Origin of the sequence: Sedimenticola selenatireducens (assembly GCF_963675335.2) — a bacterium.
In the GTDB taxonomy this organism is placed as follows: domain Bacteria; phylum Pseudomonadota; class Gammaproteobacteria; order Chromatiales; family Chromatiaceae; genus Sedimenticola; species Sedimenticola selenatireducens.
This window is the reverse complement of the sequence record NZ_CAXXYC010000003.1, coordinates 229,460-457,215: the sequence shown is the minus strand read 5'-3', so window position 1 is coordinate 457,215 and position 227,756 is coordinate 229,460. Positions and strand designations below refer to the sequence as shown.

The 227,756-nt window shown below is 54.9% G+C and carries 229 protein-coding genes, 1 tRNA gene, 1 other RNA gene and 2 pseudogenes (2 of these 233 running past the window's edge); 87 read left to right on the top strand and 146 right to left on the bottom strand.

The window, feature by feature from the left end:
* On the top strand, positions 1-191 hold the final stretch of the coding sequence (locus ACHZBF_RS05895; protein WP_029132943.1) for a hypothetical protein. It extends 286 nt beyond the left edge of the window; the window shows 191 of its 477 coding nt (coding positions 287-477); its start codon lies beyond the left edge, outside the window; it ends in the stop codon at positions 189-191.
* On the opposite strand, the gene ACHZBF_RS05890 is transcribed toward ACHZBF_RS05895, so the two are convergent.
* The 5 genes from ACHZBF_RS05890 to ffs form a co-directional block, all read right to left on the bottom strand.
* Positions 188-499, bottom strand: coding sequence for an endoglucanase (locus ACHZBF_RS05890; protein ID WP_273439120.1), 312 nt, complete (start codon positions 497-499; stop codon positions 188-190). The two genes, ACHZBF_RS05895 and ACHZBF_RS05890, sit on opposite strands and share 4 nt — an antisense overlap.
* 128 nt (positions 500-627) lie before the next feature.
* Positions 628-1,224 carry a recombination mediator RecR gene (gene recR, locus ACHZBF_RS05885; protein WP_029132941.1) on the bottom strand — a complete coding sequence of 199 codons (597 nt, stop codon included), beginning with the start codon at positions 1,222-1,224 and terminating at the stop codon, positions 628-630.
* Between the two features lie 14 nt (positions 1,225-1,238).
* A complete protein-coding gene (locus ACHZBF_RS05880) occupies positions 1,239-1,562 on the bottom strand; it encodes a YbaB/EbfC family nucleoid-associated protein (RefSeq protein WP_029132940.1) in 324 nt (107 codons plus the stop codon).
* A 266-nt stretch (positions 1,563-1,828) separates the two neighbouring features.
* Positions 1,829-3,520: a DNA polymerase III subunit gamma/tau gene (gene dnaX, locus ACHZBF_RS05875; protein ID WP_321527899.1), complete on the bottom strand. Its 1,692-nt coding sequence runs from the start codon at positions 3,518-3,520 to the stop codon at positions 1,829-1,831.
* A gap of 158 nt (positions 3,521-3,678) precedes the next feature.
* Positions 3,679-3,775: signal recognition particle sRNA small type (gene ffs, locus ACHZBF_RS05870), an RNA gene on the bottom strand.
* 142 nt (positions 3,776-3,917) lie between these two features.
* On the opposite strand from ffs, the gene ACHZBF_RS05865 reads away from it, so the two are divergent.
* Positions 3,918-4,127: a GDCCVxC domain-containing (seleno)protein gene (locus tag ACHZBF_RS05865; RefSeq protein ID WP_157606767.1), complete on the top strand. Its 210-nt coding sequence runs from the start codon at positions 3,918-3,920 to the stop codon at positions 4,125-4,127.
* On the opposite strand, the gene ACHZBF_RS05860 is transcribed toward ACHZBF_RS05865, so the two are convergent.
* The 5 genes from ACHZBF_RS05860 to ACHZBF_RS05840 all read right to left on the bottom strand — a co-directional run bounded on the left by ACHZBF_RS05860 (position 4,109) and on the right by ACHZBF_RS05840 (position 8,566).
* Positions 4,109-4,408 carry a hypothetical protein gene (locus ACHZBF_RS05860; protein WP_051301964.1) on the bottom strand — a complete coding sequence of 100 codons (300 nt, stop codon included), beginning with the start codon at positions 4,406-4,408 and terminating at the stop codon, positions 4,109-4,111. The two genes, ACHZBF_RS05865 and ACHZBF_RS05860, sit on opposite strands and share 19 nt — an antisense overlap.
* A gap of 31 nt (positions 4,409-4,439) precedes the next feature.
* Complete coding sequence (thiS, locus tag ACHZBF_RS05855; protein WP_029132937.1) at positions 4,440-4,688, bottom strand: sulfur carrier protein ThiS; 249 nt, start codon at positions 4,686-4,688, stop codon at positions 4,440-4,442.
* Positions 4,689-4,886: 198 nt separating this feature from the next.
* Positions 4,887-6,146, bottom strand: coding sequence for an NAD(P)/FAD-dependent oxidoreductase (locus ACHZBF_RS05850; RefSeq protein ID WP_029132936.1), 1,260 nt, complete (start codon positions 6,144-6,146; stop codon positions 4,887-4,889).
* A 74-nt stretch (positions 6,147-6,220) separates the two neighbouring features.
* Positions 6,221-8,071, bottom strand: a complete 1,851-nt coding sequence (locus ACHZBF_RS05845) for an aldehyde ferredoxin oxidoreductase family protein (RefSeq protein ID WP_321527898.1) — start codon at positions 8,069-8,071, stop codon at positions 6,221-6,223.
* A 15-nt stretch (positions 8,072-8,086) separates the two neighbouring features.
* Positions 8,087-8,566, bottom strand: coding sequence for a 4Fe-4S dicluster domain-containing protein (locus ACHZBF_RS05840; RefSeq protein ID WP_273439127.1), 480 nt, complete (start codon positions 8,564-8,566; stop codon positions 8,087-8,089).
* 674 nt (positions 8,567-9,240) lie between these two features.
* Between ACHZBF_RS05840 and ACHZBF_RS05835 the strand changes: the two genes are divergently transcribed.
* The 5 genes from ACHZBF_RS05835 (at position 9,241) to moeA (ending at position 14,129) form a co-directional block, all read left to right on the top strand.
* Positions 9,241-10,047, top strand: a complete 807-nt coding sequence (locus tag ACHZBF_RS05835) for an ABC transporter substrate-binding protein (RefSeq protein ID WP_321527897.1) — start codon at positions 9,241-9,243, stop codon at positions 10,045-10,047.
* Positions 10,048-10,053: 6 nt separating this feature from the next.
* Positions 10,054-10,755, top strand: coding sequence for an ABC transporter permease (locus ACHZBF_RS05830; protein WP_029132932.1), 702 nt, complete (start codon positions 10,054-10,056; stop codon positions 10,753-10,755).
* Positions 10,752-11,480, top strand: coding sequence for an energy-coupling factor ABC transporter ATP-binding protein (locus ACHZBF_RS05825; protein WP_321527896.1), 729 nt, complete (start codon positions 10,752-10,754; stop codon positions 11,478-11,480). Before ACHZBF_RS05830 ends, ACHZBF_RS05825 begins: the two co-directional genes overlap by 4 nt.
* A gap of 60 nt (positions 11,481-11,540) precedes the next feature.
* Positions 11,541-12,728, top strand: coding sequence for a putative sulfate/molybdate transporter (locus ACHZBF_RS05820; protein ID WP_321527895.1), 1,188 nt, complete (start codon positions 11,541-11,543; stop codon positions 12,726-12,728).
* A gap of 135 nt (positions 12,729-12,863) precedes the next feature.
* Positions 12,864-14,129, top strand: a complete 1,266-nt coding sequence (moeA, locus tag ACHZBF_RS05815; protein WP_321527894.1) for a molybdopterin molybdotransferase MoeA — start codon at positions 12,864-12,866, stop codon at positions 14,127-14,129.
* A gap of 244 nt (positions 14,130-14,373) precedes the next feature.
* Here moeA and ACHZBF_RS05810 read toward each other — a convergent pair whose 3' ends face one another.
* On the bottom strand, positions 14,374-14,856 hold the full coding sequence (locus ACHZBF_RS05810; RefSeq protein WP_321527893.1) for a GNAT family N-acetyltransferase: 483 nt from the start codon (positions 14,854-14,856) through the stop codon (positions 14,374-14,376).
* 137 nt (positions 14,857-14,993) lie between these two features.
* Complete coding sequence (locus tag ACHZBF_RS05805; protein ID WP_321527892.1) at positions 14,994-19,295, bottom strand: PAS domain S-box protein; 4,302 nt, start codon at positions 19,293-19,295, stop codon at positions 14,994-14,996.
* 488 nt (positions 19,296-19,783) lie between these two features.
* On the opposite strand from ACHZBF_RS05805, the gene ACHZBF_RS05800 reads away from it, so the two are divergent.
* On the top strand, positions 19,784-20,158 hold the full coding sequence (locus ACHZBF_RS05800) for a glutaredoxin family protein (protein ID WP_273439139.1): 375 nt from the start codon (positions 19,784-19,786) through the stop codon (positions 20,156-20,158).
* Positions 20,159-20,233: 75 nt separating this feature from the next.
* Here ACHZBF_RS05800 and ACHZBF_RS05795 read toward each other — a convergent pair whose 3' ends face one another.
* The gene (locus ACHZBF_RS05795; RefSeq protein ID WP_321527891.1) at positions 20,234-20,689 is read right to left on the bottom strand and encodes a TlpA family protein disulfide reductase; all 456 of its coding nucleotides are present in this window, start codon (positions 20,687-20,689) and stop codon (positions 20,234-20,236) included.
* 143 nt (positions 20,690-20,832) lie between these two features.
* The gene (locus tag ACHZBF_RS05790) at positions 20,833-21,252 is read right to left on the bottom strand and encodes a hypothetical protein (RefSeq protein WP_029132925.1); all 420 of its coding nucleotides are present in this window, start codon (positions 21,250-21,252) and stop codon (positions 20,833-20,835) included.
* A gap of 205 nt (positions 21,253-21,457) precedes the next feature.
* Between ACHZBF_RS05790 and ACHZBF_RS05785 the strand changes: the two genes are divergently transcribed.
* Positions 21,458-21,811, top strand: coding sequence for a hypothetical protein (locus ACHZBF_RS05785; protein ID WP_321527890.1), 354 nt, complete (start codon positions 21,458-21,460; stop codon positions 21,809-21,811).
* Positions 21,812-21,826: 15 nt separating this feature from the next.
* On the opposite strand, the gene ACHZBF_RS05780 is transcribed toward ACHZBF_RS05785, so the two are convergent.
* The 5 genes from ACHZBF_RS05780 to ACHZBF_RS05760 form a co-directional block, all read right to left on the bottom strand.
* Positions 21,827-22,459: a trimeric intracellular cation channel family protein gene (locus tag ACHZBF_RS05780; RefSeq protein WP_321527889.1), complete on the bottom strand. Its 633-nt coding sequence runs from the start codon at positions 22,457-22,459 to the stop codon at positions 21,827-21,829.
* A 136-nt stretch (positions 22,460-22,595) separates the two neighbouring features.
* Positions 22,596-23,783 (bottom strand): acetyl-CoA C-acyltransferase family protein, encoded by a 1,188-nt coding sequence (locus ACHZBF_RS05775; RefSeq protein ID WP_321527888.1) that lies wholly within the window; start codon positions 23,781-23,783, stop codon positions 22,596-22,598.
* Between the two features lie 373 nt (positions 23,784-24,156).
* A complete protein-coding gene (locus tag ACHZBF_RS05770) occupies positions 24,157-24,537 on the bottom strand; it encodes a heavy-metal-associated domain-containing protein (RefSeq protein WP_273439144.1) in 381 nt (126 codons plus the stop codon).
* 5 nt (positions 24,538-24,542) lie between these two features.
* The gene (locus tag ACHZBF_RS05765) at positions 24,543-25,028 is read right to left on the bottom strand and encodes a cytochrome c (RefSeq protein ID WP_321527887.1); all 486 of its coding nucleotides are present in this window, start codon (positions 25,026-25,028) and stop codon (positions 24,543-24,545) included.
* 83 nt (positions 25,029-25,111) lie between these two features.
* Complete coding sequence (locus ACHZBF_RS05760) at positions 25,112-25,483, bottom strand: hypothetical protein (protein WP_273439147.1); 372 nt, start codon at positions 25,481-25,483, stop codon at positions 25,112-25,114.
* A 210-nt stretch (positions 25,484-25,693) separates the two neighbouring features.
* Between ACHZBF_RS05760 and ACHZBF_RS05755 the strand changes: the two genes are divergently transcribed.
* The 9 genes from ACHZBF_RS05755 (at position 25,694) to ACHZBF_RS05715 (ending at position 34,417) form a co-directional block, all read left to right on the top strand.
* Positions 25,694-26,017 carry an ATPase gene (locus tag ACHZBF_RS05755; protein WP_321527886.1) on the top strand — a complete coding sequence of 108 codons (324 nt, stop codon included), beginning with the start codon at positions 25,694-25,696 and terminating at the stop codon, positions 26,015-26,017.
* 28 nt (positions 26,018-26,045) lie between these two features.
* Positions 26,046-27,080, top strand: coding sequence for a V-type ATPase subunit (locus tag ACHZBF_RS05750; protein WP_321527885.1), 1,035 nt, complete (start codon positions 26,046-26,048; stop codon positions 27,078-27,080).
* The gene (locus ACHZBF_RS05745) at positions 27,073-28,968 is read left to right on the top strand and encodes a V-type ATP synthase subunit I (RefSeq protein ID WP_321527884.1); all 1,896 of its coding nucleotides are present in this window, start codon (positions 27,073-27,075) and stop codon (positions 28,966-28,968) included. The genes ACHZBF_RS05750 and ACHZBF_RS05745 overlap by 8 nt, the downstream gene beginning before the upstream one ends.
* 135 nt (positions 28,969-29,103) lie before the next feature.
* Positions 29,104-29,544, top strand: coding sequence for an ATP synthase subunit C (locus ACHZBF_RS05740; RefSeq protein WP_029132916.1), 441 nt, complete (start codon positions 29,104-29,106; stop codon positions 29,542-29,544).
* Between the two features lie 12 nt (positions 29,545-29,556).
* Entirely contained in the window at positions 29,557-29,907 is a 351-nt protein-coding gene (locus ACHZBF_RS05735; RefSeq protein ID WP_273439152.1) for a V-type ATP synthase subunit F, read from the top strand.
* Between the two features lie 2 nt (positions 29,908-29,909).
* The gene (locus tag ACHZBF_RS05730; protein ID WP_321527883.1) at positions 29,910-30,554 is read left to right on the top strand and encodes a V-type ATP synthase subunit E; all 645 of its coding nucleotides are present in this window, start codon (positions 29,910-29,912) and stop codon (positions 30,552-30,554) included.
* Complete coding sequence (locus tag ACHZBF_RS05725; protein ID WP_321527882.1) at positions 30,551-32,350, top strand: V-type ATP synthase subunit A; 1,800 nt, start codon at positions 30,551-30,553, stop codon at positions 32,348-32,350. Before ACHZBF_RS05730 ends, ACHZBF_RS05725 begins: the two co-directional genes overlap by 4 nt.
* Positions 32,347-33,726, top strand: a complete 1,380-nt coding sequence (locus ACHZBF_RS05720; RefSeq protein WP_321527881.1) for a V-type ATP synthase subunit B — start codon at positions 32,347-32,349, stop codon at positions 33,724-33,726. The genes ACHZBF_RS05725 and ACHZBF_RS05720 overlap by 4 nt, the downstream gene beginning before the upstream one ends.
* 22 nt (positions 33,727-33,748) lie before the next feature.
* Entirely contained in the window at positions 33,749-34,417 is a 669-nt protein-coding gene (locus ACHZBF_RS05715; protein ID WP_321527880.1) for a V-type ATP synthase subunit D, read from the top strand.
* 276 nt (positions 34,418-34,693) lie between these two features.
* Here ACHZBF_RS05715 and ACHZBF_RS05710 read toward each other — a convergent pair whose 3' ends face one another.
* Positions 34,694-35,443, bottom strand: coding sequence for a ferredoxin--NADP reductase (locus tag ACHZBF_RS05710; RefSeq protein ID WP_321527879.1), 750 nt, complete (start codon positions 35,441-35,443; stop codon positions 34,694-34,696).
* 148 nt (positions 35,444-35,591) lie between these two features.
* Between ACHZBF_RS05710 and ACHZBF_RS05705 the strand changes: the two genes are divergently transcribed.
* Entirely contained in the window at positions 35,592-36,023 is a 432-nt protein-coding gene (locus ACHZBF_RS05705; RefSeq protein ID WP_273439158.1) for an Rrf2 family transcriptional regulator, read from the top strand.
* Positions 36,024-36,215: 192 nt separating this feature from the next.
* The gene (locus tag ACHZBF_RS05700) at positions 36,216-36,722 is read left to right on the top strand and encodes a hemerythrin domain-containing protein (RefSeq protein WP_321527878.1); all 507 of its coding nucleotides are present in this window, start codon (positions 36,216-36,218) and stop codon (positions 36,720-36,722) included.
* A gap of 55 nt (positions 36,723-36,777) precedes the next feature.
* On the opposite strand, the gene ACHZBF_RS05695 is transcribed toward ACHZBF_RS05700, so the two are convergent.
* Positions 36,778-37,245 (bottom strand): 4-hydroxylaminobenzoate lyase, encoded by a 468-nt coding sequence (locus tag ACHZBF_RS05695; RefSeq protein ID WP_321527877.1) that lies wholly within the window; start codon positions 37,243-37,245, stop codon positions 36,778-36,780.
* 266 nt (positions 37,246-37,511) lie between these two features.
* Between ACHZBF_RS05695 and ACHZBF_RS05690 the strand changes: the two genes are divergently transcribed.
* Both ACHZBF_RS05690 and hspQ read left to right on the top strand, forming a co-directional pair.
* Positions 37,512-38,918: a class II fumarate hydratase gene (locus ACHZBF_RS05690; protein ID WP_321527876.1), complete on the top strand. Its 1,407-nt coding sequence runs from the start codon at positions 37,512-37,514 to the stop codon at positions 38,916-38,918.
* An 87-nt stretch (positions 38,919-39,005) separates the two neighbouring features.
* The gene (gene hspQ / locus ACHZBF_RS05685) at positions 39,006-39,314 is read left to right on the top strand and encodes a heat shock protein HspQ (protein ID WP_273439161.1); all 309 of its coding nucleotides are present in this window, start codon (positions 39,006-39,008) and stop codon (positions 39,312-39,314) included.
* Positions 39,315-39,417: 103 nt separating this feature from the next.
* On the opposite strand, the gene ACHZBF_RS05680 is transcribed toward hspQ, so the two are convergent.
* From ACHZBF_RS05680 to ACHZBF_RS05670, 3 genes are all read right to left on the bottom strand, one after another.
* A complete protein-coding gene (locus ACHZBF_RS05680; protein ID WP_321527875.1) occupies positions 39,418-41,442 on the bottom strand; it encodes a methyl-accepting chemotaxis protein in 2,025 nt (674 codons plus the stop codon).
* A 466-nt stretch (positions 41,443-41,908) separates the two neighbouring features.
* Entirely contained in the window at positions 41,909-44,176 is a 2,268-nt protein-coding gene (locus ACHZBF_RS05675; protein ID WP_321527874.1) for a sensor domain-containing protein, read from the bottom strand.
* A gap of 13 nt (positions 44,177-44,189) precedes the next feature.
* Positions 44,190-44,564 (bottom strand): DUF3135 domain-containing protein, encoded by a 375-nt coding sequence (locus tag ACHZBF_RS05670; RefSeq protein WP_273439166.1) that lies wholly within the window; start codon positions 44,562-44,564, stop codon positions 44,190-44,192.
* Between the two features lie 615 nt (positions 44,565-45,179).
* Between ACHZBF_RS05670 and ACHZBF_RS05665 the strand changes: the two genes are divergently transcribed.
* Positions 45,180-45,773, top strand: a complete 594-nt coding sequence (locus ACHZBF_RS05665; protein WP_273439168.1) for an ANTAR domain-containing response regulator — start codon at positions 45,180-45,182, stop codon at positions 45,771-45,773.
* Here ACHZBF_RS05665 and ACHZBF_RS05660 read toward each other — a convergent pair.
* Entirely contained in the window at positions 45,740-48,484 is a 2,745-nt protein-coding gene (locus tag ACHZBF_RS05660; protein WP_321527873.1) for a PAS domain S-box protein, read from the bottom strand. The genes ACHZBF_RS05665 and ACHZBF_RS05660 overlap by 34 nt on opposite strands.
* A gap of 1,311 nt (positions 48,485-49,795) precedes the next feature.
* On the opposite strand from ACHZBF_RS05660, the gene ACHZBF_RS05655 reads away from it, so the two are divergent.
* The 5 genes from ACHZBF_RS05655 (at position 49,796) to ACHZBF_RS05635 (ending at position 54,186) form a co-directional block, all read left to right on the top strand.
* Complete coding sequence (locus tag ACHZBF_RS05655) at positions 49,796-50,602, top strand: CbbQ/NirQ/NorQ/GpvN family protein (RefSeq protein ID WP_321527872.1); 807 nt, start codon at positions 49,796-49,798, stop codon at positions 50,600-50,602.
* A 1-nt stretch (position 50,603) separates the two neighbouring features.
* Positions 50,604-52,715: a nitric oxide reductase activation protein NorD gene (locus ACHZBF_RS05650; RefSeq protein ID WP_321527871.1), complete on the top strand. Its 2,112-nt coding sequence runs from the start codon at positions 50,604-50,606 to the stop codon at positions 52,713-52,715.
* An 81-nt stretch (positions 52,716-52,796) separates the two neighbouring features.
* Positions 52,797-53,387: a TetR/AcrR family transcriptional regulator gene (locus ACHZBF_RS05645; protein WP_321527870.1), complete on the top strand. Its 591-nt coding sequence runs from the start codon at positions 52,797-52,799 to the stop codon at positions 53,385-53,387.
* A 46-nt stretch (positions 53,388-53,433) separates the two neighbouring features.
* Positions 53,434-53,901 (top strand): cytochrome c, encoded by a 468-nt coding sequence (locus tag ACHZBF_RS05640; protein ID WP_029134981.1) that lies wholly within the window; start codon positions 53,434-53,436, stop codon positions 53,899-53,901.
* 30 nt (positions 53,902-53,931) lie between these two features.
* On the top strand, positions 53,932-54,186 hold the full coding sequence (locus tag ACHZBF_RS05635) for a hypothetical protein (protein WP_321527869.1): 255 nt from the start codon (positions 53,932-53,934) through the stop codon (positions 54,184-54,186).
* Here ACHZBF_RS05635 and ACHZBF_RS05630 read toward each other — a convergent pair.
* Both ACHZBF_RS05630 and ACHZBF_RS05625 read right to left on the bottom strand, forming a co-directional pair.
* A complete protein-coding gene (locus tag ACHZBF_RS05630) occupies positions 54,171-55,880 on the bottom strand; it encodes a cation:proton antiporter domain-containing protein (RefSeq protein ID WP_335342953.1) in 1,710 nt (569 codons plus the stop codon). The genes ACHZBF_RS05635 and ACHZBF_RS05630 overlap by 16 nt on opposite strands.
* A gap of 165 nt (positions 55,881-56,045) precedes the next feature.
* The gene (locus tag ACHZBF_RS05625; protein ID WP_029134978.1) at positions 56,046-57,026 is read right to left on the bottom strand and encodes a universal stress protein; all 981 of its coding nucleotides are present in this window, start codon (positions 57,024-57,026) and stop codon (positions 56,046-56,048) included.
* Between the two features lie 333 nt (positions 57,027-57,359).
* Between ACHZBF_RS05625 and ACHZBF_RS05620 the strand changes: the two genes are divergently transcribed.
* The 4 genes from ACHZBF_RS05620 (at position 57,360) to ACHZBF_RS05605 (ending at position 62,932) form a co-directional block, all read left to right on the top strand.
* On the top strand, positions 57,360-58,580 hold the full coding sequence (locus tag ACHZBF_RS05620; protein ID WP_029134977.1) for a cation:proton antiporter: 1,221 nt from the start codon (positions 57,360-57,362) through the stop codon (positions 58,578-58,580).
* A gap of 512 nt (positions 58,581-59,092) precedes the next feature.
* Positions 59,093-59,503 carry a nucleoside diphosphate kinase regulator gene (gene rnk, locus ACHZBF_RS05615; protein WP_029134976.1) on the top strand — a complete coding sequence of 137 codons (411 nt, stop codon included), beginning with the start codon at positions 59,093-59,095 and terminating at the stop codon, positions 59,501-59,503.
* Positions 59,504-59,727: 224 nt separating this feature from the next.
* Positions 59,728-60,660 carry a universal stress protein gene (locus ACHZBF_RS05610; protein ID WP_321527868.1) on the top strand — a complete coding sequence of 311 codons (933 nt, stop codon included), beginning with the start codon at positions 59,728-59,730 and terminating at the stop codon, positions 60,658-60,660.
* 538 nt (positions 60,661-61,198) lie between these two features.
* On the top strand, positions 61,199-62,932 hold the full coding sequence (locus ACHZBF_RS05605) for a cation:proton antiporter domain-containing protein (protein WP_321527867.1): 1,734 nt from the start codon (positions 61,199-61,201) through the stop codon (positions 62,930-62,932).
* Between the two features lie 35 nt (positions 62,933-62,967).
* Here the strand turns inward: ACHZBF_RS05605 and ACHZBF_RS05600 are convergent, their stop codons facing one another.
* The 3 genes from ACHZBF_RS05600 to ACHZBF_RS05590 all read right to left on the bottom strand — a co-directional run bounded on the left by ACHZBF_RS05600 (position 62,968) and on the right by ACHZBF_RS05590 (position 68,443).
* The gene (locus ACHZBF_RS05600) at positions 62,968-66,357 is read right to left on the bottom strand and encodes a bifunctional diguanylate cyclase/phosphodiesterase (protein ID WP_321527866.1); all 3,390 of its coding nucleotides are present in this window, start codon (positions 66,355-66,357) and stop codon (positions 62,968-62,970) included.
* 153 nt (positions 66,358-66,510) lie between these two features.
* Positions 66,511-67,707, bottom strand: coding sequence for a GGDEF domain-containing protein (locus ACHZBF_RS05595; RefSeq protein WP_051302728.1), 1,197 nt, complete (start codon positions 67,705-67,707; stop codon positions 66,511-66,513).
* Between the two features lie 157 nt (positions 67,708-67,864).
* Positions 67,865-68,443: a hydrolase gene (locus ACHZBF_RS05590; protein ID WP_029134973.1), complete on the bottom strand. Its 579-nt coding sequence runs from the start codon at positions 68,441-68,443 to the stop codon at positions 67,865-67,867.
* Positions 68,444-68,519: 76 nt separating this feature from the next.
* Between ACHZBF_RS05590 and ACHZBF_RS05585 the strand changes: the two genes are divergently transcribed.
* On the top strand, positions 68,520-68,879 hold the full coding sequence (locus ACHZBF_RS05585) for a gamma-butyrobetaine hydroxylase family protein (RefSeq protein WP_321527865.1): 360 nt from the start codon (positions 68,520-68,522) through the stop codon (positions 68,877-68,879).
* Between the two features lie 9 nt (positions 68,880-68,888).
* Here the strand turns inward: ACHZBF_RS05585 and ACHZBF_RS05580 are convergent, their stop codons facing one another.
* The 5 genes from ACHZBF_RS05580 to ACHZBF_RS05560 form a co-directional block, all read right to left on the bottom strand.
* Entirely contained in the window at positions 68,889-69,617 is a 729-nt protein-coding gene (locus ACHZBF_RS05580; RefSeq protein ID WP_321527864.1) for an MBL fold metallo-hydrolase, read from the bottom strand.
* 151 nt (positions 69,618-69,768) lie between these two features.
* Positions 69,769-70,347, bottom strand: coding sequence for a YceI family protein (locus ACHZBF_RS05575; RefSeq protein WP_029134970.1), 579 nt, complete (start codon positions 70,345-70,347; stop codon positions 69,769-69,771).
* Positions 70,348-70,400: 53 nt separating this feature from the next.
* A complete protein-coding gene (locus tag ACHZBF_RS05570) occupies positions 70,401-70,958 on the bottom strand; it encodes a cytochrome b (RefSeq protein ID WP_029134969.1) in 558 nt (185 codons plus the stop codon).
* A gap of 37 nt (positions 70,959-70,995) precedes the next feature.
* On the bottom strand, positions 70,996-71,604 hold the full coding sequence (locus tag ACHZBF_RS05565) for an FMN-dependent NADH-azoreductase (protein ID WP_029134968.1): 609 nt from the start codon (positions 71,602-71,604) through the stop codon (positions 70,996-70,998).
* A gap of 150 nt (positions 71,605-71,754) precedes the next feature.
* Positions 71,755-72,648, bottom strand: coding sequence for a LysR family transcriptional regulator (locus tag ACHZBF_RS05560; protein WP_321527863.1), 894 nt, complete (start codon positions 72,646-72,648; stop codon positions 71,755-71,757).
* Between the two features lie 173 nt (positions 72,649-72,821).
* On the opposite strand from ACHZBF_RS05560, the gene ACHZBF_RS05555 reads away from it, so the two are divergent.
* Both ACHZBF_RS05555 and ACHZBF_RS05550 read left to right on the top strand, forming a co-directional pair.
* On the top strand, positions 72,822-74,087 hold the full coding sequence (locus ACHZBF_RS05555) for an MFS transporter (protein ID WP_321527862.1): 1,266 nt from the start codon (positions 72,822-72,824) through the stop codon (positions 74,085-74,087).
* Positions 74,088-74,172: 85 nt separating this feature from the next.
* Positions 74,173-74,520, top strand: a complete 348-nt coding sequence (locus ACHZBF_RS05550) for a winged helix-turn-helix domain-containing protein (protein ID WP_321527861.1) — start codon at positions 74,173-74,175, stop codon at positions 74,518-74,520.
* Here ACHZBF_RS05550 and ACHZBF_RS05545 read toward each other — a convergent pair whose 3' ends face one another.
* From ACHZBF_RS05545 to ACHZBF_RS05515, 7 genes are all read right to left on the bottom strand, one after another.
* Entirely contained in the window at positions 74,521-74,904 is a 384-nt protein-coding gene (locus tag ACHZBF_RS05545) for a VOC family protein (RefSeq protein ID WP_321527860.1), read from the bottom strand.
* Positions 74,905-74,930: 26 nt separating this feature from the next.
* Positions 74,931-76,220 (bottom strand): MFS transporter, encoded by a 1,290-nt coding sequence (locus ACHZBF_RS05540; RefSeq protein ID WP_029134964.1) that lies wholly within the window; start codon positions 76,218-76,220, stop codon positions 74,931-74,933.
* A gap of 552 nt (positions 76,221-76,772) precedes the next feature.
* Positions 76,773-77,198: a glyoxalase gene (locus tag ACHZBF_RS05535; RefSeq protein ID WP_273440989.1), complete on the bottom strand. Its 426-nt coding sequence runs from the start codon at positions 77,196-77,198 to the stop codon at positions 76,773-76,775.
* Between the two features lie 13 nt (positions 77,199-77,211).
* Entirely contained in the window at positions 77,212-77,949 is a 738-nt protein-coding gene (locus ACHZBF_RS05530) for a helical backbone metal receptor (protein ID WP_321527859.1), read from the bottom strand.
* The gene (locus ACHZBF_RS05525; protein WP_037376201.1) at positions 77,946-78,137 is read right to left on the bottom strand and encodes a DUF5522 domain-containing protein; all 192 of its coding nucleotides are present in this window, start codon (positions 78,135-78,137) and stop codon (positions 77,946-77,948) included. Before ACHZBF_RS05525 ends, ACHZBF_RS05530 begins: the two co-directional genes overlap by 4 nt.
* Before the next feature lie 55 nt (positions 78,138-78,192).
* Positions 78,193-78,552 (bottom strand): DUF4124 domain-containing protein, encoded by a 360-nt coding sequence (locus ACHZBF_RS05520; RefSeq protein ID WP_029134961.1) that lies wholly within the window; start codon positions 78,550-78,552, stop codon positions 78,193-78,195.
* 198 nt (positions 78,553-78,750) lie between these two features.
* Complete coding sequence (locus ACHZBF_RS05515; protein WP_029134960.1) at positions 78,751-79,509, bottom strand: 3-hydroxybutyrate dehydrogenase; 759 nt, start codon at positions 79,507-79,509, stop codon at positions 78,751-78,753.
* A gap of 450 nt (positions 79,510-79,959) precedes the next feature.
* Between ACHZBF_RS05515 and ACHZBF_RS05510 the strand changes: the two genes are divergently transcribed.
* The 4 genes from ACHZBF_RS05510 (at position 79,960) to ACHZBF_RS05495 (ending at position 82,406) form a co-directional block, all read left to right on the top strand.
* Positions 79,960-80,433, top strand: coding sequence for an Lrp/AsnC family transcriptional regulator (locus ACHZBF_RS05510; protein WP_029134959.1), 474 nt, complete (start codon positions 79,960-79,962; stop codon positions 80,431-80,433).
* A 291-nt stretch (positions 80,434-80,724) separates the two neighbouring features.
* Positions 80,725-81,132, top strand: a complete 408-nt coding sequence (locus ACHZBF_RS05505) for a DUF4332 domain-containing protein (protein WP_029134958.1) — start codon at positions 80,725-80,727, stop codon at positions 81,130-81,132.
* Positions 81,133-81,274: 142 nt separating this feature from the next.
* Positions 81,275-81,676, top strand: a complete 402-nt coding sequence (locus ACHZBF_RS05500; protein WP_321527858.1) for a hypothetical protein — start codon at positions 81,275-81,277, stop codon at positions 81,674-81,676.
* A 148-nt stretch (positions 81,677-81,824) separates the two neighbouring features.
* The gene (locus ACHZBF_RS05495) at positions 81,825-82,406 is read left to right on the top strand and encodes an alkylphosphonate utilization protein (protein ID WP_321527857.1); all 582 of its coding nucleotides are present in this window, start codon (positions 81,825-81,827) and stop codon (positions 82,404-82,406) included.
* Positions 82,407-82,438: 32 nt separating this feature from the next.
* On the opposite strand, the gene ppc is transcribed toward ACHZBF_RS05495, so the two are convergent.
* From ppc to nosD, 4 genes are all read right to left on the bottom strand, one after another.
* Positions 82,439-85,042 (bottom strand): phosphoenolpyruvate carboxylase, encoded by a 2,604-nt coding sequence (gene ppc, locus ACHZBF_RS05490; RefSeq protein ID WP_321527856.1) that lies wholly within the window; start codon positions 85,040-85,042, stop codon positions 82,439-82,441.
* A 28-nt stretch (positions 85,043-85,070) separates the two neighbouring features.
* Positions 85,071-85,802, bottom strand: a complete 732-nt coding sequence (locus ACHZBF_RS05485; protein ID WP_321527855.1) for a tRNA1(Val) (adenine(37)-N6)-methyltransferase — start codon at positions 85,800-85,802, stop codon at positions 85,071-85,073.
* 7 nt (positions 85,803-85,809) lie between these two features.
* The gene (locus ACHZBF_RS05480) at positions 85,810-86,316 is read right to left on the bottom strand and encodes a HugZ family pyridoxamine 5'-phosphate oxidase (RefSeq protein WP_321527854.1); all 507 of its coding nucleotides are present in this window, start codon (positions 86,314-86,316) and stop codon (positions 85,810-85,812) included.
* 76 nt (positions 86,317-86,392) lie between these two features.
* Positions 86,393-87,604, bottom strand: coding sequence for a nitrous oxide reductase family maturation protein NosD (gene nosD, locus ACHZBF_RS05475; protein WP_321527853.1), 1,212 nt, complete (start codon positions 87,602-87,604; stop codon positions 86,393-86,395).
* 491 nt (positions 87,605-88,095) lie between these two features.
* On the opposite strand from nosD, the gene ACHZBF_RS05470 reads away from it, so the two are divergent.
* Positions 88,096-88,368: a hypothetical protein gene (locus ACHZBF_RS05470; RefSeq protein WP_321527852.1), complete on the top strand. Its 273-nt coding sequence runs from the start codon at positions 88,096-88,098 to the stop codon at positions 88,366-88,368.
* A 530-nt stretch (positions 88,369-88,898) separates the two neighbouring features.
* Here the strand turns inward: ACHZBF_RS05470 and ACHZBF_RS05465 are convergent.
* From ACHZBF_RS05465 to ACHZBF_RS05455, 3 genes are all read right to left on the bottom strand, one after another.
* A complete protein-coding gene (locus ACHZBF_RS05465) occupies positions 88,899-89,201 on the bottom strand; it encodes a hypothetical protein (protein WP_321527851.1) in 303 nt (100 codons plus the stop codon).
* Positions 89,198-89,566: a hypothetical protein gene (locus tag ACHZBF_RS05460; protein WP_321527850.1), complete on the bottom strand. Its 369-nt coding sequence runs from the start codon at positions 89,564-89,566 to the stop codon at positions 89,198-89,200. Before ACHZBF_RS05460 ends, ACHZBF_RS05465 begins: the two co-directional genes overlap by 4 nt.
* 233 nt (positions 89,567-89,799) lie before the next feature.
* Entirely contained in the window at positions 89,800-90,003 is a 204-nt protein-coding gene (locus ACHZBF_RS05455; RefSeq protein WP_335342952.1) for a F0F1 ATP synthase subunit gamma, read from the bottom strand.
* A gap of 319 nt (positions 90,004-90,322) precedes the next feature.
* Here ACHZBF_RS05455 and ACHZBF_RS05450 point away from each other — a divergent pair, with 319 nt between their 5' ends.
* From ACHZBF_RS05450 to trhA, 4 genes are all read left to right on the top strand, one after another.
* Positions 90,323-90,637 (top strand): BON domain-containing protein, encoded by a 315-nt coding sequence (locus ACHZBF_RS05450; protein ID WP_029134942.1) that lies wholly within the window; start codon positions 90,323-90,325, stop codon positions 90,635-90,637.
* A 538-nt stretch (positions 90,638-91,175) separates the two neighbouring features.
* Entirely contained in the window at positions 91,176-91,847 is a 672-nt protein-coding gene (locus tag ACHZBF_RS05445; protein ID WP_029134941.1) for an OmpA family protein, read from the top strand.
* A gap of 239 nt (positions 91,848-92,086) precedes the next feature.
* On the top strand, positions 92,087-92,404 hold the full coding sequence (locus ACHZBF_RS05440) for a DUF1840 domain-containing protein (protein ID WP_029134940.1): 318 nt from the start codon (positions 92,087-92,089) through the stop codon (positions 92,402-92,404).
* Positions 92,405-92,660: 256 nt separating this feature from the next.
* Positions 92,661-93,278 (top strand): PAQR family membrane homeostasis protein TrhA, encoded by a 618-nt coding sequence (trhA, locus tag ACHZBF_RS05435; protein WP_029134939.1) that lies wholly within the window; start codon positions 92,661-92,663, stop codon positions 93,276-93,278.
* 233 nt (positions 93,279-93,511) lie between these two features.
* On the opposite strand, the gene ACHZBF_RS05430 is transcribed toward trhA, so the two are convergent.
* Positions 93,512-94,231, bottom strand: a complete 720-nt coding sequence (locus tag ACHZBF_RS05430; protein WP_029134938.1) for a Crp/Fnr family transcriptional regulator — start codon at positions 94,229-94,231, stop codon at positions 93,512-93,514.
* 458 nt (positions 94,232-94,689) lie between these two features.
* Here ACHZBF_RS05430 and ACHZBF_RS05425 point away from each other — a divergent pair, with 458 nt between their 5' ends.
* A complete protein-coding gene (locus ACHZBF_RS05425; RefSeq protein ID WP_029134937.1) occupies positions 94,690-94,911 on the top strand; it encodes a glycine zipper 2TM domain-containing protein in 222 nt (73 codons plus the stop codon).
* A 112-nt stretch (positions 94,912-95,023) separates the two neighbouring features.
* Positions 95,024-95,218 carry a hypothetical protein gene (locus tag ACHZBF_RS05420; RefSeq protein ID WP_037376192.1) on the top strand — a complete coding sequence of 65 codons (195 nt, stop codon included), beginning with the start codon at positions 95,024-95,026 and terminating at the stop codon, positions 95,216-95,218.
* Here ACHZBF_RS05420 and ACHZBF_RS05415 read toward each other — a convergent pair.
* The 3 genes from ACHZBF_RS05415 to ACHZBF_RS05405 all read right to left on the bottom strand — a co-directional run bounded on the left by ACHZBF_RS05415 (position 95,215) and on the right by ACHZBF_RS05405 (position 96,351).
* Positions 95,215-95,361 carry a hypothetical protein gene (locus ACHZBF_RS05415; protein WP_321527849.1) on the bottom strand — a complete coding sequence of 49 codons (147 nt, stop codon included), beginning with the start codon at positions 95,359-95,361 and terminating at the stop codon, positions 95,215-95,217. The genes ACHZBF_RS05420 and ACHZBF_RS05415 overlap by 4 nt on opposite strands.
* A 264-nt stretch (positions 95,362-95,625) precedes the next feature.
* The gene (locus ACHZBF_RS05410) at positions 95,626-96,012 is read right to left on the bottom strand and encodes a DUF302 domain-containing protein (protein ID WP_029134935.1); all 387 of its coding nucleotides are present in this window, start codon (positions 96,010-96,012) and stop codon (positions 95,626-95,628) included.
* A 192-nt stretch (positions 96,013-96,204) separates the two neighbouring features.
* Positions 96,205-96,351 (bottom strand): lmo0937 family membrane protein, encoded by a 147-nt coding sequence (locus tag ACHZBF_RS05405; protein WP_157606890.1) that lies wholly within the window; start codon positions 96,349-96,351, stop codon positions 96,205-96,207.
* Positions 96,352-96,978: 627 nt separating this feature from the next.
* On the opposite strand from ACHZBF_RS05405, the gene ACHZBF_RS05400 reads away from it, so the two are divergent.
* A complete protein-coding gene (locus tag ACHZBF_RS05400) occupies positions 96,979-97,815 on the top strand; it encodes a Crp/Fnr family transcriptional regulator (protein ID WP_335342951.1) in 837 nt (278 codons plus the stop codon).
* Between the two features lie 431 nt (positions 97,816-98,246).
* Positions 98,247-98,477, top strand: coding sequence for a hypothetical protein (locus ACHZBF_RS05395; protein ID WP_321527848.1), 231 nt, complete (start codon positions 98,247-98,249; stop codon positions 98,475-98,477).
* Between the two features lie 31 nt (positions 98,478-98,508).
* Here ACHZBF_RS05395 and ACHZBF_RS05390 read toward each other — a convergent pair whose 3' ends face one another.
* On the bottom strand, positions 98,509-98,712 hold the full coding sequence (locus ACHZBF_RS05390; protein ID WP_029134932.1) for a CsbD family protein: 204 nt from the start codon (positions 98,710-98,712) through the stop codon (positions 98,509-98,511).
* Between the two features lie 304 nt (positions 98,713-99,016).
* On the opposite strand from ACHZBF_RS05390, the gene ACHZBF_RS05385 reads away from it, so the two are divergent.
* Entirely contained in the window at positions 99,017-99,460 is a 444-nt protein-coding gene (locus ACHZBF_RS05385; protein WP_321527847.1) for a CBS domain-containing protein, read from the top strand.
* On the opposite strand, the gene ACHZBF_RS05380 is transcribed toward ACHZBF_RS05385, so the two are convergent.
* Positions 99,445-101,550, bottom strand: coding sequence for a sensor histidine kinase (locus ACHZBF_RS05380; RefSeq protein ID WP_321527846.1), 2,106 nt, complete (start codon positions 101,548-101,550; stop codon positions 99,445-99,447). The genes ACHZBF_RS05385 and ACHZBF_RS05380 overlap by 16 nt on opposite strands.
* A gap of 2 nt (positions 101,551-101,552) precedes the next feature.
* Complete coding sequence (locus ACHZBF_RS05375) at positions 101,553-102,254, bottom strand: response regulator transcription factor (RefSeq protein WP_273440980.1); 702 nt, start codon at positions 102,252-102,254, stop codon at positions 101,553-101,555.
* Between the two features lie 188 nt (positions 102,255-102,442).
* On the opposite strand from ACHZBF_RS05375, the gene ACHZBF_RS05370 reads away from it, so the two are divergent.
* The 3 genes from ACHZBF_RS05370 to ACHZBF_RS05360 are packed head-to-tail and all read left to right on the top strand — an operon-like array spanning position 102,443 to position 104,778.
* Positions 102,443-102,979: a PspA/IM30 family protein gene (locus ACHZBF_RS05370; protein WP_029134928.1), complete on the top strand. Its 537-nt coding sequence runs from the start codon at positions 102,443-102,445 to the stop codon at positions 102,977-102,979.
* Entirely contained in the window at positions 102,976-103,545 is a 570-nt protein-coding gene (locus tag ACHZBF_RS05365; protein ID WP_029134927.1) for a hypothetical protein, read from the top strand. The genes ACHZBF_RS05370 and ACHZBF_RS05365 overlap by 4 nt, the downstream gene beginning before the upstream one ends.
* 18 nt (positions 103,546-103,563) lie before the next feature.
* Positions 103,564-104,778 carry a vWA domain-containing protein gene (locus ACHZBF_RS05360; RefSeq protein WP_029134926.1) on the top strand — a complete coding sequence of 405 codons (1,215 nt, stop codon included), beginning with the start codon at positions 103,564-103,566 and terminating at the stop codon, positions 104,776-104,778.
* Between the two features lie 60 nt (positions 104,779-104,838).
* Here ACHZBF_RS05360 and ACHZBF_RS05355 read toward each other — a convergent pair whose 3' ends face one another.
* Entirely contained in the window at positions 104,839-106,116 is a 1,278-nt protein-coding gene (locus ACHZBF_RS05355) for an MFS transporter (protein ID WP_037376187.1), read from the bottom strand.
* Between the two features lie 377 nt (positions 106,117-106,493).
* Between ACHZBF_RS05355 and ACHZBF_RS05350 the strand changes: the two genes are divergently transcribed.
* From ACHZBF_RS05350 to ACHZBF_RS05330, 5 genes are all read left to right on the top strand, one after another.
* Positions 106,494-107,465 (top strand): sigma-54 interaction domain-containing protein, encoded by a 972-nt coding sequence (locus tag ACHZBF_RS05350; RefSeq protein ID WP_321527845.1) that lies wholly within the window; start codon positions 106,494-106,496, stop codon positions 107,463-107,465.
* 331 nt (positions 107,466-107,796) lie between these two features.
* Entirely contained in the window at positions 107,797-109,374 is a 1,578-nt protein-coding gene (locus ACHZBF_RS05345) for a benzoate-CoA ligase family protein (protein ID WP_321527844.1), read from the top strand.
* A 58-nt stretch (positions 109,375-109,432) separates the two neighbouring features.
* Positions 109,433-110,461 (top strand): TRAP transporter substrate-binding protein, encoded by a 1,029-nt coding sequence (locus tag ACHZBF_RS05340; RefSeq protein WP_321527843.1) that lies wholly within the window; start codon positions 109,433-109,435, stop codon positions 110,459-110,461.
* Between the two features lie 27 nt (positions 110,462-110,488).
* Positions 110,489-111,001, top strand: a complete 513-nt coding sequence (locus tag ACHZBF_RS05335) for a TRAP transporter small permease (RefSeq protein WP_321527842.1) — start codon at positions 110,489-110,491, stop codon at positions 110,999-111,001.
* Positions 110,998-112,317 (top strand): TRAP transporter large permease, encoded by a 1,320-nt coding sequence (locus ACHZBF_RS05330; protein WP_029134923.1) that lies wholly within the window; start codon positions 110,998-111,000, stop codon positions 112,315-112,317. The genes ACHZBF_RS05335 and ACHZBF_RS05330 overlap by 4 nt, the downstream gene beginning before the upstream one ends.
* Positions 112,318-112,465: 148 nt before the next feature.
* Here the strand turns inward: ACHZBF_RS05330 and ACHZBF_RS05325 are convergent, their stop codons facing one another.
* The 4 genes from ACHZBF_RS05325 to ACHZBF_RS05310 form a co-directional block, all read right to left on the bottom strand.
* A complete protein-coding gene (locus ACHZBF_RS05325) occupies positions 112,466-112,783 on the bottom strand; it encodes a chaperone modulator CbpM (protein WP_029134922.1) in 318 nt (105 codons plus the stop codon).
* Positions 112,784-113,737, bottom strand: coding sequence for a DnaJ C-terminal domain-containing protein (locus ACHZBF_RS05320; RefSeq protein ID WP_321527841.1), 954 nt, complete (start codon positions 113,735-113,737; stop codon positions 112,784-112,786).
* A gap of 150 nt (positions 113,738-113,887) precedes the next feature.
* On the bottom strand, positions 113,888-114,325 hold the full coding sequence (locus ACHZBF_RS05315) for a GFA family protein (protein WP_321527840.1): 438 nt from the start codon (positions 114,323-114,325) through the stop codon (positions 113,888-113,890).
* Between the two features lie 36 nt (positions 114,326-114,361).
* Positions 114,362-114,580, bottom strand: a complete 219-nt coding sequence (locus tag ACHZBF_RS05310; RefSeq protein WP_029134919.1) for an SHOCT domain-containing protein — start codon at positions 114,578-114,580, stop codon at positions 114,362-114,364.
* Between the two features lie 522 nt (positions 114,581-115,102).
* On the opposite strand from ACHZBF_RS05310, the gene ACHZBF_RS05305 reads away from it, so the two are divergent.
* Positions 115,103-115,675, top strand: a complete 573-nt coding sequence (locus ACHZBF_RS05305; RefSeq protein ID WP_321527839.1) for a transglutaminase-like cysteine peptidase — start codon at positions 115,103-115,105, stop codon at positions 115,673-115,675.
* A 168-nt stretch (positions 115,676-115,843) separates the two neighbouring features.
* On the opposite strand, the gene ACHZBF_RS05300 is transcribed toward ACHZBF_RS05305, so the two are convergent.
* The gene (locus ACHZBF_RS05300) at positions 115,844-116,182 is read right to left on the bottom strand and encodes a hypothetical protein (protein WP_394707547.1); all 339 of its coding nucleotides are present in this window, start codon (positions 116,180-116,182) and stop codon (positions 115,844-115,846) included.
* Positions 116,183-116,415: 233 nt separating this feature from the next.
* On the opposite strand from ACHZBF_RS05300, the gene ACHZBF_RS05295 reads away from it, so the two are divergent.
* The 3 genes from ACHZBF_RS05295 to ACHZBF_RS05285 are packed head-to-tail and all read left to right on the top strand — an operon-like array spanning position 116,416 to position 118,665.
* Positions 116,416-117,030, top strand: a complete 615-nt coding sequence (locus tag ACHZBF_RS05295; RefSeq protein WP_321527837.1) for an NADPH-dependent FMN reductase — start codon at positions 116,416-116,418, stop codon at positions 117,028-117,030.
* A gap of 29 nt (positions 117,031-117,059) precedes the next feature.
* Positions 117,060-117,986 (top strand): oxygen-dependent coproporphyrinogen oxidase, encoded by a 927-nt coding sequence (gene hemF / locus ACHZBF_RS05290; RefSeq protein WP_321527836.1) that lies wholly within the window; start codon positions 117,060-117,062, stop codon positions 117,984-117,986.
* A gap of 16 nt (positions 117,987-118,002) precedes the next feature.
* Positions 118,003-118,665 carry a thiopurine S-methyltransferase gene (locus tag ACHZBF_RS05285; RefSeq protein WP_029134914.1) on the top strand — a complete coding sequence of 221 codons (663 nt, stop codon included), beginning with the start codon at positions 118,003-118,005 and terminating at the stop codon, positions 118,663-118,665.
* A 113-nt stretch (positions 118,666-118,778) separates the two neighbouring features.
* Here the strand turns inward: ACHZBF_RS05285 and ACHZBF_RS05280 are convergent, their stop codons facing one another.
* The 17 genes from ACHZBF_RS05280 to ACHZBF_RS05200 form a co-directional block, all read right to left on the bottom strand.
* On the bottom strand, positions 118,779-118,970 hold the full coding sequence (locus ACHZBF_RS05280) for a CPXCG motif-containing cysteine-rich protein (RefSeq protein WP_037376186.1): 192 nt from the start codon (positions 118,968-118,970) through the stop codon (positions 118,779-118,781).
* A 32-nt stretch (positions 118,971-119,002) separates the two neighbouring features.
* On the bottom strand, positions 119,003-119,464 hold the full coding sequence (locus ACHZBF_RS05275; protein ID WP_321527835.1) for an OsmC family protein: 462 nt from the start codon (positions 119,462-119,464) through the stop codon (positions 119,003-119,005).
* 101 nt (positions 119,465-119,565) lie between these two features.
* Positions 119,566-120,870, bottom strand: coding sequence for a cation:proton antiporter (locus ACHZBF_RS05270; protein WP_335342950.1), 1,305 nt, complete (start codon positions 120,868-120,870; stop codon positions 119,566-119,568).
* Between the two features lie 320 nt (positions 120,871-121,190).
* A complete protein-coding gene (locus ACHZBF_RS05265; RefSeq protein WP_029134600.1) occupies positions 121,191-121,355 on the bottom strand; it encodes a DUF1328 domain-containing protein in 165 nt (54 codons plus the stop codon).
* 96 nt (positions 121,356-121,451) lie between these two features.
* Positions 121,452-121,649: a CsbD family protein gene (locus ACHZBF_RS05260; protein WP_321527834.1), complete on the bottom strand. Its 198-nt coding sequence runs from the start codon at positions 121,647-121,649 to the stop codon at positions 121,452-121,454.
* 417 nt (positions 121,650-122,066) lie between these two features.
* Positions 122,067-122,861, bottom strand: coding sequence for a DUF2189 domain-containing protein (locus ACHZBF_RS05255; RefSeq protein WP_321527833.1), 795 nt, complete (start codon positions 122,859-122,861; stop codon positions 122,067-122,069).
* 308 nt (positions 122,862-123,169) lie between these two features.
* Positions 123,170-123,337 carry an entericidin A/B family lipoprotein gene (locus tag ACHZBF_RS05250; RefSeq protein ID WP_321527832.1) on the bottom strand — a complete coding sequence of 56 codons (168 nt, stop codon included), beginning with the start codon at positions 123,335-123,337 and terminating at the stop codon, positions 123,170-123,172.
* Between the two features lie 206 nt (positions 123,338-123,543).
* Entirely contained in the window at positions 123,544-124,071 is a 528-nt protein-coding gene (locus tag ACHZBF_RS05245) for a cytochrome d ubiquinol oxidase subunit II (protein ID WP_321527831.1), read from the bottom strand.
* Positions 124,065-124,553, bottom strand: a complete 489-nt coding sequence (cydB, locus tag ACHZBF_RS05240; RefSeq protein WP_321527830.1) for a cytochrome d ubiquinol oxidase subunit II — start codon at positions 124,551-124,553, stop codon at positions 124,065-124,067. Before cydB ends, ACHZBF_RS05245 begins: the two co-directional genes overlap by 7 nt.
* Positions 124,553-125,941, bottom strand: coding sequence for a cytochrome ubiquinol oxidase subunit I (locus tag ACHZBF_RS05235; protein WP_037375920.1), 1,389 nt, complete (start codon positions 125,939-125,941; stop codon positions 124,553-124,555). Before ACHZBF_RS05235 ends, cydB begins: the two co-directional genes overlap by 1 nt.
* Before the next feature lie 195 nt (positions 125,942-126,136).
* A complete protein-coding gene (locus tag ACHZBF_RS05230) occupies positions 126,137-127,213 on the bottom strand; it encodes an AI-2E family transporter (protein WP_029134595.1) in 1,077 nt (358 codons plus the stop codon).
* Positions 127,214-127,576: 363 nt separating this feature from the next.
* On the bottom strand, positions 127,577-127,996 hold the full coding sequence (locus ACHZBF_RS05225) for a hypothetical protein (protein WP_321527829.1): 420 nt from the start codon (positions 127,994-127,996) through the stop codon (positions 127,577-127,579).
* 7 nt (positions 127,997-128,003) lie between these two features.
* On the bottom strand, positions 128,004-128,282 hold the full coding sequence (locus ACHZBF_RS05220) for a glycine zipper domain-containing protein (protein ID WP_037375918.1): 279 nt from the start codon (positions 128,280-128,282) through the stop codon (positions 128,004-128,006).
* Between the two features lie 90 nt (positions 128,283-128,372).
* Positions 128,373-129,224: a BON domain-containing protein gene (locus tag ACHZBF_RS05215; RefSeq protein WP_273440957.1), complete on the bottom strand. Its 852-nt coding sequence runs from the start codon at positions 129,222-129,224 to the stop codon at positions 128,373-128,375.
* A gap of 372 nt (positions 129,225-129,596) precedes the next feature.
* Positions 129,597-131,033, bottom strand: coding sequence for a sigma-54-dependent transcriptional regulator (locus tag ACHZBF_RS05210; RefSeq protein WP_029134592.1), 1,437 nt, complete (start codon positions 131,031-131,033; stop codon positions 129,597-129,599).
* The gene (locus ACHZBF_RS05205; protein ID WP_321527828.1) at positions 131,026-132,471 is read right to left on the bottom strand and encodes a sensor histidine kinase; all 1,446 of its coding nucleotides are present in this window, start codon (positions 132,469-132,471) and stop codon (positions 131,026-131,028) included. The genes ACHZBF_RS05210 and ACHZBF_RS05205 overlap by 8 nt, the downstream gene beginning before the upstream one ends.
* A 414-nt stretch (positions 132,472-132,885) precedes the next feature.
* Complete coding sequence (locus ACHZBF_RS05200; protein ID WP_321527827.1) at positions 132,886-133,305, bottom strand: YbaN family protein; 420 nt, start codon at positions 133,303-133,305, stop codon at positions 132,886-132,888.
* Positions 133,306-133,592: 287 nt separating this feature from the next.
* Between ACHZBF_RS05200 and ACHZBF_RS05195 the strand changes: the two genes are divergently transcribed.
* The 4 genes from ACHZBF_RS05195 to ACHZBF_RS05180 all read left to right on the top strand — a co-directional run bounded on the left by ACHZBF_RS05195 (position 133,593) and on the right by ACHZBF_RS05180 (position 137,296).
* Positions 133,593-134,069, top strand: a complete 477-nt coding sequence (locus ACHZBF_RS05195; RefSeq protein ID WP_321528465.1) for a YbhB/YbcL family Raf kinase inhibitor-like protein — start codon at positions 133,593-133,595, stop codon at positions 134,067-134,069.
* A gap of 3 nt (positions 134,070-134,072) precedes the next feature.
* Positions 134,073-134,759 (top strand): protein-L-isoaspartate(D-aspartate) O-methyltransferase, encoded by a 687-nt coding sequence (locus ACHZBF_RS05190; protein ID WP_273440954.1) that lies wholly within the window; start codon positions 134,073-134,075, stop codon positions 134,757-134,759.
* A gap of 7 nt (positions 134,760-134,766) precedes the next feature.
* Complete coding sequence (locus ACHZBF_RS05185; RefSeq protein WP_321527826.1) at positions 134,767-135,519, top strand: Mut7-C RNAse domain-containing protein; 753 nt, start codon at positions 134,767-134,769, stop codon at positions 135,517-135,519.
* A 241-nt stretch (positions 135,520-135,760) separates the two neighbouring features.
* Entirely contained in the window at positions 135,761-137,296 is a 1,536-nt protein-coding gene (locus ACHZBF_RS05180) for a hypothetical protein (RefSeq protein ID WP_321527825.1), read from the top strand.
* 29 nt (positions 137,297-137,325) lie between these two features.
* Here ACHZBF_RS05180 and ACHZBF_RS05175 read toward each other — a convergent pair whose 3' ends face one another.
* The 9 genes from ACHZBF_RS05175 to ACHZBF_RS05135 all read right to left on the bottom strand — a co-directional run bounded on the left by ACHZBF_RS05175 (position 137,326) and on the right by ACHZBF_RS05135 (position 147,162).
* Entirely contained in the window at positions 137,326-140,454 is a 3,129-nt protein-coding gene (locus ACHZBF_RS05175) for an efflux RND transporter permease subunit (RefSeq protein WP_321527824.1), read from the bottom strand.
* Positions 140,451-141,815 carry an efflux RND transporter periplasmic adaptor subunit gene (locus ACHZBF_RS05170; RefSeq protein WP_321527823.1) on the bottom strand — a complete coding sequence of 455 codons (1,365 nt, stop codon included), beginning with the start codon at positions 141,813-141,815 and terminating at the stop codon, positions 140,451-140,453. The genes ACHZBF_RS05175 and ACHZBF_RS05170 overlap by 4 nt, the downstream gene beginning before the upstream one ends.
* Positions 141,816-142,044: 229 nt before the next feature.
* The gene (locus ACHZBF_RS05165) at positions 142,045-142,920 is read right to left on the bottom strand and encodes an LOG family protein (protein ID WP_335342949.1); all 876 of its coding nucleotides are present in this window, start codon (positions 142,918-142,920) and stop codon (positions 142,045-142,047) included.
* A complete protein-coding gene (locus ACHZBF_RS05160) occupies positions 142,917-143,333 on the bottom strand; it encodes a hypothetical protein (RefSeq protein ID WP_273440949.1) in 417 nt (138 codons plus the stop codon). The genes ACHZBF_RS05165 and ACHZBF_RS05160 overlap by 4 nt, the downstream gene beginning before the upstream one ends.
* A gap of 245 nt (positions 143,334-143,578) precedes the next feature.
* Entirely contained in the window at positions 143,579-144,040 is a 462-nt protein-coding gene (locus ACHZBF_RS05155) for a hypothetical protein (protein WP_245621779.1), read from the bottom strand.
* 5 nt (positions 144,041-144,045) lie between these two features.
* A complete protein-coding gene (locus ACHZBF_RS05150) occupies positions 144,046-144,465 on the bottom strand; it encodes a hypothetical protein (protein ID WP_321527822.1) in 420 nt (139 codons plus the stop codon).
* 242 nt (positions 144,466-144,707) lie between these two features.
* Positions 144,708-145,031, bottom strand: a complete 324-nt coding sequence (locus ACHZBF_RS05145; RefSeq protein ID WP_157606867.1) for a hypothetical protein — start codon at positions 145,029-145,031, stop codon at positions 144,708-144,710.
* Between the two features lie 302 nt (positions 145,032-145,333).
* The gene (locus tag ACHZBF_RS05140; protein ID WP_394707546.1) at positions 145,334-146,416 is read right to left on the bottom strand and encodes a tetratricopeptide repeat protein; all 1,083 of its coding nucleotides are present in this window, start codon (positions 146,414-146,416) and stop codon (positions 145,334-145,336) included.
* 50 nt (positions 146,417-146,466) lie between these two features.
* On the bottom strand, positions 146,467-147,162 hold the full coding sequence (locus ACHZBF_RS05135) for a hypothetical protein (RefSeq protein ID WP_321527820.1): 696 nt from the start codon (positions 147,160-147,162) through the stop codon (positions 146,467-146,469).
* A gap of 184 nt (positions 147,163-147,346) precedes the next feature.
* Between ACHZBF_RS05135 and ACHZBF_RS05130 the strand changes: the two genes are divergently transcribed.
* From ACHZBF_RS05130 to ACHZBF_RS05115, 4 genes and pseudogenes are all read left to right on the top strand, one after another.
* Positions 147,347-148,060, top strand: coding sequence for a response regulator (locus ACHZBF_RS05130; protein WP_029134579.1), 714 nt, complete (start codon positions 147,347-147,349; stop codon positions 148,058-148,060).
* Positions 148,057-149,400, top strand: coding sequence for an ATP-binding protein (locus ACHZBF_RS05125; RefSeq protein ID WP_321527819.1), 1,344 nt, complete (start codon positions 148,057-148,059; stop codon positions 149,398-149,400). The genes ACHZBF_RS05130 and ACHZBF_RS05125 overlap by 4 nt, the downstream gene beginning before the upstream one ends.
* A 441-nt stretch (positions 149,401-149,841) precedes the next feature.
* A pseudogene (locus ACHZBF_RS05120) lies at positions 149,842-150,225 on the top strand (protease SohB); the annotation flags it as partial.
* Positions 150,214-150,579, top strand: coding sequence for a S49 family peptidase (locus tag ACHZBF_RS05115; RefSeq protein ID WP_321528463.1), 366 nt, complete (start codon positions 150,214-150,216; stop codon positions 150,577-150,579). The pseudogene ACHZBF_RS05120 and the gene ACHZBF_RS05115, both read left to right, overlap by 12 nt.
* Before the next feature lie 427 nt (positions 150,580-151,006).
* On the opposite strand, the gene ACHZBF_RS05110 is transcribed toward ACHZBF_RS05115, so the two are convergent.
* Genes ACHZBF_RS05110 through ACHZBF_RS05100 form a run of 3 tightly spaced genes read right to left on the bottom strand, consistent with a single transcriptional unit; the run spans position 151,007 to position 153,156 of the window.
* Positions 151,007-151,312, bottom strand: coding sequence for a hypothetical protein (locus tag ACHZBF_RS05110; protein WP_321527818.1), 306 nt, complete (start codon positions 151,310-151,312; stop codon positions 151,007-151,009).
* Positions 151,313-151,327: 15 nt separating this feature from the next.
* Positions 151,328-152,581 (bottom strand): ImmA/IrrE family metallo-endopeptidase, encoded by a 1,254-nt coding sequence (locus ACHZBF_RS05105; RefSeq protein ID WP_321527817.1) that lies wholly within the window; start codon positions 152,579-152,581, stop codon positions 151,328-151,330.
* Positions 152,578-153,156: a hypothetical protein gene (locus ACHZBF_RS05100; RefSeq protein ID WP_321527816.1), complete on the bottom strand. Its 579-nt coding sequence runs from the start codon at positions 153,154-153,156 to the stop codon at positions 152,578-152,580. The genes ACHZBF_RS05105 and ACHZBF_RS05100 overlap by 4 nt, the downstream gene beginning before the upstream one ends.
* Positions 153,157-153,794: 638 nt before the next feature.
* Here ACHZBF_RS05100 and ACHZBF_RS05095 point away from each other — a divergent pair.
* The 4 genes from ACHZBF_RS05095 (at position 153,795) to sohB (ending at position 158,925) form a co-directional block, all read left to right on the top strand.
* Positions 153,795-156,287: a molybdopterin oxidoreductase family protein gene (locus ACHZBF_RS05095; protein ID WP_321527815.1), complete on the top strand. Its 2,493-nt coding sequence runs from the start codon at positions 153,795-153,797 to the stop codon at positions 156,285-156,287.
* A 10-nt stretch (positions 156,288-156,297) separates the two neighbouring features.
* The gene (locus ACHZBF_RS05090; protein WP_321527814.1) at positions 156,298-156,789 is read left to right on the top strand and encodes a hypothetical protein; all 492 of its coding nucleotides are present in this window, start codon (positions 156,298-156,300) and stop codon (positions 156,787-156,789) included.
* 234 nt (positions 156,790-157,023) lie between these two features.
* Complete coding sequence (locus ACHZBF_RS05085) at positions 157,024-157,734, top strand: MBL fold metallo-hydrolase (protein WP_321527813.1); 711 nt, start codon at positions 157,024-157,026, stop codon at positions 157,732-157,734.
* Between the two features lie 156 nt (positions 157,735-157,890).
* Positions 157,891-158,925 (top strand): protease SohB, encoded by a 1,035-nt coding sequence (gene sohB / locus ACHZBF_RS05080; RefSeq protein WP_273440944.1) that lies wholly within the window; start codon positions 157,891-157,893, stop codon positions 158,923-158,925.
* Between the two features lie 67 nt (positions 158,926-158,992).
* Here sohB and ACHZBF_RS05075 read toward each other — a convergent pair whose 3' ends face one another.
* The 10 genes from ACHZBF_RS05075 to ACHZBF_RS05030 form a co-directional block, all read right to left on the bottom strand.
* Positions 158,993-160,453, bottom strand: a complete 1,461-nt coding sequence (locus ACHZBF_RS05075) for an acyl-CoA dehydrogenase family protein (protein WP_321527812.1) — start codon at positions 160,451-160,453, stop codon at positions 158,993-158,995.
* Between the two features lie 512 nt (positions 160,454-160,965).
* A complete protein-coding gene (locus ACHZBF_RS05070; RefSeq protein WP_321527811.1) occupies positions 160,966-161,310 on the bottom strand; it encodes a NifB/NifX family molybdenum-iron cluster-binding protein in 345 nt (114 codons plus the stop codon).
* Between the two features lie 480 nt (positions 161,311-161,790).
* Positions 161,791-162,777, bottom strand: coding sequence for a GTP 3',8-cyclase MoaA (gene moaA, locus ACHZBF_RS05065; protein WP_321527810.1), 987 nt, complete (start codon positions 162,775-162,777; stop codon positions 161,791-161,793).
* Positions 162,778-162,987: 210 nt separating this feature from the next.
* The gene (locus ACHZBF_RS05060) at positions 162,988-163,824 is read right to left on the bottom strand and encodes a chlorite dismutase family protein (RefSeq protein WP_321527809.1); all 837 of its coding nucleotides are present in this window, start codon (positions 163,822-163,824) and stop codon (positions 162,988-162,990) included.
* A 114-nt stretch (positions 163,825-163,938) separates the two neighbouring features.
* Entirely contained in the window at positions 163,939-164,520 is a 582-nt protein-coding gene (locus tag ACHZBF_RS05055) for a NapC/NirT family cytochrome c (RefSeq protein ID WP_335342948.1), read from the bottom strand.
* Positions 164,521-164,574: 54 nt separating this feature from the next.
* A complete protein-coding gene (locus tag ACHZBF_RS05050; protein ID WP_321527808.1) occupies positions 164,575-165,243 on the bottom strand; it encodes a molecular chaperone TorD family protein in 669 nt (222 codons plus the stop codon).
* A 52-nt stretch (positions 165,244-165,295) separates the two neighbouring features.
* Complete coding sequence (locus tag ACHZBF_RS05045) at positions 165,296-166,039, bottom strand: cytochrome c family protein (protein WP_321527807.1); 744 nt, start codon at positions 166,037-166,039, stop codon at positions 165,296-165,298.
* Between the two features lie 71 nt (positions 166,040-166,110).
* A complete protein-coding gene (locus ACHZBF_RS05040; protein WP_321527806.1) occupies positions 166,111-167,118 on the bottom strand; it encodes a 4Fe-4S dicluster domain-containing protein in 1,008 nt (335 codons plus the stop codon).
* A 68-nt stretch (positions 167,119-167,186) separates the two neighbouring features.
* Entirely contained in the window at positions 167,187-169,988 is a 2,802-nt protein-coding gene (locus ACHZBF_RS05035) for a molybdopterin-dependent oxidoreductase (protein ID WP_321527805.1), read from the bottom strand.
* A gap of 924 nt (positions 169,989-170,912) precedes the next feature.
* Entirely contained in the window at positions 170,913-171,059 is a 147-nt protein-coding gene (locus ACHZBF_RS05030) for a DUF4372 domain-containing protein (RefSeq protein WP_394707545.1), read from the bottom strand.
* 170 nt (positions 171,060-171,229) lie between these two features.
* Here ACHZBF_RS05030 and ACHZBF_RS05025 point away from each other — a divergent pair, with 170 nt between their 5' ends.
* On the top strand, positions 171,230-171,727 hold the full coding sequence (locus ACHZBF_RS05025) for a DUF4118 domain-containing protein (protein WP_321527804.1): 498 nt from the start codon (positions 171,230-171,232) through the stop codon (positions 171,725-171,727).
* Here the strand turns inward: ACHZBF_RS05025 and ACHZBF_RS05020 are convergent.
* The 4 genes from ACHZBF_RS05020 to ACHZBF_RS05005 form a co-directional block, all read right to left on the bottom strand.
* Positions 171,693-173,093, bottom strand: coding sequence for a sensor histidine kinase (locus ACHZBF_RS05020; RefSeq protein ID WP_321527803.1), 1,401 nt, complete (start codon positions 173,091-173,093; stop codon positions 171,693-171,695). The genes ACHZBF_RS05025 and ACHZBF_RS05020 overlap by 35 nt on opposite strands.
* Before the next feature lie 190 nt (positions 173,094-173,283).
* A complete protein-coding gene (locus tag ACHZBF_RS05015; protein ID WP_321527802.1) occupies positions 173,284-173,988 on the bottom strand; it encodes a response regulator transcription factor in 705 nt (234 codons plus the stop codon).
* Between the two features lie 1,038 nt (positions 173,989-175,026).
* A tRNA-Ser gene (locus tag ACHZBF_RS05010) sits at positions 175,027-175,117 on the bottom strand.
* 521 nt (positions 175,118-175,638) lie between these two features.
* Positions 175,639-176,139 (bottom strand): aminoacyl-tRNA deacylase, encoded by a 501-nt coding sequence (locus ACHZBF_RS05005; protein ID WP_321527801.1) that lies wholly within the window; start codon positions 176,137-176,139, stop codon positions 175,639-175,641.
* Between the two features lie 205 nt (positions 176,140-176,344).
* On the opposite strand from ACHZBF_RS05005, the gene ACHZBF_RS05000 reads away from it, so the two are divergent.
* The 5 genes from ACHZBF_RS05000 (at position 176,345) to ACHZBF_RS04980 (ending at position 181,339) form a co-directional block, all read left to right on the top strand.
* Positions 176,345-177,181 carry a methyltransferase domain-containing protein gene (locus ACHZBF_RS05000; RefSeq protein ID WP_273440936.1) on the top strand — a complete coding sequence of 279 codons (837 nt, stop codon included), beginning with the start codon at positions 176,345-176,347 and terminating at the stop codon, positions 177,179-177,181.
* Positions 177,182-177,341: 160 nt separating this feature from the next.
* Positions 177,342-178,085: a phosphoadenylyl-sulfate reductase gene (locus ACHZBF_RS04995; RefSeq protein WP_321527800.1), complete on the top strand. Its 744-nt coding sequence runs from the start codon at positions 177,342-177,344 to the stop codon at positions 178,083-178,085.
* Between the two features lie 28 nt (positions 178,086-178,113).
* Positions 178,114-178,452, top strand: coding sequence for a hypothetical protein (locus ACHZBF_RS04990; protein WP_321527799.1), 339 nt, complete (start codon positions 178,114-178,116; stop codon positions 178,450-178,452).
* Positions 178,453-178,475: 23 nt separating this feature from the next.
* Positions 178,476-179,252, top strand: a complete 777-nt coding sequence (locus ACHZBF_RS04985) for a sulfite exporter TauE/SafE family protein (RefSeq protein WP_029135188.1) — start codon at positions 178,476-178,478, stop codon at positions 179,250-179,252.
* Positions 179,253-179,278: 26 nt separating this feature from the next.
* Positions 179,279-181,339, top strand: coding sequence for a nitrite/sulfite reductase (locus ACHZBF_RS04980; RefSeq protein WP_321527797.1), 2,061 nt, complete (start codon positions 179,279-179,281; stop codon positions 181,337-181,339).
* Between the two features lie 276 nt (positions 181,340-181,615).
* On the opposite strand, the gene phbB is transcribed toward ACHZBF_RS04980, so the two are convergent.
* Positions 181,616-182,365 (bottom strand): acetoacetyl-CoA reductase, encoded by a 750-nt coding sequence (phbB, locus tag ACHZBF_RS04975; RefSeq protein WP_029135187.1) that lies wholly within the window; start codon positions 182,363-182,365, stop codon positions 181,616-181,618.
* A gap of 33 nt (positions 182,366-182,398) precedes the next feature.
* The gene (locus tag ACHZBF_RS04970; RefSeq protein ID WP_273440931.1) at positions 182,399-182,767 is read right to left on the bottom strand and encodes a phasin family protein; all 369 of its coding nucleotides are present in this window, start codon (positions 182,765-182,767) and stop codon (positions 182,399-182,401) included.
* 506 nt (positions 182,768-183,273) lie between these two features.
* Between ACHZBF_RS04970 and ACHZBF_RS04965 the strand changes: the two genes are divergently transcribed.
* A complete protein-coding gene (locus tag ACHZBF_RS04965) occupies positions 183,274-183,738 on the top strand; it encodes a phasin family protein (RefSeq protein ID WP_051302791.1) in 465 nt (154 codons plus the stop codon).
* A 65-nt stretch (positions 183,739-183,803) separates the two neighbouring features.
* Positions 183,804-185,879, top strand: a complete 2,076-nt coding sequence (gene phaC, locus ACHZBF_RS04960; protein WP_321527796.1) for a class I poly(R)-hydroxyalkanoic acid synthase — start codon at positions 183,804-183,806, stop codon at positions 185,877-185,879.
* A 96-nt stretch (positions 185,880-185,975) separates the two neighbouring features.
* Here the strand turns inward: phaC and ACHZBF_RS04955 are convergent, their stop codons facing one another.
* The 9 genes from ACHZBF_RS04955 to ACHZBF_RS04915 all read right to left on the bottom strand — a co-directional run bounded on the left by ACHZBF_RS04955 (position 185,976) and on the right by ACHZBF_RS04915 (position 195,636).
* The gene (locus ACHZBF_RS04955) at positions 185,976-186,644 is read right to left on the bottom strand and encodes an OmpA family protein (protein ID WP_321527795.1); all 669 of its coding nucleotides are present in this window, start codon (positions 186,642-186,644) and stop codon (positions 185,976-185,978) included.
* A 533-nt stretch (positions 186,645-187,177) separates the two neighbouring features.
* Entirely contained in the window at positions 187,178-189,352 is a 2,175-nt protein-coding gene (gene katG, locus ACHZBF_RS04950) for a catalase/peroxidase HPI (RefSeq protein WP_321527794.1), read from the bottom strand.
* Positions 189,353-189,838: 486 nt separating this feature from the next.
* On the bottom strand, positions 189,839-190,348 hold the full coding sequence (locus tag ACHZBF_RS04945; protein ID WP_321527793.1) for a DUF3299 domain-containing protein: 510 nt from the start codon (positions 190,346-190,348) through the stop codon (positions 189,839-189,841).
* 75 nt (positions 190,349-190,423) lie between these two features.
* Positions 190,424-191,683: an ABC transporter permease gene (locus ACHZBF_RS04940; RefSeq protein WP_321527792.1), complete on the bottom strand. Its 1,260-nt coding sequence runs from the start codon at positions 191,681-191,683 to the stop codon at positions 190,424-190,426.
* A gap of 13 nt (positions 191,684-191,696) precedes the next feature.
* Complete coding sequence (locus ACHZBF_RS04935) at positions 191,697-192,401, bottom strand: ABC transporter ATP-binding protein (protein WP_335342947.1); 705 nt, start codon at positions 192,399-192,401, stop codon at positions 191,697-191,699.
* A gap of 51 nt (positions 192,402-192,452) precedes the next feature.
* The gene (locus ACHZBF_RS04930; RefSeq protein ID WP_321527791.1) at positions 192,453-193,043 is read right to left on the bottom strand and encodes a DUF2796 domain-containing protein; all 591 of its coding nucleotides are present in this window, start codon (positions 193,041-193,043) and stop codon (positions 192,453-192,455) included.
* 672 nt (positions 193,044-193,715) lie between these two features.
* Positions 193,716-194,255: a DUF2058 domain-containing protein gene (locus tag ACHZBF_RS04925; protein ID WP_273440928.1), complete on the bottom strand. Its 540-nt coding sequence runs from the start codon at positions 194,253-194,255 to the stop codon at positions 193,716-193,718.
* Between the two features lie 22 nt (positions 194,256-194,277).
* Positions 194,278-195,054 (bottom strand): class II glutamine amidotransferase, encoded by a 777-nt coding sequence (locus ACHZBF_RS04920; RefSeq protein WP_321527790.1) that lies wholly within the window; start codon positions 195,052-195,054, stop codon positions 194,278-194,280.
* A 21-nt stretch (positions 195,055-195,075) separates the two neighbouring features.
* Entirely contained in the window at positions 195,076-195,636 is a 561-nt protein-coding gene (locus ACHZBF_RS04915; RefSeq protein ID WP_321527789.1) for a class II aldolase/adducin family protein, read from the bottom strand.
* Positions 195,637-195,829: 193 nt separating this feature from the next.
* Here ACHZBF_RS04915 and modB point away from each other — a divergent pair, with 193 nt between their 5' ends.
* Entirely contained in the window at positions 195,830-196,513 is a 684-nt protein-coding gene (modB, locus tag ACHZBF_RS04910; RefSeq protein WP_037376269.1) for a molybdate ABC transporter permease subunit, read from the top strand.
* A complete protein-coding gene (gene modC / locus ACHZBF_RS04905; RefSeq protein WP_029135180.1) occupies positions 196,510-197,589 on the top strand; it encodes a molybdenum ABC transporter ATP-binding protein in 1,080 nt (359 codons plus the stop codon). The genes modB and modC overlap by 4 nt, the downstream gene beginning before the upstream one ends.
* Here the strand turns inward: modC and mobB are convergent.
* The 29 genes from mobB to ACHZBF_RS04760 all read right to left on the bottom strand — a co-directional run bounded on the left by mobB (position 197,584) and on the right by ACHZBF_RS04760 (position 224,092).
* On the bottom strand, positions 197,584-198,132 hold the full coding sequence (mobB, locus tag ACHZBF_RS04900) for a molybdopterin-guanine dinucleotide biosynthesis protein MobB (RefSeq protein WP_321527788.1): 549 nt from the start codon (positions 198,130-198,132) through the stop codon (positions 197,584-197,586). The genes modC and mobB overlap by 6 nt on opposite strands.
* 4 nt (positions 198,133-198,136) lie before the next feature.
* On the bottom strand, positions 198,137-198,892 hold the full coding sequence (locus ACHZBF_RS04895) for a DUF4197 domain-containing protein (protein WP_321527787.1): 756 nt from the start codon (positions 198,890-198,892) through the stop codon (positions 198,137-198,139).
* Between the two features lie 292 nt (positions 198,893-199,184).
* The gene (locus ACHZBF_RS04890; protein ID WP_029135178.1) at positions 199,185-199,496 is read right to left on the bottom strand and encodes a hypothetical protein; all 312 of its coding nucleotides are present in this window, start codon (positions 199,494-199,496) and stop codon (positions 199,185-199,187) included.
* 351 nt (positions 199,497-199,847) lie between these two features.
* Entirely contained in the window at positions 199,848-200,126 is a 279-nt protein-coding gene (locus tag ACHZBF_RS04885) for a DUF2802 domain-containing protein (RefSeq protein WP_029135177.1), read from the bottom strand.
* Positions 200,127-200,232: 106 nt separating this feature from the next.
* Positions 200,233-200,409 (bottom strand): hypothetical protein, encoded by a 177-nt coding sequence (locus ACHZBF_RS04880; RefSeq protein ID WP_321527786.1) that lies wholly within the window; start codon positions 200,407-200,409, stop codon positions 200,233-200,235.
* Positions 200,410-200,434: 25 nt separating this feature from the next.
* A complete protein-coding gene (locus ACHZBF_RS04875) occupies positions 200,435-200,917 on the bottom strand; it encodes a chemotaxis protein CheW (RefSeq protein WP_029135176.1) in 483 nt (160 codons plus the stop codon).
* Positions 200,918-200,991: 74 nt separating this feature from the next.
* Positions 200,992-201,726 (bottom strand): chemotaxis protein CheW, encoded by a 735-nt coding sequence (locus ACHZBF_RS04870; RefSeq protein ID WP_288108271.1) that lies wholly within the window; start codon positions 201,724-201,726, stop codon positions 200,992-200,994.
* Positions 201,723-202,523 carry a ParA family protein gene (locus ACHZBF_RS04865; protein ID WP_029135175.1) on the bottom strand — a complete coding sequence of 267 codons (801 nt, stop codon included), beginning with the start codon at positions 202,521-202,523 and terminating at the stop codon, positions 201,723-201,725. Before ACHZBF_RS04865 ends, ACHZBF_RS04870 begins: the two co-directional genes overlap by 4 nt.
* The gene (gene motD, locus ACHZBF_RS04860; RefSeq protein ID WP_051302787.1) at positions 202,520-203,350 is read right to left on the bottom strand and encodes a flagellar motor protein MotD; all 831 of its coding nucleotides are present in this window, start codon (positions 203,348-203,350) and stop codon (positions 202,520-202,522) included. The genes ACHZBF_RS04865 and motD overlap by 4 nt, the downstream gene beginning before the upstream one ends.
* Positions 203,350-204,090, bottom strand: coding sequence for a flagellar motor protein (locus ACHZBF_RS04855; protein WP_029135174.1), 741 nt, complete (start codon positions 204,088-204,090; stop codon positions 203,350-203,352). Before ACHZBF_RS04855 ends, motD begins: the two co-directional genes overlap by 1 nt.
* 1 nt (position 204,091) lies before the next feature.
* Complete coding sequence (locus ACHZBF_RS04850) at positions 204,092-205,147, bottom strand: protein-glutamate methylesterase/protein-glutamine glutaminase (protein WP_321527785.1); 1,056 nt, start codon at positions 205,145-205,147, stop codon at positions 204,092-204,094.
* A 57-nt stretch (positions 205,148-205,204) separates the two neighbouring features.
* The gene (locus ACHZBF_RS04845; protein ID WP_321527784.1) at positions 205,205-207,430 is read right to left on the bottom strand and encodes a chemotaxis protein CheA; all 2,226 of its coding nucleotides are present in this window, start codon (positions 207,428-207,430) and stop codon (positions 205,205-205,207) included.
* Positions 207,431-207,442: 12 nt separating this feature from the next.
* On the bottom strand, positions 207,443-208,156 hold the full coding sequence (locus ACHZBF_RS04840) for a protein phosphatase CheZ (protein WP_029135171.1): 714 nt from the start codon (positions 208,154-208,156) through the stop codon (positions 207,443-207,445).
* 33 nt (positions 208,157-208,189) lie between these two features.
* Positions 208,190-208,564, bottom strand: coding sequence for a chemotaxis response regulator CheY (cheY, locus tag ACHZBF_RS04835; protein WP_029135170.1), 375 nt, complete (start codon positions 208,562-208,564; stop codon positions 208,190-208,192).
* 56 nt (positions 208,565-208,620) lie between these two features.
* The gene (locus tag ACHZBF_RS04830) at positions 208,621-209,361 is read right to left on the bottom strand and encodes an RNA polymerase sigma factor FliA (protein ID WP_029135169.1); all 741 of its coding nucleotides are present in this window, start codon (positions 209,359-209,361) and stop codon (positions 208,621-208,623) included.
* The gene (locus tag ACHZBF_RS04825) at positions 209,358-210,197 is read right to left on the bottom strand and encodes a MinD/ParA family protein (RefSeq protein WP_029135168.1); all 840 of its coding nucleotides are present in this window, start codon (positions 210,195-210,197) and stop codon (positions 209,358-209,360) included. Before ACHZBF_RS04825 ends, ACHZBF_RS04830 begins: the two co-directional genes overlap by 4 nt.
* Before the next feature lie 34 nt (positions 210,198-210,231).
* Entirely contained in the window at positions 210,232-211,479 is a 1,248-nt protein-coding gene (flhF, locus tag ACHZBF_RS04820) for a flagellar biosynthesis protein FlhF (protein ID WP_029135167.1), read from the bottom strand.
* A gap of 88 nt (positions 211,480-211,567) precedes the next feature.
* Complete coding sequence (flhA, locus tag ACHZBF_RS04815; protein ID WP_029135166.1) at positions 211,568-213,670, bottom strand: flagellar biosynthesis protein FlhA; 2,103 nt, start codon at positions 213,668-213,670, stop codon at positions 211,568-211,570.
* A gap of 19 nt (positions 213,671-213,689) precedes the next feature.
* Positions 213,690-214,826: a flagellar biosynthesis protein FlhB gene (flhB, locus tag ACHZBF_RS04810; protein ID WP_321527783.1), complete on the bottom strand. Its 1,137-nt coding sequence runs from the start codon at positions 214,824-214,826 to the stop codon at positions 213,690-213,692.
* A 3-nt stretch (positions 214,827-214,829) separates the two neighbouring features.
* A complete protein-coding gene (gene fliR / locus ACHZBF_RS04805) occupies positions 214,830-215,609 on the bottom strand; it encodes a flagellar biosynthetic protein FliR (RefSeq protein ID WP_029135164.1) in 780 nt (259 codons plus the stop codon).
* Positions 215,610-215,624: 15 nt separating this feature from the next.
* Entirely contained in the window at positions 215,625-215,894 is a 270-nt protein-coding gene (fliQ, locus tag ACHZBF_RS04800) for a flagellar biosynthesis protein FliQ (protein ID WP_029135163.1), read from the bottom strand.
* Between the two features lie 12 nt (positions 215,895-215,906).
* Positions 215,907-216,653 (bottom strand): flagellar type III secretion system pore protein FliP, encoded by a 747-nt coding sequence (gene fliP, locus ACHZBF_RS04795; protein ID WP_273440910.1) that lies wholly within the window; start codon positions 216,651-216,653, stop codon positions 215,907-215,909.
* Positions 216,650-217,075, bottom strand: coding sequence for a flagellar biosynthetic protein FliO (gene fliO, locus ACHZBF_RS04790; protein WP_321527782.1), 426 nt, complete (start codon positions 217,073-217,075; stop codon positions 216,650-216,652). The genes fliP and fliO overlap by 4 nt, the downstream gene beginning before the upstream one ends.
* On the bottom strand, positions 217,072-217,494 hold the full coding sequence (gene fliN, locus ACHZBF_RS04785) for a flagellar motor switch protein FliN (protein WP_029135161.1): 423 nt from the start codon (positions 217,492-217,494) through the stop codon (positions 217,072-217,074). Before fliN ends, fliO begins: the two co-directional genes overlap by 4 nt.
* 27 nt (positions 217,495-217,521) lie before the next feature.
* Positions 217,522-218,532: a flagellar motor switch protein FliM gene (gene fliM / locus ACHZBF_RS04780; RefSeq protein ID WP_037376262.1), complete on the bottom strand. Its 1,011-nt coding sequence runs from the start codon at positions 218,530-218,532 to the stop codon at positions 217,522-217,524.
* Positions 218,533-218,536: 4 nt separating this feature from the next.
* The gene (locus ACHZBF_RS04775; RefSeq protein ID WP_321527781.1) at positions 218,537-219,049 is read right to left on the bottom strand and encodes a flagellar basal body-associated FliL family protein; all 513 of its coding nucleotides are present in this window, start codon (positions 219,047-219,049) and stop codon (positions 218,537-218,539) included.
* Between the two features lie 236 nt (positions 219,050-219,285).
* Positions 219,286-219,972: a zinc metallopeptidase gene (locus ACHZBF_RS04770; RefSeq protein ID WP_321527780.1), complete on the bottom strand. Its 687-nt coding sequence runs from the start codon at positions 219,970-219,972 to the stop codon at positions 219,286-219,288.
* A gap of 3 nt (positions 219,973-219,975) precedes the next feature.
* Positions 219,976-221,268 carry an MFS transporter gene (locus ACHZBF_RS04765; protein WP_321527779.1) on the bottom strand — a complete coding sequence of 431 codons (1,293 nt, stop codon included), beginning with the start codon at positions 221,266-221,268 and terminating at the stop codon, positions 219,976-219,978.
* Positions 221,269-221,278: 10 nt separating this feature from the next.
* Positions 221,279-224,092, bottom strand: a complete 2,814-nt coding sequence (locus ACHZBF_RS04760) for a response regulator (protein WP_321527778.1) — start codon at positions 224,090-224,092, stop codon at positions 221,279-221,281.
* A gap of 272 nt (positions 224,093-224,364) precedes the next feature.
* Here ACHZBF_RS04760 and ACHZBF_RS04755 point away from each other — a divergent pair, with 272 nt between their 5' ends.
* From ACHZBF_RS04755 to ACHZBF_RS04740, 4 genes and pseudogenes are all read left to right on the top strand, one after another.
* Positions 224,365-226,689 carry a response regulator gene (locus ACHZBF_RS04755; protein WP_321527777.1) on the top strand — a complete coding sequence of 775 codons (2,325 nt, stop codon included), beginning with the start codon at positions 224,365-224,367 and terminating at the stop codon, positions 226,687-226,689.
* A gap of 33 nt (positions 226,690-226,722) precedes the next feature.
* Positions 226,723-227,016, top strand: a pseudogene (locus ACHZBF_RS04750) (Crp/Fnr family transcriptional regulator); the annotation flags it as partial.
* Positions 227,017-227,166: 150 nt separating this feature from the next.
* Positions 227,167-227,388: a Crp/Fnr family transcriptional regulator gene (locus tag ACHZBF_RS04745; protein WP_029135155.1), complete on the top strand. Its 222-nt coding sequence runs from the start codon at positions 227,167-227,169 to the stop codon at positions 227,386-227,388.
* 129 nt (positions 227,389-227,517) lie between these two features.
* Positions 227,518-227,706 carry a YgaP family membrane protein gene (locus ACHZBF_RS04740; protein WP_029135154.1) on the top strand — a complete coding sequence of 63 codons (189 nt, stop codon included), beginning with the start codon at positions 227,518-227,520 and terminating at the stop codon, positions 227,704-227,706.
* A gap of 28 nt (positions 227,707-227,734) precedes the next feature.
* On the opposite strand, the gene ACHZBF_RS04735 is transcribed toward ACHZBF_RS04740, so the two are convergent.
* Positions 227,735-227,756 carry the final stretch of an AI-2E family transporter gene (locus ACHZBF_RS04735; RefSeq protein WP_029135153.1) on the bottom strand. It continues 1,037 nt past the right edge of the window, so 22 of the gene's 1,059 nt are visible here — the last part of the coding sequence; its start codon lies beyond the right edge, outside the window; the stop codon is at positions 227,735-227,737.

Here is a 227,756-nt window from a genome sequence, read left to right as displayed (position 1 = left end):
TGCGCTATCTCCCGCTGTTCCCTCACCTCAACACCCTTGAAAGACAGGCCACACCAAACCTGGAACATCTGATCGTGGCGGGCGTCGGTTATTTGCTGGCGTTTGGTCTCTGGCGGAAAAAGAGCAGCGGGAAAGGCCGAAAACGAAAAGCGCGCGTCACGAAGAAAGCTGTGGAGAAAAAAGAGTCCTAGGCGTACTCATCCACACCCAGCATGCGACTCACCTTTTCCCGCTCTTCGGCATCTTCCAGGATGCGGTAGGCACGCAGCGCCTGGCGGGTTTTGGCATTGATGCCATCATCGGCAAGGTTCTGCTGGTAAATCAGGCCGGCGCGAACCTCCAGACCGGCACGCTGTTCTCCGGCAGGGATGGCCGCCTTTGCGGGGGTGGATTGATCGAAACGGCGCGAGGGATCATCACCCTGACTGGCCGGTTGCACCGGTACCAGGGAACGGGCGACGGATGGGTCGAAAAAAGCGCTGCCGAGGGAATTAATCACGCGGATATCAATCTTCGGGACGGATTATCGGCCTGACAGCCAGCCCATCCCGCGATTACCCATCAGATACATGTGGGACACTATCTGTCCTCCTTCCGAATTGATACTCATCCACGGACCACTATAGCTCAAAACTCCCGCCGGCCGCTAAAGGCGTGAGAAAGTGTGCCGCCGTCCACATATTCCAGATCGCCACCCAGCGGGACGCCGTGCGCGATCCGGGTGACCCGGATTCCTCTCGCCCGTGCCATCTCACCAATATAGTGGGCGGTGGCCTCGCCTTCGACTGTCGGATTGGTCGCCAGGATCAACTCCTGGATATTACCCTCGGCCAGACGCCGGTCAAACAGATCCAGGCCAATCTCCCGGGGACCGATGCCATCCAGTGGCGACAGATGCCCCCCGAGCACGAAATAGCGCCCGCGAAAATCAGTGGCCTGTTCAATCGCAACCACCTCGGCCGGGGTCTCCACCACGCAGATCTGGGCATCATCCCGGCGGGGATTGGTGCAGAGGTTGCAGATATCGGTTTCGCTGAGGGTACGACAACGGCTGCAGTGGCCGATGCGCTCCATCGACTCACCCAACACCCGGGAGAGTAACCGCCCGCCCTCCCGGTCGCGCTCCAGCAGGTAAAACGCCATACGCTGGGCCGATTTTGGCCCCACCCCGGGCAAACAGCGCAGGGCTTCCATCAACTGCTCCAGCAGTGGACGATCAGACATGGTGACAGCAGACCCTAAAACGGCAGTTTGAAGCCGGGCGGCAGGCCCATGCCGGAGGTGACATCACTCATGCTGTTCTGGGTCTTTTCCGCTACTTTGTGTACCGCGTCGTTCATCGCCGCCGCCACCAGATCTTCCAGCATCTCCTTGTCGTCACCGACCAGAGAGTCGTCAATCTCGACCCGGCGTACCTCATGCTTGCCGTTGAGCGTGACTTTGACCAGGCCGCCGCCGGACTCACCGGTCACCTCTTCTTTGGCCAGTTGCTCCTGGGCCTTCTGCAGATCGGCCTGCATCTTCTGGGCCTGTTTCATGATGTTGCCTAAACCGCCTTTCATTCAGGTATTCCTCGATAGTATTTAAAAGTCTTACTGCTGTCCCGTTGAACTCCCTCTCCCTCAGGGAGAGGATTGGGGTGAGGGGATTATGATGAGGTAACTGTTTGTTAATTCATGCCCTCATCCTGTCCTTCTCCCGGGGGAGAAGGAACCCACATATTGGCGTTTTCATCTCTTTGTGCTTCGCTGTTGTTTGCAATACCACTAATAATCAATGAGTTACAAATATGCGGCGCGAGACTTCATGAAGCAGCTGTTTAAAAGTCTCATTCATCCACCGGGCGCACCGAGCCCGGGATCACGGCCGCCCCGAACCGGGCTTCCAGGGCCAGCACCATGGGATCTTCCAGTATCGCCACCTCGGCCGCCTGTTGCCGGTCGGCAACGACCTGGGCCTGGATCTTGGCCGGTGTCGCCGCCTGCACCGTTTCAGGTGCTATCTTCAGCTTAAGCTCGCGACCGAGGTAGGCTTGCAGCGACGCGTGCAGGCGCTGTTCCGTACTGCCCACCAACATGTGCTGGTGGGCCTGATCCAGTTTCAGACTCAGGGTCACGCCGTCCCAGTAATCATAGACACAATTATTGGCCAACTGTTTGGCAATACCACCCAGGGAGAGCTGATCGACCACCTGATGCCAGTGGCGGAACTCGACCGGCTTTCCGCTATTATCCGGCGCGGCTGACACCGGGACCTGGAGGGGCGTTTTCTCCGGGGCAGATTGCGGCGCAACCGGAGCCGCAAAAGCTTTGCGGTCGGTGTTCATCGCGGGTTTTGCAGCCGGGGTTACAGCGACTGGCGCAGCCGTTTCAGAGCGTTTTTTTTTATCCGGCCCCTGGCTACCGTCACTCCCGGCCGCCGGTCTCTCCCCGCTGCCCTGCGGCCGAAATGCCAGCATGCGCAGCAACACCATCTCAAACCCGGCACGGGGGTCCGGTGCCAGCGGCAGATCCCGCTGGCCGATCAGTCCAATCTGGTAGAAAAGCTGCACATCACCAGGTGATAACTTGTCAGCCAGTGCAGCTACCTGCTCCTGGTCACCGGTGCTGTTGTCCACAGCCTCCGGCACCGCCTGCACCAGGGCAATCCGGTGCAGCAGCGAGAGCAGATCCTGCAACACCCCGGCAAAGTCCGGCGCCATCTCGGCCAGTTCACTCACCAGCCCGATCACCCGGTTGGCATCCAGGTCGGCCAGCGCATCCAGCAGATCATGCACCCGGTCCTGGGCGATGCTGCCCAGCATCGCCTGCACATCGGCTTCCAGCACCTTTCCGGCACCAAAGGCGATGGCCTGATCCAGCAGGCTCAGGGCATCCCGCATACTGCCATCCGCCCCCTTGGCCAGCAACAACAGGGCTCGCTCCTCATACTGCAGCCCCTCGCGCTTGAGCAGCTCCAGCAGGTACGCCTGAATCTGATCCAGCGGCAACCGCTTCAGATTGAACTGCAGACAGCGCGACAGCACCGTAACCGGCACCTTCTGGGGATCGGTGGTGGCAAGCAGGAATTTCACATGGGGAGGCGGCTCCTCCAGGGTCTTCAACAGGGCGTTGAAGCTGCTGTCGGAGAACATGTGCACCTCGTCAATCAGATAGACCTTGTAGCGGCCTCTGACCGGGGCATAGGGAACGTTCTCCAGTAGCTCGCGCGTTTGATCCACCTTGGTGCGGGAGGCGGCATCCACTTCCAGCAGATCGACAAAACGTCCCTCGTCGATCTCCCGACAGATACTGCACTGCCCGCAGGGGGTGGAACCGACGCCATGTTCACAATTGAGGGACTTGGCAAAGATTCGCGCCAGCGTGGTCTTGCCGACCCCCCGGGTGCCGGTAAACAGGTAGGCGTGGTGCAACCGGTTGTTGTCCAGGGCATTGCCGAGCGCACGTACGACATGCGCCTGCCCCACCAGTTCACTGAATATCCGCGGACGCCACTTGCGGGCTAGCACCTGATATGACATGGATTCCTTGCGATCTCTACACTGTCGGGTTAACTAAGTGCAGGAAGTGTACCTCAATGACCGGCGGTATTCACACCCGGATTGGAGCTATGGCGGTTGAGGGGACGGATACGAAGGGAAAGCCGTAGGGACTATACTGTCCGGTAAATGGAGGCGGCCCGCACCAGCCACACCCCGGCACACGAGTCCACTGCTGCGGCTGCTCCCTTCCAGGCCTGACCGGGTTAACAGTTTTTCGTTGCGAGGGGACCGATACGAGCCGCCATTACCTGAGTGATGCCGCCACCGACAGGGTGGGGAATCGAGCTGGGGATTATCCGGGTCTGCAGAACGGGGGTCAACCTCGACGTGGTTTTTCTTTTCATACAGACGGGCATGCGCATTGAACAGCCACCCCATTAAAACTGAATCGGTCATCACCTGCCCCGCGTGCGGCCATCGGAAAACGGAGCGGATGCCGACCGACGCCTGTCAGTGGTTCTATACATGCGAGGGATGTCTACGGTTGTTACGGCCACTGCCGGGGGATTGCTGCATCTTCTGTTCTTACGGTTCGGTGGTCTGTCCGTTTAAACAGGACGAACACCATCAGCCCCCGCCGCGCTGAAAATACTGGTCGAAGCGCCGCATGAACTGGCTTCGGGCTGCCTCATCCAGTCCGACAAACTCAAACTCGACCGGCGTCACCGGCAGACTGAGGGAAGCGATACGCCGCTCCCCGGTCTCCCCGAGGGCGATGGTGATGGAACCATTCGGATGAGTGATGCTGAACACGCGCCCCTCAACCCGATAGGTCAGGGGGGCAACAGCGGAGGGCAGTGAACGGATGAAATCGTTCAGGGTCAGCCCCATGTCACGGCACAAGCGGGCGGGAATGGCTTTATTCATTCACCTCCCTCACCCGGAAAAAAAGTAACATCTAACCACCGGCCACCGCCGGCCAGACCGCCAGTTGATCGCCCTCCATGAGAGGATTATCCCGCTGACTGGGCGGGATAAAGACCCCATTGACCAGTACCAGATGCACTTCCGCGCGGGGTACGCCCTGCAGCTCAAGCAGTTGAGCCGGGCTCATCCCCTCAGCAACATCCAGGGCAATCTGATGATCTTCCGCACCGGCCGGCAGGTACTGCCCCAGGGAGGCGTACAGTTTGAAATTAACCTTCATAAGCTGGTTTATGCGGCTGAAGCCGCTCCTACAAATTCTATGCTGTTCAACACCGATCACATAAATCCTGAAACTGACGGGCACGCAAGCTTTGCCCATCCTGCATCCATATTTAGCTGAACAGTGGCAATCGGACCACCCCGTCGATTGCAGCCATACGCAGCCGAAGCCAAACTCGACTGAAACCGCGCCCGCCGGTTAGCCCTGGGTCAACTGGGTGGCACCCAGGTAGGCCTCCATGATACGCGTGGGATCCTCCATCAGGTGTTGCTTCCATTTGCCCAGCCTGGTCCGGCTCTGGATCAGACCACGCAGCACCCCGACGTGTTCCGTCCTGCCCAGGGTGATCGCGCCGATCAGCCGGTCCCCGTTGAACTGCAGCTTGATATAGCGATACTCATCGCTGTCCAGCCGATGCACCTCATCACCGCCGGGGACCCCCATCCACTGCCCGTAAGAGACCGAGACCAACCCCAGGGTATCCAGCACGTTCATCGCCATGCTGCCAGGATAAGGAGTCACCTCTCCACACATATTGAGCGCGGCAATCCGACCGGTCTCTGCCGCCACCGGCTGAATCGCATGGACCGCATGCTGGCCATCGCTGCCCCAGTCGATCCCCTCGCAGGTGTCACCGGCGGCATAGATACCAGGCACCGAGGACTCCATGTACTCGTTCACCACTACGCCCTGTGCCAGCTCAATACCACTGTCCCGCAGATAATCGACCGCCGGCTTGACCCCGGCTGCCACCACCACCAGGTCGGCCTCCAGGGTCCCCACCGGGTCACAGCTCAGGGTGATACGGGCAGCTCCCGACGCGTTCGCCTTTACTCCCGTCACCCGGGTCGAGGTGTGCACCGTGACACCTTTATCGATACACCACTGCTTGATCAGATTACCCGACTCCTGGTCCATCATTCGGGGCACCATGCGGTCGCCCATCTCCACCACGGTGAGATCAACACCCCGTTCGGCCAACGCCTCCATGATGATACAGCCGATAAAGCCGGCCCCCATCAGCACCACATGGGAGCCTGGCTGGGCATATTTCACGATGTTGCGGGCATCTTCCAGAGTCCAGCAGTGGTGAACCCCCGGCTGATCCAATCCATCTATGGGTGGTTTTACCGGATCGGAGCCGGTGGCCAGCAACAACCGGTCAAAGCCGAGAGCTCCGCCTCCAGCCAGTTGCAGCTGCCTGGCGGCACTGTCCACCCGGGTCACCCGCTGCTTTAGCTGACGGACACCCAGGCTATCCAGATGTTTGGGATCGTGGCGCAGGTAGGTGCCCTGCTCCGGAATCTTGTCAGCCAGATAGTAGGGGATGGCCATCCGGGAGTAGGCGGGTTCCGGCTCGTCACCAATCAGTATCACCTCGCCCGACGGGTCCTGTTTTCGTATCGTCTCGGCGGCAGTCACGCCTGCCGGACCTGCTCCGATCACTACGTATTGCATGGAACATTTCTCCTTGCATTGATGAAAAGAGGAGAGCAGCAACCGCTGCTCTCCCCTTACTCCACCCCCGCCAATTATGAGAGACCGAGACTCCGCAGGGTATCCGGTGTCGGCACCCCTTCCTTGCTCCAGCCGCGCAGTTCGTAGTATTCAGGCAGCATCTTGTCCAGGCCATTCACCTTGCCGGCGGCCGGACCGGATGATGCCGGTTCAGTCAGCAATCGTTTCGGCAGCGTGTCATCCTTGGCGGTGAAGCCGGCAGCCATATTGAACTGCCTCTCCATGTTCCAGATGCGCTCCCCGGTCTGGGCCAGGCGCTCCAGGGTCCATTCGCCCTCACAGGCGGCATCGATCTGGGGATAGAAATCCTCCAGGGTCCAGGCAAAGGTGGTAAAGACGCAGAGCCCGCTGGAATCGACCGCCGCGGTGGCATCCTGGAACGCTTTGACCAGCCCGGCCTTGCCCTCGGTAACCAGCGGATCGGTCTTCTCCGGAATACCCAGGATCTCGGAGGCCACGGTGTAGCTGCGCAGGTGGCAGGCCCCCCGGTTACTGGTGGCGTAGGTGAGGCCCATGCCCTGGATACCGCGCGGGTCATAGGCCGGAAACTCCTGGCCCTTGACGCTCATGGAGAGCTCCGGATGGCCGTACTTTTCGCACAGACGCTTGGATCCGAGGCCAAGAATCATGCCGAACCCCTCACCCTTACCCACCTGCTCAGCCATGGTGGTCAGCGCCTCGGCTGAACCAAAGTTGAGTTTGACACCTCCCGTATCCTCATCGGTAATGACCCCCATCTCGTACAACTCCATGGCGGCGGCCAGGGTGGCGCCGAAGGTGATCGGGTCATATCCCTGTTCGTTGCAGATGAAGTTGGCAAAGGTCAGTGCCTCCAGGTCATCCACCCCACAATCGGCACCCAGCGACCAGGCGTTCTCATACTCCAGGCCGCCGGAGGCGCCCCAGTATTCGGGACGGTTCTTTACCGTGTAGTGCTCCTTGTCGATGCGCGCCACCCGGCCGCAGGCGATAGTGCAGCCGAAGCAGGCCTGGTTGGTCACCAGGTTGGCCTTGCCGTCACTGACGCGCGGCTCGTGCATCGCCTCGCCGGAGATTTTTGAAGCACCGTCGAACTGAACTACCGAGGCGTTCTTGGTGGGCAGCGCGCCCACCTCGTTGATCACATTCATCAACACCTGGGTGCCGTAAGTCGGCAGTCCCTGTCCGGTGACCGGATTTTCCGCCAGGATCTTTTTCTTTTCCATCACGGTCTGCATGAAACGCATGGGGTCCTTGACCGATACCCCCTTTGTACCGCGCACCGCCACCGCTTTCAGGTTTTTTGAACCCATGACGGTGCCGACGCCGGAGCGCCCGGCTGCCCGATGCAGATCGTTGACGATACAGGCGTACATCACTCCCTCTTCACCGGCCTTGCCGATGGCGGAGATCTTCAGCTGCGGGTCCTGATGTTTGGCGTGCAGGATCTTGTCCGTATCCCACACGCTCTTGCCCCAGATCTCATCGGCCGGGATCAGCTCGGCGTGATCGTCATTAATGTAGAGATAAACCGGTTTCGGCGCCTTGCCCTCGAAGATAATCATGTCCCAACCGGCAAACTTGAGCTCTGCTCCGAAATAGCCGCCCGAGTTGGAACAGGCAATGGCGCCGGTCAGCGCCCCCTTGGTGATTACCGAGTAACGCGCACTGGTCGACGATGCCGTGCCGGTGAGCGGACCGGTGGCGAAGATCAGTTTGTTGTCCGGCGACAGGGGGTCAACCTTCGGGTCGACCTCTTCCACCAGATATTTTGAACCCAGCCCCCGCTGCCCGAGATAATCCGCTGCCCATTGCATATTGAGGGGTTCAGCGGTACAGCTGCCTTCAGTCAAATTTACACGCAGGATTTTTTTCTGCCAGCTCATGATCTGCTCCCTTCTCTATGCTTGTGCCGCGGTTTGGGTATCGGTCCGGGAAGCCCAGGTACGCATTTTGTCGTAGCCGGTGCCTTCCGCATCAATATAGGTGATGGCCTGGGTCGGACAGGCCTTGGCACAGGCGGGATCACCGCCGCACAGATCACATTTCATAACCTTGCCAGTGGTGGTGTTGTAGTTAATGGTGCCGAAAGGACAGGCAATGGTGCAGACCTTGCAGCCGACACAAAGTCCGTCATTGACCATCTTGGCGCCAGTGGCCACATCAAGGGTGATCGCTTCCGTGGGGCAGGCGCTCTTGCACCAGGCCTCATCACACTGGGTGCAGGTGTAGGGTACGAAGCGCCCTTCGGTATGGAAGGTAAACACCTTGATACGGGATTTGGCGGGATTGAAATTGCCTTCATGCTCGAAGGAGCAGGCCATTTCACATTGTAGACAGCCCGTGCATTTGTCCGGCGAGATATAGAGTGACCTCTGCATCATTGTCTCCTCTGAATGGTTATGTATTTTTTGCGATCTGGTGAGCCTGTCTGGCGCTGGTCACGGGGCGCTGAACCACGGATATCCGTGAGTTGGCAAGAGGCACAGTCGATATCCTGTGTTACCTCTGCTGATTTCATCCTGTGCGCCCTCCACACGTGACAAACAGCCAGTTTTAAATCTGTTGTTCTGTTTATTGTGATTTAAGTGACGCGCCTCCTTGTTCACCCGTTCCATTTCAATCCTGCTTTTTATTATTAAAAGAATATAGAAGAAGAAAACCTGAATGGCGAGCCGTATTTGTGTACTAAGCTATTTATTTCGTTATGTTTTTTTGCGCATAACGCATGCATCCGACATTCACAAGCAATCACCCGGCGGTCGCTTTTTTCCTCCAATACAAAACCCTGGTATCGACACTGTATTTGACACACATTGTTGGCCATATGCGCTATGTGCTATAAAGCATAACGTTGAGCCGTTCATTTATTTCAACTGCAACTGAATGACCCGAGATCGGCGCTTGCCCATGCCCCGAAAAGCACTGAAAAGATTGCCCGGGAACAATCTTCAACCGGGAGCGATGAGGGCCGGTAACGACCGGATAAACCGCCCACAATAAAACCTGCGACCCGAGCGCCGTATTTTTACCCCAATCAAAAGGACCAGTACCCATGTATAAGAAAATCCGCCTGCTATTCTCCCTCTGCCTGCTCTGGTCACTGGCAATCGCCGTCCAGGCTGCGCCGCTCCGCATGGCCACCACCACCAGCACGCAGAATTCCGGCCTGCTGGACATTCTGCTACCCGCTTTTCAGAAACAGACCGGTATCGAGGTCCATGTAATCGCCGTGGGGACCGGTAAGGCGCTGAAAATGGGCCGCGACGGTGATGTGGATGTGGTGATGGTTCACGCGGTAGCCGCGGAAGAGAAGTTTGTTGCCGAGGGTTTCGGCACCGATCGTGTCCAGTTCATGTACAATGATTTCGTCATCGTCGGCCCAAACAATGACCCCGCCGCTATCAAAGGCGTCAAATCCGTCACCGAAGCCATGACCAAAATCCAGGACAGCCAGTCCAAATTCATATCCCGCGGAGATGACTCAGGCACCCACAAGAAAGAACAGGCACTCTGGAAAGCGGCTAATATCCAGCCGAATGGCAGCTGGTATATCGAAGCCGGTCAGGGCATGGGCAAGGTATTGCAGATGGCCAGCGAACTGGATGGTTATACCCTCACCGACCGGGGCACCTGGCTCGCCTACAAGGGCAAGGTGGACATGTCGTTGCTGAATGAGGGCGACAACCAACTGAGCAATCCCTATGGTGTGATCGCGGTCAATCCGGCAAAACATCCCGACACCAACTATGCGGATGCAAAAAAACTGATCGACTGGGTCAGTTCGCAGGAAGGGCAGGAGCTGATCCGGGACTACCGCCTGCATGGAGAGCCACTTTTTATCCCACTGTTGTTGAAATAGGCAATAATGGAATCACTGAGCGCTGCAAGTTACCAGGCCCTCTATCTGCTGTTCACCGGGGATAGTTCGCTCTGGACCATCATAGGCATCTCTTTCAGCGTCTCGGTGCGTGCCCTGCTGTATGCCGCTCCATTCGGCATACTGACCGCTTTTGTCCTGGCCTACTTCCGGTTTCCCGGCCGGCGACTGCTGGTGTCCATATTCAATACCGCCCTCTCCATCCCCGCCGTAGTGGTCGGACTGACACTCTACATCCTGCTCTCCAAAGCGGGGCCGCTGGGTGCATGGCGGCTGCTGTTCACCCAGGACGCCATGATCCTGGGCCAGATGTGCCTCTGCTTTCCCCTGCTGGTGGCCATGGCCCACTCCGCCCTGCAGGCGTCGGACCGGCGGGCCTGGGAGACGGCCCTGACTCTGGGCGCCAGTCCCTTGCGGGCACTCCTGACCATCCTGCATGAGACGCGCTTCGGTCTGATCGGCGCTCTGGTGGCCAGCTTTGGACGCATCATTGCGGAAGTCGGCAGTTCCATGATGCTGGGTGGCAACATCCTTAATTACACGCGCAATATCCCCACCGCCATCGCGCTGGAGACCAGCAAGGGGAGCTTTGCCGAAGGCATTGCGCTCGGCATGGTGCTACTGTTCATGGCGCTGTTTCTGAATATCCTGCTTGGCCAGGTACAGGGAAAAGGTGAAGTGATCCAATGACCCTTGATAACAACCGTCCCTGGCTGAAGCTGCAGAAACTCACTTTTAATCGGGGTGAACGCACCATTCTGAACAATCTTTCACTCGATTTCCGGGCCGGCGAACTGACTCTGCTCACCGGCCAGAACGGTTCGGGAAAGACCACCCTGCTGCGTATTCTGGCCGGGCTGCTAAAACCCCGACAGGTGGGATTTGAGATCGCCGGCAATCAGCGGAACTGGCGCCAGAGCTACCGTTATCTGCGTGAGCAGATCTGTTATCTGCACCAGCACCCCTATCTGTTTGACTGCTCGGTCTATGACAATATCGCCTATGGCCTGAAACGGAAAAAACTGGGCCGGCAGGCGATCGGGGCCAAGGTTGCCGAGGCGCTGGAGCTTATCTCCCTGGAACACCTGGCAAAACGCAACTGCCACGAACTCTCCGGGGGGGAGAAACAGCGGGTGGCCATCGCACGCGCCTGGGCGCTCTCCCCGCGGTTGATGCTACTGGACGAGCCGGTCTCCAACCTGGACAAGCGCTCGCGGGGAATCTGCTACGATCTGATCAATCAGCTACAGCAACAACAGATTGGCGTAGTCTATACCAGCCACGAACCACAGACAGGAAAACTCAATTTGAGTCGGCATATCCATCTGTATGACGGCGAGTTGAGTACCAAGCCACTGCAGACCACCTACCCGCCGACCGTCATTGACCTGGTGAAAGAGCGCGCCGGCAAGTAGTTTTCCCGGGAGTGATTCGCGGATGATCCGCGCACAAGAGTGAGTTCAGGACGGAGACGAATGCAGATAGGTTCTTACCGGTTCGACCGGAGCGAATTTGCCGGGTCACTGGGAGATCTGGGAACGCTCATACCCCTGTCCATTGGACTGGTAACGATCAATGGCCTGAGTTTCAGCTCTGTGTTCCTGTGGGTCGGTCTGTTTTATCTGCTCTCCGGTGTCTATTATAAATTGCCCATACCAGTCCAACCCCTCAAGCTGGTCTCGGCTATCGCCATCGCTTTCCCAGAGAAAATTTCATTGCCGGTAATTTCGGCTACCGGCCTGCTTTTTGGCGGTGCGCTGATCCTTCTGGCCTTTACCGGCCTGATTGACTGGCTGGCAAGACTTTTCACCAAGCCAATTGTTCGCGGTATCCAGCTTGGCCTGGGTTTCATCCTCATGATCAAGGGAATCGACTTCATCAGCAGTCCGGAGCTTCTAATGCAGGGTGCTGGCGACACCGCATCCCTGGGAGGCATTCCGGTCAATCCGCTACTCGGCCTGGCGGCGTTGATCCTGGTCCTGTGCCTGATTGCCAGCCGGCGTTTTCCGGCGGCCCTGGTTGTGGTGGCTGCAGGAATAGTCATCGGCATTCCATTTGGCTCCCTCAGGGGGTTGGAGTGGAGCTTCGGCCCCTCGACCATGGGCCTTGTTACCCCGGATGTGGACGACCTTTTCACCGCCCTCTTCCTGCTGGTTCTTCCACAACTGCCGCTCACCATCGGCAACGCCATCATCGGCACCACGGATACCGCAAGGAACCTGTTTGGAACCGGCAAGCAGACTGAGAGGGTGTCGAACCGCAGCTTTTCGTTCGGTATGGGATTGACCAACATATGCGCGGGACTCATGGCCGCCATGCCCCTCTGTCACGGTGCCGGCGGCCTGGCTGCCCATTACCGATTTGGCGCCAGAACCGGTGGCTCAAACATCATGATCGGCCTGCTCTTTGTTCTGATCGCCCTCGGTTTTGGTGGTATCGGCATCGCTCTGCTGTCTGCCATCCCATACGCGGTTCTGGGTGTGCTGCTGCTCTTTGCCGGCCTGGAACTGGCACTGCTGATCAGGGATATCACGGAGCGGCAAGAACTCTTTATTGCCTTTCTGATCGCCGGCATCAGCCTGGCCACAACAAATATGAGCATCGCCTTTGTCTGCGGGATCATTGTCTCCCGGCTCCTGCAGTGGAGGGGAATTAAAATTTAGCGCCCAATGAGGGATGACACCGTTTTTTCAGGGATTCCTGATTTAATCGGAATGGATTGGTTTTCACCCTTATAATCCGGTAATTTACCGTTCCGACCACGCCTTTTTTCACTCACAAGACCATGGACAGAGACCATGACCGATAGCAACAAACCCAGCGACTGCTGCATGGACGCGACTGACAGTTCAATCAGTGCCGGCGATGCCTTGAAAATGATAATGGCCAGGGTCCGGCCGGTTGACGGCATCGAGGCGGCGCCATTGCGCAATGCCCTGGGACGCGTACTGGGCCGCCCCATCGCCTCACCGATCAATGTGCCGGCCTATCGAAACTCCGCCATGGATGGCTACGCTCTGTTCGGCAAGGATATACCCACCGAAGGCACACATCGGCTGAAGGTGGTCGGTAGCGCCTTTGCCGGTCAACCCTATCAGGGAGAACTCAACCGGGGCGAGTGCATCCGCATCATGACCGGCGCCAAGGTGCCGGAAGCGGCCGATACCGTGATCATGCAGGAGTGGGTGGAACGGGACGGTGACACGGCGATTATCGATCCCCGCACCAAGCCTGGCGCCAATGTGCGGCAGGCCGGCGAGGATATCCAGGCCGATGCCGTAATCCTGCGGGAGGGTGACGAGATCGGCCCGGCTCAGCTGGGACTGCTGGCCTCGCTGGGCATCCCCGAAGTTGCAGTACGCCGCCGCGTACGCGTGGCCTTCTTCTCCAGCGGGGATGAGATCCGCAGTATCGGCCAGCCACTGGAAGAGGGACAGATCTACGACAGCAACCGCTACACCCTGTTCGGCATGCTCACCGAACTGGGCGCCGACGCTATAGACATGGGTGTGATACCCGACCGGGCGGACGCCATACAGGAAGCCATGACCCAGGCCGCCGGAGAGGCCGACCTGGTACTCACATCCGGCGGCATCTCGGTGGGCGAGGCGGATTTTATCGCCGAAGCGATCCAGCAACTGGGCGAAGTGCACTTCTCCAAGGTGGCGATCAAGCCGGGGCGGCCGCTCACCTTCGCCCATATCGGCAACGCCTGCTTCTTCGGCCTGCCGGGCAATCCGGTGGCGGTGATGATCACCTTCCTGCAGTTCGCCCGGCCGGCGATCCAGCGTTTGCAGGGCAAGTGCGAACGGCTCTCCCCCACACTCCGGGTGAAGGCGGGATCACCGCTGCGCAAACTGCCGGGGCGCACCGAATTCCAGCGCGGCATCCTGTCCCTGGATGACGCGGGCGAACTGGTGGTGAAGAGTTCCGGGCGCCAGGGCTCGGGCGTGCTCAGTTCCATGAGCAGTGGAAATTGCCTCATCCGGCTATCCGATGAGACCGGCAATGTGCAGGCGGGAGACCTGGTGGAGGTCCAGCCGTTCGATCTGCTGCGGCATTGATCGGGTCTGCGGGAAGCGGGCTGTAAAGCCGCGAAGGGACCGGTTTGGCTATGAGCCGGTTTCCATCGGCCCGGGGCGGGCCTCCTACAGGTGATTTTTGGGTAAGCGGCGCCCTCGCCGCAAAGAGGAATGTGGGGGCACCCCCCGTGGTTGCCCAACCATGCACCCATATCACAATCGGGCAGGCACAGGGGCCTGCCCCTACGAAATGGGATCAAATCCAAGCCGGTACCGCCACACACCCTCAATCCAGTTTCTTCTCCCAGAACAGCGCCCGCCCCGTCACCGGGTCCAGTTCATAGCCGGCAAAGCCGGCGCTTAGATATGCCGCCTGGGCCGGCCGGTTGCCCTCCAGTACTTCCAGGGTCAGTTTGCAGCACCCGCGCGCCTGGGCATGGGCTTCCACCTGTTGCAACAGTTGCCGGGCAATACCCTGTCCCCGGTAGCCATCCATTACCACCACATCATGGATATTGAGCAAGGGCCGGCAGTTGAAGGTCGAGAATCCTTCAAAGCAGTTCACCAACCCCACCGGACGCTCACCGGCAAAGGCAAGAAAGCTCACCGCATCCTGGCGCTTGTGCAGTTCGGCCGCCAGGTTCCGGCGGGTGGACTCCGCCAGCGGCTGCCCGCCACCCATCGGATCACGGGCATAGGCATCCAGCAGTTCAACCAGCGCGCTGGCGTGCCGGATTTGTGACAGATCGGCCTGAATAATTTCAATCATACTACCACTTTATCTCCTGACAGTCGGACGCGGGCAGAAGGCTTTAGACTGCTATCCATTCCGAGACCCTGGCTTCTCCAGGATACCCTCACCCATGCACCCACTCCGACCCTACAAGAACAAGCCGGAGCCTATTGTCAACTCATAAAAAACCGCTCCAGGGCCTTCGCGGTTATCGGCTTGCTGAAATAGTAGCCCTGGGCAAAGTCGCACTTCTCGGCCTGCAGTATGGTAAGCTGCTCCGCATTCTCAACCCCTTCCGCGATCACCTTAAGACCCAGGCTGCGGGCCATGGAGATGGTCGCCACCACCAGTTCCCGGTCGTCCGGGTCGGAGGTGATGTCACGGACAAAGCTACGATCAATCTTCAACGTGTCAAAGTGGTAGTGACGCAGGTAGCTGAGCGATGAATAGCCGGTGCCGAAATCATCCATGGACAGGGAGATACCGAGATCCCGCAGACCATTGAGTATCTCGACTGAGTTGATCTTCTCGCTCAGCAGCACATTCTCGGTCACTTCAATCTCAAGAAACTTACCCGGCAGCTGGTACTCCTTGAGGATCGTTTTGACCATGGTCAGGAAATTTCCATCCTTAAACTGTACCGGCGACACGTTCACCGCCACCCGGAAGGTCTGATGGTGCTGATCATGCCAATGGCGCGCCTGCTGCACGGCCTGCCGCAACACGTACTCACCGATCTGTACGATACGCCCGGTACGTTCGGCAATCTCGATAAACTCGGTTGGTGCAACCTGACCGAGCCTGGGATTGTTCCAGCGCAGCAGCGCCTCGGCACCGACAATACCCTGGCTATAGATATTCACAATTGGTTGGAAGTGGAGATAGAACTCGTCATTATCCAATGCCGTATACAACTGCTCTTCAAGCTCCACCCGACGCGACACGTCCTGGTTCATCGCATCGGTATAGAAATTGAACACATTACGTCCGATCGATTTTGAGTAATACATCGCCGTATCCGCATTGCGCAGCAGTATCTTGGCCGTATCACCATCATCGGGATAGATCGATATCCCGATACTGGAGGTCAACAGAATCTCCCGGTCACCGAGACGGAATACCGTCCGGAATGCCGCCAGGATCTTTTCCGCAACCCGCATGGCATCACTCTTGTCATGCAGATGAGCGAGCAGCACAATAAACTCATCCCCACCCAGTCGACCCACGGTATCCTCTTCCCGTACTGCCCATTTGACCCGACGTGCCGCTTCTTCAATCACCTGGTCGCCCACCTCATGACCAAGGGTGTCGTTCACTTTCTTGAAGTCATCCAGATCGAGGAACAGTACTGCCGCCTGATGATGTTCCCGATGGGCGGTACGAATAATCTGGGAAAGCCGATCCAGGGCCAGAAACCGGTTGGGCAGCCCGGTCAGGCTGTCAAAATGTGCCTGATGCAGGATCTTCTCCTCCTGCACCTTACGCAGGGTGATGTCCTCCTTCACCGCCAGATAATGACGAATCCGGCCCTGGCTGTCGAAAATGGGCGAGATATGCGCGTACTCCCAGAACAACGAGCCATCCCGGCGCTTGTTCTGGAACTCACCCTGCCAGGATCTGCCACTGGTAATGGTCGACCAGAGTTCCTTATAGACTTCAGCCGGTGTATTGCCCGAGCCCAATAGCCGGGTATGCTGGCCGCACATCTCCTCAGAGCTATAGCCGGAAGAGCGCTCAAAGCCCCGGTTGGTGTATTCGATCACACCGTCCAGACCGGTAATCACCACAGAGACCGGACTCTGCTCCATCGCCTGGGAGAGAGTGCGAATAGTCTCCTCGGTGCGCTTGTTCTCGGTAATATCGGGATAGGTGAAGATACCGGCGATGTGGCTTCCATCGTCACCATAGATCGGGGAGGCATTTGCCAGCACATAGGTCTCCACCCCATCCGTCCGCCGGATTATCATCTCCTTGCTGCGCGTAACCCGTTGCTCCACCATCGCCCTCACCAGCGGGGTATCCCGCACATCAATGGGTGTACCGTCGGGGTGCAGCATCTCCCAGGTACGCACAGTCGGATTCAGCAGCTCCCCATCGATAAAGCGAATCTTGTGCTGCTGTGCCTCAGTCGCACCGGTAATCCGCTGTGCTTCCTGATTGGCCAGGGTCAGAAACCAGTCCTGCGCCGAACCTTCACACAGGGTTATGGCAAAGGGCGCCTGATCGATCACCGCGTGCAACAGGGTATTGGTCCGTTGCAGTCTGAGTTCAGCGTTCCGGCGGTCGGTAATATCCCGCAGTGCAGTGACACGGACCGTCCGATCCTGATAAGGCATGGAGCGGCCGCGGATCTCCGCCGGGAAAGTGGAGCCGTCCTTGCGTAGTGCCAGCACCTCGTAAGGCTCGGTACAACCGTCCAGTATATTCTGTCTTACCAACTCCCGTGACTGCCGGGCCACCCACTCCAGAATAGACCGCCCAAGCACCTCCGCCAGGCTATAGCCGAAGAGCTTTTCCGCAGCTGGATTCTGTCCCAGACAGACTCCCTCCTCAGAGATGAAGATCGCCTCGAATGCCGCCTCAGACAGCGCCCGAAGATGTGCTTCGCGCTGCATGAGCGCCTGTTTCGAGGCGATTTGCTCGGTAATGTCATGGGCGATTCCGAACACCAGACCGTCCGCCAAGGGCACCACGCTCAGTTGAGCGGTCCTTGCTGTACCGTCCGGGCGGAGGTAGATCACCTCACCCATGTCACATGTAGCCTCTATCTCTTGCACCCGATTGCGACGCTCACTGGCACCCGCAGGGCAGACGTCGGACGTGGTCAGGGTAATCAACTCGTCGACAGAACGGCCGGTCAGCTTTTCTGCGGCCTTATTGGCATCGAGATAGTGACCGGTCTGCGGATTCAGCAGAAAAATAGCGTCATTGGACCGGGTAAACAGCGAATGGAACCTGGCATCGCTGTCGGCCTGTGCCTGCTGGGCGTTGATGCGGGCACTGATATCGTTGAAGGTCACCACCGCTCCAACCACCTTGTCATGGAGACGCATGGGATAGGCACGATATTCCACCGGCATGCATTCACCGTCGGCGGTACAGAATACCTCGTGCTCCCTGTAGACCTTTTTTTCACTGTGGACTGCTGCCAGTATCGGAGAACTGTCTCTTTCGTAGGGTGTGCCATCAGAGTGACAGTGATGAATGATATCGAACAGGTGTTTTCCCAACAGATCCCGGTCACTCGGGTATCCAAGAGTCTCAACACAGGCTATGTTGCAAAAAGTACAGCTTCCCTGCAGATCAATTCCAAAAATGCCGGCACCGGTAGAGGCCAGTAGCAGTTCGATTTGCTCATGCGATGCGATCAGCTCATGAGTGCGCACCTCCACTTCATTTTCCAACTGGCGTTTGGCAGCTATCAGCGCAGTCTCGGCCTGGCGCCAGCGTTTACCGACAGAGTTGACAAAGGCCAGACCAAAGCCGGCAAGATTAAGCAGAATCAGGGCGGTAGTGGCAGTAATGGCATTGGAGCGGGCTTGGACACTGCTTAACAGGGAACTACGATCACGCAGCGCAACCATACGCCACCCCGATGCCAGCGGTACCGTAAAAGCGTGACGCACGCCTCCCCCATCCGGGTCTTTAATCACCCGGTAACTGGTCTCCACAATATCATCGGGCGCAGACACTGCCAGCAGTTCGCCCATTTCCGGCCGCTTCCGGAATGCTTCCCGTTGGTCGGGGATGAGCCACTGCTGATTGCTATGCCCCACCAGTCCGCCTTTGCGATCAAGCAGAAAAAGCTCATCAAATGCAACAATATCAATACGTTGTATCAACCTGGCGACATGATCCAGGTAAAATACCCCTCCCAGATGTGCAGTGATCTCATCACGGGAATTCTTTATCGGCGTGTTGATCACCACGATCAGCCGACCATCGGCCCCAACGAAGCTGTCAGAGACCACTGTACTGCCGGTGCGCAGGGTCTCCCTGAAATAGGCCCGGTCACTCATGTTGTATTTTCTGACCCCGCGCTGAGCATCGAACGGCTGGGCCAGGTAGTGATCCCCATTGGCCGTCAGCAGGAAGAGAAGGGAAAGATCGGCATTCTCTTTCCTCAACCGTTCCAGGATCTGACGCTTCTCCTGTTCAAACGATTCGGCCACACCACCGATAGCTTGTTCAATGTTGTCAGGATTCAGGGGCTGCCGGAACTGGGGCAATCCGGCTACCAAGCGCAGTGTTGCGGCGGCTTTTTCTATTTTCTGGTCAATCCGCCCGGCCAGCGCCTTGGCCAACGGGAGATTCTGTTCGCGCCAGTTCTGAACTGCTTCCCTTTCCAGCGCGATATGCAGATAGATGGAAACGACCAGCACGGCGAAAACGGCTATTACGCCACTGATCAGTATGATCCATTTCAGGCTGGTCAACTCAGACCGTGGCAGGACCGTCTCTTTCTCAAATTGCATGGATTAAGGCAGGGTAAACAGGAGTCATAAATATGCGCTAACCAACCAAGTTTCTATTCAGGCCTTCCGTGGCGACGACTTTTGTTCGGATAATGGTAGAGGGTGGCATAAATCCACCTCATTTAGCCAGATATTATCTTGTCGCTGATTTTACTTATCATAATCGGAGCGTCGGACAGAGCGTACCATGAACTGTATAAAATCTCTCCAAAAAACAAGGAATCTCTTTCAGCTGCTCACCACATGTCAACAGGTACGAATACTCTGTGCCGGGTCCGGCATCGAGAGGGACTCATAATATTTTGGATAGCGACGCTTTCCAGACCATATCTCGGCTGGCAATTGCATGAAGAGCGGTATTAATTGCCAGAGTCGCCATCGCCTCACACAGATGGCCTGCAATGGAAAAGTACTGAATAATCCATGGTTTTTTTGCTTTCCACGCATGGTAGGATTCCGCGCTTCCCTGATCATGACCGGAGTACTGAATGGCAATTATTCGCTGGATTCTTGGACGTCTTATTCTGCTTATTGACGCCCTCACTACCCCCCGCGGCGTCACACGCTCAACGGAAGATCAGGCGGCGCTGGACAGGCAGACAGCAAATCTCTCTCTCTACCAGTTCAAGGCCTGCCCGTTCTGTGTCAAGGTACGCCGTTTTCTCAAGCGGCACACACTGCGCATCGAAACCCGTGATGCCAAGGGCGACGCACAACATCGGGAGGCGTTGCTGACGGGCGGTGGAGAGATCAAGGTTCCCTGCCTGAGGATCGAGGATGAGCGGGGTGGCAGTCGGTGGTTGTATGAATCATCCGAGATCATGCGTTATCTGGAAGAGAGATATCTGCAGCCAGACGCCTGAGGACGAAACTCGCTTCAGGGACGCGGCAAATCCCGGGAGGCACCGCCCCGGCACCCGAGTATGTCTATCCGGAGGTTATTCCCTTTCCGCCAATTCGATCAGCCGATGAATGATCTCATCGCTGTCCCATTCACGCAGCCCCATGGCACGATAGATAATTCGACTTCTCTTATCCAGTACAAAGGTCGCCGGTATACCGGAAAATGACCACTGTTGTGACGCTTTTCCATCCTGATCCAGCAAGATGGGAAAAGTCACCCCGCTCTCCTGGAGAAAGCGCCGAACCATCTCTGGATCATCCTGCATCGCTACCGCAAGCACCACCACACCGGCAGGTTTGAGCCTTTGCCAGGCCTTTTCCAATGCCGGCATCTCCCTGCGGCAGGGGGCACACCAGGTCGACCAGAAGTTGATCACAACCACCTGACCCTGATAGTCGCTCAACTGATGCATGGTCCCATCAAGCCCGGGCAGAGCCAGTCCGGGTGCGGAAACGACGGGAGTCGCCTGTTCCAGCTGAAATAAACGCATGGAATCGCCGGCTGGGTGACCGGCCTGAAGCAGCGTGCCATAAAACGCCAGCAAACTAGTCAGGACGAACCCGGTCAACCATTGCCAACGGATGGATATATCAGTCGTCGCAGTCGTGCCATCACTTTTTCCAACCGATTGATTCATCGCAGTTCCTGTGGCCACTGCCGCTGCTGTTCAAGTCGAGCCTTCCGCTGCTTTTCCCGCGCCATCTCCAGACTCCATTCAAGCTGGTATTCCCCCTCCTGTTTCACCCAGAACTCATCCGCAGCAATCGCCGACAGTTTGTCACTAAACTTGCCCTCGACCCTGACGTGTTGCAACACAAACTTCAATTTGGTTCGCCAGTCCATATTCGTGATATAGAAGTAATTTCCATCCGCGGTCTGCACCACAAAGTCACGCTCCATCAGCACGTGGGGATCATCCTTGTCGGTCGGGCACATCTCGCCTTTTGAGGCGCAGCCCAGACCATTCATGCGCCCCTCGATACGATCAGCCCATCCGACACCAGGGATCAGAAGCAGCAGCAGTATCCAGCGGAATCGATTTGTGGTTTTCATAGTCAATCATCTGGGTTTTCGGCCAAGCGCCTGGCACAGGATTACAACATTTTCCGGTGTCACTTAATAAGGACCAGAATATCATGGTAATTATTTCATCAACTACTAATTATCGTACCGTGCGGCCTATCCAGCCTGACATGCAACATTCGCTATTTTCCGCCATAATGAACGGCAGTTTCCGACCTGCCAAGTGAGTCGCTGTATGACAACACCCCACATCCAGACCGCCATACCCCAGAGACGCTACCAACTCGGTTCCTTTCTGGTCAATATTCTGAGCGATATCAAAACCGATGATCCCGTTGAATACTGCTATATCATGGCGCTGATTGATGAAGGCGAACAGGAACCCTGCCTCTACGTAACCGCCGAAGTCAATCCGCCGGCACAACGCCAGCAGGGACGTTATCGTATCCGGGTAGTGCTGGATGAACAGGAGAAAGAGATGGGTTCCGCCGACGAGTGGGGCGATATTGAAAACTTTTCCATCTTCAGCATGGGTATCGCCGCTAAACTGTATCAGCTGAGCGACGAAGAGCCGAAACGACTGGCATAACCCGCCGTCCGGCTTTCAGCCATCGGGACGCCGATATTGCGGCAGTTTGAGCCCGAATACAATGGCCGCCGCACGCAGACCAAAGCCGACAATAAATGCGCCAATGGTCGAGAGGGTTTCACCCACATGCACCATCTGCAGTAGCAGATAAGTGGTGGCACCGGCAACCGCTGTGGTGACATAGAGCTCACGGGAAGAGAGTATCAGGGACTCGGAACAGAGCACATCGCGGATAATGCCACCGAAAGTGGCGCTCATCACCCCCATACAGACGGCTATCAACGGTGATGCCCCCTGAGCAAGCGCGATGGCGGTACCGGTGATACAGAAAGTGGATAGTCCGATAGCATCCATCCAGATCAGTGCCCGGTAACGGGAAGTTAGGTAAGGGGCCAGAAAATAGGTGGCCACCGCAGCGACCAGACAGATCATCACCATTTCGGGCCGCTGCACCCAGTACACCGGGGTTGCCCCCAGCAACAGGTCGCGCAGTGTACCGCCGCCCAGCCCGGTGACACTGCCGATCAACAGGAAACCGAGGATATCCATCTCCTTTCTGGCTGCTTCCAGTGAACCGGATACAGCAAAAACTGCAATACCGAACAGGCCTATCCAGTTGATGATACTGCCCAAGTCCAACCCGGTCATGGATTCCGCGTCCGCCTGTTCATAATTCCACCGGGTTACCCATCGGATTCAGTGAATGGCACCCTGGGCCGCACCGCCTCGGGACGGTGGGCCCATCTATTTCATCCACTCAAAATGGCGGCAGATGAGCGACAGATCAGATCCGCTCGAAGGCGGCCGCAATCCCCTGCCCGCCGCCGATACACATGGTCACCAGGGCATAACGGCCACCGCTACGATGCAGTTCGTGTATCGCCTTGGTGGTCACGATACTGCCGGTGGCGCCAATCGGATGGCCCAGCGAAATACCACTGCCATTGGGATTGGTCCGGTCCATGGGCAGACCAAGATCACGACAGACCGCAATTGCCTGGGCGGCGAACGCCTCGTTCACCTCCAGCACGTCGAAGTCCGCCACTTTGAGACCGGTCCTATCCAGCAGACGCTTCACCGCGGGTACGGGCCCGATACCCATATAGGCCGGTTCACAGCCGGCGTGGGAGTAGCCGACCAGCCTGGCCAGCGGCTTGAGACCTTTAGACTCGGCATATTCCGCAGTCGCCACGACGACGGCCGACGCTGCATCGTTCAGGCCGGAGGCATTGCCGGCGGTGACACTACCCTCTTTCTTGAATACCGGGCGCAGTTTCGCCATTCCCGCCATATTGGCGTCGGCACGAAAATGCTCATCCCGCTCAAACAGGGTGGTGCCCTTACGACTCTTTAGCTCGACCGGAACGATTTGATCCTTGAAATAGCCCTTCTCCCATGCCTGGGCGGCGCGACGATGGGACTCAACTGCCAGCGCATCCTGTTCTTCGCGGCTGATGCCCCACTTCTCGGCGATATTTTCTGCCGTCACACCCATGTGGACCCCTTCAAACGGGTCGGTCAGCGCACCGACCATCATATCCACGATCTGTGCATCACTCATGCGCGCCCCCCAGCGCAAGCTGGGTGCAAGATAGCCCGCACGGCTCATATTCTCCGCCCCGCCGGCCACGGCAACATCACAGTGACCAGTCTCAATCTGCTGAACCGCAGAGACAATCGCCTGCAGACCACTGCCACACAGCCGGTTCAGGGTGAATGCGGGGGTCTCCACCGGCAACCCGCCGGTAACCGAGGCATAACGCGAGATATACATATCCCGCGGTTCAGTATGAATCACATGCCCCAGTACCGTATGCCCAACATCAGCCGGCACCACACCGGAACGCTCTACGGCGGCACGCACCACGGTAGCGGCCAGATCCGCCACCGGAACATCCTTCAAGCCGCCGCCATAACTGCCCACAGCGGTTCGTACTGCACTCAATACAACAATCTCTTTCATCGTGCTCATATCCGCTTTCCTTACGTTATTCAGGGAAAATAAATCGCTATCATGCTTCCGGCAGCAACGGGCGAGCCCTGGACGTCATGCCATCCCTGACTACTCTAGAGGAGCCAAAGCGGCTAATGCAAGCTGGTTTAACAGGGGCTTATATTGACACCGGGCGAATAACATAATTGGCCGCATGGCTGCAAATCAAGCGCCAGAATAGGGGATTGCGTGCGAACAAATTATCAAAGCGGCCCGGCCCAAAGAGCGCTGTCGAAAACAGATGCACGATCTCCGTCCATGAGGAAGGAGGTAAACGGGGTCGGTGGAACCACGGATTTAACGGCAGTTCCATCAACCCCTGTCTGTAACGACCCGGCACAACCGGCCCGTATTATTTTTTTCGCGACCGGTCAGGGGCAATTCCCTTCGGATTACTGCAACAGGGTGGCTCCGGCGCATGGGCGTTCTCCCGGGCATTGCGATCCAGATACTGAAACCACCCCGCCTTCCTGACCGACCACCAGCTATCCGAGGCCGGAAACCCGATCGACTCCAACCGCTCCAGGATCTGCCGGAAGTCAATCCTGGTCTGGTCGTAGGTGACCCGAATCCGCCTGCGTCCCGGAACGATCTGTACCAGACGGATTCCGTCCAGCGCGGACAGGGATTGCTCCAGCAAAAGACCATCCGCCTCGTGGGAGAGTCCGGGAACAGCGATCCAGTGCCGGGTATCCCAGACGCCACGCATCTTGATAAATTGATCCCTGCTCATGGCGTCTATCCCCGGTTAGCCCTGGCTGCAGCATCACGCTGCACCCAGTTCTGATAGATCTCCCGGGGCCACTTGGACTGGAACCAGGCAATAACGGCGACAATCTCGTCATCCGTCAACTTGCCCGCCCAGGCCGGCATATCGCCCTGGCCGCCAGGGGAGCCGTTCTTGATGGTGTGGAACAGGATATTCAGCGGATGATGCCAGGCATGCCCGCTGCCGTTCAGCGGTGGTGCCGGATACTTGCCGTCGGGACCGGCTTTACGCCAGTTGTCCGCCCCCTCGGCCCGTTTACCATGGCAGGAGGCACAATTCTCCTGGAATACCCGGGCGCCGGCACTGACCTGTTCAAATCCGTACCAGGGTTTTACGATCACCGCAGCCGGTTGTGCTGCCTTATTGGCAGGAGTGGCAGGGTTGGCGGACTGCTTATCGGAACAGGCGACAAGCAACAGGGACAGCAATCCCGTAATAATTAGTTGGAATTTCAAAATACGCTCTCCAGAGCATGGCCCGTGGGCCGTACAAATCGATACCTTGGCGTTTAGCGCCTGCGGTTAAGCCAGAGGATAGATCAGGAGCGTAGGGAAGGTGGTCGCAGCAGCGTGGCTGGAATGGGGCCGGGTGTCCATATTCTGCTGGCGTTCTGAAACAGTTGTCCAGCGCAAACCTGCAGGCCATACTCAACGGCAACACCCGGTTGTGTCCCGAAAGAGCCGTCACAGTGATCGCCGCAGCAATCCTCATCGGCTGGGGAGTTCTGGGTCATATAGATGCAATGTGCAGCGGTTGCGGACTGCACGCAATCGGCTTTCATGGTGTGCTGCTGGGACACCGGATGAGCCTTGGTCGCGGCGGCCATAAAACCATGACTGAAACTGTACGGCAGCAGGCTGACAAACAGTATCAGCATGATTACAAACCGTTTTTTCAGCAGGTGACTCATGTCGCGGAACAATCCTCTATTCAAGATCGACTGTCAAGGCAGTGCGGTAACGGACCCAACCAGCAGTACGACCACGGATTCTGTTTCAAGTTTCCATGTTAGCTGGAGCAGGACGAAATGATACAAAACAACTCCACCATCTGATCTGTCGCAATATTAATTACATCAGTACTTGCTAAACTAGTAATCAGAATAAAAACGGGGAATCCTATGGATCAGACATTACAACGCCTGCTGAACGCCGAACAGAGGGCGGAAGCTATCGTGCATGAGGCGGATCAAGAGCGTGACCGGATTATCCAGGGCGCATTGCAGGAGGCACATGCTGAAGAGGAGCGATTCGAGACACGGATTCCGGAACTGCACAATGCCTTTATCGAAAAAGCGGAACAGCGGGCCCGGCAGACCAATAGTGAGCTCAAGAAACGCTACGATGAGCATCACGTCCAGCTGCGCAACCTCGCGGAAGAACGTGAAGCCGAGGCACTGGACGCCGCGTATCAACTGTTGACCGATCCTGAAGCTGATCGGTAAAGGGATTCCGGCAACACGAATGATCAGCATGTCCAGCCAGAGTTATCTCAAAGCCCGCGCCTCCGTGATGTCGGGGCAGCTGATTGACGAGGATGAATTTGAGTCACTGCTGCATGCACCCCTGCCGCAGTTGGAGGGGCAGTTTGGACTGGAAGGCATCAGTGACCGTGGCTTGAGTCCTGCGGAACTGAACCGCACCATTGAGCGGGGCCTGATCAACCAGCTGATGAATGAACTGTCGATTCTGTTGCGGCCACTCAACGGTGCGGCAAGAGATAGTCTGATCTACTGGTCGCGTAAATTCGAACTGTACAACCTGAAAGCGCTGATCCGCGGCAAGTTGAACAACCTCCCTTATGACCTGATCCGGGAGAGCCTGCATATTTTACCTTCCCTGATCAGTCTGCCCCATGAAGCCCTGTTACGCACTGAAAATGTCCCCGAGCTGCTGCGCCAGCTAGAACGTACCCCCTATGAGGCTATTGCCCGGCAGGCACGCCAGGTCTATGAAGAGAAAAATGAGTCCTTTTCTCTCGATGCGACGATCGATCTTCGTTACCATGCCGGCCTGCTCAAGCATGCGCAAAGTTGCGACCCGGAAGACCAGGTACCCCTGCTGAAACTGATCGGGTCACTGATCGACCGGCAGAATCTGCCGTGGCTGTTGCGCTATCGCCTCAACTATCAACTATCACCCACGGAAACCTATTACCTGATGATCCCCTCGGGACGTCATATCCACTCCGAACTGCTGAAACAGTTGGTCAATATGCAGGGGATGCCGCAGATCCTGGAGGCGCTGCCGGCACCACTGGATAGCCGGCTGGCTGATTCCGATACGATTATGGCTGTGGAGCTGGCGATGACTGAAGATCTGAATCATCAGGCCAGAAGATGCCTGCAGTTTAGCCCGTCGGCCGTCACTCGCTCGCTGGCTTACATGATGCTGAGAGAGATGGACCTGCGACGGGTGTTCGCCATTATCCAGGGCCGGGTACTGACGCTGGATGAACGGCTGATCCGGCAGGCCGCCGACCTTGATCGGGAGGTGACTGGTGTTTAGACCCCTGCCGATGAAACAGGTACTGATCCAACTGCTGGCCGATGACCTGCCGCGGGCCGCACTCACCCTGGCCGAGCTGGGTGTCTTCAGCCCCTGCAACAAGAAGGAATTCAACGAGCATTTCCCGAATATTCCAGGCGCGCACTACCGGGAGCTCTATCACCAGGCCTGTTCACGGCTGCAGAAGATCGAGTCCCACATCACGCTCAGGCCGGTCCTGTCAATCTCGCCGACCCGCGTCATCAGCGAGCAGGAGCTGAACACCACCAATGAGTGGCTGGGCGAGGTGTGGGAGCGTTGCTCTTCTTTCGAGGAACATTTCCGGCGACTCACGGACGAGGAGCACATGCTCAATCAGCTGGAGCAGACCCTGGATAATTTTGCCTCGTTGAATATCGACCTCTCACTGTTGCAGGGTGAGCGGCTGTTTCTCGATCTCCATGTCGGCATGCTACCCAGCGTTAATGTCCCGAAGTTGCGTGAAGCCATCGCCCTGGCGGACTACCTGCTGTTCAGCTATCTGGAGAACAGCAACAACACCCATGTCATTATCATGGGCTCCAAGGGGGCTCGGGAACAGGAGTTGAGGTCGGTGCTGGATACCGCCGGATTTCATGCCCTGGAGATCCCCCCGGAGCTGGATGACAAGCCGGAAAGAATAAGAACGGATCTGCAACAGCGCAGAAACGCCGTCGCCCTGGAGCGGGCAGAGCGCCAGCAGGCAATGCAGGCCTGCGGAGAAGAGCTGCGCGCACAACTGGAACAGTCACGGGATCTGCTGATCCTGGCCGAACCCTTCGTGGCGATGGAGGATGCCGCGCGCAATCTGGGCCATCTGGCGATCATCTCCGGCTGGGTGCCCGAACGTGAATTGAAGCGGGTCGAATCCGCCCTGCACACCACGCTGGACAGTCCCTTCCAGATCACCGCAAGCACACCGTCCAGGGCAGAGCACCGGGAGGTACCCACCTATCTGCCGGTCAACTGGCTCACCAGCGCCTTCTCCTCACTGGTCAAACAGTATGGCGTGCCGCGCTATGGCGAGATCAATCCCACCCTGATCTTCGCACTCTCATTCATCGCCATGTTCGGCATGATGTTCGGTGATGTGGGACATGGCGCAGTCATCGTATTAGCCGCCTGGCTGGGCAGAAAGCGGCTGAAAAGTTTCACCCCTTTTGTCATCTGCGCCGGTCTCTCGGCCACGCTGTTCGGTTTGCTGTACGGCAGTCTGTTCGGCTATGAGCATCTGTTTCACGCGGTCTGGATAGCGCCGCTGTCCGATCCGCTCTATATGCTCAGCATGGCCCTGTTCTGGGGCATCGGCTTCATGGTGGTGATCAGCCTGCTGTATATTCACAACCGCCTGGTTTCCGGCGAAATCAGCCACGCACTGTTTGACACCAATGGCGTGGTCAGCATCACCCTCTACCTCAGTGTGCTGAGTGGTGCCTACAATTTTTACCAGTCCGGTAGTTTTGGCTGGCTGCCTGCAGCGCTCAGTATTTTCACCCTGCTGACCCTTCTGGGATTCAAATTGATCGAGACTCACGCCCCCCCGGGAGAGCGGATGCTGGTAGCCACCATCGAGACCTTCGAGACCCTCACCGGATATGTCTCCAACACCCTGTCGTTCCTGCGTGTCGCAGCCTTCAGCCTGAACCACGTGGCACTGGCCATTGCCGTATTCACGCTGGCCGAGATGATGGAGGGCACCGGGCACGTGCTGATGGTGATCGGCGGTAATCTGTTCATCCTCATTCTGGAGGGTGCCATCGTCACCATCCAGGCACTGCGACTGGAATATTACGAGGGATTCTCCCGCTTCTTTTCCGGAGACGGCGAAGAGTTCAAGCCGCTGAAGCTCTCACTGCAGGGGGCAAAATGAGCAGATTTTCACAGAAATCCGCAGGATGGGCGAAGCGAAGCATGTCCATCAACCCCGTTGAAAAAACCCAGGGCGGGCCCTGTCCGCCACAACAACAACACGACCGTATCTAATATCAAGCACAAGGAGTAGCACATGTATTGGCTGATCACACTGATGACCCTTGGCATCCTGGGCCTCATCATCACCGGGATACTCATCGAACTGCACCCCAGCAGGGGGATTGGCGGCCGCCGCTGGTTCAAACCGGCCATCGGCAGCAATCTGCTGCTGTTTGCCGGGGCCCACGCACTGCTGGTCTTCTTCGGCATCCAGGAAGCCGCTGCTGCACCGGCCGTTGCCGAGGCCGGCGAGATCTCCCTCGGCATGGGCCTCGGGCTTATCGGCGTCGGCATACCTACCGCATTCAGCACGGTAGCCGCCGGTATTGCCGTGGGCCCTATCGGAGCCGCCTCACTGGCGGTACTGGCGGAGAAGCCGGAAATATTTGGCCGCACCCTGATCTATCTCGGCCTGGCCGAAGGCATCGCCATTTATGGCCTGGTGATGAGTATTCTGCTGCTGGACAAACTGTAAACCGGGATTTCTATGAACAGCGTGGATGATCAAGGTACACCGACCCGCATGATATTCATGGGTGAGGCATCACTGACTGACGGTTTCAAACTGATCGGTTTCGAGACCTGGGCCGATCCCACGGCCGAGATGCTGGACCAACAGTTGGAGCAATTGCTTAAACAGCGTGAAAAAGCGTTTATCATCCTGGGTCATACCCTGGCCAGTAGTAATTCCCCAACGTTGAAACGGGTACGCTCAGAGGGAGGGCACATCATCGTCACCCAGATCCCCGCCCTGGCTGACCCGGAAAACTTCCAGTGTGAGATAGACGACAGACTGCAGGTGCTGCTTGGCGGCGGACTGCAGATCTCTCAGGAGTAGTCATGGAACAGGTACATGAACTTGAATCGGCCATACTGGAGCGAGCAAACCGGCTGGCGGTCGAATACCGCGAACGGGCCGGACGCAGTCGCGACAATATCCTGCAGGAGGCGCACAAGCGGCTGCATCTGCGGGAAGAGCGCGAAGTGCTATTGGCCAAATCCAAGGCGGAGCGCACCTTCCGAAGACAGGTACAGGCCCATGAGCTGAAACTGCAGAAAGAGATGGATCATCTGCGCTGGAACCTGGTGATGACGGTAAAGAACCAGCTGCGCGAGCGGACCCGTGCCCTGGTTGAAGATGAAAAAACCTATCTGCCACTGTTGCGATCACTCATGATCAGTGCGGCACGGGATTTCGAGCGGCAAAAGCTGGTGGCCAGCTTCAACTCACGTGATCTGAGCCGGGTGCAACCGATATGGGATGAGTTCGCCAGGAGTGACGCGGCGGATAAACAGATCATCCTCAACACCACCCCCATCACCTGTGCCGGTGGCGTGATCATCAGCAGCGAGGATGGCTTGATCCGCTTCGACAACAGCTTTGAGGGCCGCGAGGAACGGCTGGCCGACCGGCTGCATCAGCTGATTCTGGAACGCCTCTTTCCCGCCGGTACTCTTCAAGACAACCTGAGCAGTATGCGATGAACAGAACAGACAAACAGGGCACGATCCGCGAAATCAACGGCCCGATTCTCACCATCCATCTCCCGGGTATTCGTAACGGTGAGCAGGTCAAGATCGGCGAACTGGGACTGTTCGGCGAGGTCATCGCCCTGAAAGGTGAGACGGCGCTGGTGCAGTCCTATGAATCCACCGAAGGGGTACGACCGGGTGAACGGGTGACCGGCCTCGGCAGGCCGCTCTCGGTCGAACTGGGCCCTGGCCTGCTGGGCAGCATTTTCGATGGTGTGCAGCGGCCACTGGACAAGGTGTTTCTGGAATCGGGCGACCATATCGGCAGGGGTATCAATCTGCCCGCCCTGGACCGGGAGCGAAACTGGCACTTCACCCCGGAGCCGGATATTGAAATCGGCGGCACCCTCTCGCCGGGACAGCTTCTCGGCCGGGTTCAGGAGAGCGCCATTATCCAGCATCGCATCCTGGTACCACCCAATCTGTCCGGAGAGCTGCTGGAACTGGCCCCAGAAGGGGAGTACCGGCTGGATGATCCGATCGGCCGCCTGAAACTGTCCGACGGCAAAAACCACAAGCTGATGCTCTACCAGCACTGGCCGGTACGCACCCCCCGCCCCTATCTGCGCAGGGATCATGGCCTCTCGCCGCTGATTACCGGCCAGCGCATACTCGACACCTTCTTTCCGCTGTTGAAGGGAGGCAAAAGCGCCGTCCCCGGACCCTTCGGCGCCGGCAAAACCGTGGTACAGCAGCAGATCGCCCGCTGGTCCAATGCCGATATCGTCATCTATGTCGGCTGTGGTGAACGGGGTAACGAACTGGTGGATGTGCTGGAGACCTTCCCGCAACTGCAGGACCCCTACTCCGGGCACAAGCTGATGGAACGCACCCTGCTGGTGGCCAACACCTCCAACATGCCGGTAGTGGCGCGGGAGGCCTCGATCTATGTCGGCATTACCATGGCGGAATACTATCGCGACCAGGGTTACGATGTGGTGATGCTGGCCGACTCCACCAGCCGCTGGGCCGAGGCATTGCGCGAAGTATCCGGTCGTCTCGGCCAGATGCCGGTGGAAGATGGCTACCCGGCCTATCTCGCCTCCCGGCTCGCCGCCTTCTACGAGCGGGCCGGACGGGTCGAGACCCGGAGTTGTGGCAAGGGCTCAGTCACCCTGATCGGTGCGGTCTCACCCCCCGGTGGTGACTTCTCGGAACCGGTCACAGCTCACACCAAGGAGATCATCCAGACCTTCTGGGCGCTCTCCAAGGAGCTGGCAGATGCCCGCCACTACCCGGCCATCGACTGGGTCGGCAGCTTCTCTGAGCATGTCGCCACGGCCGCCGAATGGTGGCACGAGGAGATCAGCCCCGACTGGCAGCACCGGCGCAAGCAGGCGCTGGGACTGCTGGCGCGGGATGCGGAACTCTCCCGCATTGTCAATCTGGTGGGGCCGGAGGCACTCTCCTCCGCCCAGCGCTGGGAGCTGGAGGGGGCAAGCCTGATCAAGGAAGGGGTGCTGCAACAGAGCGCCCTGGACCCGGTGGATACCTTCTCGTCACCCGAGAAACAGTTTCTGCTACTGGATATGGTGCTGATGATCTATGACCGGGGGGCGGAATTGATTGAACTGGGTATCTCGGTACAGGAGTTGACCGATCTGCCGCTGATGGCCAAGGCGCGACGCGCCAAGCAGACCTTCAGCAGCGAACAGAGCGACAAGATTCGCGCACTCATGGAGGAGTTCAAACAGGCCTTCGCCAAGATCCGGCTTGAATACGCCAAGTTCAAGGAGCACGCACAATGAGCGCCAGAGAGTATCGCACCGCCTCGTCCGCCCAGGGCAGTCTGCTGGTGGTACGACAGGCCCCCAACGTCGCCTTCGGCGATCAGGTACTTATCCGCGACCACCTCAACCATCTGCGGAATGGCCAGGTCATTCGCACCAATAAAGATGAGGCGCTGATTCAGGTCTTTGAAGGCACCGGCGATCTGGATCTGGAGAACACCTGGGTCCGTTTTCTTGATCAGCCACTGGAGATCAACCTGTCACCGGAGATCCTCGGCCGCATTTTCAACGGTATCGGTAAACCCAAGGACAACAGGCCGCCTATCCTCTCCAATGTGCGGCGCAATGTGAACGGTTCCGCCATCAATCCGGCGGCCCGCACCTACCCCCGTGAATTCATCCAGACCGGCATCTCCTCCATCGATGGACTCAACTCACTGGTACGCGGACAGAAGCTGCCGATCTTCTCCGCCTCCGGCCTGCCGCATAACCGACTCGCCGCACAGATTGTCCGACAGGCCAAGCTGGTGGATCAGGAGAGCAGCTTTTCGGTGGTGTTTGCCGCCATGGGGGTCTCCTATGCGGACGCCCGTTTCTTCCAGGAGGAGTTTGCCGACTCGGGGGTACTGGGCAACGTGGTGATGTACATAAACCTCGCCGACGACCCACCGGTGGAGCGCCTGGCACTGCCGCGGGTAGCGCTGACCGCGGCCGAATATCTCGCCTTTGATCTGGACCGGCATGTGCTGGTGGTGCTCACCGACATGACCAACTATGCCGAGGCATTGCGTGAAGTGGCCACGGCCAAGGGGGATGTACCTTCACGCAAGGGCTATCCCGGCTATCTCTACTCGGACCTGGCGGAGATCTATGAGCGCTCCGGACGGATCAAGGATCGTCACGGCTCCGTCACACTGGTGCCGGTGGTCACCATGCCTTCCGATGACATCACCCACCCGATACCCGATCTGACCGGGTATATCACCGAGGGGCAGATCGTGTTGAGCCGGGAACTGCACAACCAGGGGGTCTATCCACCGGTCTTTATCTCCCCTTCCCTGTCACGCCTGATGAAGGACGGCATCGGCAAGGATGACACCCGGGAAGACCATCCACGGGTGGCCAACCAGCTCTATGCCATGTATGCCAAGGCACTGGAGACCCGCAATCTGGCGGCCATTATCGGTGCCGAGGAGCTGTCGGAGCGGGACCGCCGCTACCTGAAGTTTGCCGAGGCATTCGACAGCCAGTTCATCGGTCAGGGAGAGGATGAGGACCGGTCGATTATCGAGACCCTCAATCTCGCCTGGGAACTGCTCAGTATGTTCCCCAAGGACATGTTGACCCGGGTCAGCGAGACCGACCTGGCCAAGTACCACCGGTCCGATAAATAGCCAAGGGAGTCAACCGAGCAACATGAGCCACCACCAGCTGATCAAGGTTCCACCTACCAAGAACACCCTGCTTGAACTGAAAAAGCAGGTCCGCTTCCTGGAGGATGGTCACGCCCTGCTGGAACGGAAACGGGAGCTGCTGACACGTCTGGTGTATGAGCGGGTCGGTGAGTACCAACAGCTGCGATCGAAGACCCATGCCGCCATCAAATCCGCTTACCACTGGCTGGGCATGGCTCACCTGCGCATGGGCAGCCGCGCCCTGCAGCAAGCGGGACTGGGTATTGCCCCCACACTACAAATCAACATCATTCCCAAACGCAGCATGGGTGTCGAATACCCCGCCATCTCCACGGAACGCCTACCCATGGAGCCGGTTGGGCTGCTGGGTACCGACACCAGTTTTGACGAGACACGCAAGGAGCTGACCAACACCGCCCTGCTGCTGACCCGTTTGGGTGAATCCGAGATGGCCCTGAGCCGCCTCATGGCCGAGCAGCGCAAGGCACAGAAACGGGTCAATGCGCTGAAGTACAACATCATCCCGCGCTACCGGGACACCATCCGTTACATCGAGTCGGTGCTGGAGGAGGAGGAGCGCAACGTGCTGTTCCAGATCAAGCTGCTGCGTGGAAAGGAAGATGAAAAAAACAGTGTCAGCGGCCAGGAGAATGGTCAACCCTACCGGTAAATGCGGTGTCCTCGCCGCGCACTCGGCCCGGGGGCGGGCCTCCTACTGATAAATCCCACCCAAACGGCCAATCGTACCGGTAGGAGCGGCTTCAGCCGCGAATTCTGGCCAGGGTGGGCCTCCTACACCCCGGGTACGCTTTTGTCGGATTACGCTGTACTAATCCCTACGCCCTCGCCGCGAAATTGTCCCCACCGACGGGCGCCGGTCGCAGCTAAAGCAGCTCTTGCAAGGGCATCGCTACAGCGCCGCTTGTTGGCTCATACCCTTGGTCGATCAGAAGGTCGAGAACTTGTACTTTTCCCGTTTCAGGTTTTTCGCCGAGAATTCCCGTTCCATGAACCAGGCCGCCGACTCATCCACCATATCCGGATTTCCACACAGATACGCCATATCCCGCTGTGGATCGACACCCAGTTGCTCAAACAGGCTGTTTACCCGGCCGTCGTGTTCATAGGCCTGGGGTGTCTCGGGCATCCGGCGACTATAGCAGGCGTGAAAGCTGAAGCCCGGATAATCCTTGGCCAACGTAGCGAATTCAGTTCCATAAATCAGCTCTTGCGGGTTTCGAACGCCCATCACCAATTCCACCCGCAAATCCGGATTCCGCGACATGCGCTGTTCCAGTTCGGGTAACATCGCCCGATAGGGCGCCACGCCGGTACCGGTGCCAATCAGGAGATAACGGACCGGATCCACGCGCGGTAGCACCAGGGCACCGAACGGGCCGCTCATTTTCGCCCGGTCACCCGGATTGGCATTAAAAAAATAGTTCGAGGCAGCTCCGTTGGGCACGGCGGTAATGGCAAAGCGGAACTCCCGATTGTTTTTCAGATCGGCTACCCGCCCGGCGGCACTGTAGCTGCGGCTCTTCTCCTCTCCCTGGTGCCTGAAATCGATGGAAAAAAACTGTCCAGGGAGATAACTGATCGCTGCCTCATCCTCACGCACATAGGTCAGCTCAAGCGTATTGGGCGCAAGCTCCCGCTTCTCTTTAAGAATCACCGGATGTCTGGGACTGACCATTTCAACACTCCTCCTGTCGACACATCACACTGCTTAACAGGCCAGTATCGACAGCCTGCTAAAAAAATATTTCAAATACATCTTTTATATATCACGCACCTGACGGATAATCAATATATTAAATACATCTTATATACTGTTTCTAGATATGCGTCTAACTACATTTACAGATTATACTATTCGCGTACTGATCTATATCGGCCTGCGACCGGGACAACTGGCGACCATCGGTGAACTGGCGGATGTCTATCATATCTCACGCAATCACCTGATGAAGGTGGTGCACCACCTGGGTCAGGCAGGCTATATAGAGACCCTGCGCGGCAAAGGCGGTGGATTTCTGCTTGCGCGCGCTCCCGAGGAGATCAATATCGGTGCACTGGTACGCTGTACCGAGCAACGCTCTTCCCTGGTCGAGTGTTTCTCGGATCAGGAGTGTGATTGCCGAATCAGTCCTGCATGTCGGATGAAAGGGGTATTAAACCAGGCGATAGACGCATTTTATGCCGTACTTGATCAATATTCGCTGGCAGACCTGATCAGCAATAAACGGCAACTCACACGACTGTTAATTGACTAGCCCGAGCCCGCTGCGGCTCAATCCTCGTCAATCAGCAGGAACCACAGATTACTTGATATCGATCATATAAATACGCTGTAGCCGCTGATTATAAGCCCTATCATCTCCAGTACCGACGGCCTGTAGTATAAAATCTACCGACTTTTGGTCAGGGATGACGGTTCCGAAAATCACGCATAGCCAGGTGGAAACATGTTCAGTTTTTTCAAGAGAAAGCGGAAGCCGTTAGAACCCACCTCGGAAGTAACCGCACCGGATACCACCATCTCTTACGATGCCGATCTGATTGACGACCTGAAGGAAGACCACAAGACGCTACTGATGCACTACATGCAGGTGGAAAAAAGCGCCCGGGCCCAAAACTTCAGCGAAGTACGCGCAGAACTCAATCACTTCAAGACCCTGTTTCACCAGCACATCCTGCTTGAAAACGTGAAACTCTATGTCTACCTGACGCATTGTCTGGAAAGCAACAGTGAACAGTACAAGGTCGTGAAGAAAATGCGCACCGACATGCGCCACATCGGTAAGGCCGTGAATCAGTTTATTGATCACTATGATGTCTGGCCCTGGGACGAAGGGATGGAAACACAATTCCTCGGTGAACTGGAGCAGATCGGCAGCGCCCTGGCTGCCCGTATCAAGACCGAGGAAGAAGATTTATATCCGCTCTACGATATTCCCCGCGAAACCGCCTGACGGTGTTCGGCTGACCCATCGGGGTCAACCGACCAACCCATATTCCCGTATCGCTTCAACTGCGGGTGAACTCAATCTGGCCCTCGGGTAACAGATAGAGGACCAGCGCCTGACCATGGGACACGGTGGGCCGGTGTTGGGAATCCGGTCCATAGACACACCAGCCGCGCGACCTGCCATCGAACAGCGCGCCTTCCGTCACTGGCAGTACCATACAGATTTCCCCCAGCGGGTGGCGATGATGGGGACCGGCAATATCAATCAGATCCACCACATCGACACTCAGGCGTCCGGTGTCATCGGAGGCCTCGATTACCCTGCCGAAGCGTCTTCCCTCCCCGCCCTGGGCGCACATCCAGCCGGCGGCAATCGCCTCGTGACAGGCCTTGTCGATGGCATCAAACAGCTCGCTTCCGGCGGGGAACCTCTCCTCCAGTGCGGTCTCAAGGTTCTTGTCGACCGGCATTCCGGAAACCAGGTCGGTAATCGGTTTTAACAACTGCTGAAACTGTTCTACGTTCATCTTTCTATCCTGTTGTTGGTGGTCAATGGGCTCGAGAATAGTCGGTTTGGATTGAATATTAAAGTCAGCCGGTGATCACAAAGGGAATGTTTCATCCCATATCCCGATCAAAACGGTTGGGCAGTCCGGTCACAATACATTCACGACGGATTGCATCAGAACCCACCTCCCGGGCTGTACCAGATTTTTCAGCAATAGGGTTCATACTATAGGGTAGACGGGTAGCGGCTTACCAAATCAGTGAGTTAACAGCGAGGAGCAGAAGGGTGGCAGAATCAGACTATCGCATCGAAAAAGACAGCATGGGCGAGCTGAAAGTGCCTGCCACTGCCCTGTATGGCGCCCAGACCCAGCGGGCCGTAGACAATTTCCCTGTCAGCGGGCTCCGCCTGCCGCAGCGTTTTATTCTGGCCGGATTACTAATCAAGCGGGCGGCTGCGGAGACCAACCGGGAACTGGGACTGCTTGCGCCGACTGTTGCCGAAGCCATCATCAAGGCCACCAACCGATTGCTTGATGCCATACCCATGGATCAGTTTCCGGTTGATGTGTTCCAGACCGGGTCAGGAACCAGCAGTAATATGAACCTGAATGAAGTCATTGCCACGCTTGCCGGTCAGCAGGGCGGCACGGCGGTCCACCCGAACGATCATGTCAACATGTGCCAGAGCAGTAACGATGTTATTCCCGGCATGATCCACCTGAGTGCCGCCCTCGCCCTGGAGCAGCAACTGGTGCCCGCCCTGCAGCAATTGTCTGACACCATAAAGCAGCGCGCCAATGTACTGGAGTCCGTCTGCAAGACCGGACGCACCCACCTGATGGATGCCATGCCAATCACCATGGGCCAGGAGCTTACCGCCTGGGCCAGTCAGATCGATCACGACATCGACCGTATACAGGAGTGTCGGCGGCGAATTCAGCAACTGCCGCTGGGTGGAACCGCGGTGGGCACCGGGATCAACGCCCACCCTGAGTTTTCCCGGCGCATCATCCAGAGACTGAGCAGTGACACCAACCTGTCACTGACCCCCAAGCCATCGCTTATGGAGGGGCTGAGCAGTCAGGACAGCGCGGTCGAGCTCTCGGGACAACTGCGGGTCACGGCCATCAGCCTGCACAAGATCGCCAATGATCTGCGCTGGATGAACAGCGGCCCGATTGCCGGACTGGGTGAAATTGAACTGACCGCCCTGCAACCGGGTTCCAGTATCATGCCGGGAAAGATCAATCCGGTTATTCCCGAGGCGGTTATGATGGTCTCGGCACAGGTGGTCGGTAATGACGCCACGATTGCCATGGCGGGTCAGTCGGGCAGCTTTCAGCTCAATACCATGCTGCCCCTGATCGCCTACAACCTGCTGCAGAGCATTGAACTGCTCGCCAACGCATCCGGCCTGCTGGCGGAAAAAGCGATTGACGGATTCAAGGTCCATGAGGAGAAATTGCGACAACGCCTCGCCATGAACCCGATTCTGGTTACCGCCCTTAACCCGATCGTCGGTTATCTGAAGGCAGCAGATATCTGCAAACAGGCGTACCGGGAGGGGCGCGCGGTAGTGGATGTCGCCGAGGAGCAGACCAGCCTCAGCCGCGCTGAACTGGAGCGGTTGCTGGACCCCGTTCTACTCACCCGGGGTGGTATTCACGAAGGTGATAAGAACAAGAAATGACAAAATCATGAAACGGAATGGACGCCGACGGGGTCTTAAGGATTAACACAAGGCTATCCGCATGCCTGCCATGTCGGGGAGATCAGAATGAAATATGCAAAATGGAACGTCGGACAACTGGTTCAACATAGGCTGTTTGGTTACCGCGGAGTAATCTATGACGTGGACGCTGAATTCCTGCTGACTGATGAATGGTATGAGCAGATGGCAAAAAGCCGCCCCCCGAAAGATGAACCCTGGTACCGGGTGCTGGTGGATGGTTCTGATGTTGAAACCTATGTCGCCCAGTGCAACCTGGAACCGGATGAGCTACATGAACCGATCGAACATCCCGACATTGCGAGGGTATTCAGAAGCTTTAACGGTGACCGCTACGTAGCCGGTCAACCGAACTAACCAGGCCCATACGTCAGCACCGGAAACGAATCACTTCGTTTCCGGTGCTGACCCAAGTAACACGACTGGGCATTACGATAGAAGGAAAGCTCTTCCAGGCAGATTAGACCTTAAAGCGTCCCACCAGTCCCTGCAGTTCCGCCGCCAGACGAGTCTGATCACTATTGGCGGCCGATGTCTGCTTGGCCCCAACCGCCGTCTGTTCTGTCATCTCGTTGATCTGCACGATATTCCGGTTTATCTCCTCCGTCACCGCGCTCTGCTCTTCCGCGGCACTGGCAATCTGGGTGCTCATGTCATTGACCCGCTCGATCGAACTGCTGATATTGGTGAGTGCATCGCCGGTTTTGGAAGCCTGTTCCACGGCCGAACGGGCCAGCTTCTGACTGCTGTTCACCGCTGCCACTGCCTGCGCGGAACCGGACTGCAACTTCTCAATCATCTGGTTGATCTCTTCCGTTGAGACCTGGGTCTTGCTCGCCAGATTGCGCACCTCGTCCGCCACAACCGCAAATCCCCTGCCCTGCTCTCCGGCGCGGGCCGCTTCGATGGCGGCATTCAATGCCAACAGATTGGTCTGCTCGGCGATCCCCTTGATGACGTCCAGAATACTGCCGATCTCAACACTGTGCTGCTCCAGCTGCTGAATAACCGAACCGGCACCCTCCACGGTTTCCGAGAGTTGCTGGATCTGGGCAATGGTATCCTGCATCGCCCGCTGCCCTTCCGACGCCTGGCTGTTTACCTCATTGGCCGCCTGGGAAGTCCTGCCGGTGCTGGAGGCCACCTCCTGCACCGTGGCACTCATCTCATTCATTGCCGTAGCCACCTGAGTGGTCTCACTCAACTGGGTCTGCAGCGCCTGGTTGGTCTGTTCGGTAACCACCGAGGTCTGTTCTGCCATGGTGGCGAGTTGGGCGGTGGCTTGGGCAATTTGCATCACCACATCCTTGAATGCCGAGCCCATGTCATTGAAATCAGTGGCCACCCGCTGCAGTTCATCCCGTGTATTCAGGGTCAAACGGGTATTCAGATCGCCCCGGGCCATCTGGCGGGTTGCCTCTCCGATTTGATTAATGCTCCCAACAACCGAGTAATAGAGGCCGGCAAACAGGTAGATCACCAGCGCCAACACCGCAATCACAATAGCCAGTGTCACATTCTTGATTGTGGTTTCAGCCGCAATACGTTCGACAAACAGCCTGTCCAACTCAGTGGCAATCGCATCATAGAGCTGGTAAGAGCCGGAAATTGCCACGGTCGCCGTATCAAATACGGTTTTCTCATCGACGCTGATTCGATCCGGATCCTGCAGCACCTTATCCAGGAGCGATTGCATCTCGGCAATAGCTCGACTGTTTGAAGCGACCGCCACACTCAGTTTCTCGCCAATTGTCTTGTTGGCGCTAATCGCGGCATCCAGTCCCGCGTCGGAGCGCTTCGCATAGGCAGTGATACTGTTTGCCAGCACGGAGAGCCTGACAAATGATTGCTGGGTATGCATTCCCTGCGCCGCCACACCGGAACCCACCGCACGGGCCTGACCCATATTCTCTGTCAGATTAATCAGATTGTTTACCACCGCGTCACCCAGGTAATAGGTATCCAGTTTCGGGTCCAGGGTAATATCCGAGGCATCCGCGATGCGACTCATCAATCCGATCATGTCGGCCAGCAGTTCGGTATGCGCCTTGATTGCAACGGCCGCGTCCTGATTCATGGAAGAGGCCTTGATGGTCTCCCACTTCTGTATCAGCAGGCTGAGTTTACCCTGGGTACCCAGCGCGGCCCCCAGCTCCTTATCCACTGCCAGCAACGCGGCCATCTTTTGATCCACCTCGACGCGCTTGCTCATGATACGGTCCCGGAAATTGTCCGCGCCAGCCAGAAACGCACTGGTTAAACCACGATGCTGCTGTATCTGTTCAATCGGTTGGCGGATGGCCTTGATATAAGCCAGCCCCTGCCGCTCATGCTCGACAATCTCAACCCCTTCATTAATCTGGGATATCAGATTGATTGAGAGCACCACAAGGGGCACCAGGACAACCAGAAAAATCAGCCCGAACTTCAGCGGATAGCGTAGCCGCTCCATCAGATACATCGCTGGAAGTAGAATACCTTTCATCTCGCAATCTCCAATTTGGTTTCGTCACAGTTCTTTTTATTCATGTACAAATGCCTGTCTGCAGGATCAGCCACCGACCAACGGACCGATATCCTCAATATGCCAGATCCGTCTCTTCAGGAGATGCGCAGGCCCGGGAGATACCCGCCGCCACACGCGATCCCGTGAAAACAGGAACAACAATCGCTGAGATAGCTATGCGCTATCGCAAGGCAGGGGAAGGGCCTGAAAATAGTGTGAACTAATTGCTTTCCAATTGATGATCGGATTGATACTCCGTTCAGCAACCAGTCAGTATCACAAGGGGAAGGGTGATACTGATAACAGAAACATGAGTGCCATGATATCTGGGGATGCATCTGTCACTGGCAATCATATCGGCAAGCCTTGGAAAAGCTTTATCAAGTATATTCCAGGAGACAGGCCGAAGCTGTATTGGCGCGACACAGTAGACACACCATGGCGATCAGCGGGATTGCTGTCCGAGGTAGGTGTTAAATTCCGAGACAGATTGTGGCCGGCTGAAATGGAATCCCTGAAAATATTCACACCCCTTCTGAACCAGGAATTCGAGATCGTCACTGGTTTCAACGCCCTCGGCAATCACATACAGGTGAAGTTGGCGGGCCATGGTCATTAATGCTTCTACAATTGCTGCATTTTTATGGTCAAGACTGATACCCGAGACAAAAGAGCGGTCAATCTTGAGGATATCCAGGGGAAGCTGGGTGAGATAGGAGAGCGATGAATAGCCGGTACCAAAATCATCCATAGCAACACGAATTCCAATCTCTTTCAGTGCCTGCATGGTCACTATGGCATCTGCTTTAGCATCGATTAATGTGCTCTCGGTGATCTCAAGTACCAGACGTTGGGCATCAACGCCGGTTTCCTCAATCACCCGCTGAACCAGCGGAACAAAGTCGCCCTGCAGAAACTGTTTTGGACTGATGTTAATACAGAGATGGCGCAACGATCCGGCAATCCCGCTGTCCGACCAGCGTTTCAGGTTCTGGCACGCTTCGCGTAAAATCCACTCACCAATGGGTAGTATCAGGCCGGTCGTTTCGGCCACATCAATACAGAGGTCAATGCGATTAAAGGTCCCCTTCTGTCCCGGACAGCGCAACAGCACCTCGGCACCGACCATGCGCCCCGCGGCGTCCACCTGGGGCTGGTAGTGGAGCTGCAGTTTTCGCTCATCCAGAGCCCAGCGCAGGTCTTGCTCGACCGCCAACCGTTCATTGGCCAGCATCTGCATGACCGGCAGGAAGAAACGAATACAATTTCGCCCCTCCGCTTTCGCCCGGTACATTGCCGTATCGGCCTGTTGCAGCACCTGGGTGGTGGTTTCGTTGTTGTCCGGAAACAGGGCCACGCCGATACTTGGCGTGACATTCAGTGAATAACCGCCGACGTTGTATGTTAGGGAGAGTGAATCACGTATCTTTTCCGCTACCAGTTGAGCCTGTCGCGCCACATCTCTGGGATGACAACCCTCTTCCGAGAGCAGCACTACAAACTCATCACCACCCAGGCGTGCGACCACATCCTCCTGGCGCAGGGTGGTAACCAGACGCCTGGAGACCTGCCGCAAGACCTCGTCACCAATATTGTGTCCCAGGGAGTCATTGATGTTCTTGAAATGGTCCAGGTCGATAAACATCACCGCACCGATATGGCCATGACGTCGGGCCCTGGCAAGAGCCCGGTCAATATGAAAAATTATCTGGTTGCGGTTGGGCAGTGTGGTCAGGCCATCATACTGTGCCTCGTATTCCAGGGCAGTCTCCGCCCGTCGTTTAGAGATCCCCATGCTCAGCACATCGGCAACACGTTTCAGGAAGGCCTTGTCACTCTCTTTCTCCTGATGCCCCGGTGGCAGATAGAGCGTCAGCACGCCGAGAATCTTATTACTCAACAGCAGCGGAACTGAATAGTGCCCATGCGGCTCCATGCCGGGGTATCTGACATCGTGCCGGTTATCGTCGCTATCGGCGATATAGAGCAGCTCTCTCTGGGCCGCCGCTCGACCGCAGACACAGTAACCAAAAGATATCTGTTTGCAGGACTCTGCCACGGCATCTGCCAGCCGATAGTTGGCTACCAGCCGAAGGGTCTCTTGCTGCTGCTGTTGTTCAGCCAGGAAGATCGCCCCTTTAGGTAGCAGATTCAGCCAGGGTATCGATGTGAGGAGTGATTCAAGCGACTGTTGCAGGAATCTGTCGACATCCATCCGATCCAGGGAGAGGCGTAACAGCATCCCCAGGCACTGCTCTTCCGCGACCTTTCGGGTAATCCGTTCCTGCTGCACCTGACGGCTGGTGACATCCCGGGCATTCAGAATATAGCCAATCAACCGCCGCTGATTGTCATAGATACCGGATATGACACTCTCAATCAGCCGGCACTCACCCTGGACAATACGCTTCAGGGAATAGTAGTACTCTTCGGCATTCCCGACCGTATCCACCATCTCCTTGAGCCGTTTGGCATCGGTCAGTCCCAAGGCGGGAATTTCATTGAACCGTTTCCCTTCCAGTTCGGACGCTTTGAAGTCAAACAGGTTTTGTGCGGATGGGTTGTAGTAGTTGATGGCGAAATCGAGATCCGTGGCAATAATCGCCATTATCCCTGATGCGTTGAGAATACTCTCCAGGTAGAGAGCTCTCGGACTTGCCTCCGACACTTCTTGCAGTTCTCCCGATCTACAAAGCATCAGATTATTCTTCATGCATGTGAGCTCATCATGACTCACCGCCACCTCTCCGGCTTGTTTGTTTATTTTTGGAATGCATGAAATGGTGCAAATCTACTACTTCAGCCTTGGCAGGTGACTCATTTTTTGCTTCGATTGCATCTACTGCAGAGGGCAGTTCACCAAGCCAGTTTTCAAGCATCATACTGCTCAGTTTCATGCAAGCACCCAGTGGATGCCGGTTCTTTTGTCTGATCATGTCGATCTGGAACTGTAATCCCAGCAGTCGATCCTTGTTGTGGTCCGGAGCCCGTTGAATTGCCGCCTCCAGCCATTTTGCACGACGCTTCTCAAAGGCCTCCGGGTCACCTTTTGCCAGGGTCACCCACTCATCAAAATCAAACCCCTCAAAGCTGGTATACATGTTTTACACCCCACCCAAATGCATAACGTACGCCACCCATGACCCACTTTGTTGCTCGACAGCAAAGAGGACCGCAGGAAACCTTAACAATAGAAAGGCAATCAACGGCCTGACTATCGAATCTTAAAATGCGTATATTTTTTTGAAGGCGGGGGAAGGGCCTGACTTTCAAATCCTGCTGAGTCCGGCAATGCTTGAATAGCCGCTCAGCATTCTTAAATAGCTAATTTATTGATCTATGAAACAGTGTCTAGCAAACTTTATAACACCATACGGCACAAATAAAAAGTGCCTGGTTATATTACAGTTTTATTACAGCAAAAAGATGCCTTAGGTCGAGCGCTTTCGATGGAAGTTAGTGACTATTTGTAAAAATTGATATAAGGCAATGTTTTTTCAACCCACTGACTGTTAACTTGGAGCTGCGATAAAGGCATGGTTTGCCGCAACACTAACTGGATTCCTGAATCATGAAACTCCATAAAAAATCATGGCCAATTGATCCTTTATGAATATCCAGAAACGAGCGTGCCGGATTAACGCTGATCTATCCCTTGCAGGAAACCAGTAAGACAATAATTACCTTGAATAATAAGCTGGTTGGGAGAATGTCTGATGACGAAGAAACTGCTTCTGGTTGATGATGATGCACTGGTGCTCGCGACATTCGGCCGGGGGTTGCGCGATGCCGGCTACACCGTGCTGGTAGCGGCAACCGGAGAGGAGGCCGTGGAGATGGTTGCCAAGGACTATCCGGACCTGGTCATCCTGGACATCCGCATGCCGGGGCTCTCGGGTATCGATGTGTCGAGGCACCTTGGTGAACTGGGTGTGCCTGTCGTGCATCTGTCCGCTTACGACGACCCAGAGACGCTTCAGGGCGCACTGGAACAGGGCGCGCTGGGTTATCTGGTGAAGCCCATCGATGTTGCCAAGGCGATACCGACTATCGAGACGGCCCTTAAGCGGGCCAATGATCTGCAGAGACTGCAGGCTACCGAGGGACGACTGAACCGGGCGCTGGACACGGCAAATGTGGTGAACTTTGCCGTCGGGATCATCTCCGAGCGGCACCGGATTGACCGGCAAAAGGCATTCGATCTGATTCGTGATCAGGCTCGATCTGAACGCCGCAAGGTGAAGGAGATAGCCCGTGAGATACTGGACGCCACTGATTACATTAACCGGTTCGGCACAGAAAAATCCTGAGCGAGCCGTTTCCGTTCCAGACTGATCACCGGGGTCTGCAGAATCAATCGGGCAATCACCCGGCCCTCCTTACATGTCAGGGAAAGCTCCGCTCCCTGATGTGGCAACAGATCCCTTGCCAGCGTCAGGCCGGTACCCAGCCCCAGCCCCTCCTGTAGATTAAAATTCACCGGCAGCGCTACCGCACTGGGGTTGCTCACCAGCAGAATCACATTTTCATCTTCCGTGAGGAGCCTGGCTGTTATCGCAGACGAGGACGTACCTGTCGGGCCACCGTGCTTCACCGCATTCTGCAACAGCTCATTGATAATCAGCGCCAGAGGCACTGCGTCATTTGGTCTGATGACTATATCTGTCCCCGGGCAATCGATCTCCAGTTGAATCCCGGCGGAAGTCAGATGACCGACTGCCTTGCAAATCATCTCCAGCAGGTCCGCCAACTCGACCATCCCTTGACTTAGCCGACTTTGCAGGCCATGCACCAGCGCGATCGACTCCACCTGGCTGATGGCCGACTCCATCACTTCGGCCAGTTCCGGTTTATCCTGAATATGGTTGCGCAGCAGATTGATAATACCCTGCAGATGATTTTTGATCCGATGATGAACCTCTTTCACCAGGGTATCGCGCTGCGCCTGTACCTCCTTAAGTCTTTTTTGCTCTTTCAGTCTGCGCTCGGTAATGTCCCGGACAAATGAAAAGATAAACTGATCATCACCGATTTTTGCGAGGGTGGCACTGATATCCAGATCGATCACACGCCCATCTCGGCATCGATGACTCGATTCAAAATGATCGTATCCGTATTCCATTATTCTTTTGATACGTGCCGCTACTTCCGGAGCATATCCGGGTACTTTCAGATCGCTTAGTCTCTTTCCTACAAGGACATTTCGGTCATAACCCAGCATCCTGCAGTAAGCATCATTCACTTCACGTATCGAACCATCCAGATTCAGAATCACCAACCCGTCATGACTGTTTTCCAGGATCAGTCGGTTACGCAGGGTTTGCACCTTCAATGCCCGTTCTGCCGCTATGCGATCCGAGATGTCACGGTCAATTCCACGATAACCGAGAAAACGGCCATAACTGTCATAAAAAGGAACGCCGCTGGTCTCCAGGATAACCTCCTTGCCGGAAACATCGATGTTGGTATTGACCAGGCGACTGATCGGCTGCTGATGTTTAACCAGGGAGAAAAACTCCGTTCGCAAACGGTTGCGCTCCGCCGGCGGCATCAGATCAAACGGACTTTTCCCGATCAGCGAATCAGGCGAATAGCCCAGCATGCTTTCCACCTGCGGGCTGACATAGGTATACAGGCCCTGCTGGTCGACTTCCCAGATCCAGTCGCTGGTGCTCTCCACCAACCCACGAAAGCGCGCTTCACTCTCACGCAGCGCATACTCCGTTTCCCGTCGATGGGTAATGTCCTGTCCGGTTGCCAACAGACCAATCACCTTGCCTTGCTGATCCTTCAGGGTCTTGTAGTACCACTCAATCTCACGGAATTCACCACTCTTGGTAAAGATGGGACCAACCTTCCCCCGCAACAGAATATTTTCAATCCCCTCCTGGTAAAGTTCACTGAACTTTATGGCTTTGCTCAGCGGCAGAAAGCATTTAAACCAGTCTTGTCCCTTGACCTCTTCCAGTGAATAGCCGCTGATCTCCTCCAGATAGGGATTGAACAGGACAATACGTCCACTGGTATCCAGCACCAGGACGATCGATTGCGCGGTCTCAATCACCACTTCGGCAAAATCGCGCTGTTCTCGCAGGGACGCCTCCGCCCTCTTGCGCCGCGTAACATCCTTCACAACTCCGAGCATGCGCAGCGGCAAACCGGCCGCATCACGCGATACATCGCCACGCTCCAAAACCCAGCGGACGGTACCGTCGGGCCAGACTACGCGGTGTTCAACCTCATAGGGTTCACTCCGTTCAATACAGGCATTGACTGCATCGATGACCGTTTGCCGGTCATCCGGATGAACCGCCGACAGAAAATTTTCATAAGAGGTCTCCAGGGCGCCGGGAGGATAACCAAACAGCGGCCCGATACGTTCACTCCAGTAGAGTTCACCGGTCTGTATATTCCAGTCCCAGGTACCGATATCGGAAAACTGCTGACTGCGCATAAACCGTTCCAGGCAGGACTCCATATCTCGTTGCTTATCAACATGGGCCTCAAGCCGTCGAAGGTTCTCCAACGCACCGGCGGCACTGGCCACCAACGCCTGCAATAAGGCTATCGCCTGCGCACTAAACCCGGTGTCGCTCTGCTTGTTGTAGAGCTCGAGACATCCCAGCAGTCTTCCCTCCCGGCCACCCATGATGGGTACAGCGACCAGGCTCCTCACTCCCGGCACCTGCTGTTTTTGCCAGGCGGCACGCGGATCATCTTGACAGCCGGGGCAAATGAAGAGCTCTGTTTGCTCCAGCAGCCACCCGGCAATCCCCTCTCCATGGCTAAAGCACCTGTCGACCGTCTGCCAGTTGTTGTCGTTTAAAATCGCCTTGAAGCATATTTCGCCATCCTGATGCAAGCCGGCCGCACCGGCATCTGCCACTGACAGTTCGACCGCGAACTGCACCAGCAGACGCAGAACCTCATCAGATTCGATGCCCGCATGAAGTTGCTGAGTGGCCTGCGTGAGTATGCGCAGCCGATCCGGCAGATCATCCGTTGTGACTCTACTATTCACCTGATCCCCTGCATACGACTGATCCTGTCTGAATGTTGTTGGCGCTTTGTGATAAATCCGTTGCAAGGTAAAGAAGATGCATACACTTTTCAACCAGCTTGAGGCTGATTCGCTTCTGTAAAAACAGTATGACAGGCCTCTTGAGATCCCATGGTTGACTGAATAGATCGTAGGTCGGGTTAGACCGTCAGGGCGTAACCCGACATCGGGGTATGCCCAGCATAGATGACCTGCGAACGCATCCCGGACCTAACACACTCTGGCCGCCAATCGACCCCTGCCTGTCGGATTACGCTGCGCTAATCCGACCTACCGACTGTTGATATCCCATGGTTGACTGAATAGATCGTAGGTCGGGTTAGACCGTCAGGGCGTAACCCGACATCGGGGTATGCACTGTATAGATGACCTGCGAACGCATCCCGGACCTAACACACTCTGGCTGCCAATCGACCCCTGCCTGTCGGATTACGCTACGCTAATCCGACCTACCGACTGTTGATATCCCATGGTTGACTGAATAGATCGTAGGTCGGGTTAGACCGTCAGGGCGTAACCCGACATCGGGGTATGCACTGTATAGATGGCCTGCGAGCGCTTCCCGGACCTAACACACTCTGGCCGCCAATCGACCCCTGCCTGTCGGATTACGCTGCGCTAATCCGACCTACCGACTGTTGATATCCCATGGTTGACTGAATAGATCGTAGGTCGGGTTAGCCCGTCAGGGCGTAACCCGACATCGGGGCATGCACAGCATAGATGACCCGCGAGCGCTTCCCGGACCTAACACAGTCTGGCCGCCAATCGACCCCTGCCTGTCGGATTACGCTGCGCTAATCCGACCTACCGACTGTTGATATCCCATGGTTGACTGAATAGATCGTAGGTCGGGTTAGCCCGTCAGGGCGTAACCCGACATCGGGGTATGCCCAGCATAGATGACCTGCGAACGCATCCCGGACCTAACACACTCTGGCTGCCAATCGACCCCTGCCTGTCGGATTACGCTGCGCTAATCCGACCTGCCGACTGTTGATATCCCATGGTTGACTGAATAAATCGTAGGTCGGGTTAGCCCGTCAGGGCGTAACCCGACATCGGGGTATGCCCAGCATAGATGACCTGCGAACGCATCCCGGACCTAACACACTCTGGCTGCCAATTGTCCCCTGCCTGTCGGATTACGCTGCGCTAATCCGACCTACCGACTATAACGCCATAAAAAAATCCTTACTTTCCGGTTGTTGATATCCCCTCTGTTCCCCAGCAAACTACAGGGCACTGCAGTAAATCAGGAGTACCCCAAGGATGCGCACCTTCAGACTGGATGAGTACCGGATTGAGGATGAACCTTATTACCAGCCGACTGGTGATGAGATCGAGCTGTTTGAAGCGGCCTATCACAACCAGTTGCCGGTGCTACTGAAGGGACCGACCGGTTGCGGTAAGACCCGTTTCATGGAGTACATGGCATGGCGGCTCAAACGTCCGCTGATTACCGTCTCCTGCCATGATGATCTCACCGCCTCCGATCTGGTGGGACGCTACCTGATCAAGGGCGGTGAAACCACCTGGATAGACGGCCCCCTGACCCAGGCGGTCAAGGCGGGTGGCATCTGTTATCTGGATGAGATTGTCGAGGCGCGCAAGGACACCATGGTAGTGATCCATCCCCTGGCCGACGACCGGCGGGTATTACCGATCGAGAAGCTGGGCACGCTGATCGAGGCCGATCCGGAGTTTGCCATCGCCATCTCCTATAATCCCGGCTACCAGAGCGTACTCAAGGATCTGAAACAGAGCACCCGACAGCGCTTTATCGCCCTGGAGTTCGACTATCCCGGGGCGGAACTTGAGACCGAGATCGTGGTTCGTGAATCGGGCCTGGAACGGCAACTGGCCGGGCGCCTGGTGAAATTCGCCGGCATGACCCGCAATCTCAAGGGCGGCGGCCTCGAAGAGGGAGCCAGCACCCGCCTGCTGGTGCACGCCGCCAAGCTGATGGCCGCCGGTGTCAACCCGGTCCCTGCCTGTCAGGGGGCAATTGCCCAGGCCCTGACCGACGACCCGGAGATGCTCGCCTCGGTGAATGAGCTCTCCTCCTCGCTGTTCTGAGATGGCCTCCTCCGCCTCGCGCTCCCTGCCCGAAGTCCGGCAACTGCTCGATGAGCTGCTGGAGGTGGAGTTCTCCTTCCGCGACACCTCCGCGCCCGCGGCCGCCATCGCCAAACTCCCCGGCGTGCGTCAGGCACGCCTGATCAACTGGATTCAACGGATAGCCAGCACCCATGTTGAACTGGGCTATCAGGTCGCCTGCAAAGGGGTGGACGCCCAGGCACTGATGGAGCCGGATATCTTTGAGGCGTGGATATTTCACAGCATGGATTGTTACGATGCTGAGGGACTGCGCCCGGCGCTACTGGCCATCGAACAGTACCGGCAGTTTGCCGGGCAGCAGCAGGCACGAGCGCGCGGTGCCCTGCTGCAGGATCATGAAGGGGTGCTGAGCCATTTTCTGCAGGGGCTCTCGGGACGACCACTGAAACTCGCCCCATCGGACCGCATCTACACAGACACTGAAACCCTGTTCCTGCCGCCGCTGCTTTCACTGCTGCCGACCCCGGAACAGAACTTTCAACACTACAAGGTTACCTGCGCCCTGCTCTGGGCACAGATTCGCTTTGGCTCATTTCGTCCATTGCTGCAATTATCTTCACCAGAGCCGGAACTCCTGCAGCTCTATCACGCCATGGAGATGCTACGACTTGAAGCCTGTCTGCAACGTGCTTTACCTGGACTATTCAGAGCACTTGAGCAGATCAGACAGACGCTTGATGAGCCGCCGCTACCGGCGGAGTGGCAGCGGCTCCTGCCACAACTTTCGGCAGCGGACACCCGGGCAGAGGATGTAATTGCACTGGCGCTACAACAGCGTGGCCTGATCACCCCCTACACCCCATACAGTCATCAGGTCTCCCTGGAGCTGGACGCCGTGCAGGATTGCATGAACGCTCGAATTGAAAAAGAGAAGGCCCGGTTCAGAGTGTCCCTGAATACCCTGCTGGAAGAACTACAGCGCACCAGCCCAACAGAGCAGGAGTCCGAGCGCCGGTTCAGCAAACAACAGCAGGAAGACCCTGCCACACCGGAAGGTCTGAATATCCAAATCCTGCTGGATGACATGCCGGCGCCCCTGCCCGATCAGGTGCAGGCGTTACAACGCTCCATTCTGCTCGATCTGGGTGATATTCCGGATGACTACCTGCAACCCGCCGGGCCTGGCGAGTACGACCCGGCCCTGCTTCAGGATCAGACCCGGGACGCGGACGATGTCTGGCGCGGCAGTTATCACGAAGAGGGGGCACACCTCTATGATGAGTGGGACTTCCAGCGCCGTCACTACCGCAAACAGTGGTGCGCCGTCAGGGAGCGCGAGGTCACTCCACGCCATGACGACTTCACCGAACGCACCCTGGAGAAATACCACGGCCTGATCAAACATCTGCGCAAGACCTTTGAGGCGATGCGTCATGAAAACCGGCTGCTGAAACGCCAGCCCGAAGGGGACGATGTGGATATCGACGCCCTGGTGGAAGCGCTGTCGGACGCCCATCTCGGTTTCGAGATGACCGACCGGCTGCTGACCAGAATGCAGCGCAATGAGCGTAACATCGCCGTCATCTTCATGGTGGACATGAGCGGCTCCACCAAGGGCTGGATCAATGATGCAGAACGGGAATCCCTGCTGTTGCTGTGCGAGGCGCTGGAGAGTCTGGGCGACCGCTACGCCATCTATGGCTTCTCCGGTATGACCCGCAAGCGCTGCGAGCTGTTCCACATCAAGCACTTCGAGGAGCCCTACAATGAACTTGTCCAGGCACGCATCAGCGGTATCGAACCCCAGGACTACACCCGCATGGGCTTTGCTATCCGGCATCTGAGTAAAATACTGCAGACCACCGATGCCAGAACACGTATTCTCATTACCCTCTCCGACGGCAAACCGGATGACTACGACAGCTACCGGGGGCAGTACGGCATTGAGGATACCCGACGCGCCCTGATCGAGGCACGTCGGGCCGGTATTCATCCCTACTGCATCACTATCGACGAAGAGGCGCGGGACTACCTGCCCCACCTCTACGGTCCCGCCGCCTACAGTGTGGTGGATGATGTGCGCACGCTGCCCGTGAAGGTTTCTGACATCTATCGAAGACTCACCACCTGACATCTGTTCTCCCACCAACGAGATTGACGGCCCGCTATCAGCCCGATATATTTGCGATTGGTTAATCACAAATGAATCCGCATGGGCAAGCCGACCGAAACCAGAAGAGCCGAGATCATCGAGGGCGCCCTGGCGGTTGCTGCCGAACGGGGCGTCAATACGGTCACTACCCAGGCTATCGCGGACCAGGTGGGCATTGCCCAGTCGACCATCTTCCGGCACTTCAAATCCCGCGACGAGATCTTCGCTGCCGCCGTTAACCGGACTGGCGCCACTATGCTGCAAACCCTGGAACCCTGCTTCAGCGGTGCCGGGCCGGCCGATCAGCGGCTTTGCAAGCTGATTCGGCTACAGCTTGAATATGTCAGTAATAACAAGGGATTACCAAGAATTCTTTTCTCGGACAGACTGCATATAGAATCACCGGAACTGAAACAGAGTGTGCAGCGGGTAATGCGTAATTACACCTCCCGGGTCTCTCAGTTACTGCAGGAGGGCATGGATAACGACTGCTTCGACCGCTCGCTCGACCCGGACATCACGGCAAGCCACCTGGTCATGCTGATCCAGGGGTTGCTGATGCGCTGGTCGGTGTTTGATTTTGATTTCGATCTGGACTCGGAGTCACAGCCACTCTGGGAGTTCATCTCCCGGGCCGTCAGACCAAACTAAGATAGTTAACCAAATTGTGATTATGTAATCGCAAAAGGAGACAAAGATGTGCAAATTCTGCTGGGGCTCGCTCACCGCCCTGCTACTGGTCGCGGCCTTTTTTGGCTACAAATTCGTTTATCAGGGTGACACCGAGCCGATGAGCGACGGCCGGATCGCCATACAGTTGAACAGTAGCGAACGGGATCTGGTACTGGCAGAGATGCGTGCTTTCGTTGCCACGCTTCAGAGCATCACCCAGGGCATCGCCAGGAAGGATCTGGCGCAGGCTGCCGGCGCCGCACGTACCGCAGGCATGGCAGCACAAGGCGGCGTTCCGATATCACTGGCAGCAAAACTCCCCATGGAGTTCAAGAAACTGGGATTGGATACCCACCAGAAGTTTGACCAGCTTGCACTGGATGCCGAACAGATGGAAGACGGTAGCCACACCCTGACCCAGCTAAGTGAACTAATGCAGAACTGTGTCGGCTGCCACGCCACCTACCGCATAGCCATGGGCAACCCGCAGTAGAACTGCGCTGAGACAGAAAGGTACCAATCAATGACCGCCCCCCTTCTACTGCTGCTGCTCTTACTGTCCCTGATTCTGATCGGCTTCCTCTACCACAGAATACGGAAACAGCAGCAGATCAAACGGAAGAAAGAACAGGCCGGCCGCGAGGCCGAGCAAGGACTTGTCCCCTGCTTTACCTGTGGCATGAGGATACCCCGTGAGGGGGCACTGGAGAAAAAGGGACGATACTTTTGCGGGATCAAAAAGGCGGAACGTACTGCCAACAATCAGGATTTCTCCTGATCATCTTCCAGTACAGGGTCATAATCCCAATCCCGCACACCCTGAATTATCAGATCAACATCCTTATCTGGAATTTGCAGCACTTGCAGCGCGATCGCGCCCAGACGCAAGCTCGCTTCAATAGCTTCCGGATAGGCGTGGGTAGCACCGGCATCAATAAGTTGGGTACTGGTCTCTAGATCACGTGCCCGCGCAATGACCGGTACTTGGGGGCAACTATTGCGCAGCACTGAGATTGCCCGTAATGCAGTAGATGGCTGATCAACGGTAATCACCACCAGTGAGGCATGTTCCACATGGGCAACAGCCAGCAGTTCAGGATCAGAAATATCACCATACACTACCGGATGGCCATCAACCCGCCCCTGTGCCACCCGTTTTGGATCGGTATCAAAAGCCACAAACGAAACACCACTCGACTGCAGCAGCACGGCTATTGTATGTCCCACCCGCCCGTAACCACCGATCAATACTTGCGGTTTGGATACCCCCAATAGTGAATCAGCTACACCTTGTGTCTTGCCAGGCTGAGGCCCGGCCAGCCTACCGGCAATGGCATGATTGAACTTGATCAGCAACGAACCCGCAACCATTGAAAAAAGAACAGAAGTAAGTGCTATCTGACCAATATGCACATCAATCACGCCGGCATCAATTGAAATCGCAAGAAGGGCAAAACCAAACTCACCGCCGACCGCCAATAATAGCGCCGTACGCCAAGTGGCCAAAATATCGATACCACTCTTACGCACCATCGCGGCGACGATCAAAATCTTGCTGATCAATATGAGCAGCATGCCCATCAAGGCCCAATGCCAAATACCCGGTATGGCTGTTGGGTCGATCATCATACCGATGCCAACAAAAAACAGCCCAAGCAGCACATCGCGAAATGGGCGTATGCTCGATTCCACCTGGTGCCGAAACTCTGTCTCACCCAGCATCATACCGGCAATAAAGGCGCCAAATGCCAACGACAGACCAAGACTGTTTGTTGCCCAGGCCGCAAGCAAGGCAACCAGCAGTACTGCCAGTGTGAATACCTCAGCCGTTCGATGTTTGGTAACCAGATGAAAAAACGGTCGTAGCAACCAGCGTCCAACAACAAATACCAGTACAAATGCCGTCAGCGCTTTTATTACGGCCCATCCAAGGGCACCTGCCAATACATCTATACCAACCGCCATGCCCAGCACGGGTATGACCACCAGAAAAGGGACAGCCGTGACATCCTGAAAAACGGACATGGCTAGTCCAAGCCTGCCGTGGGTGCTGTTTTCCTCGCCCTGCTCTGTCAATTGATTACCAATAATAGTGGATGATGACTGGGCAAACACCGCGCCTATCACAAACGCCACAGTGACCGGGAACCCAGCCAGCCAGACGACCGCACCGACCACCAGCGTGGTGAATACGACCTGCGCTGTCCCAAGTCCGAGAACCTGGTTGCGTAGACTGTGCAACTGGGGTAACGAGTAATTGAGGCCAATCGTGAACAGCAGGAATACCACACCAAACTCGGCCAGCGCTTTAAACTCCGGCACATGGACCACGGGCCCAATGGTATGCGGTCCGAGAATCAATCCTACCAGTAGGTACCCGAGGCTGGTTGGAATATGCAGACGTTGAAATGTGACGGCAACGGCAACCGCAACCCCCAGAAGCATGAGGATTTGTGCAAGATTATCCATCATGCTGAATACTCCTTAACAATAGAAAGCAGGTGCGATTCGGGCAGGACTCACCCGGTGGATGACACAATTGCGCACCAATGAGGATCACGAATATCGTTCCGTATCGAAAAGAGCTTCACCCAAGCAACATGAACGAACGCCTTTTTCAAGGATGGGTATCGCTATTCAATCCTCCAGTGTAACCGGTGTTTTAAACTCGGACGGTTTGATGGCAAGCACCGAACAATTGATCTGATTCAGGATCGTCTCGGCGGTGTTGCCCATGATGAACCCCGGGACACCCGTGCGCGCGACGGTTCCCATAACAATAACATCAGCCTTCAACTGTTCTGCCAGTTCAGGAATCTCTTTACGGGCCCCTCCCTTTATTAGATGGATCTGGGGATTGAGATATTCAGCAGCCCCCTTTCCCAATTGGCTGGTAACCTCGTGCACAACCCTATTCAATTTAATTTCACGCTGACGCCTGACTTGCTCTACATAGTTAATAATCTTTATTTCTGGTGTATGCATAAGCGCACCGCGCATAGCGCTCTCGCCGATTGCTTGCCAGGCATGCACAACATGCAACTCGGCAAAATCGGACAGCGCAAGTGAACACGCAATTTCAAGAATTTCCCGGTTCACCGCATCGCGTGAACTCAGTTCTGCCCGAGGATATCCGTCGTCGGTATCGACCGCCGCCAGAATGACGCGATAGGACTTTTTAATCTGAGGTTTGACCACCCAAACCGGACACGGACACTCACGTAACAGGTTCATATCATCACAGCCGAATAACCGATCAAACCAATCCAGCTTTTCGGGGACCTTGATGACCAGGTCGTGTCCGTTAGTGAGCACCTGGCGAATAGTTTCCATAAAACGGGTACCCTTCCGCACCGCTACTTTTATCGAAACCCGTTTGCGGTAAGGATCGACCAGCTCTTCCAACGCCTGCATGTCGGCAGCTACTATCGCGGACTGAAGATCAGCGGAAATAGGGCCTCCATCGGGCATACCAATACCGGCAGTAATGCGGTCAACCACATCAAGAACGGTGAGGCTGGCCTGATTATTCTCCGCCAGTGTGACAGCACGTTCCAGAGCAGCCGCGCAATCTTCTCTGATGTCCACTACACAAAGAATATCTTTAAATATATTCATGTCACTTATTCCATCAATCGGTATTGGTTAACTGGATTTGCCCGCGACTAAAAAAATCGACTGCAGCAAGATCACTGGCAGGATCTTCAGGCCAGTCTTCATGAATAAATAATCAGTCAAAACACATCAGAATCTTGACCCCCGCACAGATTGTTCTGGCATTGATTCAAAAAATATGGACGCGAATAATGTACCACAAACCATGATAGGATGCCCATCCAACGGTCACCAGCTCCAGGCCTTGGATGATTCCATCACCTGCCTTTTGGACCACTCCAAAATCGGTAATAATGTCCCTGTGGCCCAGACCTAAAAACCCTGAAAGGAGCTGACTTGGAGACGCATGAGTTTTTTCTTTACCTGCTGGTCATTCTTCTGACGGCACGCATATTCGCAGAGTTGGCGACCCGTCTGCAGGCACCTTCCGTCATAGGTGAATTGTTCGCAGGCGTGGTGCTCGGACCCAGCATTCTGGGCTGGATTGAGCCGTTTGAAATCATCAAGCTGATGGCGGAAATCGGCATTATTCTGCTGCTGTTCGAGGTGGGACTGGAAACCGACGCCAAACGCCTGGTGCGGACCGGCACCAAATCCCTGGTGGTTGCCTTGATTGGTTTCGCATTGCCGCTGGCGTTGGGTTTTGCGCTGGGTTACTGGGTATTCGGCTTGTCGTCACTGGTGTCCCTGTTCATCGGCGGCACGCTCACTGCCACCAGCATCGGGATCACTATACGGGTACTGGCCGACCTCAAGCGACAACACGCTCCGGAGGGACAGATTGTGTTGGGGGCGGCGGTACTGGATGACGTATTGGGCGTGGTACTGCTGGCCCTACTCTACGAGTTCTCAATCGGAGGCGGTGTGAGCCTGATCAATGCCGGCAAGGTGTTGATATTTGTGGTGGCGTTTTTCGTACTGGCACCCATGGCCGCCAAGTTGATCTCACTGGTTATCCGGCGCTTCGACGCGGTTAGCGAGATCCCCGGTCTGCTGCCGACCACTATCGTATCGCTGGTGTTGTTCTTCGCCTGGCTGGCTCATGTTCTTGGGGCGCCGGAGTTACTTGGCGGCTTTGCCGCGGGACTGGCACTATCGCGGCGCTTCTTTCTGCCTCTGGGCATTGTTCTGCACGAAGATGAGCGTTTTGCACACCGTATCGAGGAACAGATGAAACCGATTGTTCATCTGTTTACGCCGATATTCTTTGTGTTTGTGGGGCTTTCGCTCAATCTGCGCGAGATCGATTGGGGTTCACCCTTTATCTGGATTTTTTCGTTGTCGCTATTCCTGGTGGCGATCACCGGCAAGCTCGCTGGCGCCCTGTTTATAAAGGAATCCTGGCCTGTACGTTGGGTAATCGGCATGGCGATGATACCGCGTGGCGAAGTCGGTCTGATCTTCGCCGAGTTAGGCAGGATCAGCGGTATATTCGATAATGAAGTCTATGCAGGCATGGTGATTGTGATAGCGCTCACGACACTGTTTCCGCCTCTGGTCATGGAGTGGTTCTACGGGCGTTACGGCGATCGCTTGCCGGCCTCTGCCCCCAGTTGACCGATATCCACTGAATATTCAGGCGACTTTCGGGAGCGGCCGCACGGGCTCACCCGCCGCTGGCTGATTACCCATCCAGCGATCCATAACGGCACTCCTGGGCAGGCCACCAGCAACATGCGCTATTGTTCGGCACATATTTAGAATCCGGTCTAGACTAGGAACCAGGGCAATTCCCTAAACCATCGCCGCCCACACTTGTTCCCACCGGTGTACAAATAAATAAGGGCCTTTGGGGTTTGCAATGTGTTCGTATGCCCACTTTCCTGTCTGGCCCCGGTGGGGCTTCTAAGTTTTGTCAAATAGGCTTAACATGGACGCCTACAACACTACGGCGTATCGAGGATTGAGCTGGATATCCCATACGCTGTCCCGATTGGCGAGATTAACCCAACGCACTATCGGCGCCACGCTATTACTGCCACTGAGGCGGTGGGGTATTTGTGCGCGTGGACTTTAGTGAATAGAGCGCGTTGGATTATCTGGAATGAACCGATGAGCGAGAAAGTCTGATGGATAAACGACCAAGAATTATTCTGACATCTCAAGACCTGGACCGCCTGGAGGCGCTGCTTGATACGCTGCCGGCAGGCAGCTTTCCGGGCAAATCCGAGCTACAGGCGGAACTCGATCGCGCCGAGGTGGTTTCACCAGAGGCAGTATCGCCAGACGTGGTCACCATGAACAGCAAGGTGCGTTTTGCCCTGGAATCCGGAGAAGAGTTCTGTTTGACACTGGTGTATCCGAAGGACATGGATGGCAGCGCCGAACGTATCTCCATACTCGCACCAGTCGGCAGCGCGTTGCTGGGGCTGTCCGTCGGTGAACACATAGAATGGCCCCGACCGGGAGGTGGCATGATGAAGGTACAGCTCGTGGAAGTCATCTACCAGCCCGAAAGAGCCGGCGAATTTCATCGCTAGGAGACAATTCCAGCCTGACCATGGACTACATATCATTAGTTGGCGGCACTGAAGCATCTGTTGATCGGCGTCATGGTCCACCGGGCATCTTCTGCTTCAGCATATAACGTATACCCGACAGGCCGTACTTAGCCTGATTGCGGGTTGGCTCATCGTCTATGTACTGCGCGATTGACTATTTCAAACCAGTCTCGATGACTGGCTAAACAGGCAGGTGCGTCGCTATGAATGAAATTCGGAATATCCTCCTGGTTGTTGACGGAAAATACAATACTGAGGCATTGGTCGGCGAGGTTACCACTGTCGCCACTGACGCCGGTGCACAGGTCACGCTGCTGAGTGTTCTGGACACACCACCCGGCCATCATACGCTCACTGCAGAATCGGTTGATCTACACCAGTGGGTGGAAGAAGATCACCTGAAACAGATGAAAGAGATCGCCGCGAAACTCACCCAAGGCGGTGTCCAGGTAACAATGAAGCAGTGTAGTGGAAAACCCTACCAGGAGATCATTCGTGAAGCGGTCAGGGGGGATTATGACCTGATAATAAAACCCGCCGAGTATGAGAGCAGGGTTAAGAATATTCTCTTTGGGGGTACGGATATGCAGCTTTTCCGCATGTGCCCCAAGCCCATCTGGGCATTCAAACCGACCAGCAACACGGAGTTGCGAAAAATAATGGTAGCTGTCGATCTGCTGCCGGATGACCCGGAAAAAACCGCCCTTGCCGACAGGGTGCTCCAGTGGGGCAAGCACGTCTCCGGTCTGGTCGGCGCCCCGCTTGACGTGGTTCATATATGGGATCTCTATGGGGAAACGACACTACGCGGCAGGTCGGTTTCCGCCTATACAGTTGACAGGCTGGCGCAAAAGGAGGAGCAAAAGCATCGCCAGTGGCTGGATGATGCACTTGCAAAAAATGGCTTGGTGCAGGAAGAGGTGCAGATACATTTCCATAAAGGAGATGCGGAAAAATTGATCCCTGATATAGCGAATACCATGGAAACGGATTTGTTAGTAATCGGCACCGTGGGTCGGACGGGGATACCCGGCTTTTTTATTGGCAATACCGCAGATTCCGTTCTACGCCAGATCTCCTGCTCAGTTCTTGCGATCAAGCCAGAAGGATTTTTGACCCCGGTCAAGCTGGATTAGTGGCTTCACCTAATGCCTGGCAGATGGACGGTCTCACTTCATGCAGCCGCGTACCCGCGATAACCGCCTGTCTAACTACAGCGACGGGTACGGGTTTAATTACATTACTTTGCTGATATACCCGAGCGAAGCCGACCGGGAGGCATCGCAACTCACAATATCCGTTTTACGGTCGTACTTGCGTCACTCACTCCGGGAAGCGAAATGATCTGTATTGTTGGTGGTTTACCGCATTCGTGAAAAACACAGAGCAGAACGACATCAAGATATCCTATTCGGGGTGTTGCTATTGACCACCCGGTCCTGGATAGTTGATAAGATAACCAGCTTGTTCAACCACCGGCAGATCAGACCGCACCCCGCCCAGACCGGCGGCAAGCCCCCGCACGACACAAAGCAGCCTGGAGCGAACCCGGTCTTGCAGCCGATTAATTTTCAAAAAAACAGGCAACATCAAAAGAATTGACCGGATCATCGCCTTCTCTGCAATCCCATTGACCGGTATCATCAGGGTCTGTTTTCAAGAACCGGTGATTTTGTGCATCTGGATACTTTCATTTTTTCCGCCCTGTTGCTGCTGGCCGTCACATCGGTAGCGGTAACACTGTTCCGCCATCTGGGTCTGGGATCGATACTGGGGCTGCTGATCGCAGGGGTGGTGGTAGGGCCCCACTCGCCCGGCCCCTATGTCACGGCCCATGTAGAGGATGTGCGCCATTTCACCGAACTGGGGGTGGTGCTGCTGATGTTCGTCATCGGCCTGGAGATGCGCCCTACCCGGCTCTGGTCGATGCGGCGCTACCTGTTCGGCCTCGGTTCCCTGCAAATCCTGCTGGTGGGCCTGGCGATTACACTCTATGTCTCTATCGGTGTGAAGTCATGGCAAACCGCACTGCTGATCGGCCTTACCCTGTCACTCTCATCCACCGCCTTTGTGATGCAACTGCTGCAGGAACGGGGGGAACTGGCCAGTAAGCATGGCAGCGGCACCTTTGCCATCCTGCTGATGCAGGATCTGGCGGTGGTACCGCTGCTGGCCCTAGTGGCACTGCTGTCGAACAATACGGCGATCTCATCCAGCATACCGCTGTGGCAGCAGTTGCTGATTCTGGCCGGAATCTTTGCTGTGCTCTGGATATTCGGCCTGAAGATCGTGCCCATGGCACTGGAGTGGCTGGCGCGCCACGACAACCGGGAAGCCTTCCTGCTGGTTGTCTTGCTCGCCGTATTCTTTGCCGCCTGGATGATGCACCGGGCCGGACTCTCCATGGCGCTGGGCGCCTTTATCATGGGCATGCTGCTCTCCGGCTCCAGCTACAACATGCAGATACGCGCCTTCATCGAGCCCTACAAGGGCTTACTGATGAGTCTGTTCTTCGTCGCCGTGGGCATGTCCATTGATCTGGGAGCGCTGACCGAACGCCCGCTGCTGTTTATCGGGCATACAGTGGTTCTGATCAGTATCAAGCTGTTGGTGCTGTTCCCGCTGGCCATTGCCTTTGGCTACAGCCGGGGAGAAGCCACCCGTATTACCTTTCTGCTAGCCCAGGCCGGCGAATTCGGTTTTGTGCTGTTCGGCTCGGCACTGGCACTCAAGGTAATCGATGAGGAAATATTCATCATGTCAGTGGCGGTGATCTCCCTCAGCATGATGTTCACCCCACTGTTGATCCGTCTCGGTGATTGGCTGGCCCGGTATCTGGAGAAAAGCTCCCACGGATCGAGTGTACCCTCCAGGGAAGGGTTGGAACTTGAGGAGAGAAGTGTGCTGATTGGCGGCTATGGGCGCGTCGGTCACACAGTGGCGACGCTGTTACAAACCAGCGGTATACCCTTTATCGCCTTTGACACCAATCCGGCACACGTCAAGCGCGGGACGGCCAATGGACACCCGGTACTCTATGGCGACATCTCCGATCCCGAACTTCTGGCAGCCGCCCATGCGGAACGCTCATCCCTGGTGGTACTCACCATCGACCATGGTCCGACTGTGATGCGCGCGGTTTCCCACTTCCGAAACACCTATCCCCGCATACCGGTCATTGCCCGCGCCCGGGATCTGGAAGCCAGCGGCCAGCTGCTCAAGGCGGGGGCTACCCAGGCATTTCCCGAGGCGATTGAGGCCAGTCTCAGACTCGGTGCAGAGGCATTGAAAATGGTCGGTGCCTCCGAGGACAATGTGCAGTTGTTAATGGATGGAATCAGAAGCGGTGGATACCAGATGGTCCAGCAGGAGAAGAAGGTTAACCCGTCCCCCGGCAAGGTTGGGTAATGGTGAACCTAAAAACAGGGGTGGTTGATAGTGAACTACCCCAGGCTTGAGTCAAGAGTCACGGCGCACTTTTTTTGACGTAATAATGGCGTAATTTCATCGGCCGGCAGCGGACGACTGCAGTAATAACCCTGAATCTCATCACACCCCTGGTCATGCAGAAAAAGGATCTGTTCCAGGGTCTCGACACCCTCGGCAATCACCTGGAGCCCCAGGGATTTGGCCAGCACAATCACAGCATTGGCAATGGCGGCATCTTCCTCATTATCCGGCAGATCCGAGACGAAGGCCCGGTCCACCTTGAGCTTGTCCAGAGGGAATCGTTTCAGGTAACTGAGTGATGAGTAGCCGGTTCCAAAATCATCGATGGCCAGGTAGACACCAAGCTCTTTCAGGGACGCCAGCAACTGGATGGAACTGTCGGCATCCTGCATCACCATGCTTTCGGTAATCTCCAGTTCCAGATTGGCTGCATCAACCCCGGATCGTTGCAGAACCGACGCGACCATCGCCACAATGTTACTGTTAAACTGACGCGCCGACAAATTGACCGCCATACGGAATTCGCTGTCTACCACATCGCCCCAGGCCCGGTATTGTAGACAGGCCTGCTCCAGCACCCATTCACCGATCTGATTGATCAGACCGCTCTCTTCAGCAATCGGAATAAAGCGAACCGGAGAGACAGCACCAAGCACCGAATGATGCCAGCGCAATAACGCCTCCACGCCGATGATCTTGCCATCCTCCAGCCGCACCTGGGGCTGGTAGTAGACCTCCAGCTCATTTCGCTCGATAGCGTAACGCAGACCGTTTTCCAGGAACAGCCGCTCATCAGCTCCGGCGTTCATCTCCGGCAGGAAAAACTGGTAGTTATTACGGCCCCGCTCTTTTGCGCGGTACATGGCGATATCGGCATGCTTTATCAGCGAGGCGATGTCTGTGCCGTCATTGGGATATATGCTGATTCCGATACTTGCACCAATAAAGGCTTCACTTCCTTCAAGACTGAACGAGCGACCCAGACGTTGAATCAGTTTCTGTGCAATATGGCTGGCCTGGACCTGATCGATATTTTCCAGGATGAGGGCAAACTCATCACCGCCGAGCCGGGCCACCGTGTCGCTCTCCCGGACGCACTCCTGCAATCTGCCGGCAACCTGTTTCAGCAGCAGATCACCCGCCTTGTGACCAAGACTGTCATTTACGGTTTTAAAGCGGTCCAGATCAATATACATCAGGGAAACGCTGCTGTTGTTCCGCCGGGACTGACGCAAGGCCTGTTCCAGGCGATCTCCAAACAGACTACGGTTGGCCAACTGGGTCAACGAATCATAATAGGCAAGACGCGCAATACGCTGTTCCGCCTCTTTTTTCTCGGTAGTGTCATAGAACACACCGACATAATTGATCAATTGACCCTGATAATCATACACAGTGCTGATAGTCAGCCACTCCGTAAACAACTCCCCATTCTTGCGCCGGTCGATCATCTCACCCTGCCAATGACCGGTATCATTCAGACTGCGCCACATTTCACTGTAATAGTCAGCATCATGCCAGCCGGAGCTGAGTACTTTTGGTGTTTTACCGACGACCTCCTGCGCACTGTATCCCGTGATGCTGGTAAAAGCGGGATTGACTTCAAGAATCTTCAAATGCGGATCGGTGATCGTTATACCTTCGAGACTGTGTTCGAAAACGCTGGCCAACAGGCGCAAACGTTTCTCTGCCTGCTTGCGTTCGGTGATATCCAGGGCGGTTCCCCTGACAATTACAACATCACCCTCTCCATTACGGATAAACTCGCCTTCGCTCTGAACCACGCGTTCAGCGCCGTCTGACCGGATCAGCCGAAACTCGATATCAAATCTCGCCTGGCCGATTTTATGCTCATTGACCGCATTCATCACGGCAGCACGATCATCGGCATGAACATATTCCAGCAAAGCGCTGTATGAGGGAGTAAACGCCTCGGGTGACAGGCCAAAGATGCGATACATCTGATCTGACCAGACAAACCTGTCCTTTTCGGTCTGCCACTCCCAGCCCCCCAGGCTTGCAATGCGTTGTGCATCAAGCAGGCTTTTCTCACGTTGACGAAGCGCCTCGGTTCGTTCCAGAACGCGCAACTCCAACTCTTCATTCAGATGAGCCAGCGCACGCTCCCTTTGTCCGACATCATTAGCCGCATGACGTAATGCATCTGCAAGTACTTCAAGCTCTATGCTGCCCGTATCGGGAATCTGGATATCATAATCACCGCTGGCGATCTGTCTGGCACTGTTGGCCAGGCTTTTCAACGGATGGGTAATTCGTTGCGAAAAATGCACGGTAAGCAACAGCACCACGAATCCGAGCGCACAGATGAGTAGAATGTTCTGCACCCGACTGCTTTTGTGGAAGGCGACTATCTGTTCATGAGGTATGGTGAGCATCAGTCCCAGATATCGACCTTCGTTCAGCGGATCAAAGGCAATACGCAGAAATTGCACTTTCCAGGTGTTATCTGCCGATGTGATATCCAGTTTATGCTCATTGATATATTGCTCCTCATTGAACAGACTCTTCAACGAAGGGAAGTCATCCTGCAGACGATAACGCCGCCCAGTATCAAATCCGAAGCGTTTATTGATATCAGGATGATAGAGATAATCCCCTTTCTCATTGGTCAGGTAAAAGCCCACACCATCCGGCAATTGTTGCTTTAGTCGAGCAAACAGGGAGTTCATCGTCCGGTTGATCACCAGCATGCCAAACAGCTCACCATTGCTATCAAATACCGGTTTGGCGATACGCAGGGTCGGCACATGTAAAGGGGTGATCTTCCCGAACTCCCGATTGAGATCCATATCAGACAGATAAAACTGATTCGGGGCGAGTTTAATCGTGGCCTGAAAATAGTCGCGCGCCTCCTTGGACTGCAACTGATCATCCGCTACCAGCATCACACCGTCACCATGCCGGTTCACCCGAACGATTTCCCGACCCCGATGGGCAATCCCAATAAAACGTATCTGTTCATACTCCGGATTTTTCTTGATAACGGCACTGAAGATCTGTCCAAGACGCGCCAGCCACATATCGACGGTGGAACTATCCACGGGGTCCACACCATTGGCCTGAACGCCACGTATGATACCCTGGACAGGTGGTGTCTCACTGATCAGGTCAATATCGCGTCGCAGATTCTCCAGTTGGCGATATATATGATCACTGAGGAGCCGGGCGTCATTCTCCAGGGTGGATGATGCCTGCTGCATCGCATTCTGATACTGGGTCTGCTCATAGAGCATGGCAATCAATGCCGTCGCACCAAGCACCAGCGAGAGGATTACCAGGCTGAATTTGTTACCAAGACGGGAGAGCGGTTTCATTCGGTGAAATTTTGGGTGAACTTCTGCGTTGATTTTTTGTTGTGTCATGTAAGAACCACTTGCGAAGAAGTCATGGCCTGGAACTGCGGCCATTCACTTGGAAAGACCCGGTTAATTAGTCATCCAAGGATACAGCAGACGGATGGCGTTGCATAAGCGGTGACCGAGCCAATCCTGACCTCGTCCGGGAAATAATCATACTCAGCCGGTCTCATTCACAGTATCCGCACACCAGTCCCAGCGCAGCTCATCCTCATGACTGTCCAGGCAGCACGCCCGGCCGGCATCCTTGGCGCGGTACATCCTTGAATCCGCCAAGGCAAGCAGCTCCTTCCAGTGACGTATCTTGTCCTTGCGCAGCTCGGCCACGCCGATGCTCGCCGTCAAAGGCGACCCATCCGGGCGTTTACCCAGCCCCGCTTGCATCAGCCTGCCAAGCACCACCCTGGCTTCGATGCAATCGGCTCCAGGAAAAATCAAAATAAACTCTTCCCCACCCCAGCGAATAACGGTATCGATTTTACGCAATGTCTCTCTGATCCTGTCACCGGTCTTCCGCAAGGCCATGTCGCCAGCCTGATGACCATGGGAGTCGTTGAGGGATTTGAAATGATCCAGATCGAAAAACGCCAGGGAGATATTTTCACCGCGAATCCTGGCCAGGCGAAATTGAAGCTCCATGGCTTCAATGCCTGCCCGGCGGGTCAGGGCACCGGTCAGCACGTCATAGCTCGCCTGACTGGTCAGGGAGATCATATAGCGAAGCTGGTTAAGTGAAGAAATCAGCGACACGCCCAGTATCAGGAGGAACAGCCAGACTGTTGAAATTGCCCCGTTCAACTCAACCGCGGTAACGGCAAATACGGAATAGAGTGTCAAAGCCAGCAGCGGCAGGGCGTAGAATCCAAACTCGATCAGGGTCAGCGGAAACAGGCTGAGGCCGGCAATAATAACAAATGGCAACAGGCGGTAAATATCGGCCGTTGCGCTCTGTATGCCGCTCAGCTCATATCCGGAAAGCATGGAATCGGCGACAAAGTAGAACATGTACGGCAGAAACAGCAGTGCTATCAACAATAGCCGCGCCCGCATCAGGCTGGCATCACGCCGGGTCTGCCAGGCAATAGCCAGAAAAACCGCTCCGGCAAAGAATCTCAACACTGCCAGTTCCACCCACAGGGGCCAGGGAAAAATCAGCCAGTCGACCAGCACCCAGGCCGGTGTCAGCACAGCAAATGTGGAGGCGAAAAAGAAGATGCGGTTAAGGAGCAACTCACCCCGGTGCTGCTGAATGGACAGGGTATGCCGATTACCACAAAGCAGCTCATACGCCTGATCCCAGGTGTGGACGCCAAATGCCGAGCAGATTGATTTAAGCGAATTGGCCAGAAATTTCATATTAGACAGGCAACCTTCCGTCCCTGAATCAGCCAACCAAGCCTTCAGGAGATATGGACACACATTCTCTTGGCGATTCTATTGGAAGAGTCGGCCTGTGAAATTGATCTGGATAAAGAAACCGCTTTCTCTGTATGAAGCCCCCTTCAGCGGCTGATCAGGACAATCCCTTCAGGTTGATCTGTTCAGCCACCTCCCGCATGCCCAGGATGGTCTGGGTGATCAGCTCCCGCCTCTCCATTCCGAGCATGGCCGCCCCACGATCGATAATGGCGCGATCCACCTTGGCCGCAAAACTTTTATCCTTCCACTTCTTGATAACCGATTTAGCCTCCAGATCCATAACGCTTTTTGAGGGGCGCACCAGGGCGGTGGTGGTCACCAATCCAGTCAGTTCATCCGTGGCGTAAAGCACCTTTTCCATATCGCTGATGGGTTCAACATCGGTGCAGATACCCCAGCCATGACTGATCACGGCCCGTATATAGGATTCCGGCCACTGCTGTTCCCGCAGTATCTGTTCGGTTTTTATGCAGTGCTGCTCGGGAAATTGCTCGTAATCCAGATCATGTACCAATCCCACGATGCCCCACTGCTCCTCATCACCACCACGGTGACGGGCGAAATAGCGCATCACCGCTTCGACCGCCAGTCCATGTCTGATCAGGCTTTCGGTTTTGGTGTAGGTAGCCAACAACTGAAATGCCTCTTCCCTGCTCGGAATTCGCTCTTCCATCTTCACACTCCGGTTCCTGTTTACGCTCGATGGGTCTACTATTGCATTGACTCAATTGACCCATAGCTTATCCGTCATGCAAACAAAGACCAAACCGACAGATATTATTCTGCACAATCAATCACGCACGCTCGAAGTGGTTTTTGACACCGGCGAGCGTTTCCATCTTCCCTGGGAGTATCTGCGGGTTTTCTCCCCGTCCAAGGAGGTGAGAGCCCGGTTCGGTAAAGACCGGATTCTGGTACTGGACAAGCAGGATGTGATACTCAAAGAGATCAAGCCGATCGGCAATTACGCCCTGAAACTCTATTTTGATGATGGCCACAACTCGGGGCTGTATGACTGGCGTTTTCTTTATGAGTTGGGTGTCAACCAGGCGCAGTACTGGCAGGAGCACCTCGACCGTGTAGCCAAACTGGATTTGGACCCGGACTGATAGACTAAATCACTCCCTGATGACTCCGGCCTGATTGAGCATACCCTGCGCTGCGCTGATACCACAGCGCTGATTCCCCGGCACCGCAACATCAATCTTTTGCGGTTTTTCCAGGTCCATACTATCCATGATGCGGATATAGCCCTCGCGGGTCTGATTGTTGCCCAGACGGGGATTGTGCCGTTTCTCTTCACCGATGGTGGAGGCGGTCATGCCGTTATAGTCATGGGCCGGATAAACCCGGATATTATCGGGCAGAACAAACAGCTTACCCATGATCGAGTCGTAGGCCTGCCCGGCATCACCGGACTGAAAATCGGTACGGCCGCTACCACGAATCAGCAGCGTGTCACCGGTAAACACCCGATCAGCCGCCAGATAACAGATATCGGTATTGGTATGGCCCGGAGTAAACAGCACCTTCAGGGTATTATCACCAAACAGCACGTGGTCACCCTGTTTCAGCCAGACATCGGCACAGGAAACCTGCCCGTTCTCATGCACCGCGACATGGCAGTTGAAACGCTCCCGCAACATGCCGCCACCGGTGATGTGATCGGCATGGATATGGGTCTCCAGCGAATATCGAACAATCAATCCAAGCTCTTCTATTAATTGGATATCCCGCTCATACTGATCCAGCACCGGATCGATCATCACCGCCTCCAGGCTCTGCTTGTCCCAGAGCAGGTAACTGTAGGTGCTGGAGGTCTTATCAAAAAGCTGTCGCATCTGCATGGTTTGTCCTTCTCTCCCTTGCTGTTCCCTATACGACTACAGATGATGCTGAATCGTTCGGGGATCAACCCACCGATTTTTGGGGTAATACAGGAACAGGGGCCGGCGTCACTCGTCACGCCGGCCCCATAAACCACGGTAAAAGCAGTCGCTACTGGCGAATCCCCTCAACAGAAAGAAACAGTTCCACCTCGCGTGAGGCCGGGCCCAGATCCATTGGTATCCCGAAATCCGCCAGGGTCAACCGGGTGGTCCCCTCAAAACCCCGCCGGTAGCCACCCCAGGGGTCCTTACCGGCACCAATCTGGGTGACATCGATAACAATCGGTTTGGTGATCCCGCGCAGGGTCAGATCGCCTTTCAACAACGCCGTGTTTTCGCCCGTCACTTCATAGCCGGTGCTGTTGAATGTCGCCGTCGTGAACTCATCAACCTTCAGGAAATCCTTGCCGCGCACATGTTTGTCCCGTTCGGCAAAATTGCTGTCCACGCTGGCGGGATTGACCGTTACTGAAACCGTTGATGCGGATGGATTGTTCTCGTCATAGTTGAAGCTCCCCTCAAACTCGTTAAAGCGTCCCAGCACCCAGCTGTAACCCAGATGGGAGATCTTGAACTGGACAAAGGCATGGGCCTTTTGGGTATCGATGACATAGCGCTCGGCCGATACCGGGGCGGCGAGTGCGATCCCGGCGATCGTCAGAAGTGAAACCAGCAGATGTTTTTTCATGTTGTCTCCTTGGAAATTGAATATGCGTGTCTTTGAATAAATCACTCTTATTATTACGAGCGCCGCGGCCTGCCGAGCATTCGCATCAGGGTAGCATCCCGATCAATGAAGTGATGCTTGAGCGCGGCCAGGCTGTGTACGCCGACCAGCGTCATCATGACGACCGCCAGCACCCAGTGAATCTCCCCTGCCACATCCTCCATATTGTCAATGGCCGGAAGCAGCGCCGGTAGCGTGAACCAGCCGAACACCTCGATACCGCGGCCGTCAGCAGTTGAGATGAGATAGCCGCTAATGGCAATGGCAAACAGCAGCAGGTAGAGCCCCCAATGGACCAGTTCAGCCGCGCGCCGCAGTATTCGGGGATCGTTGCCGACCGGCTCCGGCAGCGGACTGATGAGCCGCCAGAGTAATCGAAACAGCAGCAATACCACCATAACAATCCCAAGGCTGCGGTGCATATCCGGAGCCGCCTGATACCACGGATCGTAGTAATCGAGACTGGTCATGTAGAGGCCTAGCAGGAACAGACCAATGACCAGTAGCGCTATCAACCAGTGCAGTCCGATACTGATTACCCCATAAGCTTGTCGGGTGTTAGCAAACCTCATCCTCACTTCCTTTATCCCTTCGAGGCACACGCCCGATTCAGGCGGCATAACGGCCAATCTCTGCCTGGGCGCTTTCGATCCCCTGGCGACGCATTTCATCCCCCATATTGAGCCCTTCCGAATGGATAAAGTTCACCTGCTTAATGCCAAGGAAATTGAACAGGGTCTGCAGGTAGGGGGCCTGCTGATCAGTGCTGGCGCCACTGTGCATGCCACCGCGTGCGGTAATAATAAATACCGGTTTATCCGGCACCAGTCCGACCGCGCCCTTGTCCGTATAGGCGAAAGTGCGGCCAGCCATGACGATATGGTCGATGTAAGCCTTCAGCGTGGACGGGATGCCCAGGTTGTACATTGGCACACCCAGTACCACTGCATCCGCCGATAGGAATTCATCAATCAGCAGATTGATTCGATCCGCGATCCGCGTCATCTCGGGCGTATGTTGTTCCGGGGGACTCATCATGGCTGCCAACATGGCGTCATCCAGATGGGGCAGTGGTTTACTGACCAGGTCCCGTTCCATGACCTGATATTCGGGATGGTTGTCCACCCACTGACGGACAAACTGGGCGCTGAGTCTGCGTGAATCGGAGCCGGTCAGACGGGCACTGGTGTCGATGTGGAGTAGCCGTTTTCTGTTCATGTCACGCCCTCTCTCGGGAACTGGTCAACTTGGAGGAGAGCGTAGCATTGTCTCTATTTCATGATTAGATGGGTTTTTTCAAAAACTATGTTCCATATATGGAACAATAGCCCAAAATGGGGCCCAGTGAACCATAGGGACAGCGCCTGATTAGTGGGGAAGATTGCTGAAATGCCGGTCCAGGAAAGTGATGAAGGCCCTGACCTTGGGGGTCAGATGCCGGGGTGACGGATAGACGGCATAAATCCCCCCCTCACGGACCCTCCAGTCATCCAGCACCGAGACCAGTTCGCCTGTGGCAATCAAGTCCTGGCAGTGCAGTTCCGGTAGCAAGCCAATACCTGCGCCCGTCAGGCAGACCCCACGAATGGCATTCAGGTTATTAATGCCAATACGCCCGCTAATCTCCACCACCACCTCTCCTCGCGGCCGACTGAATTTGAGTGTTTCACTGCTGCGCTGCGCGGAAAACACAACGCAATCATGCTGCTTCAGATCCTCCGGGGAGCGGGGAATCCCCCTCTGTTTAAAATAGCCCGGTGTTGCACAGACCAGCATCCGGTCGGTATAGAGCCGATGCGCCACCAGGGTGGAATCTTCCAGAATCCCGGCACGAATGGCCAGGTCAAACCCCTCACCCACCAGGTCCACGTAACGGTCGGAGATATCCACTTGCAATCGGATCTCCGGATACTGCTGCATAAACTCGCGGGTAACGGCCGACATAATGGAAATACCGATATCCACCGGCAGGGTGATACGCAACAGACCGCGCGGCTGCTCCTGACACTGGCTGATGGCGCGTTCCGCCTCCTCCGCCTCCGTCACCAGCCGGGCACAACGCTCATAGTAGAGTGCACCCAGTTCCGTGGGCCGGACACTGCGTGTGGTTCGTTGCAGCAGACGTGCGCCCAACCGGCTTTCCAACTCACTGATCTTTCGGCTGACGGTCGATTTGGGCAGACCCAGGTTGGTTGCGGCGGCGGTAAAACCCTGCGCCTCCACCACTTTCACAAAGATCACCATTTCATTGAAATCCAGCATACATATCCGCCCTTCATCTGATACTGCCGTTTGGCAATACGGTAACGCATCCCGCAATTATTGCGCATTATTTTCGATTGCAACCGATGTTCCCATTTAACATCAGCTTGTATTGACTCACCGGGCAATGGCATAGTCCGGCTGATCTGCTGACAAATGGAAGGCATCAAACCTTGGACCCCAATCTCACCCGACGCCACCTGTTTCTCAGCATCCTGTTCCCCTTCGCGCTGGGTTATTACCTCTCCTATCTCGCCCGTGTAGTGAATGCGGTCCTGGCACCGGACCTGGTGGCGGAACTCTCACTGGGGGCCGACACCCTGGGACTGCTGACGGCATCCTATTTTTTTACCTTTGCCGCTGCCCAGCTTCCCCTGGGCATCCTGCTTGACCGCTACAGTCCACGAAAAATCGAATCCCTCCTGCTGCTGGTGGCTGCGGCGGGCGCACTGCTGTTCGCCCTGGGTGACAGTGCCGGCGATCTGATTATCGGACGAGGGTTAATCGGACTGGGCGTTTCGGCCTGCCTGATGGCCGCCTTCAAGACCTTCACCCTCTGGTTCGAGCCACAAAAACTGCCCTTGCTCAACGGGGTCATTCTCGCTTCCGGCGGCGTCGGGGCCATCACAGCCACAGCACCAGTCCAGGCCGCCCTCTCGATAACCGACTGGCGCGGTGTGTTCCTATTACTGGCCGCCCTGATGATTCTCTCATCGATTATCATTTTTCTGCTGGTACCGGACCATACCGAGGTCAGGCAACAGGAGACGCTGAAAGCCCAATTGCAGGGCATGCGCGCCATATTTTCCGACCGATTCTTCTGGATGATCGCCCCCCTGACCATGCTGTCGCAGGCCACGTTCATCTCTATCCAGAGTCTCTGGGCCGGACCCTGGTTGCAGGACATTGGTGGACTGGAGCGTGCCGCCATGGCCGACAGCCTGTTTCTGGTGGCCACCGCCATGGTGGCCGGCTTCCTGGTGATGGGTACATTGGCGGAGCGGCTGTCGAGAATCGGCGTACCGCCCATCCTGCTCTCGGTCGTCGGCATGCTGATCTTTCAAGGCATTCAGCTACTGATTATTATCGGTCCCTCGCCCGCGTGGCTGTTTCCGGTCTGGATCGGCTTTGGATTCTTTGGCACCACCGGCATTGTGCAGTACGCGGTGCTTTCACAACACTATCCGCGCCACTTGGCCGGCAGGGTCAACACGGCGATGAACCTGCTGGTATTCGTCGCCATCTTTATTCTGCAGTACACCATCGGCGCCATTATCAATCTCTGGCCACAGACATCTCCCGGCCACTACCCCCAGATCGCCTACCAGGCGGCATTCGGTTTTGCGCTGCTGCTACAGGCATCCGCCATTATCTGGTTTGCCCGTGAGTATCGGCGCGGTCCGCGGCAAGATGACCCACACACGATGAGATCAACCTGACACGGTTGTGGCACCTTTTCGGCTGAATTAGGATAGACATGGATATTTAACCAATCAACAGCAGGGTTTTCGCCCGGGCGACTCAATGAAAACAAAACTTCGACTGCAGATCCGCTTTAATGACACAGTCATCGGACCGGGCAAGATCGCCCTGCTTCAGTCGGTGGCGGATAACGGCAGCATCTCCGGTGCCGGCAAGGCGTGTGGTATGACCTTCCGCCGTGCCTGGCAACTGATAGAGACCGTCCAGGAGGCGCTGGGTCAGTCACTGGTAAACACCACCGTTGGCGGCAAAGGCGGTGGCGGTGCATCGCTCACACCTTTTGCCGAGGCACTCATTGAGCATTACCGAAGACTGGAACGACAGGCGAATGAGTCGGCCGGGCCCCTGTTCGAACTGCTGAACGAGACAGAACAGAAAACCGCCGAATGATCAGATTGCAGTCTGCTGGATAAACTCCAGGGCGTTCTGGTCAGGATCACGGCAAAAAAGCGCCCTTCGCCCGGAGCGACTCAGGCTGTAGTCAATGTCCATCCTGTCCAGGGATTCGATCAACAGGTCCAGATTTTCCACCCGGCATGCCAAATGGCGGTCACGTCCGCCATGCGACGGCCTGCCGTTCAGCGGGTCGGGGTTAGGCAGTTCCAGGAGATGAATCTGTTGCTCTCCCACATTCAGCCAGGCACCCGGATAACCCAGATCGGGACGTGTATTATCAAGCGTAAGCCCCAATACCCCCTGGTAAAAATCAAGCGCCCGCGCCGTATCGGCCACGATCAGGCTGACGTGATGAAAACCTGTTACCAGACTCGACATCTCTGACACTCCTTACTTCTGCCATATCAGGCGATCTGTTTACAGTGGGTCTCGCGGGTAAACAGGATCAGCACCAGCGCCAGTGCAAGCCACGCCAGCATCAGGCTGAAGCCGTTGCGGTACGCCTCCAGGCCATAAATCCTTGCCCCGTTATCCATGCTCCCGGACCAGTTCCTATCCAGCAACCAGCCCACGGCCGGTTGCAGCAGCATGGGTCCGATCATCACCCCCATATTGACCAGTCCCGAAGCAGTTCCGGCAAGACGGGCAGGCGCGGACTCGCGGGCAAAGGCGAAGCCGATAATCATATTACCGCTAAAGAAACCGACCACAATCAACAGCAACACCAGCAGCCAGACCGGCAGGCCCGGTACCAGGACCACCACACACCAACCCGCCAGTTGAACCACGCAGCCCAGCAGATAAAGCGGTTTGCGATGCCCAAGATGATCCGACAGCCAGCCGAACACCGGCCCGCCAATCGCCCAGGAGACCAGTAGTGCCGAGCAGATGGCGGCGGCGGTCGTCTTCTCCAGCCCATAGTGGGTGGTGAGAAACGGCACGCCCCAGAGTCCGGCAAAGGTCAGCACACTGCCAACCCCGGCTCCCGGGATGAAATAGAGCAGCCAGGTATTGCGATACCCCAGCACTGCCCGGATACCGGCCATCACGCCCTTGTCTTGATGGCCGGCTTGATCATCATGGGCGATAGCATGACTGGCATAACCCTTCTCCGTCGGGTCATCCCGGACCAGCAGCCAGATAGCCAGGGCGACGATAAAGGCCACCACAGCAGAGACCAGCATCACCGGACGCCAACCAAAGGCATCCACCAGCAGACGCAGCGGCACCCCGGCGAACACCGCGCCCACCACACCACAGAACAGCGCCATGCCGGAAGCCAGCGAATACTGCTTGGGCGGCAGCCAGTGCCCCGCCAGCTTCAGCATGCCGACGAAGGCCACTGCCACCGAACCGCCAATCAACAGTCGGCCCAGATTGGCCCACAACGCATCTGGCGCCATGGCAAACAGCAGCGTCCCCAGCCCCGCAATGGACGCCCCGCTAGCCAGCAGGCGCCGGGGCCCCCAATGATCCGCCAGCAGCCCGGTCGGCACCTGCATGGCCACATAGCTGTAAAAATAGAACGCCGACAGATTACCCAACGCGGTCGCATTGAGTTGGAAATCAGTCATCAACTCGGTGGTCATTACGCCGGGAGCCACCCGCTGATAAAAACCGATCAGGTAGAGTGCGGCACCGAGGCCCCAGATCATCCAGGCCAGGCGCAGTGGTGGAAAGGCTACAGCGTTCATGAATTATCCCAGTTGACGTTTACGTCACTATAGCCTGAGTTGTGGGAGGAAAAAACCCGACGGATGCGGCTGCTATTGCACCACCATCATCACAACAGCGACCAATCGGTTACAAACGCAATTAATTTAACAGGAAACGGACCGAAGACAGACCGCGGAGGCGAAAGGGAAACACTGTCCCCGGGAGCAGGCAGACCCTGTCTACCTGCCGTGGTCAGTTCAGTTATCCCGGTCCCAAACCTGGTAATCCCTTCTCTTTTTACAATGTTCAAAAACCTCGGGCGGACAATCCAGCCTGTCGCAGATAAATTCGCAACGTGCACTGTCCTTTGGAACATCGTTAATCAATGAGGCAAATAGATTACGCAGAAAGGCGCTGATTTTTGTGACCATCATTTGGATACTCTGCTTTTCAGGGTTACTTTTGGATGGGAACCAATAGCTATGGTCCATCCAGGCTTCCCTTGCCCAGGGCCTAAACGACAGGCTTACAATTAACGTAGCGCTAAAATATTTTAACTCTCCAAATACTACTTAACCGCCTATACCCCGTCAATGGCGTACTTGGCTGTTTTGCCCACGCCCCTTCCTGACACGTCGCAGATGAACTATTTCGGCAAAAAGTCCACCCACAGCTCCCCAGAGCCCCCCCAGGATAATCACCACCACTGACTTGTCTCCAGCCAGTTGCTGCAGAACAGCGACCTGTGGCATCAGGTAGATCAGCAGTGACAACAGCAGCGCACCGGCAAGTCCCGTCACCATTCCATGCAGCAGCCGGCCGTCGCGCGCCTTCAGGCCAGTGAAGATACCCGGTGCGATCCAGAGTGCAGAGAGGGTGAGCAGTTGTGGCGCGGTCGCCTTCTGCACATCCAGCAGCAGGGCCAGGATAATCATGCCCAGAGAGATTGCCGTAAGCATCAGCGCACCCAGCAGCAGGGCGCGATAGTTCATGAAGGGAGGGGTGTCGGATGTCATAGTTGTTATTTGCTCATTGGCAACAGGTTTCCAGAAAACGCAGGCTACGGGTACCGTACCATGAGTAACTCTCCCCATCGATCAGGCCACATGCATATCCGAGTTCCAGCAGTTCATCCCGGTAACGCTGAAAGGGAAAAGGTTCGCTGGAGAACAGCAGCACCGTCTGCTGCGGGTTCAGGGCAGCAAGCTCAATCTCGGGATATTTTTCCGCATGGGGTGTCAGTAGCTCTCCCATCCCCATGCGACCCAGCATGGAGTGAATAAAAGTGCCCTCGCCTATCGCCATCCAGGGATCACGCCAGATCAGGTACTCCACCCGCGTCTGGATGGTCGGCGGCCGCCACCACTCGATAATGCCCGGCAGAGACCGGATAGCATACTGCTTCCCGGCAAGCCGACTGGCCTGCTCCCAACGTCGTGCAAACTTCCCCAGTGCGATATTGCCGATCCGCTCGGCCAGGCGTGAAAATTCCGGCCCAACATCCTCCACCCGGGTAATATGCAGGGCGAGATAGGGATAAGGACAGCTCTCGGCCATCTCCCGGGTATTCTCCTCCTTGTCGAGGATCACCAGATCCGGCTGTAGATCGGCCATCGATCCCCAATCCACCCGCTTGGTCCCCCCCACCGCCGGAATCCGTCCGACCTCGGGTTCGGGATGAATACAGAACCGGGAACGCCCCACGAGGTTGGCGTTGCAGTCGATCAGGGTTTCGGTAATGGACGGGATCAGCGAGATCAACCTCATCTTGCCGGCTTCACATTAATATGGTCGAAGGGACAGTGGCGACAGGCAGAACCACAGCAGTTGCCCCGGCTGCGGTGATAGCATTCGGTAAACACCATCAGCCCGTCTTCCCAGTAGTAGTGCCGCCCCTCTACCAGCTGCTCCAGTGGCCAGGGGTCAGTCGCTTCCGTCTCGTTCTGTTCTCTCATAGCCTCAACCTGGCATCGTCAGTTGGACGGGTTCGAGTTGCGGGAGGATCCCGCTTCAACGCCAGGGACTGGTGGCACTGGAAGGGATGCGCCGTTTGTCCCCTTCAATTTTCCGCCGTTCATTCTGCTCCCTGATCCGCTCCCCATAACCACCTGAAGTATCGCCGGCGGCCGGTGCGGACTTATCTGCAGCTGCTTCATTGAGCATCTGCTGTTCCCCCGGACGCAAGCCGCCGGGATAGAGATTTTGTGTCTCGCCACTCTGCCGGGCATTGGGTCCACAGCGGGTATCGGAATAGACCACCACACCATCCTGCTCACATTGATATGTGGCCGAATAGGCAGTTGGGGAGAGGGCCATCAGTCCAATAACGACGCCGATTCCGGCAAGCCGGAATTGTGCTGGGTTCCACATGATCCCTCCTGTTCTTTCTTTTCGCTTAATCCCTGTTAAGTATCAATGTCGATCTGAATTAGAACGGCCGGCCCGCGGGAGCCATCACAGCCGTCCCGCAAAAAGACCACTCCTTGTTCGACCGAATGTTATTTTTCCACCTTGTCTCTATCTTTAAGGATAGTCAGTTGCTGCATGAGTGCCGCAGTTCCGCTCCATCTACTGGGCCGTCCAGCCCGAATCGATGGTCAGGGAGGAACCGGTGATGGATGACGCCTGATCACTGGCCAGGAAGGCCACCAGATTGGCCACCTCTTCCGGCTCAATCAGTTTTTTGATCGCGGCATTCTTCAGCATGACATCGGTGACCACCTGGTCTTCGCGAATGCCCCGGGTGCGGGCCTGATCGGCGATCTGGTTCTCCACCAGGGGGGTCCGTACATAGGCCGGACAGATGGCGTTGACCGTGATACCAAACTCGCCCCCCTCCAGGGCCGCGGTTTTGGTCAGGCCGATCACCCCATGTTTGGCGGATATATAGCCGGCCTTGAAGGGCGAGGCCACCATGGCGTGAACCGAGGCGATATTGATCACCCGACCCCAGCCATTCTGTTTCATCATCGGCCAGGCGTAGCGCATCAGCAGGAAGGGGGCGGTGAGCATAACGCCGATCAGCTTGTTCCACTGCTCCACCGGAAACTCCTCAATCGGGGAGATATGCTGGAAGCCGGCATTGTTGACCAGGATATCGACGCTGCCGTGCAATTCAGCGGCCTGGGCGATGACGGAACGGCACTGCTCGGCATCGGACAGGTCCGCCTGCACGAAACTGGCACCGATCTGCTCGGCCGCCACGCTGCCGGTTTCCGGATTAAAGTCCGCAATCACCACCTTACAGCCAACGCTCGCCAGTTTCTCGGCAACCGCCCGCCCGATACCACTTGCCCCTCCGGTTACAACAGCCACTTTATTCTGCATCTGCTCATTCTCCTGATAAATATCGGCGCAACGCCCATCATTCAGGCAGAAATTATACCTCAGCGGGATGGTGATTAAGTGATGAAAAAGCAGGTAAATCGCAAAAAGGGAGGGAAATCGGTGGGCCGGGTGCGGCCCACCTCAGATCAGGTTTTCCCTGCTACCAATCAGCCTTTCCCTGAATGACCGCTCTCCTGGACCTTGTGCCGTTATCACTCTTGTGAAGCGGGTCGGACAACAGACCCTTGTGGGGTCTTACCTGGGAGACAACCTGGGTCAGGCTTGTTCAGTGAACTCAGTATAGGGAAAGAAGATGAGTGAGTGTATGCAAATATAGCCCATGATTGCTTGATATTTGGATTATTCAACTATTATTTTTATTAAATATAGTGATATTATCCATTTTATTCTAACATCACCCAAACCAAGCCCTACTTTCCAACCCCCATGATGAAACTGGACCGTATAGACCGACGCATCCTCACGGAAATGCAGCAGAATGGCCGGATCAGCAATCTGGAACTGGCGGAACGGGTCGGACTCTCCCCTACACCCTGCTCACGCCGGGTCAAGCAGTTGGAGGAAGCCGGTATTATCGCGAAACATGTCACCCTGCTCGACCCCGCGCGGCTGAACCTGAAGCTCACCGCACTGATCCAGATCAGCATGGACCGGCACACACCCGACCGCTTTGAGAATTTTCAGGCCAAGGTGGCGGAGTTTCCCGAGGTAATTGAATGCAGTCTGATCACGGGACAGGCCGCTGACTACCTGGTCAAGGTGGTGGTACCCGACATGGACGCCTACCAGGAGTTTCTACTGGGCAAGATCACCCGCATCGCCGGTGTCTCGGGGGTGCAGTCGAGCTTCGTCATGCAACAGATCATCCACAAGACTGAATTACCGCTGGATTACCTGACATAGTTTCAAGCATGACACAGAGTCATGCTGCCACTTCCCACTCCCCATCCATGGTGGATTCGACACCACCCTCGGTCAAATATTGTAAACAATTGTAATTCATCCCGTTTTCATCGCGATTTGGCTTCATTCCAAAAACCGTCAGGACTATAGTGGAGGCAGGGAGTTACCTGACCTCGACTGTTCGAGGCCAGCCCTTTCGAGAACGGCACTCAGCGAATTTACCAGAGGGCCAATAATTCAGGCACCGGCATCGCAGGATCGATAAAGAGCCACTACACGGAGCAGACAGAGATGACAAAACTGACACAGATCGAAGGTATCGGCGAAAAGTACGGCGCAAAACTTCAGGAAGCCGGCATCAGCACACAGGAAAAACTGCTCGAAGCTGGCAGTACCACTAAGGGCAGAAAAGCCTTGGCTGAAAAATCCGGCATCAGCGAAAAACTGATCCTCGGCTGGATCAATCGTGCCGACCTGGCACGGGTCAAGGGTATCGGGGAAGAGTATGCCGATCTGCTGGAGCTCGCCGGCGTCGATACGGTACCCGAACTGGCACAGAGAAATGCAGCGAATCTTCATGCCAAGATAAAAGAGGTTGCGGAAGCACGGGGCAATGTCGTGCGCCGTGTACCTTCGGCATCCGAGGTCGAAAAGTGGGTTGCACAGGCAAAAGAGCTGCCACGTGCAATCAACTATTGAACAGGGTCTGAAAAGACATCCACCGGGACGGGTAACATCTGTCCCGGTGAATCCCCATGCAAAATATGCGAAACGACAGCACCCGACCACCACAGCAGACCGACCCACAAAGCTTAGCTGCCCGGGCAACAGGATTGAGGTGATGGACTATATAACACGGGGAACACTCCGTTTAATCACCCGACTTGGTACCATCCTGGACTTCAGCACAGTGGCTGCGGCTCTGGCGGAGACTCTGGAATCTATCAATTTTGCGGAGCTTAACCGCATGCTCTCGCAGAACAACGAACTGCAACGCCTCACCCGCGCATGGCTTGGAGAGGTTGACGACCGGTCTTTTGCCGCGGAGCAGATCGAGCTGATTCTGGGTAGTGAGCGGCTCGAGATCTTTGCTGTCCAACTCGGGCTGGATAAAACCACGGCGACTGCTGCCCTTGCCGACGTGCTGTCCGAAATAACGCTGGAATGCAGTGACGGCAATTCATCCGAAGACCAGTCGGACCCTGGTGAAACAGATGCCGTTTCAAATAGCCTCTCCATTTGATGCCGGCATCCTGCCACATTCACAACGGACTTGTCGGAACAGAGGATGACCGGTATGGTGTGCCCGACCCAACCGTCAGACAATAACTGCAAGGCAGAACCCCTGCCTGCAGTTATACCCGGCCTTTTTCATGCGAGCATCCACAACTATGAGTACCGAACAGGCGTTACTTGAGCGCAGTGAATCCAAATGTGAACTCTGCAGGGCAACGGAAAACCTCCAGCCCTACGAAGTCCCACCCACTTCCGATGGCAGTGCCGATCAATCCCTGCTGCTCTGTGACACCTGTCGTGAACAGATAGAAGACCCGGAAAAGATCGACCCCAATCACTGGCGTTGCCTCAACGACAGCATGTGGAGCACGGTGCCGGCGGTGCAGGTGATGGCGTGGCGCATGCTCAAGCGCCTCAGCGCGGAGGGCTGGCCGCAGGATCTGCTGGATATGCTCTATCTGGACGAACAGACCCAGGCATGGGCGGAGGCTGCCGGTGATGGCAGCGACAACGACACTTCAGTGCAGCATCTGGACTGTAACGGCGCGCGGCTCGAAGCAGGCGATACCGTCACCCTGACCAAGGATCTCAACGTCAAGGGCGCCAATTTTACCGCCAAGCGCGGCACCGCCGTGCGCGGCATCTCGCTGGTGGCCGATAACCCGGGACAGATAGAAGGCCGGGTCAATGGCCAGCAGATTGTCATCCTGACCCAGTTCGTCAAGAAATCAGGCTGAGCCCCAATAATTTAGAAACCGCTACCCGAGCCTCAGCCGGTATTCTGCATACCGGCCGAAATCCCCGCCATGGTCACCATCAGCGCCTGCTCCAGGCGTTCCTTCGGTGTATTGCGGTCGCGATGGAGCAGTTCCGCCTGCAGATAGTGGAGCGGATCGATATAGGGGTTACGCACATTGATGGAGCGCCGGATCAGGGGAAAATCCGCCAGCAGTTTGCGCGTCTGTTTGATTTTCAGCACCATATCGAAAGTGCCGCTCAGGCGTTCCCGTAGCGTCTCGCCCAGGGCCTGTAACTCCTCCGGCACCAATCTGGCTGCGTAGTATTCCGCAATCACCGGATCACTCTTCGCCAGCACCATCTCCAGCATATCCACATAACTGGCGAAGAAGGGCCAGGCCGCGTACATCTCGTGCAGCCGGGCCAACTCACCGGACTCGATCGCCTGCCCCAGGGCGCTGTCTGATCCCAGCCAGGCCGGCAGCATGAGCCGGATCTGGGTCCAGGCGAACACCCAGGGAATCGCCCGCAGGCTCTCGACACCGCCGTCGGCACGACGCTTGGCCGGCCGCGATCCCAGCGGCAGCTTGCCCAGTTCATGTTCCGGTGTCGAGGCACGAAAGAACGGCACGAAGCGCGGATCATCCCGCACCACTGCCCGATATTCACGAAAGGCGTCCCGTGCCAGCGACTCCATCATGGCCCGCCACTCCGGGCGCGGTGCCGGTGACGGACAGAGGGTGGCGGCCAGCACGGCGCCGGTATAGCGTTCCAGATTGCGCTCGGCAATCTCCGGAATGCCGAATTTAAAGCGGATCACCTCGCCCTGCTCGGTCACCCGCAGGGTGTGGTCCACCGAACCGGGCGGCTGGGCCAGAATCGCCCGGTGGGTCGGGCCGCCGCCGCGGCCGACCGTACCACCACGGCCATGAAACAGGGTCAGATGAACCCCCCGGGCACGGCAGGTGGCGGTCAACGCCTCCTGGGCCTGGTACTGCGCCCAGACCGCCGCCAGTTGACCGGCGTCCTTGGAGGAGTCGGAGTAACCGATCATCACCTCCTGGTGTCCGTGGGTGTAGTCCCGGTACCAGTCGATGGAGAGCAGCTGATCAATGCAGTGATGGGCATCCTGCAGATCCGCCAGGGTTTCGAACAGCGGCACCACCCGCATGTCGTGCCCAACTCCCATCTCCCGCAGAAGCAGAATGACCGAGAGCACATCGGATGGCCGGCTGGCCATGGAGATGACATAGGAGCCCAGGGAATTGGGATCGGCCTGGGCGATCGCCCGGCAGGTCTCCAGCACCTCGCTGATCTCTTCATCGGGCTGCCAGTCCACCGGTATCAGCGGTCGTTTGCTCTGCAGCTCCTGTAACAGAAAGCGCTGTTTCTCCGCCTCGTCCCACGCCAGATAGGAGCCAAGATCGTAGAACCGGGTCAGGGCGTCGAATACCGCCGCGTGGCGGTCGGCGTTCTGCCGGATATCCAGCCGCACCAGGGTCACGCCGAAGCAGGCGATGCGGCGGATGATATCCTCCAGCAGACCACCGGCGATGATCTGCATACCGCACTCGATGAGGGAGCGATGACAAAGCATCAGCGGCTCCAGCAGATCTTCGGCGGTCATCAGCACCTCAGACTTGAAGCCCTGCCCCGACAGCCCCTGTTGGATCAATGTCTTGGTCTGATCCAGGCGGCGGCGCAGACCGGCCAACAGATACCGATAAGGTTCGGCCGCATCCCCAACCCGCTCCCGCAGTTCGTCATTACACTGATACATGGAGAGTTCCGAGCGCAGCTCATCCAGATCCCGGTCATACAGATCGGCAGCCATCCAGCGCGACAGCAGCAGCACCTCCCGGGTCACCGCAGCAGTAACATAGGGATTGCCATCCCGGTCCCCGCCCATCCAGGAGGAGAAACGAACCGGCGAACAGTCGAGTGGCAGCGGCTTTTGCAGCACCGCCTGCATCGACTCATCCAGCTGCCGCAGGTAGTTCGGCACCGCCTGCCAGAGTGACCCCTCGATAACGGCGAAGCCCCATTTCGCCTCGTCGATCGGCGTGGGGCGCTGCCGGCGAATCTCGTTGGTGTGCCAGATCTGGCTGACCAGCTCATTCAGGCGGCGCTGGCGGTACTCCCCCCGCTCCAGTTTGCGCAGACAGTCGGTGATGGCGTTATATTTTTTGATCAGGGTGCGTCGGTTCACCTCGGTGGGGTGGGCGGTGAGTACCAGATCCACTTCCATGCGGCCGATCGCCTGCAGGATCTGCTCATCGGTGAGTCCATCCGCCTGCAACTGTTTCAGTTGCCGGGCAAAGGAGTCCTCCGCATCCAGTTCGCACACGTCCTGATGCAGTCGCACGCGATGAAACTCCTCGGCGATATTGGCCAGGTTGAGAAACTGGGTAAAGGCACGCGCCACCGGCAGCATCTCGGCTTCGCTCAGACCGGAGAGTTCCCGCAACAGCGCGTCATGATTGGAGCCGGCATCCTCCCGCCCCGCCTTGGCCAGATGACGTATGCGCTCGATCTTCTGCAGAAACGCCGGTCCCAGATGGTTTTCGATGGTCTGCCCCAGACTCTCACCGAGCATACGTACATCGTCGCGTAATGATTCATCCAGATTGGTCATACTTCTTACTCCAACAAGGTTTCTGCAGCTACGCTTGCTGCCAGTCGGCCGGGGCGGCAAATCGTAACAGAAAGGGGGAGAGATAACGGGCACTCTCTTCGCTGTAGGCGCGCGGCGCATTATAGATGACCAGCCGACGGTAGACGAACATTTCAGGTCGGCGACTGAAGGTGAGCGCGGCCACCTTGGCCCGGCTGTGGACATGCCCGGCATAGTCGACCCGCCCGGTCAGCCACAGGCCGGCAGCAGCCGCCAGATCGGTAATCCGGGCCACCTCATGTGCCGGAATCAGCAGATAGAAGCGCCCGGCCTCACCCAATAACCGGGCTACAAGCCGCACCAGTTCATGGTGCGGCAGCAGATCGGCATGGCGGGCCAGGCGGCGCAGATTGACGCTGTTTTTACTGTGCCGCTCAAAAAACGGTGGGTTGCTGATGATCAGGTCATAACGTTGATCGCAGCATTCGGCATAGTCCTGTATCGACTGCCACACCAGTTCCAACCGCTCAGACCAGGGACTGGCGGAGAAATTGACGGCGGCGTCCCGACACGCCTGTTCGGTCAATTCCACGGCAGTGACATGGCCCGCCCCCAGCTGCATCAGCATCAGCGACAGCAGCCCGCTGCCGGCACCGATGTCCAGCACTCGCTCGCCGCCGGCAACCGGCGCCATGGCGCCAAACAGCGTGGCGTCAGTGCACACCTTCATGGCGCTCTCACCCTGCTGCACGCTGAATCGCTGAAAGCGGAAAATCGACACCACGCACTCAGTCCGGTGGCGAGACGGGACGAAGAGTACCGGCCGGCAACTCCAGATCATACGCCTTGCCAAAGCCCGCCACATAGCGACCCGACTGTGGCGTCAGGACAAACAGATGAAAGTCCGGCAGGCGGCGCAACAGGGCCACAGTATCGCCAAAACGCTGCTCCAGCCGGGACAGCATGGCGGCATGATTTGTATCGGTCTCGGGAACCTCACCCGCCCGGCACTGCAGGATCACCCGCTCCCGGGCGAACGGGTTGCGGGTTTCCGCCTCCGGACGGACAAACAGGATCGCGGCACTGCCCTGCTGCTGCAGATTGCCCGTATGCTCCGCCAGGTCACTGATAAAGATATAGAAACGGCCCGACCCATCCCGGACATAGGGGGCATAGCTGATTGCCGGCTGACCTGTGGCCGTCACGGTGGAGAGCAGCAGGGTCTGGTGCGAATCAATCAGAGCTTGAAGGGCCGCCTCTGCCTGTCGCAGATCAGTTGATTCGGGGGTAGTCATAAAGCACAGTCATCGTTAGAAAAACAGATGCCCATGCTGACACGAGGCGGCGCGGAGATAAACCCCGCCCAACGCTTCAGTGCATGCGTGGTGAAGGGTCAGAGAGGATCAGGTCGGGCATGGAAAAGGGCGCCAGGCGCTCGATGAAATCCACCATCTCCAGTACCGGGGAGGCGCGGAAGAAGCGCGCCATCGGGCGGTCCATCCAGAGCCGGTCGGAATAGAGATAGATATTGTGCGGGGTATCACCGGTACCATCCAGATCCCGGTCGAATCCTTCGTAGGTATCCCAGGCATTGCCCCGCCAGTCGTTGTCCCGGGCGCTGGAGGCGGCACTCACCGCGATCGGTATGATATTGCCGGTAAAGCGGTTGCCATGAATGATATGCCCGCCCTTTTCACCATAGAAGTACATCGCCACATCGTTGTAGGCAAAGTGGTTGTTGATGAGATAAATGATATTCTCCGGATCGGTGGGCGAGTTGGCGGTCAGGCCAACGGCACAGCGGACAATATCGTTGGCCTCCAGCCGCACCTGGGAACTCTCTTTCACCGCCAGCGCGGAACTGGTGGCATCCGGCATATTCAGCAGCCGGTTTTCCCGAATGACCACGCCGTTGGAGTAGATCAGCACAATACCCGTGGTGTTTCTGATCAGGGTATTTTCAGCTATTTCGTTATCGGGCGAAAAGATCAGCTCCATGCCGATGCGGCTGTTCTCGATAGTGTTGCCGATAAAGCGGTTATCCGACGAGTTGGTAAACACCACATCCCGGACCTGAGTGATGTGGTTTCCTTCCATCAGGTTGTCGCTGCTGTACCAGACGCGAATGCCCTCCCCGCGCAGGCTCGGCGCCTCCGCTCGGGACTCAATCCGGTTGTTGCGGACCACATTGCCGTTGGACTGGCGAATATGAATCCCGAACAACACATCATCCATGCGGTTGTTCTCCACCAGCGCATCATTCGCCGTCAGCAGCAGGGCGGCGTCCACCTGATCATGCGAATTGCCGGAGTTGGTCAGGTGCAGGCCACGGATTGTCACCCCGTCCGCCAGGACCGTAACTACGGTGCCGCCACCTTCACCGTCCACCGTCACCTCGCCCCTGCCGTCAATAATGATCGGCCGTCGGATCACCACCGGACCGGCATAGCTCCCTGCCGGCAGGGTCAGCACGCCTCCCGGCGGTGTGATGTCGACAAACAATTGCAGTGGCGGCAGCGCATATCCCAGGGTGGATACCAGGCACCCCGCCAGCAAACAGAGCATCAGCCATAAGCGCTTCATGACAGGTATTGATCAACAGTTCCAGTGAGTTAAATCCGGGTTACGGGCACCACAATGATCAGCCGATCGCTGTGACGCGCATAATTCTGGCACAGAGTAGGGTTATTATGCGGCGCCGTCCTTAAGAATAATCAATTCTGCACATTTAGTCAGACAGCATCGGTCTTAGCGAAGTGGCTCGCGGACTCCAGACCCACTTTGGGTTACCCCGCAGTAACAATTCATCTGCATACAAAAATGGGCGCAAAAGCGCCCCTGGAAAACTCTTACTAAAGCCATCCTTGGCTTGGAAGGGCACTGCACGGCTGAAGAATTTTCCGTTGTATAGCACTTTCAATTTTGGCAAGTAAATTGACCAACGGAATTTACTGTATTGCCCTCTCAGAAAATGCTGTGTGTGGCAACGTACAGACGCAACGGTGAGATACGCCCATCATGACTGTTCCGGCTGCTCGCAAATGTGCGGGTTGAGGAAATCAGCAGAGGTTATTATGGACAAACCACGTCAACAGGATTCACTTTACAGTGGGAAAAACAGTGAGAAAAAGGGTACCCAACAGGAGCAAAAGCCTGTAACGAAATTTAATGCACCGTTTTCAAAAGTTTCATCTACAGATGACAAGGACAGCCCATTAACTGCTGCCAAGCATGACGACAAGCCTGCAAGTCAAAAAACGCAACAAGTACAGCCGCAACAGCAAAAACCGCAGCAGCAGAAACCACCGCAGGCTGTCCCTGGAAAAGATGCCAAGAAAGGCAAATAAAGCGGGTTAGCCCGTATTTCCGCAATAAGCCGGCGTATAGGGAAAGGCAATAGACCAGGCCTACTCCTCCGGTGACAGTGAAGGATTCCCGATTGGCAATATCGCCAGTCGGGAACTGAGCGGTAGAATTGTGATAACCCGAGATATTTTAAAAAACAACTGGAAGCGGTTTAAAGCCAAAGTGAAGGTCACAACGGGATAAGATCACCGGCGCTCTCACCTCCTGCTGAAGCCATGCCAAACGACGGCGGACTCAGAAAAGCAGGCGTAGCAATCCATCATTCAACCAAACCACGTTCGCCCCTAATAGTCGATCGTCACCCGCCCTGAGTTAATTTTGCAGCGAGGATATTCGGCCGATAGTTAATTTATTAGTGATAAGTCGCAATATTTTGTCATTCCTGCAAACTCCCTAATCCAAGGAAACATCGCGGTTAACATTATGGATACCGGCGATAGGCTGTAATAAGTTTCGCGAACCCGATTGTTGGCGAAACCCATCACATCATGCCGGGGTACCTTCTTTTTAATCACTCAGGCATTTGACCACCCTGGGGATAGCCTTGCGGACCCCCCATCATCCCGGGACCACCCTGGGGATAACCTTGCGGACCACCCATCATGCCCGGGCCACCCTGGGGATAACCTTGCGGACCCCCCATCATCCCGGGACCACCCTGGCGATAACCTTGCGGACCCCCCATCATCCCGGGACCACCCTGGGGATAACCTTGCGGACCCCCCATCATCCCGGGACCACCCTGGGGATAACCTTGCGGACCCCCCATCATCCCGGGACCACCCTGGCGATAACCTTGAGGACCCCCCATCATCCCGGGACCACCCTGGGGATAGCCTGCCGGCCACCCATCATGCCCGGACCACCCTGGGGATAGCCTTGCCGGCCACCCATCATGCCCGGACCACCCTGGGGATAGCCTTGCCGGCCACCCATCATGCCCGGACCACCCTGGGGATAACCTTGCCGGCCACCCATCATGCCCGGACCACCCTGGGGATAGCCTTGCCGGCCACCCATCATCCCCGGACCACCCTGGGGATAGCCTTGCGGACCACCCATCGTGCCCGGATAACCCATCTCCCCCATCGGACCGGCCGGTGCGGGCCCTTCCTGCGCGGACACGGCAGGCGCTAAGGTGAAGGTGATAATCACTGCTGCAAGTATTGAATTCGTCATGTGAAGTTTCCTTACTAGAGAAAGCCTGGACTCATTTCATGGAAATACCGGGCGTTAGAAAAAGTCTAAACCTCTGTTCAGGTGTAGTATGTTCGGTGACGCACATATCGCCACAATTAGCCACCGATCAGTTTAGCTGAGGGTATTGATTGGAGATATCGGCAGGCGCAACCATCACCATCTTCAGAATCCAGGCTGAGCCGAAGTAAGGTCCGCGTTGGAAGTGTACCCTCCTATTCCTCGTCAGCGCTCAGTGCCTCAAAGCCAGAGATCACATCGAACAGCTCCGCATCAATGCCACTCTGGCGTAATCGGTGAAACGATCCATTAAGGACTTGGAACAATTCGTCGATATTTTTCTCGCCACGTTGCATAGCCGCCGGACGACTGGCGTTTGAGATTCGTGCATTGAAGCCCTTACCAATCAAGACGACCACCCAACAAACCATCCTACCGTCACCTGCACTGCTCATTTACCCGTGTGAACATGGTAGCTGACGCTTCTCATTCAATCGCAATGTACGATAGCGTACAGACGATGGCCACGTCCGGTGATTATGCTTCCTCTGTGATTAAGAGACCGCGTGTAAAACCCCGCGGGTTCTTTGACCGTTCACAAGGAAGCACAAACAGCCTTGATCGGCTCGATACCGCACTGTTTTTGCAGAAGACCGATAACCCGGGTTTTAGCGTATCGAAACGACTCAATACCGGTGTCAGTAAGAGCCGAATCATGGATATCTGGAGAGTTCTATCATGAAACAATTTCGCAACTATCTTACCGTGTTGTTGTTGGCTATTACGTTAGCATCGGTCATCGGTTGTTCATCCACCTCGAAACAGGAGAGCACCGGGGAGTATTTAGATGACAGCGTTATTACTACCAAGGTGAAGACGGCCATTTTTAATGAGCCTACGCTTAAATCCGCCGAGATTAACGTCGAGACGTTCAAGGGTGTGGTACAGCTGAGTGGCTTCGTCAACTCCCAGAGCGATATCAACAGGGCGGTAGAGATTGCGCAAGGTATCAAGGGCGTAACCTCCGTCAAGAACTCCATGCGGCTCAAGTGAAGCTGACTAAGCCTCGCCAGTGCCGGCCCCTTTCAGGTTCGGTGCTGGCCAGGGCTAGTAACCCATGATTCCGAACCCGGCGCTGGTCAGGTGGATGGCCACTCTCTTGGGGTCGACAATTAAAAACCCGCTGTCATCAATCACCGCACAGGTTTCGCAGGCACGCGCCCTGCAGTGCCAAAAGCAAACGATATACCAACCATTAAATTGTCGGCCTTGAAAAGCATGTCAACAATACTTTAGTCCGCGCTCTGTGTACGCCACCGCACAGAGATTAAACTATTTTTTGCGTAACGTTCAGTTGGTGATATCAGGAAGTCAGCGGCCGACGTGAGAAACAAGGCTACAACCACGAATCCTGCCCAGAAGCCGTAGCGTCACCCGTACGATTTCGGCGCCATGCATTGGGCGATTGAAGCAATCAGGCACACCTCCTTAGAGCACCGAAGGGATAACCGGAGACGGTATCGGCAGTCAGTCGAGCACCGGGCCAGTACATATCGGTTTTATACTCAAGTCTAGACAATGGATAACGCACATGAAAACCTCATCCTATGCACGTACACTGTTTGCCATGGCATCTTTAGCCTTGGTTAACGCCACCTTCGCTGATCAAAACACCAAGGAGGGATATACGCTCGGTACTCCCGATAAGTCTATCGTAATGAACGGCTCTAATAACTGCTGGAGAACTGGATTCTGGACAGCCGACATGGCTATTGCAGAATGCGACCCGAGCTTGGTAAAGGTAGCCGCTACCGAGACACCAATGGCCCCAGTTGCACCACCTCCGATGAAGTCAGAGGCCATCGTACTTACCCTGGAATCCGATACGCTGTTTGAATTTGACAAGTCGGTTATCAGTACCGAAGGTAAGCAACAACTGGACAATCAGGTCATCGCCAAGATGAATGAATATCCACAAATTGAAATGGTGCGGATCACCGGACACGCCGACCGAATCGGCTCGGAAGCCTACAATCAAAAACTGTCACAGCGCCGCGCGGATGCAGTGAAAGATTACCTGATTGGACAAGGTATTGTAAGTTCGCGCACTGAAACCGCCGGCAGTGGTGAATCCGATCCTGCTGTTTCCTGTGCAGACATAACTGGCAGAAATAACAGTAAAAACACGAACCTGGTTGACTGCCTAAAACCAAACCGTCGCGTTGTGGTAGAAATCAAGACCCTTACTATAGCGCAGCAATAAACTGAAGCTGATGCCTAAGGAGCATCTGTGGATCATCGGATACACAAGATGACATGAATACCACCGGCTTAGGCCGGTGGCGTTCGCTTATACCGCACGCCATCCTTCCCTCTCGCTATGGATATGCCATGATAGATAGGTAAGCGTGGATTGCTTACTTAAACCCTGTGGGATTGACAGCGTATTCAATGATGTAATCGCTTACTCTGACTCAGCACAGAACAACAGAGGAAATGATTATGCTAGTGACCTTTTCCTGTCCCGCCTTTGCGGACATCACCCTGTTTGGCGACGTGGCCATCAAGTTGCTCAAGATGATGGGGCACAGCGGTACGGTACCCAGCGCACTTCTTGCCGATGATGTCCCGGCGGTACTGGCACGCTTGGAGGCCGCGATCGAAGCTGAGAAGCAGTCATCAAAGGCGACGGAAGTACCGGCAGAGGACGATGACGAGGAGCCTGTCATCAGCCTCACCCATCGCGCATTGCCTTTGATCGAGTTGCTCAAGGCGGCAGCAAAAGATAAATGCAACGTGATGTGGGACAGCGGGACTTAATCCGACACGGGCGACAACAGGCAATCGTAGATCGCAAGAGGATACACCCGTATACCGCCAGCCTGCCTCATCATCCACGATCTGATTCAGCTTTGGGAAGGGTCACCCATGACTTCCCATCGATCAGGGCAGATTTGCAGGCCAGGAAAACCAGGTTGCCCCCGTTCCCTCTCGCTTGGATAAACCTATCATATTTTACTGTCAATAGGATTTTTTGAAGTACCGGTGTGTATTGTTTAGTCCGTATGTCCTCGTCATGAACAAGAGCGAACGCTTCAACAGCATTTCACATCTGGTCGGCGCCGCACTGGCGCTGGCGGGCACCGTGGCGCTGGTGGTGATGGCATCACGGGGTGGCGATGTATACCGCATCGTGTCGTTCAGTATTTATGGCGCCACGCTATTTCTGCTTTATGTAATCTCCACGGTTTATCACGGCCTGCCGCCAGGTCGCGCGAAACGGGTGTTTCGTGTACTCGATCACCAGGCCATTTATCTGCTGATCGCCGGCAGCTATACCCCGTTCACGCTGATCTCGCTCGAGGGTATCGTGGGTTGGTGGATGTTCGGTGCGATCTGGGGCATGGCGGCACTGGGGTTGGTACTTGATGCGCTACCACGGCGCGGCGCGCGGGTGCTGCCAATGATCATTTATTTTGTCATGGGCTGGCTGATTGTACTGGCGATCAAGCCACTACTCGCAGCGCTGCCACCCGCGGGCTTCGTGTGGCTGTTAACCGGCGGGATACTCTATTCGTCGGGAATTGTGTTTTATGCCCTCGACCAGCGTTACCCCTGGATGCATGGGGTGTGGCATCTGTTCGTGTTGGGGGGTAGCGTCAGCCACTATCTGGCGATTCTGGTCTATGTCTGATAGCAGCTGATCACTGTCAAACGCCGCGTCTACAAAAACCTGTGGCCCGTTTGCCTGTAGAACAAGGGGGTGCCTACGCTAGTAACCTTCCCCTGATGGTCTACACGGACATAACGATGTTCGGCGACGTGGCAGTCCTAATGGCTTAAACAGTGGGAGCACAGCGGCGCAATACACGATTCCCGCTTGCCGCTGCAGCAATTAATCCGGCAGCTGCAAACGATCAACCCGGATTACAGAATATTCACTTCGGGTAACAGGCGATCAAACTCCTTCTTGACCACCCCATAGCACTCACAGGCTCGCGCCTCCAGTCCCGCGCGGTCGAGTGCCGTGATGTGGCCACGTTGATACTTGATCAGGCCGGCCTTCTGCAGGTTACCGGCCGCCTCAGTGACGCTCTCACGACGTACACCGAGCATGTTGGCGATCAACTCCTGGGTCATAACCAGTTCATTGGAGGAGAGACGGTCGAGGCTCAGCAGCAGCCAGCGGCAAAGTTGCTGGTCGAGCGAATGGTGCCGGTTGCACACGGCGGTCTGTGCCATTTGGGTCAACAGAGCCTGGGTGTAGCGCAGTAACAGATGCTGCAAGTCGCCGGAGCGATTGAACTCCTGCTTCAACAGTTGCCCCTTCAACCGGTAGGCGTGACCGGCACTCTGTACGACGGCCCGATTAGGCATGGTCTCGCCACCCATGAACAGGGCAACACCAATAACGCCCTCGTTGCCGACCACGGCGATTTCCGCCGATGCACCGTCGAGCATGACGTAGAGCAGGGACACAATGGACGTGGTGGGAAAATAGACGTGACGCAACTCGACGCCGGATTCATAAAGCACATCGCCGAGCGGCATAGGGACCAGTTCAAGATGGGGAAGCAGGCGTCCGATATCCTCCTTCGGCAGGGCGGCGAGCAAGTGGTTCTGGCTGGGGGCGTGTGGATCGTGCATGCATAAACTCCGGTCCTTGGGTTCTAATCAGATTGCCTTACCGACAAAACAGATCCGGATGTCTGATATTACGCCAGTATAGACCATTATATATACTGTGTGTAATTGCCTGCGCGCAGGCGCAGCAGGGAGATCGGCGCACGGTTCCGTGCGGGGCAGCACGCGCTCACTCCGTAAGGTGGATCAACGCCCAACACACCTGTCGATTGCCGCTATTGTACGCCAGCAGACAGACGGCGACGGTGCTTCTGCGTATCCTTCAGTCATCGGAGACAAACAAAGTACCAGCAAGGGTGTTTGCGTGAAGGCAGCGAAAACCCGCGACCGCCGACACGGCCGATAGCAGGAATCGCGGCGTGGATAAGGGCAGTGCGTTTTTGCCAAGTCGAAAGACGGAAAGACGCACGCGACCTACTTTGAAGCACCGCAAACATAATATTGGATAAGAAGGTAACGTCATGAAAAAAATACAGAAATTCACTCCCTACATGGTTGCTGCAGTGATGCTGCTCAGTCTGAGTGGTTGTGCCGGCATGTCGACACAGGATAAAAATACCGCCATCGGCGCCGGTGTTGGTGCTGTCGGCGGGGCCATTCTTACAGGCGGCAGTACTATCGGAACCGTCGGCGGTGCTGCGGTAGGCGGCGTTATCGGCCACGAGGTCAGCAAGGACAAATGAGGATGGAACCGTGCGGTCGTCCGGGTGTCCCGGTCGCTCAGCGCCCTGACCCCCGCATTAAGAATGGCCAGCAAGATTTTGCGCTTTATTCCATGAATAAGAGGAACGAATTATGAAGCGACTCCAGATCATCAGTGCCGCACTGGTCTTGAGTGCATTGCTTGTAGCACTCCCCGGTTGCGAGAAACAGGGCCCGGCAGAGCAAGCCGGCGAGAGTATCGACAATGCGGTAGAGAAGGCCGGAGATCAAATCGAGAAAGCCGGTGATGCCATCAAGGATAGCGCACAGGGCGACAACACCTATTAACCCCGTATCGCGAAAACCACGGCGACTGTCGACAGTGTCCCCAGCGACACTCCGTGTGCGTCCACCGGTAGCCGGATAGCGGCTGCCGGAGAAATGCCGTTGGCGTTGTCGTCATCCTGCGTCGCTGCTTGAGTAACCGGCATTATCTCTTTACCTGGCTCTGCGGCGGACGGCACATCGGGTATCCAGGGAACGGCAACTGAGTTGGCAACGGTAATAGTGACGAGGTAACAGCGTCTCATAACGGTTGACAGATAACCGGACGATGCAACAACACTACTGCTCAATTCCGTTGTTAAAGATGCGGTCCACATCAGAGGCGAAGGTGCTTTGCCCATTTTTGCAGTACTCCTGAAAAGTAATGAAACCTCTGCGGGATCTGTATATGCAGAGCCCTGTAGCTTGTCTTACAGATTGTCAAGCATCTTTCTAAGCTTTCCCTGGACCTGTTCAGCGATAACCGTGAGTGCCGGGTTTCCAACCGTGCCCATCGATGCCACGGGATCGATAGCCGAAACTTCGACCTTGCCATCCGCTTGCTCTTGAATAACGACATTGCACGGTAGCATAGTGCCGATTTTTTCCTCCAATTTGAGTGCCTCGTAGGCAAGTGAAGGATTGCATGCACCTAAGATCCTGTACCCTTTAAAATCCACATTTATCTTTTTCTTCAGGGTTTCCTGGACATCTATTTCCGTCAGTATGCCAAAGCCTTCATTCTTCAATGCTTGCGTAACCGTAGCGATAGCATCATCAAACGGGCGTTGAATGGCTTTACTTAAGTGGTAGCTCATGGACTGATTTCCTTTAACCGTATTTGCGTGAGGATTACATTGGCAATAGTCTTGTTAACTGACAACATCACATGACCGCGACAGTTCCTTGTGGCGGTAAAAAGATGGCGGATCTGTTTTCAAGATTATGCTGTATGACGTTCGTCTTTCGATTTGCCCAACAACTTATCCCGTAGAATAATTTGCGTATCGCTATATGCGTCGACCTTGAATAAACCGCAACAGGACCACAACAACCGCGAGGACCAGGAGGATATGAATAAATCCGCCCATCGTGTACGACGAAACCAAACCAAAGGCCCAGAGGACAATAAGGATGATCGCAATAGTTTCCAACATTTTTATTTCTCCTGATATTTGGGGTCTTCTGGCGCGGAAACACTCCTCTCATCGTAAATCAGGCGTGCGCAACTAACGAAGCGTCACAGCCACGACGAGCGGCAACCCTCATGCTTTCAGCGATTACTTCGGCATGATTCACGCCATCGCACGTCGCCAGGGTGAAGACTGCAAGCATACTGGCTTCGATGCCAAATACTAAGAGAGAAACACCCTCGCCGTCTGTCTGCTGGCGTACATAACAAACCCTCACGTTGCTACCTGCTACCCGGTCGCACCTGTGCGCTATCGCACATACACGCACTTGATGAGCTATACAATGCTGTTCAACAATCAATATCAGACTCTATCCAGTAGGTCAGATTGCATGAACGATTCGCACAGTCCTTGCCAGAACCACCTGCTCGCCGCTCTGCCATCTGAGGATTATCAGCGTCTGTCACGTTCCTTTAATTGTTGCCGATGCCGCTCTGGTAGGTGCTTTACGAGTCCGGCAACGAGTTGCGACACGTCTACTTCACCACTACTTCTATCATCTCACTGCTCTACGTCATGCTCGACGACGCACACGAAACAAGTTGCTTATGTTCGCTAGCGCCCAGACGTGCCCCGGGGTTATGACCCATAGTGGCTAATACACGGCCTCCGGTTTCAGCCGACAAAATGGGGGCTAAATCCAATATCGGAACCGCGCACTGCGCTTCCGACCAAAGGTCAATCCTTATGTCGCCGTCTAACAAATCCATCCTGCCTACCAACCGTCTGCTCGCAGCACTGCCACGCAAACAACATGAGCGTTTTGTGTCTGCCTGTGAATCTGTTGAGCTGGTATTTGGTGAGGTCCTGAGCGAGCCCGGCGAACGCATTCGCCACATTTACTTTCCCACAGAAAGCTTCATTTCCCTGATAATGCCGATTAATAACCACGCCAATTTGGAAGTTGGATTGGCCGGAAATGAGGGTATGCTAGGAATTTCACTCATACTGGGCGTAGAGGTGTCGCCGCTGCGCGCCGTGGTACAGGGCGGAGGGGCTGCATTGCGCATCAAAGCCTCGTCATTCCGGCGCGAAATCGAACAGAGCCCTGCGCTGCAGCGGGAACTGAAGCATTACCTTTATGTGATGATGGGCCAACTCGCCCAAACTGCCGCCTGCACCCACTTTCATGTAGTCGAGGCGCGTCTCGCCCGCTGGCTGCTGATGACGCAGGACCGCGCACACTCGGATGCATTTCATATCACCCACGAATTCCTGGCTTACATGCTGGGGGTGCGCCGTGTCGGTGTCACCAAAGCGGCCTCTTCACTGCAGAATCGCAAACTGATTCACTATAGCCGTGGGGATATCACGGTGCTTGACCGCGATGGTCTGGAGGCGGCTTCCTGCGACTGTTATGCAGCCGATAAAGCGACCTACACCAGGATTATGGTTAAAGGTAAGACAATTGGATTAACCAAGCCATGAGTGATCTCACAACCAACCACAATTCAGGGGCTTGGTGTTGCATTACAGGCTGAATCCCTGCTCCCATCTGCTTACCGGTACACTGTATTCATTCGGCAGTACCCCGGATCTTCCAAAATTTTGAGTACGCCGTGAATTTTCAACGCTGATCTATCTGACACAACGAAGTCATTCTGTCCGTTATATTTATCAGTGAAGAAATGACAGCGGTTCAAGCAGTCTGCGACAGCCCGGGTATCAGCAGGACTAAACCTTCCGAGGCCGTTTCAGGATCACCCTCTAAGCCTCCATGTCCCGATTGAGGTAGGCAAAGGTCGATCCCCAGAGATAGAGGCGGAAGCACCGGTACTGCTCCTCGCCCCAACGATGGATGATGTCATCCCACGGGGCGTCCAGACGCTCGGACTAGGCCTTGCAGGTGAGATAGTAACTTGCGTCGACCATTATACACCGCCAACACCTCCAGCGGAGTCTTGACCACTGTGGCGAGAAAGCAGCCAGGCGTTCAAGCGCATCGGAAGCCGCTTGACCCAGTCGATGCGGAAGGCACCATCTCTCCCGCCCGCAAGCCCCACCTGGAGCTGGCCGGCCTCGACGGGAGTGGCTGTAATGTGAAACACTGTGCTGGTGATATCGTTCATGCAAAGCAACCGTTTGCCTGAATCAATGGGGTAAGCGGCAAATCTTTATATGCTATTTTTTCGCGCTCTCTTGAAGGCGCTCGCTCTGCTCCTCCACCGCATCCTTGGCATTGCCATAGCCCTCCTGTAGTTTGCCCGATAACTCGACACGTTTTCCGTCAACTTCATCAAGCTGATTGCCAGTGAGTTTACCCCACTGTGCTTTCACTTTGCCCTTGAACTGCTTCCAACTGCCTTCAATGCTATCGCGATTCATTTCAAACTCCTGTTCTGTAATCAAGTTACAAGCCTAATCGTTTGAGTAGACTGGGTCTGTTTGCTACCGAACATAGCCAAGAATATACCGGCAAGATCATTTGTTTGAGTCAATCCACCAGGGCTGATGCGGATTCAACCCTCACTCCGGGGAGGCTATGGAAACAGGTGAACCTACTGCTACTGGCGATTAATCATATTTATCAGGTCGCCGACAAATATCTCCAATGGGTTAGATAGACCACAAATCATCCGGTTACTATACTCAAGGGTAGATTCAGCGGTCAGAACAGAGAGGTGCTGCCATGTTTGTGGAAAATCTGTTGGCGGAAAAAGATGGCCAGATCTGGTCCATCACACCGGATGCAACAGTCTATGAAGCACTGGTGCTGATGGATCAGAAGGATATCGGCGCCCTGCTGGTGATGCAGGGGAACAAGCTGATCGGCATTCTTTCGGAGCGGGACTACGCGCGCAAGATCATTATCAAGGGCAAATCATCCAAGGAGACTCTGGTCAAGGAGGTGATGACTACCGAGGTCTGTTATGTGGACAAAAAGAAACGCATGGATGAGTGTCTGGCCATCATGTCGGACAAACGGATACGCCATCTGCCGGTCATGGAAAACAACCAGCTGATCGGCCTGATCAGTATCGGTGACGTGGTCAAAAGCATCATCAGTGAACAGGAGATTGTTATCGACGACCTGTACAACTACATCAACGGGGTCTATTACTCGCCACACTGATCGTTGGCTGCAGAAACCGGAAAAATTACCCGAAAGGCCGCACCGGGCTGTTGATTGATCACATCCACCCGGCCACCCATGGCCGTGGCAAGCTGACTGACCAGGGCCAGGCCGATACCGGTACCGATGGTTTCACGGGTGAGTTCATTCTCCGAGCGATAGAACAGGCGGAATATCTTTTTCATCTGGTCCCGGGGCACTCCGGGACCATAATCCCTTACTGTAAACACCAGTTGATTTCCCCGCTCCAGAGTGGCCGTGATATCGATTCGCCTGATCTCCGCCCGGGCGGAAAACTTCAGCGCATTGTCCACCAGATTAATCATGATCTGGCTGAAACTGTCACCATCCAGCATTAGCACGGTCTTCGCTGCCATCTCATCGGCCCGCAGGTTGAGTTCGAATCCCGCCCGCTCCACCGCTGAGCCAATTTTTGAACGGATACCGTCCAACAGTTCTGTCACACCGACCGGTTTACACTCCACTACCAATCCGTTACGAGTCATGCGGGCCAGCTGCAGCACATTGTTGATCAGGCGGGTGAGGCGTTCACTCTCATCATGGATATAGTCATAATAACTGCGTTTTTTCTCCTCGCTGGCCCACCCCTCCCGCAACATCTCGCCATACATGCGAATCGAGGTGAGGGGGGTCTTCAGTTCATGACTGATGGCGGAGACAAAATCCTGCTGCTGCCGCGCCAGTTCAATCTGCCGCAGACCCAGCCGGTACAGCAGATAGAATCCACCGCACAGCACCAGTATCAGGGTGATTGCCACCCAGAGAACAAGCCGGCCACCGGGACCCGCCGGCAACTGCCTGACGCTGTAGATCAGCTCCATCTCACTCAACGGGGCAGCAAGACGATTGCGGTAGAGCAGCGCTCCGGACAGCTCCGTGGCGCGACTCTGATAACTCTTCGGACTCTTTCCACTGAAAGTACTGAACAGATCCCCCCGATAGGCAAGGGTCAGCTCACTCATGCCGGACAGGGCCGTCTCCCGGAACAGGTCCGCAATGGTGGCCTGCAGAAACGGTTGCTGCTCGATCAGCAGGCCCTGGATAAAACGGCGGCCATCACGCCACACCTTGCGAAACAGCACCAGGTGGCCGCTGTCCAGCAGGCTGAATTCAAACGGGTCCAGTTCACTCTCAAAGGTGTGGATACGCACCCCGCCCTGACTTGTCAGTGGCTCACCTGCATCCGTTTCGTTCTCGGCCATGATCGACGCAGGCGCGGGCAGCACACTGCGCTCCTTCCTGATACTGCGCTGCTCGTTCTGTTGCAGCTTCTGCGCCGGCGAGGCGGCCGCCTGCTCCTCGGCAAGCCGTGATTCAAAGCGCCGGTCAAGCTTCAGATCCTCCACCCTGCCGAGTAGTTTGCTACCGCTGGATTTTTTCTCCAGTTGACGTTTGGCATCGGCCTGGTTGAGCTGGTCAAATGCCGCCTGAGGCTGGTCGGCACTGTCCGATTCCATGGTTGAGTCGATCCGCGCACCCTTACCGGAACTGGACAGGCCAGCGGTGGATTCACGCCGGGGCGATTCATCCGGCCTCTGTTTGAGCCTATCCCTGTCGCGCCCGCTCCCACTGCTCTGGACCAATCGGTTCTCACTGAGGATCTGCTGCAACCGGACATGCAGCGCCAAGCGCTGGTTCAGCTCATCATCGGCAATGCCGTAGCGAACAGCCTGATCCTGTGGGGCGGGCAACAACGGACTGCTGAAACGCCCCGTATCATCCACCTGAAAATAACCGATAACACCAGGCACGGATGTATTGACCGGATAGCTGGACAACACGGACCTCTGCACAAAACCGGCAGTCGCTTCCCCCGCCACCACCAGAAAAGCGTAGTCGGTAAAAGCGCGCTTCTCTTCTTCGGTTATCAGCCGCATCAACCGGTCATTGATTCGCGTACTCAACTCCTCAGCCTGCACCCGGTACTGGTGAAAGGCCTCCCACTTCAGCTGGCTGTAAGATTGCTGAATCAGCACTCCGGAAGGGATTAGTAACGTCAGGAAGAACAGCAGCAACCAGCGCCGCAATTGAGACGGCCCAAGACCGACAAGCCGCTGTCCATGAGCCATATCTAATCCACCAGCAACCGGTAACCCGCACCACGCACCGTCACCAGGTAACGTGGATTGGCGGCATCCGGTTCGATTTTTCGCCGCAGTTTGGCGATATGAATATCTACCGTACGGGTTTCCAGATCGAGGTTTTTGGCATAGCCCCATACCCGGGTCAGCAATTCATCGCGGGAGACCGGCCGATCGGCGTTGGCATGCAGATACTGCAGCAGCTCCATCTCTCGCCGGGTAAAGGTGTGTTCCTCCTCACCGCAGCAACCGGAGAGATTGCGGCAATCCAGCTCCACCCCATCACCCAAACGGATACACTGCTCCTGCGCCACGCCGATACGTGAACGACGCAGCACCGCCTGCACCCGCAGCACCAACTGGGCCACGGAGAACGGCTTGGCCACATAATCGTCCGCCCCCAGGGAGAGCCCCTGGATCACATCCTCATCACCACTCTTGGCGGTCAGCATGATGATCGGCTGCTCCCGGTCCTGCGCTCTTATCCGCGCACAGATATCGAAGCCATTGATACCGGGCAGCATCACATCCAGCAGGACCAGATCATACTGACCACTCAACGCCAGCCTCAGCCCTTCCCGGCCATCATCGACAGATTCCACCGCATAACCGTGAAACACAAACAGATCCACCAGGCCCGTGCGTATGGCTATCTCGTCTTCCACTATCAACAGGCGAATCTTGCGTGACATGTCCTCTCTGACTCACTGCAATGGTATTCGAAACTGGACAAAAGCCTACCAGTTTAAGCCCTCGACGACATGTAAAACTTTTGTAAACCAGAGGCGGATCATTTTACAAAACCCCGTCTACAACCGATCGGTGCTGTATCCCACACTGTAACCACGCAATCACCAAAACAGCTATCGGGAGATAGACCATGGCACTGATCAACCGGCTAACACGACTCTTTCGTGCCGACATGCACGCGGTACTCGACCGCATTGAAGAACCGGATCTGCTGCTCAAACAGGCGATCCGGGAAATGGAAGCGGCTTTCGCCGGCGATGAACAGCGAAGTCGGCTGCTGAAACACGAACTCACCCAACTCAGCGACCGGTTGCAGACTTGTCACAACAAGCTGGCCGGCATGGATGAGGAACTGGACATCTGCTTTCAGTCGGACCAGGAGGAACTGACTAAAAATCTGATTCGAAAAAAGCTCGAGCTGGTGCGGTTCACTGACCAACTGGAGCTTCGCCGTAACAGCCTGCAACAGACCCTGGTCGACCTGACACAGCGCCTGAATGAAAACCGCACCCAACTGGAGAGTCTGCGGCAGAAGGCACAACTGCTGGCTGTCGACTCTTCCGACAGCAGCGAGAGCGATGTTCGCGAACCCGCTGCTATCCACATTGACGAGGCGGATGTGGAGATCGCCTTTCTGCGGGAAAAACAGCGCAGGAGCAGATCATGAAACGGCCCACATTTCTCGAAGGGGTGGGAGTCGCCCTGGCGGCCAGCCTGACCGGTTCGATCCTGTTTAGTGCCTTATCACCCACCATGCAGAACCTGCCTCTGTTGAAGCTGCTGATCGCCGGGCTCGGCCTTGCCTACACCCTGTATCTGTTCAGACGTAGCCGGGAACGGCTTGGCCGGATAGTCACCGGCACGGTGTGGCTGATCAGTGCGGCGGTTATCTGGCTGCTGGACCCGCCGCTCACGCTCCATTTGCTGCTGCATATCGGACTCATCTGGCTGATCCGTTCACTCTATTTCTACAGCAGCCTGGTCTCCGCACTTGCCGACCTGGGCCTGAGTGGTCTGGGCCTGGCGGCGGCCATCTGGGCAGCCGTGCATACCGGCAGCCTGCTGCTCAGTATCTGGTGCTTTTTTCTGCTCCAGGCCCTGTTCAGCACCATTCCGGCGGATCTAAAAAAGCGTTCCGGCATAGCCAAAAAAACACAGGAAACAGCTGACCCTTTCCAACAGGCCGAGCGTGCGGCCGAAGCCGCCCTGCGACGGCTCTCCTCAATTCATTAGTACCCAAGGAGCAGAATCATGAAATCAAAAATCATCGCCATCTCACTGTTCACCGCCACTGCGGGCGCCATTGCCCTCTACCCGGCCTACCAGAGTATCGGCGCAGTGACACCCCTCGCCATTCAGCCGATTCAACCGCACGCAATCGAGCAGATCTCTCGGGAACGTCAGCGCATCGAGGTGGTATTCGCGCTGGACACCACCGGCAGCATGGGCGGCATGATCGAGGCGGCCAAGGAGAAGATCTGGTCCATTGCCAGCTCCATGGCCTCGGCCGAGTCGGCCCCGGAAATCCGCATGGGACTGGTGGCCTATCGCGATCGTGGCGACAGTTATGTCACCCGGGTGCTGGACCTGTCAGGTGACCTGGACAGCATGTACGCAGCACTGATGGAATTCCAGGCAGCCGGTGGTGGCGATGGCCCGGAGAGTGTCAACCAGGCGCTCAGCGATGCGGTGAACCGGATCTCCTGGAGCCAGGATGACAACAGCTACAAAGTGGTGTTCCTGGTGGGCGATGCACCGCCCCATATGGATTATCCGAATGAGGTGAAATATCCCGAGACCATCAACCGGGCAAAACAACGTGGCATCGTCATCAATACCATCCAGTGTGGTGATGACCGCACCACCCAGCGCAACTGGAACCGGATTGCCCAGCTGGGCAGCGGCAGTTATTTCCAGGTCGAACAGACCGGTAGTGCCCTGGCCATCTCCACCCCCTTCGATGAACAGATTGCCAAGTTGTCTGAAAAACTGGATCAGACACGACTCTATTACGGCAGCGAGGAGGAGAAGCAGGTGCAGCGGAAAAAGCTCGCCGCCACCGAAAAGCTGCATGCGGATGCCTCCGTCGAGTCCCGCGCTCGCCGCGCCACCTTTAACGCCTCCAAGAGTGGAAAAGCGAATTTTCTAGGTAAGGGTGAACTGGTTGACGACATTGCCAGCGGCCGGGTCGATATCTCGACTATTGAACGGGAAAAACTCCCCGCGCCGATGCAGGCGATGGCGCCAGCGGAGCAGCAGGCATTGATCGACCAGAAGGCGGCAACACGTAAATCACTGGAGCGGCAGATCGATGAACTGGCCGGGCAGCGTGCCGACTTCATCAAACAGCGAGTGGAAGCACGTGGTGACGCCGAGGCCTCGCTGGACTACAAGCTCTACAGCACAGTGAAGGAGCAGGCAGGCAAGAAAGGATTGCATTACGAGGCCGATGCACCGGCCTATTGAGCACCATCCCCCGGGCACGCTCGCGTGGCCCGGGGTCGGCTGGCCTGGCATGGGTCAGGATTACTCCCGATCGGCCAGATCCAGCTCCGGCTCCCGAGTTGGTTCCGACGCTGGCTCCACCGTCGGGTCCACATCCGGATGCATCTCCAGCACCACCGGCGAAGTGCGCACCAGGGGTACATATTCGGTCTGTTCTTCGACCGGAAGCGCGGAGCGCCGGGACATGCGATAGAGCCCGAACAGTGCCAGTGTGGCAGTGGTGGTTGCCGACACTACCGGCAAGCCGACCGGCCCGATCAAATCCATGGCGATACCCACCAGCAGCGGTCCGCACAGGGCGCCGACACCGTAGATCAGCAGCAGACCCCGAGTCGCCTCCAGTGCATGCCCCGGTTCCATATGATCATAGGAGTAGGCCACGCTGATACCGTACAGCGAGAACATCAGCCCGCCGTGCAGGAAGGCGGAAACGATCAGTCCCGGGTAGTCCCTGATCACGATAAGCGCGGTGATCGCGGCCACGGCCGCCGTGCAGAAGCTGGTCAGGATCAGGACGGTCCGTCGATCCATCCGGTCAGAGAGATGGCCGATCGGCCACTGCAGGATGGCGCCACCAAAAATGGTGGCGCTCATCAGCATCGCGATCTGCCCGTCCCCCAGCTCCAGCCGTTGACCAAATACCGGCGTCATACCCCAGAAGGCTCCATTCACCAGGCCCGCACTCAGTGCCCCGATAAAGCCGAAAGGTGTCGCCCGTATCAGTTCGGTAAATTTTGCCGACACTTCATTTTCAATTCGCGGTTCGTGTATCCGGGTCACGGCGACCGGCACCACACCGAGAGATATCAGAATAGCCGCCAGGGCAAACAGTGTCAGTTCCGATGTATCGCCTGCCAACAGCAGAGACTGGCCGGCTCCCAGCGCCACCAGGGTACTCATCATGTAGATCGAGAATATCCGTCCACGGGCGGGGCCGGCACTCTGTTCATTGAGCCAGCTCTCAACCACCATATAGAGTCCGACCACGCAAAGGCCACTGAACATGCGCAACAGCAGCCATACCCAGGGATGCACCAGCAACCCGAACGCCAGACTTGCTGACGCGCCGACAGCCGCGAAGGCGGCAAACGAGCGGATATGGCCGACATTGCGAATCACCCGGGGAACCAGCAGCGTCCCGGCGATATAACCGGCATAATAGCCGCCCATAATCAGACCGATATCGATATTGCTGAATTCAGCAAGCGTGGCCCGTACACCCAGCAGTGTGCCCAGCAGCCCCACCCCTACCAGCAGCAGGCCCAGTCCACTCAGCAGTATCAGAATTGTTGGTGTCATGATGGACCCTTTTGGCTGGCAATGGACGAAAGCATAAGCGAAACAGTGACACATTGCATGGCGAACAAAATCCTTGCTGATTACCCATCTTACTCAGCCATATAGGGAAAAAAAGCATGAAAGCGAATGATGGGTTATTGCAAATACCTCACCAGCGGATTCGGGGACGCCCGCATTATTGTCAGTGCAGCCAATCCGCAGGGCGGATAAGCGACAACGCATCCACCGTGGCAACTGGTGGATACGCCTACCGGCTTATCCACCCTACAATCAACACCTTGGCGGTGACCTATATCACTGGACCTTTGCAATAGATGCTTCTCTGTTGCTATTCTGAACAGCCGGAAATCACTGCCGGGGCTTGGAATTACGCTTGTATGCTTACCAACGCAACTAATAGCACAAAACCACCTTCCGCCATCGGTCGTAGCGCCCCCTGGTGCCGTGCAATGGCCATGGCAAAGAAGATGGCGCCACTGCAGATGCCGGTTCTGATTACCGGCCAGAGTGGTGTCGGCAAAGAGGTGATCGCCCAGGTGCTGCACCATTGGAGCGAACGCGAGGGTAAAAGCTTTATCCCGTTGAACTGCGGGTTGTTGCAGGATCAGTTGCTGGAGAGTGAGCTGTTTGGCCATAGCAAGGGGGCATTTACCGGGGCAAGCCACGACCATGACGGCCTGTTTCATGCGGCCAATGACGGCACCCTGTTTCTGGATGAGATCGGCGAACTGACCGCCTCCTGTCAGTCCAAACTGCTGCGGGTGCTGGAAACCGGCGAGTATCGCCCGCTGGGCAGCACCAAAATCCATCGCACCAACGCGCGCATCATCGCCGCAACCCATCGCGATCTGGAGAAAATGATTTCTCAAGGGCGTTTCCGCCAGGACCTCTACTACCGGCTCAACGTGCTGACCATCGACATTCCGCCACTCAATCAGCGGGCCGAGGATATCCCACTGCTGGTGGACCATTTCCTTGAACAGCCGCTGGGCAATGCCCCCCGACCGACCATCACTCCCCGCGCCATGCAGCAGCTGATGGCGCATGACTGGCCGGGCAATGTGCGCGAACTGAAAAACACCATCGAACGGCTGCGGGTGCATTGTGAGGAGGAGATAAGTGCGGGCAGTATTGATTCGGTGTTGACACGCCCCCCCCAAAACACACAGGCGACCGGTAATTCCCTGGCACTATTCAATCGGATCGTCCCCTTGGCCAATCTGGAACAGGCCTATATCGAGTGGGTACTGAAACAGTGTGATGGCAATGTCAGCAAGGCGTCCAAGGCCTTGGGAGTCTCCCGCACCACGATCTACCGGATTATCAATTCGCCGGTCAACCAGCCTTGAGCAGAACCCGCCCTGACCAAAAACCGTCCAGATATTGAACAGTCTGTCCAGATTTGCAAAGCAATTCTTAATAACCTGTTTTAAATAGGGAAAATATTGAACGCCCATCTCAGCATGACCTGATTGTGTTCATATTCTGAACAGATTATCAGTTAGCCAAAAACGACGGCCGCTACCCTACCTTCTGTTACAACCGTATAAATTTCAATGCCTTACTACCACCTTTCGCTCTGTGGCCGGTTCTTGGCCCAGGATCTGCACTATATTGCACACATCCAGTCAAGTGACATGCAGTATTTCACGCAAATATAGCAACAAAGGCGAAGACGGAATGACCCTTCAACAGTCCTATATTGAAAGCGCAATGAACGCAGGCGACGAGATTCTCAGCCCGGCCCTCAGCCGGGGACTCGACGATCAGCTCGCCATTGTTGACGAACATGAATCCCTCACCTACCGGCAACTGAACCAGCGGGCAAACCAGTTTGGCAACGCCCTGCGATCACATGGAGTGCAGCCCGAAGAGCGGGTGATGTTCCTGCTGGAAGATTCGGCCGATATGGTGGCGGCCTATATCGGCACGATGCGCATTGGCGCGGTGGCCATCGCCTACAATCGCAAGGCCGTACAGCGTGACCTGATCTTCACCATTAACGAAAGCCGGGCCCAACTCCTGTTTATAGAGGCGGATTTCGTTGACACCGCCATTGAACTTATTCCCCAGATCCACCACCCGTTCAAACTGGTTGTACGCAATGGCGAGATGGATGGTCAACTCTCAACCCAGGCACTGTTGGCCAACAGCAGTCAGGAACTGGATTCAACCCCCATGTCCCCGGATGACATGGCCTTCTGGATCTATACATCGGGAACTACCGGAAAGCCCAAGGCAGCGGTCCATCTGCAGCATGACCTGATCGTCAGCGATCTGCATTTGCGGGAAAACCTGAAGGTTCAACCGGGTGAAAAGATCCTCTGCACCTCCAAGTTCTTTTTTGCCTACCCGCTGGCCCACGGAATGTTCGCCGGTCTGCGCTGTGGCGCCACCCTGATCCTGTTTGACGGCTGGCCAACCCCGGAGCGGACCGGAGCACTGGTCGAGAAACACCATCCGGACCTGCTGTTCAGTGTCCCGACCTTGTACCAAAAACTGCTGGACGACGGCGTGGCGGGCAGTCCTGCCTTCCGCACCATCCGCTGCTGCGTATCCGCCGGAGAGCAACTGCCCAAGACGCTGTATAACGATTGGCAACAGCTGACAGGAAAACCCATCTACGAGGGAATCGGCACCACCGAAACCCTGGTCCTGTATATCGTCAACAGTCCCGAAGCACACCGGCCAGGGGCCAGTGGACGCGTGGTCCCCTGGGCCGAGGTTCGCCTGATCAACGAGATTGGCGATCCGATCAATACGCCCGATACCCCGGGGGTCGCCTGGCTGCGCATGCCCTCAATCTGCGACCGGTACTGGAACCGTCAGGATATGACGCGCCAGGCCTTCAACGGAGTATGGTATCGCACCGGCGATATCTTCAGTTTTGACGCCGAGGGGTGGTGGTACCATCAGGGTCGGGCCGACCACATGCTGAAGATATCCGGTCAGTGGGTAAGCCCCAGCGAGATCGAGTACTGCGCCCTGTCGGTTCCCAGCGTCAGCGAAGCGGCGGTGGTAGAGGCACCGCGCGACGACGGTCCGTCACGGATCGTGCTGTTTCTTCGACCCCAGCATGCCGGCGTGGATGAACAGGCGATGACCCAGCAGGTGCGTGAGGCACTGCGCAACCAGTTGGCCCATTTCAAATGTCCACAGGACGTACGCATTATCGATGAAGTGCCGAGGACAGCAACCGGCAAGATTCAAAAATACAAACTACAACAACTGCTTGAAGAGACAACCCCGGCATCCTGATTTTTCATTGAGAGAACAGATCCGGAATTTTCTACTAATAGAGAGGAGAACAATAAAGATGCATATCAGAAAAGTGTTGCAGTCAACGTTTCTGGCCCTGACGTTATCCAGCTTGTCGGCCGTCGCGGCAGAGGTAGAACTGAAGATACACCACTTCCTGCCACCCCCATCCACCGCCCATTCGCAATTTATCCAGCCCTGGGCAGACAAGGTAATGAAAGAGTCCAATGGGCGCATCGACATCAAAATCTATCCGGCCATGCAACTGGGTGGCAAGCCGCCACAGCTGTTTGACCAGGTGCGCGACGGTGTGGCCGATATTGTCTGGACAGTGCCCGGCTATACCCGTGGCCGCTTCCCGTTAACTGAAGTGTTCGAGCTGCCCTTCGTCGCGGGGACTGCCGAGGCAACCAGTCAGGCCTCCTGGGAGTTCTATCAGAAATACATGCAGGATGAGTATAAAGATGTTCATCCTATCCTGATCCACACCCACGCGCCGGGTGAGTTCCACATGCGGGACAAGCCGATCAAGACCCTGGCCGACCTGCAGAACGCCAAGGTCAGAGCACCCACTCGCACCATCAACGAGGCGCTGAACATCCTGGGTGCCACACCGGTCGGCATGCCCGTTCCGGCGGTGCCCCAAGCCCTCTCCAAGGGCGTTGTGGATGGCGCCATGCTGCCTTACGAAGTGACCCTGCCGCTGAAAGTACATGAGCTGGTCAAGTACCACACCGAGTTCGGTGGAGACCAGGGCATCTACACCACCGTATTCCTCTTCGGCATGAACAAGGCCAAATATGACAGCCTGCCGGCGGACCTGAAGCAGGTGATTGACAACAACTCCGGACTGGCACTGGCCAAGCAGATCGGTGCGATCTGGGACCAGGCAGACAACCCTGGCCGGGAAGCCGCAAAAAAAGCCGGTAACCAGTTCAACACCATTGAGGGTGAAGAGCTGGAGCGTTGGAAGCAGGCCTCGCAACCAGTGATTGATAACTGGATCAAGGCCATGGACGAGCAAGGTCTCAATGGCCAGCAGATGTATGAGGATGCCAAGGCCCTGGTGACCAAGTACAGTCAATAAGATTCAGCATGACCGTTATCCGGGATTATGACTAAGCAATCTGATAACAAGTCCCGGCCCTTACTGGGCCGGGCTGTGCACACCCTCAGCAACCTGTTCGCCAGCGGTGGCGGACTGGTATTGCTGGGGCTGGCACTAATGACGGTGGCCAGTATTGTTGGCCGTTTCCTCTTCAGCCTGCCGGTACCGGGGGATTTCGAGCTGGTCGAGATCGGCTGCTCCATCGCGGTCTTCGCCTTCCTTCCCTACTGCCAGCTGCACAGTGGCAACGTGGTGGTGGATTTCTTCACGCTGCGAGCCAATGCCAGCACCCGTAACCGCATGGATAGCTTCTGCAGCCTGATCTATGGCCTGATCGCCGCCCTGCTGACCTGGCGCGTGACACTGGGCGGCTTCGACATGTACCAGTATGGGGAACAGACCATGATCCTCGGACTGCCCCGCTGGTGGGGATTCATCCCCATTGTCGCCTCCCTTGCCCTGCTCACCCTGGTCTGCTTCTACACCTGCGGCCGTCAATGGAGTAATAAAAAGTTATGAGTGGCATCGCTATTGGAGCCCTGATGTTTGCTGTACTGCTACTACTGATTGCCTTGCGCATCTCAATTGGTGTAGCGATGCTGCTGGTAGGCATGATCGGTTATGTCGCACTTTCCGGCTGGTCACCGCTGATCAGTTATCTCAAGACCGCTGCCTATTGGCGTTTCAGCACCTACGACCTGTCGGTGGTACCGCTGTTTCTGCTGATGGGCCAGTTCGCCAGTAAGGCCGGCCTCAGTCGGGCCCTGTTCCACACTGCCAGTGTCTGGATGGGGCATCGGCGCGGCGGCATTGCCATGGCGGCAATCGGCGGCTGCGCCGGTTTCGGCGCCATCTGCGGTTCATCACTGGCCACCGCGGCCACCATCGGCCAGGTGGCCCTGCCTGAACTCAAGCGCCACGGTTACTCCGGCAGCCTGGCCACCGGCGCACTGGCGGCCGGCGGCACCCTGGGCATTCTGATCCCACCCTCGGTGATACTGGTTATTTACGCCATCCTCACCGAAGGCAATATCGCCACCATGTTTCAGGCCGCCTTCATCCCCGGCTTTCTCGCGGCATTTGGTTACCTGATCGCCATCTCGGTCTATGTGCGACTGAAGCCGGACTCGGGACCCGCCGGACCGGCAACCAGCTGGCGGGAAAAGTTCTCCAGCCTGGGTGATGTCTGGGCCGTTACGACCATCTTCCTGGTGGTGATCGGCGGTATCTATGCCGGCGCCTTCACGCCAACCGAAGGCGCGGCTGTCGGGGCAGTCTCTACCGGTCTGCTTGCGCTGATTCACGGCCACCTGCGTTGGGACGGCCTGCGGGAGTGTCTGCTGGGAACAGCCAGCGCCACCGGCATGATCTTCCTGATCGTGTTTGGCGCCGACGTCTTCAACGCCTTTCTGGCGCTGACCCAGATGCCGGCGGAGGCCGCCAGCATGATTGGCCAAAGCAATCTTTCTCCCTACCTGGTGCTGGTTGTCATGCTGGTGCTCTATCTGATTTTCGGCTGCGTCATGGACTCTTTGTCGATGATTCTGCTGACCATCCCGATCTTCTGGCCGATCCTGATGGTGCTGGATTTTGGCATGAGTCCGGATGATCTGAAGATCTGGTTCGGCATTATCGCCCTGATCGTGGTGGAGGTGGGTCTGATCACACCCCCAGTGGGCATGAATGTATTTATTATCAATAAGATGGCCGTCAATGTGCCGATGATTGAGAGCTTCAAGGGGGTGCTGCCCTTCCTGATCTCGGATATCGTGCGGGTGGTGATACTGATCCTGTTCCCCTCCATCACACTGCTGCTGCCGAGGCTGTTCAGTTAATCTGCCAATATCGGCGTCCTCGCCGCGACCGAGCCCGAGGCGAATCTCCTGCAGTGTGTCTCGGACTTCAAGGTCCTTGTGGGCGCGGCGTTCTCGCCGCGCCTTGGCCCGGGGACCAGCCTCCTGAAGCTAAATCAGAACTCCGACTTTACTGGTGGTGATCGATAATCGACAAGCGTCGACGCAGGCGGCGAACCTCATCCAGAAGATCCAGCGCCAGGGCGGCGCCGGCCAGGTTGATCCCCAGGTCGCGCTGCAGACGCTGCACCCGCATTACCCGGCTCAGGCAACTGCCGCTGAAGCGCCAGTGGCGCAGGTCATTGCCGTTCGGCTCGATGATGCCCTGTTCAACCAGCTCGACAATCCATTCCGCATGTACGCAACAGGCACGGCTCAACTCACCCAGGGTAAGCAGATGCTCTTCGTCCAGCAACAGGCCGGCCACGATGTCGTCTTCCCGTTTCATCTACACCCCCAGTCCGGCACGTGGATTGAATGCCAGCTCCTGTGCCATTTTTCGATACAGCGCATTCGCTTTTTCATTATCCGCCGGCGGCAGAGCGATCTGCAATATTGCATACAGATCACCGGGATTGCCACCGGGTATGCCACGCCCCTTCAGACGCAGCTTGCGGCCGCTGCCGGAGCCGGCCGGGACGGTCAGATCGATCACGCCAGCCGGAGTCGGTAGTTTCACCTTGGCTCCCAGAGCCGCCTCCCAGGGTGATACTGGCAAATCGATATATAGGTCACGTCCGTCCACCCGGTAGAGGGAATGCGGCTTGAACTCGATTTCCAGATAAAGATCACCCGCCGCGCCCTGGCCAATGCCGGCGGTACCCTGTCCGGCCAGGCGGATCTGTTGCCCTTGACGCACGCCTTTTGGAATGCGCACATTGAGTGTGCGCTCACGAGTGACCACATGCCCGCGCGAGTCCAGTTCGGGGGCATGCAGGGTGATGGTACGGGTGGCCCCGTGGAAGGCGTCCTCCAGATCGATCAGTACCTTGGCGTGATGATCCTGCCCCGGCGCATGGAATCCACTGCTGCGACGTGTCGAGTGAAATGTGGAACCAAACCCCTGGCCAAACAGGGACTCGAAGAAGTCGCTGTACTCCGAGGCATCCCCTTCTGTGAAACCACCACCGCTGAATTCGAAACCGGCATCCCAGTCCGGCGGTGGACGAAAATCCTCTCCGGCTTTCCAGTTGGCACCCAATTGATCATAGGCGGCTCGTTTCTCCGGGTCCTTGAGTACCTCATAGGCCTCACCCACCTCTTTAAAACGCGCCTCGGCATTCTCCTCCTTGCTGACGTCCGGATGGTATTTCCTCGCCAGCCGGCGATAGGCGCGCTTGATCTCATCCTGGGTTGAGTCCTTGTTGACGCCCATGACCGCGTAATAATCTTTGTATTGCATGATCTACACCTGATACTGGCAACGTTGTTGTTTTATTAAATGGGGCCATGGCGATCCATTTTCCAGCATTCCAGACCGCAGGATGACAACTGGAAATCCGGTTCAACGGAGTAAAATCTTACTGACCGACTACTGCGGTAAACGCACCCATCAGCGCAGTTTCCTGCTCTCCCGCCCCGCCTCATACTGGGGCAAGTGGTCCGCAATATGGTCCCAGCGGGCCTTGGAACCGACGAAGACATGTGCATCGGGGTTGAGTTCCGGCGCATCCAGCAGGGTACCCAGGGTAAACTCGACAAACTCTCCCGAATCATTGGCCGGCGCAAAGGTCATGCTGGAACCGCAGTGGGAACAGAACCGCCGTACGGTACCATTGGGTGCCCGATAACTCTTCAGCAGTTGCTCACCTTCCAGCCAGCGGAAATCCGCCGCCCTTGCCTCACCGAAAGTGGCAAATGCCGCCCCGTGGAACTGGCGACACATGGAACAGTGACAATGGGCCATGCGCGGCCCTATGGCATCTACCGCGTACTTTACCGCTCCGCAAAGGCACTGCCCCCGATAGGGAGATTCTATTCCGTGATCCATCTGTCACTCCTTTTCCCGGTAACAGGTCAGCTACACTTACCTATCATGCCCTGGTAACGCCGCGATCTTCCGATCGTACTCCTCCTGAGTGATTTCTCCTGCCTCGAGGCGGCGCTTGAGGGATTTTTCCAACTGCTCCCGACCGACCGGATTGCGACCCTTCATCCTGGCCCAACTGATACCCAGCGCAATACCGCCAATGGCGCTGCCCCAGAAAACCAGCATTGCCCAGAATCCGAATTCAGAAGTGTCCACGTGCCTCTCCAGAGGGTTGAGGGTCAAACAAGTTCCCGACAACTCATTTAATTCAGCCATATTCAGGAAAAAATATCAGCCGAAAATAACCACACATCATGTTACTTCACCAATGCCTCAGTCCCCGACCTGGAGGGTACCGATCCTTTTCGGGTATGAACCTATCCCTTTATATCATGCGCAGATAGTTGTCTTTAATCACTATTATAAGGGTTGAGAACCCCGCACCAGTGGTTAATTTGACCACATTCCCGCTACGACTATTTATCCAGCGCCTGGCGCCTAACTGGAGTCTAGACAAGGCGGCAACCGGGCAGCATCGGCGATTGAAGAAAGTTCGACAGACGCAGCGCCCTCCTGTCGGGAAGTTCATCTTCATCCTTTTATTCTTGATAATACAGTAAGTTACTAGGTTATTTAGATATGGATTATTTGTTTCTTGTTTGATAGCCTTGGGTAAGTTTCTGCAAAATCATCGCACAAACACTTCAATAGAGGCCCGACCTTGGTGGTGTCAGACTGATGAAAACCCTGCTTCGTTTCCTCCTCATCGGCCTGGCCGCGCCCGCCCTGCTGGGTGGCTGTGCATCCCATAAAATGAAGACGCAGACGGTACAGCAGAAGGTCCACCAAAAAAGGCTGCAGAGTGACCTCAGCAAGGCCGAGCTGGCGCAAATCAACCGTCAATGGAATCTGTTCGTGACTTACAAGCCGGACAGTCTGCGGGATCACTGGCAATCCCCCACTGAAACCGTAGAGCTCAAAACCGGTGATTGTGAGGATATCAGCATTGCCAAGATGCTGGACCCAGCAATACGAAAATTGATCCCGACAGACCAGCTGAGACTGAGTTATGTCCACACCCCGGCGGGTGAACCTCACATGGTACTGATTATCGGAAGCGGCAAGGAAGCGCTGGTGCTGGATAATCTGTTCGATGAGATCAGGACAGTCAGCGAGTCCGGCTACCGCCCGGTCTATCAACTGGACGCCGCGGGACGCGTCTATCAGAACGACCGGCGGCTTGAAACCCATCCGAAATTCGAGAAGTTCGAGCTGATCCTCTCTGAGTTGAAACTCAGCGCTGCATATTAATCCCCTCTCTGAAAATTCGACCGGCGGGGCGCCATAACCCCGGACCGGCTCCATTCCTCTGAAGCGAAAATTCACAAAATAAGCATTTAGTTCACCGTCTTAACCGGCATTGTTGCTTATAATTGTGTCAGCAATAGCTGCCAATCACACAAGGATGAGATGAAAATATTAATACCCCATGTCCCCACTGCGATTACGCGGCAGGATCTTCTCTCCGTTGTTCAGGGCGCGGTAAAACCCAAGTGGTTCATGCCCTTCCGAAGCGGAGGCACGGTCGCCAAATGCAAGCTGGTGCGTATTCTCGACATGGATACCGGTGGTGTTGAGTTCCATGGGTTGGTCGATATTTATCCCGACAAGACGGCAGAGAAGACCATCAAGCGGCTCAATGGAACAACCATCAATGGGTACCGGCTCTCCGTGCGAAAGTGGGTAGACCGCACCCTGATAGCGGGCGGGACGAAAACACTCCCAGAGGGTCAGCCCAGTTGCAAACGCCGCCGGCATCTCGAAATATCCATTACCTGAGCACACCTCAGGATGAACAACTCAGGCTGATCCAGCTGGCTCGTTGGATTACGCTGCGCTAATCCAACCTTACTGTGCGAAAGTCGTGTAGGTCGCGTTAGCCGAAGGCGTAACCCGACAGGGACTCATGATTGACATCCCAATATCCTACCATTATCGTTGGTTATTAACAGCCCACAAAACGTGGGCGTTTTTAAACCCCAGGAAGAGAGATGAAAATAACCATAATCAGCGGCAGCCATCGCAATCCCTCCCAGAGCATGAAGGTGGCCAGGCATATTCGCCAGGTTCTGCAGGATTCGGACTATTGCGATGCCGCGGAAATCTTCAGCCTCGCCGGCAATCCACTTCCGCTTTGGGACCAGCGTATCTGGGAGGATGACCCGGAGTGGGAAGAGATCCTGCAACCGATGCGCAGCCTGTTTAGCAGCAGTGATGCCTTTGTCGTGGTCTCACCCGAATGGCACGGCCAGGTTCCCGCCGGCCTGAAAAACCTGTTCCTGCTCTGTAGCAAAAACGAGGTGGGACACAAGCCGGCCCTGATCGTTACCGTATCATCGGGTGATGGCGGGGCCTATCCGGTGGCCGAGCTGCGCATGAGCAGCTATAAGAATAACCGCATCTGCTATATACCCGAGCAGATCATCGTGCGTCACGTGGAGGGGATACTGAACGAGGATCCGGCCGACAACAATACCGATGCGGACGCCTATTTTCGGGAACGCATTGCGTGGGCTCTGACACTGCTGGACCACTACGCGCTGGCGTTGAAACCGATTCGCGCCAGCGGCATCACCCAGCATAAAAAATTCAGCAACGGCATGTAGCCCAGACGATTCCCAAGAGAACTAACAATATGAGCAGTCCCGACAAATCTGCCGTAAGCAACTATCTGCAACAACTTCAGCAACAGATTTGCAGCGCCCTGGAAAAGAGCGATGGCCGGGCCAAGTTCAAGACTGATGAGTGGACCCGGGACCCCCGGCATGGACTGGGCGGAGGCGGCATCACCCGGGTAATCAATAACGGCGGTGTGATCGAACAGGGCGGTGTCAACTTCTCTCATGTGGTGGGCGAAAACCTGCCGCCCTCAGCCACCGCACATCGTCCTGAGCTGGCCGGGCGTGCATTCGAGGCGATGGGGCTGTCACTGGTGATTCATCCATGGAATCCCTACGTGCCCACCTCCCATGCCAATGTGCGCTTTTTTATCGCGGAGCAGGAAGATGAACCGCCGATCTGGTGGTTCGGCGGTGGCTTCGACCTGACACCTTATTACGGCAACGATGAGGATTGCCGACACTGGCACCGCGCCGCATTTGACGCCTGTAAGGGATATGGCGAGGACACTTATAACCGTTTCAAGCAGTGGTGTGATGATTACTTCTATCTGCGCCACCGAAATGAACCTCGCGGTATCGGCGGACTGTTTTTTGATGACCTGAACGAGTGGGGGTTCAACACCTGCTTCCGTTTCATGCAGAGTGTGGGCGACCACTACCTGCCGGCCTATCTGCCCATTATTGAAAGGCGCAAAGACCAGCCCTATACCGAACGACAGCGGGATTTCCAGCTCTATCGTCGCGGCCGTTATGTGGAGTTCAACCTGGTATTCGACCGGGGTACCCTGTTCGGCCTGCAGAGCGGCGGCAGGACCGAATCCATACTGATGTCCATGCCACCGCTGGTCAAATGGCGCTATGATTGGCACCCGGAGGCGGGCTCGGAAGAGGCGTTGCTCTATGAGCGGTACCTGAAACCCAGGAGCTGGCTGACGGAATAAACAACAGGGTGAATGTATGGACAAACAGTTTTGGCATGAACGCTGGGAGAACAACCAGATAGGTTTTCATCAGCAGGAGATCAACAGCTACCTGCAACTGTACTGGTCGCGACTGCAGTTACCCGCCGGCTCTACCGTCTTTGTGCCGCTGTGCGGAAAGAGCCGGGACATGCTCTGGCTGCTGGAGCAGGGTTACAAGGTACTGGGCATAGAGATCAGCCAGATTGCCGTGACCGACTTTTTCCAGGAGAACGGCCTCCATCCTGAAATCACTTCAGTAAACGGTATCGAGCACTGGTCCTGCGATGAACTGGAAATTCTTTGTGGCGATTTCTTTTCCTTGAATGTCCAGGATGTCGCACACTGCGACGCGGTCTATGATCGCGCCTCCCTGATCGCCATGCCCCCGGCCATGCGACCGGCCTACGCGAAAAAGTTACAGACCCTCTTTCCCACGCCCCGTCCCATCCTGCTGGTGACCATGGAGTATCCCCAGCACGAAATGGAAGGCCCGCCCTTCTCCGTTCATGTGGATGAAGTGCACAGCTTCTATTCCGGCCGCTATGAGATCAACAATATCCTGACCAGGGATATTCTTCAGGAGAGCCCGCGGTTTAAAAATAAAGGTGTAACAGCAATGAGTGAGCGGGTTTATCTGCTACGGCCATCAACAGGCTGAAAACAACCTCACTGCGCGCAGGAGCGTCTGCAGCGGTGACCTGCGCGCTACTGGCGACACCTTCGCGGCTAAAGCCGCTCCTACGATTCCTTATCAAATCAAATGCTGGATAATCAGTCGTCTTCTCGTCTGAGCGAAAGATAGAGATCCTCAGGATCACTGCAGTTCAGGGTGACGGTGATCGGCCGACAACAGACCTGGCAATCCTCGATATACTCCTGTTCGGGGACAGAACAGTCCAGCAGCAGCAGAAGGGGTTCCCCGCAATAGGGACAATTCACCGTACGTTGCTGAATCAGATCCATCTCAATACCCCCAGGTCTGCAGTGGCGAATGGCTAGGTCGGCTCCACCACCACATCTGTCTTGACCGAATTGGCAATAAAACAGCATTCATGTGCTTGGTGATGCAGCGCCTCCAGTTGCGACGCCGTCGGTTTCCGTGCACCGCCAAAAACGATCGCCGGGCGCAACACCACCCGCAGCATCGCGCTCCTGCCGGCCGCATCCTTTCCCATCACTCCAACAGCCTCATCATCATAGGAATCAACCAGAAAGCCGTATTGGGCAGCCAGGGAGAGAAAAAAAAGCATATGGCAACTGGAGAGCGATGCGATAAACGCCTCCTCCGGGTCCACGTTGGCCTCGACCGAGAGCGGAACCGGCACCACATGGGGCGATGACGAAGCGGGTATGGACAGACCCCCATCAAACTCCCAGCGATGACCACGGCTGTATCGGTTATCCAGAAAATTTTCCTCGCCGCGTTCCCAGATCACCCGGGCGCTGTACTCGGACATCAGGTGCCTCCAACTTTACGGAATAGTTCAGCAGATAGTGTAGCGTATCAATCTGTATATGGTGCGCCCTTCAGAAACCAGCAAATAACCGACACCCTTCCTCACTTGGGTGCTGTGCGCTTGGCCGCCCAATAACGACTGATCATCGGCTTTACACTGATTCCATGTGCAAAAATGGACAGGGTTACCACAATAAGAGTGAGATGAATTAACTCCACCCCCAGTTCTTCAGGAAGACCGTGCTGGATAGCGTACATCAGGTAATAGAGTGAACCGATACCTCGCACACCGAACCACCCGACCAGTCCGCGAATTCTCCAGGGGGTACGGGTGCCAAGCAATCCCAGCAACACGCTCAACGGTCGCGCTATGACGAATACAAACAGGGCAAAAGCCAAGCCGCGCCAACTCCAGGAATCAAGAAACAGGGTGCCACCGATAAGCAGAATTAGCACAAGTTCTGACAGTCGCTCCAGGTGTTCCTTGAATACCAGAGAGGCTTCGCTGACATGCTGAACCGGCTGATCATCATCGACCGATACCAGCTTGTTGTTCCGTGGTTTTTGATCAGGCTCATCGTGACTACCGGCAATTTTGAGTTCGGTTTGCCGCAATGCTACAGCGGCGGCAAATACGGCCAGAAAACCCCAGGCGTTCAGCAATATACTCAAACCGTACACCGTACCGATCAAACCCAGACCAATAAAGTCATCCCACAGAGCGGTTTCCGATTGATGACGCCGGAAATGTGCAATCAGACGCGCAAGCCCACTTCCCAACGCCACACCGACAGCAATAGCCGCTATCGTTGCCCAGAGCACATCGACCAGAATCCAGCGCAGGCCAAAGTCACCCAGCTCATGCAGTCCCAACAGCCCCAAACCGAGCATAACAAACGGAAATGCGCTGCCATCGTTCATGCCTGCTTCACAAGTCAATGCAAAGCGAAGTCGATCGCGATCGCCGGGATGTCGAATCTGTACATCGGTGGCTAGAACCGGGTCAGTAGGCGCAATAATGGCTCCCAGCAGCACCGCAGCGCCAACAGATAGGCCGAGCAGATAGTGACCAAACAACGTGACCAGAGCAACTGTTATCGCCATGGAGAAAAATGCAAGTCGAATCGGATTTCGCCAGCGCGCATACGTCATAGGCACCGGCATTTTAACTCCAGCCGCAAATAATGAAATCAGTACGGCGATCTCAGTCAACAGCTCGAGCAGCCCCGACTGTTTCAGTGGATTGAAGTGAAAAAGCTCCAATCCTGTCGGTCCTGCAACAATCCCAATAGTCAGATAAATTATGGCTGAAGTGACAGGTAATCGCTTGATAACCGGTGCGGTCAAACCCATCGCGAGTAGCAATATGCCTACAAGCAGAAACCATGATGGGCTATCCATGAGCATATTTACGCGACCCTTTTAGAGGAAGGATAAACTAGAAGCAATATGCCAACGCCTTTGCACGTCACTTGTGGCGTATTTGCAGTATTTATCAAATATCCCGTTCCATGGGCAGTATCTCCATTTGTTGTCCTTTAACACAAATAGACCGGGTAACCCCCCGATGTCTGCACTTGATAATAAGAGACAGGAGACCTGTTACAGCATACCCGTCAATAATACTTTGTAATTCACGGCACATTAAAAGTGGCATGTCATGCCAGACCCGAACGCCAAGATCCATCTTGGCGCTCGGGTTATTTATAATCAGCTTTGATACGAAACTATACCGGTGGGCGCCGCCCGATAACGAAAAATACCAGCGCGAGAACCAAACCGACAACAAACAGAATCCAGGCAATATTCACCGCGGTACCGGCAATACCTGAGAAACCCAGTAGTGCCGCAATGATGGCAATAATTAAAAATGTGACTGCCCAACTTAACATATTGATCTCCTTCGGCCCTGTGTATTGCTTGCACAGACTTCATGAGGATAAAGACCGGCATAGACCGCATCCGTAATTAATATTGATGACACTGACTCACAATCCCTTTTCAAACTCGGAGACTTCTTTTTCCGCCTCCTCCCTGGCCTTGCCATACAGCTCTTGTACCTTTCCAACAAGACGCTCTCGCTTACCTTCAATAACGTCAAGTTCGTCATCCGTCAGCTTGCCCCATTTTTCCCGGGCTTTGCCTTTGAATTGCTTCCAGTTACCTTCGACTTGATTCCAGTTCATTTTCAATCTCCTAAGGAGTGTGTTTGAGTAACCTTCAATTATTGGCACTGATATGGAGTTACTGACGCTGTACCGGTGCCGGTTACTTGGCTCAAAATGGGCCGCCCTGGTTGCGTCATATATAAGTTGCTGCAACAGTCATACCAATAGACCAGGTCATTAATATTTAGGGGTATTTAATGATGTGTCACAAATCAGCCGCAATTTACAGGGTGTGTCCACCCGATGAATGGGGGTATTCGCCCAGTTGTCTACGATATCGTTCTTGCCGTTATGGACAATGATATCGCCACTGGTTTGTCAGGGCTGGTAACACCCGACCCATCCACAGAAAATGAAACCACTGTTCGGCAGTATTGGTAATGCCCCAAACCACCCGACTGACACCGCCGGGTGGAAATATACTTAACACCGGATTTATGGAGCTATTGGTCTCAACAGATCCTGATAGGCGTGCCAGGAGGCATAACCCAGCACCGGGATAATCACTATTAGACCAAGAAACAGCGTCAGAAAGCCGATCAGGCAGAGGCCGGCAATCAGAAGTGCCCAGAAGGTCATGGCGGCAACATTTTCTCCTGATGCCTTCCAGCTTACGAAGATCGCATTGAAAGTATCAACGCTCTGATCAACCAGCATTGGAATTGAAATGACACAGATCCTGAATACCAGTGCGGCGAGTATCGCACCCAGTCCAATATAGACAAAGAGGAAGGGCAGGTTTGAGTAAAAGATCGATAGGGATTCAGTACTGCCTCCCAACGTAGGGAGCATTTGATGGAGCACACCTGCCAACATCAAATTGGAAAGCATTACCCAGTTGATGAAAACAAGCATCAGGATAATACCCATACCACTTATACTGCTCATGTTGTAATACAGGATTCGGCCCATTTTCTCGGCCTGGGAGGCATTTGACAACTGCCGCTGCTTGGCGTCTGCATAAAGGCCGACAACCATTATTGGCGCGATCAGTAAAAAACCGGCACACAATACCGGCACCAGGTACAACATGCCGATGGAATTCAAGCCAAAAGTCATCAGCAGACCAGTGATGGTCACTAACAGGCCATAGATCACCCCTAATACCGGACGTTCAACAAAATCCCGCCAGCCCGCGCGTAACCAATGTAGTGGGCGCGTCACCGATATCGAGTGAATGGTGTATTTTTGCCTGGGTATTTCGGAAGTTGATAGTTGATAAGTAGTCATGAGTAAGCTCCCTTTCCGTTAACCTGACTGTAACTAGGCAAGTAATACGCCAATACAGATGTCAGCCACTTCGGCAAGGGAGAACTTGCCCGTAAACCGGAAGTGTTCTCCGCTTTTCAACCCACAATATCAATTCAATGCATACCGTAATGATTATGCCGGATACGGGTTAAATACACCCCGCGCGGCTTAATACACCCTGGGCCACGGGGGATTTAACCCGTTTCATCTGAACAATGTTTCCTTCTGAAATCGCTCAGGCAAGCAGGGACATTGTTCAGATGAAGACAAGGAGTCGATCAGGTCATTCAGTAATTTTTCTTTTCTTCCGCTTCTTCGTTAATGGCCTCTCCGGCCGCTTCAATATCCTTACCCATACCCGCCGTTGTATTGCAACCTGTCAGGGCAAACAACGTTGCGCTCATCACAACAAGAATAAGAAAAGCGGCGCTTATCTTCGACAGTAATGTTTTCATCAGAATATTCCTCCTTAAACAGCCGTTATGTCACACAACAATTTTGTGATTTTTGTTGTGGTCCCATGGTAATAACAGCAACTCGCATGCCATATCCATGGTTTAATCAGCATTGTCTGACTACAGTCGTTCGGTAAATCGTCTGCCTGCTCTTTTTGTATCAAGAGAAACCCTCTTTACTGACACAGTAGTAATGCCATGGTAGTTTAATTTCCATAGTCATCGACTTTGATCTTCCCCTGGAATACACGGTATTGAAAACCATTATAAAAAATCATAATGGGGATCAACAGTCCTATACCGGCAAGCATGAACAGCAGCGTATTATTTGATGCGGCAACATTTGCCATCATGACGGATGGAGGAATAAGAAACGGATAGAAGCTGGACACGAGTCCGATAAAGGCGAAGATAAATATACCGACACTCCAGAAAAATGGAGTGTGTTCATAACCCTTGTCTATTGCACGTAACAGCATAAGAAAGCTGCCTGCGGCTGCAATGGGCAATGGAGCAAGATAGAGTAATGTCGGCCATTCAAGCCAACGCTGCGCAATATAATCAAACCGCATCGGTGTCCATAGAGAAACAATAAGACTTATTGCCACTGTCAGCCATGCGGTGATTTTTGCGACGCGACGTGCGTGCTGTTGCAGCCGACCCTGGGTTTTCATAATCAGATAGGTGGCGCCTAGCAACATATAGCCAAACACCACACCGACAGCGGTCAGCACCGCAAACGGTGACCACCAGTGCAAACAGTGCCATTAAAAGCCATTTCCTCAACGGGAATACCACCAATCAGCGCACCCAGTGCGACACCCTGCATGGATGCGGCCAACAGACTGCCACCACCAAAACAGTAATTCCAATACTGTTTGTGCCGGGCATGTGCACGAAACTCAAAAGCCACTCCGCGAAATATCAACCCAAATAACATCAGAATGATTGGAATGTAGAGTCCATGTAAGACGATTCCATACACCGCCGGAAATGCACCAAAAAGAGCCCCTGCAAAAACCACTAACCAAGTCTCATTGGCATCCCATACACTGCCCAGGCTGGCCATCATCATGTCACGGCGCTGCTCACTCCTGACAAACAGTGAAATAATACCGATCCCCAGGTCAAAACCATCCAACACCACGTACAGCACCAGGAACAAACCCAGGATACAAAACCAGATATCACCAAGAGACCAGCTCGATAATTCCATCACCCGGCCTCGCATTGGTCAGAATGTTGTGACGTGGGTTGCAACGCCATATCTGGCCCAGCCTCCAGGATACGTCGCGCAAATACTATAAAGGTCGCCAGCAAGATTGTATAAATTACAACATACCCGACCAGACTGGCGGCAATCGTTGCCGCCGGTAATGGAGAAGCGGAGTCCACAGTCCGCAACAGGCCATAAATGGCCCACGGCTGTCTGCCGACCTCACGCACAATCCATCCACATTCAACGGCAATATATCCAAGCGGAATGGCCGCCACCCACAAACGCAGCAAGCCTTTCCGGGAGCCTATATGGTGGGAAGACAGATTACCCCGGTACCACAACCAGAGCGACCAGCCGGCAAGGAAAAAAAGGTAAAAACCGATAACCACCATAATTCGGAAGCTGTAGTACAGCAATGGCAACGCCGGTGGCTGATCCATACGTGGAAAGTCACGCAGTCCCTTTACCTCACCATACCGCTCCTGCGTGACCAACAGGCTCAGGGCATTGGGTATCTCGATACTCCATTTGTTGGCCTGTGCCTCCTGATCCGGCCAGGCCAATAGCGACCATGCAGCTCCAGTATCTGGTGGATTGGTTTGCCAGTGTGCCTCAACAGCGGCCGCCTTGATCGGCTGCTGTTCGAACAGTGCGATACTGCTGCTGTGTCCCAGCAGTATCTGCAGGGGAGTGACAATCAAAACTCCGAGCAATACCAGGCGAAAGCTCTTGAGGAAAAAAGCGCCCTCTCTCCGCCGCAGAATATACCAGGCTGAGATACCACCAATCACAAAGAGTGTCGTCTCGAGACAGGCCAGCCACATATGAGAAACCGCGATTGGCATATTTGGATTGAATATCGCCTGGGAAAAAGATTCGATTACAAAACTGCCGTCGACCATATGGCCACCCGCCGGGGTCTGCATCCAGGCGTTCGCGGACATAATCCAAAATGCAGAGAGTGACGCCCCCACTGCGACCATTGCAGTCGAAAATAGATGGATGGCGGGCGAAACCCGATTCCACCCAAAGGCCATAATCCCAAGAAACCCGGCTTCCAGCATAAACGCCATGGTCGCCTCGAAGCCGAGTACACTACCAAAGAATCCACCGGCGGCCTTTGCGAAAGGCGCCCAGTTGGTACCGAACTCGAATTGCAACGGCAGTCCGGTGACTACGCCGATTACGAAATTGAGCAAAAACAGCCGTATCCAAAAGCGCAGATGGCGGTAATAATCCACATCACCTGTTTTTAACCACAATATCTCAAGCAACAGCAGGAACAGGGAAAGACCAATACTCAATACCGGCCAGATGATATGAAACAGCGCAGTGAATGCAAACTGCAAACGGGCCAGTAACAGTGAGTCGGTCAACAGTTCCATAAGCTTAACAATCTCCGCCTACTGGTACGACAGTGTTAATGATTGGCGTCGAGCCTATTTTTCAGGTAAACCGCATGTATGAATTGCCGGCAGACGCGGAGTAATGCTGCAGCTTGCAAGCAGTCCGATTCCACATATCGACATTACATTGCAGCTTTAGCAACACAACAACCGACCGATAATGCACATGGCCACTTACCTGCCGGCAATAACTGAAATAGGTCGCAGTGACTCCACCTGGTCGCCAATCAGCTTGAGCGTAATTAACATGGGAACTGCCATCAAGGCTCCCAGAACGCCCCATAACCAGAACAGGAAAACCACGCTCAGAAAGACCACCAGTGGATTAAGTGCCAGCCGTTTGCCCAGTATTAAGGGGGTTACAATCTGGCCTTCAATAATCGTCAAGCCGATAAATGAAGCCACTACCAGCACGGGAACAGCAAAACCGTCAAAGGTAAGTAACGCGGTCGCACCCAGCAGGATAGCCGTTGTCATGCCACCCAGGTAAGGAATGAAATTAAACAGCGCAGCGGCGGCTCCCCACAACAGGGGATTGGGCATTCCAAATGCAAACAGCACCGCGGCGACTATGATGCCGAGGCAGAAATTAATTAGCGCGATGGTGGCCAGGTATTTGGAGACTTCGCCCTCCAGAATCGCCGACAGCGCCAAAAACTGATGCCTTGCTCCATGTTCATGAAGCAATCGGGCAATTCGAAACAGCACTATTCGCCCCCAGGAGAGCAGGAAATAGAGCAAGAAAGTGACCATTACCGTACCCGTAACCAGACCCTGGGTATTGGCATATAGCACCTCACGAAAACTTAGCTCACTGACCTGTACCGTTGGTTTTGGATTCACCGATGCGATACGGTCTACTTGCTCGGCAGTCTCACTCACCACCTCGACTGTTTTCTTGATCGGGTAGATTTTTAATTCGAGTTGTCGCAGAACGCGTGGAGCATTTTCGACCCAATTACTCACCGGTGCAACAGAACCTGATACCCCATAACTGAATCCCGCCACCATGACCAGCACGATAACACCCGCACCCGCTGGTCTGGGTACATGTAACTGTTCCAACCACCTGACTACGGGCGCCAGGACCAGGCTGAGAAGAAATGAGAGTGCCACAGGAATCAGGAACTTCTGCGCTACAGACAAGGTATAGACAACCGCCAGCGACATCAGACCAACCAGCAGTTTGGCCTCAATACTGAGTCCGGAGAGAGTGCTTGTGTGGTCGCTGCCGGTGGATGCAGTAGTCATTGAACGGCTGACCGGGGTATCAACGGCTTCGTTTCGATCGTCATACCGAACATCAACTTCTGAATGTTTATCCGTATAAGTCAATGTCGGCCTCGCTCTTATGTTCCGTCTTTCAACTGTGAATGAATAATTTGCAACAGTGGTAAAAGGAAGCTGATTGATGGTAACCGATAGCCCCTGCCGGACCTGGGTGCGGGACGAGAATTCAGAAACCAGCCAACTCCCATTCCCAGGATAAACCCCGTAGTCAATCCCGCCGGAGAAGCCGCCAAAGCACGCACCGATCGATTTAAACCTACCCGCGCCTGCACTGCGCTTAACTTTGCCCTGTTCGCCTTTTCTCGCTGGGCACGGATTTGCGATTCACTTGGAAACATCAGACTCATCCAACCCCAATACATGTCGGGTGCCGGCAAAACCAATGCGCACAACAGCTCGATGCATCAGCCATGCAGCAAGGCCCAGAATCATGCCATTGGCTGCAGCTAAAGTAACCAGCGAGGCTATCAAACTCCACCCTGATGCAAGCAACCATAAAACTGTAGCGGCCAAAAACAATCCCCACATGCTGAATACGGCAAGCACAGCCATCACAGCCATGGCCAGAACAACCCCCAGCATCAATCCTGAATACCTGGTTTCAAGCGTAATGAGTTCCAGTAGTTCCGTAATCTGTCGACGGCTACTCTCTAATACATCAGCCAATGCATCACGCAGCGACCCGGATTTTGGTTTTGTAGCACTGTCTGCCGCTTGCACCGAAGTACTCTCAGGTTGTTGCATCAGTCACTCAACGGCGACTTGCCAGTGAGCCGATAAGGATACCCAACGCCACCGAACCACCAACCAGCGCCCAGGGATTGTCATGCGCTATCCTGCTGATACCGCCTTTCAAATTCCGTGCCTTATCTTGCACTTCCGCACCGCGTTCATGCAGCTTTCGCTCAAACTCGTCGCCCCGATCGGCGGCTTGATCAATACGTTCATGCAACTCTTCGGCAACCCGACGGGATATCGTCTCCTTGTCACTTTGGTGGTTTTGTTTTTCTGCTGAATTGGACTTGCTCATAACATACTCCTTCGGTGACTGCTAGGAATCTTTATACCGGCACCGCCATCCCTGGCCCTATGATCAATCCTGTGATTTCCCGTTATTCCACTAACTGCCTTTAAGCTCATCTGTTACGGACTTCACGCCCTTAACATTGCTGGCGATTGCGATGGCTTGCTTGCGTTCGAAATCACTATCCACATGACCGCGCAGGCTGACTACACCGTCTTTCGTATCCACATTGATATCGGTGCCATCTACCGTACGGTTATACAGCAGTGCCGATTTTACTTTGGTCGTTATCCAGCCGTCGGTAATCTTTTGAGCGGCCTCTTCGGTTTTACGTTCGGCCGCAACATCCAACGGTACTTTCTGTTTGTCAATCTGCAGCTGGTTTTTCACCTCTCGGACATCATTGGTATTGCGTGCAATCTGCTCGGCCAGTTGTGATTCAGCATCCGATTTCACATAACCGGATAACATGACGACACCATCGTGAGTTTCAACGGTGATATCCAGTCCGTCTGTGTTGCTGTTCCATAACAGCTGGGACTTTACTTTGGCTGTCACGTTGGCATCCTCAACCTTGCGCATAAAGCTACGCTCTGTATCTTTATTGTCTTTTTTGACCGTGCCGTCTGAGTCAACCGGGTTGGGATTGACCTTCAACTGATTATCCACTTCACGGATGTTTTCAACGCCCAGAGCCAGCTCTTCAGCGAGATCACGCTCAACCATATCATCGACAGTACCGCGCAACGTCGCCACTCCATTGTTTACCTCAATGTCGATATCAAAAGGGTTAAGATGACGATTGAGGGTATAGGTTGTGGCGAGTGATGCTTTGGCCCATAGGTCAGAAGAGCTGTCTTTGCTTGTGTCAGCCAGTAACGGCGTACTGGCGGTGGCTAATGCGATAGCACAAGCGGTTACAATCGCTTTTATTGGATAACGCTTCATAATATATGTCTCCATAATCTAATTGTTCAGTTTGTCATCCCTGGCGGAACCGACGCATTATTACTGTGTCCGCTCAGCCGACTACGTATTGCATACCTTTCCAGTAGATTAACCACTGGATGGATGCCGGTACGTCTGGTTGGACTTGGGATGTATCAAGCAGAATAAGTGCCAACACTTATTTATCTAATAAATCAATATGTTATATATTTATCAACAACCGGTGATATCACCCATCGGGTGATACCGCCCAATTACCGGAGAGACAAATCACCCAAAATAATGAGCATTGAAAAGAGTAACGAGAGACATTGTAAACCGGCCGCGAATGGCCTCTGTGGATGGTTATTGCTGAAGAGTGACGATGTCGTGTTAAGCGCCGTCCGGGAGTTGGATATCATATTTATTGATACGATAGCGAAGCGTGTCGCGAGTAGTATTGAGCATTCTGGCTGTCGCGGTAACATTGTGCTGATTCTGCTCTAATGCGGCACAGATAATAAACCTGTCCATTTCATCCAGCCCCATGGAACCATCAAGTGGCACATGTATAAATTGATGATCCGGTGTTACCGCATCGGGGCCGGAGAGTGACCCCCCGGGGACGGTGACGCTCTCCTCAGGGGCATAAATTTCTGGTTGCAAATGCAGCCACTGAACAGGCAGTTCATTGGTGTCTGAAAACAGCACGCAACGCTCTATGACATTACGCAGTTCCCGCACATTACCCGGCCAACTATGCGCCTTCAACTTCTCCCAGACCCTTTCGCCGATCACAGAAACACTCTTACCCGACTTTGCATTAAACTCAGCGATAAATAACGGCACCAGCTGTTCCAGATCAATCACCCGCTCACGTAGCGGTGGAACCCGCAACTGGTAGACACTTAACCGGTGATAAAGATCTTTACGAAATAACCCTTCTTCAATGCAAGTAAGCAAATCACGGTTGGTCGCCGCTATCACTTGCACATCTACCTGAATCTCCCGGTCACCGCCTACCCGGCGGAACTTTTTTTCTTCCAGAGCCTTAAGCAGCTTGGACTGCAAGTCAACAGGCATTTCTGCAATCTCATCGAGAAACAATGTACCGCCATCCGCCTGTTCAAAAAGACCTCTTCGCCGTCCTTTGGCTCCGGTAAAGGAGCCGGCTTCATGGCCGAACAGTTCAGATTCCAGAAGGTCTTTCGGCAGTGCCGAACAGTTGACTTCAACCATTGGAGCATCTTGACGTTGTCCGCTGTAATGCAGAATCTTGGTCACAACGCCTTTGCCCGTGCCAGTCTCTCCGCTGACGATCAAGGCCGAGATGGGTGTATCAATCAGTTTTCGCAAAATCGCCCGTATCTGCTCGGCGGCACTGCTTCGGCCGATAAAACTTTCCACGGTAAAATGACGACTGCCGGTTTCCAACTGATCATACAGGCGTCGTTGGGCAATGGCGCTGCGCATTGCGCCGCTGATCACCAAATCCAGCCGCTCGAAGTCCACCGGCTTTTCCAGAAAATCATAAGCCCCCAACCGTAGCGCGCGTACCGAATCAGCAACGCTGCCGTAGCCGGTGAGAAATATCCACTCGCCAACGATTTTGTTCTGCTTTACCTCTTCCAATAAATCAAGTGAATTTCCATCAGGAAGATTCATGTCTGCGAGTACGACAGGGGGGAGTAACCCCTTATCAAACAACTTGCTTCTTGCCAGCCCCAGTTGTTCAGCTAATTCCACACGCCAGCCTACCCGTTCAAAGTGGCGCTTAAGCTCGGCACCCAACAGGGGTTCATCTTCAATAATCAGTATCGTTTTAGCCATTCTTATTACAGGGCATTGTCAGAGTCACACAAGCGCCGCCCTCCTCCTGGTTACTCAGATGGACTTCCCCACCGAAATCGCTAATAGTTCGACGCACCATCACCAAGCCTAGCCCAGTGCCATCAGAACGCCCAGTGTGAAAAGGCTGTATTCCTGTATTTAGCATCGATGCGGAGAACCCGGGACCGCTGTCCATTACCTTGACTTCAAGCAAATCACCCTTTTCAACAACCCGCACAGTTATTTTTCCGGGTGTTTCATTCAGTGCCTGACCGGCATTCAAAATCAGATTTAGCAGCGCCTGACGAAACCGATTGCGCGGCAACTGACATGTCAGTTGTTTATCTACCTCATGAACTAGCGTAATCTCTCTTGAAAGTTGGAATTTAACCAGCGAAATGAGGCTCTTCAAATCCTCATGAATATTTACACTTGTCGGTAACTCCGGTCGTTGTCTTGTCTGATCCAACAGATGATTCAGTTGCTGGTTAACACGCCTTACCTCGCTCGCAACCAGGTCGATACGCTCAGCCAAATTCTCATCCGGCATGTCACCGCGTATATTATCCAGGGCCATCTGTACACCTGTCAGTGGATTACGCAGTTCATGGGCAATACCCGCAGCCATTTCGCCCACTGCTCCGAGCCGTTCGGCCTGTGACAGCCGATACTGCTGCTGTAACAGTAGATAACTTGTGTTTCGCACCTCGGTGGCCAGGGTGTCCTCCCGTTGTTGTTGTGCAGACTCCAATATCTTTAACCGCTTCGCCATATGGTTATATTTTTCTATTATTCCAGACAGCATCGGATCTGCATCTTCGACTTCCAATTCGGAGTAATCACGCCTTGTCAGCAACATCATCTGATCAGTGAGTTTACTTAACGGCAAAACTATGCGCTGACGTACCATTGCCCATAGCATGACTGAAATAATCAGAAACCCGAATGCAAGGCCGATCGCAAAGCGTTGTTTCCGCTCGGCATTCATATAAAAAGAGGAGATCAATGACTGATGCGCATTAAGCTCCTGGTTGAGGGCGCTTCGCATCGCGGACATGGATTTTCTTAGCGCAACCTGATCCCTGCCATCAAAAGCTTCCAGTTGCGTCAAGGCATAGTTGAGTGCATCTGAGGTCGGTTTTGCCAGACTGGTTCGAAATATGATCAGGTCGCGAAGTTGCTCTGTTTGCCGCGCAGTCTCATCAGGGTCCAAAAATCCACTTTCCGAGTCAAGGAGATTAACCAACTTTGTGCGTATATCAAAATCGGCAACTTCAAGCATTCTCAGATAGTCCATATGCTGCTGTATTGGCTTTATACGCGCTGCATAGTCCCATGCGCTATAGATCAGAAGTCCCTGGCTGACAAAGAGCAGAAGCAGTGCAACTCCCGACAGCAGCCAGACGGAGCGCATCAATAAATACTGGACACTACGCATTTAAACGCCTTTACTCCTTTTGCGATTGGTTCATAGTGATCACACGACATGATTAATACACACCACACAACAGAGATTCCCTCGCTGCGAAGCAGTAGTGTAGGAACAAACCTAGCCCGACCAAAGAAGGCAGCCCATAGCTAATATATGCTGCTATCCAAGTAATAACAGCAAAAACAGGGCCATAAAACAATATGCGCTCAAATGCCAAATTTTCTGTTCGCAGAGGAATATGACCAAGTGTAACGGGTTCTATGCCCCGCTATTCCGGGGTGATATGACCCGCTGCTGAGCGATGGATGGATAGTTGAAACTGTATTGTTTTATCAGCGGTTTAGCCTGGCTTGTCGATTGGCGCTATTTATAGGGATGCTCCACCCGTGACTGCCGACGAGGCGTCTAACCAAAGCCTGATTATTCAGTCCGTTCTTCCTCTGGCTTCAATGAACTGGGCCGGCTAAGCAGATAGGTTGCAACCGCCATCATGATCATGGCAACCACGAAGTTAATACCTGCTGGCAGACGGCTGAAACCGATCACATAGACAAAACTTGTTCCCATGGCCAGTACGATAAACAGTTTCGCATGCATCGGGATGATCCGGTGCTGATGCCAGCGCTGCAGCGCAGGACCAAAAATCCTGTGCTGGTAGAGCCAGTGGTGTAGCCGGGCCGAACTTCTGGAGAAGGCCCAGAGCGCCAGCAACAGGAAGGGCGTAGTAGGCAGTACCGGCAATACCACTCCCAGCATACCCAGACCAAAAAACAGCCAGCCCAGTGCGAGGTAGATCACACGGGCGGCTCCGGTCTGCTGTTGTGGACGCTGTACAGGCATAGAGGACATTGCTACTTGTATCGATACAGTCGTCTATTGAAGCAAATGCGCGGGCAGCTGTCGACACAATAGCCAGGATACGGCTTCTTGCCTGCCATGACCGTCGATTCCACGCCGCTGTTATCTGCCGGCAGCCCCGACACGTATCCGATAAACACTACCCTCAATTTTGTTCTATGGTATTGATCAGGCAATTCGCACCGGGTGAAAAGGTCCAATTTAGCCAACATGCGTTTGGCCACACAAGCATGGAAACCAGCCACGCAAAAGAGAACAAGGAGACCGCCATGACTCTTATTCTGACATCCAGCGCTTTTGAGAATGGCAGCGAGATCCCAACTATCTACACCTGCACGGGGGAGGACCGCTCTCCACCGCTCTCCTGGGACAACGTCCCCGACAGCGCACGCAGTCTGGTATTGATTGTTGACGACCCGGATGCGCCCGATCCCGCTGCACCGAAGATGACCTGGGTGCACTGGCTGCTCTATAACCTGCCGCCCACCACAGCCGTTCTGCCCGAGCGGGTCACCAGGGCCCAGCTACCGGCCGGTACCCGTGAGGGTCTCAACGACTGGCATCGCACCGGTTACGGTGGTCCCTGCCCGCCGATTGGCCGGCACCGATACTTCTTCAAACTCTATGCGTTGGAAAGCATGCTCGATGACTTGCAACAGCCGACCAAAAATCAACTGGAGACGGCGATGCAAGGCCATATCGTCGCCCAGGCGGAGCTGATCGGGACGTATCAGAAGCAGGCGTGACCCATGTCCCTGTCACGCCGCAGCGACACGCAGCAGATGCTGGCCGACATCAACAGTGAAGTGGGCTATACCCGCCACCTGATCGGCAAGGCGTCATTGGACCAGCGGGTCATGGACGCCATGGCCCGGGTGCCACGCGATGAGTTTGTTCCGGATGAAATGAAAAAATTGGCCTTTGACAACGGTCCGCTTCCGATCGGTCATGGCCAAACCATCTCCCAGCCCTATATCGTGGCCCTGATGACCGATCTGCTGGCACCGGAACCCGATCAGTCTGTGCTTGAAGTCGGCACCGGCTCGGGTTACCAGACAGCGGTGTTGTCGCTGCTGTACCGCAAGGTGTACAGCATGGAGCTGATTCCGGAACTCAGCGAATCCGCCAGCCAGCGGCTGGCACGGCTGGGTTATACCAATATCCAGCCATGCTGCGGCAATGGCTATCAGGGCTGGCCGGAACATGCGCCCTACCACGGCATACTGGTCACTGCGGCCGCTCCGTACATACCCGAGGCCTTGAAGGAACAACTGGCGCCCGGCGGACGGCTGGTCATCCCGGTTGGCTCTTTCCGTATGTCCCAGCAACTGCTGCTGGTAACCAAGGATGCGCAGGGTCATACCCACACCCGCGACATCCTTAGCGTCGCGTTCGTGCCGCTGGTGGACCAGTCACCGGCAGCGTTTGACGAGTAACAGACGGATGCCGACACCAGCACTCCGGCTCCACTTGCGCTTCTACGAAGAGCTGAACGATTTTCTGCCCGCCGAAAGGCAAAAGATTGAATTTGTCCATCACCACAAGAAAACCGGCTCGATCAAGGATCTGGTCGAATCACTGGGCGTGCCGCATACCGAGATAGACCTCATTCTGGTGAACGGCCAGTCGGTGGATTTTCACTACCAGGTGCAGGACGGTGATCGAATCAGCGTCTACCCGGTGTTTGAGGCCCTGGACATCACCCCGCTCACCCATCTGCGCCCCCGCCCCTTGCGTACCACCCGTTTTGTACTGGACGCCCACCTGGGCCGCCTGGCCGCCTACCTGCGCATGCTCGGTTTCGACGCCCTGTATCGCAACGATTATGACGATCCCACCCTGGCCGATATCTCAGTTGCACAGCAGCGCATCCTGCTCACCTGTGATCGCAAGCTGCTGATGCGCAGACAGATCACTCACGGCTACTTCGTGCGCTCCCGCCAGCCCCGCCGGCAACTGCGGGAGGTCATCGACCGCCTCGACCTGCACAACCAGTTTCTGCCCTTCACCCGCTGTCTGCACTGCAACGGCATGATCCGGCCGGTGGCAAAGGCGTTGATCCAGGATCAGCTGTTGCCCCACACCCGCGCCCATCAGGAGCTGTTCGGGCAATGCGATCAGTGCCACAAAATTTACTGGAAAGGGACCCACTATCAGCAGATGCGCCAACTGATTGATGAAATCAAACTGGAGTGATCTGTCGATGTGGTGAGTGCCGGGTGCTTCGAATAAGGCCACGGGTAATGGGAAGTTCGTATATGCCTCTAGCGTCGCAATGCTCCCACTAACCCCCTGATTTTATGAAAATCAGAACCTGAAATGGCCATTCCGCACCATCAATCGCATACCCTGTTCCACCCGGTCATGGCACTCCCGCCCCACCTCGAGTGTCTAACTCTCTTGATAAAGGGGATTTACAACACCGTTGGGAGTTGTAATGAAGAGAGCGCTGATCCCGCTATTGGCAGCAGTAGCGCTGCTACTCCCCACTTGGGTTGCCGCACAACACTCGGTTGAGGACAACGCGGTCTCGGCGATTGATCCGGTCCTGGTCCGGCAAGGCGATTTTGCCATCCTGCTGTTTGAAGCCCTCGGCCTCGGGGAGGTCGAGAGCGAGCAGGAGGCGGAAGATCGGCTGAATGCCGCGGGTATAGCGCCAGATGATGGCTGGATCGTCGACTACCCCATAACACCGGATATTTTGGCTGAACTGGCTCTGGCCATTGGCGAGGCGGCCGATACCGGGCGAATAGGGATCTCCCGGGATGAGGCGATCGAGACGTTGCAGGACCTCGCTGCCAAACTCGGTCTCTCCATTCCAGGCGAGTTGGGGCCCCGCTACACCGAGCGCTACGTTTACGATTCGGTCGGCGATTGCAGTGGCACCACGATCAGACAGTATTACGATAATTACGGTCCGCCGGTAATGACCTACTGTCGCCCCCCGTATGATTTTGACTACCTGTATGGCTGGCGGCCCTATGGGAGTTGGTGGCAAGGCCACTATTACCCCGGATACTACCTCCTGCACCGATTCCACCTGGTGATACATGTCGACAGCAAGCGTCCACACCATCAGCGACACCCCGTCAAACCACAGGCCAAATCGAAGCCCCAGCATAAAAAAACCGGCCCACACGCGGGGGTCAGACATCTCTCCAACCGCAATAAACCCGGCAAGGAGCGGGCCAGACACCGGCGCGATCACGCAGCCAAACGGACCGGAGAGAGACTACAGTTGCGACAGCGGGATTTTCCGGCTAAACAAGACCTCCTTGGCGAGCGGCGCCTTGTTGAAAAGGGTACAACGAGGGGAGCGCAGAAAAATGAGCACTACCGTGCGAATCGGCCCCTCACCGGCCGGCCGCAGGTAGCGCCGGACGCCGCCCCCGGACAGCGCAACGCCCACAACCGGAACCCGGTCCGGAACGGGAACCGGGGCAACAGCCCGGACAAGTTCCGGTTCACTGAGCGACAACGCATGCATCCCGAAAAGCCGCGAGTGGCTACCAAGTCCGCCAAAACAGGCAGACAGAACCAATTCGCTAATCCACCGGGGGCCAAGCGACCGGCGACGACGAAATCAATACCAAAAAGAAATCAGCTCGGTAGCGGCAGGCGGCAACCGGATGTACTGTCCAGCCGCCGTTCGGCAACGCTTTCGGAGCGAAGCGCCCAACAGCGTCGCCGCGCCTTGGGTCGCCCCGCTTCCGCGGGCGGGCAGAACATTCGGCCACTCACCGGCACGGTCAAAAAACAGCCCCTTAGATCGGTACGCAAACACCCGCAAGGCAACAGGGCCGTCACAACCGGTCGGGCCAAAAACAACCATCAGCGCCCGACCCGGATCAAAAGCCGGCGTAGTGACAACGGAAGCATGGCCCTCCAAACACAAACCCGCGCCCGCCCATCAACCAAGGCGCAACGGCAGGGAGCCGGACGTCTATCAGGGGAGCGCACCAGCAAGAAGTAGCGGGGGGAAATATTCGACGCTAACCCGGCCTAACTTGACTCCGGCCCCGTACGTCCCTCCAGCATCGGGATATCCTCGGTTCTCGCCCATCCCCAATCGTCGAACAGCACATACAGCGCCGGAATCACCAGCAGCACAAGCACCGTGGAGGTAAGCAGACCAAACACCACCGAGATCACCAGTGGCTTGATCGCCGCGGATTGGGTGCTGGTTTCCGCAAGCAGGGGAAGCAACCCGACAATGGTCGTGGAAGATGAGATGAGTATGGCCCGCAGGCGATCACGGCTGGCCTGCCCTGCGGCCTCCGCTGCCGAAAGGCCCCGTTCCCGATGACTCTTGATGAATTGGATCAGCAGAATGGCATTATTCACCACGATGCCCGCCAGTCCGGCCGCACCGATCAGGGACGGCATCGAAAGGTAATAGCCCATCAGCACATGGCCCCAGACGGCACCGATAAAAGCCAGCGGAATCGACAACATCACGATCAACGGCTCAACATAGCTGCGGAACTGGAAGGAGAGAATAACAAAGACGCCCACCAGTCCGATGAGCAGACCGCGGCCAATCGATCCCCCGGTTTCGGCTGACCGGGCAACCTGCCCCTCGAAACGGACATCCACCAGTGGGTGACGCGCCTGGAAATCCGCCAGCCAGCTCTTTTTCAGGTCGGCCACAATCCCCTGGCCGCTGCTGAGGCGCGCATCCACATTGGACTGCACGGTAACGGTACGTCGGCCATCAATCCGGATAATACGCGACCAGTCGCGCTGCTCGTGCATCTCCGCTGCCTCACTCAGCGGCACCCGGCTGCCGTCCGGCAGGGTAATGGTCTGGTCGGCCAGGTCGTCAAAACTGTCCCGGTCGCCCGCTGCCTGGCGTACCAGAATCTCTACATCATGATCACCGATTCGCTGGGTGTCGGCGATCTCACCCAACCACGCCGCACGCAACTGGGAGGCAACCGCTTCGGCGGTCAGTCCCAGCCCGTGCGCCCCTGCGGCCAGCGAGAAGGTCCGTTGCGGCTTGCCGGGGCGAAGATCGTCAATGACGTTGTAGGCGGCCGTGTAGCCGGCCAGGTACTCCGCCGCTTCCACCGCGGCGCTTTTCAAGGCTTGCAGATCCTCACCCTGCAGACGTATTTCAACCGGAATCCCGGAAGGCCCAAAGCCCGGCTCCTGGATGATCAGGCTGTGGATGCCGGCTATTTCGCCGATCTCCTGACGCCACATCCGGGTCAGATCGTCAAGCGTCACCGTCCGTCGCTCCGCGGTGAGCAGATCGACCATGACAGTCGCCACATGCGCGCCGGCTTCGCCGGCGCTGGGATTGTAGTTGAAGCGTACCTGGATGGCCTCAACCAGCGGTGCAGCATCGGGCTGTGCCGGAGTAAGCCGTTGGTCGATCAGTCGCATGGCCGCCTCGACCCGTTCCGCCACCGCCTCGGTGCGCGATAAGGGCGTACCCTGGGGCATCAGGATCCGTGCCTCCAGTACATCTCCATCAATGTCCGGCATTGCCTCGCTGCCAATATGTCCACCGGCCATAAACCCGACCGAGCCGAGCATCACCACCAGCATCAGGCCCACCACCACATGGCGCCAGCGAACCGCCATGTCAGCCGTGCGGCCCACCGATTCACGAAAAGCGGCAAAGCCGCGCTCGAAAGCGGCGCGAAAGCGCGAGTCATGACCTGCCTGCAGTTGCGGAATATTGCCCTTGATATGGTGGGGCAGAATCCAGAACGCCTCGATCAGGCTGGCCGCCAGCGCGGCTATCAACACCACCGGCAGCACCTCAAGCACGGCGCCCAGCTCTCCGGACAGAAAGGATAACGGCACGAACACCGATACCGTGGTCAGAAAGGACGACAACACACCAGACAGCACCTGACGCGTCCCGTTGTCCACGGCCTCCAGGGGCGACTTCTGCTCACCGGCATGGGCAACAATATTGTCGGTAATGACCACCGCATCATCCATGACGATGCCGATCGCCATCAACAGTGCAACCATGGTGATCATGTTCAGGGATAACCCGGTCACTCCCATCACGAAGAAGGCACCCATGAATGCCACCGGCAGTCCCAGTACCGCCCACAATGCCAGCCGGGAACGGAAAAACAGGCCCATTACCAGCACCACCAGCACCAGCCCCATCAACCCGTTGTTGACCAGCATCTGCAGCCGATCCCGGACAATACTGGTCATATCCTGGGTCAGATGGAAACGGACCCCGCTGCCCATTCTCTGTCGTTCTCGCTCTACCAGGTCCGTGAGTCCGTCCATCACCCGCAGGGAGTCATCACGCAGGGACTTGCTCACCTCCAGCACCAGTGCCCGTTCGCCATTGAAGCGAATCTTCTCCTCCTCCGTCTCGCCCACCTGTTTCAGGCTGGCGATCTCCCCTAGGGTCAACTCGCCCCCTTCACGGTCCGAGATCATGACCAGATGCTGCAACTCATCCAGTGAACGACGTTGATCGGTAAAGCGCAGCTGAACATCCCGCTCCCGGGTCTCCAGGGTACCCAGTGGCATATCGATATTCTGTTGCCCGACCCGGGCGGCCAGATCACGTGCCGAGAGCCCGTACTGCCCCAACACCTCACGGGACGCCTCGATCTGCCATTGTCGTTGCGACAGCCCGTGGATGGTAACACTGGCAACACCGGGGAGGGTCATGATGCGTTCCTCAAGCAGAAGCGCATAATCCTCCAGTTGATGCAACGGCATGTCACCGGCGACCGCTACCGCAGCCACCAGATCGCTGCGGTGCAGTTCGCGCACCACCGGTGCCTCGGCGCGTGCGGGCAGATCGGTAATGGCGTTGACCTCGGTATCGATATCATTCAGAAAACGGATCGGGTCGCCGCCCGCCTGCATGGTCGCCGTGGCGCTGGCCACGTTATCCTGGGCCGCGCAGATGATCTCATCGAGATAGTCGACACCCTTGACCGCATCGTAGAGACGCTTGCAAATGGAGTCCTCCACGTCGTCTGCGCCGGCGCCGCGATAAACCACCTCAATACTCACCTCGACGGGACGATAATCAGGAAAGGTTTCGCGTTTCAGCGACGGGGCAGCGAACAGACCCATGGCCAATAACACAATCAGCAGCAGGTTGGCTGCAGTGGGATGACCAGCGAACCAGCGGATCACAACGACTCACCCCGGGCCTGGGCCTGCAGGCGCTGCTCCAGGCTCTCATCACGCCACGGATTTATCGCCATGCCATCCAGCGCCGGGACCGGATCGTCCACGATAACCCGGTGTCCAGGAGCGAGCCCGCCACTGATCACGGCAAGATCATTCTGTTCGAAGGCTACCGACACCGGTCTCCGTTCGAGCTTGTCATTGTCGCTAACCCGGTACACCTCGTTGTGGTGCACCGCGGCCACCGGTATCACCAGCAGCGGCTCACGATTCATGGCCGTGAGATATACCTGCACGTACATGCCCGGCTGCATGTGCGGATGCTTGGATGGTGCAACCCTGTCATAAGGGTTCTCCACAACCACCACCACCCGCGCGGTGCGGGTGGCCGGGTCCAGGCCACTGGCCACGCGCGTGACCCGTGCCGGCCAGCGAATCTCCTCTGCCCCCGCCAGCCGCACCTCGATATCAATGGCAGAAAAGTCCACAAGTTCACTGATATCCAGGGCATCCGCCGGAGGGGTGGTGCGCTGCACGCTGCCCATCAGCCGGCGCAACATCGGCAGTGGTATGTGGGTTTCGATCTCAGCGGCCGCGATGCTGTCGCCACGAAACAGCCGCTGACCTGCGGTCGCATACTGGTGAAGCTCGATATCAACCTCATCGATACGCAGGTCATAGGGTGCCACGAAACGGGTGTCTGCGAGATCCTCCCGGGCCTGTTCAAGCCGCGTTCTGGCACGTTCCACCTGGGCCTGCAAATAGGCTATTCGGGTAGGCAGCAGTGCCAACTGGTTCTCCAGCGTCGCCACGGACTGGCGCTGCGCCACCGTGGCGCGCCGTTGCTCATCACGTTGTGACTGCGATACCGTACCGCTTTTCGCCAGCCGCTCGATACGTGCCAACTCCTGCTCGGCCAGGGTGAGTCGCGTCTGTTCCAGCTTCAGCAATCTTTGGGTATTCTCCTCCTCGGTATCGAGTTGCGACAACTCGGCTGACAACGAGGCCAGTTCCGCCTCGGTATCGGCAATGGCCAGTTTGTAGCGACCCGGGTCCAGGGCCAGCAGCAGCGTACCCTTGCGCACCAGGGTGCCACTCTCCAGATTCGGGTGTCGCTCCACCACACGACCTGGCACATTGGCCACCGCCTGCCAGGAATCGGCAGCACGGGTCACACCATAACCACGTGCTGCCAGCTGAAATTCCATGGGCTGTACAGTGATCACGGTTAACTTCGGAACTACGGCTTCAATCTCACCATGGGTGGGAGACTGGCTGTTCATTATGAACAGCACGACCAATCCCACCCCAACCAGCAAGCCAAGCGGGATAAAAAACGCTCGCCCCCTGCTTCTGAATAAACCCACTATCCCAACTCCTAACTGATTTGACACATAAGATTAAGTGATACGATCCATGGCATCGTAATACTCGCCTGTGTAAAAACAAGCCACCATTTATCAGACGCTGATCGCTGAGGTGTTAGCGGGAGTAATCGACAACCAAAATAACCTTTTATATTAAACATATCTGGCTGGATCGGCCGGTAGCATAAAAAGATCGCATGGACTGCTTGCAGTACTATCTGAACAACGCCTATTCAGGCGGTGTGCCTTGGTAAAAATCACACAGTACCGTAATGGCCTCATCAGCACTGTCAACAATAGAAAATAATTTTAGATCTTCTTTGTCAATCATCCCTTCTTCTAGCAAAAAATTAAAATCTATTACTCGACTCCAGAATTGTTGGCCAACCAGTACAACTGGCATTGTGGCCACTTTTTTTGTCTGCATGAGCGTAAGTGTCTCAAACAGTTCGTCGAGGGTTCCGAAACCACCAGGAAAGGCAACCAGGCCGCGGGCACGCAGCAGAAAATGCATTTTTCGCAGACCAAAATAGCGGAATTGAAAACAGAGTTCCGGTGTCACAAACGGATTGGGTGCTTGCTCGTGTGGCAGTGTGACATTGAGGCCTATGCTGCGCTCACCTGCGTCATAGGCGCCTCGATTTGCCGCCTCCATAATGCCGGGCCCACCACCAGTTACCACGACAAAATCGCGGCGTCCCTCCTTTTGAAAACGGCGCGAAACGATCTTGGCAAAATGTCGTGCCTCGACATAGTAACGCGAGTATTCGAGCTGTTTTCTGGCACGGGCGATCTCCGCTTTCAGAGCTGGATCTGCGCGCCTCTCCAACACCTCTAATCTCGCCTCTGCATGATCCGGTGGTAGCAGACGCGCGCTGCCAAAGACAACGATCGTGGAGCGGACGTTGTGCTCACGCAGATAGCGTTTGGGTTTGAGAAACTCCAATTGCAAACGCACCGGTCGTAAATCCTCACTTGCGAGAAATTCCTTATCTTCCTGCGCCAGACGATAAGAAGAACTCTGCAATATCTTCCGCAACAATCCCGCCTGTTCACTCTCTGAGGACATGTCAGCAGCCGGAATACGATCCCGCTCTGATTTCATAGCTGAAGATCACCGGTACGCAGTTTCAGCGCCGCAACGCCGAACCAGAGCATGGCCATGACCATGGCGAAACCGCCCGCCAGCACCAGCAGTGGCGGCAGTCCAAAGGCCACTTCGGAGAGGATACCAAGCGGCATCAGCATGCCGGCCAGGGTCAGCCAGGAGATCCATTTCGCCGATTCGGGCGCAACCGGCAGCCGCAGCAACAGGTAACCCACCAGGATATTGATAATGGCAAACAGATTGCCGTGGACATGTGCCAGACGTGATTCGAAATGCTTGCCAATGGCATAATCGGCAATCCACTGCTCCTTGCCGGGTGCGAAGTCGCGCAGGTAGATCAGCACAAATCCGTATATCATGAAGCCGGCCAGAAACAGAAAACCGGTCGCAATATTCTTCTTGCCCTGCATGATCTTCTCCTTGTGTTATTAATATTAAGGTGGTGTTACTCACAACAACACACTGTGTTCGCGTCTCCGGAGAGTGTGGCGCAGATGATGGCGCATACGACCAACACGTGTAATTCCGTTGGCGGAGATGATGAGCGCGCCCGACTGCAAACACCGGTACGATCACGTTGCCTGTTGCTTGTGTAACCTGTTCTCCACTACCTGCACCAGTTCATTCAGTGTCGTCAGCAGGTTCTTATGAGCAATTACCCTCGGTGGACTTGATTACCAATAGCTTCGCCTTTTCGATCAGTGTCGGAGCACACCTCTCGCGGCAACAGTTGCCGCCAGGCGATGAACGACACTGCGGTCAAGACCAGCGTGCGCAGGCTCATGGCGAACAGGGTGCGGGACTCATAGGCTCCTCCCGAGTAAATATGGGCTTCAAAGGCGGCAAAAATAAGCGCAGTGGCAGCAGTGATCGCGATCGTGAGCCATACCGCCCAGCGCTTTCGCATCCACAACCCAACACCAGCGATCACATAGCCAAAACCGGCGAGAAAGTTAAACCAGAGCACGAAGGGGACATAATGTCCTGCAGCAAGCCGCGCCGGGCCATCAAAAAACAGCACCGACCCGCCCTCTTTGAGGGTAAGCAAGCCGAACAGGATCGTAAACAGGAACACCAGACCAAGCCACCATGGCTGTGGCCAGTTAAACCATTTCATGGATTTCATCCTCCAATAAGGTCTATCGGATCAACGGAATACAACGACCAGGTTGCATCCTCAAATAACAGCGACATCATATACGCCACGCCCGCCTCTTTATGTCCGTGTGATGGCTCGAATGAAATCATGTGCGCCTTGATTACACGGAGTGCCTTGTTGACGTCCACTCCACCCTTGGGGATCAGATGAAGATCGGCCACCCCACTATAGAACCAATCTGAAAAAAGCCGGTTCCATTTGGTATTGCCAAATTTGTATGGATCCGGAATCGCAGCGTATGGAGGCAAAAATCTGCTGGTTGAAAATAACAGTTCAGACATGGTGATCTGATCAAGCTGTTCCGGCCCTAACAGAACCGCTATTGATTGATCGTTTGACCTATCTGCATTCCTGGTTGCGATACATTTGGTTGTCATTGCCATCTCATCAATTCCATTTATCCGATTCTGTCCTCTCTGGAATCTACAAAATATATTGATATAACTATTCAGCACTCGGCAGAGACATGGAAAACCGTGGTTTCCAGCGGATGAAACGAATCGCCTTGATAGAGACCGATGCACATCGCTGCGGTTGGCACATCCAACATTCCTGGATTATCGAGACCCCTGGATAGTTGCCAGTTCAAAAGTCATCGTTGACTGGCAACTGCAGACCGCTCTTGTCATCGGCCACGCCCACCGCCGCCGCGACCACCTCTTCCCATACCCCCGCCGAAGCTGCCTTGGGACTGACGCTGCTCGTACCCATAACCGTAGCCGGATGATCCAAACTCCGTGCGGGAACGCTCACGCACCAACTCACCCCGCCCACGGTCATTGTCTTCGTTAAAGCGCGTGCGCTGACCAGCGCCTGGCTCCAGATTTCGATTATCGCCAAGGCCAAGGTTTTGCCGTTCCTCTTTACTCATATCCTGAGTCCGTGTGCGTAACTCCTCGCGATACTGCTCCCGCTCCGGCTCGCTCATATCACGGTTTTGGTTACGCATCTGAACCAACTCCTCAGTTGTATATTGACTATAATCGGCTGCCTGCGCAGCAAAGGATGTCAGCAATCCAGCCGCCACAAGCGATAGCACCCGTGAGGAACCCATACAAATAAAGCCGTATCTCTGTTTCTGATGGGTTGATTTGTTTGTCATTTTTACTGCTCCTAATCAGTTGGAATCCGCTGCCACTCCCACCCGCGGGCGTGCAGCCATCTTGAAAGCCATGATCGATTGAATCTGTTTCCGGGATATTTCCGCCAACGCCCAAAATGTTTCAAAGTGTTTCAGGGAAACGGCGGTGATCACATGACCTCCCTGTGTTGTGAAAACCGGCTATGCAATTCTCTGTCCCCCACTGGATCAACCGTATTGTTTCCACTGTGCTCTTCCTGCTCGGATTTCAGCTTGATCAATGCCGTCCTCGCGCCTCGGACATACAAGTGGTCTGCCCCGAAGTCGTTCTCCAGCAATCCAAGCACCAACTCGAACTGCGGTCTGGCTTCCTCCAGCCGTAGTTGCGAAAGGTATTCATTACCAAGCTCATAGAGCCTGGCGGCAATTAACAGGCGCCTTTGTGTGGGGGCCGCTTTCCAGTCCGCCAATACCCTGCGGTAAAGTTCATCAGCCTCATTCTTCCGATGCCGGCTGACATAGAAATCAGCCAGGATATGCTGTGCAGTGGCGATATCCATGCGGTCTGGCCCTGTATCCGCCTCCAGGATATGAATCAACCGCTTCAGCAGTTGCTCGGTTTCGTCAAATCTTCCATCATGCATGACCAATCCTGCCAGATCCTTCAGACGCGGAGCTATGGACGGGTGCGTATTGCCCAGGATCTGTTCACGGATAGACAGACTCTCCCGCCATGTACGTTCGGCTTGATCGTAATGCTGCTGGGCAAGATAGATAGTCCCTAGATCATCCATCAGCGAGGCAGTGCGGATATCCTGAGTCCCCAGCTCCGCCTTCGTCAGTTCCAGACTCCGTAACTGATACGCTTCCGCCTCCGCAAATGCTCCCCTGTTAAAGGCCAGACTGGCGGCAACGTACAGGTACTCGGGGTTTGATGGCTGCAACTGCAGAGATTCCTGAACCAGCAGTTCTGCAGTGGTAAAGTCCTTCTGCTCTATGGCCATGATTCCCAGTGAAAATGCAGCCGCAGCGGCTTGCTGCCTGGCATTTTTTCGTACCCTCTCCAGTAGAACGACAGACGGCGTTGGGTCGTGTTTCGCTATAGCTTCATCCGCAACATCTGCCTCCCCTGAATCCAGCGGTGCGGCCTGTTTGTCCATAATGACACTGGCTGCCACCGACCCGGCGCCGACAAATAACAGGTAAAAGAACAGTATCAGGCAAACTGCCCTTGTGGTGATTTTGCTTTGCATACCCATATATCTCTCTCCGATTAATCCCTATAAGACGCTTAAAATCCTGATCATGACCCAACGCCCGCGGCACTTGTCGTCCGCGCATTTGCCCGGTCATAGAAACATTTGATCGATACATTCAGCGATGTACCGGGTAGCGTGAGATTGGTGATTACCTCAAGCTGTCCGTTATCAGTTCTAAGGTGGTATCGTTGCAACAGGGTGGGTTTGCTATCCTGTGTAGTTTCGATTACCAGTACATCACCCTCCCAGCCTGCCGTGGTCACCGCCTGTGGTACGGAACTACTCGCAGATACCGCCGCTCCGCGAAAATCCGTGAAGAGTCGTTGCTGCGGACCGCCATCCACGGAAATCAGCAGCATGGGGTCTGCATGGGACAATTCCAGTATCTCGGCGCTACTGATCAGGACACGGACTTCGCTGGCCGAGGCCGCCGGCATACCTCTGGAAGCGCCCCTGCCCCTGCCACTGCCCTGACGCCGGGCCTCCATGTCACCGCCTTTACCGCGCCCGAAACCGCCCCCCATACCCCCACGCATACCTCTCGACTCTCGCATCATCTCCCTGGCTTCCTGCAGCTTGGCCTCCGGATCATCACTTGAGGCCTTGTCCAGTCGCCAGGTGCCGGAGAAGTCCGGTGGCGACCGGTGTTCGCCACTGATCATGTCAATTTCATCAGCCGAGTGAGCCGGCAAGGCAAGGCCCAGATAGAGCAAACTGGTTATGAAAAACGTCCTATTCATCTTGATCATCCTGTGGGTTAATTTCCGGAAGCTGTCACACGAAGGCTCCGGCCATCTTTTCGTACTGGAATACTCGATGCCGGGTGTTTCAGAGAGATTTCCGCTGGCGGCGAATATGTAACAGTGTGTTTCACAACGATTGATTGAATGGGCATGGGTGATGGAAACCCGATAAACTTGGAAGATGGAAAACAGATCCGAACACCTGCTGATCGTGGACGATGATCGTGCGCTGCGCGACCGGCTGTCACGTTATCTGGTAGAACAGGGATTTCGTGTCACGGCGGTTCCGGATGGACCGGCAATGGACAATTTTCTCGCGAAACAGACACCGGACGCGGTAATCCTGGACCTGATGCTGCCGGGCGAGGATGGACTGAGCCTGGCGCGCAGGCTGCGTGCCGAGGGTGACCTGCCGATTATCATGCTCTCGGCGCGCGGCGAGGACATCGATCGCATTATCGGCCTGGAAATCGGCGCCGACGACTATCTTGCCAAGCCGTTCAACCCCCGTGAACTGCTCGCCAGAATCCGCGTCCTGTTGCGCCGCCATACGGCAGCTGTCAGCAAGGCGCCAGAAATAACGCATGCCTTTGGTCCCTATCGCCTTGACATCACGGGGCATGAACTCACCCGAAACGGGGAACCAGTACCGCTGACGACTGCAGAATTCACCTTGCTGCGTGTCTTTGCTGAACACCCCAACCGGGTCTTGAGTCGCGACCTCTTGATCGACCTGATCAAGGGTTATGACCGTTCACCCTTTGATCGCTCGATCGATGTACGTGTCACCCGCCTGCGACGCAAGATCGAGGATGACCAGGCCACACCACGCTATATTCGTACCATCTGGGGTGAAGGGTACCTGTTCGCTCCCAAAGGTGAAGCGCAAGGATGAAGAATCTTTTACAACTCTGGTGGCCGAAAACCCTCTACGCAAAGACTTCGGCGACACTGGCGGCTACAACGTTACTGTTCCTGCTACTGACTTTGATCACAATCGGCTACTTGATTGTTATACCGGTTGCCAAGCGTTCTGCCGAGGATCTCGCAGCACTGATGATGGTATCAGCGCAAACCTGGGCCGAGTTGCCGCCGCAGACACGTCCGGATTTTGAACTGGAACTGGAACTCAATCACGGCCTGTTCATGTACCAAACCACCTCGCCGCTGCCCGGTGAAGAAACCCGGCTGCTTCCCTATATTCACTTCCTGCAGGACAGCCTGACCCGGCGCAGCAACCAATCCATCACTATAAAGCAGACCATTTCTGACGATGGAACCCGCTGGTTTTGGACAGACATCCCCGTCAATGAGCGGGTAGTACGTTTTGGATTTACGCTTGCACGGCTTGGTCCACAGCCACCGTTGGCGGCTCTGATCGTCTTTACCCTTGGCATAGCACTGGTGTTGCTGACAGCGCTTTTGCTGGTGCGCCGCCTGACACGTCCACTGGCACGTTTTGCCAAAGCTGCAGACGAGATCGGCCGCGGCGTTACACCCAAACCGTTGCCGGAAGCGGGTCCGGTTGAGCTGTTACAGCTTGCCCGCACCTTCAATCACATGGCACTGCAGGTACAGGAACTGCTGGCAGATCGCACGACCATGCTCTCCGGTATCGCACACGATCTGCGCACGCCTCTGGCGCGCCTGGGTCTGACCCTAGAAATGCTGAGACCCCAAGCGGATGCACAGCTGGTCGCAGAGGCCACACAGGATATCCAGGAGATGGAGCATCTGATCAGCCAGTACCTGCAGTTGGGGCAGGAGCTGGCAGGTGACAGCCCGGAACCCATTGATATAAGAGATATCATCGACCGCTGCGTCATCGACGCACGGCGCATGGGTACGGATATCGACTGGACTCCGGGTGATCCATGTCTGCTCACCCTGCAGCCGCTGGTGCTGACAAGAATTCTTGCCAATTTGCTGCAAAACGCGGTGCGTTATAGCGACGGTCTTGAGGTTGCCGTTGAATACAGACGAACCCCGGAGGGGTGCGTGATCAAGGTACTGGATCGGGGGCCAGGCATTCCGGAAGCAGAGCGTGAGACTGTATTCCGACCCTTTTACCGTTTGGACCCTTCCCGTAGCAGCAGCAGCGGCGGCAGCGGATTGGGGCTCGCCATAGCCCGGCAACTGGCGCAGTTCCACGGCTGGCGTCTTAGCCTGGTTGCGCGACCGGGTGGCGGTACCGAAGCTTGTATCGAAATACCCGCTTTTCAATCGCCGGCTTAATCCGGCAATCTGACACACTATGTCTGCTGGATACTCAAACTGGCGAGACCTGGAGCAAACACAGAGCATATCGAAATACATGGTCCGGTCACTGCGAAACGGGTGCATGCCATGCCGGCTGGATTACTTACTGCATCATGCCGGAGAGCCGCAATGCTTGGGATCAGTGTCGAATACCTGGCTGGCTTTTTAATCACTGCAAACTAGACTCCCTTTAATACCTGACGGCCTTTAGGTGCTGCTGATCCTTAGTTCATAGGGGCTCATCCGGACTCCACCTTCCGGTTCGGTGGTTACCGGTGAATTGTACCTGCTAGCAAACCCGCTACCTTATGAACGTTTGACTCCTTCACTGGAATTTAACCAGTTGGCTATCCGAAGCATGCGCAAGTGACACCAGGGGTTATGTATTCAATGCGGCATCGCATGGGAGAGTGATGAATGGAATTTGTTACCGACTACAGCCTGTTTCTGCCTAAATCGATCACCGTTGTATTGGCCATTCTTGCCATTACGGGGGGCATCATCGCGCTCGCCGGTCGAGACAGGCCTCTGGGCAAACAGCGTCTTGAAGTCAAATACCTGAACCGGGAGTATGACGACATGGCGCATACCCTGAAGGCGGCGATGCTGCCAAAGAAGGTGTTTAAACAGATCCTGAAAACGCGAAAGCAGGAGATCAAGCGATCCCGGGAATAGACACCCGATGACCCGTCAAAAGATAAAAAGAGAATATTCGTACTGAATTTTCACGGTGACATCCGCGCATCTGCGGTCGCCTCCTTGCGCGAAGAGATCACCGTCATCCTGACCGTGGCCAGGCCGGCAGACGAAGTCGCCGCAAGTGGCGGGTACCTGATGGCCTGTGTGGCCGATCACATCATTGCCACACCCTTTGCGGTGGTTGGTTCCATCGGTGTATTAAAGACCCATCGGGAACTTGATATGGCGACCGGGGAGCACTGGTACGGGACACGCGCCCTGGAGTTGCAGCTGGTGGATGAACTATGCACCAGTGATGATTGGCTGCTGGACGCCAGCAAAACAGCGGAGCTTTACCAGGTCTGCTTCAAACCAAAAAAGCCTTTCATCGATCGTTTATCGTCATTAGCATCGATATTGGAGAAGGGGCATATGGGGCGATACAGGAGTGAGGTGGGGATTCACGAAATAAAGTAACTTTTAATCCTGCCTGATTACAAAACCAGCCCAGCTATTGATCCTGTCATCCTTGCATAACGGAACCGGCGTGATAGTTGGGTCGGTATAATCCCCTTCTCCAGATCAAATGATTTTCATACTGCCCCCAAATATTCTCCTGTGCCGGACTCTTGCCGATTGTCACCTCGCAGACCCAACGGTCTCCAGGCACGCCTCCGATTCCCGCGCAGAGTAGTGTGTTGTGATATCACTGTCATAATGCCCCGGTAACGCTCTCCGAGCTTCCAGTGGTACCACTGCGGCACACAATCCTCAACCGATGGTGTCCCGAAAGTTAAGTGCTTCAGGGCAACAATGACGGTATGAAGGGATTCGTACGCTTAGTGAATCAGATCCCGGACCTTTCAATCCATGACCTGACATCCTATCGGCTGTACTCAAGGGCTCAGCGCAGCAATTCACCCGGACTGTACAGCAGACCACGCTCCGAAAGACCGCGCCGACGGGTGTTGCAGTTGTCGGTAATGTAACCTTGTGCACCACCGCCGGCGTAGCCCCACAAACCGCTGTTTGTATCCAACCAATAATTGCCGTCGGCAATGTAACTGCAGCTGATTCGGTCGAGATACTGGAGATCGGGAAGGCCCATACGAGCGCCATTCACAACCACATAACGTTCGGCGAGCGCCGGCGCTGCAGTCACTATGATGCAGACGGTCAGACCCAAAGTAACCCATCTGTTTGCTTTCATCAGGATACGCCTCCGTCAATGCGGCACAATCGCGGTACCGTTCCAGCTGCCCGCATTGTCCGCTGAATCATGGTAACCCCATCGGCCGGAGAAGGCCTTGCCATCCGCAGTGGACTCGAATCTGCCACGCCCATAACTGTCCGCCCACTCCCAGGCGAAATTCATAACATTGCCACTCACCCGTCCATCGATCTTCCCGACTCCCAGCGCAAAACGGTACTCTCCCCAAACCCGATCACCCTCCCGCTTGAAATCGACACGTACCGGGAAGGCTTGATCACCAACCTGTGTTACCTGCCCGAGGTAACTGCCCGAAAATGCGGCATTCACTTCGATGGCGGTGGCGCTAGATAACTGGTCCGGGCGGCGGGGCGCCAATGAGGCCAGTGTCGTGGCTTTGCCGACCGCAACGAAGCTGCGTCGAATATCTGGATCCTCAAGCATTGCAGCGAGCTTAATCAGGCGGCTAGCCAATGTTGGGGCCTCCAACTGCGCCGCCAGGGTACGCAGGCGTGTACCACTGATCGGATGTGTGTCCTGATCGGATGATGGATAACCCGCCCAGCTTACATCTGCCATGAAGAAGACCAGGCTGCCCAATGGCGGAAGCGGTGTTCGGGCCATCACCTCGGCAGCAAACCGGTCAGCCTCGGTTTCGTTATGACGTTTCTGTGCAGCAGTCCCACCGCGATGACCGTGGTACAGGTGCCCAAGCTCATGCAGCAAAATAAATGTGCGGGCAGTGACGAAATGGCCCAGCGCCAACTTATCTACCCGGGCATCTTCGAGGGCATCTTCCGGCACACCCAGTGCTGACAGCGGCGCGAACTCGGGGGTGGCACGAACGTCCCCATAACGCAGCATGGCGGTATAGTCCGTGATCGTTTCCAGGCTGTAGCCGTTGATCTGCAGCCATGCATAGGCGGTACACAGGTCATCGAGAAACTTGAGCGAGAAAACCGGCATGACCACACGCCTACCGTCCCACGGCGCATAGAAGGCCAACGGGCGGCCTTGCATGTCACCTTGTGCATGCGTGGGCGTATCCAGCCGAACCCGTTCAAGCCGCCGCCGTTCGGAATCCAACAGTACAGGCCGAATCACTTCATCCAGAATCCGCTGGGTCGAGCGAGCGTAACGCTGTTCCCAATGCTCCAGCGTGCTCTGCGCATAAATCCCCGTCAAGTCAGCAGCAAAGGCCGTGGGCGCTATCATCATTGCCCAGAGCACCAGCAGAAAAGTTGCACAGGCTCTCGGCAATACGTTCATGGTAGGTGTGCCGGGTCGCCATAGTGGAAAAAACGAACGGCAGCCTCGAGTTCAATCGGTGGAGGAGATTGCTGTCCATCATTCAACCAGATCTCAAACCGTCGGGGATCCGACCAACCGTCTTCTCCCTCGGCCCATGCTGGTTTCATCAGGGCAAACTTGATACGTGGCAGTGCGAGTTCCACCTCGGCACGATCCTGCTCTGGCAACCCTGCTGATAACTTTGGAACGATATTATTGAGAATCGCGATATCGCGCCTTAACAAAGCCCTGCGATCGGTAGTCAATGGGGCTTCCGCACCCATGCCGCTGAAACGCTGACTATCAGGGCGCCACTCAGCTTCTGTACCCTGAAAGAAAGACACCCCCACCACGCTTGCGCCAAACAACGCAAAAAACACGCCCGGCCCAACGCGGCTGATGACAATGGAAACATCGCGCAGACTAAAACGCCCTTCCCCGTCCTGCCGGTCGGGAATCTTAAGAAATAGCCGGTAGCCGAGATAGATCGCCATACCGCCGATCAACACCCCGATTATCCGTTCGGCAAAACGCAACAGAATCGCGGTTTCCATGGATCGCCTCCTGTAGATTAAGAATAGGAGAGTGTCCAGCATTTCTCCAGTCAAGTGACACCCGCGTCGGAATAGTCTGCCTTTCAAGGCGATGTCTGCCGGATTCATCTCCCAACCCGGGAGATATCTGGTATGTCAGTGCAATTTTCCGACCATGCCACCGCACGGTAGCCCACCTGAAGCGGTAATTAGTGACCAATCGCACACATCTAAAACCCACATATCAACCTGAAACAACCTGTTACATTTTGGAAATGAAATGAAATACATCACACCTGATAGGGATGTAGTATCGCCAGCGGTGTCCGAAGCTGTTGCCCAAAAAAAAGGCTCTGTCCCAGTTACCTGTTGCATGAGAAGTAGTCTTTTTATAGAAGCAGATTTATCCGCGAAATTGGCGGCTGAAGCCACTCCTACCGCTACGCTTGGCCGCCGGAGAGGGGTTTGACCTGTAGGAGGCCCGCCCCAGGCCGAATTCGCGGCGAGGCGCCGCTCCTACCGGGCGAATCGCCAAGCTAAGCCAAAACAAAACCAACACATAATTGGGACAGAGCCAAAAAAAATCCAGGTGATTTCCATCAATTTCGGCCGTTCTGTCCAGCATAAACGCGACCACCGCTGAGCGAGGAAAGATGAATATGAACCGTCGATCGATTGATAAATCCAATTTTACCCCCGAAGAGCTCACGTCTCTGCGCGATGAACCCAATCTGTGTAACCAGAGTCGCCGAACTTTCCTGAAATGGGGAACCGCTCTGACCTCACAGGCTATCGTCGGTGGCGGCGTACTCAACCTGTTGACCGGCGTGGAGGCTGTGGCAGATGACACCTTCGAGAATGTGATTCACTGGAACTACTCGGTCTGTGGTTATTGCTCTTTTGGTTGTGGGCTGGAGATCGGTGTAGACGGCGCTGGCCGGGCGGTGGCCGTGCGCGGCAACGGCAAACACCCGACCAACGCCGGGCGGATGTGCGTAAAAGGTCTCTACGAACACAAGATCCTGAACAATGAGGATCTGCGTGTCGGCGACCGCGCTGTCTACCCCATGGTTCGGGATCAGAATGGCCAATGGCAAAATATCACCTGGGATGAAGCCACTACCATTCTGAGCCAGAAGATCATCGACGCGGTGGACTCCCCACTGGGAGCCGATTCTGTCGCCACTTATAACACCGGCCAGTGGACGCTCGAAGAGTATTATGCCTTCGGCAAGCTGGCCAAGGGTGCCATCGGCACGTCTACCATGGATTCCAATACCCGGTTGTGCATGGCGGCAGCCGTCGTTGGCTATATGACCACCTTCGGTTCTGACGGCCCACCCGGCTGTTATGACGATATTGAAAACACCGACTGCTTCTTTTTGTTCGGCATGAATCCGGCGGAGATGCACCCACAGCTCTGGCGGCGTATCGCCCTGGCGCGCCGCGCCCCGCGGGCACCGAAGCTGATCGTGGTCGATCCGCGCCGTACCCAGACGGCACGCAGTGCCGACCTGCATCTGCAACTCAACCCCGGGACCAACCTGGCGTTGATCAACGGCATTGTGCAACAGATCATCGCCAATCAATGGACCGATACCGATTACATCAGTCAGCATACCCGCAATTATGCTGCGATGGCTGCCGTCGTGGCCCACTATACCCCTGAGTACGTTGCATCGATCACCGGCGTTCCGGCCGACCAGATCATCACCGCGGCGGAGTGGATTGGCACCTCACAGGAGACCCTCTCCCTGTTTCTGCAGGGGGTCTACCAGTCCATGGGGGCCACCAACACGGTGCGCATGCTCTGTGCCATGCACCTGATCATGGGCAAGATCGGGCGGCCTGGTTCAGCGCCCTTCAGCATCACTGGACAGACGACTGCCATGAGTAACCGCGAGGCAGGAGGCTCCTCCGCCCTGGCCGGCTATCGCAACTGTTACAATCCGGATCACGTTCGTGAACTGGAGAATTTCTGGAACATCGAGCACGGCAAGATACCGCCCTACAAACCCACCGTCATCACCTCCAACAGTGAGCTGCAGCCGGAGATCAACAGCCAGGTCGAGATGTTGCGCAACGGCCAACTCAATCTGTTCTGGATTCAGTGCGCCAACCCGGCGGTCACCTTACCGGACCTGAACAGACTCTACACCTATCTCGATTTCAACAATCCCAACCGCCCCTATGTGGTGGTTCAGGATATCTATGATCCGGTCGAAAGCAGTCACTTTGCCGACATGTTCCTGCCCGCCGCCATGTGGGGCGAGAAGACCGGGGTCTACACCTGTTCCGAGCGCAAGGTGAATCTTGGTCGCCAAGCGGTCAACCCCGCCGGTTACGAACTGCGTGAAGCCGGCTATGGCGCCTATGCTGACCTGGATATCACTATCATGGTGGCCGCTAAACTGGCCGCCATGGATTCACGCTTTGCCGACAAGGATGGCCATTCACTGGTTGGCTTTAATACCCCCGAAGGGGCATTCGAGGAGTGGAAGGCCTGCACCACGGGGACCATCTGCGACATGAGCGGCATGAGCTACGATGCGCTGGAAGCCTCCAACGGTATCCAGTGGCCCTCAACTGTTGACGATATGTACGGTGGTCGGCGCCTCTATACCGATGGCCGCTTCAATACCAACTGGGAAGATACCCAGGGCGGAACACCCGACAAGCCCTGGATTGACCCAGAGGGCCTGTCCCGGGCCTGTCTTTGGGCGGTGGACTACGAGAACGCACCCGAGTTGCCAGACTACGACTACCCCTTCTGGCTGATGACCGGCCGCGTCATCGAGCATTTCCATAGCCGCACCAAGACCAAGCGTATCGCCCAACTGCACGAAATGGTGCCGGAGAACTATGTGGAGATCAGCAGCAATGATGCCGAGTTTATGAATATAGCCACAGGTGACCTGGTGCGCATGACCACACGCCGTGGTGAGATCGTGGTCAGGGCCAAGGTTACCGATACGGTAAAACCGGGCCAGCTGTTCACCACCATGCACTTTGGTGATATCGATCCTGCCGATGTAGCGCAGAACAACAGCCGCTTGGTCAATGCCAACCGCCTCACCATCAACTGGGTCGATCCCGATTGCAAACAGCCCATCTATAAACACTGTGCCGTCAAACTGGCCAAGGTAAATTGAGGAGAGCAGAATGAAACCTGTCCGGATTATTTCAAAAACCGTTACGCTCTCCCTCGCACTTCTGGTCGGCCTGGCAATGCATGCCGTCGCTTTTTCCGGCAACGGTCCTGGCCGCCCCGCTGATTCTGGCAACACCAGCCTCGACCCACGCTTCGATACCAGCTTTGCGATTGAATACAGCTACTCCTGTCTCGGCGGCGGCTGTCACGAGACAGACAGCCAAATGCTGGAGGAGCATGCCGACTCGTTCATGACCCACGCGATGGTCAAGTGTAATACCTGTCACGGCACCCATGCCGCCGACACGGTGGGTGAGGAGAAGCCGAATCTGACCGGCTACTATCCGGGGATCGGCGCTACTGGCTATCAAGTGGGGGATGACCGTTGCATCGCCTGCCATACCGCTGTACTCGACGCCCCTGCACACCCCAACAAGACCCGGGACTGCGTCGGCTGCCACACACCGCACCGATTCTCCGCCGGACAATTCAGTGGAAACTAGGGAATAGAGTGCTGGTGGGCAATCAATGCCCACCGGACACTTGCCCAGCTATTGCCATGCCCTCGATCCAGGGCAGCGACGAAAAGGCCGCCGCCTTGATGGGCGCATCCTGCGGCCTTTACCCGTCCTGCTGTCCCGGGTTACTGCATTGTTGGTATTCGTCCCAGTCCGGCTGGCGGCAGCCTGCTGATCGTACTAAGGTTTACTTATCGCGAACCACAGGAGGATTCAGCCATGGTCGAGAAGCAGCCCTTCACCCTTCACCGGCTGGAACTGGGACCGATGGAAAACTTCATCTACCTGATCCACGACCATGCCAGCGGCCGGGCGGCGGTGGTTGACCCCGCCTGGGACGTACCCCGCATTCTGAAACTGGCGGCTCGGGAGGGGGTAAAGATCACCGACATCCTGCTCACCCACAGCCACCATGACCACATCAACGGTATCGAGGAGGTGCTGGCGGCCCATGACGCCCAGCTGCACCTGCTCAAGGCCGAGGCCCGGTTCTGGGATCGTTACCTGGACCTGCCTACCCTGCACCACGGTGGCGATGTGATCCGGCTGGGTGAGACGCCCATCCAGGTCCTGCACACACCGGGGCATACCCCCGGTTCCGCCTGCTATCAGCTGGGCGACCGGGTGATCACGGGCGACACCCTGTTCGTATTCGGTTGCGGGCGTTGCGACCTGAAAGGCGGTGACCCGAACCAGATGTATGACACTCTGAGTCACCTGATCGCGGACCTGCCCGCCGATACCGTCATCCACCCCGGCCACAATTATGCCGTACACCAGACCTCTACAGTGGCCGAGCAGGTCGAGGGCAACCCGTTTCTGCATTTCACCAATGTCGATGCCTTCGTCCATTACCGCATGCACTTGCACGACCGCATACGGGATACGCCCTACGCGCCTGTGAAACGTGACGGGTCGGGGCAAACTTGAGACACGAAGGAAAGGCGCCCTTCCCCTTTTTTCAAGGCTATGTCCCAGGTACCGGTTGCCTGAAGCGTGATCTTTTTGCAGGAGCGGATTTATCCTCGAAATTTGCTCTAGGGACACAAAGAATTATTTATTAGCTGAGGCATGGGAGAATAATGAATGGATTTTGTTACCGACTACAGCCTGTTTCTGGCTAAATCGATCACCGTTGTATTGGCCATTCTTGCAATTGCGGGGGGCATCATCGCACTCGCCGGTCGAGGCAGGCCTCTGGGCAAACAGCGTCTAGAAGTCAAATACCTGAACCGGGAGTATGACGACATGGCGCATACCCTGAAGGCGGCGATGCTGCCAAAGAAGGTGTTTAAACAGCTTCTGAAAACGCGAAAGCAGGAGATCAAGCGATCCCGGGAACAGACACCCGATGACCCGTCAAAAGATAAAAAGAGAATATTCGTACTGAATTTTCACGGTGACATCCGCGCTTCTGCAGTGGCCTCCTTGCGCGAAGAGATCACCGTCATCCTGACCGTGGCAAGGCCGGCAGACGAAGTCGTGCTGCGTTTGGAGAGCGGTGGTGGCCTGGTTCACGCCTACGGCCTGGCGGCCTCCCAGCTCACGCGGATCAAGGACAAGCAAATCCGACTGACCATAGCGGTAGACAAAATCGCCGCAAGTGGCGGGTACCTGATGGCCTGTGTGGCCGATCACATCATTGCCGCACCCTTTGCGGTGGTTGGTTCCATCGGTGTATTGGCGCAGTTGCCAAATTTCAACCGTTTCCTGAAGCGGCACGATATTGATTTTGAGCAGTTCACTGCCGGGGAGTTTAAAAGAACGGTTACACTTTTTGGTGAAAACACCGATGAGGACCGAGCCAGGTTTCGGCAGGAGATCGATGAGACCCACCGGCTGTTCAAGGCATTCGTAAAGACCCATCGGGATCTTGATATGGCTACCGTGGCGACCGGGGAGCACTGGTACGGGACACGCGCCCTGGAGTTGAAGCTGGTGGATGAACTATGCACCAGTGATGATTATCTGCTTGACGCCAGCAAAACAGCAGAGCTTTACCAGGTCAGCTTCAAACCAAAAAAGCCCTTCATCGATCGTTTATCGTCATTGGCATCGATATTGGACAAGGGGCATATGGGGCGATACAGGAGCGAGGTTGGGATTCACGAAATAAAGTAACTTTGTAACCCTACCTGATTACCCACCAGTTATTTGAAATTACCGCCGGGTAGGGGCGACCGGCACCCTATACCTCAAATCCACGTTGCGCCAGGGCTTCCCCGGTAAATTGGGCCAGCTCCCGAAACAGTGGCTCCACCGCAGCCTCCCGCTCTGCGGGGGGCAGTCCCAGCAACGCCTCCAGGGAACGCTCCAGCGCCGCCGCACGGACCGGGTCGGCATGGGGTGCCAGATGCGCCAGCAGCAACCGGTGGGCACCCTTGTGCAGCATGGCCTCCAGTCCGTCGAGCATCTGACGGTGGCTGGTGCCCTCCCATATAGCCAGGATCATGGCCTCACGCAGCCAGCGCTCCACCGGATACTCCGCCAGTACCCCCAACCCGCCGTGGACTTCCATGGCCCACTTGGCCGTGTCCACTGCCAGTTCGGCCGTCCAGTACTTGCCCAGGTGGGCCAGCAACCGGAACAGATGGTAGCGCTCTGCATAGGGCGGAGTCTGCCGCCAGACATCATCCAACAGCGTGACCACCTCCCAGGCCATGGCGATGGCTGCCACGAGGGCATCTGCGCGCTCCCGAAACTGCCGGGCCAGCAGGGGGTGTTCGAGGATCGGCCTGTCAAAGGCCACCCGCTCGCGGGCGAACTCCAGCGCCTCGGCCATCGCCCGCTGTGCCAGGGCAACGCTGGCAATGCAGTTGGCCACCCGAGAGACGTTTAACACCTCCAGGATCAGGTAGACCCCGGTCTCCGCCGGACCCAGCAGCCAGGCCTCGCTGTCGCGCAGTTCCACCTCACCGGTGGGCACCGAACGGGTGGCGATCTTGTCCTTGAGCCGACGGATGCGATAATTCAGGCGACCGTCTTCCGTATGACGCCCCAGCACGAACAGCGCGAGTCCGCGCACCCCTTTTGGCGCACTCTGGGGGCGGGCCGCCACCACCGCCACTTCCGCCCCCACGTTACTGGCGAAATACTTGTCACCAGTGAGCCGCCAACGGTCACCAGCCGGTCGCGCCACGGTCGCCACATTGGCACCCAGGTCGGAGCCACCTCCAATCTCCGTCATCCAGGTAGCTCCCTGCCAGTTCTGCCCGTCCTTGCGCAGCAGAGGGGCAAGGAAACGCCGTTGCAGCGCCTCATCGCCATATTTGGCCAGGGGCATGGCAGTGGCAAGACTGACCGTATAAGGGCAATAGAGTCCGGCATCGAAGAAGGCGGTCACATAACCCAGCAGATAGGCGTGCCACAGGGACCCGCCCTCCCCGAAGCCTCGCCAGATCACTCCCTCCCGGTAGCCACGCCCCAGCATTCGCCGGTAGTCGGGAGCGAACAGAACCTCGTCCACCCGTCCGCCCTGACGGTCAAACAGGCGCAGCCAGGGGGTGCCGTTGCGATCCACGGACTCGGAGATGGCCATGCCCTCAGTCACCCACCAATCCTGATAACTCCGCAATGACTTCTCGCGGGGAAGTTCACCCAGCCGGGCCATCAGAAACGCCACGGGCGACGTTAGTTGCTCCAGGTTCATCGTGTTCCCTCCTCATCCAAGTCCGGGAAACCCAACAATGTCCTCTTAATTCAGTCTACAAACAGTGTCGACCTGATCTTCAACTCTTCCACCCTGCCGTGGGAACTGGCCCTGCGTCATAATCTGATGTTTCTGGTGTAGGCATGACCGGTCAGTCAGGCGGACGTGGAGGACAACATCAAGGCTATATCCAAGTATAGGCTGCATAAACACGCTGTTTCCCGGTGACTTGAGAGGTTTGCCGCTTCCCAGGACGACCGTCAGTCCACCCTTCGAGACGATGTCTGTCAGCACAATTGTCCAACTCATCACACTCTCAGGCCGAACGGCCCATACGGTATTTGGGGAACGAACAGAAAGTGATAGCGCGAATGTTTAATCACGATCTGATCGAGCATGGATATCGCTCTTTCCACCGTGTTATTTGAACCAGGCGGTGGATACTGGTCTGATGCCCAAGCCAGATCGCTTTCGGGGAAAGCTCAATTGAAACAACTCTATTGCTACAGACCTCAACCATGCTCGTGCGGTTGTGCCGGTGGCAACGATACACCCGCAAGAAGCAGGGAAACCGCTACTTTTGGATCCACCTCGCTGGTGGTCACTACTTTGACGCCCCGACTGGCCATACGCCGGCTAAAGCCATCACCACAACCGGCGGTGACCAGTAGGTCGAACTCATCAATCGGATGCCTGTCGCCGCGAAACTCATGCATCGACATCGCTTTGGGCAAGTCGAGCCGTTCGATCTCTATGATATTGCCCCGTTCATCCTGCGAATAAATAAGGAAGCGCCTCGTCTTGCCGGCATGACCGGTAATGGTCTTGAAATTTTGACTTGTCACACCGATTTTCATCGTTCTCTCCCGTTAGCCTTCACTTCATGGTTACGCTTTCCGTCAGATATACCAACGGAATACTCATTAATTGTGATTTTAATCAGATCCAATTAGCGGACACATTGCGAACCATCAATTACCCTCTCTTCCCTAAGAAAACAAAAGGCCCCAATAAACGGGGCATGGTCCAGGTGTTCGTTCGGGATGGATTCGTCGCTGCAGGGCGCCTTCGGCGTAGAGCGGTAATCCCCGCGTTAATGAGCAACAAAATAACATTTCGACAGCCCGACTCCTCCCTCCGGGAGATCACCAACATCCTGCACGGCAATATAAGCATGACAACAACAAGACATTCATTGTTCCACGTATTGCCGTGGGAATAGCAAAGCGGACGTTTCCTTCAATACTGGGCCGACTGCTCGCTGTGCATGCGGATTAGTTACCAGGAAGAACCGTTTATATCGCCAATATTTCCTTCCACCGGTTGACAGTGAGAAATTATCCCCCAGTCTGGGACATAAACCGAACCACCTTTGTAGGCAACTCATTGAATGAATGCCGTTCAGGCTTCATACAAACAGCTCGGCACAGTGCTTCACTTAGCTCGCTGTCACTACATCCATTCCGAAGAAGCGGCCCTAGCGGAGTGCTATACTGATCACCCAAGCACGGATAAATCGTGCCATCAACACCTAGCCGAACACGGTTACAGGTGGCGCAGAAATGTTGCGACATAGGTGTGATAAAACCGATATGGAGGGAAGTGCCTGATACCTTAACGTAACGAGCTGGTCCACCTCCATCCATGAACGCGGGTTCCAAGTCGTAGCATTTTCCTAACTCTGCCTCTACCTCTGCAAGATCCACGTAATGTGGCACTGCGGAGCGTCCTGCCGACCCCATAGGCATGGCTTCAATAAATCGCAAGGTAAAGTTATTTTTGAGGCAAAAGGAAACCATATCCGATACTTCGTCATGGTTTATATCACGCAACACAACCATATTAATTTTAATAGGCGCATATCCAGCGATCTGTGCTGATCTCAACCCCTGGAGTACACGTTCAAGACGACCACCGCCAGTAATCGCCTTAAACCGATCTGCACGTAACGAATCCAGGCTAACATTCAATCGCGCTACTCCTGCCTGATGCAATTGTTTTGCGAGTGGTGCTAATCGCATCCCGTTAGTACTGAGCGAAACATCGTCGATCGTTGATATAGAGGAAATTCGATGAACAATATCCTTAATATCACGACGTAACAATGGCTCACCTCCGGTAAGCCTTACCCTGCGGATGCCCAGTCTACTGAATGCCTTTACAACACGCCCCAACTCTTCAGGTGACAACCAGTCTGTTGGATTCTCATATTCAGAAAAGCTTTTTGGCATGCAATAGAAACACCGCAGATCGCAACGATCCGTCAACGAAATACGAAGGTACGTTATTCTGCGTTGAAAATGATCGATCAGCCCCGTGTCCATAAGTGATTCCCGCAAGCCAACTGAGATAAAATATTGCTCCAGTATATATATTGACGCTTGACATACCTTCTTGGTTATTTTTCTTATTACCCTTTGGTGCTAGCAATCAACCACTACTGTGCACTCTATGATTAGCTGGAAAGAAATACCCCACCTGGAAACCAGGCGATTAACCAGATGGAGCATCTCCTTTCCATTGAACAGCTTTAACTACTTAGCTAATGCACTAACCACTTCTTCTGGGTTATGGATAGTACCAAGAATCAATGGACTACCCCAGCGAGGCTGATAGAGATTTTCAGGCACCGATGCTAACGCAATCATCAAGTTATTAAACGCCTGTAGGTCATCTGTTTCGAAGTAGGTGATAAAATCCGTATCATCAATTCCTGTCGAGTGATAAAGTTTGCGCTTTACATTAACCAAGTATGCCAGAGTCGGTGCCGTATGCTCCTCCATCTTCGTAACCCGCTCTTCCTGAGACATATTCCACCATTCGGCACTCTTCTTTACCGGGACAACCAGAAAGTAGCGAGGAGGGGCCGCACTATAAGTGGCCGAACTCAAGCCTGCATTCAATGAAGGTGACTGTTTTTTGTCAATATAATTAAGTGGCTTAGTGACACCCACCAATGTTTCGGTTGCTACCGCAAAACGACCTAATGTAGTAGCCGCAAAGTCCACCAGAAACTCCTGATCACTGATCAGATCATAAGCGTGAAGACGAATAAGGAAATCAGATTGCGCTTCCAAACCACGGGTCAGGTACATATCAACCAGCACCTTGCCCTCATATTTTTGGATTAATGATTTAACTTCACCCACCGCGTTCATACGCATCTCGGATGAAAGCTTGGCCCAGTCTGGAGTTAACTTGTAGGCATTGAATGCACCAAATACACCGGCTTCCTTTAGTATTTTCGCACGCTCTACCTTCATGGATCCCATTTCCATGCCCTTACCCATATCGGCTGCCTGGGTGACTGGCGCAGCCACCATCAGACCGAGCAAAACGCTCATGACACTTCGTTTGAATACTTTTTTCATGATGATGTCTCCGTTTAGTTACTTCATTGTGGATCATATTAATTTGCATCGACCTTACATGTCGCAATCTACAAATTAGTTTCCGATTTACCCAGCGGCGCGGTATGTATGTGTTTATTCGATAATGGCGTCAGGATCATAAAACTTGGAGATATCCTTGTGAGCAATACCTTTATGACAGTCAATGCATGTCTCGCCAGTTTCCAACGCTTTGCGATGACGACGCTTTGCGGTTGGTTTCTGTGCATCTGACGACATCGCGTCCAAACTATGACAGTTGCGACACTCTCTTGAATCAGTTGCCTTCATGGTTGCCCATACTCTGTTCGCCAGATATAAACGCCGTTCCTCGAATTTCTCGGGCGTATCAATAGTGCCCATTATTTTGTGGTAAATTTCACCACTTGCCTCTACTTTCCGAACAATCTTATGCACCCAGTCTTTAGGCACATGGCAATCAGCGCATGTCGCTCTAACTCCGGTCCTGTTTGAGTAATGCACAGTATCGGTATACTCACGATAAACTGACTGCTCCATTTCATGGCAGCTGATGCAGAATTCAAGGGAATTCGTGGCTTCCATTGCAGTATTGAAACCACCCCAAAAAATGATGCCTATCGCAAAGAACACCAGTGCGCCCAGAATCGAAGCGCTCCCAAACCAACCAAGCTTCATTGACTTACTTAGAAATTTCATTTCAACCTATCTCTTCCCTTTCTCTGCCGCTTTCAAATAGAGGTCAGATGTCTTTTACTGAACTGAAATAGTTGTGTCAGTATCTGCATTAATCTGTCTAAGATAGGCCATGTCCGTCTCTATGAATTCGACCATTAAATCAGTTAGACCAATATAAAAGGTTCCAATATTCCGTTTGCGTACCTCTTTCTGCAGATGTGGCATCCAGGGTGCTAGATGACGTTCCAGGAAATCATGCTGCGCCATAATGTATGGTTTTTTATCGATTCCTTTCTGGCACTGTTTTAATGTCAAAAATTGCATGAACTCCAACTCAGCCGTGATGCGATCTTCCAACTCATGAAGTTCCTCACTAACTTCAAGCCCAAAGTTGCTGTAGAAATCCTTGAGTTCTAACAACAGATCTGATTTTCCACCACCGCGTACGTAACTCCCTTCATAAAGAGACACACTGCGTTTTGGAAGATCCGTCTCAAACGCACTAAGATATAGTGCCTCAAACTCCTCATAGTTAACCGTCATCTTAAGACTGGATGCAATCGTAGTCTGAAATTTTTCCAAGATCTCTGGCGCTGCCTTATCTACCGCAATTCCGAGATCCTTTACAAAGCCCCCACCGCGCCAGTACTCATGCAAACCGGTATCTGGGTAAGTAAACCCTAGAGCCATCATTCCGTACATACTCGCACGTCCTTCATCTTGCTCGATAACTGACTCGTTCATCGCATTTGCTCCTAAATATTTGCTCTACTGAATGCTGATTATTTCATTCTGGTTAATAGCTATCCGGGTCGATAGCATTATTCTGCAGTTCCTCTCGAATAGCCGGCGCTTCTCCATTGAACACGCCAATCAGCTTGAAATGTTCATGAATCGATTTGGCTTCATTATCTTCTTCATGCATCACTGATTTAATGAAATCAAACTTGTATTTGTCACCCAATGATGGAGTGAAAGGCGTGAATGGCGGATGCGCTCCTTCATAACCGGAGCCTTCGTAATTAAGATGACAAGCCACACACTTGGCTTCGTAGTCATAATTCTGGCCGGCCGCAATCAACACCTTGCGATCCGTGTACTCGCCATCGCGCTTTAGGGTATTTTCTGCCTCACCATGTTGTTCGCGAAAAACACTACCCGCACCATGACAAGACTCACAGGTCACCCCTTGAAGAGCCTTTAACAACCCGGCAGGCATATCCGCGCTATAACCGCCTGGCTCGCCATATCCTGTAGTATGGCAACCGACACAGTTAGGGTCGTTAGTGTAGTCTTTGCCTGGGTCGAGCTTGGCTAATTTCTTGACGTCATTCTTTACATTCGGCTTAAGGGAGTCAAAAGCCTTAGCATGTGCTGTCTCTGCAAAAGTTTCACCCTGCAGATCATGACACTTGATACACACCTCCTTTCCCTCATAGGTGGCAGAAGCGGTGTCGCCGAATACAGTTGCGGAGTACCAGATAGAGCCAAGTAAGGCAGCACTGGATATCAGGATTGATCGATGAAAACTAATAAACATTGTAAATCCTCTTACTTACATGGCATTGTTGAAATCGGGGTGGAGCAAACAGCCCCACCCCATTTCTACCCTCAGGTTAACGGTGAGATCATCATAGAATCACTCAACTCACCAATCATGGTATCCATAAGCTTGGAACCTTGACCTGATACTTTCTTTTGGCGCTCTGCCTTTAACACATCCAGAACCCCAGCAACATCGGGTCCAAACAGTCCCTGAAGAACGTCCAAAGGCATTTTTTGCGTCATCAGCATATCGCCATTTTCGTCCTGCATTAAGGGACCGACAAAAGGAGGTATGTAGAGAACATTGGGTTTTGTTCCAAATTCTGGATGCATTGGAATTGCAACCTTCCATACTTTGGCGAGCTTATAGACGGAACTCTCTGTATCATCAATAAAACCAACATGCATTGCCCTACCAACACACTGCGCAACACATGCAGGAGCAACACCCTTTTCGATCCTGGGGAAACAACCAATGCACTTATTGGCCTTTTGCTCAGTATTATTGAAATACACCTTGCCATAAGGACAGGCCTTAATGCATTCCTGCTTACCTTTACATTTTTCCAGGTTGACGATGTTCAGCCCGTCCTCCGCTCGCTTATAAATGGCGTCATTTGGGCACGACTCCAGGCACGCCGGGTTCTCACAGTGATTACACATCCGCGGCAGATATTGGAATATGTTATTGGGATATTCCCCAGTCCCTTGCTCTTCATCCCAGTTGGGTGACCAACGCGGTTCCGGGCTAGGCTTTACCCTGCCTTTTTTACCCTCAAACAGACGCGAAGCGTAATCGAATTCAAACGGCACACCATACTCATCCAATGACGGATGATGACCATCCTTTTGCAGCACACCATCCTTATAGCCACCCCCTTTCTGCTGCCAGTTTCTTGGATATCCAAGTCCAGGTGTGGTTTCAACATTACGCCAGTACATGAAGTCCTGACCTGGTGCGGTTGACCACAGTTTCTTGCATGCTACCGTGCAGGTCTGACAGCCGATACATTTGTTAAGGTCAACAATGTAGGTCAGCTGGCGTTTCGGGATTGTTAACATCTTGTTAGACATGATTTCTATTCCTCTTACGGGGTCAGCAACATGTGCTGAAAACCGAATTTTGTATAATCACACAGACTTCAGACGGTAACTGAACCCGTGTAGCGACGTATTTCGACTCGCGCATCACGCTGCACACCGCCCGGACCGTAGTAATTGGGCTTAAACTTGAGCTGTGCATAATTGCCTACCAACGACGTCGGATTTATACGTACCGGTAATGGACTTTGTGAGCTACCCTCACCAAGCATATCCATGTAGAGTTCGGGTTCATGATGCATACTCACTCGACCTGTTTGTTCACCATTACGAATCTTGCATCTGACAACCACTCTGCCGTGATCATTGAATACTTCAACCCAGTCGTTGTCTTTAATACCGCGTGCCTTCGCATCAGCCGGTGAAATTTCACACATCGGCCCGCCTCGCTGTAGGCGTAGCTGCAAAATATTGTCCTTCCAGGTGGAGTGGATACCATAACGACTGTGTGGCGTATTAAAGCGCAGTGGATACTGATCGGCATCAACCGGTGCTTTGTAGACTGGCAGTTCTACGCCCAGTTCGAAGAAAGTAGGATGGTCGATGTAAAACTGCTCCCGTCCGGTCAGTGTCGGCCATGGTTTCTTCTTAATGATAAAGTTTTGTAGTGGTACGTACGGTACTCCTTCCTGCATGGGTGAAGTCCAATTGCTCTTGAAGCGTTGCGGTCCTTCCTTGCGAATCATATCCAGTGTTATGCCCTGGGTCTGGGGGGCATTATCAAGAATGAACTGGCAAGCCTGCGCATCAGTCTCTAGCTTTCCACCATCGATCTGGTTGTCATAGAGCTTGGTGAGATCGCGGGCGATGTTGAACTTCTCGTCAAAATACTTGGTAAAGCCCTTCTTTTTCGCGACTTCACCGACTTTCTTTGACAGTAGTGCAAAAATCTCCCAATCAGGCTTCGACTCCCACATCGGGGCAATAGCGGGTTCAGTCATATGAATGAAGGTGTGCTCCTCGGTCATACTGAGGTCCGTTTTTTCATACCAATGTGCACTCGGCAAAACCACATCCGAGTAGAGTGCCGTTGAATCCATACGGAAGTTCATGTCAACCGTGAGGTTCATCTTCGGCCACAAGTTTCTGAGCACATAATCAAGACCCTTGGCATTGTTCAACCAATTGCCTCGATAGCAGATAAAGACTTTTGGATCGCGCCCGTTTTGTGGATAGAGCGGCATCTGTCCCGTTTCAATGGACTCCCGGAGGTATTTGGCTGTATCGATACCCTCATTTTCCATCGCGTCGTACACGTTACCGTGATAGTAGGTCCAGAGAGTGGTCTGGCAAAAACGATGCTTTTTGGGGCTATACGGGAAGGAGAGCTTAACAACACCCAATAGCGGGGTGGGTTTCCACTGGCCTACGTAATGGTTGACACCTGTTCCGTTATAGCCTTCATTACCAGTCATTGCACATAACAAGATAAACGACCGTAGAACCGTGTCGCTCCAATACCAGTGATTTGTACCACCACCAGTGATAATCATAGAGGGTTTATTCTTGGCAAAATCACGTGCCATTTGAATAATAACGCTCGGTGCCACACCCGTAATCTTGGATACATTCTCCGGTGTATACTCGTTCATTTTCGGCTTATAAACTTCAAAGACCGGCTGAACCTTTACATCACCACCATCAGCGAGTTTTACTTCAAACGTTCCCTCAAGGGCTGGATCCAGATCACCCAGATCCAGATAACCATCGGGAAAAGTGAAGGTATTTCGCCCCATAAAGCCAGGTTGAATCTTTGCCTTCTTTTCAGGTTCTTCACCCCAACTACCCTTCATCAACACGGGCTTTTTAGTCTTGGTATCCCAGGTATAGAACTTCTCTTCCGAGCCACCCTCTACCATGTCTGATTCGCGCAGAAACATTTTTGTGTCAGTTCGAACCAGGAACGGCAAATCTGTTTGCTCTTTCAGATTCGCTATATCATGGAGATTTTCATTGACGATCACGTTAACCATACCCATAGCCAACGCAGCATCGGTACCCGGTTTTATCGGAACAAACACATCCGCCTTGGTGGCAGTGGCATTAAAATCCGGGGAAATGACATACATCTTGCTGCCATTCAATACCGCTTCCTGGAGAAAATGAGCATCCGGAATGCGAGTCTGGGCACTATTCGCACCCCACATCAGGATAGTGCGTCCGTTGAACCAATCTGCGGTTTCACAGGTATCACCCTGGAGACCCTGAACCTGCGTCTGTCCTGTCGGATGGTCACCATACCAGTCAAAAAAGGTGTGCGTATGACCGCCGATGAAAGAAGCAAAACGATGACCGGCGGCGAAGGAGACTGGGGCTACCGCCGGTACGGGTGTAAAAACACTAATACAGTCGGAGGCATCATTTTTAATGGTATCCACGATACCGTTCGCTACATACTCAAGCGCTTCATCCCATGAAACACGCCGCCATTTACCCTCACCACGCTCACCCACCCGGATCAATGGATACTTGATACGATGCGGTCCATATTGATAATCTACAGCACACTCACCCTTGTTACAGCCACGCGGATTGTATTCAGGGACTCCATTTAACTTTGGTACATCTTTTGACTGCTCTTCACGCATTACCACACCATTTTTGGTGTAGACAAAATGAGGACACGAGCCCGTGCAGTTAAGCAGGTGTGTGCCGCGTGTTTTCTTATCCCACGACCACTGTTCGCGGTGATAATTTTCCCACCCGGTATATTCATGCTGCATCATTGGGTCTTTGGTCTGCGCCAGTGTCCGCATCACTACAGATCCACTCGCAAGCATACCTATGGACACATGACCCATAGTTTTCAAAAAACCGCGGCGTGTTGAACCGAACTTGTTCATTATTAAATCTCCCAATGTCACATTTTTACCCACGCGTAATCTCTCAATTCCGCCCGGATCCCATCATGCAAACAACTAATAGCAATCCCAATTCATCAAAACTGAACCGGTGCGTTTCTAACAAATAACCATTCAACTAAATCATTTCTCGAAGTACAGACGTAGTGTGTCTATCAATCATCAATATGGCCAATCACAAACCCGTGAGCTCACGACTTTGTGAATTTCCCGAGCTAAATTGTTGGTTTTAATGACATAGAAAGAACATGTCTTGCGGGCATACATGAAACACAGCAGGTCGGGAGATGTGTACTTTAGGTTTGGGTAATTTAACCGGCTTCAGATTGTCTTATAGTTATTAATTCCTAACCAGTTGCTACTATATCGACAGATCTTGTTCATGGAGAACAGATACCGGGCATACGGCAGGCCAACCAATAAATAATCGAGTCGTGGTACATCAATGTTTCTATGGCTCACAGAATCTTTCTGTTAGTATGCAACACCATTGAATCATTGCTGCACCACCAACTCCCGTGAGAACCGCGAGCTTGTTTGAGGCCGTGGAACCGGTGATTAAGATTGACTGCCAGCAAAAGTTCAGCGAGGTAGTGGAGACCAGTGAGATTCAACTAAAGAAGATGCAACATCTTCTGTAAGCTGTGGTTGGGCTGGCTGACGAACCGGAAGTATATCAGTAGCAGATAGCGGTCCATTTCTGGCTTTTAATGGCATTCCGGGTGGTGCCCAAGAAGCTATTAACTTTCAAGTTTTGCTTGATCGTTTTAAAAACCACTCGCTCTGCCAGCATGAATTATATTGCCCTGGAATAGGGCTTACGTGGTGTGTAGGGTTACTTTTCGTTGATCCGGGCAAAGAGAAACGGCTGACCGGCGCACCCTCCAAATGTTGAAAATTGGTGGCCTAAGTAGAGAGATTACTGACGACATCATGTAGATTGAAGCAACCCAATACTTGTGCCAGCATCATGCCGACAAACTGTTGCCAGCTTGTCGTCTGATGTGGTTTCCAGTCCTTTCGGCATTGCTTTGCCGCGGATCTCAAGCTCATGTCTCGATAACAGTTTGAGTAACTAAGAAAATACAATACGATGATGAACTAAAGCCCACCATATTCTGTTATTTTCGATGATTTGTCTCGATTTCGTTAGATTAAACCAAGTCGGTTTTCAGGTTTGTTGGTCCTTAGTGGGACAACGTGCGTAGAAGGGGAGTATTTTAATGCGGTATCCACTGCTTGGAATTAGACACAAGAAGGCGCTCGGTAGCCTTAATCACTATCTAATAGGTTTTACCCTTGTGGTAGGCGCGGTCATTCTACGTTTGATAATCACATCACAGACAAGCGCTAGCGCGCCATTTATCACCTTTTTTCCGGCAACGGCTCTTGCGGCACTTATTGGCGGATTAGGGCCGGGCCTCATGGTGGCTGGTTTCGGGGGAATACTCGCCTCGTTATTTTTCTTTCCACATCCCATTTCCGAATTTGTAACCGAAGATTGGGTGCTACTCTTATTTTACTTTATAACTGAAATTGTTATCTGCCTGGTTATCGATGCGATGCACTCTGCAAACAACCGTTATCTGACGCTTATCGAGGAGGTGGAATCAAAAACAAAATCGCAGACGTCATCATTGAAACCATACTTGTCCGATACAACTGGTAGAAAAGAAGAACAGAATTTTAAGAGTCCACAGGAAAAGGAAGACGCAGACTGAATACGGTTCGACCCGGCCCAGATACAACGAGGGAAATGGTCCCACCATGGGCCACAGCCACATCTCTCGCAATAGACAGACCCAATCCTGAATTCCCTATTTTTGTTGATGACATAAAGGGCTTAAACAACTGGTTCTTTACCTTTTCAGGTATGCCTGCACCATTGTCAGAAACATCAATCTCGAGCATATCCTCTTTGATGAATGTCGATATCACAATTTTATTTGCGTCAGCTTCTAATGCATTTCTCACTAGATTACCAATCGCCCGGTGAAGCTGAAACTTATCACCTAATATCGACAGCTCTTGTGGAACTTGGTTGATCAATTCGACGTGTCGAATTGATTTGCACTCTTTTAACAGTTCTTCAGTCAAAGTATGTAAGTCAATTCTTTTCCACTTAAGCTGTAGAGGTCCCTCCTTCGCAAAATCTATAGAACTTCGGCATAGCTCAACCGCCCGATCAACAGCCGCTATTAACCCAGGCAATACCCTTCGAACGTCCGGGTCATGGCTTGCCTCAAGGGTATCTGACGCAATCATTACCGATGAGAGTGTACCCCGCAAATCATGTTGAATTTTTGTTACCGCCATTCCTACCGCCGCTAAGCGTGTCCGGAGTACTAACGTACTCCGAATATCGTTCTGCATTTGTTGAAATGCCTCTTCTGCAATCCCAATTTCATCAATTCGACCACTGAGGAGATTGGATCGATTAATATCAGCTGGAGCAGAGCGAAAAGCAAGAATTCCATTAGTTAAACGCTGCAGGGGATACACCACTGTTACCTGAAGAAAACCATAAAAGAAAATGGATACTAAAAGGGCTGTAAACAGAGCGGTGCCAAGCGCACGCTTGGTGCCCTCCATTGCCTGCAATATGAGATCGTGACACCCTATGTCTATCTCAACTAAGACCGCATTTTCACCAGGCACATTGCCAGTAATATGGATTACTTTATTGCTGCCAGTATTTGTAGCCGCCTTTATTAATAGGTTCAACATCGCAAGGAGGTTCGCTTGGCGAAGATCATAATACAAATCATGGACTAACGGCATGTTAGGTCCCAGCATAAGAATGCTGCCATCTGCTTTTCGAACCGTTACACCAAACACATTAGCCTGCCCTAACATGCGTTTTTGCAAATCCAGATCAACCAATCCATTCGGGGATGCTTCCGTTGCCAGCGATACCAGATGGGAGGCAGCTACACGATTTTTCAACCAGGTATCACTATAGTGAGCGATAAGAGGCAGCGCCATCAGTGAGGTAACAAGCACCGTCACCAGCAATGAATAGACGATAACGCGAGCGGACAGGCTGTTCTCAAGCAGGAGAGAACGTTTCGCTGGCAATTCCGTCACCGCAGCACTACCTTGTGATCTAAACTCGCACTTGGAACTGATCGTCTATATGTTGATGGCATAAGAGAAAATTGTCATATACAACATCACATCATCTACATGAGACGTGTGTTGACCTCAATAAAAGCTAATCGAACGCAGAGAATGGACTTGAAAATAATTGATACGCATTTAGTGCAGAATAGTCCGCTCAGACACGACTCGAAATATTATTCACACCACCATCTAATCGATAACCACCTGGCTCCGTTCTCAGCATGCATCGACCATCCTCCAAAGGTTCAATTTTTTGGCGCAGTCGATAAATATGCGTTTCGAGCGTATGAGTGGAAATATCAGAATTAAAACCCCAAACAATATCCATAAGTTCGTCACGGCTGACAACACCTTCTCTGCGACAAAGGTGTTTGAGTATGGCGACTTCCTTATCAGTCAGGCGTATTCGGCGACCATCAATGCCTGACAGATACTTATCAGCCGGGCGGAATGTGTAAGGCCCAAAATTAATTGCTACATCATCATACTGTTGATGCTGGCGAATTTGAGCGCGCACCCGGGCAAGTAGCACACTGAACCGAAATGGCTTGGTAATGTAGTCGCACGCTCCCGCTCCAAGTCCAAGAATGGTATCTTGGTCAGAATCAAAAGCTGACAAGATGATGATTGGGGTGTTCAATCCGCTCCGCCGTAGGGAATAACACACATCAATCCCACTACCGTCGGGCAAGCCCAGATCGAGGCAAATGGTATCGAAGGGTTCACTCTGGGCCCGCTTTAATCCCTCTTCAGCGGTAACTTCTATAGTGACATCATAATGTTGCCGCTCCAGTTGCTCCGCCAATGCCTGGACCAGCTGGATGTCATCATCGACAAGGAGAATACGGTATTTAGGCATAGTTTTGTTCCTGTAGGTACAAATTACACTAGCATCCTGAGGACACAAGTATCCCGATGGGACCGACATCCCTTTCCACAAAAATCAAGCAAGATAGATAAATCGAGCGCACAAAGGAATTATAAGCCTAAGCGTTTTCCACTCACTCCCTCACCATTTGCGCTCCAAGGAGATATGAATGATGGATTCGTATCAATTAATTGAATACCGAGATTAAATTATATATTCCAGCTCAATATTCACCAACAAATATCCTGATATTTTTTGACTAAAATCAAAGAATAATTTTCAAGTCATTTTAATGAATTAATCTCATAGGCTAAAAACGCGATGATAATCAAGTACGTAATTTATCTGCATATAAAAAATGAGGCTCACTGTTGGTCCTCTTTTACTGAAAGTAATTCGAGGCGAGAGCAAACAATAAATAGTGATCATGTAGCCCCGTAACAGCTTTTACCCTATGAACAGGACAAAACAAAGGTGCCAATTTGCCAAACCATCAGCTTCCTCACATACAGTCTTTGATATACAAGGAATAGGTGATCCATTTTTTGCCAAAATGGTCCTGGAGTTCTTATAGAATCATGGCTCGAGAGTAGGTCGAGTCACGTTTGGAAAGACGCAGTTGTGTATACATCCCTGGCATGACTCCATTGGCCAGGCCCTCGTTGATCGTAACGGTGACTCGTAACAGCCAGAAATATATAGCAACTGAAGCGACCGAAGGCACGACCAGAAAGTCGACTCGGGATGGATTCGTCGCTGCGGGGCGCTGGCTGGTCGAACCGAAGGAATCTCATCAAAACCTCACGCCCCTGATAAAACAAAAGGCCCCGATAAACGGGGCCGGTTTGCCTGGGTTGGGGACCGCTCGGGATGGATTCGTCGCTCCGCGACTCACCCCTGCGGGGCGCCGGCTTCGCCGGCGTCCTGCGCCAGCGCGTTGCGCTGGCTGGTCGAACCGAAGGGTTCTCATCAAAGCCTCACGCCCCTGATAAAACAAAAGGCCCCGATAAACGGGGCCTTTTGTTTTATTGGCGGAGAGCGAGGGATTCGAACCCTCGATACGCTACTAACGTATACACACTTTCCAGGCGTGCTCCTTCAGCCACTCGGACAGCTCTCCAGATAAATTGTCTTTTTTACCCAATCTGTCCTTCCTGGACCGGGCAGGAGCACGCGGCGTGCTCGTTACTCGGGCTCGCGCCCTCGCCCCTTCGGGGCCGTCGCCAAAGGCGACGTTCTCTCGGCGAGCCTCGAGTCAGCCACTCGGACAGCTCTCCAGATAAATTGTCTTTTTTACCCAATCTGTCCTTCCTGGACCGGGCAGGAGCACGCGGCGTGCTCGTTACTCGGGCTCGCGCCCTCGCCCCTTCGGGGCCGTCGCCAAAGGCGACGTTCTCTCGGCGAGCCTCGAGTCAGCCACTCGGACAGCTCTCCAGATAAATTGTCTTTTTACCCAATCTGTCCTTCCTGGACCGGGTAGGAGCACGCGGCGTGCTCGTTACTCGGGCTGGCGCCCCTGCTCCTTTTGGAAAAAAATCAGCACGCACAAACGTATACCTCGTGCCTCTCTGATTTTTTGGAGGCGCAAGGGTATACCAGAACGTCCTTTGGTGCAATGGCGTCCGGGCAGATTATCAAATATCAGATGTGACGACTCATTAGTAGCTGTTTGGAATCTTTCAGCAGATTCCTGAAGTCTTCTCCTGACATCTTGATCAGGGCCTGGTGATCCCCTGCTTCAAAATAGATCTCCGGCTGATCAAGTAGCGAGGGATCCACCCAGGTGTCAATCCCGTAGGCTTCACCAACCGGAGGCATTGCGCCTATTTCGCAGTCAGAAAATGCGCCTGCCATCTCGCTTTCCGTAATCAACTGAAGCCGGTGTTTTACCAGTTCACTGAGTTTGTTGATCTCCAGACGGTGTGTCGCCGGTATCACCGCCAGCAGGTATCTGTCTTCGTCACCCAACAGAATACTTTTGGCCAGGCGGTCTCCTGGCACATGCGCAACTTCCGACGTCTCCAGTGCTGAGTTGGTCCGGACATGTTCAATCACTTGGTAGGACGTCCCATGATCCATCAAATACTCTTTTAAGGTAATTGCGATTCCCATAACGCCTCCTCTGCCGATATAATCACTCAAGTTGAGTTTCGTTATCAGTTTGCCCAATCAATCAATAGGTTATCAACCAATACATGACTAATACTGCAATCACCAATCACCCGCTGATCACACTTAGCATCATGTGGCAGGCTAACAGATCCGACGCAACACATTTCCTACTTTCCCCGCGCCTGTTTAAAGTATAGTCCCTGACTCCAGGCGTAACTGATATCGGGTTTTTTCGATGACCAGCAAGAAAAAAGAGAAGAAAAAACATAAAAAACAGCAGTTAGCCGATCTGGCAGACCGACATCAGCTCTATGAACTCTCCGTTCAATATGCGGCATCCGAGATCGAATTTGTTGATGAGACTTACAAGTCAATTCGCGGCAACAAGGCACTGCTACTCCGGGAGGATTTCTGTGGTACGGCCAACGTCTGTTGTGAGTGGGTTCGTCACCGCAAGGGAAACCGGGCCATCGGCGTCGATCTGGATAAGGAAGTACTAGCCTGGGGACAAGATCATAAGCTTTCCGATTTGAGCATGGGCCAGCGCAAGCGTATCAACCTGATAGAAGAGAATGTGCTACAGGTGGAGACCGAAGCCCCGGACATTATCTCGGCGATGAACTTCAGCTATTGGTTGTTCAAAGAGCGCAAAGATCTGAAACAGTATTTCACCCGGGTCAGGCAGGCACTGGCCGAGGGGGGAATTTTTTTTCTTGATGCCTATGGCGGTTATGACTCGTTCAGAGAACTGGAAGAAGAGCGGGACATTAACGATGGGGAATTCACCTATATCTGGGAGCAGGAACGCTATGATCCGGTAACGGGAGGACTGATCTGCCATATCCACTTCGCCTTCCCGGATGGATCCAGACTGGAGCGGGCATTCAGTTACGACTGGCGACTCTGGACCCTGCCTGAAATCAGGGACCTGCTGGAGGAGACCGGGTTCAGCAAGGTCACCATCTACTGGCAGGGTTGGGATGAGGATGGGGAGCCTGACGGCATTTTTGTTCCCGCCACTACCGGAGAGGCTGATGCCGGCTGGATCTGCTACATTTCCGCGGAAAAATAGCAGTACCCGATTCGGTCCACTCAAAGTGCCATATAACTCTCAATTATTTTTATATGCCTATTTGATATTTTTATTACCCAATAAGTAAGACTAAGGTTGCTCTCAGTTACTTGCCGCCATTGATCCAACGGCAAACCCATCATTTACTGAGGAGCAACCCATGAGCATTTCCATTCTGGATGTCCAACGCCTGGCGACCACCTACGATGATCGCTCCCCCGAGGAGATCATCAGCCTGGCACTGGAGACCGTCGACAACATCGCTATCTCCTTTAGTGGCGCGGAAGATGTGGTGCTGATCGACATGGCGGTGCAGATCAACCCCCACGTCAAAGTATTCTCCCTCGATACCGGTCGCCTGCATCCGGAAACCTATCGCTATCTGGAAACCGTACGCAATCACTACGGCATTGAGTTGGATGTAGTCTCCCCGGTCGGCGCAGATGTGGAGAAGCTGGTGCGGGAAAAGGGGCTCTACAGCTTTTACCAGGACGGCCACAAGGAGTGCTGCACGGTACGCAAAGTAGCGCCGCTGCGCCGCAAGCTCGCCACCCTGAGCGGCTGGATCACCGGCCAGCGCAAGGATCAGAGTGTCGGCACCCGGACCGAGATCCCGGTGATCCAGGAGGACCCATCCTTCTCCAGCGACGACAGCAAACTGCTCAAATTCAATCCCTTGGCCAACTGGACCTCTGCCCAGGTGTGGGAGTACATCCGCAGTAATGAAGTGCCCTACAACCCGCTGCACGCCCAGGGTTTTGTCAGTATCGGCTGCGAACCCTGTACCCGCGCCGTACTGCCCAATCAGCACGAACGCGAAGGTCGCTGGTGGTGGGAAGACGCCGCCGACAAGGAGTGCGGCCTGCACGCCGGCAATGTCGCAGCCAAGGCGGCTGCCCGCTGAATCAGGCCCACTAAATCAGGAGAGCATCATGGCCTTTATTACGATGGTAAAAAAACTGGCCCGCGATGGACAACCCTGTGCCAAGTGCCGGGATGTGGAAGCACGCATGCACCGGGAAGGTCTGTTCGAGCAGATCGACCGGGTGGTGATTGCACAGGAAGGTGACCTGAGTAGTGAAGGCATGCGCCTGGCGGAAATTTACCAGGTGGATCGCGCACCGTTTTTTCTGGTGGCCGACGGGAGCGGTGATGTGCGTGTCTACACCGTCTACTTCAAGCTATTGCGCGAGGTGCTGAAGCCGGCCCGGGAAAAAGGTCCCGCCCTGTCGGACCTGCTCAGCCCAACCCCCGCTGCCGAATTTATCTAGGACAGCAGAAATAAGGATCGACCATGGATCCCCTGTTCACACTGGCCGGTTTTGTGGTGGGCATCTGCGTGGGGCTGACCGGTGTCGGTGGCGGCGCCTTGATGACACCGATCCTGGTGATGGGCTTCGGCATACCCACCGCCCTGGCCGTGGGGACCGACCTGGTCTATGCCGCCATCACCAAGGCAAGCGGGGTCTGGTTTCATGGACGCAAGGGCAGCATCCGTTGGCGGCTGGTAGGCTGCCTGGCGCTCGGCAGCCTGCCGGCAACGGCGATTACCATCTGGCTGCTCGACTATCTGCAGCCAGGCGGCAATCACGAGCGGCTGATCACCGTCGCCCTGGGCGTAACGCTGATATTCACCTCACTGGTGCTGCTGTTGAAGGAGCGTATTGCCCGGGGGCTGGAATCCGGCAACTCGCGAACCGCTGTCTGGATTCGGCGCCACAGAACCCGGTTGCTGATCCTGCTCGGGGCGGTGCTGGGTGTACTGGTTACGCTCTCCTCGGTAGGCGCCGGAGCACTGACGGCGGCCATCCTGTTTCTGCTCTATCCACGCATGCCGGCCATCGCCATTGTCGGTACCGATCTGGCTCACGCCGTGCCGCTGGCCACGCTGGCGGGCCTCGGTCACCTGCAGCTGGGCAACGTGGACCTGACCCTGCTCGGCAGCCTGCTGCTGGGCTCAATTCCCGGCACGGCACTTGGCAGCCAGCTGGGGATACACCTCCCGGAGCAGATACTGCGACGGGGGCTGGCCGGACTGCTGTTTCTGACCGGCCTCAAATTCGCTTTTTAGTGTTTAACTGACCACTGGAGTCAACCATGACCACCGCACCCAACCCGCTGATCGACTCGAATGATTTCGATGATTACGAGCAGCATCTGCAGAACTATCTGCAGGGCAACCTGGACCCTCACCGGTTTGTGGCGATCCGCCTCAATCTCGGCATCTATGCCCAGCGCCAGGACGGTATGTGTATGGTCAGGGCCAAGCTGCCGGGCGGACGCGTGAACCCGCGCCAGCTGCTGGGTTTCGCCGAGGCGGCGGAGAGACACTCCGGCACCGACAGCGTGCACATCACCACCCGGCAGGACATTCAGTTTCATTTTGTACCGCTGGAAAAAACCCCGGCGCTGCAGCGCACCCTGGGGGAGTACGGCATCGCCACTCGCGAGGCCGGCGGCAACACGGTGCGCAATATCACCGGCTGTTCCCTCGCGGGCGCCTGCCCGGCGGAGCATGTGGATATCAACGCCTATATCGACAAGGTGGCGAACTACTTCATTCGCCATCCACTAACGGCCTCCATGCCGCGCAAGTTCAAGCTGAGCTTTTCCGGCTGCGAATCGGATTGCGCCAACGGCCTGGTACACGACCTGGGGGTCATTGCCACCCGCCAGGAGGGACGGCCCGGTTTCCGTCTGCTGGTGGGGGGAGGCCTGGGCGGCAAGCCCAAGGAGGCGATCGTGCTGGAGTCCTTTATCGAGGAGAACCAGCTGATCCCGGCCATCGAGGCGGTGCTGTCGGTGCACGACAAGTATTCCGACAGGAAACGTAAGATGCGTTCGCGTATCAAGTTCCTGCTGGATAAATTCGGTCCCGAGGGCTTTATTGAGAAATACCGCGTCGAGTATGCCCGTACCTCCAGCGCCTACAACCCGGAAGTACAGCCGATCGGCGTTTGGCGTGAGCGCAGTGTCGATGGGAGTCAGGTCAAGACCGCCCTGCGCGCTCCCACTGCCCAACACCAGGAGGATCTGAATATATTGCCTATCAGCGTGCCGGACGGCAGGCTGACCGTCAAAACTCTGCGCGATCTTGCCGACCTGCTGATCCAGGAGGGTCTGCACGACATCCGCACCACGGCGGACCAGAACCTGAGCATCTTCAGCGTGCCCACCGACAAACTCGGCAGCCTCACCGTGGCGCTCAAGGCGTTGGGGCTGAAACTGCCGCGCTGCGGTGATCGGGTGGTCTCCTGTCCCGGCACCGCCACCTGCCCGCTCGGTATCACCGCCTCGCGCCAGATGGCGCCTCGCCTGAGCGGCGGTGTGGGTGATCTGAGCGTGCGCGTCAATGGCTGCCAGAATGGATGCGCTAACGCCACCATCTCGGACATTGGTCTGTATGGCAAGGGACGGCGGCATCACGGCCGACTGGTTCCCAGCTACACCCTGCAGTTGGGGGGCAACGGCAGCGAAGGCGGCAGCATTGGCATAACCGGCCCGGATATCCCGGCGGTGCGGGTGCCGTCCGCAGTATCGCTGCTGCACGACAGCTACCACGCCGATCGCCTGGAAAACGAGAGTTTCCGCGACTGGACAAGACGTGAGGGGCGTGAGTACTTTGATGAGTTGCTGGCCCACCTGAGCAATGTGGGACCAATGGAACTGGCGTTCCTCACCCGCGACCACGGCGACAGCAGTGTATTCAAGGTAGAGTCCCTGGGCGTGGGCGAATGTGCCGGCTCCCAGGCGGCCCCGGCCGACAAGCTGTTACTGGATGCCCGCTATGAGTCCGATCTCAGTGTCGCCTTCGGCGCCAAGAACAAGCAGGCCGATGCCGGGGAGAGCCTGGAAAACCAGATCACCTATTCCGGACAGGCGTTACTGGAGATCTCCGGGCTTGATGGCAAACTGAAGGGCGAAGAGAAATTGCTACCTGCACTGCGCTCGGTCTATGGATCGTATAACGCCGAACTGAACAAGCTGGAGCAACTTTATGCCGATCTCCGCTCCTTCCAGTCAACCCTGGATGAGCTGCAACTGCCAAGCCTGATCACCACGGCCAAGGAGATCACCGCCTGGGCAGGGGCACTGGTCAGCGAGCATAACAAACGCCCGCACATCAACGATCAACCGAGGTCGGGTACGGACGGCTGACCCGATTCAAAATCCTGCCGAGTAACGCCCCCTTTTTCGGGGGCGTCTTTTTGCCGTGCATAGGTTTATGACTAAGCGCCATAGCGTCGAACTGTGTCCGCCGCCAAGTCGCCTGCCGCCCCAGGCATTACATGGGGCGCCCTATAGACGGGCATGGTCGGCCCGCTATAGAAAGCCTGTCCAGAATGCGTGAAGTAGTGGGTAAAAAAATGCCCGGCAAAAAGCCGGGCAAAACTCTCTATGCACTATAAGAGAGGAGGAGGATTTATCTACCGATTAATGTATGAAGAGGGCACCGTTAACCGGAATATTGGCACCGGTGATATAGGCCTGTTCATCGGCCGCCAGGAAAGCGACAGCAGAGGCAATCTCTTCCGGGGTACCCATGCGTCCCATGGGAATGCCGGAGATGATGGACTCACGCACATCATCACGCATGGCGGCGGTCATAGCGGTCTCGGTATAGCCCGGCGACACCGTATTGGCGGTGACACCCTTGGCCGCACCTTCATGGGCCAGGGCCATGGTGAAACCATGAATTCCAGCCTTGGCAGCCGAATAGTTGGCCTGACCAAACTGACCGCGCTGACCATTGACAGAGGAGATGTTGATAATGCGTCCGAACCCGCGATTCAGCATCCCTTCCCAAGCCGGCTGGGTGACATAGAACGCGCTGCTCAGATTGGTGGTAATGACGGCATCCCAGCTTTCATCATCCATCCGTTTCATGGTCTTGTCCCGGGTGATGCCGGCACAGTTGACAATAATATCAACCGGTCCGAACTCTTTCTCAACCTCAGCCACCATGCGGGCACTGTCTTCAGCGGACGAGACATCACAAACCGCAAGCGCCACATCAACGCCGGCTTTTTCCCGAGCCTTGTTCCACTCAACCAGTTTATCCTCTTCGGCAGGATGATAAGTTGCAACCACCCGAACACCCTGTTTTGCCAGCCGTTCGCAGATTGCGGTCCCGATTCCACCGACGCCACCGGTCACGATGGCCAGACGTTTGTTTTCTCTCATAACTTAACTCTCTGTTTTTATTTTTAAATGCAATTAAGCGGCTTTCACGGATTTATTCACCTGCTTGGTGAAAATCTCAACGCCCTGCTCAGCCCATGAGCGATAGTCATCACGCGCATCGTTGGTAACCTGGAGGGCCTCACGACCTTTTACGACCAGGTTTTCACCAAACTGCTTGGCTACGGCCATTTCAGCATTGACCAGCTCTTTGGCCTCTTTCACTTCGGTGGTTGCCTTGACCATTTCTATACCGGCATCCACAAACAGCCCAAAGGTCTCGGTCTGTTTTTCTACCAGCTTCTCCCAAGTGCGAAGATTCAGTTCGCCCAGGCTACGAGCCGCTTCAAAACCGGCGACTCCAAACTCTTTCATGACTTCCAGGTTAACGGCAGACGTTTTCATGTGATATTTCCTTTTGTGCGTTGCAAATTGTTGCGTTGCAGCATAGCCGCCCACAAGGCCTCATGTCAAGTTTTTTGTGCGCCGCACAAACCGTTTTTCCGGACACCCTTCTACTGCCTTGGCAAGGACTGTATCCATTGGTAACAGACGGTTAAAAACCCCTTATATTTTGAATTAATATTTTGGTAACAAATAGTTAGCAACCTACTCCAACAACAGTAATAAATGATTTTGACCACAGGCAGACTCGATTTTTAATAACACTTAATCTATTTATTCTTTTTTTCAGGGTGTCACGGAGGCAAAGAAGCACAATAATTTGTGCAGTGCACAAAAGCATGGTACATTACTTGCCATAGAGCGAAGTCTATTGTGATTCTCGGAACGCTTGAGCCATGTCGGGCAGGGAAAAGTTCTAGCATCACCAGCACATTGTGCAGGCTCCTGAATCTTGATCAGCTCTTTATAAGTCCATCATCTTTTGATCACTTTTTGAGGTAGATTCCATGGCCACACAAAACCCCTTTGATTTTTCCGCCCTGTTTGCCAACTTTGACCCGCAGGCAATCGCCAAGCAGTTGCAGGAGGGCTTCGGCGGCGCATCGATACCCGGTTTGGACACCAATAACCTGGTACAGGCACAACGCAAGAACATGGAGCTGTTGATGTCCACCAACCAGGCAATGCTGGCCGGCTCCCAGGCCCTGATCCAGCGGCAGGCAAGCATGCTGCAGGAGGCCATTGCTGAAGTAACCGCCGCCGCCAACAAACTGGCTGAATCCGGCAATCCACAGGCTGTTTCCGCGCAACAGGTTGAACTGTTGCAGAGCGCTTTCGAGAAGGCGCTGGCAAACTCCAATGAAATCAGCAGCATGATTCGTCAAACTCAGGAGTCGGTTGCCGGTCAGGTGAACAACAGAATCTCCGAGAGCCTGCAGGAACTGAAAGAAACCATTGCGAAAGTAAAGTAGTCCGGGCCAACGCCCTTCCCTATACTAATTAGAAATCTGCATGAGTTAAGGAACAGGAGAGAAACATGTCGAAATCTGACCAGTCCGAGGTCAACACATTGGGCTTTGCATCGACGACCATGGAGCTGCAGAAAAATTTCAAGCAGGTCGAAGAGATCATGGCAAATTTTGCCAAGTCTTATGAGCATATGGATCTGGATCCCTTCAACCTGATGAAATCCTCCGCCGAATGGTACGCAGCCTTGGCAAAAGATCCGCAAAAAGCGATCAATGCCAATATCTCCTTTATGCAGAAATCCATGGAGCTCTACCAGCAGTCCCTGACCAACCTGCTGGGTGGCGCCGTCGCCACCGAGCCGGTAATCACGGAGGATAAGGGGGACCGCAGGTTCAAGCACGAGGGATGGGAAGAGCAGCCGGCCTTCAATGCCATCAAGCAATCCTACCTGCTGGTATCCAAATGGCTGCGCGATCAGGTGCAGGGTGTCGAGGGTCTGGATGAGCATACGGCAGAGAAGGTGGAATTCTTCACCGAGCGCTATCTCGATGCCATGTCACCGACCAACTTTGCCGCCACCAATCCGGCCGTGATCGAAAAGGTGATCGAGACCAAGGGCGCCAACCTGGTCCATGGCCTGAAAAACATGCTCGAGGATCTGGAGACCGGCAAGGGTGAACTGCGTATCCGCATGACCGACACCTCGGCCTTCAAACTGGGCGAGAATGTGGCTACCACGCCGGGCAAGGTGATATTCCAGAATCGCCTGTTCCAGCTGATCCAGTACACGCCATCTACCGACAAGGTTCTGAAACGGCCGCTACTGGTAGTCCCGCCCTGGATCAACAAGTATTACATCATGGATCTGCAGCCGAAGAATTCGCTGCTGAAATGGCTGGTGGATCAGGGCCACACGGTATTTGTGGTCTCCTGGGTCAATCCGGACAGTTCCTATGCCGACACCGAGTTTGCCGACTATCTCACCGACGGCATTTTGACCGCTGTGGACGTGGTGGAGCAGGCCACAGGCGAATCCGAAATTAATATAATCGGTTACTGCATCGGCGGCTCGCTGCTCGCCACCACCCTTGCCTATATGAAGGAAAAGGGTGATGAGCGGATCAAGAGTGCCACCTTCTTCACCACTATGCTCGACTTCTCCAATCCAGGTGAACTGGGAGTCTTTATCGACGAAGAGCAGATTTGCGGGCTGGAGAAGAAGATGAGCGAGAGCGGTTATCTGGATGGAACCCAGATGGCTGGCACCTTCAATCTGATGCGCGCCAATGACCTGATCTGGTCGTTCTATATCAACAATTATCTGCTGGGCAATGACCCCCGGCCGTTTGATCTACTTTACTGGAACTCGGACTCCACACGGATGCCGGCCAAGATGCACACATGGTATCTGCGTAATCTCTACCTGGAGAACAATCTCTGTAAACCGGGAGGAGTGACCATAGACGGCGTCTCGATCGATATCTCCAAGGTGGATATTCCGATCTGCTTCGTCTCCGCCGTGGAAGATCACATAGCGCCCTGGAAGTCCACCTACTCAGGCGCCAAACTGTTCTCGGGTGACGTGCATTTCATCCTGGGTGGATCGGGCCATATTGCCGGGATTATCAACCCGCCAGCAGCAGGAAAATACAACTACCGCGTATCCGACCAGTTACCGGAAGATCCTGAGGCCTGGGCAGCAGGGGCGACAGTGGTCGATGGCTCCTGGTGGCCCGAGTGGGATCGCTGGGCAAAAGCCCAGGCGAATGACCAGGTAGCGGCACGCAACCCTGGTGACCGGGGTATGCCGATTATTGAGGATGCGCCGGGCAGCTATGTCAAACGCACCCTGAATGATATCAACCCGGTTGTCCCTGCCGCTGCCACCGATGTCGCCATCCAGGCAGCAGATGCGCCTCCGCAGGCTGCCGCCAACGACGTCCGGCCGGATGACCTGACTGCCATCAAGGGCATTGGCCCCAAGCTGGCAGGGATATTGAACAACTCCGGCATTGTCAGTTATGCCCAACTGGTGGAACTGGGCAGTGACGGCATCAAACAGCATCTGCTGGATATCGATGCGCGCCATGCCCGCTACGACACTTCCAGCTGGCCGGAACAGGCCAGGGCGCTGATGGCGTAATCCTGATCAGGGCACCAGCAAAAAGGCCAGGTCGTCACCGACCTGGCCTTTTTTATGCCTGCCTCAGGAGAAGCATCCGGGATTTTACCGGCTGCGCTATTGCACGTATGGCAACAGGGTCAACTCCACCCGACGATTCTGCTGGCGTCCCGCAGCACTACTGTTACTGGCGACCGGATAGCCCTCCCCGTAGCCCACACTATCGATGCGAACGGATTGAACGCCGTTGGCAATCAGGACCTGGCTTACCGACTGGGCGCGCTGTTGTGACAGACGCTGGTTATAGACATCCGAACCGGTACTGTCGGTGTGTCCAGCCACCTCAATCATGGTGGACTTGTACTCTTTAAGCACCAGCGCCACCGAACCCAGGGTATCGACAAAGCCCGGATTTACATCCGCTCGATCAACCGCAAATGTGATATTACTCGGCATATTGAGAATAATGTTGTCCCCGCTGCGGGTCACACTAACACCGGTCTGCTCCAATTGTTGACGCAGTTTGGCCTCCTGAACATCCATGTAATAACCGACGCCGCCCCCCGCAAGCGCACCAATGCCAGCGCCCTTAAGGGCCCTTTCCTTGCGTTTCTTTTTGTCTCCGGAGGTGGCAATGCCCAGCACTGCTCCGACAGCCGCACCAATCGCCGCCCCTTTGGCGGCGCTGGCAGTTTTTTCCTCTCGGGTATACGGATCGACGGTCGTACAAGCCTGCAGGCCAACCGTAGAAGCAACCAGACAACAGAGGACAATTTTCTTATTCATTAACTACTCCTTCAAACCTGAAACCATCAGCCGGCAACTGTTATTACAATACCGAACACACATATAGACAACCCATCTGCATATTACATTTATAACAAAAGATGTCCGCTATTAACTGCATCATGCTTACATATCACACGGAGCCAATCCCATTTGGAATTCACAATTCTGACAGATGAATAATGGATTGCCATCACAGCGTAACGTTGATGGCTGTAATCCAAACTTAAATTGGCAACCTATGTTAGACCAGGAAGTCTACTATACGGCCAACGTGAACATTTTTGATCTTAGAAAGAGTTCACCACAGTCCTTGAGATCCTGTCGCAATAACATCGTGGTATGCCCATTGCGTTCATTCACGATAACGCCCTTTCGAAGGGAAAGGACGTCGCTACCTGGTAAGTACAGATTTTGTCACCCTATCATTATTGAACCTCAACCTAAATTGGGGAACACAGGCTTGCTAAAATAAAGAACGGCATTTCAGCTTGTGCCAAAACGCCGTCTTTATTGAGTAAATCACTACAAGGTCAACTGAGATCAAAACGGTCCAGATTCATCACCTTGGTCCAGGCCTTGATAAAGTCACGAACAAACCGCTCTTGGGAGTCTACCGTCGCGTAGAATTCCGCCAGGGCACGTAACTCGGAGCTTGAACCGAAGATCAGATCAACACGTGTGCCGCTCCATTTCACCTCTCCACTCTTCCGGTCACTGCCTTGAAACAAGGCATCATCTCCAGCACTGGCATTCCAACTGGTTGCCATGTCGAGCAGGTTGACGAAGAAGTCATTGCTCAATGTTTCCGGACAGTCGGTGAAGACACCATGGGGGGTCTGATCGAAGTTGGTATTGAGGACGCGCATGCCACCCACCAGCACCGTCATCTCAGGCGCAGTAAGAGTCAGCAACTGCGCCCTGTCCACCAGCAACTCTTCTGCAGAGACGGTATACCTGGCCTTCTGATAGTTTCGAAAGCCATCGGCTATCGGTTCAAGTACAGCAAACGATTCCACGTCGGTTTGCTCCTGCGAGGCGTCCATACGTCCTGGCGTAAACGGGACCTCCACTTCTTGCCCGGCATTTCTGGCGGCCTGCTCAACAGCAGCGCAACCCGCCAATACGATCAAGTCTGCCATGGAGACTGTCTTGTTGAAATCACTCTGGATTTTTTCCAGAACATTCAGCACTTTCTCCAATTGAGCCGGCTGATTCACTTCCCACTCTTTCTGCGGCGCCAGGCGAATTCGCCCCCCGTTTGCGCCACCCCGCATGTCAGAACCACGGAAAGTCGAAGCCGACGCCCAGGCAGTGGATACCAGCTCTCCAATCGACAGTCCCGAGTCCAGGATGCTGCCCTTGAGGTTGGCTATATCAGTGTCATCAATCAATTCATGATCGACGGGCGGGATTGGATCTTGCCAGATCAGTTCTTCTGCTGGCACTTCCGGACCAAGATAGCGCGAACGAGGCCCCATATCCCGGTGCGTTAGCTTGAACCAGGCACGGGCGAATACCTGTGCAAAATCATCCGGGTTCTCATGGAAACGACGAGAAATTTTTTCGTAATCCGGATCAAACCGCAGCGCCAGGTCCGTGGTCAACATGGCAGGCACTGTGCGCCTGGATGGGTCGTGGGCATCCGGTACAGAGTTGGCACCGGCACCATGCTTCGGTATCCATTGATGCGCACCGGCCGGACTCTTGGTTAATTCCCAGTCATAGCCGAACAGATTCCAGAAGAAGTTGTTACTCCACTTGGTGGGAGTGGTGGTCCAGGTCACTTCAAGTCCGCTGGAGGTAGTGTCGCCCGCTTTGCCTGAACCGTGGCTGTTTTTCCAGCCGAGGCCTTGTTCTTCAATTCCCGCCGCTTCAGGTTCAGGACCGACCAGCGCGGCATCACCCGCACCGTGCGTTTTACCGAAGGTGTGACCGCCGGCAATTAATGCAACCGTCTCTTCATCATTCATGGCCATACGGGCAAAGGTATCGCGAATGTCTTTAGCCGCGGCAAGCGGGTCTGGGTTGCCATTGGGCCCCTCCGGATTGACATAGATCAGACCCATTTGAACTGCCGCCAGCGGATTTTCCAGATCCTCGTGCTCACCCACATAGCGTTGCTCAGCCAACCACTCCTTCTCCGCACCCCAGTAGATATCTTTTTCCGGTTCCCAGATGTCCTCACGACCGCCGGCAAAACCAAAGGTCTTAAATCCCATTGACTCCAGTGCCACGTTACCTGTTAGGATAATCAGGTCGGCCCAGGAGATTTTCCGGCCATATTTCTGTTTAATCGGCCAGATCAACCTGCGCGCCTTATCCAGGTTGACGTTGTCAGGCCAACTGTTGACGGGCGCAAAGCGCTGATTACCGGTACCCGCACCGCCGCGGCCGTCGCTGGTACGATAGGTGCCTGCACTGTGCCAGGCCATACGTATAAAAAATGGCCCATAGTGGCCGAAATCGGCCGGCCACCAATCCTGTGATTGAGTCATCAACTCATGCAGATCTCTCTTCACGGCTTCAAGATCAAGGGTTTTAAACGCCTCTGCGTAGTTGAAATCATCACCCATCGGGTTGGATTTGGATGAATGCTGGCGAAGAATCTCCAGTCGCAGCTGGTTAGGCCACCATTCATTATTGGAAGTACCACCACCAGCCGTGTGATGGAATGGACATGTATTTTCACTCTTTCGTGCCTGCATAACTGAACGCTCCTGTGGCAGGGAAATACCCGTTCCCGGGGTGTTTACACGGACTGACTGAATAAGTCAGGACTTGAAGAACAGTCTAAGCTGGAATAGTTGATAGATATAATTAATTGTATGTTTATTAATTATCGTTTTTAACGATTACTTAATTATTCCAATCGATCATTCGGTTGTAGATTAACTATTAAGGCGTCGCACCACTCCAGATACCGGATCTACTCGAGTTATCCTGTTCCATAGCTCTCCCCGCCCCGAGCGGATTGAAAAAGCTCTAATGGCACCGCCCCAGACCTGAAAAGCACCCCTCGTTTTCCCAATCGCAAGCCTTGTAGGTGTCAAATGGCGGTAGCCGATGTAGTAAATTTGCCCCATTCATCGTCGAAGACGGATGTAGGTGGCAACTGGATACCCCATATCCCAGTACCGACACCGACCACCAAATCATCACTGTCGACAGACAGAACACGCATCACCAACCATTCATTCGTATGGCTCGACCCTGGTTGCATGAATGGTATAACCGGCATCCGCCATATCGGTACTGAGTTTCTCCGTATTAATCACGCCGCTCACCCACACAGTATCAAAGAGTTTACGAATCTCAGCGCCTTTTTTATCTTGCATGGTCACATAAATCGTCTGGTTCGCAGGCGGCGGCGGGACGTGAATACAGGCACCGTAGTAAGGAACCAGCAGGAACTCGTAAGTATGCTGTCCATCGCTCTCCAGCGGCACGATAAAACCGGGGAGCTTAACGATCTTGCCGTTCAATGCCGTATTAACTGGCGCAGTATTCCATAATTCCTCCAGTTTAGTCTGGAGTTCCTGGATACGGGGATCGTCGTCTGAAAGTTGATCGATGTTATATTTTTCCTGGTATTGCTCAAGAAGTTGATCCGGATTAAATCCTTCCGGAACAAGTTCGGTCCATTCCAGCTCCTGTACCCCATTTTCCTCTGCTACGAGATCGCTAACCGTCAGAACAATCATTATGACAAACACCATCGTCAATACCGTTATTAGTCTCTTTCTCAACATTGTTGAATCTCTTTTAATGAAGTCGGATTAAAGCCGTATGGTCATGCCGTCGGCCAGCGAAAAACGATAAGCCCTATAAGCCGGTATCAAACCCACTAACAGTCCCGCACCAATGGCTGCCCCAATCAACATGTATTCATGAGCTGAAGGACTGTGGATTGGCAGAAAAAGTCCCAGTTGTGTCTGGATAATCGGCCGCGCTATCAACTGCGTTACATAGAGTGCGGCAACCCCCGTTACCGCTGCAATTGACATCACCACCCCCGCCTCACCAACAAAGAGTACGAATATATGCCAGGGACGCGCACCCACAGAGCGCAGGACAGCCATCTCGCGACGCCTTTCATTGAGGCTGGTAAGAATAGCCGTCATCATTCCACTGATGCCGACCAGCACCACCAGTATCGAAATAGCCAGCAGTGCCTTCTGGGCGATCGCCATGGTGTCCCACAACTCCTGTAGTGCCACCCCCGGCAACACAGCCAGCAATGGTTCTTCCGGATACTCATTAATGAATCGTTGGATGCGAAACGCTGCCAATCTTGATTTCAAGCCGACCAGCGCGGCAGTAATGGTCTTGGGCTTCAAATTCATCTGTCGTGTCTGCTCGGCATCGATCTGAAACCCGGACCTGGGGACGCCGTTTTCCCAACCGGCATGGATCGCCTCGATTCCCTCAAGACTGACGTGCACCGTCCTGTCCACGGGGGTACCGGTTTTATTCAAAATACCCACAATACGAAACGGTTTGTCATCATGCTGAACAAAACTCACATCACCTGTGCCATGTGCCAGCACAATCTCCTGCCCTAGGTTGTAGTTCAGTTCCTGGGCCACATCGGCGCCAATCACCGCATCGTAAACATCGGCAAACGCTGCCCCCATGGCAAATTCAAGCGCCTGTTCATCCCCATAATGATAGTGGCGAAAATAGTCGATGCTGGTGCCCAGCACGCGAAATCCGCGATGAGAATCCCCCAGTGACAATGGGACAGTCCAGGCCACCAGTGGCTGTTTCCTGATCTCTTCGTAGCTTTCCCAGGAGACGTTATTGGTCGGGTTGCCGATACGAAATACCGAATAGAGCAACAACTGCACCGGCCCGCTACGCGCACCGACGATCAGGTCAGTTCCGGAGATGGTATGGGCGAAACTTTCCCGTGCGTCGTTGCGCAGGCGCTCTACCCCAAGCAGCAGCATGATACTCAGTGCAATTGAGAATATCGTCAGGGCGATGGTGAATTTGCGATTCAGAATGCTTTTCAGGGCCAGGACAAGTATATGCATAGCACCCTCTTCCTCAGTTTACGGCACGGTTGATGTCGACGAGATGTATGCTGCGATCGAATTGCGGTTCCAGCGCTGAATCGTGACTGACAAACACCAGGGTAGTTTCCTGCTCAAGGCACTCCTTCAGCAGTAGTTGCAGAAAGTCACTGCGCCGGTCGGAATCCAGGGCCGAAGTGGGCTCATCGGCAATCACCAGTTCCGGGCTGCCGATCAACGCACGTGCTGCCGCCACCCGTTGCTGCTGACCAACGCTCAATTCCGTGACCGGCCGCTGCAGCATATCCGTAGAGAGGTCCAGATGCTCCAGCAGACGTACCGCCTCCTCCTCAACGCTGACCCCACGCTTCTCGATATTGTGTTTTCGCCGTTGCGAAAACCGACACGGTAACAGCACATTGTCGATTACCGGCAGATAGGGAATAAGATTGAACATCTGAAAAATAAAACCAATATGCTCGGCACGAAACGAGTCCCGTTTTGCACTACTCAGTTTATTGAGTTGCTGACCAAGCACTGACACGGTACCGGACTGGGGCAGCAACACACCACCGATCAGACTCAGCAGCGTGCTCTTCCCGCTACCACTTGCGCCTTTGATAAAGACACTTTCACCATGCTTGATATGCAGTTCAGGCAGATCAAGAGTTGGTGCATCTTCCATTCGCCAGTGGAAGCAGAGATTTTGTATTTTGATGGCATCTGTGTACACGCTCATTATGAGTATCCCCTAAGTAAAGGGATGATTGTCCACCATCCCTTTTCAGTGCTATTTCAGATTGAGGATACGCTTGTCTGGCGTCAGTTCCGTGCCGCCCTGATTAGTGGGTGTAATCATCTGGACCCTCAGACGATGTGTAGCCGGAAAATGTTCGAACAGCGACAACGTCAAAGCATTCAACTGCGCCGGTGACTCACAATTGAACTCATGGCTAACGTCAAAGTCAGCATGCGCATGTTCTTTTTCGTGCTTCCCGTCATGCTCATGCTCTTCGTCGTCATGTTTCTCATCATGTTCATGATGCGCTTCATTCTCCAGCAGCACCGACTCCACTTCCGACCGCACAAGCACACATTTTGCAGCCGGCGTCGGGGCAAACAGCTGTATGCCATCCTGGAGTAGTCGGGTAGCATGTGTAACCTGCCCCCTCTCCTCTTCGTTGTTGACCGGGTGTTCGAAGCCAACTACGTCCATGGCAGGCAGTGACAGATCAATCATCAGGGTGTTCTGGTCAACGGCCACATTGAGGTGGCCAGTGCCATGTTCATGTGCTTTATGGTGTCGGTGTACCTCGGCATGGACCGGGATGGCTGTGCAGCATGTCACCAGGAACAATACCGCCATATCGGGATTACGCATTCTATCTCTCCTCAACAGGCAACGCTCCATGCGCGCAAGTGCCCGGCGCGGGAGGTAGCCAAGTGCTAAACCAATGCTAAAAAGTGTTCGAGATAGGAGATAAAGGGGGGTGCACGTGCCTCATTGGCACGGACAGGAAGGGCAATGAAGGCGATTTCAATGAAGGTGCCGGATACTATCTCCGGCAAGACCGGTATTGGTGAAAAACCGACGACGGGTAAAGCGGCGCTACCATATGCTCCCAATTGGCAGATCTGACAGTCAGTATCCGCTCCCAGGGACTCATCGTGGTGATTGTGAACAGCGAATGTCCACATCCCCAACAGCAACAAGCCAATGATCGCCAGCACAACAGTCTGACGATGTCGGATCGGACCACCTATACTCAGTGACTCTACGTGCATACCGATCTGCATGAACCTCATTGGGGTGAAGTGGATTGAGACTCCCGTGAAAATAGATAGTTCCCAATTCAGTAATCGTTACATTATAACATAATGTTGGTCGAGTAAATTGGGAAAGTATCAGCGGACATGGGAGACTACGGAGCTAAGGAACAAATGCCCACTTCCGACTAAATACAGAAGCAAGTTATCCAGCAATCTGACACTGCAGATCAAGTCTGCACTACTGCCCGTTGACTAACCCTTAGCAATTTATTCTATGACTGCTTTACCACATCAGATCATCCGGCACCTGGAAATCGGCATAGGGATCTTCTGCATCCACCTGCGCCTCTGACTGGTTCCGCAATACAATCGTATCGGCGTCCCGTTGCTGAATTTTTTCGGCCACGCCAATGGGTACCACGGCATAACGATCATCAAACCGGGCAATGGCCAACTGTCCACGACTGAGTCGTGACTGAACCTGCTCAGTGACATAGAGCTTTTTAATCTTGCTGCCATCGGTGAAGCTGTAGGGTAGCTCACCGCCCTCCAGTACAACCTGGTTCATCTCAACCAACTGGCGGATCTGTGCCTTAATGGCGCGTTTGTCGGCCTCGGCCTTGCGCTGGAGATTAAGCTGCCGGTCCCGTTCGACCTGCGCGCGCCGGGCCTCTCTGGCGGCCTGTTTGACTTCATCCGTCGACTTGGCACTCCCCTTTCGCACCTGTTTGGCCTGCTTCTGTTTCTCTTTGCGGACATCGCTGGCCTTTTTCTTATCCACCAGGCCCGCTTTGAGCAGCTGATCCTGTAATGAGATACCCATCAATCACTCCTCATACAATTTGCTAATCTGTAAAATATTCAGCCACGGCGCCATTTTGAAACACCATGCACTGTCCCGGTGCTATCCGGGTCCACGCCTCATTGGCGGTCAGTGGTTCCGTGGCGATTACAGCGACCCGATCCCTTGGTGTGGTGACCTGCTTGAAATCCACCGACACATCCAAATCCTTCAGTTTCGCCTTGTCGAACGGATGCTGACGAACCAGGTAGTGCAGATCCGTGCTGCAGTGGGCCAAAAGGAACTCGCCATTGGAGAGCAGAAAATTGAACGTGCCAAGCTGTGCAATCTGGTACGCCTTTTCGCGTATCGCCCGACAAAGCTCCTCGATGTCGGGCCGTTTTTCAAAGCGTTGTCGCAAATACTCCAGAATGACGCAAAAGGCGCGTTCGCTGTCAGTGGTACCCACCGGCTGGTAACAGCCATCAAGTTCCGGCTCATAATTGAACAGATCACCATTATGGGCAAACACCCAGTATTCACCCCATAGCTCCCGGATGAACGGATGGGTATTCTCCAGTCGCACTGCCCCGACACTCGCCTTGCGGATATGGGCGATAACATTCATCGAGTGGATTGGATAACGCTTGACCAGATCAGACACTACCGAATCTGCCGAGGGCTGCACGTCCATGAAGGTGCGGCACCCCTTGCCTTCAAAAAAGGCGATTCCCCATCCATCCCGATGCTCATCCGTGTCACCACCACGCCGGGCAAAACCCTCGAAGGAAAAGCAGATATCGGTGGGTACGTTGCAGTTCATTCCCAGCAATTGGCACATGATTCAGGTCCGCATCCGGTTCTAATCCACGCTGCCCAGTTGGTGGGCAATAAAGGCGGTTTTAGCCGACAGCTCCAGTGAGCAGGTCCACTTGTAAGCCAGATTCAGCGTCTCTCCCACAGCATAGACACCGTGCCCCCGTACCACGGTGATACGGTGCGTTTTCAGCATGGCGGCAACCGCCGCCGGTGCCTGGGCCACGTAATCGGCATAGGCAATGGTGATCACCGGTACCTGGGGGAAATAGAGTTGTCCCTCAAAATCCACCGGGATAAACGTCTCCCCATTCAGGGTTGACGCCACGCTGTAGGGACCATGGCTGTGCAGTACTGCGGTGGCGGCGGAATTCTGTTGATACACCTGCTGATGCAGGGGGCCATCCAGTGAGGCACCGGCGGGGCAGCCTTGTGAAACAGAACAGGCCACCAGATCATTGACCGACAAGGTATCGGCACAGGCACCCGTGGGGGTTATCCAGAACCGATCCCCCTCGCGCACCGAAGCATTGCCGCTGTGTGAATCGTTGTTACCGTGCCGCCTCAGCCACCGGTAATACTGCACCAGCTGTTCACGCAATTCCATCCCACCCCCTAGCTCTGTCCTATTGGCCTATGATAGGCGAATTATCCCTTTATCAGTACAATAACGGAAATCCCCTTACTGGATTCATTATGCAATCAATCAGCAACAGAGGCGTGCCGGAACAGCCGCTGGCTCACGATTTCAGCGGCCCACGCGCTACCGCGGCCTGCAGCGTTGGGGTTCTGTCACCTTGATGGGGCCAAATGACCTTGCGGCACTCTGGGTCACGCTGCGGCTGGCCCTGACTTCCACCCTGCTGCTGCTGCTGCTCGGCACACCGGTCGCCTGGTGGCTGGCCCGCTCCCACTCCCGCGTACGCACCCTGGTGGAGACTGTTATCGCGCTGCCGCTGGTGCTGCCCCCAACAGTGCTCGGGTTCTATCTGCTCATTGCCCTCTCCCCCAACGGACTCCTCGGAGCCAGCTGGATTGCACTTGGGGGGTCTGGGCTGGCCTTCACCTTTACCGGCCTGGTAATCGGCTCGGTGCTCTATTCCATGCCTTTTGTGGTTCAACCCCTGCAGAACGCCTTTGCCGCTATTGACAGGCGTACCCTCGAAGCCGCCAGCACCCTGCGCGCATCACCCCTGGACTGCTTCTTTTCCGTGATAATACCCCTGGCCCGCCCCGGATTGATCACCGCCGCCACATTGGGATTTGCCCACACCCTGGGTGAATTCGGTGTGGTGCTGATGATTGGCGGCAATATACCGGGCAAGACCCAGGTGCTCTCCATTGCCATTTATGATCATGTGGAATCGCTGGAATATGGGCAGGCCCATCTGCTCTCGGCCGGACTGCTGCTCTTCTCATTTCTGATCCTGTTCCTGGTCTACCGCATGAACGGAACCAGCCTGTTGCGCCGGGAGACCCGGTGAGCAACGGCATCACATTCCGTTTCAAGCTTCCGCTGGGCACTTTTACCCTCGATGCGGCGGGAGAAATCCCTACTCAGGGGGTAACGGCCCTGTTTGGCCGCTCAGGTTGTGGCAAGACCTCGCTGTTACGCTGTATAGCGGGCCTGGAACAGGCCGCTGATGCATTTCTCTCCATCTCGGGTGAATGCTGGCATGACAGCGCGAACGGTTTTTATCTGCCGCCACACAAGCGTGCCATCGGTTATGTATTCCAGGAAGGGATGCTGTTTCCACATTTGCGGGTCAGGGAGAACCTGAACTTTGGCTACCGCCGGACGCCATCCAGTCAGCGCACAGGAGACTTTGATCGGGTGGTGCATCTGCTGGGATTGGATTCATTACTCGATCGCAGCCCGGCACAACTCTCCGGTGGCGAGAAGCAGCGGGTGGCCATCGGCAGGGCGCTGCTCAACCACCCACGCTTGCTGCTGATGGACGAACCAATGGCTGCACTGGACAGGGGACATAAAAAAGAGATTCTCCCTTATCTGGAACGGCTTCACGGGGAGTCCAATATCCCGATCATTTATGTCACCCACGATCTGAATGAACTGTCCCGGATTGCCGACCACCTGGTGTTGATCGAGCAGGGAACTATTCTGGCGGCCGGCCCATTGACCGAGTTGCTGGCGCGGGTGGACCTGCCGATCGCACGGGATGAGGAGGCCGGCGCCCTCTTTGACACCCGAATTATCCATCATGACGAGACCTACCACCTGACCCGGCTGGCATTTTCAGGGGGTGAGTTAACCGTGGGCTGGATCGACCGTCCGGCCGGGGAAATGGTACGAATCCGCATCCATGCCAAGGATGTAAGTCTGGCACTGGATCCTCCGGGCTTGAGCAGTATTCTGAATGTGCTGCCGGTGACCGTGGTCGAGATGGCCGCGCATGGGCGGGGACGCATGATAGTGAAGCTCGACCTGGGCGGGACACCGCTGCTGGCCCGTATCACCCAGAAATCCCAGGCCAATCTGGACCTCAAACCCGGCATGCGAGTCTATGCCCAGATCAAGAGCGTCGCGCTCACCCTATGATGACGAGTGCAGCCGTGCAGCCTGATACTGCACCAGCCAGTCAATAATAAACCCGACAATCTGCTGCGCGTCATTGAGATTGAGTAAAGGCAAGGGCAAATCTTTGGGTGGATCACCGTCACAGGCAAAAGCGACAATAGTTGGATCATCAGGATAGATCAGGGGTTTTCCAAGCAGCCTGCGGTGCAGCTCGATTTTCGGAAAAGCCACATGTTTAAAACCTTCTACCAGAATCAGATCCAGTTTCGTATGATCCAGTTGCTCGATCATATCCTGCAGCACCGGATCACCCGCCCCCTGGGTCTCTACCATCAACGCCCAGCGACGCCCCGATGCCACCAGCATCTGCGACGCCCCTGCTTTGCGCAGCTCATAGCTGTCCTTGCCCGGCTGGTCGATATCAAAATCGTGATGGGTATGCTTAACCATACCGACACGCAACCCCCGTTCACGTAACAGGGGCAGCAGCTTCTTCAACAGCGAGGTTTTGCCGGTTCCACTATAGGCGGCAAAACCGAGGACCGGTAGTTCTGCACTCAACACGTAACTATTTACCCAGGCTGCCAAACACCGTTTTCAGGATATCCGTGGTTCGGGCAACCGGGTCGTTTCGAATCAGCTGCTCCTGCTCAGCCAACTTCAGGAACAGGCCATCCAGCGCCTTGGCTGTCACATACTTGTCCAGATCCAGCGAGTCCATATCCACATAGGAACCCAAAAAACCCACCTGCCCCACCAGATCCTTATAGGAAGAGGTTACGCCGGCCTGCTTGGTAGCCTCCTGTACGATGGGCAGAATGGCTTCACTCAGCCGGCCACTCCCCTTGTTCTTGAAATACTCGGTCGCTGCGGTATCACCACCGTTAAGAATGCCCCGGGCATCCTCCAGGGACATCTGCCGAATGGTGTCGCCAAAGATCGAGACAGTTTCGGGAACCGCTTTTTCCGCCGCCCTGTTCATGGTGGTCTCAAACTCATCCACCAGCTCATCCTGACCAATAGCCCTGAGTCCTTTGGCCACACTTTTCAGTCCGTCAGGGAGCGGGATCTTCACCTGGGCATCATTCAGGTAGCCCCCCGGTCGGCCGAGCAGGGCAATCGCCTTCTCGGTGCCAACGCTCAAGGCATCTTTAAGCCCCTGAATTATCTGTTCATTGCTCAGCGCGGTGGTAGCAGTGGATGTATCACTCTTGTCTACCGCTTCCTTGGCCGATTTGAGCCAGGACTTCCAGTCCGCATGGGCAGCCCCACCGAGGAGTGCCACACCCAACAGAAATGCGGAAAAAACCTGTTTCTGCCGCATAAATACCCCCGATATCTTGGTCATCTCTCGCGTCTAATAGCATTTACAGGGACGACCGCCCTGCCCGTTACGTACTGTATCAGTGTAACAGAAGCACGACGACTGCAGGAATTTCGACTCCGATAAGGGAGTTGGCTCGACAGAAAGGAAAAGAAGCGAATATTTGTGGACGTGCGAATAATCGGGGAAGGTGCGATTTCTGAAGCTAGTGCCGAACGTCGGGGTTTTACTGACTAATAATTGAGAGCAAAACCCCGACAGCGAGGAGCGGCATCGTTTGGCAACGGCAGGGTCAGCGGGAAGCGCCGGTACCCATCAGCAGCGCAAACTTCAAGGCCTCGTAGCGGCTGACGCGCGCGGCCTGGTTTACCGGGGCGTTGCAGCTAAAGCCCGGTGTACAGAACGGCAGCCGTGTCACGGCTTTAGATTTCGCTATCACCGCGCTCTCCTGCAGGTGAGACGTGATAACAGGCAATCCGTTTCCGGCCGGAATTGATTGATAAGACTGTGTGGTACCCATAGCGGTGGTTGATGCCGTTGCCAGCATGATAAGACCCACCAGAGTTTTAGAACCGGTATGTTCTGAACCGTATAATCTGCCCATGATTCCACCTCATTTTTCTGCCCGGAATTCACCCTCTGAAAGCAAGTCTGGACATATCATCAGTAAGAAACAAGGGTTGAAACACCATTCCGGCTGGTTTATCTGCAAAGCGGTACAGCAATCCCATTACGGCTATCGACAGCCTCCCAAACCGCCCGGAACGCCTTGGCATTTAATAAGTCGACTGGTTCACACAAGCTATTAATTCGCATGACTGATATCGCAACTGAAGTGGTTAAGACCTGTACAGGGAGGGGGGGTTATTGCCCATTCTACCCCCATGAAGCCGCTACGGAATGTACATGGAGGGGTTTATCTTTAGCCGGAAGAGATGCCGGCTCAGACCGACTGTTATTTCGAGCCGTGCAGCATCACTACCAGATCAGCTTCACTTCTGCTCAATCCCAACTCCTGTACCAGCACGCTGGCAGTGGCACCCTGCTGGACCATTTGAATCGCTTCCCCATAGGGACGATCCGGCTGACTTGATTCAATGGATTCCTGTCTATGTGCCAGATCACGTCCGGTGCGTTCAAGGTTGCTGACCCGCTGGTCAACGCCCACCGCGCCGGAACAGAGCGCATTGAGATTTTCAGTAAGGGAGTGAACCTGCGCCTCGACTTCTTTCAACCGTTTAGTGGAATCACGGAGACGAAGACCAACGAGGAGCAAGGCTGTAATTGCCCCCGCTGCCAGGAGAAGTGAGACAAGCGAAATGATTTCCATAACAGGTCAATCAGGCGTAATCGTCGATTTGTGGATATTTTTCCCCCCCTTCGCCTGCCGGCTCCGGGGGGAGTTTTTTTTTCTTTTGCTTGTCCTGCGACTCGGACCCGGTGCGCTTCTGCCTGGATTCATCACGCCGCACAGGCCAGGCTGGCTTGACTGGTGTTGGCTGGCTGATTTCCGACATGGTTCACCTCCTGGTACCGTTTATATCAGAACATACCGACCTGATCCCACTCTTCTTCGCTCAATAACTTGTTCAGGTCCACCACAATCAGTAGATCGTTTTCACGTGTTGCAACGCCCTGGATAAACTTGGAACTGTCTTCGTTGCCAACATTCGGCGCTGAATCGATCTCCGATCCGCGCAGCTCAACCACCTCGGCGACACTATCCACCAGAATGCCGACTACCTGCATCTCGGATTCAATAATCACAATCCGGCTCGCTTCATCGATATCCCCCGGGGGTAATCCAAAGCGGCTGCGGGTGTCGATTACGGTAACGACATTGCCACGCAGATTAATGATCCCCAGCACATAGGGGGGAGCTCCGGGTACCGGAGCTATCTCCGTAACCCGCAGCACCTCCTGTACATGCATCACATTGATGCCATAGGTCTCATCTTCCAGACGGAATGTAACCAGTTGATAAACCGGATCATTTGCTGAACCCTCGGCAACGCGAGTAGTCATGGCCGTACCTCTGCTTCACCAAAATTATATGTCAATTTCATGACACCCTTGGGGCAATACTGAAATTAACAGCATTATTTATGCCCAACCATATCCAACAGTGCATCGACATTGAGCAGTACACTCAGTTGGTCAATGACCGTGCCGGCCATCCAGGAACGGTAACCCTCTCCCCTGCGCCAGCGAACATCATCTTTCCCCAGTGTCAGCGGGCTTTGCAGGCTATCGCAAGCCAGTCCCCAGCGGCCATCCCCGACTATCAGTACATGGCTGCCACGCTGTCGCCTCTCGGACACTTTCTCCAGACGCTCAGGCATGATCAGTTGGGCGGTATCGATGACCACAACACGTTGGTCCCGATGTACAAACACCCCCATATACCAGTCGGGCTGACCGGGAATCTGCGTCAGATCCTGATCCCACTCGGAGATACTGCAGAGCGACATAAGTGGTACCACCAGGTTCATACCGCGGACCTTGAAAGGCAGGCATTGGAACCTTGATGCCCCCCAGTCCGGAACAATCTCGGCAGTTTCACTCGGCTGCTCTTCGGGTATCTCTACTGCTGTATCGACCGTCTGAGCGGTTTCTATAGCCGGCGGCGGCTGAACCGGGGCTTCCGCATGGACTCCCTGGCGGATCTCCACCACCTGTGCCAGCCTCGGCTGTTCCTGAACAGGAGCCGTCGGCGTCTGTTTCGGCGTCTCCTGGTACTCTTCCACCTCACTCAGCAAGGCGGACAGATAACTATCGATCGCCTGCTCCGGGGCATGCAATACCGCCTTGGGCTTGTTCGGATCCGTGCTCATCGTGCAACACCCGGGACAGGCATTGATATCGCCTCACTCTGTAGCAGTTCAAGCAGCGCCGTGTATGCTTCCACACCTTTACCCCTCGGGTCCGCCACCGGCGGCGGCAAACCCACCTTGCTCGCCTCCCGAAAACGGGTATCCACCGGGATAACGCCGCTCCAGATGTGCTGTCGGTATGTCTCCCTGAGTACGCGTAAACTATCCACCGAGGCCCGGGTGCGGCGATCAAACATGGTGGGTACGATGGTGTACGGGAGTGGTGTTGTCCTCGACTTGAGTACCATTTTCAACGTATGCAGCATACGCTCCAGGCCTTTCAGTGCAAGAAATTCCGTCTGCACCGGGATAACCAGCCGTTCACAGGCGGCCAGCGCGTTGACCATGAGTACGCCCAGCATCGGTGGGCAATCGATCATCACATAGTCAAATTGTCCTGATAGTGATTCAAAAGCCCGCTTGAGCACCAGCCCCATCCCTTCCATACGCCCCGCCTGTCGGTCCAGCGTTGCCAGGGCTACCGATGCAGGCAACAGTTGCAATCCCTCGGTACCGGTCTGGTACAACAGGGTAGCGGGGTCGATAGGCTTTTTTTCGGCCGCCGCCTGAAACAGGCTGTATGTGCTCTCTTCAATGACATCCGGGTCATAGCGGAAATAGCTGGTTAGCGAACCATGTGGATCAATGTCCACCAGCAGCGTACGAAATCCCCACACCGAGAGCAGACCGCCCAGGGTAACCGCCGTGGTGGTTTTTCCCACCCCACCCTTCTGATTGGCGATGGTCCAGACTTTCATCCTCCACCCCCGCTTGTGGATTCCGGCGTGTATTCGGTTCCGTCCGTCATCTGTTGCGACATTATCAGCAGGTTGACCCGTCGGTTGTTCCTTCTTCCCTCGACGGAATCATTGCTGGAAAGTGGACGGAACTCACCGTAGCCGATAGCGGCCATCCGCTCCGAGGCAACACCCAACTTGGCAAAATAGTGCACCACACTGGCCGCGCGAGCCGCTGAAAGCTCCCAGTTGGATGGGAAACTGATGGTACTGATCGGTACATTGTCAGTATGCCCCTCCACATTGATCATATTGGGTAATGGTTTAACGATGAGGATCACATTCCGCAACGCCTTCAGGGCCTCCCTGGAGAGCCTGGCACTGCCGCTTTCAAAGAGCATACTGCTCTTCATCTCCACCTCAACACCCCGATCAGTGCGGGTCACATTGACCAGCCCCTGATTAACATATTCCAGCAGCGCCTGGGAAAGTTCGTTTTCTACCGAGTCCAATGTGCGGATATCAACGATCGAGGTGCCATTCATCTCCTCGGACAAGGTATCCGAAGGAATGGATGCGGGCGGATTTTGTGCCGGCACGACAGGTTCACCCATCTGCGGTGTCAGACTACGCAACTCTTCCCCAACCTGTATGGGATCGCTGCTGCGTACCGGGGCGACAAAGGCTTCCGTCAGGGTATTCGACAGCACCCGGTACTTGCCGTCATTCACCGATGAAATCGAGTACATGACAACAAAAAAGGCAAACAACAGGGTGATAAAGTCGGCATAGGAGACCAGCCACCGTTCGTGGTTTTCGTGCTCTTCATGCCGTCTTCTGCGCGCCATCAGATGATATATCCCTGAAGCTTTGATTCGATATTGCGCGGATTCTCCCCTTCAGCGATGGACACGATGCCTTCAACCACCATCTCCCGATAATGTGTCTGGCTAAAGGCGAGCGCCTTCAACTTGTTACCGAATGGGAGCAGAAACAGGTTTGCCAAGCCGACGCCATAGATTGTAGCCACAAATGCCGTGGCAATACCGCTGCCCAGCTTACTGGGATCAGCCAGATTCTGCATGACGTGAATCAGCCCCATCACCGCACCGATAATCCCGATCGTGGGCGAAAAGCCCCCCATACCTTCAAAAACCTTCGCTGCCTGGAGATCATGATGTTCACGGGTCTCTATCTCCACCTCCAGAATATTGCGGATCACTTCGGGTTCACTGCCGTCCACCAGCAACTGCATGCCCTTGCGGATAAACAGGTCAGGTTCCTTTTCGGCAATCTCCTCCAATCCAAGCAGCCCCTCTTTCCTGGCGATATTGCTCCAGTCAACCAGCTTCTTGATAGTGGGATTCAGCTTTTGTCGCGGTGGTCTGAATACATTCCCGGCAGAACGCAGGGCGTGCAGAAACACCACCATGGGTGTCTGTAGCATGATGGCACCGATGGTACCGCCGAACACGATGACCAGCGCCGGACCGTTGGCCAGTGCGCCGACATCCCCACCTTCCAGCGCATTGCCGCCCAGAATGGCGCCGAATGCGATGATCATGCCGACTATGCTCAGATAATCCACACTACACCGCCTTGATCAGACTGGGTCCGATATCCGCCAGGTTGAGCACGCGATCGGACAGCCCCGCCTTTTCAACCGCCTGAGGCATGCCATAGACCACACAGCTCTCTTCACTTTGCGACCAGACGGTTGAACCGCCCTCCTTGAGCGCCCGTGCCGCCTGTTTTCCATCGGCACCCATGCCGGTCAGGATGATTGCCAGCACATCGCGCGGCATCAGGCGCGCCGCCGAGCCAAGGCTTACATCAACACAGGGGCGATAGGTCTGATCCGAGGTACTCTCCTTGATCCGGATCACCGTACCCTCGCCACGGCGCTCCAGGACCATCTGTTTTCCACCCGGCGCGAGATAGGCATGCGCGGGTCGCAGCAGATCCCCGTCCGCCGCTTCCTTGATCGTGATGGAGCACTGGGAATCAAGCCGTTCCGCATAGGCCGGGGTAAAACTGGCCGGCATGTGCACAACAATGATAATCGGCAGGGGAAAGTTCGCCGGCAGCGAAGCGAGTAAAGTCTGAATAGCTACCGGACCGCCGGTCGACGCTCCTATCGCGACCAGTTTGTAACTGCCTCTATGGACCGGAACAACGGCTCTCTGCTCGACAGGCCTGGCGACCGGCTGTGGTTTTATGATAGTCCCAAGCCGGCGGGTAACACCGCGCGTACCGATCGCCAGCACCCGACGCGCCAGTAGTGTTGAGGCCTCCCGGTTGGTGGCGCTGTCAAACTGTTTCGGCAGAAAATCCACCGCTCCCGCTTCCAGGGCATCCAGCGTGGCCTTGGCACCTTCATGGGTCAGTGATGAAAACATCAGGATCGGTATCGGATTTTCCGCCACAATGCGCTTTACCGCACTGATACCATCGAGCACCGGCATCTCCACATCCATGGTGATGACATCGGGTTTCAGTCTACGGGCCTCGATAATGGCGCTCCGGCCGTCACCGGCGAAGCCGACCACCTCGATCATCGGATCATTGCCCAGCATGGCGGCGATCCTTCTGCGAAAGAAGGCAGAATCGTCAACCACCAGCACACGGACCTTGGAGGCAATCATTACCGTGTTACTCGCAGATTACCGGTTGCGGACAGAGAACAGCTCTGGTAATTCCGGTCAGCGACGGGCATATTTTCTCATCAGCCCAGGAATATCCAGAATAAGGGCAATATTTCCATCGCCCGTGATGGTGGCGCCTGCCATGCCATCCAATCCCTGCAGCAGTGCTCCCAACGGTTTGATCACTACCTCCTCCTGACCGATCAGGTGATCCACCACCAGGCCGACCTGGGTATTCCCCACGGTGACCACCACCACGTGTCCACTCGCTTCCCGGTTTCCCCGGGCACTACCGGGAACCAGCCATTTATGCAGATAGAAGAGCGGCAGTGCACGCTCCCGCACCATGATGGTCAGCTGGCCATCCACCACGTTGGTGCGCTTCAGGTCGAGATTGAATATCTCCACCACACTGGCCAGCGGCAACGCGAACGGCTGCTTGCCCAGCACTACCATGAGAGTCGGCAGAATGGCCAGCGTCAGCGGCAGCTTGATGGTAATCAGACTACCTTTGCCATATTCGGAGTCGATCTCCACCTGACCGTTCATCTGGGCAATACGGGTCTTGACCACATCCATACCGACACCCCGTCCCGACACATCGGAAATCTCGGTCTTGGTCGAAAAGCCAGCCGCAAAAATCAGGTTATAGCAACCCTTGTCGTCCAGACGGGCCGCCGCCTCTTCATCCATCATGCCTTTTTCAACCGCCTTACGACGCAGCACATTGGGGTCCATGCCTTTGCCGTCGTCGGCGATGGTCAACAGGATATGGTCGCCGGCCTGGGCAGCGGAGAGTACCACCTTACCCTTGCGCGGTTTTCCGGCGGCCTCTCTCTCGTCCGGGCTCTCGATACCGTGATCGACAGCATTGCGCACCAGATGCACCATGGGATCAGACAGCGCCTCGACCAGGTTCTTGTCCAGATCGGTCTCCTCGCCATGCAGTTCAAGATCGATCTCTTTCTTGAGGCTGCGCGCCAGATCCCTGACCACACGGGGAAAACGGCCGAACACCTTTTTCACCGGCTGCATCCGGGTCTTCATTACCGAGTTCTGCAGATCGGATGTCACTACGTCCAGGTTGGCTACCGCTGTGGCAACCTCTTCATCCCCCAGTTTGGCCTTGAGGGTTTCGAGTCGGTTTCGCACCAGCACCAGCTCACCGACCATGTTCATGATCTCATCCAGCCTGGCGGTATCGACACGGATGGTGGTCTCTGCTGCGGCAGGAGGGGACTTGCGCGCCTGTGCTTGCGCACTTTCCGTTTTTTCGGGTGCTTTGGCCGGGGCCGGCCGGCTGATAGTCGGCTTCGGTTTTTCAGACGAGGCCGCTGGCTTTGCCGCAGACTCCGGTTTTCCGACTACCGCACCGGAAGGCTTATTCGCGGCTTCCGCCGAACCATTGATCGCGCCAAATTTGCCTTTGCCATGCAATTCATCGAGAAGCGCATCAAACTCCTCTTCGGTGATATCATCGGATTCGGTAGCCGCCGCTTGGGGGGCAACCACAGCGGATGTCTGTTCACCTGTTGCAGGCAGACCGCCAAACTGACCTTTGCCATGCAACTGGTCCAGCAGATCCTCAAACTCATCTTCCGTAATATCATCACTGCCCGCCGCCAGCGGTTGCGAAGCCGGCGCCGGTTTTGCTGCAGGGGCCTGTGCTGGCGTCCCGCCGTGCTTACCGGTTCCGTGGAGTTGATCGAGCAGCTTTTCAAACTCTTCTTCCGTGATGTCATCACCGCCGAGAGCTGGGTCGGAAAACGACCCTGATGCGGATGCTGTCGCTGTCTCCTCAAGTTCCGCAGTGGCAAATTCCAGCTCTGGTTCCGGTTCTGCTACGACAACCGGTTCCACCGCCTGGACTGTAGACTCTGCAACCGCCTCGCTTTCAGGGATGGCAAGCTGATGCAGCGTCTCGATCAGTCCGGGATCGGCCTCATCCGGCTCTTCACCAGACTGCACCCGGGCAAACATCTCGTTCACCACGTCCAGTACCTGCAGAACGGCATCCATGAGTGCCGCATCCACACGCCGCTGCCCCTGGCGCAATATGTTAAATACATCTTCCGCCCGGTGGCAGACGGTTACCAGCGGGTCAATACTCAGAAACCCCGCACCGCCCTTGATTGTATGGAAGCCACGAAATACCGCGTTTAACAGATCATAATCGTCAGGACGCTGCTCCAGATCCACCAACTGTTCATTCAGCTGCTCAAGTATCTCCCCGGCCTCAACCAGAAAGTCCTGCAGGATCTCGTCATCCATATCAATGGCCATGCTTCGACACCTCTAAAAGCCCAAACTGGATAGCAGGTCGTCCACATCATCCTGTCCACTGACCGTGTCACCCTGGTCAATGCCGGGGATGACCGGCCCCTCCAGTTTTTTTGCATCTTTTTGTTTTTCCGGCAACTTTGAGCCGGATATCCGAACCAGCTGCACCAGCTTGTCTTCCACATCATGCACCAGGGTAATCACCTGCCGGATAATCTGTCCGGTCAGATCCTGAAAATCCTGCGCCATCAGCACTTCGGTCAGATGACCATGCAGCTGTTTCGACCGTTCGGTGGTCAATGCCAGAAAGCCGCCCAGTTCCCTGCTCAATTCCCTGAAGTCATCGACAGAAAGTTCACGATTACAAAACCGCTCCCATTGTTCCGATATGGCGCGTGCCTTCACACCCAGATCATCCGCCAGGGGCAGCCCTGCCTCGACCGCACCTAGCGTGGTATTAGCCGATTTCTCGGTCATGGTAATCACATAAGTGAGTCGCTCACTGGCGTCCGGGATTTCCACCTGGGCCATTTCATTGATGCGCGGGTCAAGCAGGAACTCATTGATCGCTTCATGCAACTCACGGGTCAAGCGCCCAACTTCCAGAAACAGTTTGCTCTCGACACCTTCGGTAAGAAGGGAACTGACATGTGTCGCTTCAGCTTCATTCCCTGCCTCCAGATGCTCTACCAGCTGCTTCGCCAGCATCAGACGTTCATCGTTGTCCATTTATTTCTCCAGACCGATTCGTCATGCTGCCGGTTAGCTGCCTACACGTTCAAAAATCTTGCTGATCTTCTCTTCCAGCGTCACCGCGGTAAATGGCTTGACTACATAGCCATTGACGCCCGCCTGGGCCGCCTCGATGATCTGCTCACGCTTCGATTCGGCAGTGACCATCAACACCGGAAGTTTGACCAGGTTGGGGTCTGCCCGCACCGCTTTCAGCAGATCAATCCCGGTCATGCCCGGCATATTCCAGTCCGTTACCAGGAAATCAAAGTTACCTGACTGCAACATGGGCAAGGCGGTATTACCATCGTCCGCTTCCTGGGTATTGGTGAATCCCAGATCCCGAAGCAGATTCTTAATAATCCGTCGCATTGTGGAAAAATCGTCCACAATGAGAATCTTCATGTTTTTATTCAAGGCAACCTCCAAACTCGATGCCGTTATTCGTTTTCATAGACCGATCAGAGCTCATCTGCATCGGATAACCAATCTGCAAGGCGGGCGCGTAACCGCAGGGTGGCCTGGCTGTGTATCTGGCATACCCTTGATTCGCTAACTCCAAGAACCTGCCCAATCTCTCGCAGGTTCATCTCCTCATCATAATAAAGTGCGATTACCAATCTCTCCCGCTCCGGCAGGCCGGCAATCGCCTCTGCCAGGGCCTTTTTAAAGGCATCCTTCTGCATGCCGTCAAACAGCCCCCCCGCCTGACTGTCACCGCCGTCAATGGGCAATTCACCCACTGCCTGCAGCTCTTCAATACTGAAGATCCGACAGCCCGCCGCATCCTGCAGGATACGATGGTACTGAACCAGGTTCATATCCAGCACTTCCGCCACTTCCACGTCCCGGGCATCACGTCCCTGCTCATTTTCAATAGAGCGCATGGCATCGGCTACCATCCTCGCCTTTCGATGCACGGAACGGGGCGTCCAGTCGCTGCGCCGGATCTCATCCAGCATTGCGCCACGAATACGAATCCCTGCGTAGGTTTCGAAACTGGCTCCCTGGCTGGGGTCATAATTTCTACTCGCCTCAAGCAGCCCGATCATCCCGGCCTGTATCAAATCATCCGCCTGTACGTTGGGCGGCAGGCGATTCATCAGGTGGTAGGCGATACGCTTGACCAGCGGGGCATGCCGGTTAACCAGGGTATCGGCATCCATCTCCTGAATCGCGGTATAACTCGCTAGTCCACTCACCGGCCCATCTCCCCGCCCTGGCTTGTATATTGAATCAGCCGTTCCACGAAGAACTGGAGGTGCCCGCTGGCACCATCCGGTACAGGCCAGTTATCGGCCTTTTGCGCCAGATTCTTGAATATTTTTGCAATATGGCTGCGAGGGTTGGCTTGAACCACAGGTTTTTGCGATTTCACTGCCTTTCTGAGGTTTTCGTCGTATGGAATACTGCCCATGTAGGTAAGCATAACATCCAGGTACTGGTCGGTGACACGGCACATCTTGTTATACAGGTTGCGCCCCTCTTCGGCTGTACGCGTCATATTGGCCAGGATACGAAAGCGATCCAGACCATACTCGCGATTCAACAGTTTGATCATGGCGTAGGCATCGGTAATCGATGCCGGCTCATCACAGACCACCACGATCAGTTCCTGGGCCGCGCGACTGAAACTGACCACCGTATCCGATATACCCGCCGCCGTATCGATAATCAGCACATCCAGATCATTGCCGACATCACTGAAGGCGCGGATCAATCCGGCATGCTCAGCCGCACTCAATTCGGCCATCTGTTGCACACCCGAGGCACCCGGCACCACACGGATGCCCGCAGGCCCCTGCAGCACTACCTCCTCAAGGGAGCGCTCACCACTCAACACATGGGACAGGTCATACTGTGGATGCAGTCCAAGCACCACATCAATGTTGGCCAGTCCGAGGTCGGCATCCAGCAGCATCACTCGACGCCCCATCTCAGCCATGGAGACCGCCAGATTGACCGAGATATTGGTCTTTCCGACGCCTCCTTTACCTCCGGTAACGGCAATTACTCGTACGGGTGTAGGTTGAACCATACGTCTTAATCCTGCTGCTTGATCTGTTATTGCATCAGCCATGAGCATTTGCTCTCGCACCTCCAAGCGCCAGTGCCAGGTATTCATCTGAATACTCTCCCCCCCCGGTGCTGCAGGCTACCGCCTTGCTGACCAGGGTGTGTGAACGGGCCAGATGCAGATCCTCCGGCACCTTCTGGCCGTCTGCGACAAACGCCAGGGGTAACTCCTTGTGTATCAATGCCGACAGAGCACCACCAAGCGAACCGGCCTCATCAACCTTGGTGAGTATGCAGGCCTCAGGCCTGGCCGCGCCAAAAGCACTGATCGTCTGTTCCAGCGAGGAGTTGTCGGTTGCGGCGGACAGGGTCAGAAAACTGCGCACGCCCTGCCCGGCCACGTCCAGCATGGAGAGTTGTTCACTGAGTCGAACATCGCGCTGGCTCATACCCGCCGTATCAATCAGGATCAATCGCTTGCCTGTCAGACCGTTCAGAGCAACCGCCAACTCTTCGCGGGTACCCGCCGAGCGCACCGGCACATCCAGGATTCGGGCATAGGTGTTCAACTGCTCCTGGGCACCGATACGGTAGTTGTCGGTGGAGATCAGTGCTATCTGATGGGTGCCGTGACGCAGGGCAAACCGGGCCGCCAGTTTCGCCACCGTGGTGGTCTTGCCGACCCCGGTAGGGCCGATCAGGGCAAACACTCCCCCCTGCTCAAGCAGATCATCCCCGACCGTCTCCATCTTTGTGGCGAGATAATAGAGCGCCTTTCTCCAGGCCTGATCGGCGCTGGTGACATCGGTGACACTCTCCACCAGTTGGCTGCAGATATCGGGACTGATCGATAGTCCCATCAGTTTTCTGAAAAGATCCCGGGTTTCCGGTCTGTGATCACCCATCTCACGCCAGCTCAGGCCGGAGAGTTCATTCTCCATCATGCGGCGTAACGCCTTCATCTCCTGGCGCATCTCTACCAGCACCGGGTCCTGGCTCCACTCCACCTTGGGTATCACCTGCTCCTTCAGCTTTGAAACAGAGGCCACGGTCGAGGCCGGCTCGTCTGCCACAGGAGCTGGCGTCCTCTTCTGGCGGAGCGGTTGCACCGGGCTGAGTGCAGGTTTTGGCTGTGGCGCCGGCGAGGGAGTGAAAGCCGCGGCGTCATAGTCAATGGCCGCCACCAGCTCGATTCCCCCATCGACCTTCTTATTCGACAGAATGACCGCATCGGAGCCCAGTGCCTCACGAACCTGTCGTAATGCCTGTCTGATATCCGGTGCGAAAAAGCGTTTAATCTTCATACCTGACTTTCCCCGCAGCCAGCTTCCCGATCAAACGGCTTGTTTACATCGCCATTCTGAAGTGTCCGATCGTTTAGCAGTGGCTGCCTTATGTTTCTGCACTTGGCCTGCCCACCGTGGCAACCACCTTGATCTTGCGGTTGTCCGGTATCTCGTTATAGGAGAGCACGCTCATGCCTGGTACGCTGTGTTTGACAAAACGCGCCATCCACATACGGATCGGCGCTGCGACCAGGAGGATACTCTCCTGTCCTGCTGTCTCCTGTTGGTTGGCGGTTTCAGCCAGCGCTTTCTGCAGCTGTTCCGCCAGGCCGGGCTCAAACCCGACACCCCCATCGTGGGCAGGCTGAATGGTCTGCTGCAATATCTGTTCCAATCCAGGATCCAATACCACAACAGGAATTTCTTCAACAGGACCAACAAGTTGCTGAACGATTGAGCGTGAAAGGGCAACCCGCGCCTTGGCAGTCAAAGCGCCGAGGTCTTGACTCTGCGGCGCATACTCCGCCAATGTTTCGGCAATCGTGCGGATATCACGGATGGCCACGCCCTCAGCGAGCAGGTTCTGAAGAATCTTCAAAAGCTGCCCCAGTGTCAGGATCGCAGGCACCAGATCCTCCACCAGCTTGGGGGCGCTTCGTCCGAGCACCTCCATCAACTGCTGCACCTCTTCGTGACCGATCAGCTCATGGGCATGGGATTGCAGTATTTCGCTCAGGTGGGTGGCGACGACGGTACTGGCATCCACCACGGTATAGCCAAGCGTCTGCGCCTGATCCCGCTGCGCGGCGTCGATCCAGACAGCCTCCAGACCAAACGCCGGATCGGTGGTGGCCACGCCCTGCAAAGTACCGAAAACCCGACCGGGGTTGATCGCCAACTCACGGTCCGGATAGATCTCCGCCTCACCGATGACTACACCATTCAGCGAAATCCTGTAGCCGCCGGGACTGAGATCGAGGTTGTCCCGAATATGCACCGGCTGGATCAGGAAACCCAACTCCTGGGACAGTTTTTTACGCACACCCTTGATGCGGTTCATCAACTGGCCACCCTGATTCTTGTCTACCAGCGGGATCAGGCGATAGCCCACTTCCAGACCAATGATATCCACCGGCTGCACATCATCCCAGGTCAGCTCCTTCTGTTCCGGGGCGGGCGCTGGTTCAGGCATGGGCTCAACCACCGGCGCGGCCTGTTCTCGCTGCTGACGCTGCAGTATCCACCAGGCACCGCCACCCGCCAGAGCCGCCAAAGTCAGGAAGGCGAAGTTGGGCATGCCGGGGATAATGCCCATCATACCCAGCACCACCGCGGTGATGATCAGCGCCTTGGGATTGGTGAACAGCTGGCTGACGATCTGCCCGCCCATGTCCTGCTTTGAAGAGGCGACCCGGGTGACAATAATGGCCGCCGAGGTGGAGAGTAGCAGTGATGGGATCTGCGCCACCAGCCCGTCACCGATGGTCAGCAGGGCATAGAAGCGGAGCGCCGTGGACAGATCAAGATCATGCTGCAGCATGCCAATGGCAAGGCCACCAATGATATTGATAAACAGGATCAGGATACCGGCAACCGCATCGCCCCGGACAAACTTGCTGGCACCGTCCATCGCTCCGTAGAAGTCAGCCTCCTGGGCCACCTCCTCACGGCGCGTCCTGGCCTCATCCTGATCAATCAACCCGGCATTGAGATCGGCATCAATCGCCATCTGCTTGCCGGGCATGGCATCCAGCGTAAACCGGGCGCTCACTTCTGAAACACGACCGGCGCCCTTGGTCACCACCACGAAGTTGATAATCACCAGGATGGCAAACACCACCAGGCCGACTGCATAGTTGCCGCCGATAACAAAGGCACCAAACGCCTCGATCACCTTACCGGCGGCATCACCGCCCTGATGCCCCTCCAGTAACACCACGCGAGTGGAAGCGACATTAAGCGCCAGACGCAGCAGTGTCGCGACCAGCAGCAGGCTGGGAAAGACACTGAATTCCAGCGGCCGCAGAGTGTAGACCACCACCATCACGACAATCAGCGAAAGTGCAATGTTAAAGGTAAAGAAGATATCCAGCGCCAGCGGGGGCAGCGGGATCACTACCATGACCAGCAGCATCACCAGCACCATCGGCGCGCCGAGTCCACGGATACCGGAGGCCTTTACATTGTTCAGGATTGCAGTTGCATCCATTATCCAAACTCCAGACAGATCACTCAGGCACCTTCAATTCGTCAGGTATCTGTAACTCACCAGGCTCCGCTGGCTTCTTGCCCTGCCCCGGCACATAGGCCTTGAGCTGAAATACGTAGGCCAGTATCTTGGCCACGGCAAGATAGAGGCCGGCCGGTATCGCCTCACCCAGTTCCGTGTGGAAATAGATGGCACGCGCCAACATCGGCGATTCGATAATCGGCACGGCATGCTCCGTGCCGACCCGGCGGATATTGGCGGCCACCAGCTCGGTACCCTTGGCAACCACTACCGGGGCGTTCATGCGCGCCTGGTTATAGCGTAGTGCCACCGCATAGTGGGTCGGGTTGGTGACGATCACGTCCGCCTTTGGCACCTCATCCATCATCCGCCGGGTTGCCATTTCGCGCTGCAACTGGCGTATCCGTCCGCGCACCTCGGGGCGACCCTCGGTATCCTTCATCTCCTCGCGGATTTCCTGCCGGGTCATCTTCAGCTGTTTCTTGTGATCCCAGATCTGAAACGGCACGTCCACGGCGGCAACAAGTATCAGGGTGGATGAGACCAGAACGAATGCCCAGCCGACCAGATTGACCAGTTCCCTGATTGCCGGCTCCAGCCCCATGCCGCTAAGATTGATGAACGAATCCAGGGTGAGCCACAACACCAGCGCGGTAGCACCACCTACCAGAAAAAACTTTGCCATCGCCTTGGCGAGCTCGATCAACCCCTTGATGGAGAAAAGTCGCTTCAGCCCCTTCAGGGGATTCATCTTGCTCAGTTTCGGCGTCATTGCCTGGGCACTGAATGCCATACCACCCAGGGCGATAGAACTGAGTACCGCGACCACGACCACGACTGCAAAAAAAGGCGCCAGCATGAGCAGGGCGTCCTGAATACTGGAAACCAGCCGACGGGTCATCGCCATTACATCAAACATTTCCTCTCTGGGGATGGTCAGATTGCTGCTCATAATCTTGACCAGTCCCTGGCCCAGGCTACCGCTCATCCCCACCAGGGCCATGCCTCCAATCAGGGTGATTGCCATGGTGTTCAGCTCTTTGGAACGGGCGATCTGGCCTTTCTTTTTGGCATCATCCAACCGCTTCGATGTCGGTTCTTCTGTCTTCTCCTGACCATCTTCATTCTCTGCCATGCATCACCCCGCAATCAGCAGCAGATGCTGGATCAGGGCCAGGCCCTCTTCCAGCAGTTCGGCAAAATTGCTCATGACATCCGGCAGGGTGATCCAGAGCAGCATGAAGCCAATCAGAATCGACATGGGAAAACCCACCGCGAAAATGTTCAGTTGCGGGGCAGCCCTTCCGATGACTCCCATACCGAGATTGACCAGCAGCAGCGCTGCCACCACCGGCAAGGCCATCAGCAGCCCGGCATTGAACATCCGACTGGCCCAGCCGATAATCTCCGACAATCCATTCTGGCTGATACCAGTCATCGCCACCGGAAAGGTGTGGAAACTCTGCGCCAACATCTCGATCAGCACCAGATGTCCATTCAGCACCAGAAACAGCAGGGTCGCCAAAATCAGGTAGAACTGAGAAACCACCGGCACCTGCACACCGTTTTGCGGATCAACCATGGAGGCAAAACCAAGCCCCATGCTGTAGGCGATGACCTGTCCCCCAAAGATCAGGGCAGCGAACACCATCTGCAGGATGAAGCCCATGACCACACCGATCAGAATCTGTTGCAGCAGAATGATGAACGCTTCATCACTGAAGGCATCCACCACAGGTGAAGGCGGGATAACCGGCACCAATACCCAGGTCAGCACCAATACAAAACCGATTCGATACAATAGTGGCGTCTGACGGGAACTGAACACAGGCGCCGACACCATGAGTGCCCCGATTCGCACGAAGGGCCAGAAAAAAGCGGCCAGCCAGGTTTGTAGTTGTGTATCGGTAAATAGCATCAGGGCACCGTGCGGCTAACCGATAAAATCCGGTATGCCCTCAAAGAGGGTGACGGTAAAGTTGATAATAACCTGCAGCATCCATGGGCCGGTCATCATCAAGACCACTACTACAATGATCAGCTTTGGAATGAAGCTCAGGGTCATCTCGTTGATCTGGGTCGCCGCCTGAAACATCGCCACCAGCAGGCCAACCGCCAGGGCGGGGATCAGCAGCACGGCACCCAGGGCAACCGTTACCTCCAATGCCCGTTGACCGATATCGAGTACGCTGTCTGGAGTCACCCTGTCTCTCCGCTATACCTGGAAACTGGAAGCCAGGGTACCAAACAGCAGCGCCCATCCATCGATCAGTACAAACAACATTATTTTGAACGGGAGTGAAATGATCAGTGGCGACAGCATCATCATACCCATCGACATCAGTACACTGGCCACCACCAGGTCAATGATCAGAAAAGGGATAAAGATCAGAAAACCGATCTGAAACCCGGTCTTCAGTTCAGACGTGGCAAATGCCGGCAACAGCACGGAAAATGGCACCGCATCGGGCGACTCGAAATCAGAAAAATTACCGATACGGGCAAACAGTGCCAGATCACTCTCACGGGTCTGTCCCAACATGAAACCCCGCATCGGAACGGCGGCCCGCTCGAGCGCCTGGGTGCCGGTGACCTGTTCTTCCAAATAAGGTTGCACACCCTGATCATAAACCTGCTGAAATACCGGCATCATGATGAAGATCGTCAGAAAAAGCGCCAGACCAATCATGATCTGGTTGGATGGTGTGCTCTGGGTACCCAGTGCCTGCCGCAGGATAGCCAGGACGATAACGATGCGGGCAAATGAGGTCATCATCAACAATGCACCCGGCAGCAGCGTCAAGGCTGTCATCAGGAACAACACCTGAATACTCAGGCTGTAGGTCTGTCCGCCATCTGCATTGGGCGTTGCCGTCAGCGCATCCACGCCCGGAGCCGCAGTTGCGGCAACAGGCAACAACGAAATCAGTAGCAGCAGTGAAAACCGCAACAGCTCCGTCATTTCCCCTGCTCCGCCATCTCTGATTTCAGCTGACCGGAAAACTGCTCAGCGGCTTCATTCCCTGTACCTGTATCATCCAGCACATGGAGTGTCTGAACCCTGCCCGGCGCCACACCCACCAATAACCGGGTGTCACCGACGCGCAGGAGAACCGCCCGTTCGCGTGGACCAAGGGAGACGCCGCTCAGTACTGTAATATCTCCCGTGGAGGACATCGGTAACCGGCCAAACCGGCGCAACAGCCAGCCAGTTGCAAAAATCAGCACCAGAATCAGCAACAATCCACCGGCCGTTTCCAGTAGTACGCCACCGCTCAATGGTGACGTCGCCAGCGCAGGTGTCGCCGGTTTCTCCACATCGGCCTGAACCATCAGTGGTATCAAGACCCATTGCAGGCCAATGAGGGTCACCGGCAATCTCATCTGCCGAGCCTCCGAACCCGATCGGCAGGGCTGATAATGTCAGTGAGGCGAATACCGAATTTCTCATTCACCACCACGACTTCACCTTTGGCGATCAGCGTACCATTGACCAGCACATCCATTGGTTCGCCGGCGAGACGATCCAATTCAACCACCGAGCCCTGATTCAGCTGCAACAGATTTCGTATTGAAATCTGTGTCCGGCCAATCTCCATGGAGATGGTAACCGGCACATCCAGGATGGCATCCAGCTGAACCTCCCCCCCGTTGCCCTTTTTGGATTCAGCGGTCAATTCCTGAAACTGTGCCGTATCCGCAGCCATACCACTTGAAGCGGGGATCACCTCATCCTGCTCTTCCAGCGCGGCAGCCCACTCATCGGCCAATGCTTCGTTCGGGTCTTTCTCTATATTACTCATGATATTGTCCTAACTGAAAACCGTTGATCAGGATTCATTCAGCAGATCCTGCAGTCCTATATGTTTTGGTGGGTCTATCCATTTTTCGATCTTGATTGCGTAGTTTCCATCCGAGACACCCACCCTGCCGGAAAAAATCGGCACATCCGCCGCCGCCACTTCAACCACCTGGGGGATATCCATCGGTATCACATCCCCTTTTTTCAGTTCAGAGAGCTCTTTCATGCTCAGGGTGGTTTCACAAAATATCGTTGAGAGTTCCACTGACACACCCATAATCTCGTCCTTCAGCGCAATGACCCAACGTTCATCCTTATCCCCACGGTCCGACTGCACACCGGCATCCAGCAGATCCCGGATTGGTTCAATCATTGAGTAGGGCATGCAGATATGCATATCACCGCCACCGGCCTCCAGGTCGATATGAAACGAGGTGACCACCACCACCTCGGAAGGGCTCACGATATTGGCAAACTGGGGATTGACCTCGGACCCGACGCACTCAAATTTCAGAGGCAGTACCGGCTTCCAGGCTTCATGAAGATCGGCAAACGCGAGATTCAGCAGCATCTGAACCACGCGCAACTCCGTCGGTGTAAAGTCGCGACCCTCGATCTTGGTGTGGAAACGGCCACTGCCGCCGAAAAAATTGTCGACGACGCTGAAAACCAGTTTTGGATCCAGCACGCAGAGCCCTTTCCCTTTCAACGGGGCAACCTTTACCAGATTCAAGCTGGTCGGGACAAACAGGCTATGGACAAACTCGGAAAACTTGAGCATTTGAACGCCTGACACGGAGATATCAGCCGAACGACGCAGCATATTGAACAGGCTGGTACGAAAATAACGGGCAAATCGCTCGTTCACCATTTCCAGCGTCGGCAGACGCCCACGAACGATCCTGTCCTGACTGGCGAAATCATAAGAGCGGGCCTCACCGTCCAGCAGATCATCCGCATCGGTATTGATGTCACCATCATCGACACCATGCAGCAGCGCGTCGATTTCGTCTTGTGAGAGTAGGTCACTGGCGGCCATAATCTTATTGCATCACGAAGGAGGTAAAGAAAACGGCCTCGATCTCGCCCGCCGCCTTCTGATCCTTGAGTATCTGGTTAATCATCTTGAAGACTTCCGCCTGGAGCTTCTCTTTGCCTTTTCGGTCACGCAGTGCGGCGTCCTGTTGATTGCCAAACAGCGACAACAGGTTATGCCGCACCATCGGATCATTGTGCTTAATAAACTCAACCAGGGCAGGGTCGCGCGCCATCACCTGCACACCAATCTGCAGCATTTTAGCCTTGCCGCCCGGGGGCAGATTGACCACAAAAACCGGATTCAGCGGATGATAGATAGCCGGAAGCTGCTCCTCGACCACCTCCTCTTGCACATCCTCTACCGCGGCTTCTTCACCATCCATCAGAAACCAGCCGACACCCAGACCTATCATCAATAGCAGGGTCACGCCGGCTATGATGATCATCAGTTTCTTTTTTGATCCGCCGCCGGTTTCAGCGCCGAGATCGAGATCTTCATCTTCCTGTTGTTTTGCCACAAGCTATTCCTCTCAGATAACCAATCCGACTCATGCAATAGGCATACCACTTATTAATCGGTTATATTTCTCTTTATTTTCATGTTGTTATGATATTTAACCGGGATGCGACAAAGAATTGACAGCCCATAAACAGCTAAAAGGCGAAAAAATGGCAGATGGTTCAGACCTGCTACTAGTACGTCATGGTCCGCTCTGAAGCTTGTAGCCGCCCGTCTCACGACGGCGCATGCCACTCAGTGCCGAAGGAGACGCATCCAACGCCAGAAATTGAGCAGACCCGCCAGGGATGACGCCAGGTAGGTAAAGGCGCAGGCGCGCAGAATGGTCCTGGCGGCAGGTAATTGGGTTTTGTCCAGATAGCCGGACTCCAGTAGCGGCATGGCGCGTGCAAAACTCGCATCCCACTCAACCGGCAGCGTTATCAATTGCACCAGCAACCCGACACCCAAGGTAGCTGCCGCCGCCAGAAACATGAGCACACCGGCGCCGGGGGCCTTGGTGATCAGGGTCAACACCGGGACGGCGAACAGTAAAAAGGAACCCAGACGTTCCGCGACCAGCGCGATTTTCACCAGACGCATACGCCAGCGGAAGGGACCGTATCCCAAGGCATGCTGAATGGCATGCCCCACTTCATGGGAGGCCGTTACCACGGCCGTTAATGATCGGCCATGCAGATTCTCCGGGGTCAATCTGACGCAACGGGATTCCGGGTCATAGTGGTCACCCTGTCCACCGGACGTCTCCTCAACCTTGACCTGCTCGAGGGAAAGTCGGTCCAGCAGATGGCGCGCCAATTCACCTCCTGAACCGGGAAACCGCCGGTCTTCCCTGTTATACCGGGACAGTACCGACCTGACCCACCATTGGGGCCCAAGAATAAGCAGGATCAACAGAACCAGAAGGATAACAAAATGCATCACTCACTCTTCAAGCAACCGGGCCTGGGCTCTCCCTGCTGTTTCATCGACCCGTTTAAGCAACAAGGCGCCGGCAACGAACAGCACTGCCACCGAGAGGATTGATAGCCTGGGGCTTCCCGTCGCCACACTGACCACACCCATCATCAGCGGACCCAGCACTGCCGCGAACTTTCCCAGCATATTGTAGAAACCGAAAAACTCGGCCGGCTTATCCCGTGGAATCAGGCGAACATAGAATGACCGGCTCAGCGCCTGGATGCCCCCCTGGACCAGGCCGATAGCCACCGCCAGCAGATAAAACTCCCACACCTGATCCATTTGATAGGCCCAGAGGATAATAACCAAATAGATTCCGATAGCTACAAAAATACCCTGCTTGGGACCAAAACGCTCGCCCAGATGGCCGAACAGTATGGCGGCGGGAAAACCGACAAATTGGGTAATCAGCAGTGCCACAATCAACCCATCGGCATCAAAACCAAGCGCAAGACCATAATCCACCGCCATTCTGATGATGGTATCCACGCCGTCGATGTAAAGCCAGTAGGCGACCAGGAACAGCCCGGTCTGACGCAGCAGTTTCAACTTTGAGAAGGTGTATCGGAGTTGTTGCGCACCGGCCCTGACACTCGCCAACCAACCAACAGGCCTGACAGTCACCGGCTCCGGCACGAACAACAGCACTGGAATGGTGAACACCGCCCACCAGATCGCCACCATCAGGAATGAAACCTTCACTGCCGCCGCTGCATCGGCCAGACCAAACAGTGTTGGATTGAGCGTCATCCAGACATTAACGGCAAACAGGATACCGCCACCCAGATAACCCAGAGCAAAACCAATCGATGACACCACATCCAATTCAGACTCATCTGCCACCTCCGGCAGCAGGGCGTCATAGAAAATATTACCGCTGGAAAAACCGATCACCGCCATTGCATAGAGGATCAGCGCCATCATCCAGCCGCCGGCTGCGACGAGGTAGAGGGCACCGGTCATCACAACCCCCATCATGGCGAAGTAGCGCAAAAAACGTTTGCGGGCACTGCTGCTGTCGGCAATGGCACCCAGGAGTGGAGCCAGCAGCACAACCACCATACTGGCAAGGGCATTGAAACTGCCTAGCAGAAAGGTGCTATCGCCGGCAGCCAGGTCGGCAGCCCAATACTGTTTAAAGAACAGTGGGAAAAATCCCGCCATCACCGTTGTGGCGAAGGCGGAATTTGCCCAGTCATAGAGACCCCATGAAAGAACCTGCCGGTTTTTCCAGACCTTTTTACTGTTCAGCGCCACGCCATTCCCATTAGTCAAAGCCCAGTTGATTCAATCCCTGCTCACACGCCTTACGCAGGATGCGGCCGGCAGCATCGCAAGATTGATTCAGTTGTTCAAATGCAGCGGATACGGCGGCAAGATCCCCGTTTTTCGCATCCTGTTCCATCTGGCGTGCTATACCAGAAAGCTTCAGCGCACCCACATTGGCGCTACTCGACTTCAATGAATGGGCAGGCAGAATCACTTGCTTGGCATCCCCATCCAGAATACCCGCTTCAATCTCACGGATCAGTCCCGGTGCCGCATCAAGAAAACTCAACAGCAAGGTGGAAAAATCATCGTCCATAATTTCCTGCAACTCTTCGAGTACACCCCGATCAACATCGGTTAACCGCCCACCCCGTTCGACTGAATCTCCGGATGCAGGATAAATTCTTTCCGCTTCGCTACCCGGTTGAATCTCCTCACTTCTCGTTTCCGGGATATCCTGCTCACTTCGGGGCAGCCACTGGCAAAGCATTAGTCGCAGGGTCGCGGGCATGACCGGCTTGGAGAGATAATCATCCATTCCGGCATCCAGACATTTTTCACGATCGCCTTCCATTGCATTGGCGGTCATGGCAATGACCGGCAAACGGGTCAATCCCTTGGTGGCTTCCCGCAGGCGAATCGCCCGGGTGGCCTCATAGCCATCCATACGCGGCATCTGGCAATCCATCAGCACCAGGTCATAGTGATGGTGGTTAATTGCGGTAAGGGCAGCCAGTCCATCCTGAGCCACATCACATTCCAGGCCCAACCGTAGCAGAATCTTTTTTGCCACATTGAGATTGACCAGATTATCTTCGACCAACAGGACATGCCCCATCAGCCGCACCTCGCTGGAGGATTGATCTCCCGATTCGTCAGCTGTTTCAATCGGTACCGTTTCCGCCCATGACTGGCCCTGGGAATCAGCATAAAGAAATTGATTGGTAAGCTTCTCTGCCGCCGTCTGTGAACCCTGTGCCACCTCACTCTGCACATCCATCAGTCGACACAATGCACGATATAGATCACTCTTCTTTACCGGTCGCGCGAGTGTGGCATCCACACCCAGCCTGGTGACTGATCGAACGGAATCGCCGATTGTCAACAGCTTCACCCCCCCCAGCAGCGGCTCACTATTGATCTCCTGCAGAAAGCCCCGCAGCCGGCCACCCAGGGCCTTGTTATCAATAATTACCACTTCATAGGCCCAACTCTCACCCAGGTTTGCGGTTGATATCAATTTTGACAGGGCATCCATAGTGCTGTTCGTGCGCTGATGCAGGACACCCCACTCATCGAGATATTGCTCCAACTTCTCCGCATGACGATCGTTATCATTAATAACTAGAACTCGCACCCCCTTTAGCGAGCGCCTGTCAGCCGGTATATCCTGCAAGGATTTACGCAACGGGACCAAAAACCAGAAGACCGATCCCTTTCCTACTTCCGACCTCACCCCTATCTTGCCATCCATCAACTCCACAAGGCGCCGAGAGATCACCAGGCCCAGCCCGGTTCCTCCATGCTTACGGGTAGTGGAAGCGTCGGCCTGATTGAAGGATCGAAACAGGCGGGCCTGAATCTCTCCGCTGATGCCGGCGCCCGTATCCTTGACGGCAAAGATCACCTCAATATTTTTTCTGCTGCGCCCCCGACAGGCCAACTCAACCATGACCCCGCCTTTGGAAGTGAACTTGATGGCATTGCTGACCAGATTGGTCAGTACCTGACGCAGCCTGATCGGATCCCCCCTGACCACCCTGGGCAGATCCGCCGCTATCCGGTAATCCAGATCCAATCCGCGACGCTCGGCGCTCTTGGACATCATGGTCACCACGGACTCAACCAGATCCCGCAGATTCAGCTCGATTGACTCCAGGTCGAGCTTTCCTGCCTCTATTTTCGAGAAATCGAGAATGTCATTAATAATGCTCAGCAGGTGATAGGATGAATTCAGCGCGGTATTCACAAACTGCCGCTGCTCCCGATCCAGATTGGTCTCACGCAGGATCTCCAGTAGCGGCACGATACCGTTGAGTGGCGTACGAATTTCATGACTCATGGTGGCAAGGAATTCGCCTTTCACCATATTGGCGGTCTCGGCCGCCTCTTTGGCCAGATAGAGCTCTTGCTCCACATCGCGCCGACGCTCATCCTCATCGCTGAGCCGGGAGTTTAATCCAACCATTTTGAGGCGAGCCTGATCGAGCTTGCCACTGACATTCTGTTTCCCGGCCCGAAGCCGGGCAATAATGCCGAAGAGCACTGAAAATGCGGCCGCTACCAGACCAAGCCCCACTACAAAAGCCAGTAAGACCGTGACTATGCTGCCCGAAGGCCAGAGCTGACTGTAGTTAAACACCCATAACAGGGAAGTCAGAAAACTGGCAAAAAACAGCAACACCATCAAATCAAGGGCGGACAGCAACATGATCGACAACAGCGCGCTAGCACCGATAGAGAGCAGTATCAGCAGGCCCGTATCTGTTTGATACAGCGGCAGGAGATAGGCCGTAATACCGCCCCAGCAGGCGCCCGACGGCAGCGTAGTCAACAGTGGGTAATAGACCCATCGCCTGACCTTGAATTTATCTGGCTTTCGCAGATGCCAGGCGTACCAGATCGCCAGTTGCATGACACCGATCAATATCAGGCCGCCCGCCAGCGGGCGTATCGGGCCACCGCCCACCCGAGCGCCAAGCCAGTAGACCAGCGCGGACAACAGGATGGTGGCGATACCGGCAAAACCGAGCCCGCTATAAAACAATCTGGCCCGCTCCATGCTGATCAACAGGGTCCGTGTTATTTTCATTTCTGACATTCTGTTTCCAACTGATATCAGCGCCTCACCCGAAGCTCATATACCGGCTCAGGAAAGAGTAATCTTTCCAGTCCCCGAGGACTGTCCCCATATCACAAACCCACCCATACGGTATGGCCGGCCAGACTTCCCGAAATTTCAAAAACAGCGTGCTAACCAATAGGTTACAATTGCTGCCAATGGGATAATATAATGCAAAACTGGCGTTACCAGCATTGGCCTGGATCCTGTCAGCATACACTGTATAGCAAGGAACTGAACATATGCCTGAACAGCAACAAAAAGAGCGTGAGCTCAAAGCAGCGTTTATTCAGCATCTTCCTGAACGGATCATCAGTATTGGCAATGACTGGATTCAACTCTCCCAGGGAATATGGAACAACACCCTGTTAAAGAAACTATGCCTCAAGGTCCAGAACCTGACCGGCACCAGTGGCGGTTTTGGCCTGATCAACTTGAGTGAAAGTAGTTTTTCCCTGGAAGTCTACCTGGGCAATTTCATAGACCGCGACACCATTCCAACAATTGAACAACAACAGACCGTCGGCACACTGATCTCGGCTATCAAGCATGAGTCTGATCTGATACGCAGCAAATCAGGAACAGAGAAGCCGGCAAATCGGCTGGTTTATCTACTGCTTAGCAATAACAAGCTGGCGCCTGGACTGACCGGCATGCTGGAAGAGCAGGGCTGCACTGTTCTGGGCTTCAATCACCCGGATGACGTGGAAGGCGAAATACAGAGACGCCTGCCCGATGTGTTAATCATCGATGACAGTTTTCTTGCCAGATTTGCCATGCTCAAGCGTGAACTGGCCATACAGCAGGAGCGCCAGAAACTACATGTCGGGGTAATCTGCATCAGCCAGACACGGGATCTGGAACAACGTCTGCTGGCTCTTCGCAGCGGCGTGGATGCCTACTACCTCACGCCGATAAACACCCAGGACCTCACTGACCGAGTCATCGAACTGGCCTCACCCAAGACTGACTGTTACCGTATTCTCATAGTCGAAGATGATCCGTCGCAGGCGGATTTTGCCGCTTCCATACTAAGGAAAAGCGGCATGAAAACCCAGGTCATAACAGAACCCCTGAGAGTAATCGAGGCACTCGACAAGTTCCGCCCCGACCTGATTCTGATGGACATCTATATGCCCAATGCCAACGGCATTGAGTTGACAACCATTATCAGAGAGCACCCTGATTTCGTCATGACACCGGTTGTTTTTCTCTCCGGGGAACAGGATACAGACAAACAGCTGGATGCCTTGAGCGTTGGCGGGGATGATTTCCTCAGCAAGCCAATCCGTCCCCGGCACCTGGTCAATACAATCACCCACCGGGTGCAACGCGCACGCATTCTGGAAAAACAGCATCACCACCCCAACAGCAGGGATCTGCTCACCGGGCTCCATAACCGACGCCACTTTTATGAACAGCTCGATCAAACAACCACCCGGATACAGGATCTCGTCGCCACTGGTGGTGTGCTCTATATATCACTCCAAAAAGCAGGCAATGATCGCTTAAGCCCGGAAAATGACGGTTACCTCGCCAATCTGGGCAGTCTTATCAGTGGACTGCTGGAAGAGCAGGATATTGCCGCCCGCATAGATGATGACAGTTTTGCAATTCTGATCCTGCGACCACATCAGAAGAATATAATCAGTTTGGCCGAGAAGCTTGCGCATAAACTAATCGAATTAAAAACCGAAGCGAAACTGACCCCGTATATAGGAATTGCCACCTTTGGCAGCGAGCAGAGCAGCGCATCCGACCTTATCGCCAATGCATCCGCAGCCTCACAGGATATCCAAGGCAGCGATCGATACGTTAATTTGTATGTTGAAGGAGGAGGCCCACGCAACAGGGCCAATGCAAGTGAGCTGCCGGACCTGTTCAAACAGGCACTTCAGAAAAGAAGCTTCCAGCTCTTTTTCAGAGCACTGGCTCATACTCAAAAAGCGGGCACGAAAGCATATGATGTGAAACCCCGGCTACTACTTCCTGATGGACGTCAGCTCGGCAGCTCGGAAATCATGTCACTGGCCGATGCAGAAAATCTTGGCACCCAGTTCAGTCAGTGGCTCATAGAGCGCGCGTTGGTCACGCTGGAAGAGAAACGGGCTGAAGGAAAAAACAATTTGCTCATAGTTGCTCAATCATCCAAATCCATCTTTCAAGGCACAATTACGGGCTGGCTCAGGGATCAGCTGCGAGCCCGGCAGATGGTGGGGGTTGGACTGGTCCTTGAATACCGCATTGCCGATTTGAGTATTGATCTGAAAGCTGCAAAAGAACATTTCGTCCAGTTGCAGGAGATGGGCATTAAGGTTTCACTCTCGCGCTTCGGCGCAAGCAGCACGGCACTCAAAGTACTGCACTATCTGGATGCGGACTTTGTTCGGCTGGCCGGTCCTGTCCTTAAAGCGGACAACGAAGAGATAAGCGGGATTATCGCCCAGATCAGAAAAAATGGCGCCAACATAATACTACCTGCTGTTACTGAACCAGAATCCATATCATCTTCATGGCTGGAATCCGCCGATTGGGTGCCGGTAATATCCGGCAATTCACACTATTGATACCGGGAGCACCCCGTGGCCATAGATAGTAATATGAGAGCAAGGCTGGCGGAACAGATCCAATGTATACGCCAGAGCGATGACCCGCTAAACCAATACTTTTTCGAAAAAGCCAGCATCGCAAATCTTCCCAAAGGGCAACACGTGTGCCATGAAGGTAGCAACTGCAGTCATCTGGCGATCCTCCTCAATGGCACTGCAAGAGTCTACAAGCTGGGGGAAAACGGCAAAGAGATCACCCTCTATCGGGTAGGCCCGGGGGAAAGCTGCATTCTTACTGCTTCCTGCATTCTCAGTCATATCCCCTTTCCTGCATTTGCTATTTGTGAAACTGATGTGGAGGCAGCCGTGGTACCCGCCAGCGATGTCCGACGCTGGCTATCTGAGTCTAGCGCCTGGCAGGATTACATTTTTGGCCTGGTAGCTACTCGATTATCCAACATAATCAATGTAGTGGAAGATGTGGTTTTCAGGAGAATGGACAAAAGAATTGCCGACCATCTCTGCAACAGAATGGACAAAACGGGTCATGTACTACTGGTAACCCATCAGGAGATCGCCTCGGAACTCGGCACCTCGCGAGAAGTGGTCAGCAGAATCCTGAAGGAGTTTGAGCTGGATGGAATGATCAAGGTAACACGTGGCTCCATAGAACTGCTTGACCCGGAAAAACTCCATCAGAAACACAGCGAACGGTAAAGCGGATCAGCTTGTCAAACCCCTGTGTGACTTAGTCACAGACATCGCTTGAGCGAAAGACTATTCTCTAACCCGTAATCCATGAGGCGAGAGCCTCTAAATCGCAACACAACGGCATGGGAGCTTATGATGAAAAAGAATATGGGTAGTATGGATCGAGGGCTTCGGGCATTGGTAGGAATTGGCTTGATTGCCTGGGGTGTGACAGCCCAAAACTGGTGGGGAGCCATCGGCATCATCCCCCTGTTTACCGCCGCCATCGGCTGGTGTCCCGCTTATCTGCCGTTTGGCCTGAGCAGCTGCAAGACGCCAAAATAACCTGACGGTTTGCGCAAGGTATTGTCTTTTAACTTGAAGGCAATACCTTG

Excerpts from the sequence above, each read along its gene's own strand:
- recR (WP_029132941.1), bottom strand. The coding sequence starts at position 1,224 with ATGTCTGATCGTCCACTGCTGGAGCAGTTGATGGAAGCCCTGCGCTGT.
- ACHZBF_RS05880 (WP_029132940.1), bottom strand. The coding sequence starts at position 1,562 with ATGAAAGGCGGTTTAGGCAACATCATGAAACAGGCCCAGAAGATGCAG.
- dnaX (WP_321527899.1), bottom strand. The coding sequence starts at position 3,520 with ATGTCATATCAGGTGCTAGCCCGCAAGTGGCGTCCGCGGATATTCAGT.
- ACHZBF_RS05860 (WP_051301964.1), bottom strand. The coding sequence starts at position 4,408 with ATGAATAAAGCCATTCCCGCCCGCTTGTGCCGTGACATGGGGCTGACC.
- thiS (WP_029132937.1), bottom strand. The coding sequence starts at position 4,688 with ATGAAGGTTAATTTCAAACTGTACGCCTCCCTGGGGCAGTACCTGCCG.
- ACHZBF_RS05850 (WP_029132936.1), bottom strand. The coding sequence starts at position 6,146 with ATGCAATACGTAGTGATCGGAGCAGGTCCGGCAGGCGTGACTGCCGCC.
- ACHZBF_RS05845 (WP_321527898.1), bottom strand. The coding sequence starts at position 8,071 with ATGAGCTGGCAGAAAAAAATCCTGCGTGTAAATTTGACTGAAGGCAGC.
- ACHZBF_RS05840 (WP_273439127.1), bottom strand. The coding sequence starts at position 8,566 with ATGCAGAGGTCACTCTATATCTCGCCGGACAAATGCACGGGCTGTCTA.
- ACHZBF_RS05835 (WP_321527897.1), top strand. The coding sequence starts at position 9,241 with ATGTATAAGAAAATCCGCCTGCTATTCTCCCTCTGCCTGCTCTGGTCA.
- ACHZBF_RS05830 (WP_029132932.1), top strand. The coding sequence starts at position 10,054 with ATGGAATCACTGAGCGCTGCAAGTTACCAGGCCCTCTATCTGCTGTTC.
- ACHZBF_RS05825 (WP_321527896.1), top strand. The coding sequence starts at position 10,752 with ATGACCCTTGATAACAACCGTCCCTGGCTGAAGCTGCAGAAACTCACT.
- ACHZBF_RS05820 (WP_321527895.1), top strand. The coding sequence starts at position 11,541 with ATGCAGATAGGTTCTTACCGGTTCGACCGGAGCGAATTTGCCGGGTCA.
- moeA (WP_321527894.1), top strand. The coding sequence starts at position 12,864 with ATGACCGATAGCAACAAACCCAGCGACTGCTGCATGGACGCGACTGAC.
- ACHZBF_RS05810 (WP_321527893.1), bottom strand. The coding sequence starts at position 14,856 with ATGATTGAAATTATTCAGGCCGATCTGTCACAAATCCGGCACGCCAGC.
- ACHZBF_RS05805 (WP_321527892.1), bottom strand. The coding sequence starts at position 19,295 with ATGCAATTTGAGAAAGAGACGGTCCTGCCACGGTCTGAGTTGACCAGC.
- ACHZBF_RS05800 (WP_273439139.1), top strand. The coding sequence starts at position 19,784 with ATGGCAATTATTCGCTGGATTCTTGGACGTCTTATTCTGCTTATTGAC.
- ACHZBF_RS05795 (WP_321527891.1), bottom strand. The coding sequence starts at position 20,689 with ATGCGTTTATTTCAGCTGGAACAGGCGACTCCCGTCGTTTCCGCACCC.
- ACHZBF_RS05790 (WP_029132925.1), bottom strand. The coding sequence starts at position 21,252 with ATGAAAACCACAAATCGATTCCGCTGGATACTGCTGCTGCTTCTGATC.
- ACHZBF_RS05785 (WP_321527890.1), top strand. The coding sequence starts at position 21,458 with ATGACAACACCCCACATCCAGACCGCCATACCCCAGAGACGCTACCAA.
- ACHZBF_RS05780 (WP_321527889.1), bottom strand. The coding sequence starts at position 22,459 with ATGACCGGGTTGGACTTGGGCAGTATCATCAACTGGATAGGCCTGTTC.
- ACHZBF_RS05775 (WP_321527888.1), bottom strand. The coding sequence starts at position 23,783 with ATGAGCACGATGAAAGAGATTGTTGTATTGAGTGCAGTACGAACCGCT.
- ACHZBF_RS05770 (WP_273439144.1), bottom strand. The coding sequence starts at position 24,537 with ATGAGCAGGGATCAATTTATCAAGATGCGTGGCGTCTGGGATACCCGG.
- ACHZBF_RS05760 (WP_273439147.1), bottom strand. The coding sequence starts at position 25,483 with ATGAGTCACCTGCTGAAAAAACGGTTTGTAATCATGCTGATACTGTTT.
- ACHZBF_RS05755 (WP_321527886.1), top strand. The coding sequence starts at position 25,694 with ATGGATCAGACATTACAACGCCTGCTGAACGCCGAACAGAGGGCGGAA.
- ACHZBF_RS05750 (WP_321527885.1), top strand. The coding sequence starts at position 26,046 with ATGTCCAGCCAGAGTTATCTCAAAGCCCGCGCCTCCGTGATGTCGGGG.
- ACHZBF_RS05740 (WP_029132916.1), top strand. The coding sequence starts at position 29,104 with ATGTATTGGCTGATCACACTGATGACCCTTGGCATCCTGGGCCTCATC.
- ACHZBF_RS05735 (WP_273439152.1), top strand. The coding sequence starts at position 29,557 with ATGAACAGCGTGGATGATCAAGGTACACCGACCCGCATGATATTCATG.
- ACHZBF_RS05730 (WP_321527883.1), top strand. The coding sequence starts at position 29,910 with ATGGAACAGGTACATGAACTTGAATCGGCCATACTGGAGCGAGCAAAC.
- ACHZBF_RS05725 (WP_321527882.1), top strand. The coding sequence starts at position 30,551 with ATGAACAGAACAGACAAACAGGGCACGATCCGCGAAATCAACGGCCCG.
- ACHZBF_RS05720 (WP_321527881.1), top strand. The coding sequence starts at position 32,347 with ATGAGCGCCAGAGAGTATCGCACCGCCTCGTCCGCCCAGGGCAGTCTG.
- ACHZBF_RS05715 (WP_321527880.1), top strand. The coding sequence starts at position 33,749 with ATGAGCCACCACCAGCTGATCAAGGTTCCACCTACCAAGAACACCCTG.
- ACHZBF_RS05710 (WP_321527879.1), bottom strand. The coding sequence starts at position 35,443 with ATGGTCAGTCCCAGACATCCGGTGATTCTTAAAGAGAAGCGGGAGCTT.
- ACHZBF_RS05705 (WP_273439158.1), top strand. The coding sequence starts at position 35,592 with ATGCGTCTAACTACATTTACAGATTATACTATTCGCGTACTGATCTAT.
- ACHZBF_RS05700 (WP_321527878.1), top strand. The coding sequence starts at position 36,216 with ATGTTCAGTTTTTTCAAGAGAAAGCGGAAGCCGTTAGAACCCACCTCG.
- ACHZBF_RS05695 (WP_321527877.1), bottom strand. The coding sequence starts at position 37,245 with ATGAACGTAGAACAGTTTCAGCAGTTGTTAAAACCGATTACCGACCTG.
- hspQ (WP_273439161.1), top strand. The coding sequence starts at position 39,006 with ATGAAATATGCAAAATGGAACGTCGGACAACTGGTTCAACATAGGCTG.
- ACHZBF_RS05680 (WP_321527875.1), bottom strand. The coding sequence starts at position 41,442 with ATGAAAGGTATTCTACTTCCAGCGATGTATCTGATGGAGCGGCTACGC.
- ACHZBF_RS05675 (WP_321527874.1), bottom strand. The coding sequence starts at position 44,176 with ATGAAGAATAATCTGATGCTTTGTAGATCGGGAGAACTGCAAGAAGTG.
- ACHZBF_RS05670 (WP_273439166.1), bottom strand. The coding sequence starts at position 44,564 with ATGTATACCAGCTTTGAGGGGTTTGATTTTGATGAGTGGGTGACCCTG.
- ACHZBF_RS05665 (WP_273439168.1), top strand. The coding sequence starts at position 45,180 with ATGACGAAGAAACTGCTTCTGGTTGATGATGATGCACTGGTGCTCGCG.
- ACHZBF_RS05655 (WP_321527872.1), top strand. The coding sequence starts at position 49,796 with ATGCGCACCTTCAGACTGGATGAGTACCGGATTGAGGATGAACCTTAT.
- ACHZBF_RS05650 (WP_321527871.1), top strand. The coding sequence starts at position 50,604 with ATGGCCTCCTCCGCCTCGCGCTCCCTGCCCGAAGTCCGGCAACTGCTC.
- ACHZBF_RS05645 (WP_321527870.1), top strand. The coding sequence starts at position 52,797 with ATGGGCAAGCCGACCGAAACCAGAAGAGCCGAGATCATCGAGGGCGCC.
- ACHZBF_RS05640 (WP_029134981.1), top strand. The coding sequence starts at position 53,434 with ATGTGCAAATTCTGCTGGGGCTCGCTCACCGCCCTGCTACTGGTCGCG.
- ACHZBF_RS05635 (WP_321527869.1), top strand. The coding sequence starts at position 53,932 with ATGACCGCCCCCCTTCTACTGCTGCTGCTCTTACTGTCCCTGATTCTG.
- ACHZBF_RS05630 (WP_335342953.1), bottom strand. The coding sequence starts at position 55,880 with ATGATGGATAATCTTGCACAAATCCTCATGCTTCTGGGGGTTGCGGTT.
- ACHZBF_RS05625 (WP_029134978.1), bottom strand. The coding sequence starts at position 57,026 with ATGAATATATTTAAAGATATTCTTTGTGTAGTGGACATCAGAGAAGAT.
- rnk (WP_029134976.1), top strand. The coding sequence starts at position 59,093 with ATGGATAAACGACCAAGAATTATTCTGACATCTCAAGACCTGGACCGC.
- ACHZBF_RS05610 (WP_321527868.1), top strand. The coding sequence starts at position 59,728 with ATGAATGAAATTCGGAATATCCTCCTGGTTGTTGACGGAAAATACAAT.
- ACHZBF_RS05600 (WP_321527866.1), bottom strand. The coding sequence starts at position 66,357 with ATGACACAACAAAAAATCAACGCAGAAGTTCACCCAAAATTTCACCGA.
- ACHZBF_RS05595 (WP_051302728.1), bottom strand. The coding sequence starts at position 67,707 with ATGAAATTTCTGGCCAATTCGCTTAAATCAATCTGCTCGGCATTTGGC.
- ACHZBF_RS05590 (WP_029134973.1), bottom strand. The coding sequence starts at position 68,443 with ATGGAAGAGCGAATTCCGAGCAGGGAAGAGGCATTTCAGTTGTTGGCT.
- ACHZBF_RS05585 (WP_321527865.1), top strand. The coding sequence starts at position 68,520 with ATGCAAACAAAGACCAAACCGACAGATATTATTCTGCACAATCAATCA.
- ACHZBF_RS05580 (WP_321527864.1), bottom strand. The coding sequence starts at position 69,617 with ATGCAGATGCGACAGCTTTTTGATAAGACCTCCAGCACCTACAGTTAC.
- ACHZBF_RS05575 (WP_029134970.1), bottom strand. The coding sequence starts at position 70,347 with ATGAAAAAACATCTGCTGGTTTCACTTCTGACGATCGCCGGGATCGCA.
- ACHZBF_RS05570 (WP_029134969.1), bottom strand. The coding sequence starts at position 70,958 with ATGAGGTTTGCTAACACCCGACAAGCTTATGGGGTAATCAGTATCGGA.
- ACHZBF_RS05565 (WP_029134968.1), bottom strand. The coding sequence starts at position 71,604 with ATGAACAGAAAACGGCTACTCCACATCGACACCAGTGCCCGTCTGACC.
- ACHZBF_RS05560 (WP_321527863.1), bottom strand. The coding sequence starts at position 72,648 with ATGCTGGATTTCAATGAAATGGTGATCTTTGTGAAAGTGGTGGAGGCG.
- ACHZBF_RS05550 (WP_321527861.1), top strand. The coding sequence starts at position 74,173 with ATGAAAACAAAACTTCGACTGCAGATCCGCTTTAATGACACAGTCATC.
- ACHZBF_RS05545 (WP_321527860.1), bottom strand. The coding sequence starts at position 74,904 with ATGTCGAGTCTGGTAACAGGTTTTCATCACGTCAGCCTGATCGTGGCC.
- ACHZBF_RS05540 (WP_029134964.1), bottom strand. The coding sequence starts at position 76,220 with ATGAACGCTGTAGCCTTTCCACCACTGCGCCTGGCCTGGATGATCTGG.
- ACHZBF_RS05535 (WP_273440989.1), bottom strand. The coding sequence starts at position 77,198 with ATGACATCCGACACCCCTCCCTTCATGAACTATCGCGCCCTGCTGCTG.
- ACHZBF_RS05530 (WP_321527859.1), bottom strand. The coding sequence starts at position 77,949 with ATGAGGTTGATCTCGCTGATCCCGTCCATTACCGAAACCCTGATCGAC.
- ACHZBF_RS05525 (WP_037376201.1), bottom strand. The coding sequence starts at position 78,137 with ATGAGAGAACAGAACGAGACGGAAGCGACTGACCCCTGGCCACTGGAG.
- ACHZBF_RS05520 (WP_029134961.1), bottom strand. The coding sequence starts at position 78,552 with ATGTGGAACCCAGCACAATTCCGGCTTGCCGGAATCGGCGTCGTTATT.
- ACHZBF_RS05515 (WP_029134960.1), bottom strand. The coding sequence starts at position 79,509 with ATGCAGAATAAAGTGGCTGTTGTAACCGGAGGGGCAAGTGGTATCGGG.
- ACHZBF_RS05510 (WP_029134959.1), top strand. The coding sequence starts at position 79,960 with ATGAAACTGGACCGTATAGACCGACGCATCCTCACGGAAATGCAGCAG.
- ACHZBF_RS05505 (WP_029134958.1), top strand. The coding sequence starts at position 80,725 with ATGACAAAACTGACACAGATCGAAGGTATCGGCGAAAAGTACGGCGCA.
- ACHZBF_RS05500 (WP_321527858.1), top strand. The coding sequence starts at position 81,275 with ATGGACTATATAACACGGGGAACACTCCGTTTAATCACCCGACTTGGT.
- ACHZBF_RS05495 (WP_321527857.1), top strand. The coding sequence starts at position 81,825 with ATGAGTACCGAACAGGCGTTACTTGAGCGCAGTGAATCCAAATGTGAA.
- ppc (WP_321527856.1), bottom strand. The coding sequence starts at position 85,042 with ATGACCAATCTGGATGAATCATTACGCGACGATGTACGTATGCTCGGT.
- ACHZBF_RS05480 (WP_321527854.1), bottom strand. The coding sequence starts at position 86,316 with ATGACTACCCCCGAATCAACTGATCTGCGACAGGCAGAGGCGGCCCTT.
- nosD (WP_321527853.1), bottom strand. The coding sequence starts at position 87,604 with ATGAAGCGCTTATGGCTGATGCTCTGTTTGCTGGCGGGGTGCCTGGTA.
- ACHZBF_RS05470 (WP_321527852.1), top strand. The coding sequence starts at position 88,096 with ATGGACAAACCACGTCAACAGGATTCACTTTACAGTGGGAAAAACAGT.
- ACHZBF_RS05465 (WP_321527851.1), bottom strand. The coding sequence starts at position 89,201 with ATGATGGGGGGTCCTCAAGGTTATCGCCAGGGTGGTCCCGGGATGATG.
- ACHZBF_RS05460 (WP_321527850.1), bottom strand. The coding sequence starts at position 89,566 with ATGACGAATTCAATACTTGCAGCAGTGATTATCACCTTCACCTTAGCG.
- ACHZBF_RS05450 (WP_029134942.1), top strand. The coding sequence starts at position 90,323 with ATGAAACAATTTCGCAACTATCTTACCGTGTTGTTGTTGGCTATTACG.
- ACHZBF_RS05445 (WP_029134941.1), top strand. The coding sequence starts at position 91,176 with ATGAAAACCTCATCCTATGCACGTACACTGTTTGCCATGGCATCTTTA.
- ACHZBF_RS05440 (WP_029134940.1), top strand. The coding sequence starts at position 92,087 with ATGCTAGTGACCTTTTCCTGTCCCGCCTTTGCGGACATCACCCTGTTT.
- trhA (WP_029134939.1), top strand. The coding sequence starts at position 92,661 with ATGAACAAGAGCGAACGCTTCAACAGCATTTCACATCTGGTCGGCGCC.
- ACHZBF_RS05430 (WP_029134938.1), bottom strand. The coding sequence starts at position 94,231 with ATGCACGATCCACACGCCCCCAGCCAGAACCACTTGCTCGCCGCCCTG.
- ACHZBF_RS05425 (WP_029134937.1), top strand. The coding sequence starts at position 94,690 with ATGAAAAAAATACAGAAATTCACTCCCTACATGGTTGCTGCAGTGATG.
- ACHZBF_RS05420 (WP_037376192.1), top strand. The coding sequence starts at position 95,024 with ATGAAGCGACTCCAGATCATCAGTGCCGCACTGGTCTTGAGTGCATTG.
- ACHZBF_RS05415 (WP_321527849.1), bottom strand. The coding sequence starts at position 95,361 with ATGCCGGTTACTCAAGCAGCGACGCAGGATGACGACAACGCCAACGGC.
- ACHZBF_RS05410 (WP_029134935.1), bottom strand. The coding sequence starts at position 96,012 with ATGAGCTACCACTTAAGTAAAGCCATTCAACGCCCGTTTGATGATGCT.
- ACHZBF_RS05405 (WP_157606890.1), bottom strand. The coding sequence starts at position 96,351 with ATGTTGGAAACTATTGCGATCATCCTTATTGTCCTCTGGGCCTTTGGT.
- ACHZBF_RS05390 (WP_029134932.1), bottom strand. The coding sequence starts at position 98,712 with ATGAATCGCGATAGCATTGAAGGCAGTTGGAAGCAGTTCAAGGGCAAA.
- ACHZBF_RS05385 (WP_321527847.1), top strand. The coding sequence starts at position 99,017 with ATGTTTGTGGAAAATCTGTTGGCGGAAAAAGATGGCCAGATCTGGTCC.
- ACHZBF_RS05380 (WP_321527846.1), bottom strand. The coding sequence starts at position 101,550 with ATGGCTCATGGACAGCGGCTTGTCGGTCTTGGGCCGTCTCAATTGCGG.
- ACHZBF_RS05375 (WP_273440980.1), bottom strand. The coding sequence starts at position 102,254 with ATGTCACGCAAGATTCGCCTGTTGATAGTGGAAGACGAGATAGCCATA.
- ACHZBF_RS05370 (WP_029134928.1), top strand. The coding sequence starts at position 102,443 with ATGGCACTGATCAACCGGCTAACACGACTCTTTCGTGCCGACATGCAC.
- ACHZBF_RS05365 (WP_029134927.1), top strand. The coding sequence starts at position 102,976 with ATGAAACGGCCCACATTTCTCGAAGGGGTGGGAGTCGCCCTGGCGGCC.
- ACHZBF_RS05360 (WP_029134926.1), top strand. The coding sequence starts at position 103,564 with ATGAAATCAAAAATCATCGCCATCTCACTGTTCACCGCCACTGCGGGC.
- ACHZBF_RS05355 (WP_037376187.1), bottom strand. The coding sequence starts at position 106,116 with ATGACACCAACAATTCTGATACTGCTGAGTGGACTGGGCCTGCTGCTG.
- ACHZBF_RS05350 (WP_321527845.1), top strand. The coding sequence starts at position 106,494 with ATGCTTACCAACGCAACTAATAGCACAAAACCACCTTCCGCCATCGGT.
- ACHZBF_RS05345 (WP_321527844.1), top strand. The coding sequence starts at position 107,797 with ATGACCCTTCAACAGTCCTATATTGAAAGCGCAATGAACGCAGGCGAC.
- ACHZBF_RS05340 (WP_321527843.1), top strand. The coding sequence starts at position 109,433 with ATGCATATCAGAAAAGTGTTGCAGTCAACGTTTCTGGCCCTGACGTTA.
- ACHZBF_RS05335 (WP_321527842.1), top strand. The coding sequence starts at position 110,489 with ATGACTAAGCAATCTGATAACAAGTCCCGGCCCTTACTGGGCCGGGCT.
- ACHZBF_RS05330 (WP_029134923.1), top strand. The coding sequence starts at position 110,998 with ATGAGTGGCATCGCTATTGGAGCCCTGATGTTTGCTGTACTGCTACTA.
- ACHZBF_RS05325 (WP_029134922.1), bottom strand. The coding sequence starts at position 112,783 with ATGAAACGGGAAGACGACATCGTGGCCGGCCTGTTGCTGGACGAAGAG.
- ACHZBF_RS05320 (WP_321527841.1), bottom strand. The coding sequence starts at position 113,737 with ATGCAATACAAAGATTATTACGCGGTCATGGGCGTCAACAAGGACTCA.
- ACHZBF_RS05315 (WP_321527840.1), bottom strand. The coding sequence starts at position 114,325 with ATGGATCACGGAATAGAATCTCCCTATCGGGGGCAGTGCCTTTGCGGA.
- ACHZBF_RS05305 (WP_321527839.1), top strand. The coding sequence starts at position 115,103 with ATGAAAACCCTGCTTCGTTTCCTCCTCATCGGCCTGGCCGCGCCCGCC.
- ACHZBF_RS05300 (WP_394707547.1), bottom strand. The coding sequence starts at position 116,182 with ATGCCGGCGGCGTTTGCAACTGGGCTGACCCTCTGGGAGTGTTTTCGT.
- ACHZBF_RS05295 (WP_321527837.1), top strand. The coding sequence starts at position 116,416 with ATGAAAATAACCATAATCAGCGGCAGCCATCGCAATCCCTCCCAGAGC.
- hemF (WP_321527836.1), top strand. The coding sequence starts at position 117,060 with ATGAGCAGTCCCGACAAATCTGCCGTAAGCAACTATCTGCAACAACTT.
- ACHZBF_RS05285 (WP_029134914.1), top strand. The coding sequence starts at position 118,003 with ATGGACAAACAGTTTTGGCATGAACGCTGGGAGAACAACCAGATAGGT.
- ACHZBF_RS05280 (WP_037376186.1), bottom strand. The coding sequence starts at position 118,970 with ATGGATCTGATTCAGCAACGTACGGTGAATTGTCCCTATTGCGGGGAA.
- ACHZBF_RS05275 (WP_321527835.1), bottom strand. The coding sequence starts at position 119,464 with ATGTCCGAGTACAGCGCCCGGGTGATCTGGGAACGCGGCGAGGAAAAT.
- ACHZBF_RS05270 (WP_335342950.1), bottom strand. The coding sequence starts at position 120,870 with ATGCTCATGGATAGCCCATCATGGTTTCTGCTTGTAGGCATATTGCTA.
- ACHZBF_RS05265 (WP_029134600.1), bottom strand. The coding sequence starts at position 121,355 with ATGTTAAGTTGGGCAGTCACATTTTTAATTATTGCCATCATTGCGGCA.
- ACHZBF_RS05260 (WP_321527834.1), bottom strand. The coding sequence starts at position 121,649 with ATGAACTGGAATCAAGTCGAAGGTAACTGGAAGCAATTCAAAGGCAAA.
- ACHZBF_RS05255 (WP_321527833.1), bottom strand. The coding sequence starts at position 122,861 with ATGACTACTTATCAACTATCAACTTCCGAAATACCCAGGCAAAAATAC.
- ACHZBF_RS05250 (WP_321527832.1), bottom strand. The coding sequence starts at position 123,337 with ATGAAAACATTACTGTCGAAGATAAGCGCCGCTTTTCTTATTCTTGTT.
- cydB (WP_321527830.1), bottom strand. The coding sequence starts at position 124,553 with ATGGAATTATCGAGCTGGTCTCTTGGTGATATCTGGTTTTGTATCCTG.
- ACHZBF_RS05235 (WP_037375920.1), bottom strand. The coding sequence starts at position 125,941 with ATGGAACTGTTGACCGACTCACTGTTACTGGCCCGTTTGCAGTTTGCA.
- ACHZBF_RS05230 (WP_029134595.1), bottom strand. The coding sequence starts at position 127,213 with ATGACTACTGCATCCACCGGCAGCGACCACACAAGCACTCTCTCCGGA.
- ACHZBF_RS05225 (WP_321527829.1), bottom strand. The coding sequence starts at position 127,996 with ATGCAACAACCTGAGAGTACTTCGGTGCAAGCGGCAGACAGTGCTACA.
- ACHZBF_RS05220 (WP_037375918.1), bottom strand. The coding sequence starts at position 128,282 with ATGAGCAAGTCCAATTCAGCAGAAAAACAAAACCACCAAAGTGACAAG.
- ACHZBF_RS05215 (WP_273440957.1), bottom strand. The coding sequence starts at position 129,224 with ATGAAGCGTTATCCAATAAAAGCGATTGTAACCGCTTGTGCTATCGCA.
- ACHZBF_RS05210 (WP_029134592.1), bottom strand. The coding sequence starts at position 131,033 with ATGGCTAAAACGATACTGATTATTGAAGATGAACCCCTGTTGGGTGCC.
- ACHZBF_RS05205 (WP_321527828.1), bottom strand. The coding sequence starts at position 132,471 with ATGCGTAGTGTCCAGTATTTATTGATGCGCTCCGTCTGGCTGCTGTCG.
- ACHZBF_RS05200 (WP_321527827.1), bottom strand. The coding sequence starts at position 133,305 with ATGCCTGTACAGCGTCCACAACAGCAGACCGGAGCCGCCCGTGTGATC.
- ACHZBF_RS05195 (WP_321528465.1), top strand. The coding sequence starts at position 133,593 with ATGACTCTTATTCTGACATCCAGCGCTTTTGAGAATGGCAGCGAGATC.
- ACHZBF_RS05190 (WP_273440954.1), top strand. The coding sequence starts at position 134,073 with ATGTCCCTGTCACGCCGCAGCGACACGCAGCAGATGCTGGCCGACATC.
- ACHZBF_RS05185 (WP_321527826.1), top strand. The coding sequence starts at position 134,767 with ATGCCGACACCAGCACTCCGGCTCCACTTGCGCTTCTACGAAGAGCTG.
- ACHZBF_RS05180 (WP_321527825.1), top strand. The coding sequence starts at position 135,761 with ATGAAGAGAGCGCTGATCCCGCTATTGGCAGCAGTAGCGCTGCTACTC.
- ACHZBF_RS05165 (WP_335342949.1), bottom strand. The coding sequence starts at position 142,920 with ATGAAATCAGAGCGGGATCGTATTCCGGCTGCTGACATGTCCTCAGAG.
- ACHZBF_RS05160 (WP_273440949.1), bottom strand. The coding sequence starts at position 143,333 with ATGCAGGGCAAGAAGAATATTGCGACCGGTTTTCTGTTTCTGGCCGGC.
- ACHZBF_RS05155 (WP_245621779.1), bottom strand. The coding sequence starts at position 144,040 with ATGAAATGGTTTAACTGGCCACAGCCATGGTGGCTTGGTCTGGTGTTC.
- ACHZBF_RS05150 (WP_321527822.1), bottom strand. The coding sequence starts at position 144,465 with ATGGCAATGACAACCAAATGTATCGCAACCAGGAATGCAGATAGGTCA.
- ACHZBF_RS05145 (WP_157606867.1), bottom strand. The coding sequence starts at position 145,031 with ATGCGTAACCAAAACCGTGATATGAGCGAGCCGGAGCGGGAGCAGTAT.
- ACHZBF_RS05140 (WP_394707546.1), bottom strand. The coding sequence starts at position 146,416 with ATGCAAAGCAAAATCACCACAAGGGCAGTTTGCCTGATACTGTTCTTT.
- ACHZBF_RS05135 (WP_321527820.1), bottom strand. The coding sequence starts at position 147,162 with ATGAATAGGACGTTTTTCATAACCAGTTTGCTCTATCTGGGCCTTGCC.
- ACHZBF_RS05130 (WP_029134579.1), top strand. The coding sequence starts at position 147,347 with ATGGAAAACAGATCCGAACACCTGCTGATCGTGGACGATGATCGTGCG.
- ACHZBF_RS05125 (WP_321527819.1), top strand. The coding sequence starts at position 148,057 with ATGAAGAATCTTTTACAACTCTGGTGGCCGAAAACCCTCTACGCAAAG.
- ACHZBF_RS05110 (WP_321527818.1), bottom strand. The coding sequence starts at position 151,312 with ATGAAAGCAAACAGATGGGTTACTTTGGGTCTGACCGTCTGCATCATA.
- ACHZBF_RS05105 (WP_321527817.1), bottom strand. The coding sequence starts at position 152,581 with ATGAACGTATTGCCGAGAGCCTGTGCAACTTTTCTGCTGGTGCTCTGG.
- ACHZBF_RS05100 (WP_321527816.1), bottom strand. The coding sequence starts at position 153,156 with ATGGAAACCGCGATTCTGTTGCGTTTTGCCGAACGGATAATCGGGGTG.
- ACHZBF_RS05095 (WP_321527815.1), top strand. The coding sequence starts at position 153,795 with ATGAACCGTCGATCGATTGATAAATCCAATTTTACCCCCGAAGAGCTC.
- ACHZBF_RS05090 (WP_321527814.1), top strand. The coding sequence starts at position 156,298 with ATGAAACCTGTCCGGATTATTTCAAAAACCGTTACGCTCTCCCTCGCA.
- ACHZBF_RS05085 (WP_321527813.1), top strand. The coding sequence starts at position 157,024 with ATGGTCGAGAAGCAGCCCTTCACCCTTCACCGGCTGGAACTGGGACCG.
- sohB (WP_273440944.1), top strand. The coding sequence starts at position 157,891 with ATGGATTTTGTTACCGACTACAGCCTGTTTCTGGCTAAATCGATCACC.
- ACHZBF_RS05075 (WP_321527812.1), bottom strand. The coding sequence starts at position 160,453 with ATGAACCTGGAGCAACTAACGTCGCCCGTGGCGTTTCTGATGGCCCGG.
- ACHZBF_RS05070 (WP_321527811.1), bottom strand. The coding sequence starts at position 161,310 with ATGAAAATCGGTGTGACAAGTCAAAATTTCAAGACCATTACCGGTCAT.
- moaA (WP_321527810.1), bottom strand. The coding sequence starts at position 162,777 with ATGGACACGGGGCTGATCGATCATTTTCAACGCAGAATAACGTACCTT.
- ACHZBF_RS05060 (WP_321527809.1), bottom strand. The coding sequence starts at position 163,824 with ATGAAAAAAGTATTCAAACGAAGTGTCATGAGCGTTTTGCTCGGTCTG.
- ACHZBF_RS05055 (WP_335342948.1), bottom strand. The coding sequence starts at position 164,520 with ATGAAATTTCTAAGTAAGTCAATGAAGCTTGGTTGGTTTGGGAGCGCT.
- ACHZBF_RS05050 (WP_321527808.1), bottom strand. The coding sequence starts at position 165,243 with ATGAACGAGTCAGTTATCGAGCAAGATGAAGGACGTGCGAGTATGTAC.
- ACHZBF_RS05045 (WP_321527807.1), bottom strand. The coding sequence starts at position 166,039 with ATGTTTATTAGTTTTCATCGATCAATCCTGATATCCAGTGCTGCCTTA.
- ACHZBF_RS05040 (WP_321527806.1), bottom strand. The coding sequence starts at position 167,118 with ATGTCTAACAAGATGTTAACAATCCCGAAACGCCAGCTGACCTACATT.
- ACHZBF_RS05035 (WP_321527805.1), bottom strand. The coding sequence starts at position 169,988 with ATGAACAAGTTCGGTTCAACACGCCGCGGTTTTTTGAAAACTATGGGT.
- ACHZBF_RS05030 (WP_394707545.1), bottom strand. The coding sequence starts at position 171,059 with ATGAGCTTGAGATCCGCGGCAAAGCAATGCCGAAAGGACTGGAAACCA.
- ACHZBF_RS05025 (WP_321527804.1), top strand. The coding sequence starts at position 171,230 with ATGCGGTATCCACTGCTTGGAATTAGACACAAGAAGGCGCTCGGTAGC.
- ACHZBF_RS05015 (WP_321527802.1), bottom strand. The coding sequence starts at position 173,988 with ATGCCTAAATACCGTATTCTCCTTGTCGATGATGACATCCAGCTGGTC.
- ACHZBF_RS05000 (WP_273440936.1), top strand. The coding sequence starts at position 176,345 with ATGACCAGCAAGAAAAAAGAGAAGAAAAAACATAAAAAACAGCAGTTA.
- ACHZBF_RS04995 (WP_321527800.1), top strand. The coding sequence starts at position 177,342 with ATGAGCATTTCCATTCTGGATGTCCAACGCCTGGCGACCACCTACGAT.
- ACHZBF_RS04990 (WP_321527799.1), top strand. The coding sequence starts at position 178,114 with ATGGCCTTTATTACGATGGTAAAAAAACTGGCCCGCGATGGACAACCC.
- ACHZBF_RS04985 (WP_029135188.1), top strand. The coding sequence starts at position 178,476 with ATGGATCCCCTGTTCACACTGGCCGGTTTTGTGGTGGGCATCTGCGTG.
- ACHZBF_RS04980 (WP_321527797.1), top strand. The coding sequence starts at position 179,279 with ATGACCACCGCACCCAACCCGCTGATCGACTCGAATGATTTCGATGAT.
- phbB (WP_029135187.1), bottom strand. The coding sequence starts at position 182,365 with ATGAGAGAAAACAAACGTCTGGCCATCGTGACCGGTGGCGTCGGTGGA.
- ACHZBF_RS04970 (WP_273440931.1), bottom strand. The coding sequence starts at position 182,767 with ATGAAAACGTCTGCCGTTAACCTGGAAGTCATGAAAGAGTTTGGAGTC.
- ACHZBF_RS04965 (WP_051302791.1), top strand. The coding sequence starts at position 183,274 with ATGGCCACACAAAACCCCTTTGATTTTTCCGCCCTGTTTGCCAACTTT.
- phaC (WP_321527796.1), top strand. The coding sequence starts at position 183,804 with ATGTCGAAATCTGACCAGTCCGAGGTCAACACATTGGGCTTTGCATCG.
- ACHZBF_RS04955 (WP_321527795.1), bottom strand. The coding sequence starts at position 186,644 with ATGAATAAGAAAATTGTCCTCTGTTGTCTGGTTGCTTCTACGGTTGGC.
- katG (WP_321527794.1), bottom strand. The coding sequence starts at position 189,352 with ATGCAGGCACGAAAGAGTGAAAATACATGTCCATTCCATCACACGGCT.
- ACHZBF_RS04945 (WP_321527793.1), bottom strand. The coding sequence starts at position 190,348 with ATGATTGTTCTGACGGTTAGCGATCTCGTAGCAGAGGAAAATGGGGTA.
- ACHZBF_RS04940 (WP_321527792.1), bottom strand. The coding sequence starts at position 191,683 with ATGCATATACTTGTCCTGGCCCTGAAAAGCATTCTGAATCGCAAATTC.
- ACHZBF_RS04935 (WP_335342947.1), bottom strand. The coding sequence starts at position 192,401 with ATGAGCGTGTACACAGATGCCATCAAAATACAAAATCTCTGCTTCCAC.
- ACHZBF_RS04930 (WP_321527791.1), bottom strand. The coding sequence starts at position 193,043 with ATGCGTAATCCCGATATGGCGGTATTGTTCCTGGTGACATGCTGCACA.
- ACHZBF_RS04925 (WP_273440928.1), bottom strand. The coding sequence starts at position 194,255 with ATGGGTATCTCATTACAGGATCAGCTGCTCAAAGCGGGCCTGGTGGAT.
- ACHZBF_RS04920 (WP_321527790.1), bottom strand. The coding sequence starts at position 195,054 with ATGTGCCAATTGCTGGGAATGAACTGCAACGTACCCACCGATATCTGC.
- ACHZBF_RS04915 (WP_321527789.1), bottom strand. The coding sequence starts at position 195,636 with ATGGAATTGCGTGAACAGCTGGTGCAGTATTACCGGTGGCTGAGGCGG.
- modB (WP_037376269.1), top strand. The coding sequence starts at position 195,830 with ATGGGGCCAAATGACCTTGCGGCACTCTGGGTCACGCTGCGGCTGGCC.
- ACHZBF_RS04895 (WP_321527787.1), bottom strand. The coding sequence starts at position 198,892 with ATGCGGCAGAAACAGGTTTTTTCCGCATTTCTGTTGGGTGTGGCACTC.
- ACHZBF_RS04890 (WP_029135178.1), bottom strand. The coding sequence starts at position 199,496 with ATGGGCAGATTATACGGTTCAGAACATACCGGTTCTAAAACTCTGGTG.
- ACHZBF_RS04880 (WP_321527786.1), bottom strand. The coding sequence starts at position 200,409 with ATGTCGGAAATCAGCCAGCCAACACCAGTCAAGCCAGCCTGGCCTGTG.
- ACHZBF_RS04875 (WP_029135176.1), bottom strand. The coding sequence starts at position 200,917 with ATGACTACTCGCGTTGCCGAGGGTTCAGCAAATGATCCGGTTTATCAA.
- ACHZBF_RS04870 (WP_288108271.1), bottom strand. The coding sequence starts at position 201,726 with ATGAGCACGGATCCGAACAAGCCCAAGGCGGTATTGCATGCCCCGGAG.
- ACHZBF_RS04865 (WP_029135175.1), bottom strand. The coding sequence starts at position 202,523 with ATGAAAGTCTGGACCATCGCCAATCAGAAGGGTGGGGTGGGAAAAACC.
- motD (WP_051302787.1), bottom strand. The coding sequence starts at position 203,350 with ATGGCGCGCAGAAGACGGCATGAAGAGCACGAAAACCACGAACGGTGG.
- ACHZBF_RS04850 (WP_321527785.1), bottom strand. The coding sequence starts at position 205,147 with ATGATTGCCTCCAAGGTCCGTGTGCTGGTGGTTGACGATTCTGCCTTC.
- ACHZBF_RS04845 (WP_321527784.1), bottom strand. The coding sequence starts at position 207,430 with ATGGCCATTGATATGGATGACGAGATCCTGCAGGACTTTCTGGTTGAG.
- ACHZBF_RS04840 (WP_029135171.1), bottom strand. The coding sequence starts at position 208,156 with ATGGACAACGATGAACGTCTGATGCTGGCGAAGCAGCTGGTAGAGCAT.
- cheY (WP_029135170.1), bottom strand. The coding sequence starts at position 208,564 with ATGAAGATTCTCATTGTGGACGATTTTTCCACAATGCGACGGATTATT.
- ACHZBF_RS04825 (WP_029135168.1), bottom strand. The coding sequence starts at position 210,197 with ATGGTTCAACCTACACCCGTACGAGTAATTGCCGTTACCGGAGGTAAA.
- flhF (WP_029135167.1), bottom strand. The coding sequence starts at position 211,479 with ATGAAGATTAAACGCTTTTTCGCACCGGATATCAGACAGGCATTACGA.
- flhA (WP_029135166.1), bottom strand. The coding sequence starts at position 213,670 with ATGGATGCAACTGCAATCCTGAACAATGTAAAGGCCTCCGGTATCCGT.
- flhB (WP_321527783.1), bottom strand. The coding sequence starts at position 214,826 with ATGGCAGAGAATGAAGATGGTCAGGAGAAGACAGAAGAACCGACATCG.
- fliR (WP_029135164.1), bottom strand. The coding sequence starts at position 215,609 with ATGCTATTTACCGATACACAACTACAAACCTGGCTGGCCGCTTTTTTC.
- fliP (WP_273440910.1), bottom strand. The coding sequence starts at position 216,653 with ATGACGGAGCTGTTGCGGTTTTCACTGCTGCTACTGATTTCGTTGTTG.
- fliO (WP_321527782.1), bottom strand. The coding sequence starts at position 217,075 with ATGAGATTGCCGGTGACCCTCATTGGCCTGCAATGGGTCTTGATACCA.
- fliN (WP_029135161.1), bottom strand. The coding sequence starts at position 217,494 with ATGAGTAATATAGAGAAAGACCCGAACGAAGCATTGGCCGATGAGTGG.
- fliM (WP_037376262.1), bottom strand. The coding sequence starts at position 218,532 with ATGGCCGCCAGTGACCTACTCTCACAAGACGAAATCGACGCGCTGCTG.
- ACHZBF_RS04770 (WP_321527780.1), bottom strand. The coding sequence starts at position 219,972 with ATGCATTTTGTTATCCTTCTGGTTCTGTTGATCCTGCTTATTCTTGGG.
- ACHZBF_RS04760 (WP_321527778.1), bottom strand. The coding sequence starts at position 224,092 with ATGAAAATAACACGGACCCTGTTGATCAGCATGGAGCGGGCCAGATTG.
- ACHZBF_RS04755 (WP_321527777.1), top strand. The coding sequence starts at position 224,365 with ATGCCTGAACAGCAACAAAAAGAGCGTGAGCTCAAAGCAGCGTTTATT.
- ACHZBF_RS04745 (WP_029135155.1), top strand. The coding sequence starts at position 227,167 with ATGGACAAAAGAATTGCCGACCATCTCTGCAACAGAATGGACAAAACG.
- ACHZBF_RS04740 (WP_029135154.1), top strand. The coding sequence starts at position 227,518 with ATGAAAAAGAATATGGGTAGTATGGATCGAGGGCTTCGGGCATTGGTA.